The sequence below is a fragment of the Williamsia serinedens genome (assembly GCF_024171725.1).
GTDB classification, from domain to species: Bacteria; Actinomycetota; Actinomycetes; order Mycobacteriales; family Mycobacteriaceae; genus Williamsia_A; species Williamsia_A serinedens.
The window spans coordinates 57,672-284,828 of record NZ_JAMTCG010000004.1 but is presented as its reverse complement, the minus strand read 5'-3'; the positions used below and the strand labels follow the sequence as shown (position 1 = coordinate 284,828).

Below are 227,157 nucleotides of genomic sequence, written 5' to 3'. Positions count from 1 at the left end.
TGGTCCTCTCCCTCGTACCGGACCACGCTCGCGCGGCCTGGTCGGCCAAGGTTCGGGAGGACCTGTTCGTCGACGGGCTGCGCGTCGCCCGACCCCTGCGCGGCACCGACGGCCGCTACGTCGTCTCGGGCTGGCGCGCCGACACCTACATCGCCGGCTCGCCCGAACCGCGCCACGACGAGGTCGTGTCGGTGGCCAACCGGCTGCACCAGGTGACCGCCGCGATCGAGCGTCCCCGGTTCCTGCTGCAACCGCCCGCGCCGCCCTACACCGACGTCGACGTGTTCACCGCTGCCGACCGCGCCGCGTGGGAGGACGCACCGTTGCGGTCCGCTCGCGCAGCGGGTTTCGGCGATCCGACGTCGCCCGACGGTGTCCGCAGCATCGAGATGCTCAAGACCCTGGCGACGTTGCGCACGCCGGTCTCGTCACCGCCGCAGCTGGTCCACGGCGACCTCTTCGGCACCGTGCTGTTCGCCGGTGCCGCCGCGCCGGGGATCACCGACATCGTCCCCTACTGGCGTCCCCCGGCCTGGGCCGCGGCGGTCGTCGTCGTGGACGCGTTGGCGTGGGGCGGCGCCGACGACGACCTCGTGACCCGGTGGTCCGACCTGCCCGAGTGGCCACAGATGATGTTGCGCGCGCTGCTCTTTCGGCTGGCGGTGCACGCCCTGCACCCGCGGTCGTCGGCGGGTGCGCTGGCGGGCCTGTCGCGGGTGGTGGACATCGTCCGTCTGATGGTCTGACGCGTGGGACGCCGCTACTCGCACATCGTCTTCGGCCCGCAGGCCCTCGCCCGCCAGGAGCACGTGGGCAGCGTCGTCGCCTACGGCGCCGACCTCGACAGCCCGGACACGGGGCCGCAGGAGATCACCGACCGCGAGGTCCGGCTCCTCACCTCGGTGTTCCAGTTCCATCTCGCGTCGATCACGCCGCAGGGGTGGCCCTACATCCAGTACCGCAGCGGGCCGCCGGGGTTCCTGCACCACCTGGGCGGCAACCGGTTCGGGTTCCCCGACTTCCCCGGCAACCAGCAGTTCGTCTCGGTGGGCAACATCGAGGCCGACGACCGCGTGGCGCTGTTCGTCGCCGACCTGCCGCGCCGCACCCGCATCAAGGTGTTCGCCCGGGCACGGGTGACCGACGCCGCCGACGACCCCGACCTGGCCGCGGTCCTGCAGCGCATAGACGGCCGTGAGATCGCCACGCGCGTCGAGCGCTGCGTGACCCTCGACGTGGAGGCGTTCGACTGGAACTGCTCACGCAGCCTCATCCCGCAGTTCACCGCCGAGATGATCGCCGACCAGACCGCGCCCTACGCCGCGCGCATCGTCGAACTGCAGGACGAGAACGACCGCCTGCGTGCCGAACTCGCCGCGCTGCGCGGCGAGTCCGACACCTGAGAGATCAGCTGCCGAAGCAGAACGGCGTGCACGGCCCGTCGTAGACGATCGTGACGCGCGCACCCTCGCCGTTCTTGGCGATCTGCGTGGTCGCCGAGAAGAACGGCAGCGGACCGCCGCCACCGCCACCACCGCCGGCGTAACCACCGCCGCCGCCGAACCCGCCGCCACCGCCGCCACCGCCGCCGCTGGGCGAGGCGTCGCCGCCGACACCGAGCCGTCCCGGCTGACCGTCGCCGGCGCTGGTGCCGCCGTTGGCCGGACCACCGGCGCCGCCGCCGAGCTTGAGACCGTTGCTGTCGCCGGGGCGGCCACCGTCGCCGCCGCGCGTACCCGCCGACCCGCCGCCGCCGGGCGCCGAGACCAACCGAGATGCGATCGACGCCGGGTTCAGGGCGTCCCCGCCGACCGTGCGGACGTCGCTGGCGCCGCCGCCGCCGTTGGGATAGCCCGCACCGCCACCGTTGTACCCGCCGACGCCCCGCGGGCTGCCCGGCGCGTTGTGCTGCCCGGCGCCGCCGACGTAGACGAACAGGCGCTGTCCGCCGACCACGGGGGCGTAGGCGTAGGTCTTGCCGGCCTTCGTCGACGGGAAGCCCGAGCCGCGGGTGTCGGCGCCGTTCGCGCCGACGGCGAGCACGAGGATCTGCCGCAGACCCTGCGGCACCGTGAACACCTGCGGGCTGCCGGTGTAGGTGAAGGTGCACCGTATGTCGCTCTGGAAGAGCGCCTGCGTGCAGTTGCGGGGCAGCGGCGCGGCGGACGCGGCCGGGGCCGTGACGATCGCGGCGGTGGTCGCCGCGAGCAGCGCGGCGACGACGGACAGTCGCCTACGACGAAGCATCGGATGGTCCTCCCTGAGAGCCCCCGACGCGGACACCCGACGTCGGCGCGGACTGCGTGACTGAGGCGAACTCTACGAGGTGCCCCCCGCGAGCGGACGGCAATCCGTCCGAAACATCGCAGACCGCGTCTCACACAGCCGTCGGCGCACGGGTGAGAACACCGTGACGAACCGGTCATCGCGGGACGCATCGCGGCAACACCGGCTCCCTAGCGTGGCCGCAACGCACGACGCCGCGCCTGAGAGAGGACTTCCGTGACGACCCCCACGCGACGCAAGCACCACATCACCGACTGGGATCCCGAGGACCGGGAGGCCTGGGACAACGGCAACGCCGCCATCGCCCGCCGCAACCTGATCTGGTCGGTGATCTGCGAACACGTCGGCTTCTCGGTGTGGTCGCTGTTCTCCGTGCTCGCCCTGTTCATGGGCCCGCAGTACGGCATCTCGCTCGACCAGAAGTTCGTCATCGCGGCGACCGCCACCTTCGTCGGCGCCTGCCTGCGCATCCCCTACACCCAGGCCACCGCGCGCTTCGGCGGTCGGAACTGGGCGATCTTCAGCGCCGTGGTGCTGGTGGTCCCGACCGTGATGCTGCTCGTGCTCATGCTCAACCCCGGTGAGTTCGGGTTCGGGTGGTTCCTCCTCGTCGCGGCGCTCACCGGTCTGGGTGGCGGCAACTTCGCGTCGTCGATGACCAACATCAACGCCTTCTTCCCGCAGCGCATGAAGGGATGGGCCCTGGGGCTCAACGCCGCGGGCGGCAACATCGGCGTGCCCGCGGTGCAGCTGGTCGGCCTCCTCGTCATCTCCCTGGCCTCCGACCGGCCCGAGATCGTGTGCGCGGTCTACCTGGTGCTGCTCGCGCTGGCCGGGCTCGGCGCGGCCCTCTTCATGGACAACCTCGACCACCAGACCTCGTCGGGCAAGGCCATGGTCGACTGCCTCAAGTACCGCGACACGTGGCTCATCTCGGTGCTCTACGTCGGCACCTTCGGGTCGTTCATCGGCTTCGGTTTCGCGTTCAGCCAGGTGCTCAACATCAGCTTCACCGCGTCGGGCGACCCGAAGCCGGCGCTCGCCGCGGCACAGATCGCGTGGCTGGGCCCGCTGCTCGGCTCGTTGTCCCGTCCCGTCGGTGGCCGTCTGGCCGACAAGGTGGGTGGCGGCCGCGTGACGATGTGGTGCTTCGCGGCGATGGTCGCCTCCTCGGCGATCCTCGTCGCCGCCGGGACCGTGTCCGACAGCAACGGCAAGCAGATCACCGGCGGGGTGCTGACCGCGTTCGTCGTCGGCTTCATCCTGCTGTTCCTGATCTCGGGTGTCGCCAACGGCTCGGTGTACAAGATCATCCCGGCCGTCTTCGAGGCGAAGGCCCAGGCGAACCGCGGTCTGAACGCGTTCGGCAAGGTCACCTGGTCGCGGTCGATGTCGGGTGCGCTGATCGGCATCGCCGGCGCGTTCGGCGGCCTGGGAGGCGTCGCGATCAACCTGGTCCTGCGGGCCAGCTACCAGTCGAGCAAGTCGGCGACGATCGCCTTCTGGGTGTTCCTCGCCTTCTACGTGGTGGCCGGCGTCATCACCTGGTGGTTCTACGCCCGCGGTGAGAAGCGGACGTCGTCGGCCGAGGAGGACGTGACCACCACGTCGAGCGCGGTGGGCGTGGCATGAGCGCCAAGACCGTCGTCGTCGTCGGCCACGGGATGGTCGGCCACCGTTTCGTCACCGACCTGCGCCGCGCCGACATCACCGACCAGTGGCACGTGGTGGTCCTCGGGGAGGAGGCCGACCCCGCCTACGACCGCGTGGGTCTGTCGTCCTACGTGTCCTCCTGGGATCGCGGCGCTCTCGCGCTCGACGGCAACGACTACGCGGGCGACGACGCGGTCGAGGTACGTCTCGGTGTCCGCGCCGAGTCGATCGATCGGGACGGGCACCGCGTCGTCGCCTCCGACGGCACCGAGATCACCTACGACGCCCTGGTCCTCGCGACCGGCTCGTACGCGTTCGTCCCCCCGGTGACCGGCAAGGACCACCCGCGGTGCTTCGTCTACCGGACGCTCGACGACCTCGACGCGATCCGGGACGCCGCGGAGTCGGCCACACCGGGCGCGGTCGGCGTCGTCGTCGGCGGTGGCCTGCTCGGACTGGAGGCGGCCAACGCCCTGCGGTCGCTGGGGATGTTGCCGCACGTGGTCGAGTTCGCACCGCGTCTCATGCCCCTGCAGGTCGACGACGGGGGAGGGGCGCTGCTCGCCAAGATCGTCGGCGAGCTGGGCGTCGCCGTCCACACCGGGGTCTCGACCACCGCGGTCCAGGCCCGGCACGACGGTGGGATCACGGTCTCCCTGTCCGACGACACCGAGATCGACGCGGAGCTGCTCGTGTTCGCGGCCGGTGTGCGTCCGCGTGACGAACTCGCGCGCGACGCCGGCCTCGACATCGGTGAGCGCGGCGGTGTGCTGGTCGACAGTGCCTGCCGCAGTGTCGATCCCGACATCTACGCGATCGGTGAGGTCGCGGCGGTCGACGGCCGCTGCTACGGCCTCGTCGCACCGGGCTACTCGACCGCCGAGATCGTCGCCGACCGCCTCGTCGGGGGCGACCGGGCGTTCGCCGGCGCCGACATGTCCACCAAGCTCAAGTTGCTCGGCGTCGACGTCGCCAGCTTCGGCGACGCGATGGGGACCTCGGCCGGGGCGTTGGAGATCGTGCACAGCGATCCCGTCGCCGGCACGTACGCCAAGGTGGTCGTCTCCGACGACGCCACGACACTGCTCGGCGGCATCCTCGTCGGCGACGCGACGGCGTACGCGACGCTGAAACCGATGGTGGGACGCGAGATCCCGGGTGATCCGGCCGCACTGATCACGCCCGCCACGTCCGGCGGCGGGATCGGGGTGGGGGCGCTCCCCGACGACGCGGAGATCTGCTCGTGCAACGCGGTCACCAAGGGCACGATCTGTGCGGCCATCGCCGACGGCTCCTGCGACGTCGCAGCGATCAAGGGCTGCACCGGCGCGGGGACCACCTGCGGGGGCTGCGTCCCCAGCATCACCACCCTGCTCGCCGACTCCGGAGTCGAGCTCTCGACGTCGTTGTGCGCGCACTTCGCGCAGTCGCGCCGTGAGCTCTTCGAGATCGTCGCGTCGACCGGGATCCGCACGTTCTCCGAGCTCATCGCGCGGTTCGGGACCGGTGCGGGCTGCGAGATCTGCAAGCCGACCGTGGCGTCCATCCTCGCCTCGACGTCGTCGGACCACATCCTCGACGGCGAGCAGGCCGCCCTGCAGGACACCAACGACCACTTCCTGGCCAACCTGCAGAAGAACGGTTCGTACTCGGTCGTCCCGCGGATGCCCGGCGGTGAGGTGACGGCCGAGCAGCTCATCGTGATCGGTGAGATCGCCCGCGATTTTGGGCTGTACACGAAGATCACCGGTGGCCAGCGGATCGACATGTTCGGTGCCCGCGTCGACCAGCTGCCGCAGATCTGGCGACGCCTCGTCGACGCCGGGATGGAGTCGGGTCAGGCCTACGGAAAGAGCCTGCGCACGGTGAAGAGCTGCGTCGGGTCGAGCTGGTGTCGGTACGGCGTGCAGGACTCCGTCGGCATGGCCGTCCGGCTCGAGATGCGATACCGCGGACTGCGATCGCCGCACAAGATCAAGTTCGGCGTCTCGGGGTGTGCCCGCGAGTGCGCCGAGGCCCGGGGCAAGGACGTCGGCGTCATCGCGACCGAGAACGGCTGGAACCTCTACGTGGCCGGCAACGGCGGGCAGCGGCCCGCGCACGCGCAACTCCTCGCACAGGGCCTCGACGACGAGACGCTCGTCGCCTACATCGACCGGTATCTGATGTTCTACATCCGTACCGCCGACCGTCTGCAGCGCACGGCACCGTGGCTGGAGTCGCTCGAGGGCGGCCTGGACCACCTGCGCGACGTCGTCTGCTCCGACAGCCTGGGCATCGCCGCGCAGCTCGAGGCGGACATGGACCGTCACGTCGCCGGGTACCGCGACGAGTGGGCTGCCGTGCTCGACGACGAGGAGAAGCTGTCGCGGTTCGTCTCGTTCGTCAACGCACCCGACGAGCCCGACCCGACGATCGGCTTCACCGAGTCCGACGGGCGGCGGGTACCGGTGCTCCTCGGCGCACCGGCGATGCCCGACAGACATTGACACGCCGGGCCGACCTGCGGGTTCACACCGCGCCGACATCCGGGAAACGTCGCCGTCACATGGCGTCGACACACTGGGACGCACACCAGATCGAGGAGATCCACCATGACGCTCACCCACCACGACCACGCCGCCGGTGTCGTCGGGGAGACCGACTGGGTCCCCGCCTGCCGTCTCGACGCGTTGGTCCCCGGGCGCGGCGTCGCGGTGCTGATGCCCGACGGCATGCAGGCGGCACTGTTCCTGCTGTCGACCGGGGAGCTGTTCGCGGTCGGCAACATCGACCCGTTCGGACGTGCCGCCGTGATGTCCCGGGGCCTCGTCGGTGACCGCGACGGCGAGCCGACCGTCGCCTCGCCGCTCCTGAAGCAGGTCTTCTCGCTCAGGACCGGCCGCTGCCTCGACGACGACACCGTCGGCCTCGGAACGTTCGCCACCCGGGTGGTCGACGGTCGGGTCGACGTCGCGACCTGGTGAGCGCGGCACCCCCGGCCGAGGCCGCGCAGGACGTCTCCGCGGCGTCCCCGGGTCCGTCCATGCCGTTGGCGGGCTTCACGATCGGGATCACCGCCGCCCGGCGCGCCGACGAGTTCGAGGCGCTGCTCTGCCGGCGCGGCGCCGAGGTGCTGCACGCCCCGGCGATCCGGATCATCCCGCTGGCCGACGACGCGGAACTCGAACGCGTCACCGCCGAGATCACGGCCGACCCACCGGACATCGTGATCGCCACCACCGGCATCGGCTTCCGCGGCTGGATGGAGGCCGCCGACGGGTGGGGTGCGGCCGAGAAGCTGATCGACGCGCTCGGCCGGTCGACGGTGGTCGCGCGCGGGCCGAAGGCCAAGGGCGCCATCCGCGCTGCCGGTCTGCGCGAGGAGTGGTCGCCGCCGAACGAGTCGTCGAGCGAGGTCATCGACCACCTGCTCGGCCAGGGCGTCGACGGGCTGCGGATCGGGGTGCAGCTGCACGGCGCGACCACCGAGTGGGAACCCCTGCCCGATCTGTGCGCCGTGCTGCGGGAGGCCGGCGCCGTCGTGGTCCCGATCCCGGTCTACCGCTGGACCCCGCCCGCGGACACCACGGCGATGGACCAGATGATCCGCGCGACCATCGGCCACGACATCGACGGGATCACCTTCACCAGTGCACCGGCCGTCGCGTCGATGCTCGGGCGCGCACGGGATCTCGACGTCCTCGACGAATTCCTCCATGCGTTGCGGACCACCGTGCCCGCGCTGTGCGTCGGCGCGGTGACCGCGGCGCCGCTGCAGGCCCTGCAGGTCCCCACCATCCAGCCCGCCCGGTTCCGGCTCGGCGCCCTCGCCCGGACCATCGCCGACGAGTTGCCCCGGCGCGCGCAGACGTTGCGGGTCGCCGGGCACGACGTGACCGTGCTCGCGCGCGGCGTCACCGTCGACGGGACGGCCAAGCCGCTCACCGCCGCAGGTCTCGCCCTGGTGCGGGCACTCACCCGCGTGCCGGGCCGCGTCGTCGACCGGCACACCCTGCTCGCCGCGCTGCCCGGTGGAGGTGGGGACACCCACGCCGTCGAGACCGCGATGGCCCGACTCCGCTCCGCCCTCGGCGATCCCACGATGGTGCAGACCGTCGTCAAGCGGGGGTACCGCCTCGCCGTCGACCTCGAGTGGGAGGACGAATGACCGACCCGACGCTCGTGCTCGTCGCCCACGGCACCCGATCGGCCGTGGGTGTCGGCACCGTCGCGCGGCTCGCCGAGATGGTGTCCGAGCGTGTCGGTCCGGTCCGCGTCGCGTTCGTCGACGTGCTCGGTCCGACGCCCTCGGAGGTGCTGTCGGAGGTCGACGGCCCGGCCGTGCTGATGCCGGCGTTCCTGGCCTCCGGCTACCACGTCCGCGTCGACATCCCCGAGCACGTCGCGCAGACCGGACGGTCGGACGTCCGTGTCACCCACGCCCTCGGGCCCGATCCGGCGATCGCACAGGTCCTCCTGGCGCGTCTGCGTGCGGCGGGATGGCGTCCGGGGGACGACGTCGTGCTCGCCGCGGCGGGATCGTCGGACCCCGATGCCCTCGCCGACGTGCGCGTCGCTGCCGACCACCTGGAGGCGCTCGTCGGCACCCCGGTCGAGATCGGGTACGCGGCAACGGCGTCACCGACCGTCGCCGAGGCCGTCGCGGCCGCGCGGGGTCGGGGAGCGCGGCGAGTGGTCGTCGCGGCGTACCTGTTGGCGCCCGGACTGTTCCACACGAGGCTGTCGGGGGCGGGTGCCGACGCCGTCGCCGAACCGCTCGGTGCCGACGACGCTCTCGCCGATCTCGTCGCGGCCCGCTTCCGCGCCGACGCCGAGGCCCTCACGTCCCGTCGCTGAGCTCGTCACCCGTCGAGTGGGCGTGTGCGGACGTCGGTTGGGCGCTTCCGCCGTCGCCACGTCGGCATCCGCCCACTCGACGTCCGGTACCGCCCAGTCGACGTCTGTTGCCGCCCAGTCGACGGGCTGCGGGACGGATGGGCGGTGTCCTCAGACCGTGCGGGCGAGGACGTCGCGAATCGTGGTGGCGGTGAGTTCGGGGCGGGACAGCGGCACCATGTGGTCGCAGTCCTCGTGGTGGATCGTCAGTCGGTCACCGAGCCGCTCGGTCAGTGCCTCCACGAGAGCCGGTGATGCGTAGGGCGGTTGCACCTTGTCCGCGATGATCACGGCGGTCTCGGTACCGGTCCGCGGCAGCGCGGCCGGGCGCGCGAGCTCGCTCCACGTCGTCATGATGGCGCCGGGGTGCAGACGCCACGTCCACCGTCCGTCGCCGGTCGGCAGCAGATGCGTCTCGATCTCCTCGGTGAGCACGGCGTCGTCGACCTCCCACCACGCCTCGGCCCGCTTGCGGTCCCAGGCGTCCTGGCGGTCGCGGACGTACCAGGAGTCCAGGGTCGACGCGGCCGCGTCGGCCAGGCGGTCACCGTCGAGGCCGACGGCGGGATCGAGCAGCACCAGCCCGCGAACACGCTCGGGTGCGGTGGCCGCCAGCTGCAGCGCCAACGCCCCGCCGAAGGAATGGCCGACCACGACGACGGGGCCGCTCGCGTGCTCGTCGAGCACCTCGAGCAGGCCGGCGACCTGCCGCTCGATCGTCCACGGCGCAGCCCACGACGAGTGCCCGTGCCCGAGGAGATCGGGCGCGACCACCCGCAGATCGGGCAGGTGGTCCTCGGCCAGCGGTCGCCACCGACGGCCGTGCCCGGTGATGCCGTGCACCACCAGCACCGTCTCGCCGTCGGCCGGTCCGAACGTGGTCACCGCCATCGCCGTCATGGGGTCCGATCATGCCGGGCCGCGCGTCCGGCGGCGCGTCGAGGTGGGCGTTGACAAAATCGGCTTGGCGTACTGATCATGAGACATGATCGATGATGTGTCTCGCCGGTTCGTCCTCCCGTCCGGTGCCTCCTGGGCGAATCCGTTCGACGACTACCGGTGGCTGCGGGACGACGACCCCGTGCACCACGTCGTGCCCGAGACCGACCCCGGCGCCGACTGGTACGTGCTCAGTCGCCACGAGGACGTCGCCGCCGCGGCGAGCGACTCCGCCACCTTCTCGTCCGCGCAGGGGCTGACGGTCACCTACGGGGAGCTCGAGTCGATCGGCATGTCCGACAACCCGCCGATGGTCATGCTCGACCCGCCGGATCACACGCGTTTCCGGACGCTGGTCGCTCGCGGGTTCACCCCGACCCAGGTCCGCGACGTCGAACCGCAGGTGCGTCGATTCGTCCGAGACCGGTTGTCGCGCATCGAGCCCGACGACGAGGTCGATCTCGTCGCCCTGCTCGCGAAGCCCCTGCCGTCGATGGTCGTCGCTCACTACCTCGGTGTCCCCGAGTCCGACCGCGACCGTTTCGACGCCTGGACCGATGCGATCGTCGGGGCCGATCCGACCGGCGATCTCGGAACTGCGATGCAGTCCGCCGGTGAGGCGGTGGGGGAGATGCTGGGGTACTTCGCGGACCTCGTCGAGCGGCGACGCGTCGATCCCGGCGACGACACGGTCTCCCACCTCGTGGCCGCGGGCGTCGGCGACGACCCCGCGGGACTGCTGTCGATCCTCGCGTTCACGTTCACGATGGTCGCGGGCGGCAACGACACGACGACCGGTCTCCTCGGCGGCGCCGTCGACCTGCTGGCGGCCCATCCCGACCAACGCGACGAGCTCGCCGACGACCCGTCCCTCATCCCCGCGGCCGTCGAGGAACTTCTGCGCCTCACCTCGCCCGTGCAGGGGTTGGCGCGCACCACGACCGCCGACGTCACGCTGCACGGTGTCACCATCCCGGCGGGCCGCAAGGTGTTGCTGCTCTACGCCTCGGCGAACCGGGACGAGCGGTGGTGGGGCGACGACGCCGACCGTCTGGACATCCACCGCGACCCACGGCAGATCATGACGTTCAGCCGGGGCGCCCACCACTGCCTCGGTGCGGCGGCCGCGCGCATGCAGGGTCGCGTGGCCCTGGAGGAACTGTTGGCGACCCATCGCGACTTCACCGTCGACAGCGCGGCCATCACCTGGGCACGCGGCAATTACATCCGCCGTCCCACCCGTGTCCCGGTGCGGTTCGGCACCCGATGACGGACTGGATCGCCACGGATCGGGTGCGTCTGGCCGAGAGCCGGCTGCTCGACGTCGCCGCCGACCTGTTCGCGGACCGGGGCGTCGACGCCGTCACCATGGCCGACATCGCCGCGGCCGCAGGCTGTTCCCGCGCCACGCTCTACCGCTACTTCCCGACGCGCACCGACGTGCTCACCTCCTACGTCCGGGTCACGACCGAGCGCATCCTGCGGACGATCGTCCGTGACACCGCCGACGTCGTGGACCCGCGGCAGCGCACGGTGACCGCCGTGACGGCAGCGCTGGCCGCGATCCGCGACGACCCCGCGCTGGGCCCGTGGTTCTCCACGGACGCGGGGTTGCCCGCCCGTCTCGCCGTCTCGCACCCGGCCATCGCCGATGCGGTGCGCACCGTGATGGGCGGCGACGGGCCCGACGCGGCCGCGACCGCGCGATGGCTGACGCGATCGATCATCGCCCTCGTCGTCATGCCCGAACCGAGCCCCGACGACGAGAGGAGATGTGTGGAACGGTTCCTGGCACCGGCCGTCGCCGTTGTCGGTGGCGGGTGATCTGATCGGGGTCGACCGGAGACGGGGCGATCGAGGGCGGGACGACCGGAGGCGGAGGAGGTCTGCGATGTACGACGGGTCACCGCACGACGGCCGTGCACGACGGCGAGTCGAGGTCCCCGCCTCCCTGGTCACCGCCCCCCGGATCGACACGCCGGTCCGCATGTGGGACGGGTCTGCGGCCGCGCTGGTGCAGGCACCGCTGCCGCGTGCCGGTCGTGACTGGCAGCCGACCCGTGTCACCGGTGGTCCCGGCACCGGGAAGACCGCCCTCGTCGTCGACGTCGCGGTGTCACGCCTGACCGCGGCCGGAGCCGACCCCGAATCCGTCCTGGTCCTCGCCTCCGACCGTCGCGCCGCCGTACGCCTGAGGGAGGAGATCACCCGCCGCGTACTCGCCCGGCCCGCGCATGACGCCGCCCACCGGTCCACCCGCGAGCCGCTCGTGCGGACGGTCCACTCCTACGCGTTCGCCGTCCTGCGACTGCAGGCGTCGGCGAACGGCAACCCGCCGCCGCGACTGATCACCGGCTCCGAGCAGGACGCCGTGCTGCGCGAACTGCTCGCCGGCGACATCGCCGACGGCGCGCGCAACTGGCCGGAGCGACTGCGCCCCGCCCTGCACACCGACGGGTTCGCGCAGGCCCTGCGCGACCTGATCATGCGCGCGGCCGAGCGCGGGGTCGGCCCGGAGAAGCTCATCACCCTCGGCCGGGTGCACGGCCGCGACGAGTGGGTCGCCGCGGGCATCGCCTACCGCCAGTACGAGCAGACGACGCTGCTGCGCGCGGCGGTCGGTTCGGCGTCGCCGCACGCCACCTCGCCCGCGGTGGACGCGGCGGAGCTCATCGGGTCGGCGCTCACCGCGCTGTCCACCGACGACGCCCTGCTCGACGGGGAGCGCGCGCGGATCCGTCACCTCCTCGTCGACGACGCGCAGCACCTCGACCCGCAGGCCGCGCACCTCGTCCGGCTCATCGGCACCGGGGCGGCGGAGACCGTCGTCGCCGGCGACCGCGATCAGACGGTCTTCGCGTTCCGCGGCGCGAGCCCCCGCTTCCTCGACGACCTGGTGGACGACGGTTCCCCGCACGACGTCGTGCTCACCACCGATCGCCGTGCGTCGCCGGAGATCACCTCCGTCGTCGACGCGATCGCCGCGCGTCTGCCCGGCGCCGTCCGGCCCGCCCGCCGGCCCGGGGACCACCCGGACGACCATCCCGGTTCGACGACCGTGCTCGGCGCCGGACCCGCGGTGCGCGTGGAGGCCTACGCGTCCGTGGCGAAGGAGGCGACCGCGATCGCCGACGCCCTGCGACGCGCGCATGTCTTCGAGGGGGTTCCCTGGTCGGAGATGGCGATCGTGACCCGGTCGGTGGCGCGGTCGGCGGCGGCACTGCGTCGGGCACTGCGCGCCACCGGTGTCCCCGTGGTCACCCCGGCCTCCGAGCTGCCGCTGCACAAGCAGCGGGCGGTGGCCGCGCTCCTGTCGGTGCTGCGCGCGGTCGACGGGGCCGTCGACGGCGACGAGGCGCTCGCGGTGCTGTCGGGACCGATCGGCGGGGCGGACCCGACGTCGGTCCGCCGCCTCCGCCGCGGGCTCCGGCGCGGTCTCGACGCGGAACCGGCGGCATCCCTGCAGGATTCGATCGACGTCATCGTCGCCGTTCTCGCCGACGACCTCGACACACCGGCCGGTGTCGACGCGTCGGCGCGGCTCGACGCCCTCACCGCGGCAGAACGTGCACCGCTCGTCCGCGTCCGCGACGTGGTGCGCGCCGCGCGGCGCGAGGAGCGCCGCGGTGGCGGCGTGGAGGACGTGCTGTGGGCGGCGTGGGACGCGAGCGGGCTGGCTCGCCGGTGGTCGGCGACCGCATTGCGCGGCGGCCCCGCCGCCGACCAGGCCGACCGCGACCTCGACGCGGTGGTCGCACTCTTCGACGTCGCCGCGGGATTCACCGACAACCTCCCGGCCGCCGGCATCGACGCCTTCGTCGACCACGTGTGCGCGTTGCGGATCGCCGGGGAGGCGCCGCGGCGCACTGGCGGCGCCGACGCGGTGACCATCGTGTCGGCGCACAGCGCGGCGGGACGGGAGTGGGACGTCGTCGCCGTGGCCGGTGTCCAGGACGGCCTGTGGCCCGCGTTGCGCAGCCGCGGCGGCATCCTCGGCACGCCCGCCCTGGTCGACCTCCTCGACGGTGTCGCCGTGGACGGGCTCGACACCGTCTCCCGTACCGCGGTCGCCGTCGCCGACGAGCGCCGGCTCTTCCTCGTCGCCTGCTCGCGTGCCCGCAGGCGGCTGCTCGTGACCGCCGTGGACGACGGTGGCGGGGACGCGGCGCCGTCGCGGTTCCTCGTCGAACTCGCCGCGCTCCTCTCCGGCGGCGCCGACGAGGACGACGCCGGCCCCGTCGTCTCCGCCGACGGGCTTCTCGAGGTCGCACCCGCCGTCCGCCGCACCCTGTCGCTGCCGTCGATCGTGGCGGCGCTGCGGGCCCGGGTGAGCGCACCCGACGCCGATCCGCGCGTCGCCGAGATGCTGGCGCGCCTCGCCGACGCCGGCGTGCCAGGCGCGCACCCCGACGACTGGTTCGGCATCGCCGAGCCGAGCACCGACGCGCCGCTGTGGGATCCGTCCCGCGGGCCGATCACCGTCTCGCCGTCGAGCGTCGAGGCCGTCCACCGGTGCTCGCTGCGGTGGATGTTCGAGCGGGCCGGCGGCCGCGACGGCGACTCGGCACCCGCGGTAGCGGGCACCGTCGTCCACACCCTGGTGCAGGCGTTGGCCGGGCAGATCCCGCCGGACGAGGTGACGGCGTCCCTGCGACGCATCTGGGATCAGGTCGACGTCGGCGCGCAGTGGTACTCCACGCACGAGCTGGCGCGGGTGGAGTCCATGCTCGACCACTTCGGCACCTGGCTGGAACGGTCTCGCGGCGACCTGGAGGAGATCGGTGTCGAGGTCGACGTGGACGTGGTCCTTCCCCCCGATCCGTCCGATCCCGACGACGCCGTCGGGGTGCGTATCAAGGGACGCATCGACCGCCTCGAACGGGACGCGCAGGGCCGGCCGGTCATCGTCGACGTCAAGACCGGCAAGACCCCGATCAGCAAGGACGACGCCGCGGAGCACCCGCAGCTGGCGACCTACCAGCTCGCGGTGCACCTCGGCGGTGTCGAGGGCGTGCCGCGGACGGAACCCGGTGGGGGACGGCTGGTCTACGTCTCGTCGTCGAACAGGACGACCGGCGCCGCGGAACGCGTGCAACCGCCGCTCACCGCCGACCACATCGCCGAGTGGACGCAGCTCGTCCGGGACGCCGCACGACGCAGCGCCGGCCCGACGTTCCTCGCCACCGTCAACCCCGGCTGCGTGCGCTGCCCGCTGACCGCGTCGTGCCCGGCGTCGTTGGCCGGGAAGGCGGTGACCGATGACTGACGTCCTGACCGCGGGCGCGTTCACCCGACGGCCGGTGATCTCGGCCCGCAGCCTGTCCGCCGCACTGGGTCTCCCGCCGCCGACCGACGAACAGGTCGCGGTGATCGAGGCGCCGATGGAACCGTTGCTCGTCGTGGCGGGCGCCGGCGCCGGGAAGACCGAGACGATGGCCGCGCGCGTGGTGTGGCTGGTCGCCAACCGCATGGTCTCGCCGGACGAGATCACCGGACTCACCTTCACCCGGAAGGCCGCCGCCGAACTGGCCGCCCGCATCCGCCGACGCCTCGCCATGCTCGCCGCGTCGTCGGCCATGCTGCAGTGGGATCCCGACGGCTCCACCCGGGCCGTGCTCCGCGCGGCCGACCCCGAGGTCAGCACCTACCACGCCTACGCGGGGCGCCTGATCGCCGATCACGGACTCCTGTTGCCGGTGGAGCCGGCGTCGACGCTGCTGTCGGAGACCGAGCTGTGGCAGGTCGCGTTCGAGGTCGTGGGTGGATGGACCGACGACCTCGAGACCACCAAGACCCCGCAGGGCGTCACCGAGTCGGTGCTGTCGCTGTACTCCGACGCCGCCGAGCACCTCGTCGATCTCGCCGAGATCGCCCGCAGCGGAACGGAACTGCACCGACTGATCGACACGCTGCCGCCCGGCCCCCGGCAACGAGCCGAACCGGCGAAGACGCTGCGCGACATGCAGGCGGTGGTCGCCGAGCGGCACCGTCTGGTCCCGCTGGTGCAGCGTCTGGCCGACACGATGCGCAGTCAGAACGTCCTGGACTTCGGCAGTCAGATGTCGCTGGCGGCACGCCTCGTCCGCGACCACCCCGAGGTCGCCGAGGCCGAACGGGCGACCGTCCGGGCCGTCCTGCTCGACGAGTACCAGGACACCGGACACTCGCAACGGATCCTGTTGTCCCGGTTGTTCGGTGGGTTGTCGGGACCCGACCGTCCACTCGTCGCCGTGACGGCCGTCGGCGACCCGATCCAGTCGATCTACGGGTGGCGCGGCGCGTCGGCGGCCAACCTCCCGCGCTTCGCCACCGACTTCCCGACGGCGTCGGGTTCGCCCGCGCCCCGTCGGGAACTGCTGACGAGCTGGCGCAACCCGCGGACCGCACTGCGGCTCGCCAACCGGGTGTCGGAGGACCTGCGCGCCGCCGGGATCCCCGTCAGCGTGCTGCGGTCCCGCGACGACGCGCCCGAGGGAAGCGTCGACGTCGCACTGCACGAGACCGTCGACGACGAGCGACGGTGGATCGCCGACGTCGTGGTGGAGGAGTACGACGCGGCCGAGCGTGCGGGTCAGTCCCCGCCGACCACGGCGATCCTGGTGCGCCGCAACGAGGACTCGGCCCCGCTGGCGGCGGAGCTGGAGAAGCGCAACATCCCCGTGGAGGTCGTCGGCATCGGCGGTCTGCTGTTCGTCCCCGAGATCCAGGACATCGTCGCGACGCTGCGCCTCATGGCGGACCCGATGGCCGGTACCGCCGCGATGCGACTGCTCACCGGTGCGCGGTTCCGCCTGGGTGCGGCGGACCTGGCCGCACTCTGGCGTCGCGCCCGGGAACTCGCGGTCGCGGGCGGACCGGGCGCGGCGGGAACGGTCGACTCGGTGGCCGCCCTCGACGACGCGCTCGACGCGGTCCTCCCGTCCGACAGTGTCGATCAGGCCGGCCTCGGGGACGCGATCGCCGACCCGGGGGAGGCGTCGCGGTACAGCCCGACCGGCCACCAGCGCATCGTCGCCCTCGGGCACATGCTCGACGGCCTGCGGCGCCGGATCGGGCAGTCGCTGCCGGATCTCGTCGCCGACGTCGAGGCCACCCTCGGGGTCGCGGTCGAGACCCAGGTCCGGGCGCGTCGGATGCGGGGTGTCATCACCGGCCGCGAACACCTCGACGCCTTCGCCGAGCACGTCGCGACCTACGCCGAACGTCCGTCGGCCACGCTGTCGGGGTTGCTCGCCTTCCTCGACTCGGCGGCCACCGTCGAGAAGGGCCTGGAGATGGGTGCGGTCGAGATCGCCGACGACCGCGTCCAGATCCTCACCATGCACGCCGCGAAGGGCCTCGAGTGGGAGGTCATCGTCCTGCCGCACGTGTGCACCGACATCTTCCCGGGTGGCAAGGCCGACGGCACGTGGCTCGGCAGCGCCCGCGAACTCCCCGCCGACCTGCGTGGTGATCTCGCCGACGCGTCCGGGGTCGGCTTCCCGCCGCTGCGGCTCGAGGGCGTCGACGACCGCAAGGAGCTCGTCGAACGCATCGACGACCACAAGCAGGCCCTGCGGGACCGGAAACTGGAGGAGGACCGGCGACTGCTCTACGTCGCCCTCACCCGCACACAGCGTCGTCTGCTGGTCTCCGGTCACCACTGGACGGCCAAGCACGACAAGCCGAAGGGCCCGTCGGAGTTCCTGGCCGAGATCGCCGAGATCGTCCGGGAGGCCGACGATCCGGGGATGCGCATCGTCACCTGGGCCGACGATCCCGCCGACGGTGCGACGAACCCGCTCGCCGAACAGGCCGTCGCCGTCGAGTGGCCGCGGGACCCGCTGGGTGACCACCGGCCGTCCATCGTCGCCGGCGCCGACCGGGTGCGCGAGGCGTTGCGCCGCCGTGGTGCGCCCGGACTGTTCGACACCCCGACATCGGTCGCCGCCGCCGACCCGGACCCCGACGACGACCTCACCGTCCTCGAGCGTGAGGTGGACGCGCTCCTCGCCGAGCGCGCCGCGGAATCCGTCTACGACCTCGAAGTGGCTCTGCCGCAACACCTGTCGGTCAGCGAGCTCGTCGAACTCGACACCGACCAGGCCGCGTTCGCACGCCGTCTGCGTCGACCGATGCCGTTCAAGCCCAACCGCCTGGCCCGACGCGGCACCGCGTTCCACGCCTGGGTCGAGCGGCGCTTCGGCGCCACCCGACTGCTCGACACCGACGAGTTGCCCGGCGCGGCCGACGAGTCCACCGACGCCGACGCCGACCTCGCGGCACTGCGGGAGGCGTTCCTGGCGTCGCCCTGGGCGGCCCGGACACCGACCGAGGTGGAGGTGCCGTTCGAGACGGTCGTCGGCGACACCGTCGTCCGCGGACGCATCGACGCGGTGTTCACCGAGCCGGACGGGTCGGCGATCGTCGTCGACTGGAAGACCGGCGCCCTGCCCGACGCCGCGCACAGGGCGTCACTGCAGGTGCAGCTGGCTGCCTACCGGGTGGCGTGGTCGGAGTTGTCGGGGGTGCCGCTCGACCGCGTCCGCGCGGCCTTCCACTACGTCCGGCCCGGCGTCACCGTCGAACCCGACGACCTGCCCGACCGCGACGGCCTCGCCCGACTGCTGGCGGTCAGGACTCCCGACGGATCCGCAGAGCGGTCGTGATCATCGGGACCTGCAGCGGCAGTCGCGCGACCGCGCCGGCCAGCAGCAGCGGCTTGTCCTTGAACAGCCGCAGGGTGTTCACGTTCGCGGGGAAGACGGCGACGAACAGCGCGACCGCGGCGGTCGCCGAGAGCCGTCGCGTCCGCGGGACCAGCAACCCCACCCCGATCGCCGCCTCCGCCGCGCCCGAGGCATAGGTCAGAGTCCGTGCGTCACCGGGGATCTCGGGCGGCACGATCGAGTCGAAGGGGCCGGGCACGGCGAAGTGCAGGACGCCCATCCCGATGAGGGCGCTGCCCATGATCCGGGCGTCACGCTCGGCGGCGCGTCGACGTCGGACCGCGGCGGGGGTCGGAAGCTTGTCCAGGAGCGTTGCCATGCGCACCACTGTGCCTGATCGCCGTCGGTGATCGGGCTAGAGTCCCCGTGATGCCTGGACCCATTCGTCGACGCCTGCGTCCGGACGACCTCACCGCGATGCCCGACCACGCGCTGGTCGGCGTCGTGCGCATCCCCGAGATGCAGGCCAGCCCGGTACGGGCCATCAGCCGACGGGTCCTGTTCGCGCTCATCGCGTTGTTCGCGGCGGTGATCATCGTCTACCTCGATCGCGACGGCTACCGCGACGTCCAGGACAACGAGCTGTCGTTCCTGGACTGCCTGTACTACGCGACGGTGTCGCTGTCGACGACGGGCTACGGCGACATCACCCCGTTCACCCCCGAGGCGCGTCTGATCAACGTCCTCGTCATCACGCCGCTGCGCGTGATGTTCCTGATCGTGTTGGTCGGTACGACGCTCGAGGTGCTCACCGAGCGGTCGCGGCAGGCCCTGAAGATCCAGCGTTGGAGGAGCAAGGTGCGCAACCACACCGTCGTCGTCGGGTACGGCACGAAGGGCAAGACCGCGGTGCGCGCGATGCTGGCGGACGGCACCAAGCCGTCGGAGATCGTCGTCGTCGACTCGCAGCAGGTCGTCCTCGACGGCGCGGCCGCCGAGGGCCTCGTCACCGTGCGCGGCGACGCCACGCGATCGGATGTGCTGCGTCTGGCCGGCGCGCAGCACGCCGCGTCGATCGTCATCGCAGCCAACCGCGACGACACCGCCGTCCTCGCCACGCTCACCGCGCGGGAGCTCGCGCCGCGCGCGAAGATCGTCGCCTCCATCCGCGAGGCCGAGAACACCCACCTCATCCGGCAGTCGGGCGCCAACTCCGTCGTCGTCTCCTCCGAGACCGCAGGTCGGCTGCTGGGTCTGGCGACCTCGACCCCCGCGGTCGTCGAGGTCATCGAGGACCTCCTCACCCCCGACGAGGGCTACGCGATCGCCGAACGCGACGTCGAGCGCGACGAGCACGGCGCCAGCCCCCAGCACCTCGTGGACATCGTCCTCGGTGTCGTCCGCGACGGCCGTCTCTACCGCGTCGACGACAGCGAGGTCGACGCGATCGAGGAGGGCGACCGCCTGCTCTACGTGCGCAAGGGCCCGGCCTGACGCAACCCGTCGAGCGTGCACTCGATCGCGCCGAGCGCGCATTTGATCACGCCAAGCGTGCATTCGATCGCGCCCAGCGTGCGAAGTGGCGATGACGGGCCGACCCTGTGCCGACACGTACACCCCACGGCGCGGGGCCGCCTGATCCGCGATCGTTAGGCTCGGCAGGTGGCCATCTTCACCTTCGCCGAACCGCCGCTGCTGTCGCGGTCGACCATCGACCGCGCCGACGAGATCCGGGATGACGCCGAGCGCCTCGCGCGCGGCTGGCCGGACGCCCGAGTGCTGCTCGTCGACGCGAACGGGCGGTCGGGGATAGGTCCCGACGGACTGCGGTGGGAAGCCGCGTCGACGTTCGGCGACAGCATCCCCGAGGACGCGGTCTTCATCGGCATCCGTGACGGCATCGACCTGTGGACCGTGCGTGTGGAGACGATCGAGGGAAAGACCGCCGACCCCCGCGGCAGCCTCGGACGGCTCGAACCCGACGAGGCCGGCTTGCTCGTGACGGCGCTCGGGATCCTCAACTGGCATGCGACAGCACGGTTCTCACCGGTCGACGGCAGTCCGACGGTGCCCGCCCGCGCCGGGTGGACGCGCAAGAGCACCGTCACCGGACGGGAGGAGTTCCCGCGCTCGGACGCCGCGATCATCACCGTCGTCCACGACGGGGCCGACCACGTCCTGCTCGGCCGGCAGTCGGGCTGGCCCGACAAGTGGTTCTCGACGTTCGCCGGTTTCGTCGAACCCGGCGAGTCGTTGGAGCAGTGCGTGGTGCGAGAACTGCACGAGGAGACCGGTCTCGACGTCGTCGAGCCCCGCTACCTCGGCAGTCAGCCGTGGCCGTTCCCGCGATCACTGATGCTGGGGTTCGAGGCCCGTGCCGATCGCGACCAACCCCTGGACTTCCTCGACGGCGAGATCACCGAGGCGGTGTGGTTCCCGCGCGAAGAGGTGGTCGCGGCACTGAAGAGCGGCGACGAGTGGCTGCGGGGCGACCCCGCCGGAGAACCCGCCGACGACCCCTCCGTCCGCCTGCGCCTCCCGGGCTCGATCTCCATCGCCCGCGCCCTCGTCACCGCCTGGGCCGGCGTCTGATCAGTAGTGATCTTTCCCGCTGAGCGGGAAAGATCACTACTGATTGCCGCGGTGGGTCAGCGACCGAGCTTGGCGAGGACGTCCTTCACCGACGGGTTGGTGGCGGTGGTGCCGTCGGCGTACTGCACGGTGGGGACCACGTGGTTGCCGTTGTTGACGCTGCCGACGAACTCGGCGGCCGACGGCTCGCGCTCGATGTCGATCTCGGTCCATTCGACACCCTCGCTGCGCAGGCCGGTCTTCAGTCGCGCACAGAAGCCGCACCACGACGTGGTGTACATGGTCAGGGCGGGGTTCTCGCTGCTCATGAACAGCAGAACGTACCCGGGGCCGCCGAAGATTCCGCTGTCGGAGGGTGCAGGGATACTGGGCGCATGCGCTCGCTCGACGGTCTCGACCCCGAACAGCAGGCCGCCGTCCTCGCGCCCCGCGGACCGGTCTGCGTGCTCGCGGGCGCCGGCACGGGCAAGACCCGCACCATCACGCGGCGGATCGCGCACCTGGTCGGGGAGGGTCACGTCCGCGGGGACCAGGTCCTCGCCGTCACCTTCACCGCCCGCGCGGCGGGGGAGATGCGCGGGCGCCTCCGATCGCTGGGGCTCTCCGGCTCCGGCAACGCCGTGCAGGCCATGACCTTCCACGCCGCCGCCATGCGCCAGCTGCGCTATTTCTGGCCGCAGGCGGTCGGGTCCAGCCGGTGGGAACTGCTCGACAACAAGTTCCCGGTCGTGTCCCGCGCCGCCCGGCGGGCCGGACTCGACACGTCGACGGAGACCCTGCGCGACCTGTCGTCGGAGATCGAATGGGCGAAGGCGTCGCTCATCGGCGTCGACGACTACGTCACCGAGGTCGGGAAGCGGCGGCGCGAGACACCGTTCCCGGCGGAGAAGGTCGCGGCCGTCTACGCCGGGTACGAGGCCGCGAAGGTCTCGCCCGACGGCGACCAACTGCTCGACTTCGACGACCTGCTGCTCGTCACCGCCGGGATCCTGGGCGACAACGCCGCGCTCGCCGAGGTCTTCCGCGACCGCTACCGCTGCTTCGTCGTCGACGAGTACCAGGACGTCACCCCCGCGCAGCAGAGCCTGCTCGACGCGTGGCTCGGCAACCGCGACGACCTGACCGTCGTCGGCGACGCCAACCAGACCATCTACACGTTCACCGGGGCGAGTCCGCGCTACCTGCTCGACTTCACCCGCCGCTTCCCCGAGGCGCATCTCGTCCGTCTCGAACGCGACTACCGCTCGACGCCCCAGGTGGTCAGCCTGGCCAACCGGGCGATCGGCGCCGCCCGCGGTCGCGTCGCCGGCACCCGACTCGCGCTCGTCGGGCAGCGACCGCCCGGGCCCGAACCGGAGTTCGCCGAGTACGACGACGAACCCGCCGAGGCGGCGGCGGTCGCCAAGCGGATCAAGCGGCTCCTGGAGCAGGGGGTCCCGGCGTCGGAGATCGCGATCCTCTACCGCGTGAACGCGCAGGCGCAGGCGCACGAGGACGCGCTGACCGCGGCCGGTATCGCCTACCAGGTGCGTGGCGGCGAGGCGTTCTTCCAGCGCGCCGAGATCCGCCAGGCCATGCGGGCACTGCAGTCGGCGGCCGGTCGCGACGACCTCCCCGCCGACGCCGACCTGCCGACGCTCGTGCGGGCGGTCCTCGTCCCGCTGGGCCTCACCGACTCCGAACCTGCCGGTACCCAGGCCAAGCAACGGTGGGAGTCGTTGCGGGCGCTGGTCACCCTGACCGAGGACCTCGTCGTCGACGTCCCCGAGTTGACCCTGCCCGGTCTCGTCGACGAGCTGTCGGCGCGGGCGCAGGCGCGTCACCCACCGACCGTGCAGGGCGTCACCCTCTCCTCGCTGCACGCCGCGAAGGGCCTCGAGTGGGACGCGGTGTTCCTCGCCGGCGTCACCGACGGCTCGCTGCCGATCAACCAGGCCATCAACGGGTCCGACGAGGACGTCGAGGAGGAACGCCGCCTGTTCTACGTCGGCATCACCCGCGCCCGCGGGATCCTGCACATCTCCTGGGCGTTGGCCCGCGCCGAGGGCGGCCGCAAGAGCCGCCGACGCTCCCGGTTCCTCATCGGACTCGTCCCCGACGATTCGCCGGCCTCGCGCATCGCCGAACCGACGAAGCCCGGACGACGTCCCCGCTGCCGGGTGTGCGGCAAGCAGTTGATCGGCAAGACGCCGTCGCTGCTCGGCCGGTGTGAGGACTGCCCCTCCGACCTCGACGAAGAGTTGCTCGTCGCTCTGAAGGAGTGGCGGCGGACCCAGGCCGCCGAACAGAAGGTGCCCGCGTTCGTCGTCTTCTCCGACAACACCCTCATCGCCATCGCCGAGCAGAAGCCGTCCGACGTGGCCGGGCTGGTGGCCATCCCCGGCATCGGGGCCAAGAAGCTCGACCAGTACGGCGAGATGGTGCTGGGGCTCGTCGCCGACACCGTGCGCTGACCGCACGACACGCAAAACCGCAGGTCAAAAAATGGTTGTGCGGATCGCGAAGCATCTCGTAGTGTTCTGGTCGTCGGTACGGGATCTCCGTGCGACGCCTCGATGAGCGGAAGGGAGTGAGTCGGATGAACTACGCATTCGTCAACGGCTTCGCTGCCTCCGTGGTCACGCCCGCGTTCGGCTTCGCGCCCGCAGGCGCAGACCGCTGGTTGGTCGAGCGTCCGCGTACCGCCGCCGCGATGGCCTTCTCCGCCGTCGCCCCGCTGGCCGCGCATCACGCCGCCGCCGCCCAGGCAACCGCCATCCGCCCCGCGATCCCCGTGCACACCTAGATCTCGGTCCAGCGCAGAAGCGCTGACGACATCCCAGGCCACGGCGATCGCAGCAGCGAGACCCGTGGCCTTCTTCGTTCCCGGTCCCGATCGGACCACCGGAGAGGCGCCTCCCGGGTCACCAGCCACACATGACCCCGATCCCGCCCATCTCCAGTGGAGGAGCCGACATGACCGCCCCGGCAGTCGACACCCGACCGACCGACACCGACCTCACACCCGAGACCGCGGCCGCCGCTCTCCGTCTGCCCTGCCGCGTCTCCGACCCGGACCTCTGGTTCGCCGAGAGCCCGGCCGACCTCGAGCAGGCGAAGGCGCTGTGCGCCGACTGCCCGCTGCGGCGGGCGTGCCTCGCGGCCGCTCTCGAACGCGCCGAGCCGTGGGGCGTGTGGGGTGGCGAGATCCTCGATCAGGGGACCGTCATCGCCCGCAAGCGTCCTCGGGGACGGCCGCGCAAGAACGCCGTCGCCGCGTGAGCGGCAGTGAGTTCACGCTCCGCGTGAGCCCCGGTGCCGGGGCTGTGGTCACTCAAGACCGCAGTCCCGGCACCCACTTCTCCATGATCCGACGGTAGGGCGCCTCCGCGTCGAGTTGGGCGGCGATGCCGACACACCCGCCGAGCACCCGGAACACCATCACGTACTCGGTCGGCACGTTCAGGTGACGCGAGGTCTTGTAGACGTCGCCCTTCAGGTCGGTGGCCTTCCCGGCCGCACGCTGCAGCCACTTCCGCGTGAAGTGGAACGACTCCGACAGCAGGGGGTCGACATACGGCTTGAGGTAGTTCTCGATGTCGACCGCGGTGACGCGATCCTTGTTCGCGCCGGTGATGAACCCGGCGTCGACCATGGCCTCGACCAGTTCGTCGTACTTCTGGTCGCGCGCCAGAGCGAGGATCGGCCCGGTCTCCGCGGGCAGACCGTTCGGGTACAGTCCGACGGCGCCGTAGTCGAGGACGATCAGGCGTCCGTCGGCGTGGATGCGGAAGTTCCCGGGATGCGGGTCGCCGTGCAGGAGCCCGACGCGCGCGGGGGAGCTGATCTCGAACTCGGCGAGCTTGGCCGCGGCGGTGTTGCGCTCCTGCGCCGTGCCCGACGCGATCACCTGCGAGAGCGGCGTCCCCGCGACCCATTCGCTGACGACGACCTTGGGCGCGCTGGCGACGACCTTGGGCACCAGCACCTCCGGGTCGCCGTCGAACTCGGCGGCGAACGCGCGCTGGTTGTTCGCCTCCGCCTGGTAGTCCAGTTCGTCCTCGGTGCGGGCGATGAGCTCGTCGACGAGTGCGCGCACGTCGGTGCCCGGTGTCATCCGCTGGATGATCGACGACAGCCGCGACAGTGTCTTGAGGTCGGCGCGCAGCGCGTGGTCGGCCCCGGGGTACTGGATCTTGACGGCGACCTCGCGCCCGTCGGACCACACGCCGCGGTGCACCTGTCCGATGCTGGCCGACGCGGCGGGTTCGTCGGAGAACTCACTGAACCGGCTGCGCCACGCGGTGCCGAGCTGCGCGTCGAGGACCTGATGGACCTTCTTCGCCGGCAGCGGCGGTGCCTCGGCCTGCAGCTTCACCAGCGCCTCACGGAAGGGCTCCCCGTACTCGTCGGGGATCGCGGCCTCCATCACCGACAGTGCCTGGCCGACCTTCATGGCCCCGCCCTTGAGCTCGCCGAGCGTGGTGAAGACCTGCTCGGCAGCCTTCTCCATCAGCTCGGCGTTGATCTCGTCGCGGTCCTTCCCGGCCAGCCGCTTGCCGAACCCGGCGGCGGCGCGCCCGGCCATGCCCAGCGGGAGTGCCGCGAGCTTGGCGTTGCGGCGACCCCGCCCCTCGGTGATGTCGGCCATCTGCGGTGCACCTCCTGCGTCGCCACCACGATAGTTCACCGACGAAAACAGCAACCGCAGAGCGGGTGTGGCGTCCATCGCCGCATATGTAGCCGAGCCGGTCGACTGCGGTACTCGAGGGTGTGCCCGACGCTGGCCGGCAAAGGCACGCTGCGATCGGCCGGGTCGCACGCGGCCCGCGCGAGCCCCTCGGCCACGTGGTCGATCTGGTCGAGCGCGAGGCCGGCCGTCGCGACGGCGGTCGCGACGCTCGCGTGGCCGACGGCGCCGATCATCTGGCCGCTCACGACCGGCCACTGCGGGTCGCGGTCGGACCGGTGACAGTCCGCGCAGCGGAGACAGGTGGTCCGCCCGGGCAGCACGAGCGGTCCCACCACGCCCACGCCGCCGCGCAGACACACCTGCAGGTGCGGGATGCGCCGGCTCATCAGGCCGGACACCACCGACGGGTCGTGCACGAGGGCGTCGCAGAGGACCACGAGATGCTCGGTCCACGACGACAGCGGGATGTCGTCGGCGTGCTGGGGACGGGGCCGTTGCGTCGACGTCTCGACCGCCATGCCGGTGTCGCGCAGCAACGCCGTCACCCGCGTCGACACCGGGCCACGGCCGTGCACCCGCACCCGGAAGTCGCCGGGCGGCACGACCGTCGCGATGACGCCGGCCGTCGTCATGCGACGCATCAGTTCGGCGACATCGCCTGCGGTGAGCCCGATGTCGCGGGCGGCCCGGCGGATCTCGGTCGGTGTGCGCGGGGTCGTCAGCGATCGCAGGAATGCGACGAACGCCCGCGGCGACAGGTGGCCGGGGAGGTCGACGATGAGACCGGCCTCGGCGTCGCCGCCGATCTGCACGGTGTGGTCACCGCGGTGCACCACCGGGGTGTCGGGGCGCAGGGTCGCGGACTCGGTGCGGGACATGCCGCACACCGTCGCACCTCGCGCCGACGACGATCAGCCGTCGACGGCAGTTGTCCACAGGCCTGGCGCGGCTCAGACCGGTGCGGGACCGCCCTTGTCGTCGTCGGTGCCCTCGTCGTCGGGCGACGTCCCGCCGTCCGTCGGGGACTCATCGGACTCGTCCTTCGCCGACGCCTCCTGGGCCATCTGCTTCTCGAGCTCGGCGATCGGGTCGTCGGTGCCGCCACCGATCACGCGGTCGATGAACCCGGCGGGGGAGTCGACGTCGTCGCCGTCGGGCATGAGGTCGGGGTGTGCCCACACGCCGTCGCGGGTCGCGATGTCCGAGGCCTCGAGCAGCTTGTCCCACAGCGCCGCGGCCTCGCGGACCTTCCGCGGACGCAGCTCGAGACCGACGAGGGTGGCGAACGTCTGCTCCGCGGGTCCGCCGGTGGCACGACGGCGGCGCATCGTCTCGGCGAGCGCGCCCGCGCTGGGGATCCGGTCGGCGAGGGCGTGGTCGACGACGCGCTCGACCCAGCCCTCGATGAGCGCCAGCAGCGTCTCGAGCCGCGCGAGTGCCGCCTTCTGCTCGGGCGACGTCGTCGGCTCGAACGACGTACCCGCCGACATGAGCTCCTCGATCTTGCCCGGGTTCGACAACAGCTCGGTCGGGTCGATCGACTGGGCGGCCTCCTGGATCCCGGAGAAGTCCATGGTGATGCCGCGGGCGTACTCCTCGACCGTCGACAGGAGGCGCTGTCGCAGCCAGGGGACGTGCGCGAACAGCCGGACGTGCGCGGCCTCGCGGGCGGCGAGGAACACGATGATCTCCTGCGCGGGCTGCTCGAGCCCGTCGGCGAACTTCGCAATCGCCTCGGGGAGCAGCACAGCCGTGCCCGTCGGCGCGAGTGGCAGACCGACATCGGTCGACGTCAGGACGTCCTTCGCGAGATGACCGAGACCTTGGCCGAGTTGGGTGCCGAACGCCATGCCGCCCATCTGCGTGACCATGCCGAGCATCGGGCCGGCGAACTGGCGGGCCTCCTCGGGCAGTCCGGTCGCGAACATGCCGGAGATCTGCGACGCGATGGGGTCGCACAGCGTCTTCCACGTCGGCAGCGTCTCCTCGAGCCACTGCACCGGCGTCCACGCTGTCGTCTGCGTCACACCGGCTGGGAGGGTGGTCGCGCCGTCGAGCCAGACCTCGACGAGCCGCACCGCCTCGACGACCGCGGTGCGCTGCCCGTCGTCGAGCGGGCTGAAGTTCCCGATCTGCTGCCGGGCCAGCGAGGTCGCCACCTGGTAGTTGACGGGGCCACCCCCGCCGGCGCCGCCGCCCTGGCCCATGCCGCTGAGCATCGAGCCGAGCTGGGAGAGCATCTGTCCCAACTGATTCGGGTCGAAGCCGCCGGCGCCGAACGGATCGCCGCCGAGCGGGTTCGACGAGGAACCGTCGCCCTTGCGGTCGCGGTCGTCGTCACCGTCGCCGCGGCCCGAGCTGAATCCGAAAGGCAGGTCGTTCATGGCCCCCACGGTACCGGCGGGACCACGTCGGACACCCGTGCCGACCACAGGTGACGTCGGGTTTCGCTCTCAGCGCACTTGTGTTCACGATGACCACAACGCTGTGAGCGATCCGCAACTCTCACTACATTTCGCTCGATTTGTCCAGGTCCCGCGCAGGCGGGTGTGACCGATGGAGCAGGCGCGTGACGAGCAGGCAGCACAGGACCCGACCGCGGCGCGGGCGTACGAGGTCGGGACGGGTGGCCGCACTGCTGGGTGTCGTCGCGCTCGCCGCAGGTCTCGCAGCGGTCGGGGCCGCGCCGGCGTCCGCGGCGCCCACCCCGCTGACCGGCCTGTTCGCGATCGACGCCGGCGTCTGCTCGGGCGGCTCGGTGACGGGGTCGTTCTTCCGCATGATCCTGCCCGCCGGTTCCACCAGCGGGCCGTTCCTGTCCAACAGCGACTCCGGGTGCTCGGACAAGACCGTCACCCCGCTGTCACCGGGCAGCGACGGCGGAGTGACGTCGGGTTCGTATCAACCGCAGCCGGCGCAGGCGTTCGACGGCGCGGGCAACGCGGTCTCCGGTCGCGTCACCCGCCCGGTGAGGTTCTACGGCGTGGGTTTCGCGACGGCGACGAACGCCACCGACCCCCAGACGGGGTCGGCTGCGGCCCTCCCGCAACTCGCCGCGGACGGCACCACACTGAGCGGCGATCTCAGCGCCTTCGGAGTCACCTGGAACAAGCAGGTGTTCAACCAGGGCGCCCCGAAGCCGGGTGGCGGACTGCCCGGGAAGACGACCGCGGTGCGGGGGACCATCGACCGCGCGAGCGGCGCCTTCGTCATCGAGTGGACGAGCCAGATCGTGGGTGGCCCCTTCAACAACTTCACCGGCCTGTGGCACCTCGCCGGGACCTACCGCGGCGGCGGGCTCGGCGCGGCGCAGGCTCCCGCCGCGCAGGCTCCGGCCGCGGCGGCCCCTGGCGGGACACCAGCGGCGGCTCCGACCGGCGTCGCCGGTGCGGCACCCGGCGGCGCGGCGCCCACGGCGGCCCCCGGCGCGCAGACCCCGGGTCAGCAGGGTCAGGCGGCGGCGCAGCCGGTTGCCGGGACCGCGGTCGCGGCCGACCCGGCGTTGACGGCACGAGCCGTGGACGTCTCCGGGACCGGGCAACCGCGATGGCTCCTGCCGGTGCTCGTCGTCATCACGGCGATCGCCGCCGCGCTGCTCACCAACGCCGACCGCCTGTTCCGGCGCCGCGCGACCCCGACGGCGGGCACATCTGGTGACGAGTGACCGCACCGTGGGCGGGCCACCGGTGATCACCGGCTCGACGAGTGACGCGCTCGGCGTCGCGATGCCGGCGGTGCACGTCGTCGGCGACGCGCCGGCACCGCCGCGGAGGTCGTGGCCCTGGGCGGTCGGCGGACTGATCGGACTGGTCCTTGTCGTCGTGCCCCTCGCGGGCGGGATGCTCTACCCGGCCGCGCAGGGCCAGGCGATGGTGACCGCCTTCGCGCCGTACGTCACCGAGCAGCGCATGGACACCTTCCGCGCCGATCTCGACCGGTTGTCCGCCGCCCACGCAGCGATCGTGCGTATCGACTCCTCGGGCCGGGTCGACGCGACGCGGTACCCGCAGATCGACGACTTCGTGGCGCGCTACCCGGCCATCGACGCCGACATGCGTGGCTTGATCGACCGGATCGACGCCGGCCGCACCGACTTCGAGCGTCTCGCGGACCTGCGTCCCATCGACGTCATCCCGTTCCTCCCGATCGGCGCCGGTCTGCTGATCCTCGGCGGGTCGGTCTGGGCGTGGCGTCGGGCACGGACGGGACGCCCGCCGCTGCCGGCGGCCCTCGTGGTGGGGGTCGTGGCGGTGGCGCTGGTGGTGACACCGTTGGTGCGGGGCATGCCGGGCGACACCCGTGCCGCGACCCCGCTGCTCGACCGGTACTCGACCGTCCTCACCGCAGCGAAGGTCCGCGACGTCCAGGGCTACTTCGTCGTCCTCGTAGGCGCCGTGGGTGCCGTGGGTGCCGTCGACAGCGTCTACCGCGCCGAGATCGCCACCGCGCCCCGACAGGACGTCGCGGCCGTCGACGACCTGCGTGCCTCCTGGCAACGGATGTCGTCGGACTTCGCGGGGCTCATCGGGACCATGAACGACAACCTCGGCAACTATCACGGCGTCCGTGCGCTGAACGACCGGACCGCAGCACTCGGTGTAGGCGCGTTCGCCGTCCTGCCGTGGTTCCTCGTGGCTGCCGGCGCGCTCACGGGAATCGCCGCAGCACTGGGCATCACGTCCGACCGACGTCGAGAACGACAGGGGAAGAGATGATGACGACGAGGCGCGGCCGCCGGGGCCGCCTGCTCATCGCGGTCGCCGCCGCGGCGCTCACGCTCGCGTCGGCGGGCTGTTCGTCCGACGGGACCGCCACCGCCTCCGGCGATCTCGTCGGCCTGTTCCGGCTCGACCCCGGCACCGTCGACGGATCGTCGGTGAGCGGCTCGTGGTTCAGGATGGTCCAGCCGGCCGGGACCCCGAAGGACGGGCCGTTCATGCCCAACGGCGACTCGCCGGTCCAGGGCGGGACCGTCACACTGTTGAGCCCGGGGTCCGAGGGTGGATTGCGCGTGGGTGGGTTCCAATCCGAGCCCACGCCCGGTTTCTCCTCGGACGGCAACTCCCTGTCGGGCTCGATCATGAAGCCCACCAGGTTCTTCGGGGTCGACTTCGGTGCGTCCACGAACGCCGTCGACCCGCAGACCCGCAGGGCCGTCGTCGCGCCGTCGGTGCGTGTCGAGGGCGGGAAGCTCACGGCGAACCTCACGGCGTGGGCGGCGTCGTGGAACAACCAGGAGTTCAACCAGGGCGCACCGAAGGCGCCTGCGGCCGCCGGCCCGCAGGTGCCGGGTGTGGCCCAGGCGACGCGGGCATGGGACTGGGTCCAGCAGAAGTGGTTGGGCCAGGACGACGCGTCCTCGGGTGACGGGCCTCCCGCCACCGGGACCTACGACGCCTCCTCGCGTCACTACACCCTCGAGTGGACCAGCCTCATCGTCGGCGGCCCGTTCAACGGCTTCACCGGCGTGTGGCACCTCGAGGGCACCTACGAGCCGTCCGCGGCTGCCCCGTCCACCGCACCGCCCTCGACCACACGATGAGTCTGGAGAACCCGTGAGCGACCCCGCCGTCGACCCCGTGACCGAGCCGTTCCCCGCCCAGGCCGCGCCGACCCCGCCGGCTCGTCGCCGACGGGGACCGTCGGCACCCGTCGTGGTCCGGGCGCTGTCCGGTGTGACGGTGCTCGCGGTCCTCGCCACCGCGACGTGGGTGTCGGGTGATCAGCGCTCCGTCGTCGTCACCGACGCCGGTCGCACGGCCGCCGCCCCGGCACCGGCGGCCGCGGTGGTCGTGCCCTCCGTCGCGCCGTCGCCACCCGCCGGCCGTCCCGCTGCCCCGACGACCCCCGCCGCGCCCGCGGGACCCGTGCCGGGCGCGGCCGTCGCCATCTCACCGGGAGCGGGAGGGGCGACGCTGCCGTCGGCGGCGGTGACCCCGGGCGGGGGTGCTGCGCCGGGCGCGTCCACCCCGATCGGCGGGACGACCCCGGGCGCGGGTACGACGCCGGGTGGGTCCAGCGCGGTGGACCCGGCAACGTCGGCGTTCTCCGCGCCCGCGGTCGACACGCAACCCCCGTGCCCGCTGGGCCTGCCGAGACCGGCCAAGTCGGGTGGGTTGTCGTCGATCGTCGAACTCTCGCCGATGTTCGGTCCGTTCGCCTCCGAGGTGTTCTCCCTCGGCCCGGCCATCCAGCCGATGATGCAGCTGGCCGGGCCGATCCTGGCCGAACTCGAACCGGTCATCTTCCAGAACCTGCCCTGGATCACACCGATCCTGAACGGCATCGCCGGGGCCGGTGAGGTCGTCCTCGCCGCGATACTCCCGTTCTACGGGCCGTACCGCGAGCAGTTCATCGCCGCGGAGGGCCGGTTCGCGGCGAGCATCGCGCCGGTCCTGCAGGCGACCTACGACTCGCCCGCGGCGGCGTGCCTTACGGCGCTGCAGGGCGAGGTGATCCGGCAGGCGCACGGGGGCCAGGTGACCGCACCGTCGCTGACCCGACCCGGACAGGTCGTCCGGCTCGGACCGGAGAGGTGAGCTCGCCACATCTACTGTGGTGCGCGTGAGAGTCGTCCCGGCCAACCGGCGGATGGTGACACTGGCGGTCACCCTGGTGCTGCTGGTGCTCCTCGTGCTGGTCGGATCGTTCGTCCGTGTGCCCTACGTGAGCCTGGGCCCCGGGCCGACCGTGAACACCCTCGGCACCGTCGAGGGCAAGCCCGTCGTCGCGATCGACGGGGCGCCGGTCCGCGCCACCGACGGCAACCTCAACCTCACGACGGTGTCCGTCACCGACGGCCTGACGCTGTTCCAGGCGCTGGGCATGTGGTTCTCCGGTCGCGACGCGTTGCAGCCGCGGGAGGAGATCTTCCCGCCGGACCAGTCCGCCGAGGAGGTCCGACAGCAGGACCAGCAGCAGATGGGCGGGTCCGAGGACTCGGCCACCGTCGCGGCGCTGCGCTATCTCCAGCGGCCCGTCGCGCTGTCCGTCGTCGTCGATCCGAAGGGACCCGCGGCGGGGAAGCTGACGTCGGGTGACCGGGTGGTCTCGGTGAACGGCCGGTCGGTGTCGACGCCCGATCAGCTGCGTCAGGCGGTGTCGTCGTCGAAGCCGGGGGCGACGGTCACGTTCGGGGTGGCGAACTCCTCCGGTGCGACCCGCGACGTCCCCGTCGTGCTCGGTTCGCGTCCCGACGAAGCCGGCAAGGGCTATCTGGGCGTGACGCCCGAGTTCGTCAACGCCGACCCGTCGCTGCGCATCGACTTCACGGTCGGCGACATCGGGGGCCCGTCGGCCGGGCTGATGCTGACGCTGGCCGTCATCGACAAGCTCGGTCCCACCGACCTCACCGGCGGCCGGTTCATCGCGGGCACGGGCACCATCTCCGACGACGGCGACGTCGGCGAGATCGGTGGGATCACCCACAAGACGCTCGCCGCCCGCGAGGCCGGCGCCACCGATTTCCTCGTGCCCGAGGGCAACTGCGCGGAGGCGCGGTCGGATGTCCCCGACGGCCTGCGCCTGATCAAGGTCGACACCCTGTCCGACGCGGTGACCGCGCTCGGCGACATCCGCGCGGGTCGCGACGTGCCGCGATGCTGAGCGTCGGGCGTCACCAGTCGTCGGGGTCGTTGTCCAGCGTGGCGGCCACCGCGGCGACGAGGTTCGGGGCGAGCTCCGGGTGCGACAGCAGCTCGATCGGCGCGTCTTCCTCGCCCAGGGCGGGCTTGAGCTGCAACAGGCACAGCGTCCGCCCGTCGCGCAGCGCCGCGGCGATGAGCCGCGCGTCCGTCGCCTCCGGGTGCTCGCGCGCGGTCTGGCGCGCGGCCTCGTCGGCCGCGTCGGGGTCGGCGAGCAGCGGACCGAACGCCTCGTCGAGGTCGGATTCTGCGTCCGGGGGCAACACGATGATCTCCTGGACCAGTGCGCAGCCGGCGACGGCCGCGGGCCAGCTGGTGGTGCCGAGCACGTGCTCGATCTCCGACATCCCCGAGTCCGGCGCGACGGGAAGCGCCTCCTGCTCGATGAGGGTCAGCTCGGACTCGTCGAGCGTGTCCGCGAGGTCGGGTTGCGCCTGCGCGACCACCGCGGTGGGCACCAGCGCGAACAGCAGGGGAGGCTGTCCCCAGCCGCCGGCGTCGACGAACTCCGCGACCTCCCGCACGGCGATGCCGAGCGCGTCGGGGGACAGGGGAACGTCGTCGGGACTCGTCACAGGATCATCCTGTCATCATCGGCGGTCGGACTCGTGGGGACCGGACCGCTGTCCGGCCGTCAGTAAAGTAATGGCAAAGACGCGTGCTCACGGGCCGCGTCGTCGTATCGCAGTGGGAGCGTGACAAGTGGGCGTACGGGGTCCGGCAGGGATGCCGACACTGTCCAAGCGGAGCAAGATCCTCATCGGTGTCGCCGTCGCGATCCTCGTGATCCTGCTGGTGGGGCCGCGGTTCGTCGGGCTCTACACCGACCTGCTGTGGTTCGACGACCTCGGCTACAGCAGCGTGTTCTCCACGATCATCTGGACGCGCATCGTGCTGTTCCTGGTGACCGCGGTCGTCGCGGGCGGCATCGTCTTCGCGGGTCTGGCACTGGCGTACCGGTCGCGGCCGGTGTTCGTGCCGACGTCGGGCCCCGGTGACCCGATCGCGCGCTACCGCGCCGTGGTGATGGGCCGGATCCGGTGGTTCGCGATCCTGCCGTCGGCGCTGGTCGGGCTGTTGGCGGGTCTCGTCGCGCAGGGGTCGTGGGCGACGGTCCAGGTGTTCCTGCACAGCGAGTCGTTCGGGGTGAAGGACCCGCAGTTCGGACTGGACACCTCGTTCTACGCGTTCGACCTGCCGTTCTACCGCTTCGTCCTGAACTTCCTGTTCGTCATCCTCGTCATCACGTTCCTCGCGAGCCTGGTGACGCACTACATCTTCGGCGGGATCCACCTCGCGGGACGCAACGGTGCGCTGACCCGGGCCGCGCGGATCCAGCTCGCCGTCATCGCCGGACTCTTCCTGCTGCTCAAGGCCGTCGCCTACTGGTTCGACCGCTACTCGCTGCTGTCGAGCACGCGCAAGCAGGAGATCTTCACCGGTGCCAGCTACACCGACATCAACGCAGTGTTGCCGGCCAAGCTCATCCTGCTGGCGATCGCCGTCATCTGTGCGGCGGCCTTCTTCGCCGGCATCGTGCTACGCGACCTGCGTGTGCCCGCCCTCGCGACGGCGCTGATGCTGTTGTCGGCGTTGGTGATCGGCGTCGGCTGGCCCGCGGTGATGGAGCAGTTCTCCGTCAAGCCGAACGCGGCGCAGAAGGAATCGGAGTACATCCAGCGCAACATCGACGCGACGAGGGCGGCGTACCAGATCGGCAACGACCGGGTGACCTACCAGGAGAACTGGACCGGCGGTCAGGTCAACCAGCAGAACGTCGACTCGGACTCGGCGACGATCTCGAACATCCGTGTGCTGGACCCGAACATCGTGTCGCAGGCGTTCACCCAGCTGCAGCAGCAGCAGAACTTCTACGGGTTCCCGACGCAGCTCGCGATCGACCGGTACCGCGTCGACAACCAGCTGCGCGACTTCATCGTCTCGGTGCGTGAGCTCGACCCGACCCGGTTCGCCGCGAACCAGCAGAACTGGATCAACAAGCACACCGTGTACACGCACGGCAACGGGTTCGTCGCGGCCCCGGCCAACAAGGTGAACGAGCCGGCGTCGTCGGGGACGGACGTCACCAGCGGTGGCCAGCCCGACTTCGACGTCAGCGATCTCGCCAGCATCGCCGACCCGAACTACCAGGCGACCGCACCGATCAAGGTGAAGCAGCCGCGGATCTACTTCGGCGAGTTGATCTCCAAGGTCAACCCCGACTACGCGATCGTCGGCTCCGCGAACGGCCAGCAGACCGAATACGACACGCCCACAAGCCGATACACCTACACCGGTGACGCCGGCGTCTCGCTGGGAAACATCTTCAACCGGCTGGCGTACTCGATCAAGTACACCGAGCGGAACATCCTGCTCTCGGGTGCGATCAACTCGAACTCGAAGATCATCTACAACCGCGACCCCCGCGACCGCGTGAAGAAGGCGGCGCCGTGGCTCACCGTCGACTCGAAGACCTATCCCGCGGTGATGAGCGACGGGTCGATCCAGTGGATCGTCGACGGGTACACCACCCTCGACGCCTACCCGTACGCGCAGAAGACGTCGCTGCAGGACGCGACGACCGACGCGCAGGAGCTCACGCAGGGACAGACCGGTCGCACCCAGGTCAACCGTCAGGTCGCCTACGTCCGCAACTCGGTGAAGGCCACCGTCGACGCCTACACGGGCAAGGTGACGCTCTACCAGTTCGACGACAAGGACCCCGTCCTCAAGACGTGGATGAAGGTGTTCCCCGGAACGGTCAAGCCGCGCTCGGAGTTCGACGCGAACACCAGCCTCAAGGAGCACGTGCGCTACCCCGAGGACCTGTTCAAGATCCAGCGCTCGCTGCTCGCGAAGTACCACGTCTCGGACCCGGCCACGTTCTTCCAGGGCAACTCGTTCTGGTCGATCCCGGCGGACCCGACCGACTCGAACGCCCTCGACCAGGGGCTCGATCAGCCGCCGTACTACTTCGTGGCCTCGGATCCGCGTCGCCAGAACGTGGCCAGCTTCCAGCTGACCAGCGTGATGAACACGTTGAACCGTGACTTCCTCGCCTCCTACCTCACGGTCTCGTCGGACCCGGACACGTACGGGCAGATGACGATCCGCGAGGTGCCCACCAACCCGACCCGTGAGGGTCCGCGGCTGGCGTTCTCGGCGATGTCGACGTTCGGTCAGGTCAACGCCGACCTGAAGAACCTCGAGAACACGGCGTCGACGCGGTTCGGCAACCTGCTGACGCTCCCGGTGGGGCAGAACGGTCTGCTCAACGTGGTGCCGCTGTACGCGCAGGCGAAGAACTCCGACGCGACGTTCCCGCGGTTGTTCCGCGTGATCGTCCGCTACCGCAGTTCGGACACCGAGCAGCCGAGCATCGGCTACGCGCCGACCATCGCCCAGGCCCTGCAGCAGGCGGGTATCAGCCCGGCCGCGGCCGCGGTGCCGGACAACAACCCGACGGGGCAGGACACCACGGGGAGTTCCGGTCAGCAGCAGCCGACGCAGCAGCAGGGGTCGATCCCGACCACCGCCCCGTCGACCCCGACCTCGCCGGCGCCGAGCTCGTCGGCCGCGCCGGGTGACCGGGATGCCGCTGTCGCCAACCTGAACTCGGCGATCGAGGCGTTGCAGCAGGCGCAGAGCTCGGGGAACTTCACCGCCTACGGTCAGGCGCTCGATCGCCTGAACCAGGCGGTGCAGCAGTACGAGTCGCTGCCTAAATAACGGCAGGTCAGGGCGCGATTTGCAGTGCGCCACCCCGCGTGTGTAACGTTGCGTTCACCAACGCGGGGTGGAGCAGCTCGGTAGCTCGCTGGGCTCATAACCCAGAGGTCGCAGGTTCAAATCCTGTCCCCGCTACCACTGACGAAGGCCCCCGGAGTCCGCTCCGGGGGCCTTCGTCGCGTCCGGGGCGGGGTGGCGACGGTCCGGGCGGTGCCCGGCTCTACCGTGACGCCCATGGGTGCCGCAGGGGTGTCGAGCGTTTCGTCTCCGACAACGTCCGACGCGCCCCGCGCCCGGCTCGTCGGGTCGGTCCTGATCGGTGCGGCGTGCCTGTCGGTGTCGGCGATCCTGGTGAAGCTCGCCGGCGTCGACGCTTCGACGACCGCGTTCCTCCGGTGCGCCCTCGCCGTCGTGGCGATGCTGCCGTTCGTGCTGTGGGAGCGGCGACGGCTCGGGGCGCTGTCGCCGCGCGCGTCGCTGTGGTCCGTCGCGGCCGGTGTCGCCCTCGGCATGGACTACGCCGCATGGACGGCGTCGATCTACGACGTCGGGGCGGGCATCAGCACCGTCCTCATCAACGTCCAGGTGATCGTGCTGCCCGCGTTGGCGCTGATCGTCGACAGGGAGGCGATCCCGCGGCGCTTCGTGGTGGCCGCGCCGATGTTGTTGGGTGGCGTGGTCCTGGTCGGCGGGATCGGCTCCCACAACGCCGTCGGCGACGACCCGGTACGGGGGACGGTGCTCGGCCTCCTCGCCGGCATCGGCTACGGCAGCTACCTCTACCTCACACGTCGCGGCAGTCGGGGCCGACACACCCTGCTGCTCCAACCGCTCCTCGTGTCGACGTCGGTCGCGGCGGTGACGACAGCCGCGGTCTCCCCGGCGACGGGAGGGCTGTCGTTCGCGGACATCTCGCCGGCGTCGTGGGTCGACCTCGTCCTCCTGGCCGTCCTCAGCCAGGTGGTCGCGTGGGTGTTCATCAACCACGCGAGCGTTCGGCTGCCACCCACGACCACGGCGGGCCTGCTGCTGACCCAGCCCGTCCTCGCACTCGGATTGAGTGCAGCGATCCTCGACGAGTACCCCAGCGCGCTGCAGTGGTGCGGCGCGGTCGTCGTGCTCGTCGGCGTCGCGGTCGCCAACCGGATCGTCAGGGCTGCGGCGCCGGTGGCGTGAGGTTCACGCGACGCCCAGCTGCCAGCTGACGCCGAAGCGGTCCTGCACCCACCCGAACGGTCCGAAGCCGTAATCGCCCAGCGGCATGAACTCCTGGCCACCCTCGGCGAGCGCGGCGAAGATCCGCTGGTGATCGGCGGAGTCGCAGTCGACCCACAGCGAGACACCCGGGGTGAAGTCCCAGGCGTGCGTGATCGGTGAGTCGCTGCACCGGATCCGGAGCCCGGCGATCTCGAACTCGGCGAGGAACACCGTGTCCTCGCCGCCCGGCTCGTCGGCGGTGCGCCGTCGGTCACCGATGACGCGGCCGTCGAAGATCTCGACGTAGGCAGCCATCGCCGCCGCGGCTCCTCGGTCCGGGGTCGCGGGCTGGAAGGTGAGGAACGGGAGTGCTCGCATCGGGTCATCGTAGGGTCTACATTCTTCTCGAATCCGGCGTTCGGCGTCGCCGGGAGAAGGGCGCGGCGATGCGGTTGGTGCAGCGGTCCAAGCGGGTCCTCGAGGCGCACCTCGACAACTCGGCAGTGCGTGCCCTGTCCGGGTCGATGGTGGCCTACGAAGGCCAGATCTCGTTCAAGTCAGCGGGTTTCGGTGGCGGCGAGGGTGTGCTGGCCGGTGTCAAGCAGAGGGCGACCGGCGAAGGCCTGTCGTTGATGGAGTGCGCAGGGTCCGGCGTCGTGTACTTCGCCCACGATGCCGCCGAGGTCACCGTGATCGACCTGGCCGGGGAGACGCTGCAGGTCGAGAGCGAGCAACTCCTCGTCCTCGCGGGCGACCTCTCGACGAACGTCACCTTCGCCGGTGTCCGGGGGATGAGCACCGGGCAGGGGCTGTTCACCACGACGGTCACCGGTCACGGGCAGGTCGGACTCCTCTCGCGCGGTGGGCCGCTCATCCACCTCGAGGTCAGTCCGCAGTACCCGCTCGTCGTCGATCCCGACGCATTCGTCTGCGCCCGCGGTGCGCTCTCACAGTCCTTCGTCACCGACGTCTCGTGGCGCAGCGCGATCGGCCAGGGCGGCGGTGAGGCCTTCTCGCTGCGCTGGGACGGCACCGGCGTCGTGTCGATCCAACCGGCCGAGCGATAGGGGAGCGATGTTCACCGTCGTCAACAGCAAGGTGGTCTCGATCGACCTCGCACGGTCGGGCCCGGTCATCGCCCGTCGCGGGGCGATGCTCTTCTACAGCGGCGCAGTCTCGTTCGCGCCGCACCAGATCCCCGGTGCCGGAGGGATGGGCGGTATCTCCGGGATGGGCGGCATGGCCGGTCGCATGATCGCCGGCGAACACGAGGCCACGATGGTCGCCCAGGGAACCGGCACCGTGCACTACGGCTTCCGCGGCATCGAGACCCACGTCGTCGACGTCGGTGCTCTCGGTGGTCAGCTGCGGGTCGAGGCGTCGCGGCTGCTCGCGTACACCTCGGGTCTGCAGGCGTCGGTGGTGTCCGTGGCCTCGTCGGGCGGGGGCGGCGGTGGTGGTGGGCTGTTCGGCTCCCTGCGGTCGGCGGCGGCGGGCGCGGTCACCGGTCAGGGGATGTTCACGACGCAGCTGTCGGGGCCCGGCTCGGCGGTGATGCTGGGCCACGGTGGCGTCTTCGATCTGCCGGTCAGACCGGACAAGCCGGTCATCGTCGATCCGCAGGCGTATGTCGGTGCGGCGGGACAGGTGTCGACGACGCTGCGCTCGGCGGTCAGCTGGCGCAACGTCGGTCGGACCGGCGGAGAGGCCATGCAGCTCGAGTGCACCGGGCAGGGAACGGTGTTCGTCCAGGCGTCGGAGGAGAAGCTGTGAGCGATCTCAACACCGTCTGGACCCCCTACACGCTGCCCGTCGACGACAACGTGCCCGGCAACAACTACGCGTTCTCCATCGACCTCACGCACCCGTGGTTCCTGTCGAAGGGCGCGATGATCGCCTACTACGGGCAGATGTCGTTCCGGTCGTTGCAGCACGGTCTCGAACAGCACCTGCTGCACATGGTCGCGCAACGGTTCTCGGCCCCGCTGTACCTCGGCGACTTCGTCATCGCGGAGGGGCAGGGCAAGCTCGTCATCGGCGACCGCGGCTACGACATCAACGCCTACGACCTCGACGACGGCAATCTCACCATCCGTGCGGCGAACCTGCTCGCTCTGCAACCGCAGCTGTCGTTGAAGCAGTCGATCGTCCCCGGCTTCCTCACGCTGCTCGGGACGGGCAAGTTCCTCGCGTCGTCGAACGGGCCGGTGATGTTCGCCGAGCCGCCGCTGCGCGTCGACCCCGAGGCGCTCGTGGGGTGGGCCGACTGCCCGTCGCCGAGTCACCACTTCGACGAGTCCTGGGTGACCGACCTGATCTCCGCCGCCGGCCGTCGATTCGGTGTGCATTCCGGCGAGGAGCGTCAGTTCGACTTCACCGGTGCCGGAACGGTCCTCGTGCAGTCGAGTGAGAAGGTGCGCGACGACTCGTCGATCGTGCGCTCGATCCAGGGTCAGCTGCCGGGACTGTCGGTGCCGGGGCTGCAACAGATCAACCAGCAGATCGCGCAACAGCTCCAGCAGCACCAGTAGGTCGTGTCAGGTCGACAGTCGGCCGATCTTCTCCAGGTGGACGGCCACTTCCCGCAGTTCCCGTCGTAGTGCGGCGCGATCGAGGCGGGCCTGGTCCAGATCGGCGGTCTGCACCTCGTCCAGGGCGAGCGTGATGCGTGCCCGGTGCTCGACGAGCAGCTCGGCGAACAGGGCTGCCTGAGCACGGTCTGCGTTCGACGGCAGTCGCCTGTCCGGCGCGGAATGGACGGCACCCTCCGCACCGATGCTCGTCACCGCCTCGACCACCGCCGACGACGGCATCCGACGGAACAGAGGTACGACGTCCCCCACGGCCACTCCTGATCTCAACGGCGACACGGTCTCCCGACCATTCGGTGAACGGAGTATGTCCGACCGGCACTGTGGCGCAGCGGGTTGCGTTCAGACGGACCGAAATGGTCCGTCGGATGGTCGCGTCGCCACCGTTGTGCCGATTCGCCTGCGACATGCGGCGGGCGAAACCCAGCTGGGGTGGCGAACCCGGCAGATCGCGGGCGAACCGCCTACCGGGCGTCGAGAGCCGCCTGCATCTGACGAGCCGTGGCGGCGTCGAACGCCACCAGGATCGCGCGCTGCACCCGGGTCGGTGTCGTGGCGATGGTCTCGATCGCCGCGGCGATGGCGTCGTCCCTGGGCCATCCGTAGACCCCGGCGCTGATGAGCGGGAACGCGATGGTGCCGACACCGAGTTCGTCGGCGACCTCCAGCGAGCGGCGGTAGCAGGACGTCAGCAGCGACCGGTCGGTCTGTCCGGCGGCATGATTCGGTCCGACGGTGTGGATGACCCACCGGGCGGGCATGTTCCCGGCCGTCGTCCAACCGGCGTCGCCGGTGGCCAGTCCGTTCGGAAAGCGGGCGATGCAGTCCTGCAGCACCGCCGGGCCGCCTGCCCGGTGGATGGCGCCGTCGACGCCACCCCCGCCGCGCATCCGGGTGTTGGCCGCGTTGACGACGGCGTCCACCTCGAGTGTCGTGATGTCACCGGTGACCACGTCGATGTCCGTCATGACGGCGATTCTGCGTGCGTCAGTGCCGGGTGACCACCCCGTCGACGACGGTCACCGCGTCGCGGTCGCCGATCCGGAGGTGATCGACATCCTCCCGGGTCAGCCGAGCGCTCAGTGCGGCACAGCGCAACGCCTCGTCGTAGCTGCCGTCGACGTGCGGCACGACCGGTCGGTCGACGAGACCCAGTCCGGTGGTGATCGGCGACGGACCCGCGGCGGACGGGTCGTCGACCTCGGAGACGTACCGGAGGTCGGGGGAGAGGACCGCCGCGCCCGCGCTGTACCCGGCCCACGCCAACGTCCCCGCGCGGACTCGGTCGACGATGGCGGTGTCCGTGTCGGCGTCGGACAGGGCAGCGCGCAGTACGAAGGTGTTGCCCCCGCGGACCCACAGGGCGTCGAGCCCGTCGAGGAGACGAGCGGAATCGGGGTCCCGGACGTCGAGGTGGACGGGACGGAGACCCAGCCGCGCCATCTCGTCGGACTCGATCTCGACGGCGAGAGCGCGGTCGGCGGCGGGTCGGTCGTCGACGGCGTTCACGACGACACCGATGCGCGCACCCGCACCCACGACGCCCACCAGTGCATCTGGGTGATCGCCGAACCCCAACGACGACAGGAAGAGTCGCATCCGCTCAGCCCGGGAGGACCACGACGGGCACCGGACTCGATCGCACGATCTTCGCTGCGCGAGACCCCAGGAACACGCGTCGGATCTGGCCGCGCGGGGACGTCCCGATGACGAGCGGTTCCGTCGGAGCCAGCTCCGCCGCGGCCAGTGCGTCGCGCCACGAATCGCCGGTGACCACCCGCGTCTCGACGGTGGGAGGGATGGTGCCGTCGACACGGAGGGCGTCGAGGGCGGCGTGCGACTGCTCGGTCAGGGCGGCGAGGACGGCGTCCTCGGCGTGCAGGCCCACCTCCGGTGGGTACATGGTGCGTCCGCGCACGGCGAAGGTGATGACACGCAAAGTGATCCGGAGCGTCGAGGCGAGCGCGACCGCCGCACGGACCGCGGCCAGCGAGTCGGGCGTGCCGGCGTAGGCGCAGGTGATGCGCGGGAAAGCGGGTCCCCGTCCGGCATAGCCGCGGGGGCTGATCGCCATCGCCACCGACGACGAGTGGAGCAGACGGTCGCCGGTGGAGCCGAGCGACACCTCACCCTCGGGACCGTCGGCGGACCCCAGGACGAGGGTGTGGGCACCGGTGTCGGTGACGGCGCGCAGCAGACCGCCGGACACCGACTTGTGCTGCACGGCACGGTAGGTGACCTCCACCGGCGCGGGCAGTGCGGCCAGGGTGCCGGCGGCGTCGCGGGCCGCGCGGTCGGCGAGTTCTCGGGACCACTGCTCGAACTCGGCGTCGACCCGTGCCATCGACGGTGTCGTCCACGGGGTCGGGATCACGGTGGTCACGACGAGTGGGTGGGCGAGCCGAGACGCAAGCGACGCCGCGAGCGTGAGTGCGTCCGCCGCAGCACGATCCGGGTGGACGCCGACGACGACCGTCACGGCGCGGCCTTCTCGCCGCCCAGCAGGCTGTGGTGACGCCCCCAGAGGAGGTAGAAGCCGATCACGACGCCCACCCACAGGGCGAACCAGAGCCACGTGTACCAGTGCAGGCCCGACAGCACGTAGATGCACGCGGCGATCGACAGGACCGGGGTGACGGGGTAGGCGGGGACCGTGAACGCGCGCGGCAGGTCGGGTCGGGTGCGGCGCAACACGATCACGCCGAGCGACACGACGATGAACGCGGTGAGGGTGCCGATCGAGACCATGTCGGCGAGCTTGTCGAGGGGGACGAAGGCGGCGAGCAGACCCACGACGACCGCGACGACGAGCGTGTTGTTGACCGGCGTCTGCGTGCGGGGGTTCACCCGCGCGAACCAGCGCGGCAACATGCCGTCGCGGGCCATCGCGAACAGGATCCGCGTCTGTCCGTACATCGTCACCAGTGTGACCGAGAAGATCGAGATCACCGCTCCCGCAGCGAGGATGGTGGCGGGCCACAGGTTTCCGGTCACCTTCTGCAGGATGGTCGACAGCCCTGCCTCGGTCTGCGACGCGAAGTCCTGCCACGGCTGCGCCCCGATGGCCGAGACGGCGACGAGCACGTACGCGCTGATGACGACGAGGAGCGCCGCGATGAGCGCTCGTGGCATCGCGCGCTGCGGATCCTTCACCTCGTCGCCGGCGGTCGAGATCGCGTCGAGTCCGATGAACGAGAAGAAGATCGTGCCGGCGGCGACGCTGATGCCGTGCACACCGAACGGCAGGAAGTCCGAGAAGTTGCCGGAGTCGAACGCGGTGAAGGCGATCGCGACGAACATGCCCAGGACGGCGATCTTGATGATGACCATGATCGCGTTGGCCCGGGCGGACTCGCTCGCACCCCGGATGAGCAGCAGCGCGCACATCGCGACGAGCACCACCGCCGGCAGGTTCAGGACACCCGGGTTCGGGTCGAAGGGTCCGGCGACGATCGCGTCGGGTAGTCGGACGTGCAGGACGTTGGCGAGCAGTTCGTTGAGATACCCCGACCACCCGACGGAGACCGCGGCCGTCGACACCCCGTACTCCAGGAGCAGACAGGCGGCCACGCCCATCGCGACGAGTTCGCCGAGCGTCGCGTAGGCGTAGGAGTAGGTCGACCCCGACACCGGCACGGTCGACGCCATCTCCGCGTAGCAGAGTGCGGCCAGGCCCGCCGCGATGCCGGCGACGACGAACGAGAGGATCACCGCCGGGCCGGCGTCGGGTACGGCCTGCGCCATGACGAAGAAGATGCCGGTACCGATCGTCGATCCGACACCGAACATCGTCAGCTGGAACGTGCTGATGCTCCGGGTGAGCCGGGCACCGCCCTCACCGGACTCGACAGGTCCCGTGACGGGCTTGCGGCGCAGGACCTGGCTGCCGAGCGACGTCGTCATGGCTGGACTCTAGAGGTCCCAGCCCGGTTGTGGGCGGTGGTCTCCCGACGCGGTCAGGGCGCCGCGGTGGTGACGGCGGTCTGCTCGGTCGCCGTCGGCGACGTGGCCGTCGACTCCTGGGCCGTCGACTCCTGGGCCGTCGACTCCTGGGTGGTCGGCTGCGGGACCGACTCCGTCGTCGTCGCTGCCGGTGTCGCGTCGGCCGGGGTGGTCGCCGTCGTGGTCGGTGTCGTCGTGTCGGGTGTCGCCGTGTCGGGTGTGGTCGACTCCGCTGCGGTCGACGAGGTGGCCGGTGCCGTCGAAGTCGCGGGTGCGGTGGTGTCGGCCGGGCCGACCGACGTCGACCGGGTCGTCGACTCCGTCGCCGACGGGTCGGCGGCGCTCGAGGCGCCGGTGGTGCTCGTCGGTTCCGTGGTGCTCGCCGACGACACCAGCGCGGCGTTGCGTGCCGCCGCCGTCGAAGACGTCGGATGCGTCGCGATGAACTGCTGGATCACCGCGGCCACGGGCTTGGCGGTGCCGTCGTCGCGATAGATCCCGAAGGTGTTCTCGGGGTCGGTCGTGTCCGCCGTGTCGCGATCGTTCAGCGTGTAGAGGAACGCCGGCCCGGCGTAGGGCAACGTGCTCCACGTGTTCAGGAAATCGCCGACAAAGGTGGCCTGGTTCTGCTCCCCGACGGTGCCGGTCGGCAGGCCGTACTCCGACGCCCAGATCTCCTTGCTCGCATCACCGTTCGCGCCCATGAGGTCTCGGATGCGGGTGAGCTGGCTCAGCGGCGACTCGGTGCTGACGCTCGGACCCTGCGAGAACATCAGGGTGTTCTGATACGGGTGGAACGACAGGGCGTCGAACGACCCCGCTGCGCCGTCCGCGTACATCTGCTGGACGAAGTCGACCGGGTTCATGGTGTACGTGCCCCAGGTGAGGGTGGAGCCCAGGACACCACCGATCACCTCGGCGTTCGGGTCGCCTGCCTTGATGGCGGGGTAGGCCGCCTTCAGCAGCGCCGTGTAGCCCGCGGGGTCGGGTGCGGGGGAGTACGCGGCGTAGTAGTTGGGCTCGTTCCACACCTCGTAGGCGCCGACCTTCCCGGCATAGCGCGACGAGAGCGTGCGGAGGAAGTCCGCGAACGCGGTCGGGTCGGAGGGGGGGTTGTACACCGTCGAGTCGGCGCTGCGGGTCCACGTCGGCGAGGTGCTGACGACTGCGAGGACACCCATGCCGCGGGCGTCGGCAGCGTTCACCATCGCGTCGATGCTGCTCCAGTCGTAGGAGCCGTCGACGGGTTCGACGGCCGCCCACGGCACGGCGATGCGGATGTTCTGCACGCCGAGCGCCTGCATGCGGTCCAGTGATTCCTGAACGGCCGCAGGGTTGTTCGCATCCCAGTAGAGGTCGTTGTCCGAGATGCCCACCGTGTCCGGCGAATCGACGATCGCGGCGACGGGCGTCACCGCCATCTGACCGCTCGGTGGGGCGAGTGCGACGACACCCACGACGGCGGCGATGCTCGCCAATCCGGTGGCGGCAGTGGTGATCCGCGTGGTCAGGGGCCAGGTCGAGCGAGTTCGTGCCTGCTGCACGACGTTCTCCGTTCCACCCCCCGTGGATGGTCCCGGTGCTCGCGTCTGCTCCACGAGAGCGTTCAATTTTACACATTGTCTTCGCTGATGTGAATCTCAGCGCGAGATGCCCGATGTCAGCAGGCCGGCCGTCGTGCGGATCCAGGCGTCGTCGAGCGCAGCGTCCGGGTCGATCAACAGCGCCACGATCACCGGTCCGCCGATCACCTGCGAGACGGTCATCGGGTCGGCGTCGGCCGCGATCGACCCACGCCGTCGTGCGTTCGCGAGGTGTGTGTCCAGTACCGCGAACGTCGGCGCGAAACGGGCGAGGATCCGCGCCGCGAGCGTCGGGTCGCGGCGCAGGTCGGCCACGATCCCCGGCAGTGCTGCGCGCATCGCCGGCTCGCTGAACCGGTCGCGGGTCCACCGCAGCATCTGTTCGACGGCCGTCCGGGGGTCGTCGTCGAGCTCTGCCATCTCCTCGACGCCGCTCGGCAGTACGGCCTCGTGCACCAGCTCGATCTTCGACGGCCACCGCCGGTAGAGCGCGGTCTTCGTGGTGCACGCACGACGGGCGACGGCGTTCATGGTCACCGCGGCGTAGCCCTCGTCGACGAGCAGGTCGCGGGTGGCCTGCAGGACGGCGTCGTCGATCGTGGCGTCCCGTGGTCGACCCCGTGTGCCGTTCCGCCCCGCGGGCGACGGTGACTGTGTTGTCATAACGCTACCGACGGTAGCGGAATACGAGAGCAGGTGTGCATGTCCGAGACCCCGACACCACCCGACATCACGGCGCTGCAGCACTCGAGTCGCGATCTCGACGCGCTGCCGGCCGTGGTCGCCCGATGGCTCGCCGAGAACGATCCGGCGGGTCGGGCGGTCCCGACGGTCGTCCTCTCCGACGCGATCGAGAAGAACGGGCAGTCGTCGGAGACCGTCGCCATGACGGTGACCTGGCCGGGCGCGCCGGAGGGCGAGCGGCTGGTGATGCGGCTCGCGCCGACGGCGCAGGACGTACCCGTCTTCACCGACTACCGCCTCGACCATCAGCACGAGGCGATGCGTCTGGTGCGGGAACTCACCGACGTCCCGGTGCCGGTGGTGCGCGGCATCGAGCCGACCGGCGCGGTGCTCGGGGTGCCGTTCCTGGTGATGGAGCACATCGACGGCGTCATCCCGCCCGATGTCCTGCCGTACACGTTCGGCGACAACTGGTTCGCCGACGCCCCGGCGGAACGCCGCGCCGACGCCCAGCGCGCCACGGTGCGCACCATCGCCGCGCTGCACTCGATCCCGGACGCCGCAACGGTGTTCGCCTTCCTGGACCGGCAAAAACCGGGCGAGACCGCCCTCCACCGCCAGCTGGCGTGGCTCGACGAGTGGTACGGGTTCGCACGCGACGAGGTCGGCCCGTCGGCCCGTGCCGACCGTGCGATCGCCTGGTTGCACGCGAACATCCCCGCCGGACCGGCCGCCGCCGATCCGGTCCTCTGCTGGGGCGACGCGCGGATCGGCAACGTGATCTACCGCGACTTCACGCCGGTCGGGGTCCTGGACTGGGAGATGGCCGCGCTCGGACCCCGCGAGTTCGATCTCGCCTGGATCGTGTTCGCCCACCGTGTGTTCCAGTCGATCACCGAGTCGATGGGTCTGCCCGGACTGCCGGACACGCTGAGGGAGGAGGACGTCGTGGCCACCTACGAGGACGCCGCGGGTGTGCAGGTGGGCGACCTGCGCTGGTTCCACGTGTGGTGCGCGGTCGCGTGGTCGGCCATCCTCATGCGCGTGACCGCGCGTCGGATCCGGTTCGGCGAGTTGCCCGACGGGACCGATGTCGAGGAGAACCTGCTTCACAACCCCCTGATCGACGAGCTGCTGGGAGACGCGTCGTGATCGGCCCGCTCGACGAGTATCCCGTCCACCAGGCGCCGCTGCCGATCGCGCTGCCGGCGACCACCGATCGGAACTTCTACGACCGGTGCTACTTCAACGCCCACGACTCGTCCGGCGAGATCTTCGTCGTGATGGGGCTCGGCTACTACCCGGTGCTGGGGGTGACCGATGCGTTCGTCCTGGTGCATCGCGGGGACGAGCAGACGGCCGTGCACGTCTCGGACGGGTTCCGGCACGACCGCCTCCGTCAGGGCGTGGGTCCCTTCGCGCTCGACGTCGTCGAACCGCTGCGGTCGGTGCGGGTGCGTCTCGACCCGACCGAGGGCATCGCGCTCGACGCCACCTTCACGGGGTCGTTCGACGTCGTGGAGGAGCAGCGACACGTGCTGCGGGCAGGGAGCCGCACCACCCTGGACGCGCAGCGGTTCGCCCAGGTGGGCACCTGGACCGGCACACTCGAGATCGACGACGCCCGAATCGAGTTCGACCCGTCGACGTGGGTGGGTACCCGCGATCGCTCGTGGGGGATCCGGCCGATCGGCGAGCCGGAGCCGGCCGGGCGTCCGTCGGACCCGCCGTTCGAGGGGATGTGGTGGGTGTACCTGCCGGTGGCCTTCGACGACTTCGGCGTGGTCATGGTGATCCAGGAGGAGCCCGACGGAAGCCGGACCCTCGACGACGCCGTCCGCATCTGGGCCGACGGGCGACGAGAACAGTTGCGCAGCCCGGAGATCGCGATCACCTATCGCGACGGTGCGCGGATCCCCGAATCCGCGGTCGTCACGACGCGGTCGGGGTCGGCGGAGATCCGGGTGGACGTGACGTCGTTGCTCCCGACCGCGCTGCACATCGGAGGCGGCTACGGCGGTGACCCGGACTGGACGCACGGCCTCTGGTGCGGCGAGGGTTTCGTCGAGCGACGCACCTACGACCTCACCGATCCCGGTGTGGCCGGACGCATCCCGTTCGGCGTGTCCGACCACGTCCCGTCGGTCACCTGGACCGAGAACGGCACCACCCGTCGCGGAGTCGGCATGTTCGAACACGCATGCCTGGGCCGTCACGACCCGTCGGGGTTCTCCGGCTGGGTCTGATCGAACCCTCGGCGTCGCGCGGCGACGAACCGTTGCGAGGACCACCAGAGCAGTCCGGGGGCGAGGCGGTACAGGCGCCACGCCGCACGGGCGCGGGCCGGGACGACGAGCAGCGCCCGGTCACGGGCCATCGCGTCGAGCGCCTCCGCGGCGAGTCGGTCCGCGCTGTAGGCGTTCGCCACGCCCTGGCCGGTGAGGTAGTAGTCGCGGCCTCGGAACCCTCCCACCGACCCCGCGTCGAGCAGAGGCGTCTCGACCGCGGCCGGGCACAACGCCAACACCCGGACCCCGTGCGCGACGGCCTCGGATCGCAGCGCGAGAGACAGCCCGACCACCGCGTGCTTGGTCGCGACATAGCTCGTGATGAGACCCGCCGGGGTGAGTCCGCCCATCGACGCGGTGGACACGATGTGGCCCTCGCCCTGGCGGATCATCTGGCGGTAGGCGGCGTCGACGCCGTGCACCACACCCCGCAGGTTGACGTCGATGATCGCGTTCCAGCGGTCGATGCCGAGGAGTTCGGTGTCCCCTCCGAACGAGATCCCCGCGTTGTTCACCATGACGTCGATACGTCCGTGCGTCGCGGCGACGGTGTCGACCAGCTCGGCGACCGCGCCGGCGTCGGTGACGTCGAGGCGCGCGGCGGTGGCGCGGGCCCCACAGTCCCGCGCGGTCGCCGTCGCGGCGGTCTCGTCGACGTCGGTGCACCAGACCGCGGCACCCGCGCCGGCGAACGCGCGTGCCAGCGCGGCCCCGATCCCAGACCCGGCGCCGGTCACGATCACCGAACACTCCGGCAGCGGACGGACATGGCGGGCGCGGCGCATCCGACCACCCTGTCACCGTCGGCGCAGAATTGACACATGTTCTAGTTTTTGAGGATCATGAATCGATGACCAGCGACGATCTCGATCCGTCCACTCCGGTCCTGGTAGGGGTGGGGGAGGCGTCGGAGCGCATCGACGACCCGGGCTACGCCGCGCGCTCGGAGGCGCAGATGGCGGCCGATGCACTGCGGTCCGCGTTCGAGGACTCCGGCGCCGACGTCGCCCACCTCGCCGCCGCGGTCGACACCGCCGCCATGACGCGCTCGTTCGAGGCCATGGGGTTCGGCACGCCGCTGGGTGCGCCGACGAACTATCCGTGGGCGGTGCTCCGTCGTGTCGGAGCCGAGCCGTCGCACGTGGTGTACGACGCGCTCGGCGGGCAGACGCCGCAGAGCCTGATCACCGAGATGTGCGGTCGCATCGCGTCCGGGGTCAGCGAGGTCGCTGTCGTGTTCGGTGCCGACGTCACGTCGACGACCCGTCACTTCAGCCGCGGCGACAGTGCCTCCGGTGACGTCCCCGACTTCTCCGAGACGGTCGACGCCGGTCCCGTCGACGACCGGGGGCGCGGCACGCATCTGGTCAACACCCGGGAGAACGTGCTCCACGGCCTCACCAACGCGCCGGCGCAGTACGGGATGCTCGAGAACGCCCGCCGCCACCGCCTGGGGGTGGACCGGACGGCGTACCTGCGTCAGATGGCCGAGCTCTTCGCGCCGATGAGCGTTGTTGCCGAACACAATCCGCACAGTGCCGCCCCGACGGCCCGCACGGTCGAGGAGATCGCGACCCGGACCGATCGCAACCGCCCGGTGGCCGAGCCCTACCTCCGTTTCCTCGTCGCGCGGGACCAGATCAACCAGGGCGCCGCCTGCGTCCTGACCTCGGTGGGTGCCGCCCGCCGGCTCGGCATCGACCCGTCGCGGTGGGTGTTCCTGCACGGCCACGCCGACCTGCGCGAGCGGCCCCTCCTCGAACGCCCCGACCTGTCCCGCAGTCCCGCCACCGTGGGCGCGGTCCGACATGCGCTCGACGTCGCCGGGGTGACGATGGACGACATCGCGGTGATGGACCTCTACAGCTGCTTCCCGGTCGCGGTGTGGACGGTGGCGGACGCGTTCGACCTCGCCGCCGACGACCCGCGTGGCCTCACCGTCACCGGCGGACTGCCGTATTTCGGTGGTGCGGGAAGCAATTACGCCATGCACGCCGTCGCCGGTGTGGTCCGCCGCGTCCGCGACGAACCGGGCGCGCGCGGTCTCGTCGGCGCGAACGGGGGACAGCTCAGCAAGTACTCCGTCGGCGTGTACTCGACGACACCGGCCCCGTGGGTGCCCGACGACAGCCCCGACATCCAGGACGCCCTCGACGCCGCCCCCGGGTCGTCGTCGGTGCGGTACGCCCACGGCCCGGCGACCATCGAGGCGTGGACCGTCCACCACGCGACCGGCGCCGGGATCTGCGTCTGCCGCGACCTGCAGGGGCGTCGCTTCATCGCCCACGTCTGCGACGGCGACACCGCGCTGATGGGCCGACTGCTCGGCGACGACGGCATCGACGACCCGATCGGCACCACGGTGTTCGCCCGTCACGTCCACCCGACGAACCGGATCGCGGTGTCCCGCGCCGTGATGGACCGCCTCCACCCCGAGCGGGTGCCGTCACTGACGCGGTCCTTCGACCACGTGCGCGTCCGGCGGTCGGGACACGTCTGCGAGATCGGACTCCGGGGTCCCGTGCTCCCCGCGGCCGCGCACGCCGAACTCGACGAGGTCGTCACGGCGTTCCTCGCCGACCGCGACCTGTGGGTGGCGATCCTGCACGGTGACGGCCCCGACTTCTGCCGCGGACTCGACCGGTCCGAGATCGGGTGGGGCAACACCGCCGTCACCCCGCCGAACGGCGTCGCCGGTCTCACCGCCCGCACCGATCTCGACAAGCCGGTCATCGCTGCGGTCGCCGGCGCCGCACATGACGCCGGCCTCGAGGTGGTACTCGCGTGCCACCTCGCCGTCGCCTCCCGTGACGCGACGTTCGCGCTGGACCAGGTCTCCACCGGTCTCGTCGCCCAGGACGGGGGACTCGTCCGACTGCCGCCGGTGGTCGGGGAGAGGGTCGCCGCCGAGATGACGCTGGCCTCCCGGGTGCTCGACGCCGACGAGGCGCTCCGCCTCGGTCTGGTCAACCGGGTCGTCGAGCCCGGCGACCACCTGGCGGCCGCCCGGGAGGTGGCGGAATCGGTCGTCGCGAACGCGCCGTTCGCGGTACGGCAGTCGCTGCGGCTGCCGGCGGAGGTCGCCGGTGACGCCGATCCGGCGGTCGCCGTGCGACGGGCGACGAACGCCGTCGACGCGATGACGTTCTCGCAGGACCTGCTCGTCGGGACCGCCGCGGTGTCCGACGGCGAGAAACCGGTCTGGACGAACACGTAACGAAACCCCGGGCACCGGCGACTCACGGGGGAGTCGTCGAAGGGAACACCCATGCCGTCTGCCGTCCCGGGATCACCGCAGTGGACCGTGCTCGAGTCACCGACCGGTCCGCGCACCCGGGTCCTGCGGGCGCTCGCCGTCGCGGCGGTCCTCGCCCTCGGCGTCTTCGTCGGTACGGCCTACTTCTCGAACCAGAACAGCGCCCAGGCGCTCGTCGGCCACCCCGAGGTGCTGCGACCGGGCTGCACCTGGGACAAGTCGGGCAACTTCGTGCAGAACTGCTGGGTCTGGTCGCCGTCGCAGAACAAGAACGTGATGGTGCAGATCCGCGCGTCGAACGACAGCACCCGCGGTGTCTATCTGCTCGACGGCATGCGCGCCAGCGACGCGCGGTCGGCGTGGACCACCGACGTGCAGGCCTCGAAGATCTACGACGGGTCGACCAACACGACGCTGGTCATGCCCGTCGGCGGCGCGTCCTCGTTCTACACCGACTGGAACGGCGGGGCCGGAGCGAACAACGTGCCCATCAAGCAGGAGACCTTCCTGACCTCCGAGTTGCCGGCCTACCTGCAGCAGCAGTTCGGGGTGGCGCCGAACAACAACGCCATCGTCGGCCTGTCCATGTCGGCGGGACCGGCGGTCACGCTCGCCGCGAAGCACCCCGAGCAGTTCAAGGTCGTGCAGGCGATGTCGGGGTACTACCAGATCGACAACCCGCTCGGCGCCCTCGGCGTGTTCGCGACGCAGACGATGGTGTCGAACTACACCAACGGCATCGTGAACATGTGGGGCCCGCCCGGCAGCGCCCAGTGGGCCGCGAACGACCCGTCGAAGAACCTTGCGAAGCTGAAGGAGAACGGGCAGGTCCTCGTCGTCTCGTCGGGCAACGCCTTCCTCAGCCCGCAGGAGATGGCCTCGATGGCGCCGCAGGACCGCATCTCGGCGATCCTGCTGGAGGCGCTGTCGGCGGTGTCGACCGTCCTGTTCCAACTCCAGGCCGCCCAACAGGGCGTGTCGGTGGTGTCGCTGCCGAACTACGGCGGGCACGACTGGGCGAACTGGCAGCGCGGTCTCACGTCCGGACGTGACACGGTGATGAACGCGCTGCGCTCGTCGCCGCCGGTCACCCAGAAGACCACCGTGCTCCCGGCGGCCCAGATCGGCGCGCCGTCGTCGAGCGCGTCGTCGTCGAGCGCGACCTCGTCGTCGGCACCGGTCTCGACGTCGTCGACGGCCGACTCCACGGCGCCGACCACCACGACGACGGTCCCCGGGTCCGTCGCGGTCTCCGCTCCGGCCTCGGCGTCGGAGTCGGCGGCCTCGGAGTCGTCGGCACCCGCCTCCGGGGACGCCTCGCAGAGCGCCGACCCGTCGGACTCCTCGGTGGTCACCACCACCACGACTCCCGCCCCCTAGGAGAACAGCCTCACCGCGGTCGTCGGGATCAGTCGCGGCGACGGGCGCGCAGCACGACGTCGCGGGTGTGGTGTCCGCCGCCGCCCTCGCCCGAGTGTCGGCGTGCGCGTGTCTCGTGGGTGACGACCTCCCACCGCGCAGCGTCCAGGGAGGCCGCGATGTCGTCGGGTGTGTGGATGTCGTCGACGGGGTAGGTCTCGTGGCCGACCACCAGGAGCGTGCCGCCCGGTGCCAGGGTGTCCAGAACCTGGTGCAGGGCGTCGGAGCCCTGTGGCCGTCGGATCGGGAAGTACATCATCGACACGAGGTTGAACGGACCCGCCGGCACGCCGTCGGCGACGATGTCGGCGCGCTGCCACGCGATCTCGCGGTCAACGCCGAACTCGCGGGCGCGGTCGATCGCGACCTGTGAGATGTCGACGGCGACCACCGACCAGCCGTGATCGGCGAGCCACCGCGCGTCGTCGCCCTCGCCGCAGCCGAGGTCGAGGGCGCGTCCGGGCAGCGCAGTCGACATCTCGTCGACGAGCGTCGCGTTGGGGTCGCCGCTCCAGATGCGGGATCCGTCGGCGTACTTCTCGTCCCACCAGCTCTGGTCCCATGGCGACTGTTCCGTCACGTGCGTCTCCTGTGAATAGTCCGTAACACCTGTACCGCGCGGCGCGTGAGCCCCTAGTGTCACTTTCATGTCCGTTCGTCCCTGTCAACGACCTGCGCGGCGTGTCGCGCTGATCATCGTCGCGCTCGCCGCCGCGCTCGGTCTGTCCTGCGGCACCGCGCAGGCGGACACCGGCCCGGACGTGTCGTCGTGGCAGCACCCGAACTATGCGCTGGTCGACTGGTTCGCGGTCAAGCGGTCGGGCCAGGACTTCGCGATGGTCAAGGCCACCGAGGGCCTGTCGTACGTGAACCCGTGGTTCGTCCCCGACTCGATCGGCATGCGGCTGGCCGGCCTCGCGCGCGGCACCTACCACTACGCGGACCCGTCGCTTCCCGCTGCGCCGCAGGCGGCGTTCTTCGCGGCGGTCACCCTCGGACAGAACGGATGGGGTGACCTGCCGCCGGTGCTCGACCTCGAACGCACCGGTGGGTTGGCGCCGGGCGCGCTCATCGCGTGGACGCAGCAGTACCTCGACACGGTGTCGGCGCTGACCGGCCGGACGCCGATCATCTACACCTATCCGACGTTCTGGCGGACGGCGATGGCGAACACGTCGCAGTTCACCCGCTATCCGCTGTGGATCGCCGACTACAACGGTCGGTCGGCCCCGGGCCCACTGCCCGGGGGATGGCGGAGCTGGACCTTCTGGCAGTACACCGACTCGGCCGTCATCCCGGGCGTGCCCGTGCGCGTCGACAAGAACGTCTACAGCGGGGCGCAGGGACCGCTCGGCCCGTTCGCGCGGATGTGACGTAGGTTTCGTCCCATGCGCGTCTTCACATCGGCATCGGACATCCTCGCGGCCGCCGGCGAGGAACTCGGGTCCAGCGAATGGCTCACCGTCACCCAGGAGCGGGTGAACCAGTTCGCCGAGGCCACCGGTGACCACCAGTGGATCCACGTCGACGTCGAGCGCGCGACGAAAGAGAGCCCCTTCGGCGGCCCGATCGCGCACGGCTACCTGACGCTGTCGCTCGTCCCGATGCTCGCGTGGCAGGTCTACTCGGTCGAGAACGCGAAGCTCGCCGTGAACTACGGCTCGAACAAGGTCCGCTTCCCGTCCCCGGTCCCGGTCGGGTCGGACGTCCAGCTGACCGCGACGCTCGCGTCGGCGACGGAGATCGGCGACGGCTGGGTGGAGATGGTGGTGACGCAGACGGTCACCGTCCGTGACGCCGCGAAGCCGTCGTTGGTCGCCGAGACGGTCACGCGCGTCGCGTTCTGACCCGGACGCGGGCCTGCGTGCGCCTCAGCGACGTAGGAGGAAGCGCTGCACCTTCCCGCTCGGGGTCTTCGGGAGGGCATCGACGAAATGGACGGTGCGCGGGTAGGCGTGCGCGGCGAACCCCGTCTTGACCAGCTGCTGCAGCTCGCGTTCGAGTTCCGGGGTGCCGGTGACACCGGAGGTCAGGACGACGAAGGCCTCGAGGACCTCGCCGCGGAGTTCGTCGGCGCGGCCGACCACCGCGACGTCCATCACGGCGGGGTGGGTCACCAGCACGCTCTCCACCTCCACCGGCCCGATCCGGTATCCGGCCATGATGATGACGTCGTCGTCGCGCGCGGTGAAGTGGAAGCGACCGTCCTCGTCCATCCGGCCGGTGTCACCGGTCAGGTACCAGGCCCCGTCGTCGGTGAACCGTGCGGCGGTCTTGTCGGGTGCGTCGAGGTACCCGGTGAAGAACATCAGCGGACTGTGCCGGACGTCGATCGCGATCTGCCCGTCGACGACCGACGTCGAGAACCCGGGCATCGCGAAACCCATCGACCCCGGCATGACCGGGCGGCGCAGGTCGTCGTGCCAGTGGTTGTTGATGAACATCCCGTGCTCGGTCTGCCCGTAGGTGTCGCGGACCTCGACACCGAGCGCGTCGCGTGACCACACCACGACATCGGGCGTCAGCGGTTCCCCAGCCGAGGACGCACGTCGCAGGGAGAACCCAGTGATCGACGGGTCCTTGCTCAGTGCGCGGTACACCGTCGGTGCGCTCGCGAAGTTCGTCACGCCGAACTCGGTGAACACGCGTGCGGTCATCGTCGGGGAGAACCCACCACGCAACAGCAGGTTGGGCCGTCCCGTCGCCATCGGTCCGACGATCCCGTAGTAGAGGCCGTAGGCCCATCCGGGGTCCGCGGCGTTCCAGAACACGTCGTCGTCCACGACGTCGAGTCCGTAGGTCATGTAGCAGGAGAAGGCGGCCAGAGCGCGCACGGGGACCGGCACACCTTTTGGTGCGCCCGTCGTCCCGCTGGTGAACAGCAGGATCAGCATCCCGTCGCCCCCGACCGCGACGGAACTCGGCACGGGGTCCGATTCCTCGACCAGGCGGTCGAACTCCGGACCCGCGACGATCGTCTCGACGTCGAGTCCCTCGAGCTTGTCGACCTGACCCGGTTCGGTGATGACCAGACGCGCGCCGGCGGCGGTCAACCGGAGCTCGATCGCGGGCGGTGCGAACGCGGTGAACAGCGGGACGTAGACCGCGCCCAGCCGGGCCAGGGCGACGAGGGACACGACCAGTTCGGCCCGTTTGCCCATCAACACGCCGACCCGGTGGCCCGGTCCGACGCCGCGCGCGGCCAGGGCAGTGGCCAGGCGTCGCGACCGGTCGGCGATCTCGCCGTAGGTCAGCGGATGCGCGATCAGCCGATCGTCCTCGACGTCGACGATCGTGAACGCGGTGGCGTCGGGGTCGTGACGGTCGACGAGCATCTCGGCGGCGTCGACCTCCGGGCCCGAGTACTCCTCGATCCACCGGTGGACTGAGCGGGCGACGGCGTCGGGATCCATGGACATCCTCCGGAGCAGCGGTCCGACGGTCGGTTCCCCGCCGGGCCGGTCCCGATGTCACGCCCCCGCGGGACGAGACGGCGGTGCATCGTGGGCCCGGCACCGCGAACAGTACTGCAGGATCGCTGTCAGTACTGCCGAACCGTGCGATGAGTCCACAGCGGCATCGCATGGCGACCGCTGTCGGATGGAAGAGCGGCGGATCGGCACCCGGTCACCCCACCGGGGTGGGGCGGTGGGATCAGACGGACGTGGTGGCGAGGAGCCAGAGCACCGACGGCGCGTCGTCGGGCAGCGTGCACGGCGCGCCCTTGGCAGCACTCTGCAGTGCGAGACCGTCGGCGTAGACCAGGACACGGTCGACGCGGGTGGCGATCTCGTCGGCGGGGACGCCGGCTGCGGTGAACGCGTGGGTGAGCAGGCGACGGTAGGCGTCGAGCACGCGAGCGGCGATCGCCGCGACGTCGGGGTTGCGGGCGGCCTCGGTGTAGGTCTCGAGCTGTGCCAGCATGCGCGTCGTCGCGCAGTACGTCGCGTCGAGGTCACCGGTGACGGCACGCATGATCTCGCGACCCGACCGACCCTCGTAGTCGGCGGAGGCGATGGCCTTGTCGCACTGGTCGGTCACGGAGTCGGCGAATCGGCTCAGGGCTGCGATGAGCAGGGCGTCGCGGTCGGCGAAGTGATACGTCGTCGACCCGAGCGACAGTCCTGCCGCGCCCGCGACCTCGCGCAGCGTGATGGCGTGCAGGCCGCGATCACCGATCAGGCGCAGCGTCGCGTCCAGGAGGACGTCGCGTCCCGTCCCCCGCGCCACCGTCGCCCGGCGTGTGTTCTCCACGGTTCTCCCACCCTTCCCGCGTCCGTGAGGGTCCCGCGGTCGTGATTGACAATAGCTACCGTACGTAAACCAGACGCGATCGGTGGCCAGAAATTTTCATCTGCACGCATTGTGCCTCACAGATGACCGGACCCGGCGCCGCCGCGCGGTGCCGGGTCCGGGTCTGCTGGTCACTGTCCGACGTCACCGTCGGACCGGTGTGTCAGCTGTAGAGGTTGCCGCCGCACACCGGCCATGCGCCGATGCCCTGCGAGGCGAGGACGTTCTCGGCCACGCGGATCTGCTCCTCGCGGCTCGCGGCGGCCGGGGTGCCGGTACCGCCGTTGGCCTCCCAGGTGCTCTGGGTGAACTGCAGGCCGCCGGAGTAGCCGTTGCCGGTGTCGATGGCCCAGTTGCCGCCGCTCTCGCACTGTGCGACGGCGTCCCAGTTGTGGCCGCCCTCGGCGTGTGCGGTGCCGGCCAGGACGCCCAGCGGCGCGGCGGCGAGGACGCCGGTCATGCCGGCACGCAGGGCGAGCTTCTTCAGTGTGGTGCTCATGTGAGTACCTCCATGCCGTCCGCGGCGCCGGTGTCGGCGCCGCCGGAGCGGCTTGTTCGTCTCTCCCGTCCGTCGTGTTCCGGACGGTCGTCGCGTGACCGCGTCCCGGTGGTGCCGGGGGGTCGTTCGCGAGCCGGGAGCGACGGTACGAACAGACCCCCGGGCTGGTCACATCGGACGCGGGGGCGGTAACGGCACGATCACGAACAGATCACGAACGCCGAGATCGGTGTTCGTGCAGCGCAGTACGGCGTGTCGAGGTCACGAGCGTCGCGAACGACAGGCTGTTCACGGTGATGTAACACACGTGGTTTCTGTGGCCCGGGACACGCGTGCGGATCAGCTCGGGGGAGGGCGCAGACCGTCGAGGACCACGCGGATCATCCCTTCCGCGACCGCGGGATCGTCGTCGTGGAGGGCCGTCATGGACAACCCGCCGATGAGGCGGGAGACCGTCTCGGTGTCGACGTCGTCCCGGACGTGACCGGCCGCGCGACCGGCGTCGAGGATGCGTCCGATCATCTCCCGGGTCGCCGCCCGCACGTCGGCGAAGACGGGTGCGTCGGCGCCGAGCTGGGCGAGGATGACCTCTTTCATCCCGCGCTTGGCGGCCGCGGTCCGCAGGTACTCGGCGAACAGGGCGGCCAGGGCCTCGTCGGGCGGCAGTTCGCCGGCGAACCGGTGTCCGGCCTCGATGATCTCCTCGCTCTGCGTGCGGTACGCCGCCTCGACGAGGGCCTCACGGCTGGGGAAGTTCCGGTAGAGGGTGCCGATGCCGACGCCGGCCGACTCGGCGACGCGGTCGAGTGCGACCTCGAGGCCGTCCGAGGCGAACAGGTCGCGGGCCGCGGCGACGATCCGCGCGCGGTTGCGTACGGCGTCGGCCCTGGGTGCGCGCGTGGTCCGCGTCTCGGTCCGGGATGTGGCCACGATGCCTCGCCTCCCGCGGTTGCAAAGCGGAGGAAGCCTCCGTATCGTATCCGGAGGAAGCTTCCGTTTCTCGGTCCGAGTCTACCCGTCCATCTCTGGGAGACCACACATGTCGTTTCGTCCCTCCTCGTCCCTCGTGCTCGCCGCGGTACTGGGGTGTCAGCTGATGGTGGTGGTCGACGCCACCATCGTCAACGTCGCACTCCCGGACATCCAACGCGCACTGGGGTTCTCGTCCGCATCACTGTCCTGGGTGCTCAACGCGTACACGCTCGTCTTCGGCGGCCTGCTGCTGCTGGGCGCCCGTCTGGGCGACATCCTCGGTCGGCGTCGGACGTTCCTCACCGGTGTCGCACTGTTCGCGATCGCCTCGGCGACCGGCGGCGTCGCGACCGACGCCGCGGTCCTGCTCGCCGCGCGAGCGGTGCAGGGCGTCGGCGCGGCCGTCGCCGCACCCGCGGCGCTGGCGTTGTTGATGACCCGCTTCCCGCAGCCGGCCGACCGCGCCCGCGCGCTGGGCCTGTTCACCGCCGTCTCGCTGGGCGGGTTCTCGATCGGCCTCGTCACGGGCGGGATGCTGGTTCAATGGCTCGACTGGCGGTGGGTCATGTTCGTCAACGTGCCCATCGGTGTGCTGGTCCTGGTCGCCGGTGCGATCGCGCTCCCTGCCACCGCACGCGAACGACGCCCGTTCGACCTCGCCGGCGCCGTCCTGTCCACCGGAGGGGTGGGTGCGCTGGTGTTCGGCCTCGTCCGTGCCGCCGAGGCCGGGTGGTCGGCGCCGTCGACCCTCGTCCCGCTGATCGTCGGCGTGGCGGCGCTCGCCGCCTTCGTCGCCGCGGAGAGTCGTGCCGCGGAGCCGATCACCCCACTGCGCATCTTCGCCGATCGCGGGCGGTCGTCGGCGTACGCCGGTCGTCTGCTGATGGTCGCCGGGTTCATGGGCCTGATGTTCTTCCTGACCCAGTTCATGCAGGACGTGCTCGGCTTCGGGCCGCTGACCACCGGGCTGGCCTACCTGCCGATGACGATGGGAACGCTCGCCGCGACGCAGTTCTCGGCCCGGTGGGCGTCCACGCGGATCGGCCCCCGGCCGCTGCTCCTGGTCGGCTTCGCCATGGCGGCCGCGGGCACGGGATGGCTCACCACCATCGGGCCCGGCAGCGTCTACACCGACTTCGTCGGCGCCATGGTGCTCGTCGGGGTCGGCGGCGGACTGGCCTTCTTCTCCCTCACGACCGCCGCGCTGCGCGGCGTCGACCCGGCGGATGCCGGTGCGGCGTCGGGGATGGTGAACGCCGTGCAGCAGCTCGGAGGGGCGCTGGGTGTCGCGGTGCTCGTGTCGGTGTTCGGCGCGGCGACGCACGCCGCGGGCGGTGACGCGGCCGCCGTGTTCACCAGCGGGGTGCAGGCCACGTTCTGGGTGTCCACCGGGCTCCTGCTCGGCGGGATGGTGCTGATGGCGCTCACGCAGCCATGGCGGACCGACCGGCCGGTCGATGCGGAACCGTCGGCCGCCGAGGCCGAACTCGCCGCGGCCTGACCACGACGACGAACGGCCCGGACCCCGTGAGGGATCCGGGCCGTTCGTCTGTGCTCAGGCGAGCGTCACTTCAGTTCGGCGCTCGTCTTGTTCAGCACGCGACGGGCGATCACCAGGTTCTGGATCTGCTGGGTGCCCTCGAAGATGTCGAGGATCTTCGAGTCGCGGGCCCACTTCTCGAGCAGCAGGTGCTCGGAGTAGCCCAAGGTGCCGGCCAGTTCGACGGCGCGCGTGGTCACGTCGACGACGGTGCGTCCGGCCTTGGCCTTCGACATGGACGCCTCCTTGGAGTTCGGCTCCTTGTTGTCGGCCATCCACGCCGCCCGCAGCATCAGCAGGTAGGCACCCTCGAAGTCCGACTCCAGGCGGATGAACTCCGCGGCTGCGGCGTGCTGGGCGTGCGCGGGCTTGTCGTAGTCGATCTCGACGCCGGCCTCCTCCAGCAGACGACGGATCTCCTCGAGCGCCGCGCGGGTCACGCCGACGGCCATCGCCGCCACCATCGGACGGGTGTTGTCGAACGTCTGCATGACGCCGCCGAAGCCCTTCTTGGTGTCCACCTCGGGCGAGCCGAGGAGGTTCTCCTTGGGGATGCGGCAGTTCTCGAAGCGGATCTGGGCGGTGTCGGAGACCTTGATGCCCAGCTTGTGCTCGAGGCGCTCGATGGTGACGCCCGGGTGGTCACGCGGCACCACGAAGCTCTTGATGGCCGCGCGCCCGGCGCTCTTGTCCACGGTCGCCCACACCACGATGTGGGTGGCCCGCGAGCCGGCGGTCACGTAGATCTTCTCGCCGTTGATGACGTACTCGTCGCCGTCGAGCACGGCGGTGGTCGACACCGCGGCGGAGTCGGAGCCGAAGCCCGGCTCGGTGATGGCCATGGCGGCCCACACCTTGCCGAAGCTCTTCAGCTGCTCGTCGGTGGCGACGGCCGAGATCGCGGCATTGCCCAGCCCCTGGTACGGCATGCTGAGCACGAGACCCACGTCGCCCCAGGACGTCTCGAGGACGTTGAGGCAGGCCTGCATGTTGCCGCCGTTGGCGACCGCGCCCGCCGGCAGTTCCTTCTGTGGCTGCTTGCGACCACCGTCGGCGCCGGCGCCGGCCGCACCGGCCTCGGACAGACCGTCGTAGAGGCTGGCGAGGGTGTCCAGCTCGACGGGGTAGTCGTGCTCACGCAGGTCGTACTTGCGCGAGACCGGGCGGAAGATGTTCGCCGCGGCCTGGTGGGCCTGATCGACGGTGACCAGGAGCTTCTTCGGGAGCTCGAGATTGATGGCCATGATGTCTCTCTTTTCGAGGGAGAAGGGGAGTGGGGATCAGGTTCTAGAGGACGACGATGCCCTCGCCGATGCTGGCGGCACGCAGGTCGCGGTACCAGCGCTCGACGGGGTGCTCCTTGGTGAAGCCGTGGCCTCCCAGGAGCTGGACGCCGTCCGACCCGATCTGCATGCCCTTGTCGGACACCAGCTTCCGGGCCAGGGCGGCCTCGCGGGCGAAGGACAGGCCCTGCTCGGCGCGGGAGGTGCCGCGCTGGGTGACCAGGCGGAGCGCGTCGAGCTCGGTGGCCATGACGGCCACGGGGAACGCCACGCCCTGGCGGTTCGAGACAGGCTCGCCGAACGCCTCGCGGGTGTTGACGTAGGGCACGACGTAGTCGAGAACGGCCTGCGAGGTGCCGACCGCGAGCGAGGCCCAGCCGAGGCGGGAGAGCCGCACGACGTCGCGGTAGGCGGCGAACGCGGCGTCGCCCTCCTCCTCGCCGAGCAGGCCCGACTTCGGGACGCGCACGCCGTTGAGGAGCAGGCGACCCATCCCGGCGGCGCGGACGCCCATGCCGGGGTCGGCCTCGACGATCAGACCCTCGGTGTCGGACTCGACGATGAACAGCGCCGGACGGCCGTCGAGCAGTGCGCCGACGATGAACAGCTCGGCCGAGCCCGCGGCCGGGACGAACGACTTCAGGCCGTCGAGCTTGTAGCCGCTCGGCGTGCGGGTGGCGCGGGTCGTGATGGAGAACGCGTCGAACAGCGGTCGCGGCTCGGCGATGACGACCGAGGCCTGCGGCACCTCCTCGCCGGCGAAGTCGGGCAGATACGTCTTCTGCTGGCCGTCGCTGCCGAACTGGGTCAGCGTCGCGGCGACACCGCTCGGGGCGAGCAGCGGGAGCGCAAGCCCCATGTCTCCGTAGGCGAGTGCCTCGGCGACGAGTCCGTTGGTGACCACGCCGCGCTCGGAGGCGGCGCCGTCGAACTCCTCCGGGACGTTGATGGTGGTGATGCCGAGCTCGGCGAAGCGCGTCAGCAGCTCCTCGGGCGCGGCGGCCGCCTCGTCGGCGTCGTGCGCGGCCGGACGCAGGATCTCCTCCGCGAACTCCTTGGCGGTGCTCGCGATCATCTCCTGCTCGTCGTCCGGGCGGAGGTTGAAGTAGTCCTTGCCCGGCGTGCTCAGCCGCTTCGGCTGGCCCCCGCCCTGGACGGACTTGAAGGCGCGGCTCGCGGCGCCGAGCGTCTGGAAGCCGGACTTGGTGCCCTGGAAGGCGACGCGGTTGATCGGCTCACGCAATCCGAAACGCTCGGCGATGTCGGAGCCCGTGATGGTGCTCAGCACGCGCATGGCGACGCCGATCGCGTTCTGCTTGGGAACTGCCTTGCCCACGGCGGACGTGTCGCGGGGCTCGGTGTGAGTGGACATGTGACACCTAACGGTTCGGTGATTCGTCGGACATGGAGTTGTCGGCTGCACGCCGATCGCCGATCTTACTCAGCGGTAAGTTCGATCTTACCGAGTGGTAAGGAAGATGTCACCCCCGAGATGGACGGTGTGTTCAACACCCGCGACGCACGCTCGCGACCTGCGCCGATCGCCTAATCTGCCCGATATGACCTACCCCCCGATGGGTACGCCGGGACCGCCGCCGGGTCCCGCGAACGACACCTTCTACGCGGCGGTGATGGGGCAGGAATGGGGGCCGCTGGCCTACCCGGACCTGCAGAACATGGTCCGCACCGGACAGATCAAGGCCGAGACGCAGGTGCGCACCGCGACGAGCACCTGGTTCCCGGTCACCCAGGTGCCGGGCCTGTTCTCCGAGAAGGACTGGCTGACCACGGTGATCATCTCGTTCTTCGTGGGACATTTCGGCATCGACAGGTTCTGGCTCGGCTACACCGGGCTCGGCATCCTCAAGCTGCTCACCTGCGGCGGGATCGGGATCTGGACCCTCGTCGACTTCATCCTCATCCTGCTCCGCAAGGTGCCCGACTCCACCGGACAGCCGCTGCGGTGACCGCTGCGCCCCCTCACCCGCCGCCGACCGCCCCCCACCGGCGCCGGCTGTCGCCGCTGACGATCGGGACCGTCGTCGGCGGTGGGGCCGTGGTGGCGGCGTTCGCCATCCCGACGTCGGTGGTGGGTGAGGGACCGGTGCTGTGTCCCTTCCGCCTCGCCACGGGGCTGCCGTGCCCGGGCTGCGGGCTGACGCGCAGCTGGGTCGCCGCGGCGCACGGCGACCTGTCGACGGCGTTCGCGGACAACGTCTTCGGGCCCGTGAGTCTGGTCGCGGTGGCGCTGGCCGTCGTCGCGGCCGGAATGTTGCGCGTCGTCGCCCCAGCACGGTTGACGGTGCTCGTCCGGGTCGCTCGTAGCCGGGTGGTCTACGCGGTCGCGGCGGTGTGGGTGGTCTACGGGGTGGCCAGGGCGGTCGACGCCGCCGTCGGCACGGGTGTGTTCCCCGCCGTCACCTGACGGTCAGGAGATCTCCAGCGCGTTCTCCTTGTCGAGCGCGCGCCAGTCGGTGTCGGAACCCTTGAGTCCCTCGAGCATCGACATGTAGGCGCCGCGGCCGCCGTCGGAGAGGACGGCCTCGTGGATGGGGAAGGCCACGCGCGGCTCGACGGCCCGCAGGAAGTCGGCGCCCTCGCTCAGCTTCATCCACGGAGCGGCCGTCGGGATGGCGAGCACGTCGACGTCCTCCTCGGGGACGAACAAGGCGTCGCCGGGATGCATGAGCTTGCCCGGGGTGGTGTCGTCGCCGAGCAGGTAGGCGACGTTGTCGATCTGCGGGAAGTCGGGATGGATCACGGCGTGCTTGCCGCCGCGGATGCGCGCTGTCACCGACTTGATCGAGAACTCGTCACCGGGATGGGCGGCCGTCCACGTCCCCGCGACCGAGTCCCCGTTGAGCTGCTCGGTGGTCTCCGGGTCGGCGTAGAGGACCGCGTCCGGGTTGTTCGCGACGAGGTCAGGCAGACGGTCGACGTCGACGTGGTCGAAGTGCTGATGCGTGATCAGGATGGCGTCGAGTCCGGTGATCCCGGCAAACCCGTCGGAGAACACGCCGGGGTCGAACAGGACTGTGGTGCCGTCGATCTCGACGAGGATGCAGGAGTGGCCGAAGTGTGTGACACGCATGCGTCAACCCTAGTCCCGCGGCCGCGTCGGGCCGGTGGATCGGCGTTTCCGCATCTCGCGCGCGGATTCGCGCCGTGCACGGCGCGGGTGCGCTGATTCGACGCGGGTGGACCCGCCGCCCGACGAACCCGTGTCGAGCAGGCCGATCCGCGTCGACCTCGACGTTTCCGCATCTCGCGCGCGTATCCGCGCCGTCCACGGCGCGGGTGCGCTGATTCGACGCGGGCCGACCCGCCGTCAGTCGCGGAGCGCGGCGAGTACCTCGCCGTGCAGACGCCCGTTGGTCGCGACGGCGCTGCCGCCGTGCGGGCCAGGGGTGCCGTCGAGCGCGGTGAACGTGCCGCCGGCCTCGCGGACGAGGACGTCGAGCGGCGCGAGATCCCACAGCGACACCTCGGGTTCGACGGCGATGTCGACGGCGCCCTCGGCGACGAGGCAGTAGTGGAAGAAGTCGCCGTAACCGCGGACGCGCCAGACCGTGTCGGTCAGCGCGACGAAGCGGTCGCGGAGTCCGCGCTCGGCCCACCCGCTCAGACTCGCGAACGACAGGCTCGCCGACGACAGGTCGGCCACACCGGAGACCGTCGTCGCGCGCTCGGTGCCGTCGGGACCGCGGGTGTGCGCACCCGCACCCGCCGAGGCCCACCACCGTCGACCCAACGCCGGCGCGGACACGACACCGACGGTCGGCGTCCCGTCCTCGACGAGGGCGACGAGCGTCGCCCACACGGGCACACCGCGGACGAAGTTCTTCGTGCCGTCGATCGGGTCGATGACCCACTGGCGTCCCGACAACACCGCGTCGCCCCCGAACTCCTCGCCGAGCACCGCGTCGTCGGGACGCTCCCGCTCGAGTTCGGCGCGCAGGCGTCGCTCGGCCTCGAGATCGGCGTCGGACACCGGGGTCAGGTCCGGTTTGTCGTCGACACGCAGATCGAGCGCGCCGAACCGCGGGAGGGTGATCGCGTCGGCGACGTCGGCGAGCGCGAGCGCGAGCCGCAGGTCATCGGGGGTGGAGGCCATGCCCGGTACGGTAGAAGACACGCCCGAGCGGGTGTGCGAGAGGAGGTCCGCGGTGCTCTCCATCGCGTTCACGATCATGTTCGCGATCCTGCTGGTGGTCCTGATCCTGCAGTGGCAGCGCGGACGCGCCGCAGGTGGCCGCGCTGCGGGTGGCGGCCTGTTCGGCGGCGGCACCACCGGGTTCGTCGAGGGCACGCTCACCGTCACCGGTGTCTCGGACCAGGCCGAGCAGGGCGACAAGAACGGCGACATGTTCTGCACCGTCTCCGGCACCATCATCGGACCCGACACCCCGCCGACCGACGTCTACGGCCATCTCGTGCTCGGCGCGGAAACGCCCTGGCCGAAGATCGGCACCGACATGCCCGTCGTCTACAAGCCGGGCAAGGCCGAGACCAGCTGGCGGTTCGGGTCGCTCGAGGTCCCGCCCGCTGCCTGATCCGACCGGCGCCCCCGCGCGCTCGGGTCGCGTCGTCGGGAACCAGTAGCCTGGTCCACCGTGCAACCTGACGTCCAGACCGACATCGAGAACCTCGACGCCACCCTCACGACGGTGGAGAAGGTCCTCGACCTCGAGGAGCTCTCCCGTCGCATCGACGAGCTCGAGCACGAGGCGGCCGACCCCGAGCTCTGGAACAACCAGGAGAACGCGCAGAAGGTCACCTCGGAGCTGTCGCACGCGCAGAGCGAGTTCCGACGGGTCACCGAGCTGCGCAGCCGTCTCGACGACCTGCCCGTGCTCTACGAGCTCGCGGAGGACGAGGAGGGCGACGCGCGGACCCAGGGCCTCGCCGACGCCGACGCCGAGCGCGCATCGCTGCGCGCCGACATCGAGGCGATGGAGGTCAAGACCATGCTCGCCGGCGAGTACGACCAGCGCGACGCCCTGGTCAACATCCGCGCCGGTGCCGGTGGCGTCGACGCCGCCGACTGGGCCGAGATGCTCATGCGCATGTACATCCGCTGGGCCGAGAAGCACAAGTACGGCGTCGAGGTGTACGACACCTCCTACGCCGAGGAGGCCGGGCTGAAGAGCGCGACGTTCGCGGTGAAGGCGCCGTACATGTACGGGACCCTCTCGATCGAGATGGGCACCCACCGGCTGGTGCGCATCAGTCCCTTCGACAACCAGGGACGCCGCCAGACCTCGTTCGCCGAGGTGGAGGTGCTGCCCGTCGTCGAGACCACCGACCACATCGACATCGACGAGAACGACCTGCGCGTCGACGTCTACCGCTCGTCTGGGCCCGGTGGGCAGTCGGTGAACACCACCGACTCGGCCGTCCGTCTGACCCACATCCCGACGGGCATCGTCGTGACCTGTCAGAACGAGAAGAGCCAGCTGCAGAACAAGGCGGCTGCTCTGCGCGTCCTGCAGGCCAAGCTGCTGGAGCGCAAGCGCCAGGAGGAGCGCGCCGAGATGGACGCCCTCAAGGGCGACGGTGGCTCCAGCTGGGGCAACCAGATGCGTTCCTACGTCCTGCACCCGTATCAGATGGTCAAGGACCTGCGGACCGAGTACGAGGTCAACAATCCCTCGGCGGTGCTCGACGGCGACATCGACGGGTTCATCGAGTCGGGCATCCGCTGGCGGATGGCCTCCGCACAGAGCTGAGAGGGGACACGTGCACGACGTCCTGTTCCTCGCCGTCGGGTCACCACCCGGATCCGACCGCCTGATCCGCGCCCTGTCGCTGCAGGGTCTGCAGATCGTCCTCAACGTCCTCGGTGCGCTGATCCTGACGCGCTTCATCCAGTGGGCGACCGGGCGCATCACCACGCGGATCGACCGGAGCTTCAAGGAGTCCGACGAGTTGGTGCGGTCGGAGACGGCCAAGCACCGGCACTCGCTGGCGCAGGTCATCTCCTGGGTCGCGATCGTGATCGTCTACATCGTCGCGGCGTTCAACATCATCAAGGCGTTGGGCGTCCCGATCACCGGCTTCGTCGCGCCCGCGACGGTTCTCGGTGCCGCGCTCGGTTTCGGCGCGCAGCGCGTCGTGCAGGATTTGCTCGCCGGGTTCTTCATCATCACCGAGAAGCAGTACGGCTTCGGCGACGTGGTCGAGCTCGCGGTGACCGGTGGCATCCCGCCCGCCGAGGGCACCGTCGAGGACGTCACCCTCAGGGTCACCAAGATCCGCTCGTCCGACGGCGAGGTCATCACCGTCCCGAACGGCCAGATCGTCAAGGCGATCAACCTCTCCAAGGACTGGGCGCGCTCCGTCGTCGACATCCCGCTGCCCGTCGGCGCCGACATGGGACGGGTCAACGAACTGCTCACCAAGGTGGGGCAGCAGACCTTCGCGGATCCGCGCATGCGTCCGCTGCTCCTCGACGAGCCGTCGTCGATGGGCGTCACCGACGTCGAACTCGACAACCTGACCGTCCGCATGGTCGCCCGCACGCTGCCGGGCAAGCAGTTCGAGGTCAGCCGCGACCTGCGCGCGCGCATCGTCCGGTCCTTCGGTCGCGCCGGGATCGCACTCGCGAGCGGCGAGCGCATCGAGACCGGCGCGATGACCCCGTCGGGCGTCGGCGAGACCCGCACCGAACCCGAATCGACACCCGACTCCTCGAGGCGGTCCTCATGAGCCCCGACGACCAGTCACGCACCCCGACCGACCCCGACGCGCACCGGTCGCTGTGGTCGCGCATCCCGCGGCACCTGCTCGGCGGTCGCGTCCGCACGACGACAGCCGTGATGGTGCTGCTGTTCGTCGGCCTGCTCGCGCTCTACGGTCAGCGCGTCGACCACTACGCCCAGGTCGACGCCGACCGCGCCGCCGCGAGCACCGCCCCGCGGACCACCCCGTCGACGACCGAGGACTACGTCCCCGAGACCACCACGACGCGCCGGTCGACCTCGTCGTCGGTGCCGTCCTCGACGTCGGTCACCCCCACGACCACCGGCACCGACGAGGGCTCGACGGGCACCGAGACGGTTCCCACGACCACCACCGGCGGGCTGCAGTTCCCCACCATCCCGGGCCTGCAGTTCCCGGGTCAGACACCGACGACGACGCCTGCCCGGTGACGCGCGCGGGGCCCCTCGGGGTCCCCGGAGGCGGTGTCGGCCGTGGCTACACTGGCCGCCGTGATCAGCCTCGACAACGTCACGATGAAGTACAAGAACTCCGGGAGACCGGCGCTGCAGGGGCTGTCGTTGGAGGTCGAGAAGGGTGAGTTCGCCTTCCTGATCGGGCCGTCGGGCTCGGGGAAGTCGACGTTCTTCCGACTGCTCCTCAAGGAGGACAAGCCGACGAGCGGCGACATCCACGTCGGACGGTTCCACGTCACCAAGCTCCCGAGCCGTCGCGTCCCGCAGCTGCGGCAGTCCATCGGGTGCGTGTTCCAGGACTTCCGGCTCCTGCAACAGAAGTCGGTCGCCGACAACGTCGCGTTCGCGTTGGAGGTGATCGGCAAACCGCGGTCGACGATCGAGAAGGTGGTGCCGGAGGTCCTCGACTACGTCGGGCTGTCCGGGAAGGCCGACCGCATGCCCACCGAGCTGTCGGGCGGGGAGATGCAGCGCGTGGCCATCGCCCGCGCGATCGCCAACAGACCGCTGCTGCTGCTCGCCGACGAGCCGACCGGCAACCTCGACCCGACCACCAGTGAGGAGATCGTCGACGTGCTCGACCGCGTCAACCGCCGCGGCACCACCGTCGTGATGGCCACCCACGACCGCCACATCGTCGACGCGATGCGCCGCCGGGTGCTCGAGTTCGACCTGGGGCGTCTCGTGCGCGACGACCAGCGCGGCGTCTACGGGGTGGGCTGATGCGCTGGAGTTTCATCGTCAGCGAGGTCGCCAACGGCCTGCGCCGCAACGTCACGATGTTCGCCGCGATGGTGCTGACCACCGCCATCACGCTCGCGATGTTCGGCGGTGGTCTGCTCGTGGTGCAGATGGCCGACAAGAGCCGCGACATCTTCCTCGACCGCGTCGAGATGCAGTTCTTCATCTCCGACCAGGTCGCCGACGCCGACCCCGAGTGCCGGTCGGACCCGTGCGCCGCGCTGCGGACGCGGATCGAGCAGACGCAGGGCGTCGAGTCGGTGCAGTACATCGACCGCGCCGCGGCCTTCCGTGACGCCAAGACGAAGACCTTCGCCAACGACCCCGACCTCGCGTCGATGATCCGGGAGAACACGCTGCCCGCGTCGTTCAAGGTCCGCGTCTCCGACGCGAACCGGTTCGGCCCGGTGCTCGACGAATTCCGGACCGCGGACGGCATCGACGGCGTGCTCGACCAGCGAGAACTGGTGAAACGCATCTTCAGCGTGCTCGATGGGGCGCGGAACGCCGCGTTCACCGTCGCGCTGGTGCTCGCCGTCGCCGCGATCCTGCTCATCGCGAACACGGTGCAGATCGCGGCCTACACCCGCCGTACGGAGGTGGGGATCATGCGGCTGGTCGGCGCCACCCGGTGGTATACGCAGCTGCCGTTCCTTCTCGAGGCGGTGGTGTCGGCGCTGATCGGGTCGGTGATCGCGATCGCCGGGCTCTTCGCGGCGAAGGTGCTCTTCTTCGACCGGGCCCTCGGCGACCTCTACGGCGTCAACATCCTCGCGCGCATCACGATGGGCGACGTCGTGTTCGTGTCGCCGTGGCTGCTGCTCGCCGGACTCGGATTGGCGACGGTCACCGGCTACGCCACGCTGCGCTTCTACGTCCGGATCTGACCGGGTTCGTCAGGCGCGCGGACGCACACCGCGAGTTCGCCGACTGTGCCGAAACCGAGCGCCGAGTGTGCCGAAACCGTGAGCCGAGTGTGCCGAAACCGAGCGCCGAGTGTGCCGAAACCGCGAGCCGAGTGGGCCACAACTCACCGCCGACCGTGCCGAGAATCCCCGCCGAGTGGGCGGGACTCCGCCGTCGGGCGAGAGCCCGCTGTCGGGGCGCGGTCGAGGTGTCATCTCGGCACGCTCAGCCTGGCGTATCGGCACGGTCGGCGGAGGGTATCGGCACGGTCGGCGAGCAGTTTCGGCACGGTGGGCGAGTCGTTCCGGGCTCGTCAGTCGAGCCGGCGCTCGAACAACACGATCCGCATGTCCCGCCCGAACTGTGGCGGCAGGTCGGCCTCGCGCAGAACGGTGAACCCGCGCGAGCGGTAGTAGTCGACCATCGTCGTGTTGTGGGCGGCGGTGTCCAGGCGCAGCCGGTCGTGACCCGCTGCGGCGGTGGCCTGGGCGGCCCACTCGATCAGGCCGCGGCCCCAGCCGTGTCCGGCATGGTCGCGGCGCACCATCAGCCCGTGGACGTAGCCGGCCGGTGCGTCGTCGTCGCCCCAGAAGTCCGGGTCCGACCACGCCAGACGCACGCACGCGACGATCTCGTCCTCCACCTCCGCGACGTGCCACTCGCCGAGTCGCGCGCCCGCGGCGACGTGCTCGACGGTGATCTCGCCCTCCTGCCACTGGTTCACGCCGGTGTCGGTGAGCCACCGGGCGAGTCCGTCGCGGAGAGCGACGATCGCCGGGGCGTCGTCGGGGGTGGCGGGTCGCAGGGCGGGCAACGGGACGACATCGCGGGCGGACACTGTTCGGATGCTAAAGGATTCGCGGGTGCGGCCGAGCCCTGCGTAGGCTGGACCGTCGACCCGCGACGATCGAGAACCCGTGAGGAGGTGCGCCGTGGTGAAGGAGAAGGGCCGCAAGGCCATCGCGACCAACCGCAAGGCGCGCCACCTGTACACGATCCTCGACACCTATGAGGCGGGGATCGCGCTCGTCGGCACCGAGGTGAAGGCCCTGCGCGACGGCAAGGCGTCTCTCGTCGACGCCTTCGCCACCATCGACGACGGTGAGGTGTGGCTGCGCGCCCTGCACATCGCGGAGTACGGCAGCGGCAGCTGGACCAACCACGCGCCGCGCCGCAACCGCAAGCTGCTGTTGCACCGCAGGGAGATCGACGGTCTCGTCGGCAAGCTGCAGACGCAGAACCTCACGCTGGTCCCGTTGTCGATGTACTTCAGCGACGGCAAGGTCAAGGTCGAACTCGCCCTCGCGCGCGGCAAGCAGGCGCACGACAAGCGCCGCGACATCGCCGAGCGCGACGCCCGCCGCGACGTGATCCGCGAACTCGGTCGTCGCGTCAAGGGGATGAGCTGAGGACTTTCCTCAACCCGCACCGCTGAGGTGTCGCGTGTGTCCATCGCGCACGTCGCAGCCGATCCGTGGGGTCTGTGGGCGAAAGTGTCCGAAATGGGAATGACCTGTCGGACCCCGCTTGTTAGAATCGAGAGCCCGCTGCGGAAGTGGCGGGTCCTACACGGGGCTGAACGGTTTCGACTGCGTGCGTCGATGTAGGGGAAGCGTGCCGGTGCAGGCTAGAGACCACCGTAAGCGTCGTAGCAACCAATTAAGCGCCGATTCTCATCAGCGCGACTTCGCACTCGCCGCCTGAGCGAGTGTGAGTCTGTCGGCCCGGGTGTGCTCCCGCCCCGGGTACCGGCATCATCCAGGGAGCTCACCGTCCGCCTCGGTCGCGGATGCGGACGGAACAACAAACAGCGACTGGGATCGTCATCCTGGCTTGTTCGCGTGACCAGGAGATCCGAGTAGAGACTCAGCGGACTGCGCACGGAGAAGCCCTGCTGACACGACGAAGGACCCGGGTTCGATTCCCGGCAGCTCCACTCCGAGAGCCGCCCACCTGCATCGCAGGTGGGCGGCTCTCGTCGTCGAGGGGACTGTCGTGCGATCAGCCGTAAACGGGCCGGGAGGGTAACGACGAGTCAGGCGACGACGACGAACCGGACACATCATCCGTTCGTCGAACAAAGGAACTCCGCGATGCGCCGTGTCACGGTTGTCCTCCCGCTCGCCGCCGCCGTGGTGGCGCTCGCCGGGTGCTCGTCCTCCGACGACTCCGCCGACGCTGTGCAGAGCAGCGCGTCCGCGACGACGTCGATCAGCACCTCGGCGGTGGCGTCGGCACCGACCGCCACTGCGACGGCCGAGGAGGATCCGGGGGAGCCGACCGAGACGGGGACCGCGACGCAGGTCGTCCCGCCGGCCGCGGCGACAACGACCGTCACCGCCGCGCCGGCCGACGACGTCGACTGCTCACTGGCCACGCCGTCGGCGCTGCTCACCGCGGTGCAGGCCACGGAGATCTACGGGCGGATGGCGAAGCCGGTCGCGTTCGGGGACATCCGATGCGCCGGACCGTTCGCGACGGGCCGCTCGGCGCCGCCGGGCACCCAGGCCGCACGCGTGCTGTTCCGCTACGAGGGAGGCGACTGGGTCGCGCTCGACCTCGGCTCGGCCATCGACTACCAGCGGTGGGGCGCCACGCCGGACCAGGCATCACGCCTGAACGGGTAGCCGGTCGGAATGCCGACCCCCTCGGGCCGTGTTGGACACCACCGTCGGTCCGAGACTCGGACCGTGTCCGACGACCCCGAGGAGGTCCGCCTCATGGCAACCGTCCCGAACCTCACCCTCAACGACGGCCGCAGCATCCCGCAGCTCGGCTTCGGCGTGTTCCAGATCGAGCCCGAGGACACCGCGAAGGCCACCCGCCTGGCGCTGGAGACCGGCTACCGGCACATCGACACCGCCGAGATGTACAACAACGAGCGCGAGGTCGGGCAGGGCATCCGGGACAGCGGCATCTCCCGCGACGACATCTGGGTGACGACCAAGCTCAACAACGGCTTCCACCGCCCGGACGATGCGCGCAAGGCGTTCGACGAGAGCCTGGAGAAGCTCGGCCTCGACCACGTCGACCTGTTCCTCATCCACTGGCCGCTGCCCACCCGCTACGACGGCGACTACGTCTCGACGTGGCAGACGCTCATCGAGTTCCAGCAGCAGGGTCGCGCGAAGTCCATCGGCGTCTCCAACTTCCAGCCCGACCACCTCGACCGTCTCGCGAAGGAGACCGACGTGGTGCCGGCGGTGAACCAGATCGAGGTGCACCCGTACTTCACGAACGACACCGCACGCGCCTACGGCAGGGACCACGGGATCGCGACCGAGGCGTGGTCGCCGATCGCGCAGGGCAAGGTGCTAGACGACTCGACGATCTCCGAGATCGCCGACCGCGTGGGCAAGTCCACGGCACAGGTGGTGCTGCGCTGGCACATCCAGCGCGACAACATCGTCTTCCCGAAGTCGGTGACCGAGAGCCGGGTCAAGGACAACTTCGACATCTTCGACTTCGAGCTCACCGACGACGACCTCACCGCGCTCGACAAGCTCGACAAGGGTGAGGACGGGCGCACCGGCCCGAACCCGGACACGTTCGACTACATCCCGGACTGACCCTCCCGGCCCCGGAACGCCCTCCCGGGCACCGTCGACGACCCCGTCAGATGACGGGGTCGTCGATGCGTTGGTGGAGCCAGGCGATGACCTGGCCCCAGGCGAGGGCGCCGAAGGTCCACGTGTGCGCGCCGGGCTCGTAACGCTCGGTGACGTCGATGCCCACCGAGCGGGCGACCGGCGCGAGCAGTTTCGCCGCAGTGATCTGCGGGCTGTGCAGTTGCCCGTCACGGCCCCGGCGTCCCTCGGAGATGAACCATCCCGCGACCCCGGCGTACGGGCCGTGCCGCAGCATCACCGTCCGCGGGTCGAAGCGGTCCCACGCCTGCGCGTCGCCCCCGAACAAGGTCTTGATGGTCTGATCCTTGTCACCCACGTTGGGGCCGATGTCGCCGGAGATGTCGACGAACGTCGCGAAGTCGTCGGGGTGGCGGACGACGAGGTCGATCGCGCACGTACCGCCCATCGACCAGCCGACGACCGCCCAGTTCCGCGCCTGCCGTGAGGCGCCGAACCGTTGGATCACGTACGGCCGCACCTCGTCCACGATGTGGGTGTCGACGTTGCCGCGCGGCCCGTCCACGCACTCGGTGTCGTTCGTCAGGCTGCCCGACACGTCCGGCAGCACCAGGATCGGCGCGACGCCGCGGTGGTCGCGGGCGTACGCGTCGACGGTCTGCAGCGCCTCGCCGCTGCGCACCCAGTCCTCCGGGGTGTTGATGACACCGCCGATCATCACCACCGCGGGCAACGACGGCGGTTCCGCGCCGACGAACCACGCCGGCGGCAGGTACACGTACTCGGTCCGGGCACGAAAACCGCTGCGACGACTGGGGACGTCGATCGCGACGATGCGCCCCTCCTTCGCCGCGGCGGGTGAGTTGCGGAACGTGTTGAGACGGTCCGGGGTCGTCTCACGGGGGAGGGGGTCGTCCGTGATGCCGGCCCACGCTCGGCTGAACGTCGGGTAGTAGCCCGACCACTGGTTCAGGCTCAGCGCCAGGCAGAAGACGCACAGCAGCACGGCGACGACGGTGATGCCGTTCTGCCACCATCGGGCGGTCCGCACCCCGACGACCGCGGCGACCACAAGCCCGACTGCGACGACGATCCACAGCCAGAAGCTCGCCGGCGCCGACCCGGGTTCGAGACCGCGCGCGTCGAGGACGCCGAACACCGTCACCGCGGCGATGCCCCCGGCGACCGCGCCGATGGGCAACCAGAACGCGCCCCACCGCTTCGACCGGCGCGCCACCGCCGCCAGCACCAGAAGCGCGGTGATCACCGGGACGGCGATCGGGAACCACCCGTGCAGCAGTCGGACGTCGAACATGCCCCCGCCGGTGTGCGGGATGTAGGTCCAGCCCGGGTTCACGTCGACCCCGGTCCGCGCGCCTCCGACGACCGGGCCGGGACGTCCGACAGCGCCGACGCGACGAACCGCAGTGCCGCGCGCTGCCAGTCGAGGACGTGGTCGAGCATCGCGTGGCCGCCGTCGGGCACAGGGACGTAGGTGGCGTCGAGGCCACGGGCGCGCAGCTCGGCGACGCCCTTCTCGGTGCGCGATGCGTAGGTGCGGGTGTCGGCGGTGCCGTGCATGGCGACGACGCGCACGCCGTCGTGGATGTGCCGCCAGTCCGCGTGCTGCCACCACGGGGCGAGCGCCAGCACGCCGTGCACCCGGGGGTCGGCGGCAAGGTGCGCCGCGACGCGACCGCCCATCGAATGGCCGATGAGGTGGATCGGGACGCCCGGCGCCGCGGTGGACGCGCGCTCGAGCGCCGCCCACGCCGGTGCGAGGGGTGCGGCGTCGTCGTTCCAGCCGTAGAGCTCGTAGGCGACCTGGCGCACCCGGACGCGACGGGGCCGGCGCACCGCGATGCTCGCGGTGAACGGGTACATGCGCAGCGCCGACGGCGACCGCCACGAGAAGGGTTCCCGGCTCGCGTCCGTCCCGCCCGGGAGCACGAGGACGACGGCGAAGGGTCCGTGAGATGTCACAACGCTCCCTCCTCGCTTCCTGGCCGACGCGTCGGTCCGGTGCCGAGACTAATCGTCGTCCGATTTGGCAGAATCCCATCGGTGGCGCACCCGCGAGCCGGCCAACCGGCACTCCCCGAGGATCTCGTCGACGTCGCGGCGCTCGAGGATGCCTACTACTCCAGGATCCCCGATCCCGACGACCCCGCGCAGCAGGTCGTGTTCGGCACGTCGGGGCATCGTGGTTCCAGCCTCGACGGCGCCTTCACCGAGGCCCACATCGTCGCCACGACGGCCGCGATCGTCGAACACCGTCGGGGAGCGGGGATCACCGGCCCGCTGTTCATCGGATTCGACACCCACGCGCTGTCCCGTCCGGCGTGGCGCACCGCGATCGAGGTGCTCGTCGCCGCCGGCGCGACCGTCGCGATCGACGAACTCGAACGGCACACACCGACGCCCGCGGTGTCCCACGCGATCCTCGTCCACAACGCGTCGAGAACCGACCGCGCCGACGGCATCGTCGTCACCCCGTCGCACAACCCGCCCCGCGACGGTGGCTTCAAGTACAACCCGCCGGACGGCGGCCCCGCCGGCTCCGACATCACGTCGTGGATCGCTGCGCGCGCCAACGAGATCCTGCGGTCGGGCGTGGGTGCCGTCGTCCGCGTGCCGTTCGAGCGGGCCATCGACGACGAGCACGTGATCCGGTACCCGTTCAGCACCACCTACGTCGACAACCTGAAGAAGGTGCTCGACATGGAGGCGATCCGGTCGTCGGGTGTGCGCATCGGCGCCGACCCGCTCGGCGGTGCGTCGGTCGGCTACTGGGCCGAGATCGGGTTCATGTACAACCTCGCGGAACTGACCGTGGTCAACCCGACCGTCGACCCGCAGTTCGGGTTCATGACCCTCGACACCGACGGCAAGATCCGGATGGACTGCTCGTCGCCGAACGCGATGGCCTCGCTCATCGCCGCCCGCGACTCCTACGACATCGCCACCGGCAACGACGCCGACGCCGATCGGCACGGGATCGTCACCCCCGACGCGGGACTGATGAACCCGAACCACTACCTGGCCGTCGCCATCGACTACCTGTTCACCCACCGACCCGGGTGGGGCGAGTCCGCGGCGGTCGGCAAGACGCTCGTGAGCTCCTCGATGATCGACCGCGTCGTCGGCGCGCTGGGTCGCCGCCTGATCGAGGTGCCGGTCGGGTTCAAGTGGTTCGTCCCGGGCCTGCTCTCGGGCGACATCGCCTTCGGCGGGGAGGAGAGTGCGGGGGCGTCGTTCCTGCAGCGCGACGGCGCGGTGTGGTCCACCGACAAGGACGGCATCATCATGGCGCTGTTGGCCGCGGAGATCCTCGCCGTCACCGGCCGTTCCCCGTCGCAGCACTACGCCGATCTCGTCGAACGGTTCGGCGACCCGGTCTACGCCCGCCGCGACGCCCCCGCGACGCGGGAGCAGAAGGCGGTGCTGTCGAAGCTGTCGGCGTCGCAGGTCACCGCGGACACGCTCGCGGGGGAGTCCATCACGGCGGTGCTCACCGAGGCCCCGGGCAACGGCGCGCCGATCGGCGGGCTCAAGGTGGTCACCGACAACGCCTGGTTCGCGGCGCGCCCGTCGGGCACCGAGGACCTCTACAAGATCTACGCGGAGTCGATGAGGGGTCCGGAGCATCTCGCGGCGGTGCAGGACGAGGCGCAGGCGCTGGTCGACGGCGCGCTGCGGGGCTGACGGCGGGCCGCGGCACCCTCAGGTGGTTCTCAGCCGACCGGGGTTACCGTATCGGGCGTGAGCGAATCCCGTCGTCCCCGCGTGAGCGCGAAGTACCAGCCCAGCCGCACCTCGAGCCGGGCGACCTACCTCCTCGCCGGCGTCGCGATCGTCGTCATCGCGGTGGTCGTGATCGGCGGGATCATCTGGAACAGTCAGCGCGACAAGGGGAGCGCGGACCAGGCCGTGCTGGCGCAGAACGCGAGCCTGATCATCGGGAAAGCCGATGCGCCGCACACCATCGACGTGTTCGAGGATTTCCAGTGCCCGTACTGCAAACAGTTCGAGGCATCGTCGGGGCAGGCGATGATCAACGCCGCGAACGCGGGAAAGCTACGCGTGCGCTATCACATCCTCAATTTCCTGGACCGGAACTCCGGTTCCGGTGACTACTCCTCGCGTGCGGCGGGTGCAGCCCTCTGTGTCGCGCAGGCGGGTGGCGCGGACCAATTCCTGGCGTTCCACACGAAGCTGTTCGAGCAGCAGCCGGCCGAGGGTGGCGACGACCCCGACAACGCCGCCCTGGCGGCCACGGCCGGGTCGGTCGGTGCGTCGCAGCAGACCCAGCAGTGCATCTCGTCGGGCGCCCGTGTGGACGCGGCGAAGGCCGATGCCGACCAGTCGCTGACCCAGCTCAGCAAGGCCCTCGGCGGCAACGCCGGCACCCCGACGGTCCTCAGCGAGGGCAAGCCCGTCGCGAACGTTCTCAACGGTCCCGGCTGGCTGACGACGCTGCTCGCGGACAACTCGTCGAGCTGACCAGGGATTTGGTCGCCGCGAGAGCGGTGGTGTAATTTCGGTCGGGTCGCCGCGAGGCGGCACGAGCACCACGGGGCTATGGCGCAGCTGGTAGCGCACCACACTGGCAGTGTGGGGGTCAGGGGTTCGAGTCCCCTTAGCTCCACCCGACACACGACGGCCGGTCCTCGCTCACGCGAGAACCGGCCGTCGTCGTCTGTCCGGGGTCGGGCTACGTCAGTGCGCGGCCTCGAATGCCTCAACGACGTTGATCGGGATGCGCCCCCGGTCGCTCACCTCGAAGCCGTTGCTGTTCGCCCAGTCGCGGATCGCCTGCGTCTGCTCCTTCGACCGCGTCCCACCGGTGCCCGACGTCGCGGCCGCGGCACGCCGGCCGCCCCGGTTGCCCGACACGGCGCGTGACGCCTCGACGTACTTCGTCAACGAGTCGCGGAACTGCTGCGCGTGCTTCGGCGAGGTGTCGAACTCGTACTGCTTGCCGTCGAGCGACCAGCGGACGGTCTCGAACTCCTCGAGAACCTTTCCGTCGATGTCGTCGATGAATTGCACGATCTGCTTTTTGGCCATGGCCGTGAAATGGTCCCTTCTGGACAGCTCTGGGTTTCTGCGACGAAAGATTAGATGATTGCAAACATATGGGCAATCATGCCCCAGAATGTGTCGTCGGATCCCTGAAGAATGTCCGATGAATAGGTCGGAGAACTCTGCAACAGATGTCACGAAAAATCGTGCGGTGTCCATTTCTCGCACGCACGGACGACATCGACGGCATCGGACGACTGTGGTCCACGCGACTCTGCGCGACGCCGGGAATCGACCGCACGTCGCGTAGGCTGGGGAAGTTCATCTCCGCCCGCGATCTCGTGTCGGGCGATGCGCGTCATCGGTGGCGCGCCGGAAAGGCTTTCTCATCATGACGACGGATTTCTCTGCCCTCGGCGTGCCCGCACCCCTGGTGTCGGCTCTCGCCGCGGACGGCAAGACGCAAGCATTCCCCATCCAGGCCGACACCCTTCCCGACAGCCTGTCGGGTCGCGACGTCCTCGGTCGCGGTCGTACCGGCTCGGGCAAGACGCTCGCGTTCTCCATCCCCCTGGTCGCCCGCATCGCGGCCGACGGTGCCGGGCCGACCCGCCGCCGCGGCCGCCCGCGCGCCCTGGTGCTGGCACCCACCCGCGAACTGGCGACCCAGATCGCCGCGGTCATCGAGCCGCTCGCCGGCGCCGTGGGTCTGCGCCTCACGACGATCTTCGGCGGCGTCAACCAGAAGCGTCAGGTCGACGCCCTGCAGGGCGGCGTCGACATCGTCGTCGCGTGTCCCGGACGACTCGAGGACCTGATGGGCCAGGGACACCTCACGCTCGACGAGGTCGAGGTCACGGTCATCGACGAGGCCGACCACATGGCCGATCTCGGCTTCCTGCCGGTCGTCACGCGGATCCTCGGACGGACGCCGCGCGGCGGTCAGCGACTGCTCTTCTCGGCCACCCTCGACAACGGGGTGGACGCGTTGGTGAAGCGCTTCCTCGATCAGCCGGTGCTGCACTCGGTCGACGAGGCCCACTCGCCCGTGGAGGCCATGACCCACCACGTCTTCCAGGTCCCCGACGCCGGCGCCAAGACCGACGTCGTGGAGACCCTCGCGGGGGGCACCGGTCGGCGGATCCTGTTCATGCGGACCAAGCACCAGGCCAAGAAGCTCGCGAAGAAGCTGACGGCGTCGGGCATCCCCGCCGTCGACCTCCACGGGAACCTCTCGCAGGCGGCGCGCGACCGCAACCTCGCGGCGTTCGGCGACGGGACGGTGCGTGTCCTCGTCGCCACCGACGTGGCCGCCCGCGGTGTGCACGTCGACGACGTCGAACTGGTGATCCACGTCGACCCGCCCGCCGAGCACAAGGCCTACCTGCACCGCTCGGGCCGCACCGCACGTGCGGGCGCGTCCGGCGACGTCGTGACGATCGCCCTGCCCGAGCAGCGCGGCGACCTGACCAAGCTGCTGCGCCGCGCCGGGATCCGCGTGGACATCACGCCGGTGACCGCGGGCTCGCGGGTGCTCACCGACCTCGTCGGCGAGCAGGCCGAGCGCATCGCGCCGCCGCCGGTGGCCGCGGCCCACACGCAGTCGCGCCCTGCCCCGGCGGGCAACCGCGGTGGCGCGGGACGCCGTCGCGGTGCCCGGGGCAGCGGATCCGGTCGCGCGGGTGCCGCGGCGCGCACCGGTGGCGGTGGTCGCTCCGGCGGCACCGGACGGTCCGGCGGGTCGGCGCGGTCGGGCGGGTCGAGCCGAGGGCGCGGCCAGGCCGGTGGGCGGTCGCGCACGGCCTGATCCCGCGTCGGGTCAGGGGGTGGACGCCGCCGCGAACAGCAGCACGACGAGCAGCGCCAGCAGGCCCAGGATCATCAGCGCGATGGCCACCCACCCGAGCAGGCGCCCGGCGACGGCCAGCTGGCGGCCGTCCTGGATCCCGCGAGCATCGTCGATCTCGCCGAGTGCGAGGTTGCCGAGGACGACGGCCGGGATGCCGAGGAACAGCAGACAGGTCACCAGGCTCGCGATCCCGCACACGATGGCGCCGATCGCCTTGCCGTTCGTCTGACGCACCATCGGGTAGCCGTAGGGCGGCGGCGTCGGTGCGCCGTAGGGCGTCCCCGGTCCGGGCTGCTGCTTGTCCCACCCGGGCTGTTCGCCGTAGCGGGGCTGCTCACCGTACTGGGGCTGCTCACCGTACTGGGGCTGCTGTCCGTACGGGGGTTGCGTCATGCCGGCGAGCTTAGCGGCGCCGACGCTTCGTATCCTGGCTCGCGTGTCGCAGTCGAAGATCGTGCTCTTCTACGTCTTCGCGCCACTGCCCGACCCCGAGGCCATCCGCCTGTGGCAGCACACGCTGTGTTCGTCGCTGGACCTGCGTGGCCGGGTCGTCGTCGCGTCGCACGGCATCAACGTGACCGTCGGGGGCGAGATCCGGGCGGTCAAACGGTACGTACGTGCCACGCGGGAGTACGCGCCGTTCGCCGGTGCGGACATCAAGTGGTCCGACGGCGGGGCGGACGACTTCCCGCGCCTGTCGGTGCGGGTGCGTCCGGAGATCGTCACGTTCGGGCGCCCGGACATCGCCGTCGACGAGAACGGTGTCGTCGGAGGAGGGGCCCGGCTCACACCCGAGGCGCTGCACGCGCTCGTCGCCGAGCGCGGCGAGGAGGTCGTGTTCCTCGACGGCCGCAACGAGATCGAGTCGCGCATCGGTCACTTCCGCGGCGCGGTGACACCGCCCGCGCGGGTCACGACCGATCTGACGGCCATGCTCGACGCCGGCGAGTTCGACCACCTCCGCGACCGGCCGGTCGTCACCTATTGCACCGGCGGCGTCCGGTGCGAGGTGCTCAGCGCGCTGATGGTGGAGCGCGGGTTCGGTGAGGTCTACCAGCTCGACGGCGGGATCGCCCGCTACGGCGAGCATCTCGGCGACGACGGTCTGTGGGAGGGCGCGATGTACGTCTTCGACCGACGGACCGCCGTGCGCTTCTCCGACGACGCGCGGGTGGTCGGCGTGTGTGAGACCTGCGGCGCACCCGGCGACACCGTCACCGACCTCGCCGCCGAGGACCGTCACCAGGTGGTGCTGTGCGAGGCGTGTGCGACGGGCCGCGCATGAGCGCGGTGCCGGTGATCGTCCTGTCGGGCTTCCTCGGGGCGGGCAAGACCACGATGGTCAACCACCTCCTGCGGTCGGGCGCGCGGATCGGCGTGGTTGTCAACGACTTCGGGGCGGTGTCGGTCGACGCGTTGCTCGTCGCAGGGTCGGTGGACGGCGCGGTGCGCCTGGGCAACGGCTGCATCTGCTGCACCGCCGACGCCGACACCCTCGGTGACGTGCTCGCCGGACTGGTGTCGCCGTCGGTGGCGCTGGACGCGATCGTCGTCGAGACCAGCGGACTCGCCGAGCCCGTCGCCGTGGTCCGGATGATCACCGGCAGCGCCGATCCGCGGATCGGGTACGGCGGGCTCGTCTACGTCGTCGACGCGGAGAACGTCGACGCGCTGCGGCCCGATCACCCCGAGATCGACCGGCACGTCGCCGTCGCGGACCTCGTCGCGGTCAGCAAGGTCGACCGGGTCGACGACGCCCGTCGCGACGCCGTGCTCGCCGGTGTCCGTTCCGTGAACCCGACCGCGGCGGTGACCGAGGTCGTCGACGGACGCATCGATCCGTCGCTCCTCCTCGACGTTCCCGACCGCCGGGACGACGGCCCCCGTCAACTCGAACTCGCCGACCTGCTGGCCGCCGACAGCCATGATCACTCCGGCCACTCCGACCACGCCCACGCCCGGTACGCGTCGGTGGCGCTGACCGCGGGCGGGGCGCTGCACCCCCGGCGTCTCGCCGCGCTGCTCGAACGCCCACCGACGGGTGCGTACCGCATCAAGGGTGTCGTCCGTCTCCCCGGACGCAGGGGACCGTTGGTGGTGCACGCCGTCGGCGGCTTCGTCGACGTGGCGCCCCATCGCGGTCGCTCGTCGGCGGGCGACCTGGTCGTCATCGGGGCGGGGATGAACACTGAGGAGGTGCGCGCGGTGCTCGACGACCTCCCGGTCCGGGACGACGAGAGCGTCGACGGGCGTGCGGAGATCGCCGTGACGCGGTATCTGCGGACAGGGGAGGGGCGATGAGCGAGCCGACCCGGGACGACCTGCGACGGGCCGTGCTCGACCTGTTGTCCGAGCGGAAACCGACGTCGTCGATCTGCCCCTCGGACGTCGCCCGACGCGTGCGCCCCGACGACTGGCGCCCGCTGATGGACCCCGTCCGTGCCGCGGCCCGGGATCTGGTCGACGCCGGCGAGGTCGAAATCACCCAGCGCGGCGAGGTCGTCGACCCCGACATCGCCCGGGGACCGATCCGCATCCGCCGCCCGCGCGGCACGGACTGATCACTCGGGGGTCACGCACCGATCACGACACGCCGCCGCAGTCAACGATCCGCGCGGTGTGTCGACGCATCTTTTTGCGTCGCGAGCACTCTCGTGTGACAGTTGTGACTGCAGTGGCTTCTGTGGTCCGTCGTCGCTGCCCTGAGTGTCCCCGAGTGCCGAAAGAGATGCGATGACCCGCACACGCCTCCGTCCCCGGACCGTCTCGGCGATCGCCGGCGCCGCCGCGGCCGTGATCGTGGCCGGCGCCGTCACCGTTCCCGCGGTGTCGGCGGCCCCGGCGGCGCCTGCCGCCCCGAGCACCCCGGCCCCGGCTCCCGAGCAGAAGAACGCGCTCGCGGGTCGCACCGTCTTCCTCGACCCCGGCCATCAGGGTTCGGCGGCGGGGCACGACCTGCGCAAGCAGGTCCCCGACGGCCGCGGCGGGATGAAGGACTGCCAGACCACCGGCGCCACCGGCGTGAACAAGGCCGCCGAGCACACCGTCGCGTGGGATGTCGTGCAGCTGGTGAAGGCCGGTCTGGAGAGCCAGGGCGCCAAGGTGGTGCTGAGCCGCCCCGACGACACCGGATGGGGTGGCTGCGTCGACGAGCGTGCCGCCGCGGCCAACGCGTCGAAGGCGGACATCGCCGTCAGCGTGCACGCCGACTCGACGTCCACCGGCGCCGACCCGGTAAAGAAGGGCTTCCACATCATCGTCCCGCAGCTGCCGGTGCCCGACGTCGCCGTGCAGCGCGTCGCGTCGACGACCGGCAAGGCCGCGTCGAATCAGATGCGGGACTCGTTCAAGGCCGCGGGTTTCCCACCCGCGAACTACGCCGGCGTGGTCGACGGCATCCAGACCCGATCCGACATTGCCGCGGTCAACCTCACCCGGGTCCCGGAGGTGTTCGTCGAGATGGGCAACCTCTCGAACCCCGCCGAGGCCGATCAGCTGGCGAGCAAGCCCGGGCAGGTGAAGTACGCGGTCGCGCTCCTCGACGGCATCGTGAAGTTCCTGCAGTCGACGCCCGCGTCGACGGCGCTGAGCCCGAGCCTGCCGCAGGGCAGCCAGAACCCGCCCACCGGTGAGACCCCGCAGACGTCGTCGAACCCGCTGGACCTGTCCGGTCTGCAGGCCCTGCTGCCCCTGATCACCCAGGTGCTGCAGAGCAAGGACCCGTCGTCGATCCTGGCACTCATCCAGGGTCAGGGGTCCGACGCTGCCTCGGATGTACTGAAATCACTCCTGTCCGTCGTCTACACCGCCTTCGGTGGCAAACTGCCCATCTGAGCCGACGTCGACCGGAAGGCCCCCCGGATGGGTGCACGTGATCTGCTGTTCATGCGACCACCCGTCCCCGATCTCGCCGGTCGCTCGGTGTTCGTCACCGGGGCGGCGGGGGGCATCGGTCGTGCCCTCGCCGTGGCGGCGGCCGATGCGGGTGCGCGCGTCGCGATCACCGACATCGACGGCACCGGGCTCCGGGAGACCGAGTCACTGATCACCGTCGCGGGTGGGACCGTGCTGGACGCGTCCGCCGGGGACATCACCGACCACGAGTGGGTCGACGCCCTCGCGGCGCGCATCATCGACCGGCACGGCGTCGTCGACGTCGTCTGCAACGTCGCGGGCGTGTCGGCGTGGGGAACCGTGGAGAACCTCAGCCACGAGACGTGGCGCCGCATGGTCGAGGTGAACCTCATGGGCCCGATCCACGTGATCGAGGCGTTCGTACCGCCGCTCGTCCACCGGGGCCGCGGCGGTCACCTCGTGAACGTGTCGTCGGCCGCGGGTCTGCTGGCGCTGCCGTGGCACGCCGCCTACAGCGCGAGCAAGTTCGGCATCCGGGGCGTGTCGGAGGTGCTCCGATTCGACCTGCGTCGCCATCGGATCGGCGTGTCCCTGGTCGTGCCCGGTGCCGTCGCGACCCCGTTGGTGGGGACCGTCGACATCGCCGGGATCGACCGCGACCACCCGTCCGTGCGGAAAGCCGTGGGACAGTTCGAGTCTCGAGCGGTGTCACCCGAGAGTGCGGCGGCGTCGATCATCGACGGGATCCGTCACAACCGCTACATGGTCTACACGTCGCTCGACATCCGGGTCGGCTACTGGTTCGCCCGGAAGTTCGCGCTGCCCTACGAGGTGGTGATGCGGATCGCCAACGACCGCTTCGACCGCCTGGCGCGGATCAGTCGCGCCACCAGTCGTCGAACGGGGTGACGGGCACCGTCCGCTTGTGACGGGTGTTCGTGAAGAGGGTCTCGATCCGTTCGGCGACGGAGTCGTCCACGTCGCCGCCCTCGAGGTACGTGTCGATCTGGGCGTAGGTGACGCCGAGCGCCTCTTCGTCCGGGAGCGCGGGACGGTCGTCCTCGAGGTCGGCGGTCGGGACCTTGCTGCTCAACGACTCCGGGGCCCCGAGGTGACGGAGGATCGCCGCGCCCTGCCGCTTCGTGAGTCCGGTGAGGGGTGTGAGGTCGACGCCGCCGTCGCCGTACTTGGTGAAGAACCCGGTGACCGCCTCGGCCGCGTGGTCGGTGCCGACGACGAGCATCTGCAGCTGGCCGGCGATGGCGTACTGCAGGATCATGCGCTCGCGGGCCTTGACGTTGCCGCGGACGAAGTCGCTGGGGCGCTCGCCGAGAGCGTCGCCGACCGTCTCGACGGTGGCGTCGACACCGGGCTTGGCGTTGGTCACCACCGAACGGTCGGCGGCGATGAACCGCAGCGCGGTCTGGGCGTCGTCCTCGTCGGCCTGGGAGCCGTACGGCAGGCGGACCGCCACGAACTCCGCGTCGGCACCGTCGGCGCGCCGCTCCGTCACCGCCTGCTGGCACAGGTAGCCCGCGAGGGTGCTGTCCTGGCCGCCGCTGATCCCGAGCACGAATCCCTTCGCGCCGGTCACCCGCAGATAGTCCTTGAGGAAGTCGACGCGGCGCCGTACCTCGGCTCCCGGATCGATCTCGGGGAGGACGTCGAGCTCGGCGATGATGGTCTTCTGGAGAGGACGCATCACTTCATGCTAGCCAGGGAAACAGGCCTCCGGCAGCGCGAGCGACGACAGGATCTTCGGCGATGACGACAGACGTGCACCGCAAGTCCCGGCCCGGGGCGCCCGCGGACTTCTTCGCCGCGGAGGCCGCCGGCCTGCGCTGGCTCGCCGAGGCGGGCGCGCCGGTCGTCGAGGTCCTCGACGTCGGCGCCGACCACATCGACCTCCGGCGCCTCGGGCGTGGCGCACCCGACGGACGGTCGGCGCGGGCGTTCGGTGGCGCACTCGCGCGGATGCACGCGGCTGGTGCGGACGCGTTCGGTGCACCGCCCCCGGGGTTCACGGGCGCGACGTTCATCGGCAGCCGCGAGCAGCCGTCTGTGCCCACCGAGACGTGGGGTCGCTTCTACGCCGAGCAGAGGGTGCTGCCGTTCGTCCCGGTGGCCGTCGAGACCGGCAACCTCGGCGACGACGACGCCGAGCTGGTGCGCGACGTGTGTGCCCGGATCGCCGACGGCGTGCTCGACGACGACGAACCCCCGGCGCGGCTGCACGGGGACCTGTGGAACGGCAACGTCATGTGGACACCGGACGGGGTGGTGATGATCGACCCCGCCGCTCACGGGGGACACCGCGAGACCGACCTCGCCATGCTCGAGCTGTTCGGGTGCCCGCGCCTCGACGACGTCGTCGCCGGCTACGAGGACCAGGAACCGTTGCGGTCGGGGTGGCGGGACCGCATCCCGCTGCACCAGCTGCACCCACTCGCGGTGCACGCCGCAGGTCACGGCCCCGGCTACGGGCGCGCCCTCGCCGCCGCCGCGGGAGCCGTCCGAGAACTGCTGGGGTGACCGGAGGTCACACCCCGCGGTAGCGGGCGCGGGGAGCTGAGGGCACGTCGGAAGCGGGAGACGTGCGACGACCGCCGTCGGCGGATCGTCGGATCGGGGGCTCGGCGCGCGCCGGGCGGTACGGCTCGCGGTTGCCGAGCGTCTCGCGTGCGACCACGCCGGGTTCCGCGGGACGCCGCATCTCGTCGGGACGTCGCGGGGTGTCGCGTCGGCGCGGGGACTCCGGTGCGCGGCGAGGGTTCTCGCTGGCACGACGACCCGGTTGGTCGGCGGACCGACGACTCGACGGGTCGGCCGACCGCCGCTGGGGTGCGTCGGCGGCGGCGCGTCGCCGGGGAGGTTCGGTCGCGGCGCGACGTCCGCGGTCGGGGGCACCACGGCGGGACGAGTCGTCGGCGGCGCGGCGCGGCGCGCGCTCGGAGGAGGCGCGTCGGCTGCCGGCGGCGCGGCGTCCGGGCTCCGCGCGGCGCCGGGTCCGCTGCGGGGTGGCGTCGGCGCGTCCGCGGGTGAGGTACCAGCGTGCGGCACCGAGCAGACCGACGACGACGAACGTCCAGGCCATGAGCGGGAACGCCTTGGCGATGGGGAGCATCACGTTGATGACGAGACCCTTGACGCCGGAACTGGCGTCAGCCTCGAGGGAGTACAGAGTCACCAGCGCGACGCCGAACGCGATCAGCGGCGGCTGCGTCACCGCCGTGAAGAGGGCTTTGCGCCGCACGGCCAGGACCGCGGCGACGCAGCCGACGAAGTAGAGGACCCGGAACCAGGTCGACAGCTCGCCTCGGCCACCCGCGTCGACGAGAGCCCCCACCGCGGTGGGTACGAGGGCGACGAGGACCGCGCCCCACCAGGGCACACCCCGCACGGTCGGGAGGACCGACTGGCGACCCGTCGGTACGCCCGCACGGGCCTGGGGGGCGGAGAACACGGTCAGACCCTACCGGTCGCCCGGCGTTCCCCGGTGGACCGTGGCCGGTCACACGGGCGGTGTCACCGACCGCACCGTCGTGTCGACGGGAGCCGGGCGGTCGGGCGGGACCCCTTCCGTACCGGCGTACGCGTCGAGGTCGCCGAGCGCGCGGGCCGTCACGAGCACGCGGGACTGCATCGACGCGACCGTCGCGTTGTAGGCGGTCACCGCCGACCCCAGGCTCGTGCCGACGCGGTGGAAGTGGTCGGCCATGGTGGCCACCCGGTGGTGCAGCTCACGTCCGAGGCGGTGGATCTCCTCGGCGTCCCGCGCGACGGCGTCCTCCCGCCAGCTCAGCGCGACCGTCCGCAGCAGCGCGACGAGCGTGGACGGGGTGGCGGGGACGATGTCGCGGCCGAACGCGAACTCCAGCAGGTCCGGGTCGGCGCGGCAGGCCGCCTCGAGGATCGCGTCGCTCGGGACGAAGAGGACGACGAACTGCGGTGACCGCCGCACCTCCTGCCAGTAGCTCTTCGCCGACAGCGCGACCACGTGCGCCTTGAGTGCTCGTGCGTGGTCGACGAGGAGCGCGGCCTCCAGTTCCGGGTCGTCGGTGGCGGCGGCGTCGAGGTAGGCGTGCAACGGGACCTTCGCGTCCACCGCGACGTCGTGACCGCCGGGCAGGTGCACCACGAGGTCCGGGCGCCGGCCCGAGGTGGTGCGCGCCTGCGGGGTGAAGTCGCAGTGACGGCTGAGACCCGCGGCCTCGACGGCCGCGCGCAGGTGCACCTCGCCCCAGCGGCCCCGTAGGTGCGGGGTGTGCAACGCCGACGCCAGGCGCCGGGCCTGCGCGCCCAGCTCGCTCGACGCCGACCGCATCCCGTCGAGCTGGGCGGCCAGGCCCGCGTCGGCGCTGATGCGCGCCCTCTCGACGCGGTGCATCTCCGTCGCGAGCCGGTCGAGGGTCTCGCGGACCGGTCCGATGACGTCGCCGCCGGCCGAACGACCACGCAGGAACCACCCGGCGACCGCGCCGAGCAGCGCGCACACCCCACCGACGACGACCACCGTTGTGCTCATGGACGACAGGGTGCCCGCGGGGTACGACACCGGACCCCGTCACATCCGTCTCAGGCGACGCGACGCGCGTGGTGCGTCTCGTGCGCCCGCAGCCGCCTCTTGAGCTCGATGCCGTAGCGGAAGCCGCCCATCGACCCGTCGGTCCGCTGGATCCGGTGGCACGGCACGAACAGTGCCGCCGCGTTGCGGGAACACGCCTGCGCGCCGACACGCCCACCGTTCTCGTGGCCGAAGCGCGCGGCGAACTCGCGGTAGGAGAGCGGCTGCCCCGGCACGACACGGCGCAGCTCGGTCCAGGCCGTCTCGAGGAACGCGCCGTTGCTGCGCTGGCTGACCGCCACCGCGTCGACCGCGCCGAGGTCCCCGTCGTCGTATCGCCGGACGGCCTCGACGACCGCGGGCAGCTCGCCGTCCTCCACGCCGTCGGGTCGCAGACGCGGGTGGACCAGCGCGAGCAGTTCGTCGACGTCGCCGGTCCAGCCCGACGCGACGACCGCGTCGTCGACGGAGACGACCGTGAACGGTTCGCCGAGGACGGTGGTGCGTGCGATGACTCCGGTGGTGGTCATGGGTTCTCCTCTGGGTCGTGGTGGGGCTGTCGTCCATCGGACGCACGCACGGTCGGATCGGTTCCATCCCGGGGAGCGGGCGGGCTCGGCCGCAGGGTCGGCACGGTGGGGGCCAGCGCGTCGCGCCACAGGTGCATCGACACGTAGCTGCGCCAGGGCGACCATCGGGAGGTGTCGCGCAGGTCGATGCCGAGCGCGTCGGCGTGACGACGCAGGACGAGATCGCCGTCGAGGAGGATGTCGGGGTCGCGCAGGACCCGCATCACGACGTAGTCGGCGGTCCACCGTCCGATGCCCGGCTGGGCGAGGAGCGCCTCGCGGAGTTCGGCGGACTCCATCGCCGGGTGCAGGGTGAGCGCCCCGTCGGCGACCGTGCGGGCCACACCGACGATCGCGGCCATCCGCCGTCGCGGTCCGCGGAGGACCTCGTGGCCGCGCTCGGCGATCGCCGCCGCGGTCGGGAACAGGTGCGTCACGGGCAGATCGCCTGCGGCGTCGACGGGTTCGCCGAGGGTGGTGACGAGTCGGCCGACATGGGTGCGCGCCGCGGCCAGGCTGATCTGCTGGCCGACCATCGTGCGGACGAGGGTCTCGAACCCGTCGACCGCGCCCGGGACGCGGATCCCGGGCCAGGCTCCGACGAGGGGGCCGATCTCGGGGTCGGCGGCGAGGGCGTCGTCGACCGCCTCGGCGTCGGCGTCGAGGTCGAGCAGCCGTCGCAGCCGGTGGATCGACGGACCGAGATCCCGCAGGTCGCCTGCCGTCACGGCGGCGTCGACGTGCTGGTCGTGCAGTTCCGCCGAGACGATCACGTGGCCGTGTGGTGTGGTCATCGCGCGGTGGAAGGCCGTGCCGTCGTGGTGTTCCAGGCCGTCGACGGCGTGTCCGGCGAGGAACCAGTCCAGCCACGCCGGCGCGAACGGCCGTCGCAGCCCGAGGCGCAGACGCACGGTGGTCCCGTCCGTCCTCGGTGTCCGCGTGGTGTCCGCTCGTCGGCGCAACGCCGTGGGGGTCTCGTCGAACACCTCGCGGATCGTGTCGTTGAACTGTCGGATGCTGGCGAAGCCGGCGGCGAAGGCGATGTCGGACATGGACATCGACGTGCACTGGATCAGCAGGCGCGCGCTCGTGGCGCGGTGCGCGCGGGCGAGCGCCAGGGGGCCGGCGCCGAGGTGCTCACCGAGCACGCGGGTGACGTGGCGGACGGAGTACCCGAGCGCGCGGGCGAGTCCGTCGACCCCCTCGCGGTCGACGACGCCGTCACCGATGAGGCGCATCGCGCGGGACGCGAGGTCGGTGCCGACGTCCCAGTGCGGCGAGCCCGGTACCGCGTCGGGCAGGCATCGGCGGCAGGCCCGGAAACCACGCTGCTGCGCCGCGGCCGCGGTGAGGACGAAGTCGACGTTCTCGCGGCGGGGACGGATGGCCGGACACGACGGCCGGCAGTAGATCCCGGTTGACGAGACCGTGACGAAGAACTGTCCGTCGAAGCGGCGGTCGCGGGCGGCCAGCGCGCGATAGCAGCCGTCGAAGTCCAACCCGACGACACCGTCGGGGCCCGTCGGGACGACGGGGGCTGCTGCGGTCATGCCTCCACGGTGCCATCCGGCGCGGGCGGGCTCCAGCGGGTTTCGGACACGGCTGTCCGCGTCCGGGGAGTGCCGATCAGCAGCAGCGGGCGCCCGGGTTCGCGTCGGCCTCGGCGTGCCGCATCCGCCAGTACTCGCGCTCGGACATCAGCGGTGTCCCCGGGTGATGCCGACGGTGATGGGCGACATAGCGCTGATAGTGGTTGTCGCCCATGACGTCCCCGACGTAGCGCCGGACGGTGGCGAGCCCGCGCGCGAGGCCGCTCATGTCCGGCTCGTCGCGGGGTCGCGGGTCCCGTGCTCCCGCCACTGCTCGGCGACCGCCTTCTCCACCGGTGTCGGGATGAGTCCGCTCGGTGCGAAGAGGGAGGACGGCACCGGCTCGACCTCGGTGGTGGGCAGGCCGCCGGCGCGCACGGCGCGGATGCACACCCACAGTCCGACGGCGGCGACGACGAGCACCAGCGCGGCGAAGACGATCGACAACGTCCCCTGGATGACCGTGTTGCGGATGACGGCGTCGATCTCCTGCGCGGTCTTGGCCGTCCGGAACGACGTCTCGCCGGCGTCGCGGGCGCCGACGAAATCGCTGTGCTGCTGCCAGTACCCGATCGCTGGGTTGGACGAGAAGATCTTCTGGTACGACGCGGTCATGGTGACCGCCAGGTCCCAGACCAACGGCACGCCCGGGATCCAGGCCCACCGGAACTTCCCCTTCTTCATCACCACCACGAGGACCACGGTCAGCGCGATGGCGGCCAGAAGCTGGTTGGCGATGCCGAAGAGCGGGAACAGTGTGTTGATGCCACCGAGCGGGTCCGTGACGCCCATCAGGAGGATCGACCCCCAGCCCGCCACGACGACGAGGGTGCAGATCCACGCCCCGACGCGCCATGACGGGTCGGCGAAACGCTTGGCCCCCTTGATGTTGCTGATCCCGTCGGAGAGCATGAACCGCGCGACGCGGGTGCCCGCGTCCACCGTGGTGAGGATGAACAGCGCCTCGAACATGATCGCGAAGTGGTACCAGAACGAGCGCAGGCTGTCGCCGCCGAACGCGCGTTGCAACGTCTCGGACATTCCCATCGCGAGGGTGGGTGCGCCACCGGTCTTCGAGATGACCGACTTCTCCTCCACGCCGTCGGCGTAGGCCTGCAACTGATCGGCCGACGTCGGCGGTCCGGGCAGCCCGAGCTTGGTGTTGGTGTACTCGGCGGCACTCTGCGCGGTCCCGCCGGTGGCCCCCTTCGGGGCGTTCATGGCGAAGTAGAGGTGCGGGTCGAGGATGCAGGCGGTGATCAGCGCCATGATCGCGACGAACGACTCGGTGAGCATCCCGCCGTATCCGATGACCCGGGCCTGGCTCTCCTTCTCCAGCAGCTTGGGCGTCGTGCCGGACGCGATCAGCGCGTGGAAGCCGGACAGGGCGCCGCAGGCGATGGTGATGAACAGGAACGGGAACAACGAGCCCGCGAAGGCGGGACCCGTGCCGCTGCTGGCGAAGTCACTGATCGCCGGGGCCTGCATGACCGGTCGGGCGATGAGGATGCCCACCGCCAGCAGCACGATGGTGCCGACCTTCATGAACGTGGAGAGGTAGTCGCGCGGCGCCAGCACCAGCCACACCGGCAGCACGGCCGCGGCGAAGCCGTAGATGATGATCGCCCACGACAGGAACACCGGCGAGAGGGTGAACCAGTCCTCGCCCCACGAGGTCTCGGCGACCCAGCCGCCGGCGACGATGGCCAGGATCAGCAGGACGAACCCGATGACCGAGACCTCGGAGATGCGGCCGGGCCGCAGGTAGCGCAGGTAGACGCCCATGAACACGGCGATGGGCAGGGTCATCGCGAGAGAGAAGACGCCCCAGGGGCTCTCGGCGAGTGCGTTGACCACGACCAGTCCGAGCACGGCGATGAGGATGATCATGATGACGAACACCGCGACGATCGCCGCCGTCCCGCCCACGGCGCCGAGTTCGTCGCGCGCCATCTGGCCGAGGCTGCGTCCGCGTCGTCGGGTCGAGATGGCCAGCACCAGGTAGTCCTGGACCGCTCCGGCGAACACGACGCCGACGATGATCCAGATGGTGCCGGGCAGGTACCCCATCTGGGCCGCGAGCACCGGGCCGACGAGCGGTCCGGCGCCGGCGATCGCGGCGAAGTGGTGCCCGAAGAGCACACGCCGATCGGTCGGCATGTAGTCCTTCGCGTTGTCGAGGACCTCGGCCGGCGTCGCGTGGTCGTCGCGGGGGACGATCACCTTCATCTCGATGAGTCGCGCGTAGAAGCGGTAGGCGATGACGTAGGTGCAGACCGCGGCCAGCACGAACCAGACGGCGTTGACCGACTCGCCACGGACGATCGCGATGACGGCCCACGAGATCGCGCCGAGGAGACCGATCGCCGCGAACAGCAGGCGCTTGCCGACGGTCATGGGGGAGCGGTCGACGATGGCGACCGGAGGGGCGTCGGGGTCTGTCCGGACGAGCTCGATGTCGGGGTTGTCGAGGACGTCGCCGGAGCGCTCCCGGGTGGCTGTCACGAGCGGATCAACTCCTGTGCTGGCCGAGATGAGGGGTGCCGGGTGTGGCCCGGGTCACTCTACATTCGCGGCGACCTGCGCCGAATGCTGGTCGAACCGGCGGTCGCGTGCCATTCTCGTAACGTGCGCGTAACACGACGGAAGGAGCGGGACATCCCGCTCGCCGAGTACCCGGGCTGGGCTGTCGACGTGATGATGGGCCTCTACGGCGAGAGGCAGGTGGCCGACGCGATCGCCGCGGAGACGTCGCATGTCGCCCCGCCCGAACCCTCCGCGGTCGCCGATCTCGACGCGGTCGAGTCGTTCCTCACCCGCGTGCAGGCGTGGCGGCGCGGACTCAGGCGGCGCTGACCCGGAGCACCTTGTCGGCGCCGTCGCCGTTGTCCGTCGTGACCAACAGCGACCCGTCCGGTGCGGTCGTGATCGACCGCAACCGCCCCTCGGTGCCCTGGAGCAGGTCGACCCGCTCGGTCGTCGACCGCCCGTCTGGTGAGAGCCGCAGCAGCATCAGTCTCTGAGCCTTCAACGCCGCCACGGCGAGCATCCCCCGGTACTTCCCCCACACCGGGCCGAGGACCTCGATGTCGGCGACGGCGAGGGTGGGATCACCCGACGACCACACCGACGGCACGGCGGTCGGGAACTTGCGGGTGTCGGTCATGGGGACGCTCTCGTCGTACGAGCCGCTCCCCGTGTCCGGGTCCCATCCGTAGTTCGCCCGCGGTTGTTCGAGGTTCACCTCGTCGTCGACGGTGGGTCCGTGCTCGGAGGTGTAGAGCCGGTCGGTGCCCGGGACGAACGCGAGCCCCTGGGGGTTGCGGTGCCCGAACGAGTGGATGGGCGTGCCGGGGAGCGTCCCGGCCGCCGGTGAGCCATCGGCGTTGACGTGCAACACCTTTCCGCCCAACGACCGCAGATCCTGGGAGGCGGTCGGCGAGGCGGTGTCACCGGTCGCGACGAACAGTGTCCCGTCGGGCGCCGGGAGCACGCGGCAACCGCTGTGGCGGCCACTGGCGTTGAGCGGTATCCCGGTCAGGACGTCCTGCGCTCGCGTCATCGACGACCAGTCGGGCGCGGCGGTCCACCGGACCAGGCGCACGTCGCCGGCGGTGCTCGCGTAGCACGTGTACACCGACCGCGACGTCGCGAAGTCGTTAGCGAGGGCCATCCCCATGAGGCCGCCCTCGCCGCGGGCGCGGACGTCGAGACCGTCGGCGCGGACCTCGCCGACGCGACCGTCGTTCTGGCGCACCATGATCCGGCCGGATCGCTCTCCGGTGACGATGGCGCCGCCGGGATCGAGGACGACGTCCCAGGGGTGATCGAGTCCGGTCATCTCGTCGCGCACACGGATCGAGTCGTCGCCTGCGGACGACGAGGACGGCGTCGGTGCGGCATCCGTGCGCGACGACTCGTCACGGTCGTCGGTCGCGTCGGCGCCACACGCCGACATCGTGAGGGCGGCGACCACGGCCGCCACGACGGGGGAATACCGGGCGATCCGCGATCGGTTCACCCCTTCGACCGTACCAGCGAGAACAGCCATCTCGAGGGGCGGCGAGTGTAGCGTCGGACGTACAGCCGAGAAGCGTTGCTGTGCCCTGAACAGACCCGGTTTTCCACCGTGCGAGGAGGGAGTGACGCATGGCCGAGAAGAAGAACGAAGACGCACCGCAGCTCAAGGATCCCGATCTCTACGAGGAGCTCCGCGACAAGGGGAACTCGAAGGAGAAGTCGGCACGCATCTCGAACGCGGCCGCCAACCGCGGACGATCCGACGTCGGGCACAAGGGCGGGAAATCCCCCTCGTACGAGGAGTGGACCGTCGACGAGCTCAAGAAGCGCGCGAAAGAGCTTGATCTGCACGGCTATTCCGACAAGAACAAGGACGAGCTCGTGGAGATGCTGCGCGACCACTGACGCGCGCCCCCATCCGAGCACCCCACACACGAACGGAGATCTGACCATGAGTGACGAACTGACCGGCAAGACCGTGGCCTTCCTGGTGGCCCCCGAGGGCATCGAGCAGGTCGAGTTGACCGAGCCGTGGAAGGCGGTCGAACAGGCCGGCGGCACGCCGAAGCTGGTGTCCACCGACAGCGGCGAGGTCCAGGGTTTCAACCACCTGGACAAGGCCGACACGTTCCCCGTCGACGCGACGGTGTCGGACGTGTCCCCGTCCGACTACGACGCGCTGGTCCTGCCCGGTGGCGTCGCCAACCCGGACTACCTGCGCACCGTCGACGAGGCGGTCGCCTTCGCCAAGGGCTTCTTCGACGCGGGCAAGCCGGTCGCGGCCATCTGTCACGCGCCGTGGACGCTCGTCGAGGCCGGCGTGCTCTCGGGCCGGACCATCACGTCGTGGCCGAGCCTGCAGACCGACATCCGCAACGCGGGTGGGACCTGGGTCGACGAGGAGGTCGTCGAGTGCACCTCCGGACCCAACACCCTGGTCAGCAGCCGCAACCCCGACGACCTCCCGGCGTTCTGTGAGCGCGTCGTCGCCGTCGTCGCGAAGGGCTGAGGACGTGCAGATCGGCTTCAAGTTGATGGCGGAGGCCTTCGACCCGAAGGAGATCGTCCGCCAGGCGGTCGTCGCCGAACAGGCGGGCTTCGACTTCGTCGAGGTCTCCGACCACTTCCACCCGTGGCTCTACAGCCAGCAGCACTCCGGCTTCGCGTGGTCCATGCTCGCCGCGATCGGCGCGCAGACGTCGACGCTCCAGCTCGCGACCGGCGTGACCTGCCCGATCATCCGGTATCACCCCGCGATCATCGCGCAGGCCGCCGCCACCACCGCGGTCCTCTCCGACGGCCGGTTCACGCTCGGCCTCGGATCCGGTGAACGGCTCAACGAGCACATCACCGGCGCACCGTGGCCGTCGGCACACGTGCGGCACGAGATGCTGCGCGAGGCCATCGAGGTCATCCGACTGCTGTGGTCGGGCGGCTATCACTCCTACGAGGGCAAGCACATCACCCTCGACGACGCGCGAGTGTTCGACCTGCCCGACGAGTTGCCGGAGATCGTCGTCGCGGCGGGCGGGACGAACGCCGCGGAGATCGCCGCGAAGGCAGGGGACGGGCTGTTCGCCACCGAACCCGACGGCGAACTGGTGTCGGCGTACCGCGGGGCCGGCGGCTCCGGCGCGCGGTTCTGCGAGGTGCCGATGGCGTGGGCGCCCGACGTCGACTCGGCCGTGAAGGCCGCGCACTCCACGTTCCGGTTCGGGCTCACGGGCTGGAAGGTGCAGTCGGAGTTGCCCAATCCGATCAACTTCGAGGCGGCGACGTCGCTGGTCCGGGAGTCCGACATCGCCGACGCGATGTCGTGCGGTCCGGACCTCGACGCGCACGTCGCGTCGGCGAAGGAGTTCGCCGACGCCGGCTTCGACCACCTGACGGTGCTCAACGCCGGGCCGGACGTCGACGGTTTCCTCGAGCTGTGCAAGTCCGAATTGATCGACACGATCCGTTCGTCCGTGTGACGCCCGGGTGTGTGACCATGGCGGCATGAGTCGCCAGGTCACCACCCGGGGAACGGTGTACGCCTCGCACCTGCGATCGGTCTCGGTGATCGCGCTGCAGGTCGTCCTGGTGGCGGCGGCGCTGTGGCTCGTCGGCTGGGTCGTGGCCCAGATCTGGGTCATCCTGCTGCCGGTGATCCTCGCGGTCATCGTGTGCACCGTGTTGTGGCCTCCGGTGCGGTGGCTGCGGTCGCGGTCGGTGCCGCCGGCGCTCGCCGCGCTCGTCGGGGTCGTCGTCGCGGCCGCGGTCATCGCCGGGGTGGTGGCCGCGGTCGCCCCGTCGATCGCCGATCAGGTGTCGACGCTGTCGACGAAAGCCGTCGTCGGCATCCGTCAGGTGCAGGACTGGTTGCAGGGTCCGCCGCTGAACATCAGTGACGCACAACTGGACTCGGCGGTCTCGGCCATCACCGACCGCCTCGAGTCGAGTGGGGCGCAGATCGCGTCGGGGTTCTTCACCGGCGTCAGCGCGGCGACGTCGGCCCTCATCACGCTGTTCACCACCGCGGTCATCACCTTCTTCCTGCTCAAGGACGGGCCGCGGTTCCTCCCGTGGTTGCGACGCTCGGTCGGCAGCCCCGCGGCGCCGCATCTCGCCGAGGTGCTCACCCGGATGTGGCGCACGCTCGGCGGGTTCGTCCGCACGCAGGCGGTGGTCAGTCTCGTCGACGCCGTGCTGATCGGCATCGGCCTGGTGATCCTCGGCGTGCCACTGGCCTACGTCCTCGCGATCGTCACGTTCGTCGGCGGGTTCGTGCCCATCGTCGGTGCGTTCGTCGCCGGCGCGTTGGCCGTCCTGATCGCGCTGGTGTCCAACGGTCTCGTCACCGCACTCATCGTGCTCGCGATCATCGTCGCGGTGCAGCAGTTGGAGGGCAACGTCCTACAGCCGTGGTTGCAGTCGAAGTCTATGAACCTGCACGCGGTGATCGTGCTGCTGGCGGTGACACTGGGCGGCACCCTGTTCGGAGTGGTCGGCGCGTTCCTCGCGGTGCCGGTGGCCGCCTGCGGCGCCGTCGCGGTGCGCTACTACGGCGAGCAGGTGCGGGCGCGCAGCGACGACCCGGAGGACGTCGAATCGGAGCCGGTGTCCCTGGAGAAGGATCCGCCGTCGGACGACGACGCCGTGTCCTGAGTCAGAGGATCTGGTCGCCGTACATCTCGCCGAGCGGGTCGGCGATCAACTCCAGGCGTTCGCCGTCGGGGCCGCGGAAGTAGATCGACACCTCGTTGTGCAGGACCATCTCGACGCCGGCGTCGGCGAGCTTGCCGCGCAGTCGCTCCCAGCGGGCGGGCTCGACGCTGATCGCCACGTGGTGCAGCCCGCCGAGCACCTCCTGGTACGGCCCGACGTCGAGACCGGGGAAGTCGAAGAACGCCAACAGGTTCTCGTTGCCGATGTCGAAGAAGAAGTGCGTCGACCCGGCGTAGTCACGGTTCTCGATCAACTCGGTCAGCGGGAACTCCAGGAGCCCCTGGTAGAAGCGGATGGTCGTCTCGACGTCACTCGAGATGAGCGCGGTGTGGTGTACACCGCGGCCGCTCGACGCCGGCCGTTGCGACGGTGGTGCGAGGTACTGCGCGCTCAGCCGGTCGCGCTGCTCGGCGAACTGTTCCCTGCGGTCGGTCTCCTGCGACGTCATGCCCACCTCGTTCGTCCCTGTGTTCCGCCGCGACCCTACGCCGGTCGCCGACCGGAGCGCCGGGCCTCGGCCGGTGTGATGTCGAAACGCCGCCGAAAGCTGGTGGAGAACCAGGGGATCGAGGAGAAACCACAGCGGAGCGCGACCTCGGCGGCCGTCGCCGACGCTCCCGGTGCGGTCAGCACCGCGTACGCGCGGTCGAGGCGCCGGGCCAGGACATGGCGCGGCACGGTCGTCCCGTCCGCGGCGAACAGCCGGGACAGCTGACGCTCCGAGACACCGGTCGCCGCGGCGACCGACGCCGCGGTCAACCCGGGGTCGCCGAGGTTGTCGTCGATGAACGCGTGGGCGGTCACGCGACGCTCGACGCCCAGCGTCGCGGCGCCGGCGAGAACGCTCGCCGTCGCGACGATCCGCGCCAGGTCCTCGGTGGTCGTCGCCGTCGAGGCGAACGCGGCGGTGGTGAGACGCACCAGCGACCGGGCGCGGACGTCGTCCGCGACGTCGACGACCGTCGGCGTCACCCGCGTGCTGTCGCTCACCTGCGCCCAGTCGTCTCGGGGGATCACGACGGCGAACTCGTCGAGTCCGTGCTCGAAGACGCGGCGCAGCGGTCGGTCCGGGTCGCACACGAGCAGCTGGCCCGGCTGGAGGACGCCGTCGACCCCGTCCGCGTGGATCCGCGCGGCCCCGCGCCGGGCGACGTACACGGCGACGGCGTCGACGGGGCGGTCGTCGATCATCGACGCCGACCGCTGCACGCGGTGGGCGGATCCGCGCACATGGGCGAGGCGGAGGGACTCTCCGACGAGGTTCGACTCGCGGGCCACGAACCGTCCGTCGCCCGGCACCTCGCACGACAGCTCCATCAGCGCGGCCGCGTTGTGCCGTTCCCAGGCGAGCACGGCGTGATCATCCGAGGTCGAGACCTCGAACCGTGTCGGGGACAGAGCAGCGGCGCTCACCGATCCATGGTGACACAGGCCACACCGCGTCGGTTCTTCCTCGATTCCGCCATCTCGGTCGTGACCCACCCGCCGACGACACGGACCGTCGCACACTCGGCGACACGTACAGCAGAGAGGCGGATCGATGGCGACCTTCGACGACGGCATCGCGGACACGGAGCTGCCGGATCACGGCGTGGTGGAGACCGACGTGCTCATCGTCGGCTCCGGGCCGTCGGGCTCGGCCGCGGCCCTGTTCCTGTCCGAGCTGGGGGTGTCGACCATCCTCATCACCAAGTACCGGTGGACCGCGAACACCCCGCGCGCCCACATCACCAACCAGCGGTCGATGGAGGTGTTCCGCGACCTCGGGATCGAGGAACAGGTGCTGGCCGAGGCCACACCCCACGAGATGATCGGTGACACCGTGTTCTGCACCGCGATCGCCGGTGAGGAGATCGGTCGTATCCGCACCTGGGGGACCCGGCCCGACCGCGAGGCCGACTACCAGCTCGCCTCACCGTGCCTGACCGTCGACATCCCGCAGACCTACCTCGAGCCGATCCTGCTGCGGAACGCGACCATCCGCGGGACGCAGACCCGGTTCTCCACCGAGTACCTGCGGCACACCCAGGACGACGACGGCGTCACCGTCGAGGTCCGCGACCGACTCACCGGTCTCGAGTACCGGATCCGGGCGCGCTACCTCATCGGCGCCGACGGGGCGCGGTCGCGGATCGCCGAGGACATCGGCCTGCCCTTCACCGGTCAGATGGACATCGCCGGATCGATGAACATCACCTTCCGGGCCGACATCGCACCGCTCGTCGACCACCGACCCAGCGTCCTCTACTGGGTGATCGCACCCGGGTCGAACGTCGGCGGCATCGGCACCGGGTTGGTCCGGATGGTCCGTCCCTGGGACGAGTGGTTGATCGTGTGGGGCTACGACATCTCCGGCCCGCCACCGGAACTCGACGACGACATGGCCCGCGGAATCATCCGCGACCTGCTCGGCGTCCCGGACCTGGAGCCGGAGATCACCGGCTACAGCCTATGGGGCGTCAACGAGATGTACGCGACGGACCTCCAGCGCGGCCGGGTCTTCTGCGTCGGGGACGCGGTGCACCGCCACCCGCCGTCGAACGGCCTGGGCTCGAACACCTCGGTGCAGGACTCCTACAACCTCGCGTGGAAGATCGCGGCGGTGCTCGACGGTCACGCCGGCCCGTCGCTGCTCGACTCCTACACCGCCGAACGGGCGCCGGTCGCCGAGCGGATCGTCACCCGCGCGAACCGCTCGGCGCGCGAGTTCTCCGACCTGTTCGAGGCACTGGGCGTCGTCGGACTCGAGGGGGAGGAGATGGCTGCGGCCATCGCCGAGCGCAAGGACCCGACACCCGAGGGTGCCGCCAAGCGGGCCGCCCTGTTGAAGGCCATGGACACCAAGAACTACGAGTTCAACGCCCACGGTGTCGAGCTCGGCCAGTTCTACAGCTCGGGCGCGATCGTCTCCGACGGCACCGCGCCGGTCCCGCAGTCCGGCCGCGAGGACGCCGATCTCTTCCACGTCATGTGCACCTCTCCGGGCGCGCACCTGCCGCACGCATGGGTCGGCGACAACACCCGTCGCATGGCGATGATGGACCTCGCGCCCTACTCGCGGTGGACCCTGATCACCGGTCTGACGGGTGGCGCGTGGGCGGACGCCGCGACCGCTGTCGCCGGCGAGCTCGGTGTGCCGCTCGAGGCGGTGGTGATCGGACCGGGCTGCGCGGTGACCGACCTCTACTACGACTGGGCGAAGTTGCGCGAGGTCGACGAGTCCGGCGCGATCCTCGTCCGGCCCGACAAGCACATCGCCTGGCGTTCCCACGACCTGCCTGACGACCCCACGGCCGCGCTGTCCTCGGCGATGAGGACGGTGCTCGGCCGTGACTGAGGCGTTCGTCCACGAGACCCTGCCGCAGCGTGTCGTGTTCGCCGCGGGTGACGCGCGGTCGGCGCTCGAGGGCGAGGTGATCGCGCTCGACGCGCGACGGGCGATGGTGATCGCGTCCGACCGCGACGGGGCCCGGGTCGACGCCATCGTCGCCGGCCTCCCGGACGTGGTGCGCCACACCGAGGTGGTCATGCATGTCCCGGTCGAGGTGGCGCAGCGTGCGCGGGAGGTCGCGTCGCAGGCCGGTGTGGACGTCGTCGTGGCCATCGGGGGCGGGTCGACGACGGGTCTGGCGAAAGCCGTCGCCCTGACCGCGGGCCTGCCCGTGATCGCGGTACCCACCACCTTCTCCGGCAGCGAGGCGACCGACGTGTGGGGCCTCACCGAGGACGGCGTGAAGACGACGGGGGTGGACCGCCGGGTGCTGCCGCGCAGCGTCGTCTACGACGCCACCCTGCTGACGACGCTGCCCACCGACGCCACCGTCGCGAGCGGGTTGAACGCGCTCGCGCACGGTGTCGATGCGATGTGGGCACCCCGCGCCGACCCGATCGACCGTGCACTGGCCGAGGAGGGCATCCGTGCCCTGCGCGAGGGACTCCTCGGGCTCGTCGCCGAACCGCGGTCGGACGCGGTGGACGACGTCGACCGCACGCTCTACGGCGCCTACCTCGCGGCGGTGGCGTTCGCGTCGGCGGGGTCGGCGATGCACCACAAGATCTGCCATGTGCTCGGCGGCATGTTCGACCTGCCGCACGCCCCGACGCACGCCGTGGTGTTGCCGCACGTCCTGGCGTTCAACGCATCGAACGCCCCCGACGCCGTAGCCCGGATCGCCCGGGCGCTGGGTGCCGACGATGCCGTCGCCGGACTCGCCGACCTGCGCGCCGCGGTGTCGGCCCCGTCGGCGTTGAAGGATCTGGGGATGCCGGAGTCCGGCATCGAGGCCGCCGTGCCCCGCATCCTCGCCGCGATCCCCGCGGACAACCCGACCCCGGTCACCGAGCACGCACTGACCCAGCTCCTACGAGCTGCCTACGAGGGAGACGATCAGCCATGACCGTTCAGCACCAACCGATCTCCGACGACCAACGTGCCGTCGAGGACGATGTCGTCGAGCGCGTGCTCCGGTCGTTCGACGGCTGCGAGAACCCCCGACTGCGCCAGGTCATGCAGTCGCTCACCAGCCATCTGCACGCCTTTCTGCGCGACGTGCGGCTGACCGAGGAGGAGTGGGAGCAGGCGATCGCGTTCCTCACCGAGGCCGGCCACATCACCGACGACAAGCGGCAGGAGTTCGTCCTCCTCTCCGACACCCTCGGTGCGTCGATGCAGACCATCGCCATCAACAACGAGGTGCGCGGCGACGCGACCGAGGCGACGGTGTTCGGGCCGTTCTTCGTCGAGGGGGCGCCCCGGATCGAGCTGGGTGGCGACATGGCGTTCGGCGCCCCGGGTCAGCCGTGCTGGGTCGAGGGCACCGTGACGACCACCGACGGCTCTCCGGTGGCCGGTGCGCGCCTCGAGGTGTGGGAGGCCGACGACGACGGCCTCTACGACGTGCAGCACGACGACGGGCGCGTCGCCGCCCGCGCCCACCTGTTCTCCGACGACGACGGTTCGTTCCGGTTCTGGGGCATCACGCCGACGCCCTACCCGATCCCGGACGACGGTCCTGTCGGACGGATGCTGCAGGCGGTCGGGCGGTCGCCCTACCGCGCGTCCCATCTGCACTTCATGGTCACGGCCGACGGGCTCCGTCGTCTGGTCACGCACATCTTCGTCCGCGGTGACGACCTCCTCGACCGCGACAGCGTCTTCGGCGTCAAGGACTCGCTGGTCAAGGACTTCGTCGAACACGCGGCGGACGAACCCACCCCGGATGGGCGCAAGGTCGGCGGGTCGTGGTCGAGCGTTTGGTTCGACATCGTGCTCGCCCCCGCGGACGCGTAGTCCCTGCTCAGCGAGGGCGTGTCGTCGGTCCGGGGTGGTGAAACCTAGAGTGGTCACCCGTGAGTCTCACCCTCGGAATCGTCGGCCTGCCCAACGTCGGCAAGTCGACCCTGTTCAACGCCCTGACGCGCAACGACGTGCTGGCCGCCAACTACCCGTTCGCGACCATCGAGCCGAACGTCGGCGTCGTCGAGTTGCCCGACGCGCGGCTCGGTCGGCTGGCGGAGATCCACAACAGCGAGCGCATCCTGCCCGCGACGGTCTCGTTCGTCGACATCGCGGGCATCGTGAAGGGCGCCTCTGAGGGCGAGGGGATGGGCAATCAGTTCCTCGCCAACATCCGCGAGGCCGACGCGATCTGCCAGGTGGTGCGGGTGTTCGCCGACGACGACGTCGTGCACGTCGACGGCCGCGTCGACCCGCTCGCCGACATCGAGGTGATCGAGACCGAGCTGATCCTCGCCGATCTGCAGACGCTGGAGAAGGCGATCCCGCGGCTGGAGAAGGACGCCCGCAAGAACAAGGACCTGGCCGAGACGCTCGCTGCGGCCCAGAAGGCGTCGGAGCTGCTGAACTCGGGCAAGACCCTGTTCTCGCAGAAGGATTCGATCGACCTGTCGTCGCTGCGCGAGCTGCACCTGATGACGACCAAGCCGTTCCTCTACGTGTTCAACGCCGACGAGTCCGTGCTCACCGACGACGCGCGCAAGGACGAGCTGCGGGCGGCCGTCGCCCCCGCTGATGCGGTGTTCCTCGACGCGAAGGTGGAGAGCGAGCTGCTCGAGCTCGACGCCGAGGACGCGCAGGAACTCCTCGACTCGATCGGCCAGACCGAGCCGGGCCTGCACTCGTTGGCGCGCGCCGGGTTCCACACCCTCGGACTGCAGACGTACCTGACCGCCGGGCCGAAGGAGTCGCGCGCCTGGACGATCCACAAGGGCGACACCGCCCCCAAGGCCGCCGGCGTCATCCACACCGACTTCGAGAAGGGCTTCATCAAGGCCGAGATCGTCTCCTTCGACGACCTCGACGCCGCCGGCTCGATGGCCGCCGCCAAGGCCGCCGGCAAGGTCCGCATGGAGGGCAAGGACTACGTCATGCACGACGGCGACGTCGTCGAGTTCCGCTTCAACGTCTGAGTCCTCGGGCGCGGGCACACTGGATCCATGCGCCTTACACGTCTCCGATCGACCCTGTTCGTCGTGTTTGCCGTCATCGGCGTGGTGGTCACGGCTGCGTGCGGGGGCGATTCATCGCCCGCTGCCACGACCCACAACGCCACCGACGACGCGTTCGTCGTGGCCATGGCGCGCCATCACCAGCGGGCGATCGAGGTCGGACAGTTCGCGGCCGACAAGGGCAGTGACCCGCGCGTGGTCGACTACGGGCGGCTGATCGTGTCGCAGCAGACGCCGGAGCTGCAGAAGCTCGACGGCTGGAAGAGTCAGTGGTCGTTGCTGTCGACGGCCGCGGGTTCCTCGATGCCCGACGGGTACATCACCGACCCGACGCTGGCCGGGCTGCGGACCATGTCGGGGACGGCCTTCGACCGCGCCTTCCTGCTGGACTCGGCGAACAGTGAGACCGGCGCCGCGGCGATGGCGCAGCGAGAGCTGGCGTCGGGGGTGTACGGGCCGGCGCGGGAACTCGCGACGTCGATCTCCACCGCGCCGACCACCCAGATCCCGAAGCTGCGAGCACTCGCCGCGCAACTGGGCTGACGCATCGTGAGACGATCGCCCGCGTGACGAGGACGAACGAGTTCGGACAGCCGATCGGACCGTCGCTTCCCGGGTGGACACCGCCGCCGGCGCCGTCGCGGGTCGTGCTGCGCGGGACGCACTGCACGCTCGAGCCGCTCGACGTCGACCGGCACGCCGACGACCTGTTCGCCGCCTACGCTGCGGCGCCCGACGACCGTGACTGGACCTACCTCCCGCTCGGCCCGTTCGCGACGAGCGAGGAGTTCCTCGCGTGGGCGGAACCCGCTGCGGCAGGGCAGGACCCGCTGCTGTTCGCCGTCGTCGACACCGGCACCGGCCGCGCGGTCGGGACGCTCGCGTTGATGCGACAGGACCCGGCGAACGGTGTCGTCGAGGTCGGGTACGTGATGTTCTCGCGTGCCCTGCAGGGGACGCAAGCGTCGACCGAGGCGCAATACCTGCTGATGCGGCACGCCTTCGAGCTCGGCTACCGCCGGTACGAGTGGAAGTGCGACAGCCTCAACGAGCCGTCGCGGCGTGCTGCCGCGCGCCTGGGCTTCACCTACGAGGGCACCTTCCGGCACCTCGTCGTCTACAAGGGTCGCAGCCGCGACACCGCATGGTTCTCCATCACCGACGGTGAATGGCCGACGAGCCGCGCGGCATTCGAGGCATGGCTCGACCCTGCCAACTTCGATGCCGACGGCCGCCAACGCGCGCCACTACGTACGAATCCGTAGCAATTCTTCCCGCTCAGCGGGAACAATCGCTACGGATTCGCACCGACCGCACACGCCTGCACGTCTATCATCCCGTCGATGGCGACGGTGCTCATCGCATCCGGCTTGATCCTCCTGCTGCTCGGCCTCCTGACCGGGCTGGCGGTCCCTGCGCTGACCAACCCGCGCATGGGGCTGGCCAGCCACCTGCAGGGCATGACGAACGGCCCGTTGCTCGTGATCGTCGGTCTGCTCTGGCCCCACGTCGATCTGCCGCACGTGCTGGATGCGGTCACCGTGGTGCTCCTGATCTACGGCACCTACGCCAACTGGCTTGCCACTCAACTCGGCGCGATCTGGGGCGCGGGCAGGCGTTTCGCGCCGGCCGCGTCCGGTGACCACTTCGCGTCGGGGGGCAAGGAGACCGTCGTCGACGGACTGCTCCTCACGCTCGCGCCGGCGATGATCGTCGCCGTCGTCCTGCTGATCGTCGGCGTCCTGCGCTGACATGGTCGGTAGCAGTCCGTGTCGCCTGACGACACGAGGTGCTACGGATCCGTTTGCGCGGGTCGCGCCACGACGGTTGCGGCCTCGCGGATCGCGGTCGCGCCCAACACGACGGCGATGAGCAGCTCCGGATGCGCGAGGACCCCGTCGATGCTGTTGACGGCCGCGACCACCGTGAGGACGGCGACGACGGGGATCGCGATCAGGAGCACCGTCATCAGGGCACCGCGGCGTGCCGCGTCCGCCTGCACGATGGCGGCGACGACGACGACCGCCGCGGCGGCCGCGGTGACGGGTCCGGCCCAGCCCACCCCGCCCTCGACGACGTCGCTGACGGTCAGTGCTGTTCCGTACGCGCTCGAGTCCGTCACGCCGTTCAGCGGCTGGTACGACCCGTGGTACGTGACCTCGGGGGTCTGGCCGAAGCCGAACCAGCTCACGCGACCGGCGACGAGCGCGACCACGACGAACACCCACCACGCGGCGCGGCGTACCCACCGCGCGACAACCCATCCGGGACGACCGATCACGCTGCCCACCCTGACAGATGCCCGAATCGGTGGCGATGTTTCCCGCTCAGCGGGAAGAACTGCTACGGATTGTCGGGTGGACGATCTCGTCGAGTTCGAGGCGGTGCTCCGGCAGATGGTCTGGGGACGAAACGAATACGTCGTGATCCGACTGCCCCGCGAACTCGAAGCAGCGGCCCGCGAGATGAACACACGGCGACTCGCAGGGTGGCTGGACGACCTCGCCGTGAACGTGGGCATCAACAAGGCCGATCAGGACGTGATGGACGGGGCCTTCGTCTACATCGGCAGCTCGATGCAGCGTCGTCTGCGCGCCGAGGCCGGTGACCTCGTCCGGTGTCAGTTGCGGCCCGTGGATCCCGACCTGGTGCCCATCGACGACGACGTCCTCGAGGCCTTGGAGGCGAGTGGCACGGTCGCTGCCTTCGACCGCCGGACGCCGGCGCAGCGTCGGCGCGCGCTCGCGCACATCGACGGCGCGGCAGCCGCCGCCACGAGGGAGCGCAGGATCCGTGCGCTCGTGGCGGAACTCGGGGATCGGTAGCGATGTTTCCCGCTCAGCGGGAAGAACTGCTACGGATTGTCGGGTGGGTGAGGCGCAGGAGGAGTTCGCGGCGCTGGTGCTCGACGTGGTCGACCGGATCCCGCCGGGGCGGGTGATGACCTACGGCGACATCGCCGAGTACCTGCACCGCGGCGGGCCGCGGGGCGTGGGGGGAGTGATGGCGCGGGAGGGCGCCGCGGTCGCCTGGTGGCGGGTGGTCCGGGCGAACGGGACGCTGCCCGCGCACCTCGTCGTCGACGCGCAGGAGCACTGGCACATCGAGGGGACGCCGCTGCGCCGCGGGGTGGTCGACGTCGAGGCGGCTCGGTGGTGGCCCGACGCGGCCTAATGTGAGAGCCATGCGCTTCGGACTGTTCGTACCCCAGGGTTGGCGTCTCGATCTGGTCGGCATCGACCCCGCACAGCAGTGGCAGACGATGCTCGACATCGCCACCGTGGCCGACCAGGGGCCATGGGAGTCGATCTGGGTCTACGACCACTTTCACACCGTCCCCGTGCCCACCGACGAGGCGACGCACGAGGCGTGGTCGCTCATGGCGGCGTATGCGGCCGCCACGTCGCGGGTCCGCCTCGGCCAGATGTGCACGTGCATGGGGTATCGCAACCCCGCCTACCTCGCCAAGCAGGCCGCGACGATCGACATCATCTCGGGCGGCCGCGTCGAGATGGGCATCGGCGCAGGCTGGTACGAGCACGAGTGGAAGGCCTACGGCTACGGCTTCCCCCGTGCCGGCGAACGCATCGCGATGCTCGACGAGGGCGTGCAGATCATGTCGCAGATGTGGCGCGAGGGCAGCGTGACCCTCGACGGGAGGCACTACAAGGTCGACGGCGCGATCTGCCGCCCGCTGCCGTTGCAGGACAGCGGGATCCCGCTGTGGATCGCCGGTGGTGGCGAGAAGAAGACCCTGCGTATCGCCGCGCAGTACGCCTCGTACACCAACTTCGACGGCACCCCCGACGTGTTCGACCGCAAGTCGCAGATCCTCGCCGACCACTGCCGCGACGTCGGCACCGACTTCGACGCGATCACCCGATCGGCCAACTACAACGTCGTCATCGCCCCGACCCAGTCGGAGGTCGAGGACAAGATCGACCGCATCCGCGAGCAGTACCGGCCGTTCCTGTCGCCGGAGGCTCTCGACGGTGCGGTCGAGTCGTTCGCGAGCGGGCCGCTCGTCGGCACGCCGGAGCAGATCGTCGAGCGCCTGCGCGCTGCCGAGGGTCAGGGCATGACCTACGCGATCACCTATTTCGTCGAGGCGGCGCACGACCGTTCGGGTCTGGAGTTGTTCACCGAGAAGGTCATCGGGGCGTTCGCGTGACCATCGATCCTGCCCCGGCGGTGTCACGACGTCTCGCCCGACGCCTGGCCGTCTGGGGTGGTGCGTCGACGGTGCTCGGTGGCGCGCTCGCGGTGGCCGGCTCGACGCCCCGGGCGCGAGCGTTCGGACAGCAGAACGCTGCGTGGGGTGCGATCGACCTCGCCATCGCGGCCGTCGCGTCACGCCAGTCGACGCCGCCGACCACCCCGAAGCTCCGGCGCCTGCTCTGGGTGAACACCGGCCTCGACGTCGGGTATGTCGCGGGCGGTGCGTGGTTCGCCGCCACGACCCCGGACCTGCGGGGCCGCATCACGCCGGAGCGGGCTCGCGGCCACGGGGCCGCGGTGATCGTGCAGGGCGCAGCGCTGTTCGTGCTCGACCTCACCCACGCCCGAGTGCTGTCGGGTCGATAGACGTCGCCTCGACGATCGTGTACCACAACGCATCTCGAGCAGCGGGGTCGTCGGTACGCCACGACGGGTAGTGCGTCGGTCGCGGTGCACGGTCGTGCCAGAACAGGCCGGTCGACCGCGCAGCCTCCGGAGCGGCGCACAGCCAGACGATCGTGTCCGCGCCGTCGGTGTCGGTCCGCAGGATCGGCCCCATGATCTTCGCGAAGCCGGGGATGGAGTCGGTGACGCCCGGGGTGTCCGCCCAACCGGGATGCATGCTGTGGACCACGGGTCCGGACTCCGTGACGGGGGAGTGGTCGCCGGTGATCCGGTCGGCGAGCTGCTCGCCCACCACCACCTGCATGCGCTTGGTGCGGGCGTAGGCGGTCAGCCCCGAGTAGTCGCCCCTCTCGTACTCGAAGTCCGTGTCCCGCAGCGGGACCGGATACATGCCACCGCTGGACACGAACACGACACGGGAGTCGCCCTGCAGCACCGGCAGCAGGCCGACGGTGAGTGCGACGGGCCCCAGGACGTGCGTGGCGAAGGCGGACTCGTGTCCCTGCGCGGACAGCGTCCGCTCGGGCGGCACCACCCCGGCGCTGTGGACGACGGCGTGCACCGCATCGAGGTCGGTGGTGACGTCGTCGACGAGCCGCGCGACGGCGTCGAGGTCGCTGATGTCGCATTCGCGGACGACCACCTCGGCGGTGGACACGCGCTGCCGAACACGCCGCGCCGACGCCTCGAGGCGGTCCGCGGATCGGCCGACGAGATGGACGCGGGCACCGAGGCGCGCGAGCCCAGCCGCGGTGGCCGCGCCGAGCCCGGAGCTGCCGCCGGTGACGATGACGTCGACAGGGGAGCCGAAGGGTTCGGGATCGGGCGCCCAGAAGCGCCGACGCACGGTGGACCCGATGCGGGAGTAACCGGGGACGACGGTGCGGTCCAACAGGACGTCCACGCCGCGGAGCAGGGGATTCACGGAGTCGAGGGTAGTCGCGGTGGTGGCTGTGAAACGTCACGAATCGGACGTACGCCTGTGTAGTTTGCCAACACAACTGTTACCGATCCTGAACTCGGTCGTGATCTCCACTGTTAGTTTGCGTCGGCAATCGACACCGCCTCGGGTGTCGAGCCGGAGGAACGGACACAGCATGAGACTTCGCAGGCACATCACCGCCGTCGTCGCGGCGGCCCTGGCGGCCGCGGCGCTGGGCGCCGTGGGGATCGCCCCCGCTCAGGCGGACGTCGGTGACGACTATCCGGTGGGCATCGCCTTCACCGCCGACACCACCACCGTCATCTCGAAGACGGGGCAGCCCGTCACCTTCGGCACGACGACCCTGTCCACCCGGACCGACCTCACGAACGTCGTCGGGACACTGGCCCTGCCGCAGGCGACCGCCGCGCTGAAGCTCGGGCCCGCGACCCTCGCCACCTTCACCATCTCGATCGTCGACCCGACGAAGGTGACCGGCACCATCACCCAGGGCGGGACCGCGGAGGCCCCGACGCTGGATCTCAAGGTGGCTCAGTCGTTCCGGATCCGCCTCGACAAGGTCGCACCGCTGGGGATCGGCAGCCTGGGCTCGTCGGACCTGACGCTCGTCCCCGCCGGCGGCAACTGCTCGACGACGACCACGACGGCGAACCTGACCGGTTCCATCGACGCCACCGCCCTCTTCCAACAGAACACGGCCGACGCACACGTCAAGGGCACCTACACCATCCCGCCGTTCCAGGGGGACTGCGGACTGTTCGCGCCGATCATCAACGGGCTCATCGCCGGTCCGAACAACACCCTCGACGTGCACCTGACGAAGCCGGTCTTCGACTTCGGCGCGACGTCGCGCGCGTCGGCGCTGCAGGCGATCGCCGCGCGCTAACCCCGGGAGACGACGGCGAGCCGATGTAGGTCCACCTGCGTCAGCTCGCCGTCGTCGACCGTCGCCGTCATGTAGGTGCAGTGGGGTTGCCGACGCCGATCCGTCGGCGACCCCGGGTTCAGCAGCCGCATCCCGTCGGGTCCGACGGTGTCCCAGGGGATGTGGCTGTGCCCGAACACCAGCACGTCGGTGTCCGGGTGCTCGGCTGCCATCCGCTTCTCCCGGCCGGTTGCCGCACCCGTCTCGTGGACGACGGTGAACCGCAGGCCTCCTAGAACCATGTGCGCCCGCTCCGGCAGACGGGCCCGGATGTCGGGACCGTCGTTGTTGCCCCAGCAGGCGAGCAGTCGTCGCGACCGTTCCTCGAGAAGATCGACGGTGGCGAGATCCACCCAATCGCCGGCGTGGATGACGACGTCGGCGTCGTCGATCGCCGACAGGACCTCGTCGGGTAACCGCTTGGCGCGCTTCGGGATGTGCGTGTCGGCGAGCAGCAGCAGACGCTGTGCCGTCATCCCGGGAACGGACCTGCCTTGCCGAGCAAGGCCTGCACCGGGGAGTCGAGCTCGGCGCTGAGCCAGGTCGCGGCGTCGACGACGGCGAGACCGTCGATGCCGGTGTCCACCCCGGACCGCTCCAGCTGGTAGCGCAGGTCCTCGGTGGCGATGTTCCCCGTTGCGGCGGGCGCGAACGGGCATCCGCCGAAGCCGCCGATGCTCGAGTCCAACGCACACTCGCCGAGATCGAACGCCGTGAGCGCGTTGGCATATCCGGTGTTACGGGTGTTGTGGAAGTGCCACCGACGACGGACGTCCGGCGCGACCCGGACCAGTCCCTCGTGGAGCGCGCGGACCTGCGCGGGCACACCGACGCCGATGGTGTCGGCGATCGCGATCTCGTCAGGACCCGACTGCGCGACTCGGTCGACGATGTCGATCACCGTGTCGGCGGTCACCTCTCCGCTGAACGGGCACCCGAACGACACGGCCAGCGTCGCCGAGGTGAACACCCCCGCGGCCTTCGACCGCTCGGCGATGCGCTCCCACCGGGCAAGGCCCTCGGCGACGTCACAGCCCTGGTTGCGCATGCTGAACTCGTCGGTGCAGACCACCACGACGTTCACCTCGTCGACGCCGGCCTCCAGGGCGCGGTCGAGACCTCGCTCGTTGAGCACGAGACCGATGTAGTTCACGTCGTCCCTGCGCGGGAGCGCCGCCATGACCTCCTCGGCGCCTGCCATCTGGGGGACCCGTTTGGGGTTGACGAAGCTCACCGTCTCGATCCGCTTCAGCCCGGCGTCGACCGCGCGGGTGATCAGGGCGACGCGGGTGTCCACGTCGAGCACCTTCTTCTCGTTCTGCAGCCCGTCGCGCGGACCGACCTCCACCACGTGCGTGCCCGAGACTGTCATGGACGCCATTCAACCACCGAGGGCCAGGGCGCAGGTTGCATACAGCCGTGCACGCAACTGTGTGAAATCTCGGTAAAACGCGCCCATGAACCGGACTGCGGACCTAAGTTGCATACAACACGACGAGGGAGTGGATGTGGAACGAGCGGTCGACCGGGCGTACTCGTCGATCCGGGCCGCCATCCTCGACGGCAGCTACGGACCCGGCGCGCGGCTCGGCGAGGCCGAACTCGCGCAGCTGACTGAGGCCAGCCGCACCCCGGTCCGCGAGGCCCTTCGACAGCTCGAGGTCGAGGGCCTCGTGGAGGTGTTGCCGCACCGCGGCGCGCGGGTGTCGGCGTTCACCGCCGACGATCTCGACGAGATCTACGACCTCCGGATGACCCTGGAGGCGTTCGCGGCCGGGCGGGCCGCCACGCGCATCACCGCGGAGAGCACCGATCGGATGGCGGAGCTCTGCGACGAGATGGAGGCCGCCGCGGCGGCCGGTCGACTCGACGCGGTCGCCGCGGCCAACGTCGCCTTCCACGACATCGTCCGCGAGGCGTCGGCGAGCACGCGACTGACGTCGATGCTCGCCGCGGTGACGCAACTGCCGCTGATGATGCGCACCTTCCACCGCTACGCCCCCGACGATCTGCGACGCAGTGCGGGGCACCATCGCGAGCTGGTCGCGGCACTGCGCGCCCGTGACGAGGTGTGGGCCGACGCGGTGATGCGCTCGCACGTCCGTGCCGCGAAATCCGTCCTGCTCGCCGCGCTGCGTGCAGACGAGACCCAGACCAGGACAACGACTCTCGACGACGAGATCGGAGTGACGGCATGACCGACACCGACCGTACGGGCCCGCTCGCCGACCTGCGGGTGGTGGAGATGGGACAGCTCCTCGCCGGCCCGTTCTGCGGACAGCTCCTCGCCGACTTCGGTGCCGAGGTGATCAAGCTCGAGGCGCCCGGCAGCGGGGACCCGATGCGACAGTGGGGCCGGGAGAAGCCCTACGGCAAGTCGCTGTGGTGGCCGGTCGTCGCCCGGAACAAGAAGTCGGTGACGTGCAACATGCGTACGCCCGACGGCCAGCGCCTGGCACGCGAGATCATCGCGCAGGCCGACGTCGTCGTGGAGAACTTCCGTCCCGGCACGTTGGAGCGCTGGGGACTCGGGTACGACGTGCTCAGCGCGGACAACCCGGGTCTCGTAATGGCCCGGGTCAGCGGGTACGGACAGACGGGTCCGTACTCGACCCGGGCCGGGTACGGGTCCATCGGGGAGGCGATGGGCGGGATCCGCTATGTCACCGGTGATCCCGACAACCCGCCGTCGCGCGCGGGGATATCGCTCGGTGACTCCCTCGCCGCGGTGTTCGCGACGATCGGTGTCCTGTCCGCCCTCCACGGACGGTCGACGACCGGACGCGGGCAGGTCGTTGACTCCGCGATCTACGAGGCGGTCCTGGCGATGATGGAGTCGATGATCCCCGAGTGGGGGATCGCGGGGTATCAGCGCGAGCGGACCGGGTCGGTGCTCCCGAACGTCTCGCCCAGCAACGTCTATCCCACCGCGGGCGGCGAGATGATCCTCATCGCCGCCAACCAGGACACCGTCTTCAAGCGACTCGCATCCGTCATGGGACGCGACGACCTCGTCGCCGAACCACGGTTCGCCGGGCACGCCGCCCGCGGCGAGAACATGGACGAGCTCGACGGCATCATCGCCGCGTGGACCGCGGACCAGGAGACCGAGGGCCTGCTCGAGCGTCTGCACGACGGCGGCGTCCCCGCCGGCCGGATCTACACGGCCCGCGACATGTTCGACGACCCGCACTTCGCCGCCCGGGACGCGATCGTCCGCCTCGCTCACCCCGACCTCGGGGAGTTCCCCGTCCACAACGTGGTCCCGAAGCTCAGCGAGACACCCGGTGCGGTACGGCATCTCGGTCCCGAGCTCGGCGAGCACAACGACGAGATCTACGGCGGACTGCTCCGCCTGTCCGACGACGAGCGCGCCGACCTGCACGCCCGCGACATCATCTGACCCCCCGACCGCGACCTGAGACACCCAGGAGGACCCATGCGCTATCGACTCGGAGTGGACGTCGGCGGCACGTTCACCGACGTGCTCCTGCTGGAGGAGACCTCCGGCAGCACCTACCGCGCGAAGACCCCGTCCACCCCGGCCGATCAGTCCGTGGGGGTGCTCAACGGCGTCGGCAAGGTGTGTGCCGACGCCGGGATCGATCCCGGCGAGATCCAGCAGGTGCTGCACGGGACGACGGTGGCCACCAACGCGATCCTGCAGGGCCGCGGCGCGAAGGTGGGTCTGGTGACCACCGAGGGCTTCCGGCAGGTGCTGCAGATCGCGCGGTCGTTCGTGCCGGGCGGACTCGCGGGGTGGATCATCTGGCCCAAGCCGGAACCGCTGGCCGCGCTGGAGAACACCGTCGAGGTGGTCGGTCGGATAGCGGCCGACGGCAGCGAGGTCCGACCGCTCGACGAGGACCAGTGTCGAACCGCGCTGCGCTCGCTCAAGGGGGCCGGGGTGGAGGCCGTCACGGTCTCGTTGATCAACTCCTACGCGAACGCCGAGCACGAGGAACAGGTGGGGCGGTGGGTCGCCGAGGAACTGCCCGACGTGCCCGTCTCGCTCTCGTCGCATGTGCTGCCGGAGATGCGCGAGTACGAGCGCACCCTGACCACCGTCGCCAACAGCTATGTGCAGCCCGAGGTATCGCGATATGTCCGCAACCTCGACAGCTCATTGCACGACAAGGGCATCTCGGCGCCGCTGTCCATCCTGCGCAGTGACGGCGGCCTCGTGCAGGCCGACAAGGCGGCCGAGGACCCGGTGTCGCTGCTGCTGTCGGGTCCGGCCGGCGGTGTGACCGGCGCGGTGTGGTTCGCCCAGCAGGCGGGGTACTCCGACTTCCTCACCTTCGACATGGGGGGCACGTCCACCGACGTCGCGCTCGTGCTCGACGGCAAGCCCCGCATCGGGCGCGAGACGAAGGTCGGCGATCTGTCGGTGCGCGCCACCAGCGTCGACGTCCGGACGGTCGGGGCCGGCGGTGGATCCATCGCCCACGTGCCCGAGCTCACCAAGGCGCTGCGCGTCGGACCGCAGTCGGCCGGAGCGGATCCCGGACCCGCCGCCTACGGCAACGGCGGCACCGAACCGACCGTCACCGACGCCAACGTCGTCCTCGGCTATCTGCCCAGCGAACTCGCCGGTGGCGAGGTCGCCCTCGATGTCGACGCCGCGCGCACGGCCGTCGCGACCATCGCCGACGCCATGGGACTCGAGTCCCCCGAGGCGGCGGCGTCGGGCATCGTCGACATCGTCAACGAGAACATGTTCGGCGCACTGCGGCTCGTCAGCGTGCAACAGGGGTTCGACCCCCGCGACTTCGCGCTCGTGTCGTTCGGCGGGGCGGGGCCGTTGCACGCCAACGCACTCGGTCGCCTCACCGGGTCGTGGCCGGTCATCATCCCACCGTCACCCGGTGTCCTCTGCGCCTACGGCGACGCGACGACGTGCCTCCGAGCGGAGAGCGCACGGACGATGGTCCGCGCGTTCAGCGACCTGACCGGCGAGGAACTGCGGACGGTGATCGCCGACCTCGCCGACGCCGCCGCCGCGCAGCTCACCGAGGAGGGCGTCGCCCGCGACGCGCAGACGGCGACGTATCAGGTCGATCTGCGCTACCACGGGCAGGGTTTCGAGATCCCCGTCGACCTCGCCCCCGAGGCGCTCGGCGGCGGCGGCGACCTGTTGGAGACCCTGGGCGCCACCTTCGACGCCGAGCACAAGCGGCTCTTCTCGTTCCTGCTGCCCAACGAGCGGGAGGTGATCAACCTGCGTGTCACGGTCAGCGGCCCGCGGCCGCAGGTGGCGTTCACCGAGCTGGAGCAGGGATCCGAGGACCCGTCGGCCGCACTGCTGCGGGAGTCGCAGGTCTGGATGGACGGTGGCCCCACCAGCGCGGGCATCTACGACCGGACGACGCTGCAGGCGGGCAACGTCGTCCGCGGTCCGGCGATCGTCACCGAGATGGACTCGACGACGCTGGTCCTCTCCGGTCACGCGGCGACCGTCGACCCCAGTGGTTGCCTCGTCATCCGTCCCCTCTGACACCATCCCCGGACACCTCGGCACCAGGAGAACCTCATGGCCACCATCATCGAGACCACCACCGAGCCCGTCGAGAAGACCACCGTCGACCCGGTGACCCTCGACATCATCGAGAACGCCCTGCGCAACGCCCGATACGAGATGGACGAGGTGCTCTTCCGCACCGCGCTGTCCCCGGGCATCCGCGAGCAGCACGACGAGTTCCCACTCATCGCCGACCCCAGCGGGAAGATGGTCGTCGGCCAGTTCGGGTTGTCGGTGCCCGACTTCCTCGACAACTTCCACGGGACCGTGGGCGAGGGCGACATCCTGCTCACCTCCGATCCGTACGCCTGTGGTGCGGCCATCAGCCACGCCAACGACTGGCTCGTCGTGCTGCCGATCTTCCACAGCGGGCGGGTCGTCGGGTGGGCGTCGATGTTCGGCCACATGTCCGACGTCGGCGGCAAGACGCCGTCGTCGATGCCTGCCGACGCGCGCACCATCTACGAAGAGGGCGTGGTGATCCCGCCGTTCAAGCTGTACGACCACGGCGAGCTGAACGACACCGCGCTCGACATCATCCTCAACCAGGTCCGCATGCCCGACTGGAACCGCGCGGACCTCAACGGTCTCGTCGCGGCGTGCACGACGGCGTCGCGGCGCATCGTCGAACTCTGTGACCGGTTCGGGGTCGAGACCTACCTGTCCGCGCTCGACGCCCTGCTCGACCGCAACTACCAGGCGATGAAGGTGCTGCTCGCGACGTTGTTCGTCGACGAGAAGACCATCGAGTTCAGCGACTGGATCTGTGACGACGGCTGCGGGTACGGGCCGTACCAGCTGACCATCAAGCTGACCCGGCACGGCGAGAAGATCCACCTCGACTTCTCCGAGCACGCGCCGCAGGCGGTCGGACCGATCAACTACTTCATCAACGAGAACCTCGTCCGGATGTTCTTCGGCATCTACGTCATCACGGTCGCCGATCCCCAGATCCTCTGGAACGACGGGTTCTATCCCCTGATCGACGTGACCATCCCCGACAACTCGTTCTGGAAACCGGCGTATCCCGCTGCGCTGAACGGACGCAACCACGGCATCGGTCGTGTCTTCGACCTGTTCGGCGGGCTCCTCGGCCAGGGCAATCCCGAGATCCTCAACGCGGCAGGGTTCTCGTCGTCGCCGCACTTCATGTACTCGGGCCACTACGACGGTGGTCCCCGTGACGGCGAGTGGTTCCAGCTGTACTCCATCGGGTTCGGCGGCATCCCCGGGCGGCCGATCGGGGACGGCCCCGACGGGCACTCGCTGTGGCCGTCGTTCGTCAACATCCCGTGCGAGTACCTCGAGTCGTACTACCCGCTGCGGGTGGAGCGTTGGGAGACCGTCCCGGACACCGGCGGCGCGGGCGTCCACCGCGGCGGCAACGGTGTCGACGTGTCCTACCACTTCGAGCAGCCGGGGACCATCGCCATCCACGACGACCGCTGGCTGACCTACCCGTGGGGTGTGAACGGCGGCAAACCCGGTGCGCGCGGCCGGAAGTGGATCCAGCGCGCCGCGGGCGAGGTCGAGATCCTGCCGAGCAAGATCCACGACGCGCCCGTGTACCCGGGTGACGTCCTGCACTTCGTCACCTGGGGTGGGGGCGGCTGGGGTGACCCGCTGGATCGCGACCCCGAACTGGTCGCCCTCGAGGTGCGACGGGGTCTCGTCACCGTCGACGGCGCGGCCGGCGGCTACGGCGTGGTCTGCGACGCCGACGGTGTCGTGGACACCGCGGCCACGCAGGCGCGTCGTGACGAGATCCGTTCCTCGCGGGGCGAGCTCGCCACGTTCGACATGGGTCCGGAGATGCCGGAGATCCTCGAGCGCTGCGAGGCCGAGACGGGGCTGCCGGCGCCGCGTCCGCCGGTGACGGCCCGGTCGGGGCGGTGACACCGGGTCCGATCGACGACTACCGGGCCTCGGGCTTCGCCGGGTCGGTGGGTGTGGGGGAACGTCCCGCCGTCCTCGTCATCGACCTCGCCCGCGCCTACACCGAGGACGGATCGCCGCTGCGGGCGCCGGTCGAGGATGCGGTGGCGGCGTGCGGGCGGCTTGTCGACGCGGCCCGTGGTCTCGGGGTGCCGGTCGTCTTCACCCGCGTCGAGTACCAGATCGACCCGGAGACAGGCGAGGTCGTCGACGGCGGGCTCTTCGTCCGCAAGATCCCGTCGCTGCGGGTGTTCGCGGCCGGGTCGCCGCTCGGCGAGCTCGTCGACCACCCACGGCCCGCGCCCGGTGAGACCGTCGTGACCAAGCAGTACGCGAGCGCGTTCAGCGGGACGTCGCTCGCGGCGACGCTGACCGCGCGGCGCATCGACACCCTCGTGATCTGCGGCCTGTCGACCAGCGGGTGCGTGCGGGCCACCGCCACCGACGCGATCGCTCACGGCTTCGCGCCGATCGTCGTCGCCGACGCGTGCGGTGACCGGACCGCCGCGATCCACGACGCGAATCTGCTGGATCTGCAGGCGAAGTACGCCGACGTCGTCGACCTGGACGCGGCGATCGCCCTGTTCGGCGACGCCCGGCCGGCCTAGGTCCGGAACACCGCGCCGGGACGGTCGTCGACGGCGGCGGCGATCCGGCGCCGCATCTCGGCGGACATGGGCGGCAGGGCGTCGAGCGGGAACCAGCCGCACTCGGTGTTCTCGTCGTCGCCGATCGCGGGTTCGCCTGCGGTCCACCGCATCCGGAACGTGAGGTCGAGGTACTGCGACACGTCGCCGTTGGGGTAGGTGATCGGGTCGGTGACACCCACGGCGGCGAGGCGCTCGGCGACGGCCTCGCACCCCGCTTCCTCGGTCACCTCACGCGCGGCCGCGACGGCCGGTTCCTCGCCCGGATCGATGATCCCGGTGACCGGCGTCCATGCGCCGGTGTCGGCGCGGCGGACGAGCAGGACGTCGGTCCGCGGCGCGGCGTCCGGGTCGCGCAACACCACGGCGGTGACCCCCGACAGCCACAGCGGCGCGTGGCCGATCTTCGCGCGCAGATCGAGGATGAAGTCGGGGGTGGGCACGTCACGCACTGTAGGCGGGAACCGGATCCGTCGCCGTGGGCCGGTCAGTCGCCGTGGCCGGTGAGGTGCCATTGCACCGTCGGGGCGAACCGGTCGACGATCTGTCGCCTGCTGAGCGCGACGACCTCGGGGACGCGTACGAGGTAGCGCAGGGTGGCGAGACCGATCAACGTCGCGACGACCACCTCGACGTGTGGAGCTCCGCCCCGGGCGATGCGCGCCGCGGCGATCGCCGGCCGTACCTGGTGGTCGAAGGTGGCGCGCATGCGGTCCGCGGCCTCGCCGTCGGTGCCCGCCGCGCCGAGCAGCACGCGCAGTGGTTCCCCGGCATCACCGTCCCAGCGGTCCAGGAACGCCTCGACCACCGCGCGTCCGAGCTCGTCCCGCCGGACGTCGGTGAAGTCGGGCAGGTCGAGATCGACCTGCACCGCCGCGTCGTAGAGGCCGCGCTTGCCGCCGAAGTACCGGACGATCAGGGCCGGGTCGACGCCCGCGTCGGTGGCGATCGCCCGCACGGTCGTCGCGGCGAACCCGCTGCGGGCGAACCGGTCGCGCGCGGCGGCGAGGAGGGCACCGCGCGTGGCGTCGGCGTCACGGCGGGAGGGCGGCACCGCACCAGTCTAGTCAACGACCGTTGACCGCACGTCTCGACCGGCCTAAAGTCAACGCATGATGACATCGACGGCACCACGCACCGCACTCGTCGTCGGGGCCGGACCCACCGGCCTGACGGCGGCGATCGGACTGCGACGGGCCGGGGTCGACGTCCGAGTGGTGGACGCGGCGACGGAGGGCGCCAACACCTCCCGTGCGGCGGTCATCCATCCGCGGACGCTGGAGGTGCTGGAGCCGCTGGGCGTCGGCGACGCGATCGGCGCCCGCGCGCTGCGGGTTCCGCGGTTCGACATCCGCGACGGGGCGCGGTCGGTGGCGCGGTTGAGCTTCGGCGGCCTGCCGACCCGCTATCCCTGGACGTCGATGATCTCGCAGGCCGACACCGAGTCGATCCTGCGGGACCGACTCGCCGCGCTCGACGTCGCCGTGGAGTGGGACAGCGCCGTGACGGATCTGGCCGTCGACGACGCGGGCCGGGCCACCGTGCGGCTCGCGTCGGGGGAGACCGCCCGGCCCGACGTCGTCGTCGGCGCCGACGGGATGCACAGCACCGTGCGGAAGATGGCGGGCATCGGCTTCCCGGGCAGTGGGTACGAGCAGTCGTTCGTCCTCGCCGACGTCTCCATGGACTGGCCGGTCGCACGGGACACGGTGTCGTTGACCTTCGCGCCGGACGGCCTCGCGGTGGTCGCACCGCTGCCCGACGACCGCTTCCGCGTCGTGGCCACCCTCGACGACGCGCCCCGGCACCCCACCGCATCCGAGATCGAGGCGCTGCTCACCCGACGCGGTGGATCGGCGACCGTCCACGACGTCGCCTGGAGCGGTCGGTTCCACGTGCACCACCGGCTCGCCGAGTCCTATCACCAGGGGTCCGTCGTGCTGGTCGGCGACGCCGCCCACGTGCATTCACCGGCCGGCGGGCAGGGCATGAACATCGGTGTCCAGGATGCCGTCGCGCTCGCCGAGACCGTTACCGCGGGAGGTGCTCTCGGCGAGTACGAGAAGCGACGACGTCCTGTCGCGCGACGGGTTCTCGCGCTCACCGACCGGATGACCCGCGCCGCGACCACCCGGGGGAGCGCCGTCCGGCACGCACGGAACGGGATGATCCGCGCCGCGCTGTCGGTCCCGCCCATCCGCCGGCGCGCGGCGATGGAGTTGTCGGAGCTCACGCATCGCTGAGTGACGTGGGACGTCGCGGGGAATGAGCGCAGACCGCGGTCCGGTTGCACCTCTGCGTGAACGCACCGACCCTCTTCACCCCGCTGACCCTGCGCGACGTCACGATCGACAACCGTGTGTGGCTGTCGCCGATGTGTCAGTACAGCTGCTTCCAGCGTGACGGCATGCCGGGTGACTGGCATCTCGCCCACCTCGGGTCGCACGCGATCGGTGGCTTCGGACTGGTGATGACCGAGGCCGCTGCCGTGACCCCCGACGGGCGGATCAGCCCGGAGGACGCGGGCATCTGGACCGACGAGCAGGCCCGTGCGTGGTCTCGCATCGTCGACTTCATCCACGCGCAGGACTCCCGGGCCGGCGTCCAACTCGCCCACGCCGGGCGCAAGGCGTCGACGTTCTCGCCGTTCGCCGACGGTGAGGGATCGGTCCCGGAGTCCGAGGGCGGCTGGCAGACGGTCGCGCCGTCGGCCGAGGCTTTCGAGGGATACGCGACTCCCCGTGCGCTGACCGTCGACGAGAACGCCGATGTGGTGCGGGCATTCGCCGACGCGGCCCGTCGGGCGGACGACGCCGGATTCGACGTCGTCGAGATCCACGCCGCGCACGGGTACCTGCTGCACGAGTTCCTGTCGCCGCTGTCGAATCACCGCGACGACGCATACGGCGGCGATCTGGACGGCCGGATGCGGCTGATGATCGAGGTCGCCGAGGCTGTGCGCGACGCCTGGCCGGCCGGCAAACCGCTGTTCGTCCGCATCTCCTCCACCGACTGGACCGACGGTGGCTGGTCGGGTGACGACTCGGTGGTGCTGGCGCAGCGGCTCGCGGACGTGGGGGTCGACCTCGTCGACGCCTCGACCGGCGGCAACGTCCTGGCCGACATCCCGGTCGGGCCGGGCTATCAGGTGCCGTTCGCGGCGCAGATCCGAGAGAAGGCGTCCGTCGCCACGGCGGCGGTCGGACTCGTCACCGACGCCGACCAGGCCGAGACGATCCTGACGACCGGGCAGGCCGACGCCGTCTTCCTCGCCCGGGCGGCGCTGCGGGACCCGGCGTGGCCGCTGCGGGCGGCCCACACGCTCGGGCTCGACCACCACGAGGCGCCCTACCGTCCGCAGTACGTCCGCGGCGCCTGGCGGGACTGACCCGTCAGGCGGGCCGGTGGATCAGCAGCGGTAGGACGCGGTCGGCACCGGCGTCGCGCAGGTGCGCCGCGGCCACCGTCACCGGCCATCCCGACCGGCTCGCGTCCACGACGAGGAGGACCGCACGGCCCACGACCTCGGACGGCGCGGGCCCCATCGCGGCACGCCACTGCGCGGCCTCCTCGGCGCCGGACGCCTCACGATCGATGTCGACCGCGCCGTCGACCGGTTGATCGGCGCGGCCGAGCGACCCGACCGCGGCGAGATGGTCGGCGAGCCGTCCCGCCAGGTCACCACCGGTGAGCGTCAGTGTCACCGCGATCTCGGGCCGCGCGGCCCATTCCGACCGCCACCGCGACAGCGTGCGGACCGCGGCGGCGCACACCTCCTCGACCGCGTCGTCCTCGCCGCGGCGGGCGGCGACCAGGGTGTCCGCCCACTCCGGGGCGTCGGCGTGGACGAGGATCCGGCCCGGATCGGCGGCGAGATGGGCCGGGATGCGTCCCTTCGCCCCGAACACCCCGCCGGGCCACATCTTCCGGGGTGTCAGTTCGAGCGCGTCGGACCGCAGCGCGCCCGCGATCGAGCGGGCGGTACCGGCGTCGGCGGTCTCCGACAGCCCCGGCGACAGCGCCCCGCGGCACACCGAACACCGACCGCAGTCGCCGACCTCGGGGTCGTCGAGTGACTCGACCAGCAGCGCCATGAGACAGCGGTCACCGCGGGTGTAGGCCCGCATGATGTCCGCCTCGCGGCGGCGGGTGGCGATGATCCCGTCGTAATGGGCTGCGTCGTAGTGCCATTCGCGATCGGTGGCGCGCCATCCGCGCTCGACGCGCTCCACGGCGCCGTCGACGGCGAGCTGCTTGAGCATCAGATCGACGCGCGTGCGGCGGATGCCGGTCGACGCCTCCAGTGCGATGGCCGACGGCGGGTCGTCGGGGTCGGCGGAGCGCAGCTCCGACAGGACGGCGTCCATCTGTCGCGGATCGGGGATGGTGGCGGTCGCGAAGTGGTCCCAGATGCCGGCGTCAGCCGAGGACGGGAGCAGTACCACGATGGCCTCGTCGATCGCGCGTCCGGCGCGACCGACCTGCTGGTAGTACGACACCGGCGACGGCGGCGAGCCGACGTGCACGACGAAGCCGAGATCGGGCTTGTCGTACCCCATCCCGAGCGCCGAGGTCGCGACCAGCGCCTTCAGCTGGTTGTCGCGCAGCGCGTCCTCGAGTTCGTGACGGCGGTCGGTGTCGAGCTGGCCGGTGTAGGCGGCCACCGCGACGCCGTCGCCGTGCATGGTCCGGATCGCCGCGACGAGCCGGTCGGCGTCGGCGACGGTCAGGACGTAGACGATGCCCGAGCCGGGCAGTCGGTCGAGGTTCTGTGCCACCCAGGCGTAGCGATCCAGGGGACTCATCGACGGGGTCACGTTGAGCGTCAACGACCGTCGCGCGAGCGGTCCACGCAGGACGAGGGTGGCCTCGCCGAGTTGACGGGCCACGTCCTCGGTCACCCGCTCGTTCGCGGTCGCGGTGGTGGCGAGCACGGGCATCGCGGGATCGGTCGAGGACAGGATGTCGGCGACGCGGCGGTAGTCCGGACGGAAGTCGTGGCCCCAGTCCGAGATCGAGTGCGCCTCGTCGATGACGAGCATCCCGAGCCGGGTGGCGACCGCGTCGAGCACGCGGCGTCCGAACCCGGGGTTGGCCAAGCGTTCCGGGGACACCAGCAGCACGTCGAGCGCGCCGTCGCGCAGATCGGACTCGACGGCCGACCAGTCGTCGACGTTGCTCGAGTTGACCGTGGCCGCACGCAGTCCCGCTCGCTCGGCGGCGGCGACCTGGTCGCGCATGAGCGACAGCAGTGGCGACACGATGAGCGTCGGACCGGCGCCCTCGGCGCGCAGGATCGCGGTCGCGGCCCAGTACACCGCCGACTTCCCCCAGCCGGTGGCCTGGACGACCAGCACGCGCGCAGCCGGTGTCACCAGCGCGGCGACAGCGGTGCGCTGGTCGTCGCGCAGCGCGGCGCCCGGCCCGGCGAGCGCCTCGATGACGCGTGTCGCCACCGCCGAACGGTCGGGTGTGAGGTGCGGTGTCTGTTCTGTCTGCATCGGGATTTGACGCTACCGCGCGGCACCGACCGGGCTGTGTTTCTATTTCGCGTAAGTAATCACCAGTCGGGTGATGCATCTTCTCGAGGAGACAGCATGAAGCGTGGGGTCGTGGGGCGTGCCGTGGCGGCGGCGGTGGTCGTGATCGCGGCATCGTCGGTGGCGACGGGGGCCGTGGCCGACGCGGCACCGTCGGCGAAGGCGGCCGGGCACGGTTTGGGTCTCGACGTCGCGACGGCGAAGTCGAAGAAGGGCGTCGACACGTCCTCCGGTGACGCCCTGCCCGCCAAGCTGCGGGGGACGACCGCCTTGCCGGCGTCGGCGTCGCTGCAGCAGTACGCGCTCACCCCGGGCGATCAGGGCCAGGTGGGGTCCTGCGTCACGTGGGCGACCGGCTACACCGGATACGGGATCCTGATGCGGGAGCAGGGCATCACCGGCGCCCCCATGGCGCCGATGTACATCTACTCGCAGATCGCGCAGGGCGACGACGAGGGCACCACCGCCGCTGTCGCCCTGCCGATGGAGGTGTCCCAGGGCATCGACACCCGCGCCGACTACGCGCAGGGCGACTACGACTTCACCACGCAGCCGACCGCGGCCGAGCGCACTAACGCTGCGCACTACCGACTGTCGGGGTCGTCGGACCTGACGGCACGCGGTGACCTGAAGACGAACGTCATGGCGGCGATCGCCAGCGGGCTCCCGGTGAACATCGGCTTTCAGGTGCGCCCCAACTTCGAGTACCTGAACAGCTCGTCGTACAACTATGTCCCCGACACGCGGCAGGCGTCCCTCGGCGGCCACGAGGTCACGATCGTCGGCTACACGTCGACCGGCGTGACACTCGAGAACTCGTGGGGCACGTCGTGGGGCAACAGCGGCTTCTTCACCGCGCCGTGGTCGTTCATCACCGGGTCCGAGGTCGTCGAGGTGCACTCGATGGGCAAGCTCGTCACCTCCTGAGTCCCGCGCCGACTACGCTCGGCCGGTATGGGATCCGCCGAGTTCGATCCGACCGCGGGTGCGCCCGCCGTCGCGGTCGACATCGGCGGCACGAAAGTCGAGGCGGCGCTGGTCGATCCGCGCGGACACGTCCTCTCCGGGACGCGTCGTCGCGCGGCGACGGGCGGCGCGACCTCGTCCGACGGACTCGACGCCGCGGTGCTCGAGGTCGTCACCGACGTCCTCACCGGAAACGTGGCCCGCGCCGCCGCGGCGACGTCGGGACTGGCGGGGATCGGGGTGGCCTGCGCGGGACCCGTCGACGACGCCACGGGCCTCGTCACTCCGATCAACCTGCCCGCGTGGCGCGATCACCCTCTGCGCGCGGTGATCTCGGCGGCGCCGGCCGTCGTGGACTCCGGGGCGGCCGTCGTCCTGCGGCGGGACGGGGTGGCCATCGCGATGGCCGAACACTGGTCGGGCGCCGGGGTCGGTGTCGACGACATGATCGCGATGGTCATCTCGACCGGCATCGGTGGTGGGATCGTGCTCGGTGGGCGGGTCGTCCCGGGCAACGCCGGTCACATCGGGCAGATCGAGGTGTCGGAGCACATCGGCGAGCCGAGTCTCGGCAGCCGCACCACGCTCGAGTCCGTCGCGTCCGGGCCGCACACGGTCGCCTGGGCGCGGTCGCAGGGATGGTCGGGGTCGACGGGGGAGGAACTCGCGATCGCGGTGTCGGACGGCGACCCGATCGCACAACGCGCCGTGGACCGCCTCGTCGACGTTGTCGCACAGGGGATCTGCAGCGCGTGCGCACTCCTCGACGTCGATCTCGTCGCTGTCGGGGGCGGATTCGCCCGCGTCACCGACGATCTCGTCGACCGGATCGCTCATCGGGTGTCGCAGCACCCGCTGCCCTACGTGGCGAGCACGCGCGTCGTGCCCGCGGCGCTGGGGGACACCGCACCGCTTGTCGGGGCCGCGGCGTTCGTGCATCGGCCGGACCTGCTGCCGCGCTGAGATCTGCTGCGCCGCCGCGGCAGTCGAACGATGACGAGCCCCCACAACGACTCGACCCCGCCGCGACCGTGAGGTCGTCGACGGGGTCCAGTGTGATCGGGGGAGATCAGATGGCGGAGACGCCGACCGCCTGCGGGCCCTTCTGGCCCTGCTCGGTCTCGAACGTCACGCGATCGTTCTCGTTCAGGCTGCGGTAGCCCGAACCCTGGATCTCGCTGAAGTGGACGAAGACGTCCTTGCCGCCGTCATCCGGGGTGATGAAGCCGAAGCCCTTCTCGGCGTTGAACCACTTCACGGTTCCCTGGCTCATGGTGTCTCTCCTACTGCTGTGTTGCTGACGGACCGTGCGGTTTGCCCGGTCCAGGGTGGTGCCACTACGGGAGCGAGGGAATTCGGTGAGAAAGCCCGACGCGCACGCGTGTGTATTTCTGCGAGCGACGATCGAACACAAAAACTACAACCACGAAAGAGTCAACACGGGTGCCGCGGGCGATGTCAAGACGCCCGACGACGTCATGTCGCGGCGTTGTGTCCCGTCACAGGACTTGTGTTCACGGTGATCGCAGGGGTGCCCGGGACGCGTCGATCCGCCGATACTGCACGACCGTGAGCATCGACACCTCGTCCCCCACATCCGCCCGTCCGACCGACGCCGAGCTGACGTCGCGTTTCGCCCCGATCTTCGCGCGCATCGCCGAGGGCGCGGTGGAGCGCGAGACCGATCGCCGACTGGCCTACGACGAGGCACGACTCCTGCGCGAGGCGGGATTCGGTGCACTGCGCGTTCCCGTCGAGTTCGGCGGACTGGGGGCCAGTGTTCGCCAACTGTTCGGCCTCCTCGTCGATCTCGCGGCCGCGGAGTCGAACCTGCCGCAGGCCCTGCGTGTGCACTGGAGCTTCGTCGAGGACCAGCGGCTGTCCACCGACGCCGCCGAGCGTGAGCGCTGGCTCCGAGCCGTGGCGGGCGGGACCCTGGTGGGCAACGCGATCACCGAGCCCGGCGTCGGCGCCGTCGACCGCTACCGGACGACGGTGCGCCGTGACGGTGACGAATACGTCGTCGACGGCACGAAGTACTACAGCACCGGCAGCCTCTACTCCGACCACATCCTCGTCGCGGCCGACCTCGACGGGGAGCGGGTGTCGATCCTCGTCGACGCCGACGCGCCCGGTGTCACGCAGCACGACGACTGGGACGGGTTCGGCCAGCGCCTCACGGCGAGCGGCACGACCGAGTTCTCGGGCGTGCGTGTGCCCGCCGACCGTCTGCTCGGGCCGGGTTACGGCGGTGCCGGCGCCTCCTATGCGACCTCGTACCTGCAGCTGGTGCAGCTGGCGGTCCTGGCCGGCATCGCGCGTCGTGCGACCGACGACGTCGCTGCCTGGGTGCGCGATCGGACCCGCACGTTCACCCACGCCGCGGCCGACCTGCCGCGCGAGGATCCGTTGGTGCAGCAGGTGATCGGCCGCCTCTCCAGCGCGGCGTACGTCGCTCGGACCACCGTGCTGGCGGTCGCCGACACGCTCGACGTCGCCCTGGACGACGCGGTGGCGCGGGGTGAGTTCGACACCGCGCTCCTCGACGCGGCCGAGCTCGCCGCCGCGCACGCCCAGGCCGTCGTCATCCCGCTCGTCCTCGACGCGACCAGTCAGCTCTTCGAGGTCGGCGGGGCGTCCATCACGAGCGAGCGGCTGCGATTCGACCGCCACTGGCGCAACGCCCGCACGATCTCGGTGCACAACCCGCTGATCTTCAAGCTCCGGTCGATCGGTGACCACGTGCTCAACGGGACCGACCTGCCGTACGCCTGGAGCGCCGGCAAGCGCTGAGGACCGCAGGACGGGGCACGCGGCCGGGTAGCGTCGGGCATCGTGCCCCGGATGCCGTCGGTCCCCGGCCGTCTCGCGCCGGCGGACGCGCGGGCGCTGTGGATGTCCTCGGTCATCCCGAGCGACCAGTTCCTGCTCTACGCATTCGACGACGGCGGCCGACCTGCTGACGACCTCGTCGAGCAGGTCCTCGTCCGCGCCCGGGGGATCGGCGACCTGACCGTGCGGATCGTCGACACGCCCGGCCATCTCGACTACCCGCGGTGGGTGACGACCGCGATACATCGTGACGACGCCGTGCGGGTGCACGACGTCCCCGACTGGCGGACGTGTCTGGGTGTGCTGGGGCGCGCGGTCGCCGACCAGGTCGACACTCGTCGACTGCCCTGGCGGGTGCATCTGATGCCGCGGGTGACGGGTGTCCCGGGCGCAGGCGACGACTCGGCGACGGTGGCCGTGTTGCAGATCTCGCACGCACTCGCCGACGGCACCCTGGCGTCGGCGATCGCGCGGGAGCTGTGGAGCGACGACCGCGCCAGGCACCCCCGTCGTCGAGGCCCCGTGGGGTCGATCCCGGCGCCGGTGGTGGCGGCCGCTGGTCTGGCCCGCCTCCCGGTGCAGGGCGCCACCCTCGTCCGCAGGGGCATCGTCGCGCATCGTGCCCATCGCGAGCGCGAGAGCGACGAACTCGCCGGCCGGCTGCCTCCGCGCCGACCGGGGGTGCCCCGGGCAACGATCAACGTCGCCCCCGACGACCGTCGGGATCTGCGGGTCGTCCTCACCGATTCCGACCGGCTGCGTGCGGTCGGCGGGACCGTGACCGTCGGTGCGCTCACCGTCATCGGCGCCGCGCTGGCCGCGCACCTCGAGGTCGCGGCCCTGCGGGCCGAGGTGTTGGTGGCCTCGGCCGGAGAACGGCGTGCCCGCAACCACTTCCGGACGGTGGGTGTCGATCTCGCGGTCGACGAACCCGACCCCGGACGACGGGCAGCACGCATCGCCGACGACCTCGCCGACGCCTCACGCCGCGGCATGCATCCGGCCGCGGCGGCGGAGGCCGCCGCGATGGCCGCGGTCCCGGCCGCGTTGGTCGCCTGGGGCGTGCGGTCGTTCGACGCGCACGCAGTGCCGGAGACGGTCTCGGGCAACACGGTCGTGTCGAGCGTGAACCGGGGTGACGACGACCTGGTGTTCGGCGGTGGTCGGGTGCTGTTCACCGCCGGGTTCCCGGCTCTGTCACCGCTGCAGACCGTGACGCACGGCGTGCACGGGATCGGTCGCCGGGTCGCACTGTCGGTGTGTTCGTCGCCGACCGGGCTGGCCGCCCCGGACGCCTACGCCGACCGACTCGCGGCCGCGGTGCGCTGAGCGGACGCGAAGTCCGTCACCGAGCGCTCGATGCCTCGCGCGTCGAGTCCGGCGGCGGCGATGTGATCCTCGGGAGTGCCGTAGCGGCGTGGTTCCTCGCGCCGGAAACCCAGGCCGAGCAACCGGTGTGGACGATCGCGCAGTGCGTCGGCCACCTCGTGGCTCGACGTCCCGGCGAGGTAGGGCTCGACGAGCACGACGTCGGGAACGGGTCCGGACAGACGTCGCAGGCCGGCGCCGTCGAACGGCCGGACGGTGGCGGTGTACAGCACGGTGGGATCGAGATCGGTTGCGGTGGAGATCCTCTCGGCGGCAGCGAGCGTGGCGTCGAGCACCGGGCCGACGGCGACGATCACGAGGGCGCCCGATCCGGGGCGCGCGACGTGCAGCGCCGGAGTGCTCACGTCGAATGACCTGCTGTTCTGCTGGGCGGTCACCCGGATGTAGTGCCGCCCCCGTTCGCGGTGGGCGAGACGCATCAGCTGGTCGACCTCGTCGGCGGTGCCGGGAACGTGCACGGAGAAGCCGGGTACCGCGGCGACGAGCGCGACGTCGGCGACGGTCTGATGCGTGCGCCCCATCGACGCCATGTCGACCGAGCCGCCCGTGGACACCAGCAGGCCGTCGACGTCCTGGTGGCCGAACCCCAGCTTGATCTGCTCGTAGGCGCGTTCGACGAGGAACGGCGCGAAGGTGTGCGCGATGGGGAACGCCCCGGCCAGCGCCATCCCGGCGGCCACGTCGACGAGGAGTTGCTCACGGATGCCCACGTTCACGACGCGGTCGGGGCGGGTGATCGCATCTCGCCCGAACCACTGCCCCGCGATCTCGGCGTAGACGATCACCGTGGTGGGGTCGTCGTCCACCAGCGCGAGAGCGGTCTCGGGGAATCGGGTGCGCGGGTCGTCGGTGGTCATGCGTCCTTCCTCTCGACGAGTGCGGCGACGAAGGCCGGCCGCCCCGGGCGGCTGAGCAGGGCCGATCGGATCGCCGCGTGGTCGTGACCGTCGATCTCGTCGGACTGCCACCCGTCGAGGGCGAAACGCCTGCGGAGACGACCGGGCCGGTTGTGGGTCGACGACCGGTTGTCGATCGCGACGACCGTGAGGTTCGCGAGACCGCGGGCGCCCGCGACGGCGATCGCCTCGTCGTTCGAGCCCTCGTCGAGTTCCGCGTCGCCGACGAGGACGTACACGTGGGCGGGGCTGCCGCGGCCGCGCAGAGCGATCGCGGTGCCCACCGCCATCGGCAGCCCGTGTCCCAGCGACCCGGAGCCGATCTCCACACCCGGGACCAGCGTGCGATCGGGATGGCCGCCGAGGGGTGAGTCCCAGCTCATCCAGTCGTCGAGCCAGTCGGCCGGGAACCAGCCGTGCGCGGCGAGCACGGCGTAGAACGCCATCGGGCCGTGGCCCTTCGACAGGTAGAAGCGGTCACGGTCGGGGTCGTCGGCGCGGTCGGGGGAGGAGCGGAGGACGTCGTGGTGCAGGACCCACAGCACGTCGAGCGTCGAGGCGGAGGCGGGTGCGTGCTTCTCGTCGCCGGTCATCCGGGCGATCAGAGCGGGGAGGTCGCCGTGGGTGTACGGGGTGGGAGGGCTCGTGGTCGTCATGCGACCAGGATCAGACCTGAACCTCACTTGAGGTCAAGGTCTGCGTGGTCGGCGGTCAGTCGTGGTGCGAGTGCCCGTTGATCTCGTGGGTGCGACCGCTGTTGCGGGTCAGCCGTTTCGGGAGTCGGCCCGCGAGGTCACCCAGCGGGGTGACCGCGTTGTTGAGCACGTCGACGGCATCGCGGAGTTCGTGGACGGTCTCCTGGATCGCGACGATGCTCGGGGCGAGCTGGCCGATGACGTCGGTGAGTTCGGAGATGCGCTCGATGGGTCCGCCGGGAGCGATGGCGCGTTCGACCGCGCCGTTCTCGCCGACCAGCTGGTCGAGGAGGCCGCTGTCGGCGACGAGGCGGTCGATGATGCCGCCCTCCTCGGTCATCTTGTTCAGCAGGCCGTCCTCGGCGGTGAGCTTGTCGACGATGCCGCCCTCGCTGGTGAGGCGCTCGAGGATGCCCTCGTTCTCGGTGAACTGGTCGATGACGCCGCCCTTGCGGGACAGACGATCGAGCGGTCCGCCGGCGGCGGTGAGGCGGATGAGGATGCCGTTCTCCTCGGCCATCTGGTCGAGCAGACCGCCCTCGGCGGTGAGCTTCTCCAGCGAGCCGTCGCGTGCGGTGAGGCGGTCGACGACACCGCCGTCGGCGAGCAGACGATCCAGCGGTCCGCCCTGCGCGAGGATGCGACCGAACGGGCGGTCGGGACCGAGCAGCTCGGCCAGTTGCCCGATCAGCTGCAACGGGGTGCGTGCCGAGAAGGAGGTGTCGTCCTCGACACCGAGGGCCGCGTTGACCTCGTGGGCGACGTTCTCGATGGTCAGTCGGGCGATGGTGACACCGGACTCCACCGCGGCGAGTGCGACGCCCGTCGCGGCGAACCCGATCCGCAGAGGCAGCTCGACAGCGACCTTCACATCCATGAATGACAGCGTAGGCCATCCCGATGTGACGTAGACCGCACCGCACGTCGGGGTGGGTCGACCGGCGCGTCAGTCCTGCGCCGCGGCCTTCGCCTTGGCCTTCATCTCCTTCTTGTGCGCCCGGACCTTGTTCAGCGACTCCTCGTCCACGACGTCGGCCACGGAGCGGTAGCCCTTCTTGCCGTAGTCGCCGACCGCGGTGGTCCAGCCGCGCGGCTTCACATCGAGTTGCTTGGCCAGCAGCGCGGTGAAGATCTTGGCCTTCTGTTCGCCGAACCCGGGGAGCGCCTTCACCCGGTCGACGAGGTCCTCGCCCGAGGTGGCCTCGGTCCAGATGCGAGTGGTGTCGCCGTCGTACTCGGCGACGACCGCCGAGGCGAGCGCCTGCAGGCGCTGGGCCATCGACCGGCCGTACCGGTGGATGGCGGGCGGCGTCGCACACAGGTCGGCGAACCGCTCGGGGTCGGCGACGGCGATCTCGGCGGGATCGAGGGTGCCGAACCGTTCGAGGATCTTCGCGGGGCCGGCGAACGCGCGTTCCATCGGGAACTGCTGATCGAGGAGCATGCCGGCGAGCAGTGCGAACGGGTCGGTCGAGAGCAGCTCGTCGGCCGCGGGGTCCTGCGCGATGCGGAGCGTCACCATGGCGTGATCGTAATGCGCGTCGGGCCGTGAACCGGTCGGAGTAGCGTCGCTCCGGGGTGCGTGACAGCGGCCCTCGACATCGACGGGACAGGGCGGACGATGAGCACCACGTCAGGATCCACGCAGGCCGATCAACACGTCGCGAAGGTCATCGGCGTCACCGTCGCCGCGGCTGTCGGCGGCTTCCTCTTCGGTTTCGACAGCTCGGTCGTCAACGGCGCGGTCGACTCCATCCAGGGCCACTTCGGGCTCGGCGAGTTCATGAAGGGGTTCGCCGTCGCCGTCGCGCTTCTCGGGTGTGCGCTCGGCGCCTGGTTCGCCGGCCGTCTGGCCGACGTGTGGGGACGCAAGCGCGTCATGCTGCTCGGGTCCTTCCTGTTCACCATCTCGTCCATCGGCACCGGGTTCGCCTGGAGCGTGCCGGATCTCATCGTGTGGCGCGTCCTCGGTGGTCTCGGCATCGGCATCGCCTCGGTGATCGCCCCGGCCTACATCGCCGAGATCGCTCCGGCGCGGTTCCGCGGGGCGCTCGGCTCGATGCAGCAGCTGGCCATCACGATCGGCATCTTCATCGCGTTGCTCTCCGACGCGCTGCTCGCCGACAACGCGGGCGGTGCCTCGAGCGACTTCTGGTTCGGCATCGAGGCGTGGCGGTGGATGTTCTTCGTCGGCGTCATCCCGGCGCTCGTGTACGGCGTGCTGGCGCTGCTCATCCCGGAGTCGCCGCGCTACCTCGTGGGCAACCACCTCGACGAGGAGGCCGCGCGCATCCTCCGCGACGTCACCGGCGAGCCGGACCCGCTCAACCGTGTCAAGGAGATCCGGCTGACGCTGCGGCGGGAGTCGAAGTCGTCCCTGGCCGACATCCGCGGGACCTCGTTCGGGCTGCACCCGCTCGTCTGGGTGGGCATCTGGATCGCGATCCTGCAGCAGTTCGTCGGGATCAACGCGATCTTCTACTACTCCACCACGCTGTGGAAGTCGGTGGGCTTCAGCGAGAGCCAGTCGTTCCAGACGTCGGTGATCACCGGCATCATCAACGTGGTCATGACGTTCGGCGCGATCCTGTTCGTCGACCGCATCGGGCGTCGGCTGCTGCTCAAGATCGGGTCAGTCGGGATGTTCGTCGGCCTCGTCCTGGCGGCCATCGCGTTCACCCAGCAGCAGGGCAGCGGTGACGACGTGACACTGCCCGGCAACTGGGGCGTCATCGCGCTGATCGGTGCCAACCTGTTCGTCGTCGCGTTCGCGGCGACGTGGGGTCCGGTCATGTGGGTGATGCTGGGCGAGATGTTCCCGAACCGCATCCGCGGCGTCGCGCTCGGCGTGTGCACGGCGATGAACTGGGTCGCGAACTTCACCATCTCGCTGCTGTTCCCGCAGGTCAGTCAGAGCCTCGGCCTGGCGTACGTCTACGGCTTCTTCGCGCTGTGCGCGTTGATCTCGTACTTCTACGTGCAGTTCAAGGTCCCCGAGACGACCGGCATCGAACTGGAGAACATGGGTGGCGAGTCACCCGAACCCGCGAAGACGCCTGTCTGACACAAGGGTTCCCGGTCGGGTCCGACGTGCGTTCTCGCGTCGCCCGCCCGCGCCCGCCTCGTGCTCGGGGCGGGTCGACGAGGTCGCCGCGGGTTGATGGGCCCCTGTGCGAACCCGCGTCGTCCTCGCGTTCCCGCGTCAGGCTCGGCGCGGATTCACCGGTTCGGCGCGGACGGAGAGCACTGTGACCGCGACGGGAGCGGTTCTCGCCACGACGATCGTCGTCGCCACGGCGGTCGGCGTCGGTGTCGTGCCGAGACTCGCCCCGGCGCGGCCGCGAGGTCGCGGCGTGTTCCGCCACCCGGGCACGTGGCTCGCCGTGGTGGTCGCGGCGATGGCGGCGAACCAGGTCCTCGTCACCGCGTACATCCACCAGGCGTGGGGTGGTGACACCTCGCGGATCACCCGTTACCTGCCACCCGGCTGGTTCGACCTCGCCGATCTCGGGCGCCTCGCAGACGTCCTACCGGCCTGGCCGTGGACGGTGCTGCACGTGCAGGCTGCGCTCGAACTGCCCGTCGTCGTCCTCGCGTATCTGCTCGTCGCCCGCTGGCTGGGCGCCGACACGGCCGGACGCGTGGTGGCGGCGCGCTGGTGGATCAGCGCGTCGTGGACGGTCGTCTTCTGCCTGGTCGAGTGGGATCTCCACAACCCGTACACGGTGGGGGACATCGTCATCCGCCTCGTCGCGGGTGTCGTCGTCCCGCTGCTGGTTCCCCTGCTCGGGACGGGGCGGTCGGAGCCCGCGGGCCTGCTCGGTGTCGGGGTGTCGGCGGCCGCGCTGGGATGTGTGGTCCTCGCGGTCTACGACGTGCTCACCCTCTACAACCTCGGGCACGCCGGTCGCTGGGTCGTGCCGGTCGTGGTGTCGCTCGCGGTCCTCGCGGCGGCCCGGTGGTGGGCGGCTCGGCACACGGCGCCGTCGGGTCCGCTGGTCACATCGGCGGTCGGTGCCCTCGGATGGTTCGTCGCCGTGTTCGCCGTACCCGCGCTGCCGCTGCGCTATGGGCTCACCTTCGGCACCCAGATCGTCTCCCTCGTGGCGGGATCGGTGATCGTCGTCGCCTCGATCCTGCGCGGCTGGGATCCGCGACGACGGCGGGCTCTGGTCGTCGTCCTGACCGCCGGGGTCCTCGGCGCGGCGACCGGTGCGCTCGTCACCGCCGAGATCACCGAGGTCCGACTCCTCGCCGCGGCAGCGGGTTTCGTGGTCGCGGCTGCGATCGTCTGTGCGCTCGGCGACCGACGCCTGCGAGGCGCCGGAACGCCCACTGCTGCGTCGCAGCGGGCCGATCGATCCGAATCGCGATGACTCCGCGCCGTTCTCCCGGGTCCGCGTCGTGCCCGGCGCGGAGTGACGAGCACGCCGCGAGTTCTCGCGATCTGCCCCTGTCCGCGTCGTCCTCACCAACCCACGTCACTCCTGCAAACCCGCGGCGACCACGGGAACCCGCGCTGTGCTCGGCGCGGGTCGGCTGATTCTCAGCGAGTTCGTGACGCAGCCCCCGAGACGCCGAACCGCCCGCTGCGGGGTCGCAGCGGGCGGATCGGTCAGGGGGAGGGACCCGGGGTGAGGGCGTCAGGCGTTCGTGACGCCGACCATCGGGAGGAAGAAGCAGCTGCGGCCGCCGTTGTTCACCGTGCCGAAGACCGCCGACAGGACGGTGCCCTTGCCCGTGGTGACCGGCGCGAGACGGCTGCCCGCCGGCGCGATCGTGTTGACGATGCCCGACAGTGTCTTCGCGGCCATGTCCTTGATCGGGGAGGCGGGCACGTTCGCGAGCCAGGCGTCGACGAGGGTGTCGCCGGCCTTGCCCATCTGCCCGATGCCGAACTTGCCTGTCGCCGTGTTGAACCAGGCGACCTGCATACCGGTCGAGGTCGGGTCGCTGGTGACGCCCGCGGGGACGAACCCGTAGAGCACCTGCCCGTCCTTCACCACGTTCGGGTCGATGTTCACCAGCGGGATGGTCGGCAGCGAGATCCCCGGCGCAGCCCAGGGCCCGGCGACGGCACCGCCCGCGGCGGGCAACAGCCCCAACGGGTTCGACGCGGTCGGGGTGGTGCAGTTGAACGCGACGGTCGGGTTCAGGAACGGCTGGATGCCGAGGCTGCGCAGCGTTTTGTTCGCGGTGTCGAGCAGGGCGAGGACGTCGGTGCCCGACGTCGCGCTCAGCGTCGGCGACCCCAGTGCCGCAGCCGCGGCGGACTCAGGCGTGGTGGCGGGGTCCGCGGACGCGGGTGCGGCCGCGACGACACCGCCGACGGTCATCGAGAGCGCCACCGCGCCGGCCGCGAGTGAGCGCTTCAGGGAACGGGATCGAGCGTGAGAAGGCATGGGGGTACTCCATATCGGTCGCGATGGCTGGTGCTGGGGTCGTGACCGACGGGGAGCCGGTCAGGTCAGATGAAGGCGAGGCCCACCGTGGGGACGATCTGGCACGCCACCGTCTTGCCCTTGGTCTTCGTGGTGACGGTGCCGTAGATGGCGGAGAGCACGCGGCCCTTGCCGGTCTGCGCGATCGCGGTGAAGGTGCCGGGACCGTTGGCCGCGTTGATGCGGTCGTTGCGCTTCAGGTCGATCTGACCGGTCTTGCCGGTGTCGATGTTGATCCAGATCGCGGTCAGCGGGGCGCGGGTGTTGTCCAGCGCCGGACCGGTGCCGAGGCTGGTGTAGACGTATCCGGCCTGGCCGGCCTTCGGGCCGGGGGCAGGGGCCTCCTGCGGTCCGGCGGTCACCAGCGCGGTGCCCACGGAGTTGCCGCCCGGGATGCACCCGACGCCGATGGTCGGGTAGAGGAACTGTTGGATGCGCGGCGCGTTCGGGCCGGTCGGGATGACCGGGTCGTTCGCGGCCGCCGCCACCTTGGCGACCTGCGTCGGCTTCGCGGAGCCGTCGAGGAAGCCGGTGACCTGGCGCCAGATGGTGGTGACCTGTGCCGGCATGCCTGGCGACTCGGCGATCGCGGTGGCCTGGGAGATCAGATCGGAGTTGATCTTCCCGTCGGGGCCGGGTGTGACAGCCGAGCCGACGATCGCGGGCACGAAGGCGCCGAGCGAGTCGAGCGTGGGCTTGTCGACCTTCGGCGCGGCCGGGGCAGACAGCGGGAGGGACCCGACCTGCGACGACGGGCTCGCGGGCGCCGAGGGCGCGGGCGCGGCGAAGGCGACAGCGGGCACCGTCATGGCGGTCAGGACGCCCAGTGCGGTCGTCCCCAGCTTCCGGCGGGTTCCCATGGTCAGCGCTCACATCCGATCGTCGTCGTCCCGGGCCGCGAGCGGACACCCGCGGCCAAGCGGTCAGTCTAGGTCGACGCGGCGTGTCGTTCGCCGCTCAGGGGACCCTAGCGTGGTACGCGTGTGACTGAAGAGACGGGTGATGCGATTGTTACGCGCCCGTCATGTCTCGGTTGCCGGGGTGTCGGCGGCGATCTCCCTGTCGATCACCTCGGCCAGGTCGACGTCCTTGCCGGTCAGGCCGCCCGCCGAGTGCGTGGCCAGGGTGAAGGAGATCGTCCGCCAGCGGATGTCGATGTCCGGGTGGTGGTCGCGGTCCTCGGCCGCCTCGGCGACCCGACGCACGATGTCGACGCCCGCGAGGAAGGACGACGCGTCGTGGGACCGCCGCATCTCGGCGTCCCCCACGGTCCAGTCGGTGAAGCGACCTCGCGCCTGCTCACGCTCGTCGTCGGTCAGGAGGGTGTCGTCACGTGCGGCCATCACCCCATGCTGTCAGCCTCTGGTTGGATCGGAGACGTGATGCGCAGACTGACGCGACGGCCCCGGCCGATGCTCCGCGTGGGGGTTCTCCTCGCCGCCTCGATCGCGGTGGTCGCCACCGCCACCGCGTGTTCGAGCTCCGACGACACGAAGCAGGTCACCCTGCTCACGCACGACTCCTTCGCCCTGCCCGACCCGGTGATCGCGGACTTCCAGAAGCAGACCGGCCTGAAGCTGGTCGTGACGAAGTCGGGGGACGCGGGACAGCTCGCCTCGACGATCTCGCTGACGCCGGGCCGCCCGAAGGCCGACGCGGTCTACGGCATCGACAACACCTTCGCGTCGCGCCCGGTGACCGCGGGTGCCCTCGCCGACTACACCTCGCCGGCCCTGCCGACGTCCGCGCAGGACTACGTGCTCGGCGGCGATGCGGGCAAGCAGCTGACCCCGGTGGACCGCGGGGACGTGTGTGTCAACGTCGACACCGCCTGGTTCGCGCAGCGGGGGATCCCCGCGCCGACGTCGATCACCCAGCTCACCGACCCGCGCTACAAGAGCGACCTCGTCGCGATGGACCCGGCGACGTCGTCGCCCGGTCTGGGCTTCCTCCTCGCCACCATCGCGGCGCGTCCCGGCGACTGGCAGGAGTACTGGAAGGGCCTGCGCGCCAATGACGTCTCGATCGTCTCCGGCTGGGACACCGGGTACAACCAGGACTTCTCCGGCGGCGAGGGCAAGGGACCCAAGCCGATCGTCGTGTCCTACGCGTCCTCGCCGGCGGAGAACCCGGCGACGAAGGCCCTGCTCGACGGCTGCTTCCGGCAGGTCGAGTACGTCGGGGTGCTCAAGGGCGCCGCCAACACCGACGGTGCGCGCAAGCTCGTCGACTTCATGCTGAGCGACGAGGTGCAGAAGGCCCTGCCCGACTCCATGTACGTCTACCCCGTCCGTGACGGCGTGCCGCTGCCGGAGTCGTGGGCGAAGTACGCGCCGCTCCCGACGGACACCGTCGACCTCGCACCGGGATCCATCGCGAAGAACCGCGAGAACTGGCAGCGCGAGTGGCGCACGATCATGGGTCGCTGACGCCGGTGACGCCCGACGAGGCGCACTCGCGGCTCGCCGCGCACTCGCACGGTGTCCTCGCCACGATCCATCCCGACCGTGGCCCCGATCCGGTGCCCGTCGTCTACGGGGTGAGCGGTGACGTCGTCGGTATCGGCGTCGACACGGTCAAACCCAAGTCCGCGACGCGTCTGCGTCGCGAACGCAACCTCGAGTCCGATCCGCGCGCGTCCCTGCTCGTCGAGCACTGGGACGCCGACGACTGGAGTCGACTGTGGTGGGTGCGCGCCCACCTCGTGCACGTCCCCGACCCGCCGCGCGACGTCGTCGACGACCTCGTGCGGCGACTCGTGGACGCGGCGCCGCAGTACGCGGACGCCCCCTTCCACCGGGTGCTCGCCCTGCGGATCGTGTCGACGTCCGGCTGGGCCGCGCAGGGTCGGGACGGGTGATCACCCGGGCGGTGGTGCACGGCCGCGGCGGGATGGCGGCGGGGCGCCCGCGGGGTGCGCGTCCCGCGACCCTGCTGTTCGTCGTCCCCGTCGCGTTCCTCGCGGTCTTCTTCGTGTGGCCGGTCGTCGCGCTCGTGCACCGCGCCCTCACGAGCTCCGACGGGACCGGACTCGTCGCGCTGCTCGACCGCACGGACGCGTGGGGGCTGCTCGGCTTCACGCTCGCGCAGGCCGCGGCGTCGACGGTGCTGACCCTCGTCGTCGCCGCCCCGCTCGTGTGGCTCGTCACGGTCGTCCCGCGGTGGGCGTCGACGCCGCTCATGGTGATGGTCACGGTGCCGTTCGTGCTGCCGACCGTCGTCGTCGGGATCGCGTTCCGGGCGTTGCTGTCACCGGGTGGACCACTCGGCGGCCTCGGCCTCGACGGCTCCGTCGCGTCGATCCTCGCCGCACACGCCTTCCTCAACGTGGCCGTCGTCGTGCGCGTGATCGGGGCGGCGTGGCGGGCGCTGGACCCCCGCGCCGAACAGGCCGCCCGCACGCTCGGTGCGAGCGGCCCGCGGGCGTTCCTCACGGTCGTCGCGCCCCGGCTGCTGCTGCCCGCGGTGTCGGCGGCGTCGTTGGTGTTCCTGTTCTGTGCCACCAGTTTCGGCGTCGTCGTGATCCTGGGTGGTGGTCGGCTACAGACCCTGGAGACCGCCGTCTACACGCAGGCCATCGGGTACTTCGACATCCCCGCCGCGGTCGCGCTGTCGCTGCTGCAGATCGTGGTCGTCGTCGTCGCGGTCGTCCTCACCCGACTGCTCGCCCCGCCGACACAGGCCGTCGTCGGTCGGACCCGTCCCCGGGTCGTGGTCACGCCCGCGCGCCGGACATGCGCCGTGGCCGCGGCGATGTGGGGCGCGGTGATCCTCGTCGGACCGCTGCTCGTGGTCGCCGTCCGGTCGGTGCGACCGACCGCGGGCGGGACCTGGACACTCGAGGGATACCGCGCGCTCGCGGTGCCCGTGAACGGTGAGACACCCCTGGACACACTGCGCAGCAGCGTCGTCAGCGCGGCGTGGGCCACCGTCCTCGCCGTCGTCGTCGGGCTGCTCGCCGCGATGGCGCTGCAGCGCTCGCGTGGCCCTGTGCACGCGATCGCCTCCGGACTCACGCTGCTGCCGCTGGGCGTGAGCGCCGTGACCGTCGGCTTCGGCTACCTCGTCGTCCTCGCCGCCCTCCCGCCCGCGGTGGCGGCCTCTCCGGTCGTCGTGCCCGCGGTGCAGGCCGTGGTGGCCGCGCCGGTGGTGGTGCGCATCATCGCGCCCGCGTTGGCCGCCGTCCCGGACACCCTGCGCGCCGCGGCCGCCGGACTCGGGGCCGGCCCGTGGCGCGTGTGGCGGACCGTCGACCTGCCCGCGATCTGGCGATCCCTCGGTGTCGCAGTCGGTTTCGCGTTCGTCATCGCGCTCGGCGAGTTCGGCGCCACCGGCTTCGTCGCGCGGCCGGGGACCACGACGCTGCCCGTGCTGATCGGGTCCGCGCTGAACCGGCCCGGCGCGGAGTACCTGGCCACCGCGATGGCCGCGTCGATGCTGCTCATCCTGACCACGGCCGTCGTCGTCGTGCTCATGGAGTCGATCCGCGGGGTCGAGGGGAGCGAGTTCTAGATGCTCGAGATCAGTGGCCTGACCGTCGACTACGGCGACACCGCCGTGCTCGCGGGGCTCGACCTCACCGTCGGTGCGCAGGGGGCGCCGGTCACCGCGCTGATCGGGCCGTCGGGCTGCGGCAAGTCGACGCTCGTGCGGGCGGTGGCCGGCCTGGAGCCGACCGCCGGGGGAGCGGTGCGCATCGACGGCCGCGACCTGTCCGGCGTGCCGCCGCACCGCCGGGACTTCGGCGTCGTGTTCCAGGACGGCGCCCTCCTGCCGGGGCGGTCGGTCGCGTCGAACGTCGGGTACGGCCTGCGGGCGCGGCGGTGGTCGCGCCGCGACGTTGCCGACCGGGTGGCGGAGATGCTCGACCTCGTGGGCCTGCCCGAACTCGGCGACCGCCCGGTGTCGCAGCTGTCGGGCGGTCAGGCGCAGCGCGTGGCTCTCGCCCGCGCACTGGCGCCCCGGCCGCGACTGCTCCTCCTCGACGAGCCCCTGTCGGCGCTCGACCGTCGGCTGCGCGAACGGCTCGCGGTGGACATCGCTGAGATCCTGCACACGACGGCCACGCCCACCGTCCTGGTGACGCACGACCACACCGAGGCCGCCACCATCGCCGACCGCGTCGCGATCATGGCCGACGGGGTCGTCGCCCAGGAGGGCGTCCCCGACGACGTGTGGCGACGTCCCGCGACCGACGAGATCGCCCGGTTCATCGGGTGCACGACGCTCCTCGACGCACACGTCGTCGACGGCGTCGCACAGACGGCCCTGGGCCCGGTCGACGTGTCCTGGGCCTCTCCCGGTGGCTGCTGCCGGCTCGGGGTCCGGGCACGGTCGGTGCTCGTCGCGGACGGGGGCGTGCCGGTCCGGGTGGAGGCGGTCGCCGCCCTCCCCGAGGACCGTCACCTCTGGGTGCGCACCCCCGACGGCGAGCGTGTCGCGGCCGTCGCGACGTCACCGGTCGACGTCGGCGACGAGATCACCGTCGCCCTCGACCCGCAGCGGGTCGCGGTCATCGGCGGTCAGCCGAGCGCGAGTTGAGACAGGTCGGTCCGCAGCATCATGACGTTGTAGTCCTGCCAGCGGGACGCGGTGAAGTACAGATAGCGGCTGTCGCCCCCCGAGGTCGGGTAGATGTACGGCGCGTAGACACCCGAGTACTGCCGTGACGAGAGCAGGGTGACCGGCGCGCTCCACGGGCCCTGCGGGGCGGTCGCGGTGCGGAGCACCAGCGACCCGCTGGTCTCCTGGCCGTAGAGCATCACGTACCTCTGCAGGCGGTCGTTCCACGACACCGACATCTCGCCGACCGGCTCGGTGACGACCTTCTCCGACTTCGTCGTGTCCGGTGACCAACCCTTGCCGTCCCAGTAGGTGTACTTCGTCAGGTCGAGGATGTCCTGCGGCGCGAACCGGCAGAGGAACGCGGCGCCGAAGCGTCCGTTCGGGGTGCCGTACTGGTAGACGAACCCGTCGCGACCGCGCAGGTAGGCGTTCACCTGGTACTTGCCGTTGCTGTCGTCGATCTGCTCGACGCCGGGTACCGAGGCGGGCAGGTTCAGCCGGATGGTGCGCGGGTCGGTGGTCCACGTCTGACCGTTGTCGCGCGAGGTGGCGATGATCGAGTAGTTCGTCACCCACCGGCCGGGGGCGCCCCACTGCCGCACCGACATGATGTTCATGTACTGGACGCCGTCGATCGCGATCGCCGCCGTCGGGATCGTCGTGATCTCCGCGCCGCTGACACCGACCGCCGGCAGGGCCTCGTTCGCGAACCGCGGCCTCGCCGCGGACACCGACGCACCCGAGCGCACGTCACCGGCGACCCCGTCGGGGACGTCGACACCGTTCGACGGGTCCTTGTCGTTCGTGCGGAGCACGACGTTGTGGCGCCACTGCTGGGTCGGGGCGTTGCAGTCGCCGAACGTGTCGCCGAACGCCATCAGCGTCTGACCGGACCCGTTGTCCCAGCCGATCCCGAGATCGGTGCCGGTGATCCCGAAGCGGGTGTCGGTGCGGTTCGGGGAGCGCGGCCCGGTGACCCACCGGACCGTCTGCGTCGGTCCGTTCCCGAGCGACGGCAGATCCTGCTGATCACTCGACTTCCCGAGCAGCCCGCCGCTGCTGCCGAAGCCGCCGGGGAACGCGCTGCCGAACAACCCGCCGAGGCTCGACCCCAGGATCCCGGAGTTTCCACAGGGCGCCGCGCTCGCCGGGGCGGCCACGGTGACGGCGGCGAGAACGCCGGTCGTCAGGGTCAGCACGGTCGTGAGGGTGACGCCTCGCATGCGCCGCATCATCGGGGTGGTCCTCCTGCTCGGGGTCCCGGGTGCATCGTCGCCTGTGACGCATGTGACTGGTGGGACTGATCGGGACGATCATCCCCGAGTGATCGCACGCCCGCCCGGCCCGATGGGGATCGCTGCCGAACGGTCATCGAACCGTTACGGATCGCTGTGACCGCTGTCTCACCGGGCGACCGGATACCCTTGTCCCGGCCACACACCGCGGTCGGGCTGATCTCGTCGTGCCCGCGTGGTGCCCCAGACGTCGAGCGCACAGCCGTCGACGTCACAGACCTTCGGAGAACCCTCGTAGTGAACGCTGTCCAGAACTTCCGCAACGTCGCGATCGTCGCGCACGTCGACCACGGCAAGACGACGCTCGTCGACGCGATGCTCCGGCAGTCGGGGGTGTTCGGCGAGCGAGCCGAGGTCGTCGACCGCGTCATGGACTCCGGTGACCTCGAGCGCGAGAAGGGCATCACGATCCTCGCGAAGAACACCGCGGTCCACCGCCGTCAGCCCGACGGCACCGAGTACGTCATCAACGTCATCGACACCCCCGGCCACGCCGACTTCGGTGGCGAGGTGGAGCGCGGGCTGTCGATGGTCGACGGCGTCGTCCTCCTCGTCGACGCGTCCGAGGGCCCCCTCCCGCAGACCCGCTTCGTGCTGCGCAAGGCATTGGCCGCGTCGCTGCCGGTGATCCTCGTCGTCAACAAGACCGACCGCCCGGACGCGCGGATCTCGGAGGTCGTGTCCGAGAGCCACGACCTGCTGCTCGACCTCGCCTCCGACCTCGACGAGGAGGCGGCCGAGGCCGCCGAGCTCGCCCTCGACCTGCCGGTCCTCTACGCCTCCGGTCGCGCCGGCATCGCCAGCACCGTCGAGCCGGAGAACGGCTCGGTGCCCGAGGGGGAGAACCTCGACCCGTTCTTCGACGTGCTGCTGTCCTACGTCCCGGCGCCCAAGGGCGATCCGGAGGCGCCGCTGCAGGCCCACGTCACCAACCTCGACGCGTCGTCGTTCCTCGGCCGCCTCGCGTTGGTCCGCATCCACAACGGTCAGCTGCGCAAGGGCCAGACCGTCGCCTGGATGCGCGAGGTCGACGGGCAGCCCGTCACCGAGCGCGCCAAGATCACCGAACTCCTCGCGACCGTCGGTGTCGACCGTGCGCCGGCCGAGTCCGCCGTCGCCGGTGACATCGTCGCCGTCGCCGGCATGCCGGAGATCATGATCGGCGACACCCTGGCCGACCCGGAGAACCCGGTCGCACTGCCGCGCATCACCGTCGACGAGCCCGCGATCTCGGTGACCATCGGCACGAACACCTCGCCGCTCGTCGGCCGGGTGAAGGGCCACAAGCTGACCGCGCGGATGGTCAAGTCCCGTCTCGACTCCGAGCTCGTCGGCAACGTGTCGCTGCGCGTGCTCGACATCGGCCGACCCGACGCGTGGGAGGTGCAGGGCCGCGGCGAGCTGGCGCTGGCGATCCTCGTCGAGCAGATGCGCCGCGAGGGGTTCGAGCTGACCGTCGGCAAGCCGCAGGTGGTCACCCGACAGATCGACGGCAAGCTGCACGAGCCGTTCGAGCACCTCACCGTCGACGTGCCGGAGGAGTACCTCGGCGCGGTCACCCAGCTCCTGGCCGCCCGCAAGGGCCGCATGGGTGAGATGACCAATCACGGCACCGGCTGGGTGCGGATGGAGTTCATCGTCCCCTCGCGCGGGCTCATCGGGTTCCGCACCGACTTCCTCACCGAGACCCGGGGCACCGGCATCGCCAACGCCGTCTTCGACGGGTACGCGCCGTGGGCCGGCGAGATCCGCGCCCGCCACACCGGTTCGCTCGTCTCCGACCGCGCGGGCACCGTGACGCCGTTCGCGATGATCCAGCTCGCCGACCGCGGCACGTTCTTCGTCGAGCCCGGTGCCGACACCTACGAGGGCATGGTGGTGGGCATCAACCCGCGCCAGGAGGACCTCGACATCAACGTCACCCGCGAGAAGAAGCTGACCAACATGCGGCAGTCCTCGGCCGACGTCATGGAGACGCTGGCCAAGCCGATGCAGCTCGACCTCGAGGCCGCCATGGAGTTCTGTGCCGGCGACGAGTGCGTCGAGGTGACCCCGGAGGTGGTCCGCGTCCGCAAGGTCGACCTCGACGCGACCACGCGCGGTCGGGAACGCGCCCGCGCCAAGGCCCGCAACCAGAGCGTGGGCTGACCTCCCGCGCGCCATGGTGAGCAGCGTGAGGACGCGGACGCGCACAGGCCTGGCCGCGACGGCCGTGGCACTGGCCGCGGTGGTGGCCGCGGGCTGCACCGCCGACCCGCCGCCGCCCGTACGGGAGTCGGCCGCGCCGGCCACCCCGACCACGTCGTCGCCGGGCCAGACCATCCAGGTCGCCACCGACAGCATCGGTGTGGGGCTCAACCCGCACCTGCTGGCCGACCAGAGTCCGGTCACCACGGCGGTCGCCGCGGCCACCCTGCCCAGTGCGTTCGTCCCGGTGGCCACCCCGACGGGTGTGCAGCGGCAGATGGACCCCGCGGTCCTGATCGGCGCCGACGTGACGTCGCAGGTACCGTTCACGGTCACCTACCGCATCTCCCAGGACGCCCAGTGGTCCGACGGGCTGCCGGTCACCGCCGACGACTTCGCCTACCTGTGGCAGCAGATGTCGCGCCAGCCCGGCACCGTCGCCCCCGCGGGGTACCGACTCATCGAGGACGTGGCGTCCCGCGCCGGCGGCAAGGAGGCGGTCGTGCGGTTCCGGGCGCCCTACCCGGCGTGGCGTGAGTTGTTCTCCGCGATGTTGCCGTCGCACGTGCTGCGGGGCGTGCCCGACGGGTTCCAGACGGGTATGGACTCCGGTCTGCCGGTGTCGGCGGGGCGGTACACGATCACCGTCATCGACCCCAGCCGGGACGAGGTGCGGATGCAACGCAACGACCGCTACTGGCGCACGCCCGCCGTCGTCGACCAGATCGTGCTGCACCGGGTGGGCACCGCGACCCAGCTCGCCGAGTCGGTCCGCTCCGGCGACACCGGTGTGGTGGCGCTGACCGGCGGTCCGGCGATGGCCGGCTCCCTCGACGCGATCCCGGGGGTGGTCGTCGGACGCACCGCGGTGGGACGTGTCCTCGAGCTCACCGCCAACACGCGGTCGCCGGTCATGGCCGACGCCGCCGTGCGTCGTGCGGTGCTGGGGATCGTGGACACGCAGGTCGTCACCGACGCCGCCGCGGGGGACTCGGTGGTCGACCCCGTCGCCAATCCCGTCCTGGCCCCGTCGGATCCCGGCTACTACACCGTCGACCGCGTCCGGCCGGACGCCGCGACGATCGGCGGACTGCTCGCCGGCGCCGGGTGGCGTCCCATGCCGTCGGCGGTCGCGACCGCCTCGACGAGCCCGTCGGGCAGCGCGGCACCGGATGCGTCAGGGGGACCCGCCGACGGTGCGCCGACCACGACGACACCCACCAGCGCCGCGGCGGCGGGGTCGGCGGCGGGCGCGACGTTGCCCGCCGGCGTGGTGCCCCTGCAGCGCGACGGCAAGACGCTCACCGTCCGGATCGGCGTCGTCGCCGGCGACGTCCGCACCCGCGCGGCCGCCGACGCCGTCGCCGACCAGCTGCGATCGGCCGGCATCGCGACCGACGTCTCGGCCCTGTCGTCGTCGGACCTGTACGGCCCGGCCCTGACCGACCCCGACGTCGACCTCGTCGTCGGCTGGTCCGACGCGACCGTGTCCCCGGCGACCCGTCTCGCCGCGTCGGTCGCCTGCGAGCCGACGCCCAGCCCGCCGTCGTCGTCGGCGCCGCAGAGCAGCACGACCCCGAGCGTCACCCCGACCACCACCAGTGCCCCCTCGCAGACCGGTTCCTCTTCCGACGGTGGGTCGGCACGGTTCCCCAGCAACGTGGGTGGGCTCTGCGACCCGACGCTGGAGGGCATCGCCGACCGCGCCCTCACCGCCACCGACCCGACGGCCGACCTGCGGGCCGCGCAGGAGATCGTGTCCGCGCAGGACGTGCGACTGCCCGTCTTCGAGGACTCGATGCTGACGGCCATCGGACCGGGCGTGCGCGACGTCCCGCTGACCGGTCCGGTGGGCACCGGCATCTTCGGGGCCGTCGGTTCGTGGGGGGTCGTGCAGCGGTGACCGGCCCGACCTGGGGCACCGCCGACCGGCGTCTGCTCATCGTGCACGCACACCCCGACGACGAGTCGATCCAAACAGCCGGGGTCATCGCCCGGTACCTCGACGCCGGTGCCGAGGTCACGGTGGTGACCTGCACTCTCGGCGAGGAGGGCGAGGTGATCGGGCAGCGCTGGGCGCAGCTCGTCGCCGACGGTGGCGCCGACCAGCTCGGCGGCTATCGCATCCTCGAACTGACGCGCGCGCTGTCGATCCTCAGTCCGTCCGCCCGTGTCCTCGAGCCGCACTTCCTGGGCGGCGCCGGTCGGTGGCGGGATTCCGGGATGGCCGGTTCGCCGGCGGCCCGCAACCCGCGGGCCTTCACGCGCGCCGGTGACGAGCCCGTCGAACTCCTCACCGACCTCATCGTCGAGCGTCGCCCGCAGGTGGTCGTCGGCTACGACCCCGCCGGCACCTATGGCCACCCCGACCACGTCGGCGTGCACCGCGTCAGCACCGAGGCCGTCGCAGCAGCCGCCGAGCGCGGCTGGTCGGTGTCCAAGCACTACTGGTCGGTGTCCGAGCGCAGCGCCGTCGTCGACGGTCTGGCGGCCGCCGTCGACCGGGTACCCGCCGGGTGGCGGATGCCCGCCGACGGCGAGCTGCCGAGCTACCCCGACGACCAGATCACGACGGAGATCGACATCCGCGCCGTGTACGAGCGCAAGGTGGACGCCATGGCCGCCCACGCCACCCAGATCACCGTCGCGCCGAGCCGGCGCGAGTACGCGCTGTCCAACGACATCCTGCAGCCGATCCCGGACGCCGAGCACTTCATCCTCGTGCGTGGACAGGCCCACCCGGAGGGTGGTCGCGAGACCGACCTGTTCGCGGGCGTCGTCGACGACGGGTCCGACGATGCGCCTCGCTGACCGACTCGTCCTGCTCGCGCTCACGGTCGACGGGCTGATCGTCGGTGTGCTGTCGGTGACGTTCCTCAACGTCTACGCCGGGTCGGTGCCCGTCCCGGTGACCGCGGTGATCGGTGCGGTGCTGGTCGCGTGGTTCGTGCGCATCGCCACGAGCCTCACCGCGAGTGCCGTCCGCTACGGCCCGATGCTCGCGTGGCTGGTGCCCGTGCTGGCCGGTCTGCTCGGTGGGCCGGGCGGCGACGTCCTGCTCTACGCGGACTGGCGGACCCTGCTGCTCGTGGTCCTCGGCGTCGGTGCGCCGGTGGTCGTCTCGTGGGTGTGGCGGGGACCCGCGCGCCCCCGTCCCGGCGATGGCGCATGATCAGGGGGTGACGAGCACCCCCGGCGACACACCCACCGACCCACCGGTCGGACTCCCCACCCCGTCCTTCCCTCCCGGCGCCGCCGCCGAACCCCCCGCGCCCACCCCGGCCGCGATGCGCCGCGCACTGCGGCGGGCCCGGGGCGGCGCCACGGTCAACCTCGACGAGGCGACCGTGCTGTTGGCCGCCCGCGGCGACGACCTCGACGACCTCTGCGCCTCCGCCGCGCGCGTCCGCGACGCCGGTCTCGCCGCGGAGAACCGGACCGGACAGATCACCTACTCGCGCAAGGTGTTCATCCCGATCACCCGCCTGTGTCGCGACCGATGCCACTACTGCACGTTCGTCACCGTCCCCGGCAAGCTCGCCCGGGAGGGGCAGGGCGCCTACCTGGAGATGGACGAGATCCTCGACATCGCCCGCCGCGGCGCCGAACTGGGCTGCAAGGAAGCGCTGTTCACCCTCGGCGACCGGCCCGAGGACCGGTGGCCCGAGGCCGCGCAGTGGCTCGACGAGCGCGGCTACGACTCGACCCTCGACTACGTGCGCGCCGCGTCGATCCGGGTCCTCGAGGAGACCGGCCTGCTGCCGCACCTCAACCCGGGCGTCATGTCCTGGGAGGAGATCTCCCGCCTCAAGCCCGTCGCGCCGTCGATGGGGATGATGCTCGAGACCAGTTCCCGCCGGCTGTTCACCGACAAGGGCGAGTGCCACTTCGGCAGCCCCGACAAGGACCCCGAGGTCCGGCAGCGGGTCCTCGTCGACGCGGGTCGGCTGTCGGTGCCGTTCACCACCGGCATCCTCGTCGGGATCGGCGAGACCCTGCGCGAGCGTGCCGAGTCGATCCTCGCGATCCGGTCCGCGCACAAGGCCTTCGGGCACGTGCAGGAGGTGATCGTGCAGAACTTCCGCGCCAAGGACGACACCGCGATGCGCGCCACCCCCGACGCCGACATCGACGAGTTCGTCGCGACCGTCGCCGTCGCCCGCATCCTCATGGGCCCGTCGATGCGCATCCAGGCGCCGCCGAACCTGGTGTCGGCCACCGAGTGCGCTGCGCTGGTCGCCGCCGGCGTCGACGACTGGGGTGGGGTGTCGCCGGTGACGCCCGACCACGTCAACCCCGAGCGGCCCTGGCCGGACCTGGAGGTGTTGGCCGAGATCACCGCCGACACCGGGTTCACGCTCACCGAACGCATCGCCGCGCAGCCGCGGTACGTCCTCGCGGGCCAGCCGTGGATCGACCCGAGGATCACCGGACACGTGCGTGCCCTGGCCGACCCGGCGACCGGCCTGGCCGCCGACGTCCTGCCGGAGGGCCGCCCGTGGCAGGAGCCCGACGAGGACTGGCAGTCGTCGGGCCGCGTCGACCTCAACACCGAGATCGACACCGACGGCCGCGCCACCGACACCCGCAGCGATCTGAACAGCGCGTTCGGTGACTGGGACACCGTGCGTGAGCAGGTGCTCGCGCTGGCGGACAGCGCGGCGCCCGAGCGCCTCGACTCCGACGTCGCGACCGCGCTGCGGCACGCCGAACGCGACCCGGCCGGCTGCAGCGACGCCGACTACCTCGCGCTGGCGACCGCGGACGGGCCCGGCCTCGACGCGCTCGCGTCGCTGGCCGACGCGCTGCGTCGGGAGGCCGTCGGCGACGACGTCACCTACGTCGTCAACCGGAACATCAACTTCACCAACATCTGCTACACCGGCTGCCGGTTCTGCGCCTTCGCGCAGCGCAAGGGCGACGCCGACGCGTTCACCCTGTCCGCGTCGGAGGTGGCCGACCGCGCGTGGGAGGCGCACGTCGCCGGCGCGACCGAGGTCTGCATGCAGGGCGGCATCGACCCCGAACTGCCTGTCACCGGCTACGCGGATCTCGTCCGCGCGGTGAAGGACCGCGTCCCGTCGATGCACGTGCACGCCTTCTCGCCGATGGAGATCGTGAACGGCGCGTCGCGTGGGGGCGTCGGTGTGCGCGAGTGGCTCACCGCCCTGCGCGAGGCCGGTCTCGACACCATCCCGGGCACCGCGGCGGAGATCCTCGACGACGAGGTCCGCTGGGTGCTGACGAAGGGCAAGCTGCCGACCGCGACCTGGATCGACGTGGTCACCACCGCACACGAGGTGGGTCTGCGGTCGAGCTCGACGATGATGTACGGCCACGTCGACTCCCCGCACCACTGGGTGGGCCACATCAACGTGCTGCGCGGCATCCAGGACCGGACCGGTGGGTTCACCGAGTTCGTGCCGTTGCCGTTCGTCCACCAGAGCTCGCCGCTGTACCTCGCGGGGGCGTCCCGGCCGGGTCCGACGCACCGCGACAACCGGGCGGTGCACGCGCTGGCGCGTGTGATGTTGCACGGCCGGATCCCGCACATCCAGACGAGCTGGGTGAAACTGGGGACGGCCGGGACCCAGGTCATGCTGCGCGGGGGCGCGAACGACCTGGGCGGCACGCTGATGGAGGAGACCATCTCGCGCATGGCGGGGTCGCAGCACGGGTCGGAGAAGACCGTCGCCGAGCTGCGCGCGATCGCCGCCGAGATCGGTCGCCCCGCCCGCGAACGCACCACCGTCCACGCCCGCCGCGAGTCGGCGGCCTGAGCGAAGGGATCCACCCGTGGCCCCTGCGACCCCGAAGCAGCCGATCACCGATCGTGACGTCGCGCGTGTGCTCTACACCGCCACCGGCATCGTCAATCCTGTCCTCGACGTGCTCGAGAACGTCGACCTGCTCGGCCTGAAGCGCGCGACCCGTGAGGTCGCCGCGTCGTCCGACGACGACTCGCTGCTGGCCACCGTCGCGCACGCGATCGTCTGGGCGACCGACCAGACCGGGGCACCCGGGACCGCACGGTGGGAGAAGTGGACCGTCGACCAGCGGACCGCCTGGTGGGTCGACCGCGTCGGTGCCCTGGGGACCGTCGTCGTGGCCTACCCGGGCGTGTTCGGGGTGCTCGCCGATCGGCTGCCGATCCAGGACCTCGTCGGCTTCGCCCACCAGGCGATCATCATCTGCGCCGTCCAGCGGGTGCACGGCGTCCGCGACCGGCACGACCAGACCGATCAGCTCGCGGCGCTGCTGTGCGACCGCGTCGTCGACTCCCGCCGACTGCTCGCCGACGGTGCCGACGACCGCCTGCCCGCCCGGCACGGCGTGCGCATCTCGTCGCCCCTCGATCTCGTGAAGTCGGTGTGGGCGGTCGTGGGTCTGCTGCGGTCCATCACCGACGTGCTGTCGCACCGGCCGCAGCCCAAGCAGCCGTGGCGGCTGCTGAGCAAGCTTCCCGTCGTGGGGGCCGTCGCCGACTACGTGGGGGAGCGGGCAGCCCTGTCGCGGGCCGCCGACGCCGCCACCGCGAGCCTGCGCGCACCCGTCCACGTCTGACCCGCGCGCGCACCCGGCGCCACCTCGCCGAGCGTGCACAAGATCCCGCCGAGCGGGCACAAAATCGCCGCCGAGCGGGCAGAAGATCACCGCCGAGCGTGCAGTCCCGTCAGGCGGGAGGCGCGTACCCGATGTCGCGCAGCGCCTCCTGGCCCCCGATGACGTCGGTGGCGCGGTGCAGACCGAGGTCCTGCAGGGCGGCCGCGGCCAGCGACGACGTGTAGCCCTGTTGGCACACGACGATCCACCGCACGTCGTGGTCGACGGCCTCCGGGATGCGGGCGTCGCTCGACGGGTCGGCCCGCCACTCCAGCACGTTGCGCTCGATGACCAGTGCGCCGGGCACCTCGCCCTCGACGGCGCGTTGCGCGGCCGGTCGGATGTCGACGACGACCGCGCCGTCCGCGACCTCGGCGGCGAGGTCCTCGGCCGCGAGCCGCTGCAGCCGCGACCGCGCGTCGTCGAGGACGTCGTCGATGGTGCGGGGTGCGCTCATGGGCGAAGGGTATGCCGCGTCGCGGTCACTCGGGTTGATCGGTGAGCTCGGTGCGGACCCGACGCAGCGACTGTTCCGCGGTCACCTCGTAGTACGACATGGCGGTGAGCGGCGGCGAGTACGCGTGGACGCTGAGTGTCGGCTCGACGGTGATCGGCGCGGTGGGGTTCCGCATCACGTCGTGCACCCAACCGAGCGGGAACGACGCCTGGTCGCCCGCGTCGAGGGTGCGCGCCCGCAGCTCGCGACCGGTCCAGCGGTACTCGGCGAGACTCCCCGACACGACGGTCAACGCGCCGAGCGAGCCGGCGTGGTCGTGCAGCTCCGTCGACACGCCGGGGGTCCAGCTGATCAACCAGACGTCGACCTCGTCGTCGGCGACGAGTCGCGTCGACCATCGTTCCGTCGTGCTCCAGTGCGCCGGCAGCACGGCGTCGTGCCGGCCGTCGAGCACGTCGACCGCGGTCTCATCGGTCAGCCGCAGCAGGTCGGTGGGGCACAGCCGCGTCGGCAGGACGCGGTGCGGGGCGTCGACGCGGGACGGTGCGGGCGTCGTCGGGCGGGTCTGGGTGAGCATCGGTTCTCCGGGGCGAGGCGGGGCGGGGTGGTCGGCTCGATCAGCCGCGACATCGCCCAGGCAGTCGGGGAACAGTCACGGCCCCCAGGGTGGTTGTCCGACAGCAGGTCGGGGAGGTTTGCAGCCGCTGTGATCCGAAACTCCTCGGTTAGACCCCGCTTGTCCCTGCGTGCCGCCGACACGGATACTTGGGAGAACGCGCGTACTGCGAAGGAGAGTGTGTTGACGTACATCATCGCCGAGCCCTGTGTGGACCTGCTGGATCGGGCCTGCGTGGAGGAGTGCCCGGTGGATTGCATCTACGAGGGCGAGCGGATGCTCTACATCCAGCCCGACGAGTGCGTCGACTGCGGGGCGTGTGAGCCCGTGTGCCCGGTGGAGGCCATCTTCTACGAGGACGACGTCCCCGACGAGTGGGAGCCCTACGTCAAGGCCAACGTCGACTTCTTCGACGACCTCGGTTCGCCCGGGGGCGCGAGCAAGGTCGGCAAGACGGCGAACGACCCCGCGTTCATCAAGGGTCTGCCGCCGATGAACACCGAAGAGTGACGGACACCGAAGAGTGACCGAGAACGCCGCCCTCGCGGGCACCCGTCCGCGACGCGGTGTCGGCGCGACACTGCCCGACTTCCCCTGGGACTCGCTGAGCGAGGTGAAGGCGCGAGCCGCCGCCCACCCCGACGGCATCGTCGACCTGTCCGTCGGGACCCCGGTGGACCCCATCGCCGACGTCGTCCGTCGTGGTCTCGACGGCGGCGCGGGGTTCCCGGGATACCCGGCGACCGCCGGCACGGCCGATCTGCGCGACGCCGCCGCGGCCGCCCTCACCCGTCGGTACGGGTCGACGCCGCTGGACGGCGCGCAGATCCTGCCGGTCATCGGGACCAAGGAGGCCATCGCGTCGATCGTCTCCCTCCTCGGCTTCGGCCCGGGCGACGAGATCGTCATCCCCGAGGTCGCCTACCCGACCTACGAGGTCGGTGTGTTGCTCGCCGGTGCGACCCCGGTGCGCGCCGATTCGACGGTGGCGCTGGGTCCGTCGAGACCCGGCGCGATCTTCCTGAACTCCCCGTCGAACCCGACCGGGAAGGTCCTGGGCGTCGACCACCTCCGCAAGGTGGTGGCGTGGGCGCGTGAGCGCGGGACGATCGTCATCTCCGACGAGTGCTATCTGGGTCTCGCCTGGGACGCCGAGGCCGTGTCGATCCTCGACCCACGTGTGTGCGACGACGACGTCAGCGGACTCGTCGCGGTGCACTCGCTGTCGAAGATCTCGAACCTCGCCGGGTACCGGGCGGGATTCCTCGCCGGTGATCGCGAGCTGATCGGGGAGTTGCTCGCCGTCCGCAAGCACGCTGGGCTGATCGTGCCGTTCCCGGTGCAGTCGGCGATGGTCGCGGCACTCGGCGACGACGAGCACGTCGCCGATCAGCGGGAGCGGTACTGCGCCCGCCGGACCGCTCTGTCGACGGCCGTCCGCCACGCCGGGTTCCGCATCGACCACTCCGAGGCCGGGCTGTACCTGTGGGCGACGCGCGGCGAACCGTGCCGCGACACCGTCGCGTGGTTGGCAGAGCTCGGGATCCTGGCCGCGCCCGGCGAGTTCTACGGTCCCGCCGGCGCGCAGCACGTCCGGATCGCCCTGACCGCCACCGACGAGCGCATCGCCGCCGCCGTCGCCCGACTCACCCAGACGGTCGCCCCCGGCGCCTGACCCTGGGTCCCACGCCGCCGAGCGTGCCGATACTCGACGTCGAGCGTGCCGACAGACCGCGTCGAGCGTGCCGATACTCGACGTCGAGCGTGCCGACAGACCGCGTCGAGCGTGCAGAAAAACCCCTCGAGCGTGCAGAAAAACCCCTCGAGCGTGCGGGAAATCCCGTCGAGCGTGCAGAAGCTTCGCGCGCGACGGAGTTGTCCGCAAGGTCGACGGGATCTACCGCACGGTCGGCGGGATTTACTGCACGCTCGGCGAGTGGTGTCGGCACGCTCGGCGAGTCTGCCCCGGGGTGTGGGGCGGTGGCGCGGGTCAGTCGTTGGCGTGCAGGGCCTCGTTGAGGGCGATGCCGTCGCCCTTCCACGGCACCACCTCGACGGCGCCGCTGACGCTGTTGCGACGAAAGAGCAGGTTGCTGCGTCCCGACAGGTCGCGTGCCTTCACCGTCGTCCCGTCCGGGCCGGTGACCTTGGTGCCCGCGGTGACGTAGAGGCCCGCCTCGACGACGCAGTCGTCGCCGAGCGAGATGCCGCAGCCCGAGTTGGCGCCCAGAAGGCACCGCTTGCCCAGCGAGATGACCGTCGTGCCACCGCCGGACAGCGTGCCCATGATCGACGCGCCGCCGCCGACGTCGGAGCCGTCGTCGACGACGACACCGGCGGAGATGCGGCCTTCGACCATCGAGTTGCCGAGCGTACCGGCGTTGAAGTTCACGAAGCCCTCGTGCATGACGGTGGTGCCGCTCGCGAGGTGCGCCCCGAGGCGCACACGGTCGGCGTCGCCGATGCGCACACCCGACGGCACGACGTAGTCGACCATGCGGGGGAACTTGTCGACGCCGTAGACCGCGACCGGGCCGCGTGCCTTCAGCCGGGCGCGCGTCAGTTCGAAGCCCTCGACCGCACACGGCCCGAAGTTGGTCCACACGACGTTGCTCAGCAGACCGAACTGACCGTCGAGGTTCGCGCCGTGCGGCCGGATCAGCCTGTGCGACAACAGGTGCAGACGCAGGTACACGTCGTGGGCGTCGGCGGGCGGCTGCGACAGGTCGCCGATCACGGTCCGCACCGCGACGAGTGAGACGCCACGCGCCTCGTCGACGGTGACGAGGGCGGCCAGGTCGGCGGGGACGTCGTCGCCCGACAACCGCTGCGTGCCCGACTCGCCGCCGGTGCCGAGTTCGGGTGCGGGGAACCAGGTGTCGAGGACCTTGCCGTCGTCGGTGATGGTGGCGATGCCGACCCCGGACGCAGACGTTGCTTCAGTCACGGCTCGTGACCTTACCGGTCAGTCCGAGTCGACCTGGATGCGGAAGCGGTCGCGGCCGGTGTGCAGCTCCCAGAGCTTCTCCGCCAGCGCGGTGGGGTTCTTCTCGGGGTGGTCCTCGGAGATGGACCCGCCGATGATCAGCTGCGAGACCTGGATGCCCTCCTCGCCCAGCACCTCGTTGAGCAGCTGTGCGTAGGCGGCCTGCCCGGCGAACGCCACCGAGGTGCCGGTCACCGCACGACCCGGCTTGACCGCCGACCCGCCGTTGACGAACAGGATGGTGCCCTTGTTCTCGCCGAGGAACCGCATGCCCGGGACCACCTGGTGCACCGCGGCGATCGGGCCGTAGATCGAGAACTCGACCGGGCCGACCATGTCGGCGGGGGTGGTCTCCAGGACCGGACGCATGAAGTCCTTCTGCGGCAGCGGGCTGTACTGCAGCACCTCGATCGGTCCGAGTGTCTCGGTGACCTGCTCGAGGGCGGAGGCGATCGAGGCCGGGTCGCGCACGTCGGCGGTGAAGCCTTTCGCGTGCACCCCGGCCTTGCCGAGGTCGTCGGCGAGTGCGTCGAGCCGCCCCTGGTTGCGGGAGATCAACCCGACGGAGAACCCCTCCGCCCCGAATCGGCGGGCCACCGCCGCACCCAGTCCTGCACCTGCACCCACGATCGCGAGAGTCGTCATGCCCGGGGCAACTCACGCGTGCGGCGGCGGTATTCCACGCCGACCGATCACGCGATTAGCCTCGACGACCGTGAGCACCGCACATCTGGACCTGCACGACGACCCCGTCGAGCTGACGGCCGCACTCGTCGACATCCCCAGCGTGTCGCAGGACGAGGCCGCCGTCGCCGACGCCGTCGAGGCCGCGTTGCGTGCCCAGACAACGGGTTTCGAGATCGTCCGGGACGGCAACCGGGTGCTCGCGCGCACCGACCGCGGTCGCCCGAGTCGCGTCATCCTCGCCGGCCATCTCGACACGGTGCCCATCGCCGAGAACGTGCCCCACCACCGCACACCCGACGGCGACGACACGGTTCTGCACGGTTGCGGGACCGTCGACATGAAGTCCGGCGACGCGGTGTTCCTCCACCTCGCAGCCACGGTCGCCGACCCGGCGCACGACCTGACGCTCATCTTCTACGACTGCGAGGAGATCGACGCGGCCCGCAACGGGCTCGGCGTCATCGAGCGCGAGCTGCCCGACTGGCTCGAGGCCGACGTGGCGATCCTGGGTGAGCCGACGGGGGGCCTGATCGAGGCCGGCTGTCAGGGGACGGTGCGGGTGCGGCTGGAGGCCTCGGGTGTGCGCGCACACTCGGCGCGATCGTGGATGGGCGACAACGCGATCCACCACCTCGCCGGTGCGCTCCGCATCCTTGCCGACTACGAGCCGCGTCGGGTCGACATCGACGGGTGCGAGTACCGGGAGGGGCTGTCGGCGGTCGCCGTCGGCGGGGGAGTGGCCGGCAACGTCGTCCCCGACGTCGCCACCCTCGACGTGAACTTCCGATTCGCCCCCGACCGTGACGCCGACGCGGCTCTCGCGCACGTCCGGGAGACCTTCGCCGGCCCGCTCGACGCGGGGGAGGTCACGATGACCGTCACCGACCTCGCGCCGGGTGCCCTCCCGGGGTTGTCGCACCCGGCGGCGCGCGGGCTCGTCGACGCCGCCGACGGTCGGTTCCGCGCGAAGTTCGGCTGGACCGACGTGTCCCGCTTCGCCGCCCGAGGGGTACCGGCGGTGAATCTGGGCCCGGGCGATCCGAGCCTCGCCCACCGCCGCGACGAACGCGTCTCGGCCGCAGAGATCCGATCGGTCACCGCGACTCTGCGCCGCTACCTGACGACGCCGACGGGCTGACCGGCGGGACCCGACCGCTCGACTACCGTCGCGGCGTGGCCCCCGATCCCGACAGCACCGATGCCGAACGCCCCGACCGGACCGCGCCCGCACCGCTGAGTTACGCCGGGGCGAGTTGTCGACGACGCGACCGCTCCGAGCCCGCGTCGACGTCCGACCACCGACTGCTCGACACCACCGACCTCGACGCCCGCAGCGACCTCGACGGGCGGTTGCGCGCCGACCGCGCCGAGCGTGACCCATGGCGAGTCCTGCGGATCCAGTCGGAGTTCGTCGCCGGGTTCGACGCGCTGTCCGGGGTGTCGTCGGCGGTCACGGTGTTCGGCTCCGCCCGCACCCGGCCGGACGCGCCCGAGTACGCCATGGGCGTCGAGCTCGGCGCCGCGCTGGCCCGTGCGGGTCTCGCCGTCATCACCGGCGGTGGGCCGGGGGCCATGGAGGCCGCGAACCGGGGGGCGGCGGAGGCCGGTGGTGTCTCCATCGGTCTGGGCATCGAGCTGCCGTTCGAGCAGTCGATGAACGACTGGGTCGACCTCGGGGTCAACTTCCGCTACTTCTTCGCCCGCAAGACGATGTTCGTGAAGTACGCGCAGGCGTTCGTCTGCCTGCCCGGCGGTTTCGGCACCCTCGACGAACTGTTCGAGGCGCTGACGCTGGTGCAGACCCGCAAGGTCACCCGGTTCCCGATCGTCCTGCTCGGCACCGAGTACTGGGGCGGCCTCATGGACTGGATCCGCACGACGCTGCTGTCGGCAGGCACCGTCTCCGAGGCCGACGTCGCGCTGTTGACCACGACCGACAGCGTCGACGAGGCGGTCGGGACCGTCACCCGGGCGATCGCCGACCGGGCCGAGCAGGCGCGGGCCGCGGCCGCGAGAGCCGCCTCCGGTGGGGGCGCGGCGTGAGCGCGATCTGCGTCTACTGCGCGTCGGGTCCGGTCCCGCAGCGCCACATCGACCTCGCCGCCGAACTGGGGTCGGCCATCGCCGCCGGTGGCCACACGCTCGTCTCCGGCGGCGGCAACATCTCGATGATGGGTGCGGTGGCGCGCGCGACCCGTGAGGGCGGCGGTCGCACCATCGGGGTCATCCCGCGCGCACTCGTCGACCGGGAGGTCGCCGACGTCGACGCCGACGAACTCGTCGTGACCGAGACGATGCGGCAGCGCAAGCAGATCATGGACGACCGCGCCGACGGGTTCATCACGCTGCCCGGCGGGGTCGGGACGCTCGAGGAGCTGTTCGAGACCTGGACGGGCGGCTACCTGGGCATGCACGACAAGCCCGTGGTGCTGCTCGACGCGTTCGATTTCTACCGCCCGTTGCTGGACTGGCTCGAGAACCTGCGCGAGGAGGGTTTCGTCTCCGCGACGGCGCTCGAGCGATTGCGGGTGACCGATTCTGTGACCCGCGCCATCGCGCTCTCTACCAGCCGGTAACCTCTGTCACACAGCACGTGCCATCGTCGGTGAAGTCAGTGGGGAGCAGCCGAGTGTCGACCGAAGCCCGTTCGCATGTCGGAGTGAAGGACATGGCCAAGGGGGTGCTCGGGCTCGCGACCGACGCCACGGTCATGCTCCGCAACGCGCCCGGCTTCGTGCTGCGCAAGCCGACGAGCACCATCACCATCGGCAGCCTCTTCGCCAAGCGCGCCGCCGACCACCCCGACCGCCCGTTCCTGCGGTTCGAGGGCCGGTCCTACACCTACGGCGAGTGCAATCGCCGGATCAACCGCTGGTCGGCGCTGCTCGCGGAGAAGGGCGTGTCCGAGGGCGACGTCGTGGGCGTCCTGTCGAAGAACCGCCCCGAGGCGGTCCTGGCGATGATCGCCGTGGTCAAGCTCGGCGCGATCGCCGGGATGCTCAACTACAACCAGCGCGGCAACGTCATCGACCACAGCCTCGGTGTGCTCGAGGCGAACGTCCTCATCCTCGACCCCGACGCCCGCGAGGCGCTCGACTCCGCGTCGGAGTCGGCGGTGCCGGATGAGGTCCTCACCTTCGACGAGATCGAGGAGCAGTCGCAGGGCAAGTCGGAGTCGGAGCCGTCGATCACCGCGACGCTGTCGGCGTCGACGAAGGCGTTCTACATCTTCACCTCGGGCACCACCGGGATGCCCAAGGCCAGCGTCATGTCCCACTTCCGCTGGCTCACCGGCATGTCGGGCATCGGCGGCATGGGTGTGCGCCTGCGCCACGACGACACGATGTACGCCTGCCTGCCGCTGTACCACAACAACGCGCTGACGGTCTCGTTGTCGTCGGTGCTCGGCGCCGGCGCGTGCCTGGCGATCGGGCGCAGCTTCTCGGCGTCGCGGTTCTGGGACGACGTCATCCAGAACCGCGCCACCGCGTTCTGTTACATCGGCGAGTTGTGCCGCTACCTGCTGGCCCAGCCGGAGAAGGACACCGACCGCAAGCACTCGGTCCGCGTCGCCGTCGGCAACGGGATGCGCGCCGAGATCTGGGACGAGTTCAAGACCCGCTTCGGCATCGAGCGCATCGTCGAGTTCTACGCGGCCAGCGAGTCGAACCTGGCGTTCATCAACATCTTCAACCTCAACCGCACCGCCGGGTTCTGCCCGCTCACCTACAAGATCGTCGAGTACGACGGTGAGACGGGTGATCCCGTCCGCGACGACAAGGGTCGCGTCAAGGAGGTCAAGAAGGGTGAGGCCGGACTGTTGATCTCGGAGATCAACGACCGCATCCCCTTCGACGGGTACACCGACCCGAAGGCGACCGAGAAGAAGATGATCACCGACGCCTTCAAGGACGGCGACAAGTGGTTCAACACCGGTGACCTCATGCGTGACCAGGGCTTCTCGCACGTCGCGTTCGTCGACCGCCTCGGTGACACCTTCCGCTGGAAGGGTGAGAACGTCGCGACCACCGAGGTCGAGGGCGCGATCGACGCCGACTCGCAGATCGGCCAGTCGGTGGTCTTCGGCGTCGAGGTCCCGGGCACCGACGGCAAGGCGGGCATGGCCGCGGTGACGCTGAAGAACGGCGACAAGCTCGACGGGTCGGCGCTCGCCGAGCACCTGTACTCCTCGCTGCCGTCGTACGCGCTGCCGCTGTTCGTCCGCGTCGTCGAGCAGCTCGAGCAGACGTCGACCTTCAAGACGATGAAGGTGGAGCTGCGCGAGCAGGGCTACTCCGAGACCGGCGACGACCCGCTGTACGTCCTCGCCGGCAAGTCCGACGGCTACGTCGAGTACTACGACGGGTACGCCGACGACGTCGCCGCCGCCAAGGCGCCCCGCAACTCGTAACCGCAGGCGTGCTGTCGGAGTCGGTCGGCCCCGCCACACCCGCCGGGTGGTCGCCCACCCTGTGCGGTCGCCCGGTCGACGCCGGGCGGGCGCTCGTCATGGCGATCGTCAACCGGACGCCCGACTCGTTCTACGACGGGGGGACGGCCTTCACGGACCGCGGTGCGATGGAACGGGTCGCGCGAGCGGTCGACGAGGGCGCCGACATCGTGGACATCGGCGGCGTGAAGGCGGGTCCGGGCGTCGAGGTCGACGCCGAGGAGGAGATCCGCCGGGTCGTCCCCTTCGTGGAGTGGGTGCGCGCCACCTACCCGGATCTCGTGATCAGCGTCGACACGTGGCGCTCGGAGGTCGCCGAACGGTCCTGCGCCGCCGGTGCGGACCTCGTCAACGACACGTGGGCCGGTGCCGACCCGGACCTGGTCCACACCGCGGCGCGGTGCGGCGCGGGGATCGTCTGCTCCCACACCGGCGGGGCGGTCCCACGGACCCGTCCGCATCGCGTGCGATACACCGACGTCGTCGCCGACGTACTGGCCGAGGTGACCGCGGCGGCCGATCGTGCCGAGGCCGCAGGGGTCGCGGCCGACGGCATCCTGATCGACCCGACGCACGATTTCGGGAAGAACTCGCACCACGGGCTCGCGCTGTTACGCCACGTGAACATTCTCGTTAACACCGGCCGACCAGTGCTGATGGCACTGAGCAACAAGGATTTCGTAGGGGAGACTCTGGGCGTGGGCCTGGAGGACAGGCTGGAGGGAACCCTCGCAGCCACCGCACTCGCCGCCTCGGCGGGAGCGCGGGTCTTCCGAGCCCACGAGGTCGCCGCCACCCGGAGAGTGGTCGACATGGTCGCCGCGATAGCGGGTACACGTCCACCGCAACGAACAGTCAGGGGACTCGCATGACCGCACACCACAGGACACGGATGTGGCCGGCACCGGCCGACGTCGACCCGCAGGCACTCGCCTGGTCGGAGACGCACACCTTCGAACGACCCGACTTCTCCGTCGACGAGCTCGTCGCGGCCAAGCGCGGACGCACCGTCTCCGTGGTGCTGCCCGCGCTCGACGAGGAGGAGACCGTCGGCGCGGTCGTCGCGTCGATCCGCCCCTTGCTCGGGACCCTCGTCGACGAACTGATCGTGCTCGACTCCGGCTCCACCGACGCCACCGCCGAGCGGGCGACCGAGGCCGGGGCCCGCGTGGTGAGCCGCGAGGCCGCCGTCCCCGAGCTGACGCCCGTCGCGGGCAAGGGCGAGGTGCTGTGGCGGTCCATCGCGGCGACCACCGGTGACCTCATCGCCTTCGTCGACTCCGACCTCCTCGACCCCGACCCGATGTTCGTGCCCAAGCTCCTCGGACCGCTCCTGCTCGACGAGTCGGTGCAGCTGGTGAAGGGCTACTACCGGCGTCCGCTGCGCACCGGTGGCGCCCAGGACCCGAACGGCGGCGGCCGGGTCACCGAGCTCGTCGCCCGACCGCTCCTCGCCTCGCTCAAGCCCGACCTCACGTCGGTGCTGCAGCCGCTCGGCGGCGAGTACGCCGGAACCCGCGAGCTGCTGTCGTCGGTGCCGTTCGCGCCGGGCTACGGCGTCGAGATCGGTCTGCTCATCGACACCTACGACCGTTACGGCATGCCCGGCATCGCGCAGGTCAACCTCGGCGTGCGCACCCACCGCAACCGCCCGCTGATCGAACTCGGCGTGATGAGCCGACAGATCGTCGGGACGTTCATGCGACGGTGCGGCATCGACGATTCCGGTGTCGGTCTCACCCAGTTCACCGCCCAGGCCGACGGCACCTTCACCCCGCACACCACCGAGGTGCACCTCGCCGATCGGCCGCCCATGAACACACTGCGTCCCGCCGTCACGCGGGGGGTCCGCGCCTCCTGACGTCCGGTGTGGTCTCATCGGTAGAACACGTTCCAGTTCTGGACGTGGTCCACCTTCGATGGGAGCGCGCATGACGGTCGGTTCGGTCTCCGGCAAGTCCATCCTGGTCACCGGCGGCGGCAGCGGGATCGGCCGTGGCATCGCGGCGTCGCTCGTCGCCGGCGGGGCCGACGTCACCATCCTCGGCCGCAACCGCGAGCGTCTCGACGCGACCGTGTCGGAGATCGACGGTGCGGGGTCGGTGCACGCCGTCGCCGCCGACATCACCGACGAGGAGCAGGTCGCGGCGGCCGTCTCCGAGGTCGTCGAACGCGCCGGACGACTCGACGGCGTGGTCGCCTGCGCCGGCGGCAGCGAGACCATCGGACCGGTCACGCAGATCGACAGCGCCGCCTGGCGCAACACCGTCGACCTCAACGTCAACGGCACGATGTACACGATCAAGCACGCCGCGCGGGAGCTGGTGCGTGCGGGCGGCGGGTCGATCGTGGCGATCTCGTCCATCGCGTCGTCGAACACCCACCGCTGGTTCGGCGCGTACGGCGTCACCAAGTCGGCCGTCGACCACCTCGTGCGGCTCGCCGCCGACGAACTCGGCGCCAGCAACGTGCGGGTCAACGGCATCCGACCGGGCCTCACGCGCACCGAGCTCGTCGCCCTCGTCCTGGACTCCCCGGAGCTCTCGGCCGACTACGCCGCCGCCACGCCGCTGCCGCGGGTGGGCGAGGTCGACGACATCGCGGCCCTGGCGACGTTCCTGCTCGGCGACGCGTCGACGTGGATCACCGGTCAGGTCGTCAACGTCGACGGTGGTCAGATGCTGCGTCGCGGACCCGACTACAGCTCCATGCTGGAGCCGCTGTTCGGCGAGGACGGGCTGCGCGGCGTCGTCGCCCCGTAGCGCTCGCCCACGACGCTGTGGCGTCCGCCGGACGCGACGTCTCACCCGCTACCGTCGGGGGCGTGCAGACCCTCTTGCTCTACCTGCTCGTCATGGTGCTGGTGGTGGCGGTCGTCTTCGCCGTCGTCTGGTTCGTCTTCGGCCGCGGTGAGGACCTGCCCGCGCTCGATCCCGACACCACGCTCACCCGCCTGCCCCGGGCCGGGATCACCGGTGCCGACGTGCGCGATCTGCGCTTCGCGCTGGTGTTCCGCGGCTACAAGCAGGCCGAGGTGGACTGGGCGCTGGAGAAGCTGGCCCGCGAGATCGACGAGCTGCGCGGCGTCGTGCTGGACCTGCAGGGCCGCGAGGCCAACGACTTCTCGCGGGCCGAAGCCGACGCGCCGGGGGACGACCGCGGTCCGGCCGCATAAGATCGAACCCTGACGCCGAACGACGGCGTGTTCTCGGAGGGAGCTTGTGACATGGCGGCGATGAAGCCACGGACCGGCGACGGTCCCCTTGAAGCAGCCAAGGAAGGGCGAGGAATCGTCGTACGCATCCCCATCGAGGGCGGCGGACGTCTGGTCGTGGAGCTGACCGCCGACGAGGCCGCGGCACTGGGCGAAGAACTGCGTGGCGTCGCCGGCTGACGGCGGACACCCGGGCGGCCGGTGACCCTGGCCTCCGTCGTCGACCTCCTCGCGTGCCCCGTGTGCGGCGGTGAGGTCGACATCGACGACCGTTCGGTCATCTGCGACCGCGGGCATGTCTTCGACATCGCGCGACAGGGGTACGTGTCGCTGCTCGCCGGCGGTGCGCACGGCCTGCGGTCCGACACCCCGGAGATGATCGCCGCGCGGGACCGGGTGCAGGGTGCCGGTCACTTCGGTCCTGTCACCGACGCCCTGCTCGACGTGACCGTCGGGGAGGCTGTCCTCGACGTGGGGGCGGGAACGGGCCACCACCTCGCGCAGGTCGTCGCCGACGCCCCCGACCGACGTGGCGTCGGTCTCGACCTCTCCAAGCCCGGTGCCCGCGCCATCGCGCGCGTGTCCGACCGCATCGGCGCGGTGGTGGCCGACGCCTGGGCAGGTCTGCCGGTGCGCGACGGTGTCGTCGACACGGTGCTGTCGGTGTTCTCACCCCGCAACGTCGGCGAGTTCGCGCGGGTGCTCGGCCCCGGTGGGCGGGTGGTCGTCGTCGCCCCGACGCCCCGCCACCTCGGCGAGATCGTCGCACCGATGGGCATGATCGGCGTCGACCCCACGAAGTCCGATCGCCTGGGCGCCACGATGAGCGCCGCGTTCACCCGTCGCGATCGGCGTCTCGTCGAGTACGCCGTCGACGCGGATCGCGACCTCGTCGCCGACCTGGTCGCGATGGGCCCGTCCGCACACCACGTCGCGCCGGCGCAGATCGCCGATCGGGCAGCAGCGATGCCGGCGTCGACCTCGGTCACCGTCTCGACGACCGTGTCGGTCTACGAGGCCAGCGCCTGACGGTAGACCGCGACGGTCTGCTCGGCGATGGAGTCCCAGGAGAACTCGGCGATCGCCCGCTCACGGCCCGCGGCGCCCATCTCCGTCGCACGTGCGGCGTCCCCGGCGACGGTGTTCACCGCGGTGGCCAGCCCCGACTCGAACCCTCGGGCGTCGGTGGCGTCGTAGGGGACCAGCAGACCGGTCACCTGGTCCCGCACCACCTCGGGGATACCGCCGACGTCCGAGGCGACGACCGCGGTCCCGCAGGCCATCGCCTCGAGGTTGACGATGCCCAAGGGCTCGTAGATGGATGGGCACACAAAGACGGTTGCCGCGGTGAGGATCTGGGCGACCTTGTCGGTCGGGAGCATCTCCTGGACCCAGTGCACGCCGCTGCGCCGTTCGGACAGTGACGCCACTGCCGCGGCGATCTCGGCCCCGATCTCGGGGGTGTCCGGGGCGCCCGCGCAGAGGATCAGCTGGATGTCGGGGTCGAACTCGTGCGCGGCGGCGACGAGGTGGGCGACACCCTTCTGGCGGGTGATGCGGCCGACGAACACCGCGATCGGGCGGTCGGGGTCGACGCCGAGCGCCCGGAGCGGCGAGTCGTCGGTCCACGGGTCGGCGACAGGCGCCCACGTCGTCGTGTCGATCCCGTTGCGCACCACGTGCACCCGTTCCGGGTCGAGACGGGGGTAGGCGTCGCAGACGTCCACGCGCATACCGGCCGACACCGCGATCACGGCGTCGGCGTACTCGACGGCGTTGCGCTCGGCCCAGCTCGACAGGCGGTACCCGCCACCGAGTTGCTCGGCCTTCCAGGGCCGGCGCGGTTCCAACGAGTGCGCGGTCAGCACGTGGGGCACGCCGTAGAGCTGCGCCGCGAGATGCCCGGCGAGCCCGGTGTACCAGGTGTGCGAATGCATCACGTCGGCCCCTTCGGCGCCGGCGACCATCCGCAGGTCCGCCGACATCGTGGTCAGCGCGGCGTTGGCACCGGTGAGCCCGGGGTCGGAGGTGTAGACGTGCGCGGTGTCGCGGGGCGCGCCCATGCAGTGCACGTCGACCGTGGCGAGCGCGCGCAGGTGCCGGACGAGCTCGGTGACGTGTACCCCGGCACCGCCGTACACCTCGGGCGGATACTCACGCGTCATCATCGCCACTCGCATGACAGACGACGCTAGTGCGTGTCCGGCGGTCTCCGCCATGCGCCGGGAGATGTGGCCCGGGCCTCCGATGACCGATAGGTTGACGGTGTGAGATCACAGCCGCATGTGCTCGGGATCGTGCTGGCGGGCGGGGAGGGCAAGCGCCTCTACCCGCTCACCATGGACCGTGCCAAGCCGGCGGTGCCGTTCGGCGGCGCCTACCGACTCATCGACTTCGTGCTGAGCAACCTGGTCAACGCGGGCTACCAACGGCTCTGCGTCCTCACGCAGTACAAGTCGCACTCGCTGGACCGTCACATCTCCCAGACGTGGCGACTGTCGGGGTTCAACGGCGAGTACATCACCCCGGTCCCCGCGCAGCAGCGTCTCGGGCCGCGCTGGTACACCGGCAGCGCCGACGCGATCTTCCAGTCACTCAACCTGGTCTACGACGAGGAGCCGGACTACATCGTCGTGTTCGGCGCCGACCACGTGTACCGCATGGACCCCGAGCAGATGGTGGCCGCGCACATCGAGTCCGGTGCGGCCGCCACGGTGGCCGGGATCCGGGTGCCCCGCTCGGAGGCGTTCGCGTTCGGCTGCATCGACTCCGACGAGTCCGGTCGGATCACGCAGTTCCTCGAGAAGCCCAAGGACCCGCCCGGCACACCGGACGACCCCGACGCCACGTTCGCGTCGATGGGCAACTACGTGTTCACCACCAAGGCCCTCGTCGACGCGATCAAGGCCGACTCCGAGGACAGCGACTCCGACCACGACATGGGCGGCGACATCATCCCGGGCTTCGTGAACCGCGGTGAGGCGTACGTCTACGACTTCGCCGACAACGAGGTCCCCGGCGCGACCGAGCGCGACAAGGGCTACTGGCGCGACGTCGGGACGCTCGACGCCTTCTACGACGCCCACATGGATCTCGTGTCTGTGCACCCGATCTTCAACCTGTACAACCGGCGGTGGCCGATCCGCGGTGCGGCCGAGAACCTCGCGCCCGCGAAGTTCGTGCACGGCGGTCTCGCCCAGGAGTCGGTGGTCGGGGCGGGCTCGATCATCTCCGCGGCGACCGTGCGCAACTCGGTTCTCAGCTCCAACGTCATCATCGACGACGGCGCGACCGTCGAGGGCAGTGTGCTGATGCCGGGCGTGCGCATCGGCCGCGGCGCCGTCGTCCGCAAGGCCATCCTCGACAAGAACGTGGTCGTCGGCCCCGGCGAGATCGTCGGGGTGGAACCCGAGAAGGACCGCGAGAAGTACGCGGTCAGCGCCGGCGGCGTCGTCGCCGTCGGCAAGGGCCAGCGTATCGGCGCCTGACAGCGACCTCGAGTTCGTCGAGTGGGCGTTTCCGGACGTCGGTTGGGCGTTTCCGGACGTCGAGTGGGCGCCGCCCGTCGGTGACCGCCCAGCCGACGTCCACAACTGCCCAATCGACGTCTGTAGCCGCCCACTCGACGAGTTGTGGGCGAGTGGCGGTCGGTCAGGCGACCAGGGCGCTGTGGGCGACGAGCGCCGCGTCGACGAGCTGGGTCATCTCGGCGGTGCGGGCCGACGCCGGCAGGTCGTCGACGGGCCACCATCGCAGGTCGACGGACTCGTCGCTGCGGACGACGGGCGGCGGGGTGCCGTCGGGGGTCGGCGGGGTGACGCCGAGGAACCGTACGTCGAGGTGGCGGGTCGGCAGGCCGAGCGAACAGGTGATCGGGTGCGTGTGCAGCGCAACGGGTTCCGCGTGCAGTCGGACGCCGTCGACGCCCGACTCCTCGACGGCCTCGCGGACGGCCGCGGCGTACAGGGACGCGTCGTCGGGCTCGCAGTGCCCGCCCAGCTGGATCCACGCGCCCACCCGGGGGTGCAACGTGAGCAGCGCGTGGCGGCCGGTGTGGTCCAGGACGAGGGTCGACGCGGTGATGTGCCCCGGCTCGCACGCGCGGAGACATGCGTCCTCCCGTGCGGCGAGGAAGGCCAGCATCGTGTGCCGCAGCGCATCCTGTCCCGCGTCCGGCGCGGCGAACGCGGTCAGCGCCTCGACGGTGGACGCGTGCAGCGAGACGACGCTCACCGCTCGTGCACCAGACCGTCGGTGACCGCGGGCGACCGCAGCCCGGTCTCCGCCGCCGGGTGACCGATCGCGACGGCCCCCAACGGTTCCCAGTCCGCGGGCACGTCCAGCAGTCCGGGCACGATGTCGGCCGCGAAGATCGTCGACCCGACCCAGCAGCTCCCGATCCCACGGACCGACAGTGCGACGAGCAGACCCTGCACCGCCGCGCCCGCGGCGACGGTGAACATGGTGTGTTCCGCGTCGGTGCGGGCGGTGTCGGGGTAGTCGTGCGCGCCGTCCATCACCAGCATCGGGACGACGAGTTCCGGTGCGTCGTAGAGGATCTGGCCGCGACGCAGCCGCTTCTCGATCGACGCCGCGGTCTTCCCGTCGGCGGTCAGGTCCCGTTCCCACCGCTCGGCCATGGCGTCGAGCAGGCGGTGCCGGCGATCGGGGTCGCGCACCCAGACGAACCGCACGGGATGTGTGTGGTGCGGCGCCGGCGCGGTGAGCGCCTCGGCGAAGGCGGCACGCATCTGCGCCTCGTCGACCGGTTCGTCGGTGAAGGCCCGGACCGAACTGCGCGTCAGGAGGGCCTGGCGGCGACCCAGGGCGAGGGCCTCGTCGGCACCGAGCCAGAAGAGGTCCTCCTCGCCGGGTCGGACGAGATCCCGTGCGGTGGAACCGTCGTCGCGGGGCGAGAGGCCGCGGATCACCGCGACCGGTGTCTCTCCGAGTTTGCCCTTCGCGAGGTCGGCCGCGGCGGCGATCTCGTCGGCGACCGCGATGTCGGTCACGACGAGTTCGTTGCCCCACCGGTCGCGGACACCCTCGTAGGGGTGGGTGACGGCGATCCCCGCAGCGCCGATGGCCGCGTCGGTCTGTCCGGTGCGCCAGGCGCGCCCCATCGTGTCTGTGACGACGACGGCCACCTCGACGCCGAGCGTCTCGCGGATGCCGTCGCGGAGGCGACGAGCGCTCGCGTCGGGGTCGACGGGCAGCAGCACGAGTTCGTCGGTCCCCACGTTCGACCCGTCGACACCGGAGGCGGCCTGCACGATCCCGAGTGTGTTCTCGGTGATGAGCGTCCGGTTCTTCCGGGCGAGGACGCGGACCGACTCCTGCTCGACGAGCTTGCGTCGCACCGCATCCCGTTCCTCGGGGTCCGTGGGGGCGACGACCGTGCGGCCCTCCGCCTTCGAGATGATCTTGGACGTGACCACGAGGACGTCACCCGACTGCAGGTCGGGCGCGGCGGCGGCGATCGCGGCGGCGACATCGTCGCCGTCGGTGAACCGGGGCAGGCCGGCCACGGCCCACATCGTGATGTGTCCGGACGCGGCGTGGTCGCGGCCGACCACGGGGGAGTCGGTCCCGTCGGGCTCGGTCACGTCGGGTCCACCCCGACGAGACGGCAGGCGGCGCGCACCATCTCGGCGGTCGTGGCGGGATCGGTCATGACCAGGGGGACGCTCGCGGTCGCGACGCCCGGGATGTCCGCGGTGTCGTCGGGGGCGACGAGCCACCCGTCGAGGATGCCCGTGCCCGACCGTGCTCCGTAGTGGGCACCGATCGCCTCTGCGGAGGTCTCGACGCCGATCACCGACAGGCACTCGTCGGCCATGCCGCGCAGCGGTGCGCCGCCGATGACGGGGGAGATGCCGACCACCGGCGCCGTTGTCGTCCGTAGTGCCGACCGCACGCCCGGCACGCTGACGATCGCGCCGATGCTGACGACCGGGTTGCTCGGGGCCAGCAGGACGATGTCGGCGTCGGCGATCGCCTCGACGACGCCGGGCGCCGGTGTCGCCTCCTCGGAACCGACCTGGGCGAAGCCGTGCGTGGGGATCTTGGCGCGGTAGCGGACCCACCACTCCTGGAAATGGATGGCGACCTTGGCGCCGTCCTCCTCGCGGGTGACGACGACGTGGGTCTCGTGGCGGTCGTCGCTCGCCGGCAGCAGCCGGACGCCGGGCTGCCATCGCTTGCAGAGCGCCGCGGTGATGTCCGACAGCCGGTACCCGGCGTCGAGCATCTGGGTCCGGATGAGGTGGGTGGCGAGGTCGCGGTCGCCCAGGCCGAACCAGTCGGGATCGGCGCCGTAGGCGGCGAGTTCGGCCTTGGCGTTCCAGCTCTCGTCCCGCCGACCCCAGCCGCGGTCGGTGTCGATGCCGTCGCCGAGCGTGTACATGCAGGTGTCGAGGTCGGGGCAGATCCGCACGCCGTGCATCCACGCGTCGTCACCGACGTTGACGATCGCGGTGATGCTCGGATCCGGTTGCGGTGCCGTGGGTTCGACGTCACCCGCGGGGAACGCGGTGGGGCCCAGCAGGTGGCGGACGCCCTGCAGGAACCGGGCGCCGCCGACGCCGCCCACCAGGACCGTTGCCTTCACGTCGACCCACTGTAGTCATGGCCGTGTCGACCGTCGTACGACGCCGTGCTGAGCACGTGCGACACGCCACACACGCGGATCGGCGGCAACCCGACCGCCTGGTGGTATTAGCAATCTGGCCGTTCCGCTTGACCCCGCAGCGAGCGAGCGTGTCTAATCACACCAGTGTCATTAGCGATTTGTGACCGAGATGCGTTCCCCCGCATGGTTTTCGATCACATGTTCGAACGGCACGGTGAACACGGAACGCGGTTTGAGTCGACCACCCGTCCCCGGGCAGGTCATTGCACACCAGACGATCTCCCGCACGGGCGATCGGACATCGGAACCACGAGGAGGCCCGGCGATGTCGTATGAACACATGTTGGGTGACGGATTCCCGTCGCGCACGCCGGCACCGAACACCCCCCACCTGACCCTGGTCACCGACGACTTCGACGCGCTCCTCGACGACGGCGAGGAGCAGTGGCAGGAGCGCGCCCTGTGCGCCCAGACCGACCCCGAGGCCTTCTTCCCCGAGAAGGGCGGCTCCACCCGCGAGGCCAAGCGGATCTGCTCCGGCTGCGAGGTGAAGGCCGAGTGCCTCGAGTACGCCCTGCACAAGGACGAGCGCTTCGGCATCTGGGGCGGCCTGTCCGAGCGCGAGCGTCGTCGCCTCAAGCGCGGCATCATCTGAGCGTTCCCGCTCTCCGCGGGACCTGGGCGCCCGCGCCGACCCCCTAGCGCGGGTCGGGATCGATGGTGTCCTCGTCGACACCGAGGTGCGTCGCCACCTGATGCACCAGGACCTCGTGGACCAGATCGACGAGGTCGTCGCCGGAATCGGCCCGGCTCTCCAACGGTTTGCGGAACACCACGATCCGCGCCTTCGACGGACGTCCCTGGGCGTCGATCCCCGCCGGGAGCAGCCGCGCCAGCGGGATGGCGCCGTCGGCGGTCACCTCGTCCGGCCACTGCACCGTCTCCGGGTCGCGTGGGAGCATCCGCGGGATCTCGTCGACCGCCAGGTCCAGATCGCCCAGGCGGTCGTGCCACCGCGCGTCGATCTCCGCGAAGGCCTCGAGCACGATCAGGTCGAAGGACTCCGACCGCGTGTTGGCGGCGGGCAGATCCGGCGGCAACAGCCGCGATCGCAGACCCCGCCCCCGCCGGTCCCGGCTGCGGCGCCGTCGTCCCGACCGCGACGGTGACGCACCCACGTCGGAACGCGTCGACGACGAGCGCGGGGGACGGGACATGGCGAGAGTGTAGACACGGACCGCGGGCGCGGTGTGTCGCCCGCGTCGGTGTCGTGTCGCCGGGATAACCTCGCGGGGTGAGACGTCCTCGTCACTGCAGCAGGCCCGGCTGCGCCGCGCCCGCTGTCGCCACGTTGACGTTCGTCTACGCCGAGTCCGTCGCCGTGGTCGGCCCGCTGGCCACCAGCGACGAGCCCCACTCGTGGGACCTGTGCGAGCAGCACGCCGGTCGGATCACCGTGCCGCGCGGCTGGGAGATGATGCGCAGCGCCGGCGGGTACCCCGCACCCGTGGGCGACGAGGACGATCTGACCGCACTGGCCGAGGCCGTCCGCGAGGGCGTCGTCCGTGACTCCGGCTCCGCGACGGCACGCTCCGCCGCGGTGGACCACGCCCCGTTCACCGCCCCACCCGCGGTCGGGACCCGTCCGCGTCCGGGCCGACGCGGACACCTACGCGTCCTGCCCGACCCCGTCGACTGACGCCTCCGACGCACGGGCCGCCCGTCGCCGCTCGACTCGGCCGATCACGACCATCACGATCGCGGCCAGCCCCCACCCCAGGACCAGATCGAACACGTAGTGCTCGGCGGCGTACACGAGCGTGAACGCCATCGCCGCCGCGTAACCGACCCACAGCGTGCGCGTCCGCCAGGTGCCTGCGCTCCACGTGACCATCGCGAGCAACGCGGTCACCCCGGCGTGCAGCGACGGGATCGCCGCCACCTGGTTCGACCGCCCCTGCCCGACCTCGACGACGTCGCGGACGGGTCCGATGTGCAACGCCTCCCAGCCGCGGCTCGAGATCCGTTCCACCCACGGGTTCGCGGTGTCGTCGTCGGGGTCGACCTGCCCGAGGAGCCCGCCGTCCCGCACGTCCGCGGGCGAGGTGGTGATGCAGTCGGGGAACGCGGGGCCGTCGGCGACCTGCTCGGTCGTGCACCGTGCGGCGGCCCACGGGGGCGCGGCCGGGACGAGGATGTAGCCCACGAGGCCCAGCACGAACAGAGCCATGAACCGGACGACGAACCCGCGCCACCGGTCCCGGTCGCGGAGCCACAGCCACCCGGCGAGCGCGTAGGGGACGAGGAAGTAGGACATGTAGACGGCGCTGGTGACGATCTCCCACCACTGCGGGTCGAGGTGCTTGAGCCGCTCCTGCAGCCAGACGGTCGGGACCACACCGAACACCGCCCGGTCGACGTCCACGGCGAGCGCCCAGTGCGTGGGCATCCCGAGGAACGCCGCGGCCGAGCGGGTGTGCTCGTAGGCGAACAGGATCAGGGCGAACGGCAGCCAGTCCCGCAGCACCAGCAGCGGGTTCCGTCGACCGATCGACGCCGCGACGAGGCCGGTGATGACGACCGCCATCACGGGGCCGAGGTCGAAGGTGAGGGTGCGAGTGAGCGCCAGCGTCGCGACGACGAGGGCCCAGAGCGTCAGTGCGCAGCGTCGCAGGACGGTCATGCGTGCCGTGCCGTCGCCGGCGATCACGCCGGTGCGATCGGGGGCCCGGAGCCCGGTCACGGGAGACCTCCACCGACTAGGCTGACTGTGACCCCGACGACCCTGTCGTCCCCGTCACGCGTCGGCGCCGTGTGCGCCCGGAGTCGAGGAGAAGCACCGTGTCCGACCCGACCGGGGTGCCCACTGTCACCGCACCCCGCACCGCCGAGTCGATCGCCGCGATCGTGAAGGCCTACGACGTGCGCGGCCTCGTCGGCGAGCAGATCGACGCCGCCTTCGTCGCCGACGTGGGACGGTCGTTCGCCGCCCTGATGCGAGGTGAGGATGCCCGCTCGGTCGTCGTCGGACACGACATGCGGGCCTCGTCGCCCGAGCTCGCCCAGGCGTTCGCCGACGGCGTCTGCGACCAGGGTCTCGACGTCGTCCTGATCGGTCTGGCGTCGACGGACCAGCTCTACTTCGCCTCCGGAAGACTCGACGTACCGGGCGCCATGTTCACCGCGAGCCACAACCCGGCCGCCTACAACGGGATCAAGCTCTGCCGCCCGGGCGCCAAGCCCGTGGGTCAACAGACGGGTCTGGCGACCATCTCCGACGAGTTGCTGCACGGCACGCCCGCGTTCGACGGTCCACGGGGGACGGTGAGCGAGCAGGACGTGCTGGACGACTACGCGACCTATCTGCACGGGCTGGTGGACCTCTCCGGTAGCCGACCGCTGACGATCGCCGTGGACGCGGGGAACGGGATGGGCGGGCACACCGTGCCCGCGGTCCTCGGTTCGAACCCTGCGTTCACCCTCCGTTCACTCTACTTCGAGCTCGACGGCACCTTCCCCAACCACGAGGCCAACCCCCTCGACCCGGCGAACCTGGTCGACCTGCAGGCCTACGTGCGGGAGACCGGCGCCGACGTGGGCCTCGCCTTCGACGGTGACGCGGACCGCTGTTTCGTCGTCGACGAACGAGGAGAACCGATCTCGCCGTCGGCGGTGACCGGTCTGGTCGCCGAGCGCGAGTTGGCGAAGCACCCCGGGGCGACGATCATCCACAACCTGATCACCTCCCGGGCGGTGCCGGAGCTGGTGTCCGAGCGCGGGGGCACGCCGGTGCGCACCCGCGTCGGACACTCGTTCATCAAGCAGCAGATGGCCGAGACGGGCGCGGTGTTCGGCGGCGAGCACTCGGCGCACTACTACTTCCGCGACTTCTGGGGTGCGGACTCGGGCATGCTCGCGGCGATGCACGTCCTCGCTGCGTTGGGGGAGACCGATGTCCCCGCCTCCGAGCTGCTCGCCGGGTACGAGCGGTACGTCGCGTCGGGCGAGATCAACTCGACCGTCGCCGATGCCGCCGCGGCCACCGAGTCGGTCATCGCGGCCTTCGCCGACCAGACCGCCTCGGTCGACCGTCTCGACGGGGTGACCGTCGAGCTCACCGACGGGTCGTGGTTCAACCTCCGGGCGTCCAACACCGAGCCGCTGCTGCGTCTGAACGCCGAGGCGGCGACCACCGGGCGCGTCGACGAGATCGTGGACGCCGTCCTCGGCATCGTCCGGTCCTGACCTCTACACGTTGGCCATGATGCTCACCGGCGCAATCGATCTCGACGACGTCTCGCAGCTGCAGGGCGCGGACGTCGACGGCCTGCTGCGTGCCGGCGCGCTCGCGGGCGCGCAGGTGCGCGCCATCTCCGCTGCGGTGGACGAGGGTGTCCTCGAGCCGCTCGCACGGGTGCGTCCCCGTGCTGTGGTCGTGGTGGTGGGCCGTGGCACCGCGCGTGACGCGGCCGACCTCGTGGTGGCGACGATGTCCCCGCACACCGACGTGCCGCTCGTTGTGGCGCCGTCCATCCCGGGGTGGGTCGGCCCCCTGGACGTGGTGGTCGTGTCCGGCGACGACGCGGGCGATCGGGCGCTTGCCGACGCCGCGGCGCGTGCGGTGCGTCGGCACGCCGAGCTGGTGCTCGACGTCCCCGTCGAGGGTCCTGTGGCCGAGGCGGCCGCCGGTGCCGGGCTGAACCTCTCCCCGCGCGTCCCCGCCCCGGACCCCTTCCGGTTCTGCGGGCACGTCGCGGCAATGGCCGCCGTCATCGCGGCGCTCGGTGAGGTGCGTACCGCGGGAACCCGATTCGACGCCGCGGCCCTCGCCGACACGCTCGACGCGGAGGCGTCGGCCGCGCATCCCGGCAACGAGTCGTTCCACAACGCGGCCAAGTCGTTGGCCGCGCGGGTGGAGGGCCGCCAGGCCGTGTGGGCGGGCGACACGCCTGCGACCATGGCCCTCGCCGCGCACGCGGCGCGCACGATGTACGCCGTCGCGGGACTGTCGGGTGTTGCGGCCGCGGTGTCCGACGCGCTCGCCGTCGCAGCCCGGCCTGCCGCCGACCCCGTCGTCCCCGAGGTGGACCCGATCTTCCACGATCCCGACTTCGATCCGCCCCTGGCCGCACCGCCGCCGCGGGTGCTCGTACTCACCACGCCGTCCGCGGAATGGACGACGCGACAGCGGGTCTCGGGTCTCGGCGACGTCGACGTCCTCACCGCGACCGACGACGCCGCACCGACACCGGACCAGGCGCCCGTCGCAGACGGACCCGGCGACGTCGAGTCGCTGCTCGTCCTGGCCGTCCGCGTCGAGATGGCATCGGTCTACCTGCGGCTGATCGGGGCGCGGTGATGCGCACCCTCGACGGCGTCGTCCGTCCCTACGCGTGGGGATCGAGGACCGCGATCGCGTCCCTGCGCGGGATGCCGACGCCCTCACCGCATCCCGAGGCCGAGCTGTGGTTCGGGGCGCATCCCGCCGCGCCCGCGCACTGCGTCGACGGGGCCGCGGGGGAGGACCTGCTCACCGTCATCGACGCCGACCCGGCAGGTCAGCTGGGTGCGCACTGCTCGGACCGCTTCGACCACCGGCTGCCGTTCCTGCTCAAGGTGCTCGCCGCCGAGGAACCGCTGTCTCTGCAGGCCCACCCCACCAAGGAGCAGGCGCGTGCCGGCTTCGCCCGCGAGAACGCCGCGGGCATCCCGGTGGACGCTCCGCACCGCAACTACCGGGACGACAACCACAAGCCCGAACTCGTCGTGGCGCTCAGCGAGTTCGACGCGCTCGCCGGCTTCCGTGACCCGTCGGTCACGGTGGATCTGCTGCGCGATCTCCAAGTGCCCGAACTGGACTCGTATCTCGGACTTCTCGCCGGTCAGCCGGACTCGCACGGCCTCCGGGCGCTGTTCACGACGTGGTTGACCCTGCCCGACTCGATCCTGCGCAGCGTCGTCCCCGCGGTGCTCGAGGGTGCGATCGCCTACCTCAACTCCGGCGAGCGGCGCTTCGCCCTCGAACTGCAGACGGTGCTCGAACTCGGCGAGGCGTACCCGATGGACCCGGGTGTGCTGACCGTCCTGTTGCTCAACCGGCTGCGCTTGTCGCCCGGTGAGGGGCTGTTCCTCGGCGCGGGGAACCTGCACGCCTACCTGCGGGGTACCGCGGTCGAGGTGATGGCCAACTCCGACAACGTCCTTCGCGGTGGTCTCACCCCCAAGCACATGGACGTGCCCGAGTTGCTCGCCGTCCTCGACTTCTCCCCGTCGGCGGTCACCGACCTGCTGCCCACGGTGCACACCGTCGGACCCGAGCGCATCTACTCCACGCCCGCACCGGAGTTCCGACTGTCGCGCATCGAGCTCGACGGCACGGGGACGCACCGGCCGTCGTCGGTCTCCCTCGACGCGCCGGGGCCGCAGATCCTCACGGTCATCAGCGGCACGATCGAGGTCCGTGGCCACGGCACGGAGTACGTGTCGGTCACGCCGGGCCGGTCGTTGTGGCTGGCCGACTCCGATCCCGATGTGGTCGTCCGCGCCGCGTCGAGCTCGGCGGTCTTCTTCCGGGCGATCGTCCCGGCGAGCTGAGCGCGTCCGTCAGGGGTAGAGGGAGCGCGCGAACTCCTCGAAGTGGTCGCCCATCTCCTCGAGCGTCATCCCCTCGCGGTGGAGCAGGAAGCCGACGACGGCGGGCTCGAGCGGCGCCATGACCGCCTCGCGGACGGCGACGGCCGGGGCGGTGAACCCCAGTTCGACCAGCAGTGACTGCACATGGATCGCCGAGACGCGACGTGCCGGGTGGTCGAGGCGCAGCGGACCGGCGGCCTCGTCGGCCTCGGTGAGGATGTCGAGGTGTGCGCACACCATCGCCAGCCGGGCGCGTCCGTAGGCGACCAGTCGCTCGCGTGCGGGGGCGCCGGGACCGAGCGGGGGAGGCCCGCTGAGGAAGGCCCGCTGCATCTCGGTCTCGGAATGGTCGAGCAGCGAGCGCATGAGCCCGGCGCGGGTGCCGAAGCGTCGGAAGACGGTTCCCTTGCCGACGCCGGCGGCCCGCGCGACCTCGTCCATCGTCACCGCCGAGGCCCCGTGTTGTTCGACGAGGCGCTGCGCCGCCGTGAGGAGCATCGACCGGTTGCGCACCGCGTCGGCCCGGACGGACTCGACGTCGTCGACGACGGGCAGCTCCGCGCGCGAGGAGCACGCGGTCCGGGCGTCGCCGGGCAGCGGCAGGTCGGTGGTCACGTGGCGAGCGTAGCGCGAGGTCGGGGACGTGCCGTCATCCCGCGGAATGGTTTCGGACCCGGGTCCGTTTGCATCGGCGTCGGGTGCCGCGTCCGGTGGCACCGCCCGTGCTCCGAAGTGAGGAAACCATGACATCGACGCAGCAGCGCCCCGCCGACATCGCCGTCCTCGTCGGCAGCCTCCGCTCGGGATCGGTCAACCGCCAGGTGGCGCAGGTCGCCGCCGAACACGCACCCGCGGGTGCGACCGTGCGGATCGTCGAGGACCTGCGGGCCGTCCCGTTCTACGACGAGGACATCGACAGCGAGCCGCTCGACCCCGCCGCGGCACGTCTGCGCGCCGAGATCGACGCCGCCGACGCCGTCCTCATCGTGACGCCCGAGTACAACGGCACCATGCCTGCGGTGGTCAAGAACGCGATCGACTGGACGTCGCGTCCCTACGGCGCCGGGGCGCTGAAGGGCAAGCCGGTCGCCGTCATCGGCGCATCCGCCGGTCGGTACGGCGGCAAGTGGGCCATCGACGACACCCAGCGGTCGGTCGGCGTCGCCGGCGGCGTGGTCGTCGAGGAGGCCGCGGTGCCGATCGCGGCGGCGAGCCTCGGCGACGCGCCCGTCGCGGAGGTGTCCGAAGTGACCGACCGCGTCCGCGCCGCGATCACCGCGCTCGCCGCCGCCGTCGCCGCCTGACCGATCTACTGCGCGCCGACCCCGGGAATGCCACGGATGTGATCCGTCCCGGGGTCGGCGTCGGCGTTTGTGACGCGCGACACGCCGACGGATCGCGACGCGGCCGCGCGCGACCTGCGACTTTCACGAATGTCATTCGCAAGCTGTTGTGTCGGGGACGGATGTGAGACACTAGGTGTAGTGATCGGGACGCCGGTGAGGCCCCCGAGAACCACGTCAGGAACCGGTCCTCGAGGCCGTCCCGACGGCCCGCTCTCGCGTCCACCGCTCGCGTCACCCGAGGAGTTCCCATGGCGATCACCGTCTACACCAAGCCGGCCTGCGTCCAGTGCAACGCGACCTACAAGGCGCTGGACAAGCAGGGTCTGGAGTACGACGTCGTCGACATCACCGAGGACTCCGACGCGCGGGACTACGTCATGGCGCTCGGCTACCTGCAGGCGCCCGTCGTGGTCGTCGGCGACGAGCACTGGTCGGGCTTCCGTCCCGACCGCATCAAGGCGCTCGCGACCGCCGCTGCCTGACGCCTCGCGTCCCGCCCCATCCGTTTCGTCCACCGGTAGTCAGACAGGGAGGTCCACCGTGACCGAGACCCCCTCGTCGGCGCCGCTGGTCGTCTACTTCTCGTCGGTGTCGGAGAACACCCACCGATTCGTCGAGAAGACAGGCCTGCGGGCGGTGCGCATCCCGCTCCACCACCCGGAGACGTTCGTCGTCGACGAGCCCTTCGTCCTGATCCTCCCCACCTACGGGGGCGGCAAGGCGACAGGGGAGCGGTCGGGGTACGTGCCCAAGCAGGTCATCACGTTCCTGAACTATCCGGGCAACCGCTCGCTGATCCGCGGCGTCGTCGGCGCCGGGAACACCAACTTCGGTGAGGAGTTCTGCCTCGCCGGGGACATCGTGTCGCGCAAGTGTCGCGTCCCCTACCTCTACCGCTTCGAGTTGATGGGCACCGCCCACGACGTCGAGCGTGTGCGCGACGGCCTGGCCGAGTTCGGTCGCAGTCGCGCCGTCAGCGATCCGGACCAGATCGACCTGGTCCCGGCCGGCGCCTGAGCGCCCGCCCCGCCACCCGTCTGTTCCTCTCTCCCCAGCACCCGTCGAGCAGGAGTTCTCGTGACCCCCACCGCAGCCACCGTGTCCGACACCGCGACCGCCACCTCCGGTGCGCACCCGAGTCCTGCCGGCCACGATCCGGGTGAGCTGGACTACCACTCGCTGAACGCGATGCTGAACCTGTACGACGCGGACGGGCGGATCCAGTTCGAGAAGGACCGCGAGGCCGCCAACCAGTACTTCCTGCAGCACGTCAACCAGAACACGGTGTTCTTTCACGACCTCGACGAGAAGCTCGACTACCTCGTGGAGGAGAACTACTACGAGGCCGAGGTCCTCGAGCGCTACGACCGCGAGTTCGTCAAGGACCTCTTCGGATACGCGTACAAGAAGAAGTTCCGCTTCCCGACGTTCCTCGGGGCGTTCAAGTACTACACCTCGTACACGCTGAAGACCTTCGACGGGAAGCGCTACCTCGAGCGCTTCGAGGACCGCGTGTGCATGGTGGCGCTCACCCTCGCCGACGGTGACACCGCGCTGGCGAAGGAGCTGGTGGAGGAGATCATCACCGGCCGCTTCCAGCCGGCCACCCCCACCTTCCTCAACTCGGGCAAGAAGCAGCGCGGCGAGCCGGTCTCGTGCTTCCTGCTGCGCATCGAGGACAACATGGAGTCGATCGGCCGGTCGATCAACTCCGCGCTGCAGCTGTCCAAGCGTGGCGGCGGAGTCGCGTTGCTGCTCAGCAACATCCGCGAGCACGGCGCGCCGATCAAGAAGATCGAGAACCAGAGCTCGGGTGTCATCCCGATCATGAAGCTGCTCGAGGACTCGTTCTCCTACGCCAACCAGCTCGGCGCGCGTCAGGGTGCCGGCGCGGTGTACCTGCACGCCCACCACCCGGACATCTACCGCTTCCTCGACACCAAGCGGGAGAACGCCGACGAGAAGATCCGCATCAAGACGCTGTCGCTGGGTGTCGTCATCCCCGACATCACGTTCCAGCTGGCCAAGCAGAACGACGACATGTACCTGTTCAGCCCCTACGACGTCGAGCGCGTCTACGGGGTGCCGTTCGCCGACATCAACGTGACCGACAAGTACCACGAGATGGTCGAGGACAAGCGGATCCGCAAGACCAAGATCAAGGCGCGCGAGTTCTTCCAGACCCTCGCCGAGCTGCAGTTCGAGTCGGGTTACCCCTACATCATGTTCGAGGACACGGTGAACCGGGCCAACCCGATCGACGGCAAGATCACGCACTCGAACCTGTGCTCGGAGATCCTGCAGGTGTCGACACCGTCGACGTTCAACGACGACCTGTCCTATTCCCAGGTGGGCAAGGACATCTCGTGCAATCTCGGTTCGCTGAACATCGCCAAGACGATGGACTCGCCCGACTTCGGCCAGACCATCGCCACCGCGATCCGCGGCCTCACCGCGGTCAGCGACCAGACGGCGATCACCTCGGTGCCGTCGATCGAGGAGGGCAACAACAGCTCTCACGCCATCGGCCTGGGGCAGATGAACCTGCACGGCTACCTCGCCCGTGAGCGCATCTTCTACGGCAGCGAGGAGGGCATCGACTTCACGAACATCTACTTCTACACGGTGCTCTTCCACGCACTGCGCGCGTCGAACGCGATCGCCCGCGAGCGCGGTCGGGCGTTCGGCGGGTTCGAGAAGTCGAAGTACGCCAGCGGTGAGTTCTTCGACAAGTACACCGAGAAGACGTGGGAGCCGGCGACCCAGCGCGTGCGGGATCTGTTCGGCCAGGCCGGGATCCACATCCCGACCCAGGACGACTGGCGTGAGCTGAAGGCCGCGGTGCAGCGCGACGGGATCTACAACCAGAACCTGCAGGCGGTCCCGCCGACGGGGTCGATCAGCTACATCAACCACTCGACCAGCTCCATCCACCCGGTCGCCGCGAAGATCGAGATCCGCAAGGAAGGCAAGATCGGTCGCGTCTACTACCCGGCGCCGTACATGACGAACGAGAACCTGGAGTACTACCAGGACGCGTACGAGATCGGGTACGAGAAGATCATCGACACCTACGCCGCGGCGACGCAGCACGTCGACCAGGGTCTGAGCCTGACGCTGTTCTTCAAGGACACCGCCACCACCCGTGACGTCAACCGCGCGCAGATCTACGCCTGGCGCAAGGGGATCAAGACGCTGTACTACATCCGTCTGCGTCAGCTGGCCCTCGAGGGCACCGAGGTGGAGGGCTGCGTCTCGTGCATGCTGTGACACCTCTCCGACCGACCATCACCGACACCCCGAGCGAGGCACGATGACGTCCACCCAGAGCCACTCGCCCGCCGACGGCGCGCCCATCAAGTTGGTCAGCCGGGTCTCGGCGATCAACTGGAACCGCGTCCCCGACGAGAAGGACGCCGAGGTCTGGGACCGCCTGACCGGCAACTTCTGGTTGCCCGAGAAGGTGCCGGTGTCCAACGACATCCCGTCGTGGAACACCCTCACCGACCTCGAGAAGCAGCTGACGATGCGGGTGTTCACCGGCCTGACGCTGCTCGACACCATCCAGGGCACGGTCGGCGCGGTGTCGCTCATCCCGGACGCGACCACCCCGCACGAGGAGGCGGTGCTCACCAACATCGCGTTCATGGAGTCGGTGCACGCCAAGAGCTACAGCTCGATCTTCTCGACGCTGTGCTCGACCCGTGACATCGACGAGGCGTTCCGCTGGTCGGAGGAGAACGAGTACCTCCAGACCAAGGCGCGCATCGTCATGGACTACTACCGTGGCGACGACCCGCTGAAGCGCAAGGTCGCCTCGACGCTGCTCGAGTCGTTCCTCTTCTATTCGGGCTTCTACCTGCCGATGTACTGGTCGAGCCGCGCCAAGCTCACCAACACTGCCGACCTGATCCGCCTGATCATCCGGGACGAGGCCGTCCACGGGTACTACATCGGTTACAAGTACCAGCGCGGCCTCGAGGTGCAGACGCCCGAGCGCCGGCAGGAGCTCAAGGACTACACCTTCGAGCTGCTGTTCGAGCTCTACGACAACGAGACCGATTACACCGCAGGGCTGTACGACGAGGTGGGTCTGAGCGAGGACGTGAAGACGTTCCTGCGCTACAACGCCAACAAGGCCCTGATGAACCTCGGCTACGAGGCCATGTTCCCGCGCGACGAGACGCTGGTGAACCCGGCGATCCTGTCCGCGCTGTCGCCCAATGCCGACGAGAACCACGACTTCTTCTCCGGGTCGGGCTCCTCCTACGTCATCGGCAAGGCCGTCAACACCGAGGACGAGGACTGGGACTTCTAGACCAGTTCATCTGAGCCACAACGCGAAATGCCCCGACCGAACGGTCGGGGCATTTCGTCGTCTCAGGCGACACCGCCGTTCACACGGATGACCTGGCCGCTGATCCAGCTCGCGTCTGGTGCGGTCAGGAGGGAGACGGCGTCGGCGATCTCGGTGATCTCGCCGAGACGGGTTCGGGGAGCAGACCTCGCGATGGCGGCGAGCTCTTCGGCCGTCTTACCGTCCGCGAACATCTCCGACCGGACCAACCCGGGCGCGACGGCGTTGACGGTGATCCCGCGCGGGGCGAGTTCCTTCGCTGCGACGCGGGTCATGGTCTCCACCGCGGCCTTCGCCGCCAGATAGACGCCCATGCCGGGTGTCGCGGTGGCGACGGCTGTGCTCGACACCGTGACGACCCTGCCGTGGTCTGCGAGCCTGGCGGCGGCGGCACGCAGGCAGCGGAACGTGCCGCGGGCACTGGCGTCGAACACGCGGTCGTAGGCGTCGTCGTCATACGTCGCGATCGGTCCGAGAACGCTGACCCCCGCGTTCGCGACGAGCACCGCCGCACCGCCGAACTCGGCGTCGGCCGCATCGAAGAGACGCGCCGCGGTGTCGCCGTCGGCGACATCACCGCCTACGGCGACGGCTCGCCCGCCGAACTCGGCGATCGCTCGGACCGTCACTGCGGCCTCGTCGGCGCGGTGTGCGTATCCGACCACGACGGGCCGCCCGTCGCGGGCCAGTCGTTCGGCGATCGCCCGGCCGATCGATCGGGATGCGCCGGTGACGATGGCGGCGTCCGGAAGGAGAGTTGTCATGTCAACCACGCTAGTGCTGCATGGTTGACATGACAACCCGTCATAGACGCCCTACGCTGCTGCTGTGTCCGACGATGTTCTCGAACCCGACGAGGTCGCGATCTGGCACGCGTTCAAGCGCATGGGGGAGTCGGTGTCGGCGGCGGTCGAACGAGACATCCTCGCTGCGTCCGGGTTGACCGGCCCCGAATTCGGCGTGCTGACCCGCCTGGTCGACCTGGGAGACGGGCGGCTCCGACAGCAGGAACTCGCGACGTCGATGCGATGGGACAAGAGTCGGTTGTCGCATCAGATCACCCGCATGCAGAAGCGGGACCTGGTGTCGCGCAATGCCGTCGATGCATCGACCGTGATGGTGGAGATCACGGACGCGGGTCGCGACGCACTCGTGCCGGCGCGCCCCGCGCATGCCGAGTCGATCCGTGCTCATCTCCTGGACCGACTCGACGAGCGCGGTCGCGCGGAGTTCGCCGCGGCGATGGAGGCGATCCTGGGGGACTGACGGGCGTCAGTGCTGTTGCAGGACGGGCTCGATCACCACGCTCAGCGCGGGTGTCGCCACGTCGACCGGCGGTAGCGATCGGGTCCGGGTGGTCTGTGTCGCGAACGAGTCGCCGAAAAGACAGTGCCCGAACAGGTCCAGCATCGGCCCACCCACGCCCGGGAGCTTTGCGCGGACCGCGCCGCGCACCTCGACCGCGGTGTCCGGTGGCGTGACGATCAGCTCGTGGATCCAGCGCGACAGGTATGGGTGGGCGGTCACGGTCGTCCGACCGCCGTCCGACGCGACGACGGGACGAGGGACCTGCACAGGCGACGCCGGCGGTGTGATCACCGGACCGGCGCCGATCCCGTTGGGCGGCTGCGCGGGATCCGGCCCGAGTGGGTCGGCGGAGGCGGCCGCGGCACCGAGCCAGGCCGCGAACGCCGCGGTGCCCGCGGCGGCCACCAGGAGGCGGAGCCTCAGCGGGTGACCTCGTTCAGCTTGCCGGTGGCGACGTCGAAGACGAAGCCGCGCAGCGAGGTCGTCTTCGTGACGAACGGGCTGTTCTCGATGCGGGCCAACGACTGCCTGACGTCCTCGTCGAGGTCGGGGAAGGACTCGGCCGACCACGGGGGCTTCACGCCGATCTCGTCCTGGATGCCGCGCTTGAAGTCGTCGTCGGTGAAGGTGAGCATCCCGCAGTCGGTGTGGTGGATGAGGATGATCTCGGTGGTCCCGAGCAGGCGCTGGCTGATGGCGAGCGACCGGATCTCGTCGTCGGTGACGACACCCCCGGCGTTGCGGATGACGTGGGCCTCACCCTCGTTCAGGCCCAGGATGCGATAGACGTCGAGTCGGGCGTCCATGCACGCGACGACCGCGACGTGCTTGCTGGGCGGGAGGGGGAGGGGTCCGGAGAACCCGGCGGCGTAGTCGGCGTTGTTCTTCAGGAGTTCGTCGGTGACGGTCATGCGGACATCGTGATCCGCGCATGCGTCGCCGCTGATGGTTGCGCCCAGCCGGGGTTTTTACGATCGTCCACCGCAGGTCAGCGGTCGTGTGCCCTCGGACTCGGCCGACTGGCGAGACGCTCCACATGTTCGAGGACGCTCCGGATGTATCCGGAGCGTCCCCGATTATGCGGAGCGTTGACCCTGTAACCGGAGCGGCAGCGTCAGCTCGAGTACCCGTTGAGCGACCGCTGGACGTCGTCGAGGACGACGGGGGCGGCGGCCAGGCCGCGTTGGCCGTACCAGTAAGAGTCGTCGACGACGAAGACCCGCTTGCCGCCCGCGGCCCCGAGGTCGAGCCACTTGTCGCTGCGCAGCACCGAGGTGCCGTGCTGACGGCCCTCGGTGGACGTGAAGCTGACGTAGATGAGGTCGGCGTCGGCGTCGTCGAAGTTCTTGTCGGTGACGGTCACCGACCCAGGGGAGCGCTGCGACTGCGGACGTTGCACACCCATCGCGGCCAGGATCGACCCGGCGAACGACGCGGTGCCCGCGATCTGCTCGCTGTCGGCGCCGAACCGCACGAGTCCCACCTGGCTGTGGGAGGCGTCGACACGCTGTCCGACCCGTTTGGCCTGCTGGGCGAAGACGTCGAGACGACGTGTCCCCTCCTCGCCGCGACCGAGGGCGTCGGCCACGGCCTGGAACTGGTCCTGCCACGTCGCCGACTCGTCGACGACCACCGACCGCGCGTCGTAGGGCGAGTTCTGCGCCGCGGACCGTCCCAGCACGACGTCCGCGCGGGCGCCCGCCGCGCGCTGCGCGTCGGGGCGGGAACCGATGGTGGGCAGTGAGGTCACGGTGGGTCCGAGATAGACGGGGATCTGACCCGGATCCGCGGCCACCGCGACGACCTTCGACTGGATCCCCAGCGCGCACAGTGCGTCCAGCAGTGACGGATCGGCCACGGCGATCCGGGCGACATCCGTCTGACCCGCGTCCGGGGTGGACGGGACGCCGCACGCGCGGTCGAACGTGCGCTCGGGCGTGACGAGGTCGAATCCGCCGATCGCGGTCGTCGTGGTCGTCACCGACCCGGGGCCGGGAGGGGACTGGCTTTCACCGCCGCCGCAGGCGGTGAGACCCAGGACGGCCGCGGTCACCACGCCGGCCACGGCCGCCGCTCGCACGGGTCCCCGCACCCTCGTCACCACCGTTCTCGCACGCCACGTCGCCGGGCCCGGACAGGCCCGTGATCGGGCTCAACCTAGCACCGGGGCGGGCGCCGGAGACGTCCGCCGCGGCGCGTCGTCGCGCCGTTCCGGCGGGGAGATGTGTGCGCGGCGTGTGACACGGCAGAATCGGCTACGACGAGTCGTAGGACCCGCTCGGCCGCAGGGGGCACGAGGGTTTACGATCGGTTCAGTACGTTCGGCGTCGGCAGTCCGACGCCTGCGTTCACCGTCACCGCGACCGGCCACCGGTCGTGCAGGCAGGAGGACTAGTGACCGCCCTAGACCAGCCCACGCAGGTCGCCCCGGTTCGCCCCTACCCCGAGCGCACGGGCGTCAAGGGGTCGTTCATCTACAAGATGATCACGACGACCGACCACAAGGTGCTCGGCATCATGTACCTGGTCACGTGTTTCGCGTTCTTCCTCGTCGGCGGCCTCATGGCGCTGCTGATGCGTGGCGAGCTCGCGCACCCGGGCATGCAGTTCCTGTCGAACGAGCAGTACAACCAGCTGTTCACGATGCACGGCACCGTCATGCTTCTGCTGTACGCGACGCCCATCGTCATCGGCTTCGCGAACGTGGTCCTGCCGCTGCAGATCGGCGCGCCCGACGTCGCGTTCCCGCGCCTCAACGCCTTCAGCTACTGGCTCTTCCTCTTCGGCGGCCTGATCGTCGTCGCCGGCTTCATCACCCCCGGTGGTGCCGCCGACTTCGGCTGGACCGCCTACACCCCGCTGACGGACGCGATCCACTCGCCCGGCGCCGGCGCCGACATGTGGATCATGGGTCTCGCCGTCGGTGGTCTGGGCACCATCCTCGGCGCGGTCAACATGGTCACCACCGTGGTCTGCCTCCGCGCGCCCGGCATGACGATGTTCCGCATGCCGATCTTCACCTGGAACATCCTGGTGACCAGCGTGCTGATCCTGCTCGCGTTCCCGCTGCTGACCGCCGCCCTGATGGGCCTCGAGGTCGACCGCCAGTTCGGTGCGCACCTCTACGACCCCGCCAACGGTGGCGTCATCCTCTGGCAGCACCTGTTCTGGTTCTTCGGGCACCCCGAGGTCTACATCATCGCCCTGCCGTTCTTCGGCATCGTGTCGGAGATCTTCCCGGTGTTCTCGCGCAAGCCGATCTTCGGCTACTCGACGCTGATCTACGCGACGCTGGCCATCGCCGCCCTGTCGGTCGCGGTGTGGGCGCACCACATGTACGCGACGGGCGCGGTGCTGCTGCCGTTCTTCGCCTTCATGACCTTCGTGATCGCGGTGCCCACCGGTGTGAAGTTCTTCAACTGGATAGGCACGATGTGGAAGGGCCATCTGACATTCGAGACACCGATGCTGTTCTCGGTCGGCTTCCTCGTGACGTTCCTCTTCGGTGGCCTCACCGGCGTCCTGCTGGCCAGCCCGCCGCTGGACTTCCACCTCTCGGACAGCTACTTCGTCGTGGCGCACTTCCACTACGTCCTCTTCGGCACCATTGTGTTCGCCACCTACGCGGGCATCTACTTCTGGTTCCCGAAGATGACCGGCCGGATGATGGACGAGAAGCTGGGCAAGATCCACTTCTGGCTGACGTTCATCGGCTTCCACCTGACGTTCCTGGTGCAGCACTGGCTGGGCAACGAGGGCATGCCGCGTCGCTACGCCGACTACCTGCCGTCCGACGGGTTCACGACGCTGAACATCATCTCGACGGTCGGTGCCTTCGTCCTCGGTGCCTCGACGCTCCCGTTCCTGTGGAACGTCTTCAAGAGCTACCGGTACGGCGAGGTCGTCACGGTCGACGACCCGTGGGGCTTCGGCAACTCGCTCGAGTGGGCGACCAGCTGCCCGCCGCCGCGGCACAACTTCACCGAGCTGCCGCGCATCCGGTCCGAGCGTCCGGCCTTCGAGCTGCACTACCCGCACATGATCGAGCGGATGCATCGTGAGGCCCACGTGGGCCAGGCGAGCAAGCACCTCGAAGAGGCCAAGCGCGACCCGGTGACCGTCGGCTCGCACGAGTCGTCGACGGATCCCGATCCGCGCTGACGTGGCCCGGGGGGGTTCCGGCACCACGGTGCTGGTGACCGTCACCGGTCCCGATCGGCCTGGCGTCACGTCGGTCCTGCTGGGTGCACTCGCCCGGCACGATGTCCACCTGCTCGATGTCGAGCAGGTGGTCATCCGGTCGCGGCTCACGCTCGGCGTGCTCGTCGAGAGCCTCGGGGACCCGGAGACACTGCAGGAGACCGTCGAACAGGCGATGAGCTCCATCGGCATGGAGGTCGCGGTCGATGTCGGCGCCGATCCGGGCGTCCGGACGGTCTCGTCGCACGCGGTGGTCATCCTGGGCAGTCCTGTGACCGCGCGGGCCTTCCGCGCGATCGCCGCGGAACTGGCGGGTCAGGGCGGCAACATCGACTCGATCCGCGGCATCGCCGACTACCCGCTCACCGGTCTCGAGCTGATGGTCAGTGTCGACCGCGATGACGTCGCCGCCGACGCCGCGCTCCGCAAGGGTCTCGCGGGCGTCGCGACGCGGTACGGCATCGACGTCGCCGTCGAGCGCGGTGGTCTCGCGCGTCGCGCCAAGCGGCTCATCGTGTTCGACGTCGACTCGACCCTCATCCAGGGCGAGGTCATCGAGATGCTGGCCGGCAAGGCGGGGCGCGAGGCCGAGGTCGCCGCGGTCACCGAGGCGGCGATGCGCGGCGAGATCGACTTCAGCGAGTCGCTGCACAAGCGGGTCGAAGCCCTCGCCGGGCTCGACGCGTCTGTGCTCGAGGAGGTCGCGGACTCGATCGAGTTCACGCCCGGTGCCCGCACCACCATCCGCACGCTGCGCCGACTCGGATACCACTGCGGTGTGGTCTCCGGCGGATTCCTCGACGTCATCGAGCCGCTCGCCCATGACCTCGAACTGGACTTCGTCCGGGCCAACACGCTGGAGATCGTCGACGGGAAACTCACCGGTCGGGTCCTCGGCGACGTGGTCGACCGGCCCGGCAAGGCCGTCGCGCTGCGGGCGTTCGCCGACCAGGTCGGGGTCCCGCTCGAGCAGACCGTGGCCGTCGGCGACGGCGCCAACGACATCGACATGCTCACCACGGCGGGACTGGGGATCGCGTTCAATGCGAAGCCCGCGCTGCAGGAGGTCGCCGACGCGGCGCTGTCGCACCCGTTCCTCGACGCGGTGCTCTTCATCCTCGGCGTCACCCGTGACGAGATCGAGGCCGCGGACGCGCTCGACGGGGTGGCCCGTCGCGTGCCCCTCGGCTGACGGCCATCCGCGATGGGTTTCGACGAGCGCCTCGCGGTGCTCAGCGGTCGTCTCGGTGACGCCCCCGATCCCGACGACCCCGCCGAGGTCCTGGCGATGCCCATCGTGGTGCGGATCGAGAAGCGCGACCCGCCCGGGCGTCGCGCGACGCTGGAGGCGGCGGCCCGCGCAGCGGTGCTGCTGTGCCTCGACGAACGCTCGGACTCCGACGGTCTCTGGGGACCCGCCGTGCGGGCGTGGTGCGACGCGCGGATCCGCAAGATCAGCCGTCGGGCACGGGGAGCGCACTGGGAGGCGGCGCAGGAGGTCGGCGGCTTCACCGTCGAGCAGGGTGACGCCGCGGCGCGGGCGATCGTGCCGGGTCCCGTCGGTGCCGTCGACCGCCGGATCGACCGGTTGCAGATCGGCGGTACCGACCTCGACGGCCCGCTCGATCCGGCGGCCGGTGCGGCGGTGACCCTGTGGGTCAACCCGGGTCTCGACATGACGCTGGGCAAGCTGGCCGCGCAGGTGGGCCACGGGTCGATGCTCGCCGTCCGTCTGTTCGACGTCGCGGACGCCCGATCGTGGTGGGAGGCCGGCTGCCCGCTGACGGTGGCCATGCCGAGCGCCGACGCCTGGGCGGACCTGCTGTCGCGCGACGGGACCGACACCGTCGCCGTCCGGGACGCCGGGTTCACCGAGGTGGCGCCTGGATCGGTGACCGTCGTGGCCGAGCGAACCGACCGAGAGGACGCCCGATGACCCCGACCGTGCCCGCCTGGGCCGAGCACCTCGACCTCGCGCCCCACCCGGAGGGTGGGTGGTACGCCGAGACGTGGCGGTCGGAGCTCACCCTGTCGCGGGACGTGCTGCCGTCGGCGCACACGGGGGACCGGAGTGCGGGCACCGCGATCCTGTTCCTCCTGCCCGACGGCGCGGAGTCCGCGTGGCACACCGTCGCGGGTGCGGAGATCTGGCTGCACCACCGCGGGTCCCCGATCGAGCTCGTCCTCGGCGGCACCGGGACCACACCGGGCGCGGAGACGACGATCGTCCTGGGTCCCGACCTCGCCGCCGGCCAGCGACCCCAGCACGTCGTGGCTCCCGGGGAGTGGCAGCGTGCGCGCCCCGTCCCGGGTCATCCCGACGGTGCCGGTCTGGTCAGCTGCGTCGTCGTGCCCGGTTTCGACTTCGCCGACTTCCGCCTGCGCGATCCGGTCGACGCCCCCGCCCCTTCCGCCGAGGGGTGAGCCCGGTGGGGCACGATGGGTGACGTGGCCGACATCGATCCCGATCTCCTGATCGACTTCACCGACGTCACCCTCGTGCGTGGCGGGAAGACATTGGTGGGTCCCGTCACCTGGCATGTCGAACTCGACGAACGCTGGGTCGTCATCGGCCCCAACGGGGCCGGCAAGACATCGCTGATGCGGATCGCCGCCGCCGAGACCCACCCCACCGCCGGGACCGCCGTACTGCTGGGATCGCGTCTCGGGGAGACCGACGTCCGCGAGCTCTCGACGCGGATCGGTGTCGCGTCGTCGATGCTCGCCTCGCGGATCCCGGACGACGAGATCGTGACCGACCTGGTCATCTCCGCCGGCTACTCGGTGCTCGGACGCTGGCGGGAGGCCTACGAGGACGTCGACCGCGCGCAGGCCGTCGAGACGCTGGAGTCGATGGGCGCCGAACACCTCGCCGACCGCACCTTCGGCACGCTGTCGGAGGGCGAGCGCAAGCGCGTCGTCATCGCCCGCGCACTGATGACCGACCCGGAACTGCTCCTCCTCGACGAACCGGCGGCGGGACTCGACCTCGGCGGCCGCGAGGAGCTGGTCGCCCGGCTCGGTGCGCTCGCGATGGATCCCGACGCCCCGGCGATGGTGGTCATCACGCACCACGTCGAGGAGATCCCCGAGGGCTTCACCCACGCGTTGCTGCTGTCGGAGGGCGGCGTCGTCGCGCAGGGTCTGCTCGAGGACGTGATGACCGAGGACAACCTCACAGCCACCTTCCACCAGCGCATCGCGCTCGAGCACGTCGACGGGCGGTATTTCGCGCGCCGCGCCCGCCGCGCCGGGTCGCATCGGAGGGCCCGGGCGTGACCGGCCCGGGGCAGCTACCGGACTCCTTCCGACCCGTCGACGATCCGGGGTCGGTGCCCATCCGGCAGGCGGCCACCGTGGCCCTGATCCGCGACGCCGACAGTGGTGGCATCGAGGTCTTCCTGATCCGGCGCGTGGCGGGGATGGCCTTCGCGGGTGGGATGACCGTGTTCCCCGGCGGCGGCGTCGACCCCCGCGACGCGGAGGTCGGGGTGGACGCCGAAGACTGGGTCGGACCCGAACCACGCTGGTGGGCAGAGCAGTTCGACGCGACCACACCCCCGGACGACGATGCCGTCGTCCTGGCGTCGTCGCTGGTGCGGGCCGCGGTGCGCGAGACCTTCGAGGAGTGCGGTGTGCTCCTCGCGGGGTCGTCGGCGCAGGACGTCGTCGGCGAGCCCGACCTGTACACCGACGCCCGACGGGCGTTGGAGTCCCGAGAGCTGTCGTTGTCGGAGTTCCTGGCCGGTTCGGACCTGGTGCTGCGGGCGGATCTGATGGCGCCGCTGGCCCGGTGGATCACCCCGCTCGGCGAGCGCCGCCGCTACGACACCCGGTTCTTCCTCGCGCAGTTGCCGGCGGGTCAGTCCGCCGACGACCGCACCACCGAGGCGGCGTCGGCCGGATGGCACCGGATCGCCGACGTCATGGGGTCCTGGCGGGCCGGCGACCTGTTCCTGTTGCCGCCCACGTGGTCCCAGCTGGACCACCTCGCCGGCTTCGACACCGTCGCCGACGCGATGGCGGCTCCGCGGGAGATCGTCCCGGTCACGCCGACCCTGATCTCCGACGGCTCCGCCGTGCACATCGAGTTCGAGGGATCGGCGCGCTACACCGGCGGGTGAGGAGGCGTCACCAGATTGTGACCCGCTTGTCCGGTGCGAGGTACATCGCGTCGGAGGGGCCGACGCCGAACGTGTCGTAGAACCCGGAGATGTTGCGCACCACCTGGTTGCAGCGGAACTCCGGCGGCGAGTGCGGGTCGGTGGCGAGCTGTTCCTCGACCGCGGCCGGGCGGTACTTGCCGCGCCAGATCCGAGCCCAGGCGAGGAAGACGTCCCGGTCGCGCACCTGGGCCTTCGCCTTCTCGGCCGCGATCCGGTACGCGGACAACGCGATCGACAGACCGCCGAGGTCGGCGAGGTTCTCCCCGACGGTGAGCGCACCGTTGACGTGTTTGTCGGCGGGCAGGCCCTTCGGCACGAGGGTGTCGTACTGGGCGACCAAAGCCTCGGACCGCTTAATGAACTCGGCCCGGTCGGACGCGGTCCACCAGTCGCGCAGGTTCCCGTCGGCGTCGTACTGCGATCCCTGGTCGTCGAAACCGTGCCCGATCTCGTGGCCGATGACCGCGCCGATCCCGCCGTAGTTCACCTGCGGCTCGGCGTCGGGGGAGAAGAACGGGTACTGCAGGATCGCCGCGGGGAAGACGATCTCGTTGAACGTCGGGTCGTAGTAGGCGTTCACGGTCTGCGGGGTCATCTGCCACTCGGTCTTGTCGACCTTCGTGCCGAGTTTCGCGAACTCGCGGCGGGCGGCGAACATCTGACCGTTGCGCACGGACTCGACGACGTCGTCCGCGTCGATCGTCAGGCCGGAGTAGTCCTTCCACTTGTCGGGGTAGCCGATCTTGACCGTCAGCTTGTCGAGCTTGGTGTTCGCCTCTTTGCGCGTCGAGGCACTGAACCAGGTGATGGTCGCGAAGCTCCGACGGTAGGCCTCGACCAGGTTCGCGACGAGGTCGCGGGCGTCGTCCTTCGCCGACCCGGCGAAGTGCTTCGCGACGTACTTCTTGCCCAGTGCCTCCCCGAGGAGCGAGTCGACGAGTGCGACACCGGACTTCCATCGCTCGGGTTCCTTCTCGACCCCGTTCAGGGTGCGGGAGAAGAAGTCGAAGTGCGCCGACCGGAACGGGGTCGCGACGTAGCGGGCGTAGGACCGCAGGACGTTCATCCGCATGTAGTCGCGCAGGGTGTCGATCGGTGTGTCGGTCCACACCTGCGCCGCGGTGCTCACCGACTTCGGTCCGGCGACGACGACCTGCGCGAGTGCGTCGTCGCGGAGTCCGAGTCCCGCACGCCATGCCGCCCAGTCGATCCCGGGCGCCTCCGCGGTGAACTGCGCCCAGCTGCGGGGGTTGTAGGTCTTCTTCGCGTCGCGGCTCTCGACGGTGGTGAGGTGCCCGGCCGCGACGGCCGTCTCCACCGACATCGCGCGCTGGGCCCGGCCCTGCGGGTCGGACAGACCGGCCAGGCGGGCGATCGTGGTGAGGTACTGCACGTACTTCGCGCGGTCCTCGGCGTACGACGCCTCCCGGTAGTACGACTCATCAGGCAGGCCGATGCCCGACTGCACGATGTTGGCCACGTACCGCGTCGAATCCGCCTGGTCGGGTGCGATGTACAGGTCGACGATGCCGGTCGCGCCGGCCGTCGACAGCGCCGCGAGACCGCGTGTCAGCGTGGTCTTGTCCGGCGCGGCGTCGATCGCGTCGAGCAGCGGGCGGACCGGTGTCACGCCCGCAGCATCGATGCGGGACGTGTCCATGAAGCCGCGGTACAGGTCGCGGATCTGGGCGTCCTCACCCGAGGCGTCGGACCCGATGCCCTCGATGATCTGCCGCAGCTGTTTCTCGGCCTCGTCGCTCAGCTCGTCGAACGTGCTGTATCCGGCCTTGTCGGCAGGGATCTGGTAGCCCGCCAGCCAGCCGCCGTTGACGTACCGGTACAGGTCGGCGTTCGGAGGGACCGCGGTGTCGAGCCCGGACAGGTCCGGGGTGAGCGCCGGCCGTCGGGGCGTGTCGTCGCCGCACGCGGCGAGCACCCCGGTCAGTGCCAGGCCGCCGACCCCGGCGAGGAACGCCCGCCTGCCCAGGGTCGGGACGGTCGGATGGGCTGCGCGATCGGTCATTTCGGTCCCCTCTGCTCGTCGGACGTCGATGGTTCGGGCTCGGGTGGTGCGGGTCAGTCGTCGGTCGCCTCGAGGCCGTCGCGGTCGGCCCAGGCGAGCAGGTCGTCGAGTCGGTGGGCGACGTCGTCGATCTCGGCGTGCAGGTCGCCCAGCCGGGCGAACCGCTCGGGCACGGTCGCGATGGTCATGTCGCCGGGCACGATGTCCTCGAGTTCGTCCCACGTGAAGGGTGTCGACACCGTCGCCTCGGGGTTTCCCCGCACGGAGTACGCCGCGGCGATGGTGTGGTCGCGCGCGTTCTGGTTGTAGTCGACGAACACGACGTCGGGCTCGCGGTCCTTGCGCCACCACGTCGTGGTCGCCTCGCCGCCCGCGCGACGTTCGACCTCCCGGGCGAACGCCAGTGCCGCACGCCGGACGTCGGCGAAACCCCACCGCGGTTCGATGCGCACGTAGATGTGCAAGCCGGACCCGCCGGAGGTCTTCGGGAACCCCCGGATCCCGAGTTCGTCGAGGATCTCCTGCGCCACCCGCGCGACGCGCTGCACCCGGTCGAACGGGCAGTCGGGCATGGGATCGAGGTCGATCCGCCACTCGTCGGGCTTCTCGGTGTCGTCGCGGCGCGAGTTCCACGGGTGGAACTCGACCGTCGACATCTGAACGGCCCAGATGACACTCGCCAGTTCGGTGACGCACACCTCGTCGGCGGTTCGGCTGTAGCGGGGGAAGAAGATGCGGACGGTCTCGAGCCAGTCGGGCGCGCCCGCGGGGATGCGCTTCTGATGGACCTTCTGGCCGGCGACACCCTTGGGGAAGCGATGCAGCATGCACGGCCGGTCCCGCAGGGACCGGACGATGCCGTCGCCGACGGCGATGTAGTACATCGCGAGATCCAGCTTCGTCTCACCGCGGGCGGGGAAGTACACGCGCTCGGGGCTGGAGATCCGCAGGACACGCTCGCCGACGGTGAGCTCGACCGGGTCGCCCGCCGACTCCTTCGCCATGCCGTTCGACCCTAGGGCATCACCGCGCGTCGAGCGCCCGTTCGACCGCCCGCACGCGCGTCGCGAGGAACGCACGCGAGACCGGACTGCGTGGGACGACGGTGTCGAAGCCGTGGAACGCCCCCGGGACCACCTCGACGTCGCAGTGCACGCCGTCCTCGCGGAGACGGTGCGCGTAGGTGAGGTCCTCGTCGTAGAAGAGGTCGATCGATCCCACGCCGATCCAGGTGCGCGGCAGCCCCGACAGGTCCTCCCGTCGGGCCGGTACGGCGAGGGCGCGGTCCGCGCCGGCGAGGTACGCCTCCCAGGCGAACGCGTTGCTGCGGGCGCCCCACAGTCGGTGGGCGCGGGGCGGCGACGACGCAGAGCGGGTGCGGTCGTCGAGCATCGGGTACGTCAGCAGCTGGAGGGCGGGATGTGTCTCACCCCTGTCACGCAGCCGCAGCGCGAGGGCAGCGGTCAGCCCGCCGCCCGCGCTCGCGCCGGCGATGACCGTCGCCGCAGGGTCGACATCCGGCCGGTCGCGCAGCCACTCCAGCGCGGTGTGCACGTCGTCGAGAGCCGACGGGTAGGGGTGCTCCGGCGCGAAGCGGTAGGTCACCGCGGCCACCGTCATGCCGACCCGCTCGGCGAACGCCGCGCACAGCGCGTCGTCCTGGACCGGGCTGCCGAACACGTAGCCGCCACCGTGGATCCAGAGCATCGCGGCGCCGTCCTCGCGCGGGCGTGCGGGGCTGTGCACCCGGACGGTCACGCCGTCGCCGATCGCGACCTGGGAGACACCTCGTCGCCCGCGGAGCAGACGGGTGGCCGCCCTCGCCACCGGCAGGGTGGCCCGGGTGACCGGGGACCGGGGCAGCAGACGGTGGGCGATGCGCAGGTCCGGGTGGACGTCGACGGCGGCCATGGAGATCGATGGTGGCACGGCTGCCCCCGTGGCCAGGCGGTAGCCTGCGCACCATGCCTGAATTCGTCCGTCTCGAGCACAGCGACGACCACCCCGGCGTCGCGACCATCCGTCTGGACCGTCCGCCGATGAACGCCCTGAACCGGCAGGTCCAGGACGAGCTCGTGGCGGCCGCGGACGAGGCGTCGCGGGACGACTCGGTGAAGGCGGTCGTGGTCTACGGCGGGCCCAAGGTGTTGGCGGCCGGCGCCGACATCAAGGAGATGAACGACATGACGTTCGCCGAGATGAGCAAGGTCGCCGGGCGGCTGCAGGCTGGGCTGGGCGCGATCGCGTCGATCCCGAAGCCGACGGTCGCCGCCGTCACCGGCTACGCACTCGGCGGCGGACTCGAGGTCGTCCTCGGGGCCGACCGTCGCATCGCCGGCGACAACGCCAAGCTCGGCGTGCCCGAGGTGTTGCTCGGTGTCATCCCGGGTGGCGGCGGCACGCAGCGGCTCGCCCGGCTCATCGGCCCGTCGCGGGCGAAGGACATGGTGTTCACGGGGCGGTTCGTCGGCGCCGAGGAGGCGCTGCGGATCGGTCTCGTCGACGAGGTCGTCGCGCCCGACGAGGTCTACGCGGCGGCCGTGAAGTGGGCGTCGCAGTTCACCAAGGCCGCGTCGGTCGCGTTGGCCGCAGCCAAGGCGTCGATCGACCAGGGCCTCGACACCGATCTCGCGACCGGCCTGAAGATCGAGGCCGCGCAGTTCGCCGCGCTGTTCGCCACCGAGGACCGTGCCATCGGTATGAAGTCGTTCGTCGAGAACGGGCCCGGCAAGGCCGAGTTCCTCGGCAAGTAGCCCGCCCGACCGTCACCACCAGGAGATCGCCCGTGACCTCTGCGCCCTCTGATCCCGCGCCGAACCCGCACGCCACCGCCGCCGAGGTGGACGCCGCGCTCGCCGACACCAAGCTCGCCCAGGTGCTCTACCACGACTGGGAGGCCGAGACCTACGACGAGAAGTGGTCGATCTCCTACGACGAACGCTGCATCGACTACGCCCGCGGTCGTTTCGACGCGGTCGCCGACGACGCGCCGCTGCCGTACGGGCGGGCGCTCGAACTGGGCTGTGGCACAGGCTTCTTCCTGCTCAACCTGATGCAGTCGGGGGTGGCGTCGTCCGGGTCGGTCACCGACCTCTCGCCCGGCATGGTGAAGGTGGCCCTGCGCAACGCCGAGAACCTCGGCCTCGACGTGGACGGCCGCGTGGCCGACGCCGAGACCATCCCCTACGAGGACGACACCTTCGACCTGGTGGTCGGACACGCTGTCCTGCACCACATCCCCGATGTCGAGCAGGCGCTGCGCGAGGTGCTCCGGGTGCTCAAGCCGGGCGGGCGATTCGTGTTCGCCGGCGAACCGTCGACCATCGGCGACTTCTACGCCCGGTGGCTCTCCCGCGGGACGTGGGCGTTGACCACGACCGTCACCCGGTGGAAGCCCCTGCAGGGGTGGCGGCGTCCGCAGGCCGAACTCGACGAGTCGTCGCGTGCGGCCGCACTCGAGGCGGTCGTCGACATCCACACCTTCGACCCGCGTGAGCTCGCGCGCCTCGCCCGCTCCGCCGGAGCCGTCGAGGTCGCCACGGCCACCGAGGAGTTCACCGCCGCCATGCTCGGCTGGCCGGTCCGTACCTTCGAGGCCGCCGTGCCGCAGGACAAGCTCGGCTGGGGCTGGGCACGCTTCGCCTTCGGCGGTTGGAAGCGTCTCACCTGGCTGGACGAGAACGTCATGCGCAAGGTCGTCCCGCCGCAGTTCTTCTACAACGTCGTCGTCTCCGGCCACAAGGCCTGATCGCCACCGGTGGAGGTCGACGACGTCGCCTGGCTCGCCTCGCGGTTCGGTGAGAAGGCGTTGTCGACGGCGCAGGAGCTTCCGCTCCGTCCGGACACGCTGATCGCCGACCTCGCGACGCTGCGCGCCCGCTACCCGGGACGCGACGGCGCTCTGGTCGACGTGGTGCGGGGCCGTCGCCGCGCACGCGGACGCCTGCGGGGCGCCGACGACCTGTTGCTCGACGACGCGTCCGCGCAGCAGGCGACGGCGGCGCCCGTCGCCGCACACCGCGCTCGGCGGATCGCCGCTGCCACACCGGGTGCCGTCGTCCACGACGTGACCTGTTCTGTCGGGGCCGAGTTGCTGGAGCTGACGGTGACACCCGGGATCGGTGGGGTGATCGGGAGCGACCTCGACCCGGCGCGCGCGGCGATGGCGGCGCACAACGTCCCTTGCGCGGCGGTCGCGGTAGCGGACGCGCTGACCCCCACCAGCACCGCCGACGTGGTGATCGCGGACCCCGCGCGCCGAGATGCGTCGGGCGCGCGGAAGTTCCGACTGGAGGACCTTCGACCCGGTCTGTTCGAGTTGCTGTCGGTGTACGCCGGGCGCTCTCTGGTCGTGAAATGCGCACCCGGGCTGGATCATCGGATGTTGCGTGACCGGTTCGGGTTCACCGGCGAGGCGGAGGTGGTGTCGGTCGACGGCGGCGTCCGCGAGGTGGCGTTGTGGACCGACGGCGCCGACCGTCCGCGGAGACGTGCGACCGTGATCCGTTCGGCCGGGCAGGGTTTCGAGATCTCCGACGACGAGCCCGACGACGTCCCTGTGGCGCCGGCTGGCCGGTGGATCGTCGACCCGGACGGCGCGGTGGTCCGCGCGGGGCTCGTGCGGCACTACGCGGCACGCCACGGCCTGTGGCAACTCGACCACCGCATCGCCCATCTCACCGGAGACGCGGTGCCCGCGGGCGAACGGGGGTGGCCGGTGCTGGAGCAGATGCCGTTGACGGAGAAAGCGCTGCGTCGTCGACTGGGGGAGCTCGACTGCGGTGTCCTCGAGATCATGGTGCGCGGTGTCGACATCGATCCCGACCGGTTGCGCTCGCGACTCCGTCTGCGTGGCAGTCGTTCTCTGGCCCTCGTCGTCACCCGGATCGGCGCGGCGGCGACCGTCTTCATCTGTGGTCCGGGGGAGCGGGCGGCGGGATGAGATTGCGCAGTTCGCGTTGATCCCACAGATCGTGAGGTCGCCGGCCGATCGCGGACGCGGTGGCGACGGCGCTCGCGGAAGGGGTTGTCCACAGGTCCCGCTGGTTCCACAGATTGCGGGGCCCCAGCCTGTTCGGGGCTGTTGATGTCGGTCGGCGCCGGTAGCATCGCACACATGTTCGATGACGTGCTCGAGGCGGCGGACCGCCTCGCCGATGCCGTCCGCGGGTGCGAGATGCCCGCCGACGATGACGCGCTGCTGGCGGTGGTGCGTGCCGCGGTCGTCGCCCGCAACACCGCGGACGGGTTGCTGGCCCGGCTGACCGGCGAGGTCGAATGCCGGGGCACCGCGAAGCGGCTGGGGATGTCAGTACGGGAGCTGTTGCGCCGTCACGGTTGTGTGCCGGTGGTGGCGGCGCGGGCGATCCGGCTCGGCCGGGCGATCGCGCATCTGCCGGCGCTGGCGCGACATCTGCGGGATGGGTCGCTGTCGGGCGAGTACGCCGACGCCGTCGCCCGCGGAGTCCGCCACGTCTGCATGCGTACACGCTCACCGCTCGGGTCGAAGCTCGCGGTCGACACCGAGACGGCGCTGATCGGGCACGCCCTCGCCGGCCGGTCGCCGGTCGAGATCGACGACCGGGCCCGCGCCATCGCGCTCGGCCACGCCCCCGACTCCGACGGCGGTGACGAGACGGCGACGCCGGTCGCGGAGGACACGACGCTCAACGAGGTGTCCTGGGGCCAGCGGGACGACGGCCGGTTGGCGGGGTCGTTCGACCTCGACGTCGTCGCCGGCGAACGACTGATCTCCTGCATCGACACCGCGTCACGGCCTCGGCCACTGCCCGACGGCACACCCGATCCGCGGTCCGCGGCCCAGCGGCGGGCGGATGCGTTCGTGCAGGTGCTCGAGGCCGCGTCCCGAGCACTCGGGGTCGACGGGCTGGTCGGGGCGGCGAAGACGGAGATCCTGCTGACCGTGCCCGCCACCCACAGCGAGTGCTGCGGGGTCACCCCGGCGGGGCCGGCGCACCTGCAATGGATGGGCAGCGTCTCCGACGAGGCGGTGTCGCTGCTGTCATGCGACGCCTCGGTCACCCGCATGGCCGTGGATGTCGACGCCGCGCCGGTCGACATCTCCCCGAAGGCCAGGTTGTTCACCGGGCGCATCCGTAAAGCCATCGTGGCCCGTGACCAGTCGTGCGTGATGTGCGGGAATCCCGCCTCGTGGACCGATGTCCACCACATCCTGCCGTTCTCGCAGGGCGGGGCGACGACGTGTGACAACGGGTGCCTGCTGTGCCGGACCTGCCACGTCGCGGTCCACCAGCACGGCTGGGAGATCGTCATGGGCCCCGACCGTCACCCCTGGATCCGGCCACCCGCCACCGTCGACCCACACCGCGAACTGCAGCCCGCCTACAACCGGCGAACACCGCGCCTCGACGCCATGGCCGCCTGACAACGACTCAGCGACAGCACATTTTCCGCACCTGACCGAAGGTCAGGACCGCATCAGGACCTTGACAACTCCACAGAGTGGCCGTGGATCAGTTCGTGGACTTCGGCTTGTCGAAGAAGTAGACCTCGCCGAGGTTCGTGGCCGTTGCGATCGCCCCGTCGGCGGAGACGGCGACGCCGGTCGCGAAGCCCAGTGCGCCGGGCAGTTCGAGGGTGCGCTGCGTCTTCCCGTCGGCGGCCGACACCTCGAGCAGAGACAGCTTCTGGTCCCGGCCCGTCCGCACGACGGTCCATGCGGTACCGGTCTTGGTCAGCGTGGACAGGCTGACGGTCTGCAGATCGGCACGCTGCCAAAGGGGTTCGGCCTTGTCGCCCCGATCGCGGAACGCTCGCAGCGGCGCGCCGATCACCCCGGTGGGGATGATGACGCCGTCGGGGGAGACCGTCATCGTGCCGAACCCGTAGCCGCCGACGAAGTAACTCCACCGGGTCTTGCCGGTCGCGGCGTCGAGCGCGTAGATGCTGCCGAGACGGTCGAAGACATACAGCGTCTTCTTGTCCTCGGAGAGCGTCGGCGTGCCGATGACACCGCTCGGTATCTGGGCGGTCCAGGCGTCGCGCAGCGCGACCGAGCCGTTGACGGCGTCGTACCGCAGGGCCCGGACCTCCGAGGCGATCGACTTCGCGGGCCAGAAGCCGATGTAGAAGCGCTGGGCCGCGGTGTCGACGGCCGGACTGGCCTGGATCGGGCAGTTGGGTCCGCCGGTGATGCAGTCGCCGAGGCCGGTCGTCGGCTGCGAGGCGTCGATGTCGGGCCGCAGGGTGACCCCGGGTGCGGCCGGCTGCCCGGTCTGCGAGTTGATCAGGACCACCTGGCCCAGGTCGGTGACGAGCAGCACGACGCCGGGGCCGGCGAACTTGAGAGAGACGGGCACACCGGCGGTGGGGAAACGCCACCGGATGGATCCGCCGCCGTTGTAGGCGACCAGGTTGCCCGCCTCGCCGACGTAGACGTTGTCGTACTGGTCGACGAGCATGGCGTTCAACTCGACCCCGGCAGCCATGCGGCGGCACCAGTTCTTGCGGCCCGCGCGGGGGTCGAAGACGAAGGTGTTGCACCCGCTGTCGGTGCGGGACGTGACCTGGACGTTGGACCGGCCGGAGATGGTGAGGGGCGCGGAGACGGGCCCGCCGGTGGGACGGCTCCACGACAGCGTCAGGTCGTCCGGCACGTCGGGGTAGGCGAAGTTCGCGTTGCCCGCGTCGCCGCCGTAGCTCGACCACCCGGCGCTCGGGATGGAGCGGACGTCGGCCTCGCCGTCGGCACACGCCGCGACCAGGGTCACGGCCGCCAGGAGCAGGACCGTCCACCGTGCGGTCACACCGCGTCGGCCACGCGTGGCCACCGAGCTGTCCCGCATCGTTCTCCTGTCCTCACCTGCGCCTCCCGGGTCGGTCGTGATGCCGACTCACCCGATCGCATCGGTGAGCCTATCGCGGGCCCCGCGGCGGCCCGGGACCCCGCGCACACGGCCGATAGGGTGTCTGGCCATGACGACCATGTGGAACGCGTCGCTTCGTTCGCGTCGCCGCGCGGGCCGACGTCGTGACCCCGACCAGATCCGCTTCCTCACCGTCGCGTCGCTGCGCTGGGTGATCAGCCACCGCGCCTACACGCCCTGGTATCTGGTCCGCTACTTCCGTCTGTGGCGCTTCCGGACCGCGAACCCGCACGTGGTCCTCAAGGGGATGGTGTTCCTCGGCCGGAACGTCGAGATCCACGCGACGCCCGAACTGTCGCGGATGGAGATCGGGCGGTGGGTGCACATCGGCGACGGCAACTCCATCCGATGCCACGAGGGGTCGATGCGCATCGGTGACAAGACCGTCTTCGGCGCCAACAACGTGGTGAACGCCTACCTCGACATCGAGATCGGCGCGTCGACGCTGGTCGCCGACTGGTGCTACATCTGCGATTTCGACCACCGCACCGAGGACATCACCCTGCCGATCAAGGACCAGGGCATCGTGAAGGGCCCGGTTCGCATCGGCCCGGACACGTGGATCGCCGCCAAGGTGTCGGTGTTGCGCAACACCGTCGTCGGACGGGGATGCGTCCTGGGCTCACATGCCGTGGTGCGCGGAGAGATCCCCGACTACTCGATCGCCGTCGGTGCCCCGGCCCGGGTGGTGCGCAACCGCGCCGACGACTGGGCCGCCTCGGCCGAGCGCCGCGCCGAGCACGCGCGCGCTCTCGCCGACATCGAGCGCAAGAAGGCGACCACGCCGGACGCGGGCTGACCGCGGCGGCGGATCCGTCAGCGGAGGAGCTTGACCTGTCCCGCGTCGAGCATGCCGGCGAACATCTCCTCCAGCGACTCGCGCATCGGCCGGTACGAGATGCCCAACGCCTCACGGCTCTTGGTGTTGTCCAGGTGCAGCGGGCCGCCGGAGCAGCGCCGGACGAACCGGCGGTCGCGCCCGACCAACGGTGCCACCGCGACGAGCAGCGGGATCGGCAACGGGAAACGCGGCAGCGGCCGCTTCAGACCGAACTTCGGGAGCAGCGCCTTGCCCATCTCGAGCAGGTCGGTGTCGGCGGCGGACAGGATGTGCCGACCCGACGCACCGGGGGTGAACGCGGCGGTGACATGTGCCTGCGCCACCTCGCGGACGTCGACGACGCCGATCTTGATCCGCGGTGCACCGAGAGCCATCATCCCGTTGCCGAGCTGGGTGACGATGGCGAAGCTCTCCGACGTCGGGGCGGGTCCGAGCGGCGGGCCGATCACCAGCGACGGGTTGACGACGACGAGATCCCAGCGCGACTGCGCGTCCGCGATCTCCCAGGCCTTCTTCTCCGCCAACGTCTTCGACAGGTTGTAGGGCTCGTAGTCGAGTGTCGCCGAGGTGTTCCAGTCGTCCTCGGTCAGCGACCCGCCGGCGTTCGCGCAGTCGACGGTGTCGGTGTAGATCGCGGCGACCGAACTGGTCAGCACCACGCGGCGCACCGACTCGGTGCGGTCGGCCGACTCGAGCACGGTGCGCGTGCCCTCCACGGCGGGGTCCACCAGTTCCTTCTGCGGGTCCTTCACGTCCGTCGTGAACGGCGACGCCGTGTGGAAGACGACGCCACAGCCGGCCATCGCCGCGTCGTACGAGCCGTCGGTCAACAGATCCGCGGCGAAGAACTCGATGGTGCCCGGCGCAGCGTCGGCGAGAGCCCGCAGGTGGGCGGTCTTGCGCCGGTCGTCGGGGTTGCGCACCGCGGCGTGCACGGTGACGCCCGCGTCGAGCAGGTCCTTGACCACCCACCCGGCGACGTAGCCGGTGGCGCCGGTGACCAGCACCGGCGTCGTCGTGTCGATCTCGAGGCTGCTGAGGTACTGCGCGGGGCCGGTCACGGCGTCAGGGTAGCGGTCAGTCCGCGCCGAGGTCACGGTCGGGCAAGGGCCTTGTGACGATCTCCGGGCGGCCGATCGGGTGGCGCACACGCCGCTTCGCCGACAGGTACACCTCGGCCGTCCGCGCGGCGACGAGTCGCCAACTGAAGTCGGACGTCAGCCGCTCCCGCGCGGCGACCGCCCGGCCCTGGGCCGCAGCGGGATCAAGCAGCACCGCACGCACCGCCGCGGCGAGTCCGGTGACGTCGCCGGGAGCGAATGCCATCCCGGTGACGCCGTCGGTCACCGCCTCTCCGAGCCCTCCGGCCGTCGAGGTCACCAGCGGTGCCCCGACGGCGGCGGCCTCGAGGGCGACGATCCCGAACGGCTCGTAGCGACTCGGCAGCACTATCGCGTCGCACCGCTGCAGCGCGGAGAGGAGCCCCGCGTGGTCGGCGGTGCCGCGGAACCGCACCGCCCGCACGACCCGGTGCGTGCGGGCGAGGCCGCGCAGCCAGGTCTCCTGCGTGCCGTCGCCGAGTATGTCGAGGGTGGTGCCGGGATGCGTGCGGCGCAGTCGGGGCATGGCGGCGATCAGGTCCTGCACGCCCTTCTCGTACTCCAGGCGGCCTGCGTAGAGCAGCCGCGGTGGGCCGTCGTGCGCGCTCCGCGGGGTGAACGGCCATGTGCTGACGTCGATCCCGTTGTGGATCGTGTGGATCTCGGAGAGATCCGGGCCGAACAGACGCGCCACCTCGTCGCGCATCGAGGCCGAACAGGCGATGAGCGCGTCGGCCTCGGCGGCGAGCCACCACTCGACGGAGTGGACCTGCCTGTTGATGGTGCCGGCGACCCATCCGCTGTGCCGGCCGGCCTCGGTCGCGTGGATCGTCGCCACGAGGGGCACGTCGTGGACCTGGGCGAGGGTGATCGCGGCGTGCGCCACGAGCCAGTCGTGGGCGTGCACCACGTCGGGGACCCAGCGCGAGCCGTCGTGGTCGCCGACGGCCAGCCCGGCGCGGACCAGGGCATGGCCGAGACCGAGGGTCCAGGCCATCATGTCGCGCGCGAACTCGAAGTCGGGCGGGTCTTCCGCGACCGCCACGACGCGGACGCCCTCCACCACGGTGTCGGTGGTCGGGTGGCTGAGCGCGTCCGTGCCGGACGGCCTGCGGGACAGGACGACCACCTCGTGGCCGGCGGCGGCGAGCGCGACGCTCAGGTGGTGGACGTGTCGGCCGAGGCCGCCGACGACGACCGGCGGGTACTCCCACGACACCATCAGCACCCTCATGGCGCGGCCCCGGACACTCGACGCGCGTCGGTCGCCGTCCATCGCCGTGCGTCGAGGGCGCCGAAGGGCCCGTCCGCGCGCCGCCACACCTCGGCGAGGCGTCGCGCGGTGTCCTCCCGACCGCGGTCGGCGGCGTCGGCGATCTCGCGGGCGGCGTGGGCGTGGGTGAACGCCCGCTCCCGGGCGTAGTCCGCGGCGGTGTCCTTGGACACCATGAACGCCCAGTCGGAGGCGACGGCCAACACCGTCTCGCGCACGATCTGGTCGGCGACCGGATCCCGCACCGCCGCATGGTGGTCGAGGCGTTTGGCGACGGTGTCGAGCGCGGCGGCGGTCACCTCACGCTGCACGCGCGCGAGGTCGGACACGGCGGGTCCGTCCCACACCCGCCAGTCCTTGCCCGACCCCCAGCTCGAGGGGCCGAGATCGACCGGCGCGCCGACGAACCCGTCGGCGATCGCGGTCCGCAGACTGCTCACCTGCACGCCCGCCTCCGGCAGTGCCCGCAGAACCGCCTCGAGCCACTGCGGCCCCTCGTGCCACCAGTGCCCGAACAGTTCGGTGTCGAACGCGGCGACGACCAGGGCGGGACGTCCGATGCGCGCCGACTCGGCGGCGAGTCGCTCGCGGACGTGACCGACGAAGTCGGCGGCGTGGGCGTCGACCGCCCGAGCGGCCCGCTCGGGGTCGTAGGGCGCCTTGCGTCCGGCGGGCACCGACCGCCCGGTGACGCGCGAGGCCTTGAAGCCGAAACGGTGGTCCCACGTGTGGAAGTCGCGGTAGGCCGCGTGACCCGGATAACCCGACCGCGGCGACCACACCCGGTAGCTGATCTCGAGATCACGTCCGACGGCGACGACGTCGGACGACCCGACCGGTCGCGCCAGGGCGGTGTCCCCGCGCAGCGCGGGGCCGTCGACGAGGAAATGCGTCACGCCCGCCGCGGCGTAGTCCTCCTCCATCCCGGGGGCGTACGCGCACTCCGGTGCCCAGATCCCGGTGGGCCGCCGACCGATCCGCCGTCGGGTGTCGGCGAGTCCCTCGTCGAGACAGAAGCGCCGCAGGCGCGGATCCATCGTGGGTGCGAAGCCGTGGGCGAGCGGGCCCGACAGCAACTCCACGACATCAGCGTCGACCAGCGACCGCAGGACCCCGGAACCGCCATGGCGCCAGCGGGTCTCGAAGTCGGCCAGTGCGGACTCGGCGGCGCGGTGCTCCCGCCGACCCAGGTCCGCTGCGATCTCGTCGGAGTGGACGTGCCCGTGCACCGCGGCCTCGTGGGCGCGCTCCCGCCACGACCCGAGCCACGCGTGCATCCCCTCACCGCAGTAGGGGTCGTCGAGCTGTGACGCCAGGATCGGCGTCATCCCCAGGCTCATCAGGTCGCGATGGCCGTCGTCGGCCAGCCGACGCAGCGCCGCCGCCACCGGGAGATAGGACGCGGCCCACGACTGGTGGAGCCACTCCTCGCCGACCGGCCAGGCGCCGTGATGGGCCAGCCAGGGAAGATGGGAGTGCAGCACCAGGGTGAACCGCCCCGGCACCGTCGACGCGCTCATCGGTCTGTGGTCATCGGTCTGTGGTCGACGGTCCGCGGGTCACGCGGTGGCGACGGCCAGCAGATCCAGGCTCTCGTCGATGCCGCGGAGCCCCGCGGGGTCGTCGGGGTGGATCTCGAAGTCGTCGGTGCGGATGCTCGCGACGTCGGCGGCCAGGGCGGTCGGCCAGGCCTCGCCGGCGAGCGCCCGGTCGATCTGCGCGTCGACGAACGAACCGTTCCACCGCTTGTCCAGGGCACGCAGCGCCGACCCGTGGTGCACGCCGAGCATCTGGGTGACGGCGAACCCGCCGTCGGTCAGCAGTTCGGTCAGCTCGGCCGCCGACAGCTCGCGGGTGTGGAAGGGGTTGAGCGGGGTGTCGCGCCCGGGGGAGAAGGTGAGCCGGTTGGGGGTGCTCATCATCAGCACACCTCCGGGCCGCAGGACGCGACGGCACTCGGCGACGAACCGCGGCTGATCCCACAGGTGTTCGATGACCTGGAAGTTCACGACGACGTCGACGTCGTCGTCGGCCAGCGGCAGATCCACCAGATTGGCCTGGTGCACCGTCAGCCGCGGATAGAGGGCCCGGGAATGGGCGACGGCGGCCTCGTCGTAGTCGACGCAGACGACGTCCGCGCCCGCCGCGGCGAGCATGTCGGCGCCGTATCCCTCGCCGGACCCGGCCTCCAACACCCGCCGTCCGCGACACATGTCCACGACGTGCGCGTAGGCGACCTCGTGCCGACGGAACCAGTAGTTCTCCTCGGCGATCCCCGGCGCGGTCCGCTCACCGGTGAGCACCAGGGTCGGCTCCGGGGCGTCGGTTGCGTTGGTCATCTGCGGGAGCCTAACGGTCACGTCGGGGACACCCTTATACGCTCGATGTGACCGATGTCTCCGGCCTACTGGCTGAATCGTCCAGCATCGCGCCTCACCTGCGAGGACGCGGTGTCGACGCGTGTCCGGAAGAGGCTAGACTGGTCACTGGATGCTTTACCTTACCGGGCAGTAAGTTTACGGTGAGTTCACAACCGCTGAGTGGAGGTCGAAGAGGACCATGACGAACATCGTCGTACTGATCAAGCAGGTTCCGGACACCTGGTCGGAGCGCAAGCTGTCCGATGGCGACTACACGCTCGACCGTGAGGCGGCCGACGCCGTCCTGGACGAGATCAACGAGCGCGCCGTCGAGGAGGCCCTGCAGATCAAGGAGGCCTCAGGTGGCGAGGTGACCATCCTGTCGGCGGGCCCGGAGCGCACCACGGACGCGATCCGCAAGGCGCTGTCGATGGGTGCCGACAAGGCGATCCACATCAAGGACGACCTGATGCACGGCTCGGACTCGGTCCAGACCGCCTACGTGCTCGCCCGCGCACTCGGCACCGTCGAGGGCGTCGAGCTGGTCATCGCCGGCAACGAGGCGACCGACGGCCGCGGCGGCGCGATCCCGTCGATGATCGCCGAGTACCTGGAGCTCCCGCACCTGACGCACCTGCGCAAGCTGACCGTCGACGGGGAGAACCTGACCGGCGAGCGAGAGACCGACGAGGGCATCACCCACGTCGAGGCGACCCTGCCGGCCATCGTCAGCGTCAACGAGAAGATCAACGAGCCCCGCTTCCCGTCCTTCAAGGGCATCATGGCCGCGAAGAAGAAGGAAGTGCAGGTCGTCAGCCTCGCCGACATCGGCGTCGAGGCCTCCGACGTCGGCCTGGAGAACGCCGGCTCGACCGTCACCTCGAACACCCCGAAGCCCCCGAAGACCGCCGGTGAGCGCGTCACGGACGAGGGCGACGGCGGCACGAAGGTGGCCGAGTACCTCGTCGGTCAGAAGATCATCTGAGCCCGCCCGACCCTGATATCGAGGAGCAACACACCATGGCAGAAGTACTGGTTCTCGCCGAGCTCGACGCAGAGGGCGGCCTGAAGAAGGTCACCGGCGAGCTCATCACCGCCGCACGTGCGCTCGGCAGCCCGTCGGTGGTCGTCGCAGGCAAGCCCGGCACGGCCGACAGCGTCACCGACGGCCTCAAGGAGGCCGGCGCCGAGAAGATCTACGTCGCCGAGTCCGACGACGTCGAGGGCTACCTGATCAGCCCCAAGGTCGACATCCTGGCCTTGGTCGCCGAGCAGGCCTCGCCGGCGGCGATCATCGTCGCGGCAACGGCCGACGGCAAGGAGATCTCGGGTCGCCTGGCCGTGCGTCTGGGCTCGGGCATCCTGTACGACGTCGTCGACATCAAGGACGACAAGACCGGCGTCCACAGCATCTTCGGTGGCGCGTTCACCGTCGAGGCGCAGCCCAAGGGCGACATCCCGATCTACTCGGTCCGTCCCGGTGGCGTCGAGGCACAGCCTCAGGCCGGTGCCGGCGAGCGTGTCGACGTCGAGGTCCCGGCCCCGGCCGCGAACGCCGTCAAGGTCACCAAGGTCGAGCCGATCGTCGGCGGCGACCGCCCGGAGCTCACCGAGGCGTCGATCGTCGTCTCCGGTGGCCGCGGCGTCGGCAGTGCCGACAAGTTCTCGGTCGTCGAGGAACTCGCCGACTCGCTCGGTGCCGCCGTCGGTGCGTCCCGCGCCGCCGTCGACTCCGGGTACTACCCGGGTCAGTTCCAGGTCGGCCAGACCGGCAAGACCGTGTCGCCGCAGCTCTACGTGGCGCTCGGCATCTCCGGTGCCATCCAGCACCGCGCCGGGATGCAGACCTCGAAGACGATCGTGGCCGTCAACAAGGACGAAGAGGCCCCGATCTTCGAGATCGCGGACTACGGCATCGTCGGCGACCTGTTCGACGTCGCCCCGCAGCTGACCGAAGAGGTCAAGAAGCGCAAGTGATGCGGCCAGGCGTCGCCTGACCGACCACACAGCACGGCCCCCGGGACCACGGTTCCGGGGGCCGTGGTGCATCTCGGGCCCGTCGGTCACACTCCCGTCTGCGCCACGTAACCCGGGCCGGCGGGTGTTCATCACCCCTCCACCGACATGACACGCCGGTGCAGCGCACGCGCCCGATCCGGTCGATAGACCTGTGGCCATGGCGACGACACTGCTCGACGGCACCACCCGCACCACGACGCCCTCCCCGCGCTCGCGCCTTCTCCTGCGCGGACCGCGCTACACCCTGCACCTGACGACCCGCCCCGCCGACATCGCGGCGGCGCAGCGGCTGCGGCACGCCGTGTTCTCCACGGAGCCGGGCTTCGCGAGCGCCATGACCGGTGCGGTGGACGGTCGCGACGCCGACCGCTGGGACGACTTCTGCGACCACCTGCTCGTCCGCGACGGCTCCGACGGCGCGGTCGTCGGATGCTGACCCCGGGCGGTGCGATGGCCGCCGACGGGCTCTACAGCGCGGGGGAGTTCGACCTCGACGAACTCGCCCCGATCGCGGCCGAGCTCGTCGAGATGGGGCGGGCCTGCGTCGCCGACGGCCACCGCAGCGGGTCGGTCATGGCGCTCATGTGGTCGGGCATCCTGCGGTACCTCGAGGAGACGGGCCACCGCTACGTCGCCGGATGTACGTCGGTCCCCGTGGATCTCGGCGACGGCGTGGCGCCGGGCGCCACCGTCCGCGGGGTGCGCGATCTCGTCCGCGACCGACACCGGGCGACGTGGCAGGTGTTCCCGCACCGTGCGGTCGTCGTGGACGGCCGGCGGCTCGACGACATCGACCCCCCACAGGCACTGTCGGTGCCGCCGCTCATGGCCGGCTACCTGCGGATCGGTGCCCGGATCTGCGGCGAACCCGCCCACGACGTCGACTTCGGTGTCGGTGACTTCCTCACCGTGCTCGACCGGGAGACCGCCGACCTGCGGTACCTGGACAGACTCCGAGCGCTCGCCGACCGCTGCGACGTCGAGGCGGCACGCCGATGACCGCCGCCGGCGCGATCACCCCCGCCCGCACGGTCCCCGCCGCGGCCACGCACGCGTGGTTCCCGGCGAGCCCCTGTGACGCGAGCTGCGTCCGGTCGAGCGGTCCCACCCTGGGCCGTGTCGCCGTCGCGGTGCGCGTCGCGCGTCTCGCGGCCACCGCGTCGGCGGCGGTCGTCGGCGGCGTGCTCGTCACACCGCTGCCGCGGCCGGTCCGACGCCGCTATGTCCGCCGGGCGGCCCGCGGGCTCCTCGCCGCCCTCGGCATCGGCTTCGAGGTCGACGACCGTCGACCCCACGTCGGCCGCGGCGTGGGGCTCGTGGTCGCCAACCACACATCGTTCCTGGACATCGTGGCCATCGCCGGTGTGGTCCCCGCACGGTTCGTCGCCAAGTCCGAGATCCTCGGCTGGCCCGTCGTCGGCGGACTGGCGCGACGGCTCGGCGTGATCGGCATCGACCGACGTGCGCTGCACTCCCTGCCCGCGACGATCGGCACCATGACCGCGGGGCTGTTCGACGACGACGCCGTCGGGGTGTTCCCCGAGGGCACCACGTGGTGCGGTCGGGCCGGAGGCCGCTTCCGGCCCGCGACCTTCCAGGCTGCCGTCGACGCGCGCATGCCCGTCATCCCCGTCCACGTCGGGTTCCGCGACGCCCACGGCTCCGTGGCCACGGCGCCGGCGTTCGTCGGCGACGACGATCTCCTCGACACCGTGCGTCGGGTGCTGCGGGCGCGGGGGCTGCGCGTCGTCGTGCGGATCCACGAACTGCAGCTGCCCGGCGACGACCGCCGCGCGCTCGCGCGTCGGTGCGAGCGGCTGGTCTTCGGCGACGTCGACGACCACGGTGACCCGCTCGGGTCGCTCAGCGCGCTGTCGCTGCCCGTCCCGCCCCTGTCGGCACCGGTCGAGCCCGTGCGCGACCACGGCCACGACGAGGTCCCCGCGGGCGCGGCCTGACCCCGCACGCCGGTACTCTGGGTCGGTCATGACCGACCCGGTGAGCACGCCCGTCTACCTCGATCACGCCGCATCCACCCCGATGCACCCGGCCGCCGTCGAGGCGATGACCCGCATCCTCGCCGACGCCGGGAACGCCGCCTCGCTGCACGGTTCCGGTCGCCGGGCCCGTCGCCACCTCGAGGAGGCCCGCGAGTCGATCGCGGCCTCGATCGGCGCGCGACCGTCGGAGATCGTGTTCACCGCCGGCGGCACCGAGAGCGACAACCTCGCGATCAAGGGCATCTTCTGGGCGCGGGTGGCGGCCGACCCACGCCGACGGCGCATCGTCATCTCCGCCGTCGAGCACCACGCGGTGATGGACCCCGCGCAGTGGCTCGCCGACCGCGGTGACGCCGACCTCGTCGTCCTCGGGGTCGACGCGCTGGGCCGGGTCTCCCCGGCGGACCTGCGCGCGGAGCTCGCCGCCCACGCCGAGGAGACCGCGCTGGTCTCGGTGATGTGGGCCAACAACGAGGTCGGCACCATCCAGCCGATCGCCGAGCTCGCCGCGATCGCCTCGGAGTTCGGGGTCCCGCTGCACACCGACGCCATCCAGGCCGTGGGGCACATCCCCGTCGACCTCGGCGCCGTCGGCGTCAGCGCGCTGAGCCTGGCCGCGCACAAGTTCGGCGGCCCGCACGGCATGGGCGCCCTGGTGCTCCGCCGCGACGTCGACTGTGTCCCGCTGCTGCACGGCGGCGGCCACGAGCGTGACGTGCGGTCGGGGACACCGGACGCCGCTGCGGCCGTGGGGATGGCCACCGCGGTGCGGATCGCCGTCGACGAATTGCCTGCGACGATGCGCAGTGTCGCCGCCCGCCGCGACCGCCTGCTCGATGTGGCCCGCACCGTGCCCGACTGCGTCGTCAACGGACCGGTCGGGGAGGGGCGACTGCCCGGCAACGCGCATGTGTCCCTGCTCGGCTGTGAGGGCGACTCGCTGCTGATGCTGCTCGACGCCAACGGCATCGAGTGCTCCACCGGGTCGGCGTGCACCGCCGGGGTGGCCCGGGCCAGTCACGTCCTCCTCGCGATGGGCATGTCGACCGCCGACGCGCGCAGCAGCCTCCGATTCTCGCTCGCCCCCACCACCACCGACGCCGAGATCGACGCCGTCGCCGAGGTCCTCGCCGACGTCGCCGACCGTGCGCGTGTCGCCGGCATGGCCGGCGTCGGGGAGCGCTGAGCGATGCGGGTCCTGGCCGCGATGAGCGGTGGCGTCGACTCCGCCGTGGCCGCGGCGCGGGCGGTCGACGCCGGCCACGACGTCACCGGGGTGCACCTCGCCCTCTCGACCGCTCCCGGCGCCCTGCGCACGGGCAGCCGTGGGTGCTGCTCCCGGGAGGACGCCGGCGACGCCCGCCGTGCCGCCGACGTGCTCGGGATCCCGTTCTACGTCTGGGATTTCGCCGAGCGGTTCCGTGAGGACGTCATCGACGAGTTCGTCGACGCCTATGCGCGCGGACTCACCCCGAACCCGTGTCTGACCTGCAACGAGAAGATCAAGTTCTCGGCGCTGGCCCACCGCGCTCGGGCCCTCGGGTTCGATGCCCTGGCGACCGGCCACTACGCCCGGCTGTCCGACGGTGTGTTGCGCCGCGCGGTCGACGCGGACAAGGACCAGTCGTACGTGCTCGCCGTCCTCACCGCGGACCAATTGGCGCACGCCATGTTCCCCGTGGGCGACACCCCGAAGCCGGAGATCCGGGCCGAGGCCGCGCGCCGGGGTCTCACCGTCGCCGACAAGCCGGACTCGCACGACATCTGCTTCATCCCGAGCGGCGACACCCGCGCGTTCCTCGGTGCGCGGATCGGTGTGCGGCCGGGGCTTGTCGTCGACGAGGCCACCGGTGACACGCTCGCCGAGCACGAGGGCGTCCACGGCTTCACCATCGGGCAGCGCAAGGGGCTGGGCATCGAGGCCCCGGCCGCCGACGGCGCACCCCGCTACGTCACCGACATCGACCCCGACACGGCGACGGTCACCGTCGGCACGGCGGCCGACCTCGCCGTGACCAGCATCCGGGCCGACCGCGCGGTGTGGACGTCGGGATCGGTGCCGACCGGCGACCTCGACTGCGTCGTGCAGGTCCGTGCGCACGGCGGGCTCGCGCCCGCGACGGCCCGCGCCGTCGGCGACGGGACCGGCATCGAGATCGACCTGCACGAACCGCTCACCGGGGTCGCCCGTGGGCAGGCCGCGGTGCTGTACGCCCCGGACCCCGCGGCCGGTGACCGCGTCATCGGATGCGGTCGGATCTGCGCGGCCCCGTCACGGGCTCGCGCCGGCGCGGCGTGAGCTCGCCCGCCCCGCCGACCGGCGTGGCCACCGGCGTGGGCTCGATGCCCGGTACGGACCCGCGTGCGGTCGCCGACGTCGTGGCCGGCGAGGTCGCGCTCATGCACCTGCCCGAACTGCCGGCCCGCGGTCGCGGCGCGGACATGATCGGCCGCTGCGCGGCGCTGCTCGTCGACATGCCGATGGACGTCGGCATCCACGGCTTCCGCTTCGCCGGGTCGGGCTCGGCGCTACGGCGCCGCGCACACGACCTGCTGCGCGCCGACCTCGACGCCCTCGAGGAGATCTGGGAGACACGAGGGCTCGGCGGACCCGACGCGTGGGTCAAGACACAGGTAACCGGACCCTTCACGCTCGCCGCCGCCGTCGAGACCGCGTCGGGGCACAAGGCCGTCGCCGACCGCGGCGCCTGGGCGGACGTCGTCGGGTCACTGACCGAGGGCGTCGCCGACCACGCGCGCGAGCTGTCGAAGCGTCTCGACGCCCGGGTCGTCGTGCAGATCGACGAACCGTCCCTGCGAGCGGTCGTCGACGGCAGGGTGCCACCGCTGTCCCGGTTCGACGTCGTCCCCGCCATCCCGGCCGCCGTCGTCGCCGAGCACCTGTCCGCACTCTGCGACGGTGTCGGCGCGCCGGTCGTCCTGCACGATTGCGGCGACGCTTTCCCCTGGGACGTCGCGGCCCAGACGCCGCTGTGGGGCGTCTCGCTCGACCTGGGCCGGCTCGGCACCGACCGCTCGCGCACCGAGGATCTCGACGGGCTCGGCGAGGCGGTCGACGCGGGGCGCGTGGTCCTCGCCGGTGTGGTGCCGGCGACCGGGCCCGCGCCGGTGCCGCGTCCGGAGGACGTCACCGACCGCCTCGTCGCGCTCGCCGACACGATCGGTCTCGACCACGCGGTGTTCACCGATCAGATGCTCGTGACACCGGGCTGTGGTCTCGCGGGCGCGTCGTCGGACCGCGCCGCCGCGGCGTTGAAGACCTGCACCGCGGTGGCCGACGAACTGCACCACCGCTGATCGGCGTCGCCGGCCCGCCCCGGGATCAGGCGGTGATGGTGACCCTGGTCCCCAGGACCGCCCAGTCGTAGAGGCGGGCCATCATCGGCTCGGGCACGTGTACACATCCGCGTGAGCCCGACGAGCGGTAGCGCGGGTCGCCGTAGGGGAAGTCCTGCCACGGCGAGTCGTGGAAGCCGTAGTCGCCGAAGAACTGCAGCCAGTAGTGCACGAACACGCGGTAGTCGGGTCCGACGAGGTACCGGTCGGTCTCGCGGTCGATGATCGTCCAGGTGCCGACGGGGGTGTGGTCGACGGGGGTGTCGATGCCCGTGGTGACCGGTGAGGCGACGACGGTCGACGAGCCCGCGCACAGCCACATCCGCTGCTCGGCGATGCTGACCGCGATGGTCCGCGGTGCCGACCTGCTGCGGCAGGCCTGCGCGTCGGCGATCTCCTGTGCCGACCGCGCGGGAGTGCTGGTCGGGGCCGGTGCCGTCACCGCCGCCGACACCGTCTCGGTCCTGCGCCCGTCGTCGCGACCGGCACCGCCGATGAGGATCACGGTGAGGACGACCGCCAGCGGCACCACGAGCGCCGCCCACCAGTAGTCCCGCACCGCTCCCCGCATGCCGACCAGGGTCCCACACCGCGTGCGGTGAGCCGAGTCGTCAGAATTCGAGATCCCGGACCAACCGGGCAGGCGCGACGAGTCGGAAACTGGCGTCGAGGAGTTCACGGACCTCGGCCCAGTCCGGGTCCGCGGCGTCGAGGTCGAGCCCGACCCATCCCGCGGGCCCGAGGTAGGCGGGGACGAAGAAGCGGGGATCGTCGGCGAGCGCCGGGACCTCCGACGGATCGGGCTTCACCAGCAGCGAGTGGTCGCGTCGGTCACCGCCGCGGACCGCACCGCCGTAGTGCGCGAACACCTTCTGGCACCGGAAGGTGGGACGCCCGTGGGCGACCACCTCGGTCGACTCGGGGAACGCCAGCGCGATCTCGCGGACCCGTGCGAGCAGCGGATCCGCGTCGTCGAACATGATCGGGTGCGGCATCGCAGGTGATGGTAGGGCCGGAGATGTCGGATCGCGCGACTATCGTCGACCCCGTGGACGACGGTGATCTGCGCGCTCAGTGGACGGCCCTGGCCGACGAGGTGCGCGAGCACCAGTTCCGGTACTACGTCAAGGATTCCCCGACGATCACCGACGGCGAGTTCGACGAGCTGCTCAAGCGCCTGCAGCGCCTCGAGGACGAGCATCCCGAGCTGGCCGTGGCCGACTCGCCGACCAAGCTCGTCGGCGGCGGCTTCGCCACCGAGTTCGCCGCCGTCGACCATCTCGAGCGGATGTTGTCGCTGGACAACGTGTTCGACGCCGACGAGATGCGCACGTGGGTGTCTCGGGTCGAGGCCGACGCGGGTTCCGGTCTCGACTACCTGTGCGAGCTGAAGATCGACGGCGTCGCGCTGGCGCTGGTCTACGAGAACGGGCACCTGGTGCGGGGCACCACCCGTGGCGACGGACGGACCGGTGAGGACGTCACCCTCAACGCGCGGACCATCGACGACATCCCCGCCACGCTCACCGCGTCGGAGGAGTACCCGGTGCCCTCGGTGCTGGAGGTCCGCGGTGAGGTGTTCTTCCGCCTCGAGGACTTCGAGGCGCTGAACGCCTCCCTCGTCGACGACGGCAAGGCGCCGTTCGCCAATCCGCGCAACTCGGCCGCGGGCTCGCTGCGACAGAAGAACCCGCAGGTCACCGCCCGTCGTCGGTTGCGCATGATCTGCCACGGCATCGGCAAGCTGGAGGGGTGGGCACCGGAGTCCCTCCACGACGCGTACCTGGCGCTCGCGGCCTGGGGTCTGCCCGTCTCGACGCACACCACGAAGCTGTCGACGGTCGACGAGATCCTGGAGAAGATCGCCTACTGGGGCGAGCACCGCCACGACGTCGAGCACGAGATCGACGGGATCGTCGTCAAGGTCGACCGCACCTCGCTGCAACGCCGCCTGGGGTCGACGTCGCGCGCGCCGCGCTGGGCGATCGCCTACAAGTACCCGCCCGAGGAGGCGACCACCACCCTCCTCGACATCAAGGTCAACGTCGGCCGGACCGGCCGGGTCACCCCGTTCGCCAGCATGGCCCCGGTGCTGGTCGCCGGGTCGACGGTGTCGATGGCGACCCTGCACAACGCGTCCGAGGTCAAGCGCAAAGGCGTCCTCATCGGTGACACGGTCACCATCCGCAAGGCCGGTGACGTCATCCCCGAGGTCCTCGGTCCCATCGTCGACCTGCGCGACGGCAGCGAGACCGAGTTCGTCATGCCCACGCACTGCCCGGAGTGCGGCACCGAGCTGCGCCCGGAGAAGGAGGGCGACGCCGACATCCGGTGCCCCAACAGCAGGTCCTGTCCGGCGCAGCTGCGGGAGCGGATCTTCCACATCGCGGGCCGTGGGTCCTTCGACATCGAGGCGCTCGGCTACGAGGCCGCCACGGCGCTGCTGACCTCGGGGGTGCTGGAGAACGAGGCGGATCTCTTCTCGCTCACCGCCGACGACCTGACCCGGGTCCCGCTGTTCACGACGAAGGCCGGGGCGCTGTCGGCGAACGGCAAGCGTCTGTTGGCCAACCTCGAGAACGCCAAGTCGGCGCCACTCTGGAGGGTGCTGGTCGGGCTGTCGATCCGGCATGTCGGACCGTCGGCGGCGCGGGCGCTGGCCACCGAGTTCGGGTCGCTCGAGGCGATCGAGAACGCCGACGTCGAGGCGCTCGCCCAGACCGAGGGGATGGGCGCGACCCTCGCCCAGAGCGTCGTCGACTGGTTCGCCGTCGACTGGCACCGGGAGATCGTCGAGAAGTGGCGCGCCGCGGGCGTGAAGATGGTCGACGAGCGGGACGAGTCGATCCCGCGCACCCTCACCGGCCTGACCATCGTCGTCACCGGGTCGCTGCAGGACTACAGCCGCGACGGGGCGAAGGAGGCCATCCTGGTCCGCGGTGGCAAGGCGTCGGGGTCGGTGTCGAAGAAGACCGATTACGTCGTCGTGGGTGACTGGCCCGGCACCAAGGCCGAAAAAGCCGAACAGCTCGGAGTGCCCATCCTCGACGAGGAGGGCTTCACCCGACTCCTCGCCGAAGGCCCCCCGCCCGCCCCCGAGGCAGAGGAGTCCGACGACGCAGATCCCGAAGCGCCCCCGGCAGACCCGGAGGCGCCCCCCGCCGACTGAGCGATTCCCGCGTCAGCTGGTGGCGAGGACCGTGGTCACGATGCGCGTGAGATAGCCCACGCGGGCGAGTTCCGACGGGCGGAAGTCGGGGCCACCGGACCGGCCGAGCAGCAACGCCTTCGACGCCGCGCCGATCGGGGCGGCCGCCATCCGCGTGTCGATGTCGCGCCACGGCTCCGGCACCCACGGCGCGTCGGGGTCGAGCTGCACCGGCTCGGTCACCGGGAGCCAGTCGACGTCACCGAGCGGCGTCTCGGGGGCGCTCGAACTGCCGAACAGCTGGACCACGCCACCGGCTCCGGGCCCGACGACCATCGCCCACGACACGCGCAGGACGCGCGGCGCGAGGTCGACGAGGACCTGCATGCGTGCGGCGCCGGTCGCGCGGGCGATCTCGTCGACGAGCTCGAGCTCGCGGTGGGTCTCGAGGACCCCGGTGTAGGGCCGGATCGAGTCCACGCGGACGCCGTCGATGTTCTCGGCCGCCGTGATCAGGGTGTCCGGCAGCGATCCCCGCGCGACCTCGACGACGATGTCGTCGACCGCGTAGCCCTCGCCGCGTTCGACGACGTCGAGCGAGAGGATGTCGGCACCCACCGAACCCAACGAGACCGCCAGCAGACCCAGGCTGCCGGGTCGGTCCTGCAGGTAGACCCGCAACAGATACGACACGCCGGACAGTGTCCCACCCGAGCGGTGCGCCCGCCGTCCGCCGGCCGGCCGCGACGGCCGGCCCACTAGGGTTGTCGGGTACTCCACTCCACGTGAGAAGGGAACCTGGCGTGTCTGCGATATCCCGGGACGAGGTCGCCCACCTGGCGCGGCTGTCGCGGCTGGCGTTGAGCGACGACGAGCTCGACCAGTTCGCGGGTCAGATCGACTCGATCCTCACGCACGTCGCCCAGATCTCCGAGGTCGACGTCACCGACACCGACGGCACCGCCCACCCGGCGGGTCTGGCCAACGTGCTCCGTCCCGATGAGCCGGTGCCCGGCCTCACCCCCGACGAGGCGCTGTCGGGCGCGCCCGCGGTGGAGCAGGAGCGGTTCGCCGTCCCGCAGATCCTGGGTGAGGAGCAGTGACCGCCATCCGACCGGCCGGCGAGATCACCGGTCTCGACGCCGCGACGCTCGCGCAGCGCATCCACTCGCGCGAGGTGTCCTCGGTGGAGGTGACGCGAGCCCACCTCGACCAGATCGCCGAGATCGACGGCGATCTGGGTGCCTTCCTGCACGTCGGTGCCGACGCGGCGCTCTCCGCGGCCCGGGCCGTCGACGACGCCATCGCCGCCGGGGACGCGCCGGTGTCACCGTTGGCCGGTGTGCCGATCGCACTGAAGGACGTCTTCACCACCACCGACGCCCCGACGACGTGCGGCTCCAAGATCCTCGAGGGCTGGGTGCCGCCCTACGACGCGACGGTGACCCGTCGGTTGCGGAAGGCCGGCATCCCCATCCTGGGCAAGACCAACATGGACGAGTTCGCCATGGGCAGCTCGACCGAGAACTCGGCCTATCAGCTCACCCGCAACCCCTGGGACACCGATCGGATCCCCGGCGGCTCGGGCGGTGGCAGCGCCGCGGCGCTCGCGTCGTACCAGGCGCCGTTGGCGATCGGCACCGACACCGGCGGGTCGGTGCGACAGCCCGCCGCGGTCACCGCCACCGTCGGTGTAAAGCCCACCTACGGGACCGTCTCGCGCTACGGCCTCGTCGCGTGCGCGTCCTCGCTCGACCAGGGCGGCCCCTGCGCGCGGACCGTTCTCGACACCGCTCTGCTGCACCAGGTGATCGCCGGGCACGACCCGCGGGACTCGACGTCGATCGACGCCCCGATACCCGACGTCGTCGGCGCCGCCCGCGCGGGTGCCGAGGGCGACCTGTCGGGTGTCAAGGTAGGCATCGTCCGCGAGCTGTCGGGGGAGGGGTACCAGCCCGGCGTGCTCGCGTCGTTCACCGCGGCGGTCGAGCAGCTGTCGGCGCGCGGCGCGGAGATCGTCGAGGTGTCGTGCCCGCACTTCACCTACGCGCTCGGCGCCTACTACCTGATCCTGCCCTCGGAGGTCAGCTCGAACCTCGCGCGCTTCGACGCCATGCGCTACGGCCTGCGTGTCGGGGACGACGGCTCCCACTCCGCCGAGGAGGTCATGGCGCTCACGCGTGCTGCCGGCTTCGGCCCGGAGGTCAAGCGGCGCATCATGATCGGGACGTACGCGCTGTCGTCGGGCTACTACGACCAGTACTACGGGCAGGCTCTGCGCGTGCGCACCCTGATCGCCCGGGACTTCGAGAAGGCCTTCGCCGACGTCGACGTCCTGGTGTCGCCGACGACGCCGACCACCGCGTTCCCGTTGGGGGAGAAGGTGGACGACCCGCTGGCGATGTACCTCTTCGACCTGTGCACCCTGCCGGTGAACCTGGCGGGGAACTGCGCGATGAGCGTCCCGTCGGGGCTGTCGTCCGACGACGGTCTCCCGGTGGGCCTGCAGATCATGGCGCCGGCGCAGGCCGACGACCGTCTGTACCGCGTGGGCGCGGCCTACGAGGCGGCGCGCGGCGCGATCGGCTGAGGCCGGACGGGTCGAGGATCGGCGCTCAGGCAATGGTCCCCGCGGTGAGCCCGCCGTCCATGACGAACTCGGTGCCCGTGGCGTAGCTCGACTCGTCGCTCATCAGGAAGACGATGAACGCGGCGACCTCGGACGGGTCGGCGGACCGGTTCATCGGGATCTTCAGCATGCCGTCGGGGATGCCCTCGGTCATCGGGGTGCGGATCAAGCCGGGGTGGATCGAGTTCACCCGGACGTTCTGCGCCGCCAGCTCGAGCGCCGCCGACTTGGTGATGCCGCGGACCGCCCATTTGGACGCGACGTAGCCGTGCGCCCAGGGGCTTCCCTGCAGGCCCTCCACCGACGACACGTTCACGATGGACCCGCCGCCGGCCGCGATCATCGCGTCGGCCGCGGCCCGCATCCCGAGGAACGTGCCGGTGAGGTTGACGTCGAGGATCTGCTGCCACTTCTCGAGTTTGAACTTCTGCAGTGTCGAGCCGTTGACGATGCCCGCGTTGTTGACCAGACCGGTCAGCGACCCGAACGTCTCGGACGCGGCGGCCACGGCGTCCGTCCACTGGTCGGGCTGGGTGACGTCGAGGTGCACATACCGTGCCGCGCCACCGATCTCGGTCGCCAGCGCGGCACCCTCCTCGTCGAGGATGTCCCCGAGCACGACCCGCGCGCCCTCGGCGACCAGTGCGCGTGCGTGCGCGGCCCCCATCCCGCGGGCCCCGCCACTGATCAGGACGACCTTGCCGTCGACGCGTCCCATGTCTGTATCCCTTCTGGTGGTGGATCCCGGCGGTGCTCGAGATGGTCAGTGCGCCAGGGCCGTCGGTGGCCGCACGACACCGCGGCTCATGACGAGCGGCAGGTCGAGGGTGGTCCGCAGACCGGGCTCGGCGTCGACGACGGCGGGGATCGCGTTCACGATCCGTCCGGCCGCGGCGACGATCGCGGCGTGGTTGTGGTCGCCGTGGGCGCTGGTGGGGCAGATGTCGACGACGTACGAGGGTTCGCCGGTGATCTCGACCCGGTAGGACCCACCGGGCTGCGCGGACTGCGCCCAGTCGGGACGCAGATCCGGTCGCAGTCGGGTGACGTGCTCGACCACGATCACCGGCTCGCCGGCCACCATCCCGCGGATCTCGAACCGGATCGCCGCGGTGGTGCCGGCGCGGATGGTGCCCGCGGCGATCGCGAAGTCCTCGGGTGCGGGCTCTCGTTCGTTGTGGTCGACGATCTCGTCGACGGTGACACCGAGCGCGTCCCCGAGCATCCGGATGGCCGAACCCCAAGCCAGCGCGAGGATCCCGGGTTGCAGGAACAGGGGTGGCTCGTCGACGGGGGTGCCGAACCCCATGACGTCGTAGATCACCTCGGCGCCGTCGTAGGTCGCGTAGTCGGCGATCTCCATGCACCGGATCGACTGGACGTCCTGGCATGTGCTCGCCAACGCGATGGGCAGCAGGTCGGTGGCGAAGCCCGGGTCGACGCCGGTGACGTAGATGCTGACGCCGTGCTCGCGACCCGCGGTGTCGATCCGGTCGATGAGCGCGTCCGGCATGATCTGCCACGGGTACTGGAACGACACCGGCGCCGATCCGACGACGTTCAGCCCGGCCTCGAGCAGCCGTTGGCAGTCCTTGGTCGCCTCGCCCATCCGGGTGTCGCCCATCGCGCAGTAGACCACCGCGTCCGGTCGGGCGGCGACGACCGCGTCGAGTCCCTCGGTGGCGACGACGCCGGTGGTGATGCCGAGGCCGGCGAGCTGACCGGCGTCGCGTCCCACCTTCTCCGCCGTCGACACACCGAGCGCGACGAGGTCGAACCTCGGATCCCCGATGAGCTGACGCAACGCCAGTCGTCCGACGTTGCCCGTGCCGACGTGTGCGACGCGCAGCGTCATCGCAGGACCTCCTCACGCGACGACCGCAGTGGTCATCCGCCTAGACACTAGTCCAGACACGTGATCGGTCAAGCCCTCGTCGTGGTCGTCCGTCGAGTCGTGAGGCCGGTCCGAGGCCGTCGCAGGTGGGGCAGCGGTGGCACCGGCGGCAGGGTCGGCAGCCCGCCCGACGGCCCCCGGGAACCGCGCCACACCCCCACCAGCGCCCAGACCAGCACTGCGGCGGTGATCGCCCGGCCGGCGGGCGTCCCCACGGCGTCGGCGACCCGCTCCACCGGTATCCAGAGCAGCCGGACCACGGAGCGGGCGATCTGCGCGGGTGTCTCGACCACCGGGACGCCCTCGTCCTGACGGTGCGAGTTGGTACGCACGCCGGCGCGCACGAGTTCGGCTGCGGTGCGGCACGTCTCGTCCCCGACGGCGCACTCCGCGTCGACCCGCCGGACGAGCTGGGCGTCGAGTGCCTCGCGCGCCCACGGACCCTGGACGGTGCCGGTGAGCGCGCTGAACCGCAGCAGGTCGTAGCCGAGGTCGTGGGTCTTGCACGGCGCGTCGAAGGCGGCGGGCAACGCGATCGGCGACGAGCAACCCCCGAACGGGTTCGCGGGCACGCCGTCGTCGACCACGGGCACGTAGCCCATCGCCTCGGCGAACCCGGCCGGGACGAGGGGGGTGGCCGAGCGGGGGTCCGGTCCGACGAGCGCGGCGATCGCCCGTCCCGTCGGGGTGCCGCGGCCGGCGTCGCGGGGGAGCGCGGGACCGCCCGAGACCGTGGCGCCGGAGGCGTCGACCACCGCGGACGAGTCCGTGGTCGGGACGGTGCTCTGCGCGGACGCGGTGGTCGCGACCGAGGCGACCACCAGGCCCGCGGCGATCATGAGCGCGACGGTGAGGGCACGCCACAGCCGCAACCGCACGCGTTGCACTCTGCCGTCTCGCACCGGTCGAGGTTACGCGTCCACTGGCATCGGAGGCCCGCGAGGCGAGCAGGGTCACGGCGCGTTACCTAGGTTTGGGTGGACCACACCGCCACCGGAAGGACGGCCACGACGTGACCAGGTTCGGCATCCTGACCTCGGGCGGGGACTGCCCCGGCCTCAACGCGGTGATCCGCGGGGCCGTGCTCAAGGGGGAGACCGTCCACGGTCAGCAGTTCTTCGGCTTCCGCGACGGGTGGCGCGGGTTGATCGAGAACGACGTCATGCCGCTGGACCGCAGTTCCGTCCGCGGTCTCTCCCACGAGGGCGGCACCATTCTCGGCACGAGTCGCGTCGGCCCGTACTCGGAGCCGAACGGCGGGATCGACGCGGTCCGGCGCACCATCGCCGATCTCTCGCTCGACGGCGTCATCGCCATCGGGGGCGAGGGCACCGCGTCGGCGTCGAAGCGACTGCACGGCGAGGGCGTGAACATCGTCGGCGTGCCGAAGACCATCGACAACGACCTCGA

Annotated in this window: 224 protein-coding genes, 2 tRNA genes, 1 other RNA gene and 1 pseudogene (2 of these 228 running past the window's edge); 142 read left to right on the top strand and 86 right to left on the bottom strand. The window is 70.9% G+C overall.

The window, feature by feature from the left end; translation table 11 throughout:
- Positions 1 to 746: the 3' portion of a TIGR02569 family protein gene (locus tag LX12_RS12410; protein WP_253654860.1), read on the top strand. It extends 109 nt beyond the left edge of the window; only the last 746 of its 855 coding nucleotides appear in the window; its start codon lies off the left edge, out of view; its stop codon occupies positions 744 to 746.
- A gap of 3 nt (positions 747 to 749) precedes the next feature.
- Positions 750 to 1,403 carry a pyridoxamine 5'-phosphate oxidase family protein gene (locus LX12_RS12405; RefSeq protein ID WP_253654859.1) on the top strand — a complete coding sequence of 218 codons (654 nt, stop codon included), beginning with the start codon at positions 750 to 752 and terminating at the stop codon, positions 1,401 to 1,403.
- Between the two features lie 4 nt (positions 1,404 to 1,407).
- Here LX12_RS12405 and LX12_RS12400 read toward each other — a convergent pair whose 3' ends face one another.
- Positions 1,408 to 2,247: a glycine-rich protein gene (locus LX12_RS12400; RefSeq protein WP_253654858.1), complete on the bottom strand. Its 840-nt coding sequence runs from the start codon at positions 2,245 to 2,247 to the stop codon at positions 1,408 to 1,410.
- Between the two features lie 255 nt (positions 2,248 to 2,502).
- On the opposite strand from LX12_RS12400, the gene LX12_RS12395 reads away from it, so the two are divergent.
- The 5 genes from LX12_RS12395 to LX12_RS12375 all read left to right on the top strand — a co-directional run bounded on the left by LX12_RS12395 (position 2,503) and on the right by LX12_RS12375 (position 8,778).
- The gene (locus tag LX12_RS12395; RefSeq protein WP_253654857.1) at positions 2,503 to 3,918 is read left to right on the top strand and encodes a nitrate/nitrite transporter; all 1,416 of its coding nucleotides are present in this window, start codon (positions 2,503 to 2,505) and stop codon (positions 3,916 to 3,918) included.
- Positions 3,915 to 6,428, top strand: a complete 2,514-nt coding sequence (gene nirB / locus LX12_RS12390; RefSeq protein WP_253654856.1) for a nitrite reductase large subunit NirB — start codon at positions 3,915 to 3,917, stop codon at positions 6,426 to 6,428. The genes LX12_RS12395 and nirB overlap by 4 nt, the downstream gene beginning before the upstream one ends.
- A 213-nt stretch (positions 6,429 to 6,641) precedes the next feature.
- A complete protein-coding gene (nirD, locus tag LX12_RS12385; RefSeq protein ID WP_253655104.1) occupies positions 6,642 to 6,905 on the top strand; it encodes a nitrite reductase small subunit NirD in 264 nt (87 codons plus the stop codon).
- A gap of 59 nt (positions 6,906 to 6,964) precedes the next feature.
- On the top strand, positions 6,965 to 8,089 hold the full coding sequence (locus tag LX12_RS12380) for a uroporphyrinogen-III synthase (RefSeq protein WP_253655103.1): 1,125 nt from the start codon (positions 6,965 to 6,967) through the stop codon (positions 8,087 to 8,089).
- Entirely contained in the window at positions 8,086 to 8,778 is a 693-nt protein-coding gene (locus LX12_RS12375; RefSeq protein WP_253654855.1) for a sirohydrochlorin chelatase, read from the top strand. The genes LX12_RS12380 and LX12_RS12375 overlap by 4 nt, the downstream gene beginning before the upstream one ends.
- A gap of 150 nt (positions 8,779 to 8,928) precedes the next feature.
- On the opposite strand, the gene LX12_RS12370 is transcribed toward LX12_RS12375, so the two are convergent.
- On the bottom strand, positions 8,929 to 9,717 hold the full coding sequence (locus tag LX12_RS12370; protein WP_253654854.1) for an alpha/beta hydrolase: 789 nt from the start codon (positions 9,715 to 9,717) through the stop codon (positions 8,929 to 8,931).
- 85 nt (positions 9,718 to 9,802) lie between these two features.
- On the opposite strand from LX12_RS12370, the gene LX12_RS12365 reads away from it, so the two are divergent.
- The 4 genes from LX12_RS12365 to LX12_RS12350 all read left to right on the top strand — a co-directional run bounded on the left by LX12_RS12365 (position 9,803) and on the right by LX12_RS12350 (position 18,404).
- Positions 9,803 to 11,026: a cytochrome P450 gene (locus LX12_RS12365; RefSeq protein WP_253654853.1), complete on the top strand. Its 1,224-nt coding sequence runs from the start codon at positions 9,803 to 9,805 to the stop codon at positions 11,024 to 11,026.
- Positions 11,023 to 11,580: a TetR/AcrR family transcriptional regulator gene (locus tag LX12_RS12360; protein WP_253654852.1), complete on the top strand. Its 558-nt coding sequence runs from the start codon at positions 11,023 to 11,025 to the stop codon at positions 11,578 to 11,580. The genes LX12_RS12365 and LX12_RS12360 overlap by 4 nt, the downstream gene beginning before the upstream one ends.
- A 67-nt stretch (positions 11,581 to 11,647) precedes the next feature.
- The gene (locus LX12_RS12355) at positions 11,648 to 15,022 is read left to right on the top strand and encodes an ATP-dependent helicase (RefSeq protein ID WP_372505001.1); all 3,375 of its coding nucleotides are present in this window, start codon (positions 11,648 to 11,650) and stop codon (positions 15,020 to 15,022) included.
- The gene (locus tag LX12_RS12350; RefSeq protein WP_253654851.1) at positions 15,015 to 18,404 is read left to right on the top strand and encodes an ATP-dependent helicase; all 3,390 of its coding nucleotides are present in this window, start codon (positions 15,015 to 15,017) and stop codon (positions 18,402 to 18,404) included. The genes LX12_RS12355 and LX12_RS12350 overlap by 8 nt, the downstream gene beginning before the upstream one ends.
- On the opposite strand, the gene LX12_RS12345 is transcribed toward LX12_RS12350, so the two are convergent.
- The gene (locus LX12_RS12345; RefSeq protein ID WP_253654850.1) at positions 18,370 to 18,783 is read right to left on the bottom strand and encodes a DoxX family protein; all 414 of its coding nucleotides are present in this window, start codon (positions 18,781 to 18,783) and stop codon (positions 18,370 to 18,372) included. The two genes, LX12_RS12350 and LX12_RS12345, sit on opposite strands and share 35 nt — an antisense overlap.
- Before the next feature lie 50 nt (positions 18,784 to 18,833).
- On the opposite strand from LX12_RS12345, the gene LX12_RS12340 reads away from it, so the two are divergent.
- Together LX12_RS12340 and nudC are read left to right on the top strand one after the other, a co-directional pair.
- A complete protein-coding gene (locus LX12_RS12340; protein WP_253654849.1) occupies positions 18,834 to 19,898 on the top strand; it encodes a potassium channel family protein in 1,065 nt (354 codons plus the stop codon).
- A gap of 168 nt (positions 19,899 to 20,066) precedes the next feature.
- Positions 20,067 to 20,996, top strand: a complete 930-nt coding sequence (gene nudC / locus LX12_RS12335) for an NAD(+) diphosphatase (RefSeq protein WP_253654848.1) — start codon at positions 20,067 to 20,069, stop codon at positions 20,994 to 20,996.
- Positions 20,997 to 21,052: 56 nt separating this feature from the next.
- On the opposite strand, the gene LX12_RS12330 is transcribed toward nudC, so the two are convergent.
- Entirely contained in the window at positions 21,053 to 21,304 is a 252-nt protein-coding gene (locus LX12_RS12330) for a mycoredoxin (RefSeq protein WP_253654847.1), read from the bottom strand.
- A 66-nt stretch (positions 21,305 to 21,370) separates the two neighbouring features.
- Between LX12_RS12330 and LX12_RS12325 the strand changes: the two genes are divergently transcribed.
- From LX12_RS12325 to LX12_RS12315, 3 genes are all read left to right on the top strand, one after another.
- Positions 21,371 to 23,449, top strand: a complete 2,079-nt coding sequence (locus LX12_RS12325) for an ATP-dependent DNA helicase UvrD2 (protein WP_253654846.1) — start codon at positions 21,371 to 21,373, stop codon at positions 23,447 to 23,449.
- A gap of 125 nt (positions 23,450 to 23,574) precedes the next feature.
- On the top strand, positions 23,575 to 23,781 hold the full coding sequence (locus LX12_RS12320; RefSeq protein WP_253654845.1) for a hypothetical protein: 207 nt from the start codon (positions 23,575 to 23,577) through the stop codon (positions 23,779 to 23,781).
- Between the two features lie 170 nt (positions 23,782 to 23,951).
- Positions 23,952 to 24,257 carry a WhiB family transcriptional regulator gene (locus tag LX12_RS12315; protein WP_253654844.1) on the top strand — a complete coding sequence of 102 codons (306 nt, stop codon included), beginning with the start codon at positions 23,952 to 23,954 and terminating at the stop codon, positions 24,255 to 24,257.
- Positions 24,258 to 24,309: 52 nt separating this feature from the next.
- Here the strand turns inward: LX12_RS12315 and LX12_RS12310 are convergent, their stop codons facing one another.
- The 3 genes from LX12_RS12310 to LX12_RS12300 all read right to left on the bottom strand — a co-directional run bounded on the left by LX12_RS12310 (position 24,310) and on the right by LX12_RS12300 (position 28,052).
- On the bottom strand, positions 24,310 to 25,626 hold the full coding sequence (locus LX12_RS12310; protein ID WP_253654843.1) for an ABC1 kinase family protein: 1,317 nt from the start codon (positions 25,624 to 25,626) through the stop codon (positions 24,310 to 24,312).
- A gap of 35 nt (positions 25,627 to 25,661) precedes the next feature.
- A complete protein-coding gene (locus LX12_RS12305; protein WP_253654842.1) occupies positions 25,662 to 26,546 on the bottom strand; it encodes a hypothetical protein in 885 nt (294 codons plus the stop codon).
- Between the two features lie 72 nt (positions 26,547 to 26,618).
- On the bottom strand, positions 26,619 to 28,052 hold the full coding sequence (locus LX12_RS12300) for a zinc-dependent metalloprotease (protein ID WP_253654841.1): 1,434 nt from the start codon (positions 28,050 to 28,052) through the stop codon (positions 26,619 to 26,621).
- Positions 28,053 to 28,294: 242 nt separating this feature from the next.
- Between LX12_RS12300 and LX12_RS12295 the strand changes: the two genes are divergently transcribed.
- Genes LX12_RS12295 through LX12_RS12275 form a run of 5 tightly spaced genes read left to right on the top strand, consistent with a single transcriptional unit; the run spans position 28,295 to position 33,273 of the window.
- Positions 28,295 to 29,332 (top strand): hypothetical protein, encoded by a 1,038-nt coding sequence (locus LX12_RS12295; protein WP_372504999.1) that lies wholly within the window; start codon positions 28,295 to 28,297, stop codon positions 29,330 to 29,332.
- Positions 29,322 to 30,383: a hypothetical protein gene (locus LX12_RS12290; RefSeq protein ID WP_253654840.1), complete on the top strand. Its 1,062-nt coding sequence runs from the start codon at positions 29,322 to 29,324 to the stop codon at positions 30,381 to 30,383. Before LX12_RS12295 ends, LX12_RS12290 begins: the two co-directional genes overlap by 11 nt.
- Positions 30,383 to 31,210: a hypothetical protein gene (locus LX12_RS12285; RefSeq protein ID WP_253654839.1), complete on the top strand. Its 828-nt coding sequence runs from the start codon at positions 30,383 to 30,385 to the stop codon at positions 31,208 to 31,210. Before LX12_RS12290 ends, LX12_RS12285 begins: the two co-directional genes overlap by 1 nt.
- Positions 31,211 to 31,223: 13 nt before the next feature.
- A complete protein-coding gene (locus LX12_RS12280) occupies positions 31,224 to 32,207 on the top strand; it encodes a hypothetical protein (protein ID WP_253654838.1) in 984 nt (327 codons plus the stop codon).
- Positions 32,208 to 32,259: 52 nt separating this feature from the next.
- On the top strand, positions 32,260 to 33,273 hold the full coding sequence (locus tag LX12_RS12275; protein WP_253655100.1) for a YlbL family protein: 1,014 nt from the start codon (positions 32,260 to 32,262) through the stop codon (positions 33,271 to 33,273).
- Between the two features lie 10 nt (positions 33,274 to 33,283).
- Here the strand turns inward: LX12_RS12275 and LX12_RS12270 are convergent, their stop codons facing one another.
- Positions 33,284 to 33,886, bottom strand: a complete 603-nt coding sequence (locus LX12_RS12270; RefSeq protein ID WP_253654837.1) for a PPA1309 family protein — start codon at positions 33,884 to 33,886, stop codon at positions 33,284 to 33,286.
- Positions 33,887 to 34,013: 127 nt separating this feature from the next.
- On the opposite strand from LX12_RS12270, the gene LX12_RS12265 reads away from it, so the two are divergent.
- The 3 genes from LX12_RS12265 (at position 34,014) to LX12_RS12255 (ending at position 38,216) form a co-directional block, all read left to right on the top strand.
- Positions 34,014 to 37,040, top strand: coding sequence for a UPF0182 family protein (locus tag LX12_RS12265; protein ID WP_308214001.1), 3,027 nt, complete (start codon positions 34,014 to 34,016; stop codon positions 37,038 to 37,040).
- Positions 37,041 to 37,101: 61 nt separating this feature from the next.
- A tRNA-Met gene (locus LX12_RS12260) sits at positions 37,102 to 37,178 on the top strand.
- A gap of 96 nt (positions 37,179 to 37,274) precedes the next feature.
- The gene (locus LX12_RS12255; protein WP_253654835.1) at positions 37,275 to 38,216 is read left to right on the top strand and encodes a DMT family transporter; all 942 of its coding nucleotides are present in this window, start codon (positions 37,275 to 37,277) and stop codon (positions 38,214 to 38,216) included.
- Between the two features lie 3 nt (positions 38,217 to 38,219).
- On the opposite strand, the gene LX12_RS12250 is transcribed toward LX12_RS12255, so the two are convergent.
- Complete coding sequence (locus LX12_RS12250) at positions 38,220 to 38,615, bottom strand: VOC family protein (RefSeq protein WP_253654834.1); 396 nt, start codon at positions 38,613 to 38,615, stop codon at positions 38,220 to 38,222.
- A 68-nt stretch (positions 38,616 to 38,683) separates the two neighbouring features.
- Between LX12_RS12250 and LX12_RS12245 the strand changes: the two genes are divergently transcribed.
- From LX12_RS12245 to LX12_RS12235, 3 genes are read left to right on the top strand one after another with little or no spacing between them, the layout of a single operon-like run.
- Entirely contained in the window at positions 38,684 to 39,304 is a 621-nt protein-coding gene (locus tag LX12_RS12245) for an AIM24 family protein (protein ID WP_253654833.1), read from the top strand.
- Positions 39,305 to 39,311: 7 nt separating this feature from the next.
- A complete protein-coding gene (locus tag LX12_RS12240; protein ID WP_253654832.1) occupies positions 39,312 to 40,010 on the top strand; it encodes an AIM24 family protein in 699 nt (232 codons plus the stop codon).
- A complete protein-coding gene (locus LX12_RS12235) occupies positions 40,007 to 40,768 on the top strand; it encodes an AIM24 family protein (protein ID WP_253654831.1) in 762 nt (253 codons plus the stop codon). Before LX12_RS12240 ends, LX12_RS12235 begins: the two co-directional genes overlap by 4 nt.
- A 6-nt stretch (positions 40,769 to 40,774) precedes the next feature.
- Here the strand turns inward: LX12_RS12235 and LX12_RS12230 are convergent, their stop codons facing one another.
- The 7 genes from LX12_RS12230 to LX12_RS12200 form a co-directional block, all read right to left on the bottom strand.
- Positions 40,775 to 41,080, bottom strand: coding sequence for a hypothetical protein (locus tag LX12_RS12230; RefSeq protein WP_253654830.1), 306 nt, complete (start codon positions 41,078 to 41,080; stop codon positions 40,775 to 40,777).
- Between the two features lie 212 nt (positions 41,081 to 41,292).
- Positions 41,293 to 41,796 carry an O-acetyl-ADP-ribose deacetylase gene (locus LX12_RS12225; RefSeq protein WP_253654829.1) on the bottom strand — a complete coding sequence of 168 codons (504 nt, stop codon included), beginning with the start codon at positions 41,794 to 41,796 and terminating at the stop codon, positions 41,293 to 41,295.
- 19 nt (positions 41,797 to 41,815) lie between these two features.
- Positions 41,816 to 42,427, bottom strand: a complete 612-nt coding sequence (locus LX12_RS12220; RefSeq protein WP_253654828.1) for a Type 1 glutamine amidotransferase-like domain-containing protein — start codon at positions 42,425 to 42,427, stop codon at positions 41,816 to 41,818.
- Positions 42,428 to 42,431: 4 nt separating this feature from the next.
- On the bottom strand, positions 42,432 to 43,307 hold the full coding sequence (locus tag LX12_RS12215) for a universal stress protein (protein WP_253654827.1): 876 nt from the start codon (positions 43,305 to 43,307) through the stop codon (positions 42,432 to 42,434).
- Complete coding sequence (locus tag LX12_RS12210; protein WP_253654826.1) at positions 43,304 to 44,731, bottom strand: amino acid permease; 1,428 nt, start codon at positions 44,729 to 44,731, stop codon at positions 43,304 to 43,306. The genes LX12_RS12215 and LX12_RS12210 overlap by 4 nt, the downstream gene beginning before the upstream one ends.
- A 53-nt stretch (positions 44,732 to 44,784) precedes the next feature.
- Positions 44,785 to 46,314: a cellulase family glycosylhydrolase gene (locus tag LX12_RS12205; protein ID WP_253654825.1), complete on the bottom strand. Its 1,530-nt coding sequence runs from the start codon at positions 46,312 to 46,314 to the stop codon at positions 44,785 to 44,787.
- A gap of 96 nt (positions 46,315 to 46,410) precedes the next feature.
- The gene (locus LX12_RS12200; RefSeq protein ID WP_253654824.1) at positions 46,411 to 47,016 is read right to left on the bottom strand and encodes a TetR/AcrR family transcriptional regulator; all 606 of its coding nucleotides are present in this window, start codon (positions 47,014 to 47,016) and stop codon (positions 46,411 to 46,413) included.
- A gap of 39 nt (positions 47,017 to 47,055) precedes the next feature.
- Here LX12_RS12200 and LX12_RS12195 point away from each other — a divergent pair, with 39 nt between their 5' ends.
- Together LX12_RS12195 and LX12_RS12190 are read left to right on the top strand one after the other, a co-directional pair.
- Entirely contained in the window at positions 47,056 to 48,189 is a 1,134-nt protein-coding gene (locus LX12_RS12195) for a phosphotransferase family protein (protein ID WP_253654823.1), read from the top strand.
- Positions 48,186 to 49,283 carry an Rv3169 family protein gene (locus tag LX12_RS12190; RefSeq protein WP_253654822.1) on the top strand — a complete coding sequence of 366 codons (1,098 nt, stop codon included), beginning with the start codon at positions 48,186 to 48,188 and terminating at the stop codon, positions 49,281 to 49,283. Before LX12_RS12195 ends, LX12_RS12190 begins: the two co-directional genes overlap by 4 nt.
- On the opposite strand, the gene LX12_RS12185 is transcribed toward LX12_RS12190, so the two are convergent.
- Complete coding sequence (locus LX12_RS12185; protein WP_253654821.1) at positions 49,250 to 50,110, bottom strand: SDR family NAD(P)-dependent oxidoreductase; 861 nt, start codon at positions 50,108 to 50,110, stop codon at positions 49,250 to 49,252. The genes LX12_RS12190 and LX12_RS12185 overlap by 34 nt on opposite strands.
- A 65-nt stretch (positions 50,111 to 50,175) precedes the next feature.
- Between LX12_RS12185 and LX12_RS12180 the strand changes: the two genes are divergently transcribed.
- A complete protein-coding gene (locus LX12_RS12180) occupies positions 50,176 to 52,542 on the top strand; it encodes an enoyl-CoA hydratase-related protein (protein ID WP_253654820.1) in 2,367 nt (788 codons plus the stop codon).
- A gap of 51 nt (positions 52,543 to 52,593) precedes the next feature.
- A complete protein-coding gene (locus tag LX12_RS12175; protein WP_253654819.1) occupies positions 52,594 to 53,961 on the top strand; it encodes an alpha/beta hydrolase in 1,368 nt (455 codons plus the stop codon).
- 28 nt (positions 53,962 to 53,989) lie between these two features.
- Here LX12_RS12175 and LX12_RS12170 read toward each other — a convergent pair whose 3' ends face one another.
- Positions 53,990 to 54,580 carry a class I SAM-dependent methyltransferase gene (locus LX12_RS12170; protein ID WP_253654818.1) on the bottom strand — a complete coding sequence of 197 codons (591 nt, stop codon included), beginning with the start codon at positions 54,578 to 54,580 and terminating at the stop codon, positions 53,990 to 53,992.
- A gap of 67 nt (positions 54,581 to 54,647) precedes the next feature.
- Here LX12_RS12170 and LX12_RS12165 point away from each other — a divergent pair, with 67 nt between their 5' ends.
- Positions 54,648 to 55,373 carry a glycoside hydrolase family 25 protein gene (locus LX12_RS12165; RefSeq protein ID WP_253654817.1) on the top strand — a complete coding sequence of 242 codons (726 nt, stop codon included), beginning with the start codon at positions 54,648 to 54,650 and terminating at the stop codon, positions 55,371 to 55,373.
- 15 nt (positions 55,374 to 55,388) lie between these two features.
- Positions 55,389 to 55,847, top strand: a complete 459-nt coding sequence (locus LX12_RS12160; RefSeq protein WP_253654816.1) for a MaoC family dehydratase — start codon at positions 55,389 to 55,391, stop codon at positions 55,845 to 55,847.
- Positions 55,848 to 55,871: 24 nt separating this feature from the next.
- Here the strand turns inward: LX12_RS12160 and LX12_RS12155 are convergent, their stop codons facing one another.
- From LX12_RS12155 to LX12_RS12140, 4 genes are all read right to left on the bottom strand, one after another.
- Positions 55,872 to 57,413 carry an AMP-binding protein gene (locus LX12_RS12155; RefSeq protein WP_253654815.1) on the bottom strand — a complete coding sequence of 514 codons (1,542 nt, stop codon included), beginning with the start codon at positions 57,411 to 57,413 and terminating at the stop codon, positions 55,872 to 55,874.
- A gap of 241 nt (positions 57,414 to 57,654) precedes the next feature.
- The gene (locus tag LX12_RS12150; protein WP_253654814.1) at positions 57,655 to 58,254 is read right to left on the bottom strand and encodes a TetR/AcrR family transcriptional regulator; all 600 of its coding nucleotides are present in this window, start codon (positions 58,252 to 58,254) and stop codon (positions 57,655 to 57,657) included.
- A 202-nt stretch (positions 58,255 to 58,456) separates the two neighbouring features.
- Positions 58,457 to 58,792, bottom strand: a complete 336-nt coding sequence (locus LX12_RS12145) for a transglycosylase family protein (RefSeq protein WP_253654813.1) — start codon at positions 58,790 to 58,792, stop codon at positions 58,457 to 58,459.
- Between the two features lie 339 nt (positions 58,793 to 59,131).
- Positions 59,132 to 59,722, bottom strand: a complete 591-nt coding sequence (locus LX12_RS12140) for a TetR/AcrR family transcriptional regulator (protein ID WP_253654812.1) — start codon at positions 59,720 to 59,722, stop codon at positions 59,132 to 59,134.
- A gap of 109 nt (positions 59,723 to 59,831) precedes the next feature.
- Here LX12_RS12140 and LX12_RS12135 point away from each other — a divergent pair, with 109 nt between their 5' ends.
- On the top strand, positions 59,832 to 61,265 hold the full coding sequence (locus LX12_RS12135; protein WP_253654811.1) for an MFS transporter: 1,434 nt from the start codon (positions 59,832 to 59,834) through the stop codon (positions 61,263 to 61,265).
- A gap of 65 nt (positions 61,266 to 61,330) precedes the next feature.
- Here the strand turns inward: LX12_RS12135 and LX12_RS12130 are convergent, their stop codons facing one another.
- A complete protein-coding gene (locus LX12_RS12130; RefSeq protein ID WP_253654810.1) occupies positions 61,331 to 62,548 on the bottom strand; it encodes an acyl-CoA dehydrogenase family protein in 1,218 nt (405 codons plus the stop codon).
- A gap of 43 nt (positions 62,549 to 62,591) precedes the next feature.
- A complete protein-coding gene (locus tag LX12_RS12125; protein WP_253654809.1) occupies positions 62,592 to 63,959 on the bottom strand; it encodes an acyl-CoA dehydrogenase family protein in 1,368 nt (455 codons plus the stop codon).
- Between the two features lie 187 nt (positions 63,960 to 64,146).
- On the opposite strand from LX12_RS12125, the gene LX12_RS12120 reads away from it, so the two are divergent.
- Positions 64,147 to 64,554 (top strand): NINE protein, encoded by a 408-nt coding sequence (locus LX12_RS12120; RefSeq protein ID WP_253654808.1) that lies wholly within the window; start codon positions 64,147 to 64,149, stop codon positions 64,552 to 64,554.
- A complete protein-coding gene (locus LX12_RS12115) occupies positions 64,551 to 65,012 on the top strand; it encodes a DUF2752 domain-containing protein (protein ID WP_253654807.1) in 462 nt (153 codons plus the stop codon). The genes LX12_RS12120 and LX12_RS12115 overlap by 4 nt, the downstream gene beginning before the upstream one ends.
- Positions 65,013 to 65,015: 3 nt before the next feature.
- Here the strand turns inward: LX12_RS12115 and LX12_RS12110 are convergent, their stop codons facing one another.
- Positions 65,016 to 65,678, bottom strand: coding sequence for an MBL fold metallo-hydrolase (locus tag LX12_RS12110; protein WP_253654806.1), 663 nt, complete (start codon positions 65,676 to 65,678; stop codon positions 65,016 to 65,018).
- Positions 65,679 to 65,915: 237 nt separating this feature from the next.
- Entirely contained in the window at positions 65,916 to 66,701 is a 786-nt protein-coding gene (gene hisN, locus LX12_RS12105; RefSeq protein WP_253654805.1) for a histidinol-phosphatase, read from the bottom strand.
- On the opposite strand from hisN, the gene LX12_RS12100 reads away from it, so the two are divergent.
- Genes LX12_RS12100 through ftsX form a run of 6 tightly spaced genes read left to right on the top strand, consistent with a single transcriptional unit; the run spans position 66,700 to position 71,390 of the window.
- A complete protein-coding gene (locus LX12_RS12100) occupies positions 66,700 to 67,140 on the top strand; it encodes a hypothetical protein (RefSeq protein ID WP_253654804.1) in 441 nt (146 codons plus the stop codon). The genes hisN and LX12_RS12100 overlap by 2 nt on opposite strands.
- A 60-nt stretch (positions 67,141 to 67,200) precedes the next feature.
- Entirely contained in the window at positions 67,201 to 68,316 is a 1,116-nt protein-coding gene (prfB, locus tag LX12_RS12095) for a peptide chain release factor 2 (RefSeq protein WP_253654803.1), read from the top strand.
- Positions 68,317 to 68,326: 10 nt separating this feature from the next.
- Complete coding sequence (locus LX12_RS12090; protein WP_372504996.1) at positions 68,327 to 69,295, top strand: mechanosensitive ion channel family protein; 969 nt, start codon at positions 68,327 to 68,329, stop codon at positions 69,293 to 69,295.
- Positions 69,292 to 69,738, top strand: a complete 447-nt coding sequence (locus tag LX12_RS12085; RefSeq protein WP_253654802.1) for an Rv3103c transmembrane domain-containing protein — start codon at positions 69,292 to 69,294, stop codon at positions 69,736 to 69,738. Before LX12_RS12090 ends, LX12_RS12085 begins: the two co-directional genes overlap by 4 nt.
- Positions 69,739 to 69,798: 60 nt before the next feature.
- The gene (gene ftsE, locus LX12_RS12080) at positions 69,799 to 70,485 is read left to right on the top strand and encodes a cell division ATP-binding protein FtsE (RefSeq protein ID WP_253654801.1); all 687 of its coding nucleotides are present in this window, start codon (positions 69,799 to 69,801) and stop codon (positions 70,483 to 70,485) included.
- The gene (gene ftsX / locus LX12_RS12075) at positions 70,485 to 71,390 is read left to right on the top strand and encodes a permease-like cell division protein FtsX (RefSeq protein ID WP_253654800.1); all 906 of its coding nucleotides are present in this window, start codon (positions 70,485 to 70,487) and stop codon (positions 71,388 to 71,390) included. Before ftsE ends, ftsX begins: the two co-directional genes overlap by 1 nt.
- A gap of 332 nt (positions 71,391 to 71,722) precedes the next feature.
- Here ftsX and LX12_RS12070 read toward each other — a convergent pair whose 3' ends face one another.
- Complete coding sequence (locus LX12_RS12070; protein ID WP_253654799.1) at positions 71,723 to 72,247, bottom strand: GNAT family N-acetyltransferase; 525 nt, start codon at positions 72,245 to 72,247, stop codon at positions 71,723 to 71,725.
- Between the two features lie 97 nt (positions 72,248 to 72,344).
- Here LX12_RS12070 and smpB point away from each other — a divergent pair, with 97 nt between their 5' ends.
- From smpB to LX12_RS12050, 4 genes are all read left to right on the top strand, one after another.
- On the top strand, positions 72,345 to 72,818 hold the full coding sequence (gene smpB / locus LX12_RS12065) for an SsrA-binding protein SmpB (protein ID WP_253655098.1): 474 nt from the start codon (positions 72,345 to 72,347) through the stop codon (positions 72,816 to 72,818).
- A 162-nt stretch (positions 72,819 to 72,980) separates the two neighbouring features.
- Positions 72,981 to 73,348, top strand: a transfer-messenger RNA (tmRNA) gene (gene ssrA / locus LX12_RS12060).
- Between the two features lie 154 nt (positions 73,349 to 73,502).
- Positions 73,503 to 74,036, top strand: a complete 534-nt coding sequence (locus tag LX12_RS12055; protein ID WP_253654798.1) for a hypothetical protein — start codon at positions 73,503 to 73,505, stop codon at positions 74,034 to 74,036.
- A gap of 93 nt (positions 74,037 to 74,129) precedes the next feature.
- Positions 74,130 to 74,978 (top strand): aldo/keto reductase, encoded by an 849-nt coding sequence (locus tag LX12_RS12050; RefSeq protein ID WP_253655097.1) that lies wholly within the window; start codon positions 74,130 to 74,132, stop codon positions 74,976 to 74,978.
- Between the two features lie 46 nt (positions 74,979 to 75,024).
- On the opposite strand, the gene LX12_RS12045 is transcribed toward LX12_RS12050, so the two are convergent.
- Positions 75,025 to 76,353, bottom strand: coding sequence for an alpha/beta hydrolase (locus LX12_RS12045; RefSeq protein WP_253654797.1), 1,329 nt, complete (start codon positions 76,351 to 76,353; stop codon positions 75,025 to 75,027).
- Positions 76,350 to 76,979, bottom strand: coding sequence for an alpha/beta fold hydrolase (locus LX12_RS12040; RefSeq protein ID WP_253654796.1), 630 nt, complete (start codon positions 76,977 to 76,979; stop codon positions 76,350 to 76,352). The genes LX12_RS12045 and LX12_RS12040 overlap by 4 nt, the downstream gene beginning before the upstream one ends.
- Before the next feature lie 81 nt (positions 76,980 to 77,060).
- On the opposite strand from LX12_RS12040, the gene pgm reads away from it, so the two are divergent.
- From pgm to LX12_RS12025, 3 genes are all read left to right on the top strand, one after another.
- Positions 77,061 to 78,701, top strand: coding sequence for a phosphoglucomutase (alpha-D-glucose-1,6-bisphosphate-dependent) (gene pgm, locus LX12_RS12035; protein WP_253654795.1), 1,641 nt, complete (start codon positions 77,061 to 77,063; stop codon positions 78,699 to 78,701).
- Between the two features lie 57 nt (positions 78,702 to 78,758).
- Positions 78,759 to 79,499, top strand: a complete 741-nt coding sequence (locus tag LX12_RS12030; RefSeq protein WP_253654794.1) for a DsbA family protein — start codon at positions 78,759 to 78,761, stop codon at positions 79,497 to 79,499.
- Between the two features lie 72 nt (positions 79,500 to 79,571).
- Positions 79,572 to 79,644, top strand: a tRNA-Ala gene (locus LX12_RS12025).
- Between the two features lie 71 nt (positions 79,645 to 79,715).
- Here LX12_RS12025 and LX12_RS12020 read toward each other — a convergent pair.
- On the bottom strand, positions 79,716 to 80,066 hold the full coding sequence (locus tag LX12_RS12020) for a histone-like nucleoid-structuring protein Lsr2 (RefSeq protein ID WP_253654793.1): 351 nt from the start codon (positions 80,064 to 80,066) through the stop codon (positions 79,716 to 79,718).
- Positions 80,067 to 80,412: 346 nt separating this feature from the next.
- On the opposite strand from LX12_RS12020, the gene LX12_RS12015 reads away from it, so the two are divergent.
- A complete protein-coding gene (locus tag LX12_RS12015) occupies positions 80,413 to 81,828 on the top strand; it encodes a DEAD/DEAH box helicase (protein ID WP_253654792.1) in 1,416 nt (471 codons plus the stop codon).
- A 12-nt stretch (positions 81,829 to 81,840) separates the two neighbouring features.
- Here the strand turns inward: LX12_RS12015 and LX12_RS12010 are convergent, their stop codons facing one another.
- Positions 81,841 to 82,263 (bottom strand): DUF4190 domain-containing protein, encoded by a 423-nt coding sequence (locus tag LX12_RS12010; protein ID WP_253654791.1) that lies wholly within the window; start codon positions 82,261 to 82,263, stop codon positions 81,841 to 81,843.
- Between the two features lie 43 nt (positions 82,264 to 82,306).
- On the opposite strand from LX12_RS12010, the gene trhO reads away from it, so the two are divergent.
- The 5 genes from trhO to LX12_RS11985 all read left to right on the top strand — a co-directional run bounded on the left by trhO (position 82,307) and on the right by LX12_RS11985 (position 86,634).
- Positions 82,307 to 83,155 (top strand): oxygen-dependent tRNA uridine(34) hydroxylase TrhO, encoded by an 849-nt coding sequence (gene trhO / locus LX12_RS12005; RefSeq protein WP_253654790.1) that lies wholly within the window; start codon positions 82,307 to 82,309, stop codon positions 83,153 to 83,155.
- Positions 83,152 to 84,171 (top strand): CobW family GTP-binding protein, encoded by a 1,020-nt coding sequence (locus tag LX12_RS12000; protein WP_253654789.1) that lies wholly within the window; start codon positions 83,152 to 83,154, stop codon positions 84,169 to 84,171. Before trhO ends, LX12_RS12000 begins: the two co-directional genes overlap by 4 nt.
- Complete coding sequence (locus LX12_RS11995; RefSeq protein ID WP_253654788.1) at positions 84,168 to 84,431, top strand: DUF3253 domain-containing protein; 264 nt, start codon at positions 84,168 to 84,170, stop codon at positions 84,429 to 84,431. Before LX12_RS12000 ends, LX12_RS11995 begins: the two co-directional genes overlap by 4 nt.
- 172 nt (positions 84,432 to 84,603) lie before the next feature.
- Positions 84,604 to 85,704, top strand: a complete 1,101-nt coding sequence (locus LX12_RS11990; RefSeq protein WP_253654787.1) for an N-acetylmuramoyl-L-alanine amidase — start codon at positions 84,604 to 84,606, stop codon at positions 85,702 to 85,704.
- A 27-nt stretch (positions 85,705 to 85,731) separates the two neighbouring features.
- On the top strand, positions 85,732 to 86,634 hold the full coding sequence (locus LX12_RS11985; RefSeq protein ID WP_253654786.1) for an SDR family oxidoreductase: 903 nt from the start codon (positions 85,732 to 85,734) through the stop codon (positions 86,632 to 86,634).
- Here the strand turns inward: LX12_RS11985 and nadE are convergent.
- Complete coding sequence (gene nadE, locus LX12_RS11980; protein ID WP_253654785.1) at positions 86,603 to 87,427, bottom strand: NAD(+) synthase; 825 nt, start codon at positions 87,425 to 87,427, stop codon at positions 86,603 to 86,605. The genes LX12_RS11985 and nadE overlap by 32 nt on opposite strands.
- Before the next feature lie 62 nt (positions 87,428 to 87,489).
- On the opposite strand from nadE, the gene LX12_RS11975 reads away from it, so the two are divergent.
- The gene (locus tag LX12_RS11975) at positions 87,490 to 88,257 is read left to right on the top strand and encodes a fructosamine kinase family protein (RefSeq protein ID WP_253654784.1); all 768 of its coding nucleotides are present in this window, start codon (positions 87,490 to 87,492) and stop codon (positions 88,255 to 88,257) included.
- 7 nt (positions 88,258 to 88,264) lie between these two features.
- On the opposite strand, the gene LX12_RS11970 is transcribed toward LX12_RS11975, so the two are convergent.
- The 6 genes from LX12_RS11970 to LX12_RS11945 all read right to left on the bottom strand — a co-directional run bounded on the left by LX12_RS11970 (position 88,265) and on the right by LX12_RS11945 (position 94,952).
- Positions 88,265 to 89,188 carry a DUF6542 domain-containing protein gene (locus tag LX12_RS11970; protein WP_253654783.1) on the bottom strand — a complete coding sequence of 308 codons (924 nt, stop codon included), beginning with the start codon at positions 89,186 to 89,188 and terminating at the stop codon, positions 88,265 to 88,267.
- A gap of 48 nt (positions 89,189 to 89,236) precedes the next feature.
- Complete coding sequence (locus LX12_RS11965; protein WP_253654782.1) at positions 89,237 to 90,250, bottom strand: DNA recombination protein RmuC; 1,014 nt, start codon at positions 90,248 to 90,250, stop codon at positions 89,237 to 89,239.
- 50 nt (positions 90,251 to 90,300) lie between these two features.
- Positions 90,301 to 90,819, bottom strand: a complete 519-nt coding sequence (locus LX12_RS11960; RefSeq protein WP_253654781.1) for a methylated-DNA--[protein]-cysteine S-methyltransferase — start codon at positions 90,817 to 90,819, stop codon at positions 90,301 to 90,303.
- Positions 90,816 to 92,408 (bottom strand): AlkA N-terminal domain-containing protein, encoded by a 1,593-nt coding sequence (locus LX12_RS11955; protein WP_253654780.1) that lies wholly within the window; start codon positions 92,406 to 92,408, stop codon positions 90,816 to 90,818. Before LX12_RS11955 ends, LX12_RS11960 begins: the two co-directional genes overlap by 4 nt.
- 76 nt (positions 92,409 to 92,484) lie before the next feature.
- The gene (locus LX12_RS11950; protein WP_253654779.1) at positions 92,485 to 92,676 is read right to left on the bottom strand and encodes a YbdD/YjiX family protein; all 192 of its coding nucleotides are present in this window, start codon (positions 92,674 to 92,676) and stop codon (positions 92,485 to 92,487) included.
- Positions 92,673 to 94,952 (bottom strand): carbon starvation CstA family protein, encoded by a 2,280-nt coding sequence (locus LX12_RS11945; protein ID WP_253654778.1) that lies wholly within the window; start codon positions 94,950 to 94,952, stop codon positions 92,673 to 92,675. The genes LX12_RS11950 and LX12_RS11945 overlap by 4 nt, the downstream gene beginning before the upstream one ends.
- A gap of 123 nt (positions 94,953 to 95,075) precedes the next feature.
- Here LX12_RS11945 and LX12_RS11940 point away from each other — a divergent pair, with 123 nt between their 5' ends.
- Entirely contained in the window at positions 95,076 to 95,303 is a 228-nt protein-coding gene (locus LX12_RS11940) for a hypothetical protein (RefSeq protein ID WP_253654777.1), read from the top strand.
- On the opposite strand, the gene LX12_RS11935 is transcribed toward LX12_RS11940, so the two are convergent.
- Positions 95,290 to 96,468, bottom strand: coding sequence for a PQQ-dependent sugar dehydrogenase (locus LX12_RS11935; RefSeq protein WP_253654776.1), 1,179 nt, complete (start codon positions 96,466 to 96,468; stop codon positions 95,290 to 95,292). The genes LX12_RS11940 and LX12_RS11935 overlap by 14 nt on opposite strands.
- 128 nt (positions 96,469 to 96,596) lie before the next feature.
- Between LX12_RS11935 and LX12_RS11930 the strand changes: the two genes are divergently transcribed.
- Genes LX12_RS11930 through LX12_RS11915 form a run of 4 tightly spaced genes read left to right on the top strand, consistent with a single transcriptional unit; the run spans position 96,597 to position 99,614 of the window.
- Positions 96,597 to 96,872, top strand: coding sequence for a DUF7218 family protein (locus LX12_RS11930; RefSeq protein ID WP_253654775.1), 276 nt, complete (start codon positions 96,597 to 96,599; stop codon positions 96,870 to 96,872).
- Positions 96,873 to 96,918: 46 nt separating this feature from the next.
- The gene (locus LX12_RS11925; RefSeq protein WP_253654774.1) at positions 96,919 to 97,476 is read left to right on the top strand and encodes a type 1 glutamine amidotransferase domain-containing protein; all 558 of its coding nucleotides are present in this window, start codon (positions 96,919 to 96,921) and stop codon (positions 97,474 to 97,476) included.
- Positions 97,477 to 97,480: 4 nt separating this feature from the next.
- On the top strand, positions 97,481 to 98,440 hold the full coding sequence (locus tag LX12_RS11920; protein ID WP_253654773.1) for a TIGR03557 family F420-dependent LLM class oxidoreductase: 960 nt from the start codon (positions 97,481 to 97,483) through the stop codon (positions 98,438 to 98,440).
- 25 nt (positions 98,441 to 98,465) lie between these two features.
- Positions 98,466 to 99,614 (top strand): AI-2E family transporter, encoded by a 1,149-nt coding sequence (locus LX12_RS11915; RefSeq protein ID WP_253654772.1) that lies wholly within the window; start codon positions 98,466 to 98,468, stop codon positions 99,612 to 99,614.
- Between the two features lies 1 nt (position 99,615).
- Here LX12_RS11915 and LX12_RS11910 read toward each other — a convergent pair whose 3' ends face one another.
- Together LX12_RS11910 and LX12_RS11905 are read right to left on the bottom strand one after the other, a co-directional pair.
- Positions 99,616 to 100,122, bottom strand: coding sequence for a VOC family protein (locus LX12_RS11910; RefSeq protein WP_253654771.1), 507 nt, complete (start codon positions 100,120 to 100,122; stop codon positions 99,616 to 99,618).
- A gap of 35 nt (positions 100,123 to 100,157) precedes the next feature.
- Positions 100,158 to 101,087: a helix-turn-helix domain-containing protein gene (locus LX12_RS11905; RefSeq protein ID WP_253654770.1), complete on the bottom strand. Its 930-nt coding sequence runs from the start codon at positions 101,085 to 101,087 to the stop codon at positions 100,158 to 100,160.
- 127 nt (positions 101,088 to 101,214) lie between these two features.
- On the opposite strand from LX12_RS11905, the gene LX12_RS11900 reads away from it, so the two are divergent.
- From LX12_RS11900 to LX12_RS11870, 7 genes are all read left to right on the top strand, one after another.
- On the top strand, positions 101,215 to 103,011 hold the full coding sequence (locus LX12_RS11900; protein WP_253654769.1) for an FAD-dependent oxidoreductase: 1,797 nt from the start codon (positions 101,215 to 101,217) through the stop codon (positions 103,009 to 103,011).
- Positions 103,004 to 104,071, top strand: a complete 1,068-nt coding sequence (locus LX12_RS11895) for a maleylacetate reductase (RefSeq protein ID WP_253654768.1) — start codon at positions 103,004 to 103,006, stop codon at positions 104,069 to 104,071. The genes LX12_RS11900 and LX12_RS11895 overlap by 8 nt, the downstream gene beginning before the upstream one ends.
- Positions 104,068 to 104,964, top strand: a complete 897-nt coding sequence (locus tag LX12_RS11890) for a hydroxyquinol 1,2-dioxygenase (RefSeq protein WP_253654767.1) — start codon at positions 104,068 to 104,070, stop codon at positions 104,962 to 104,964. The genes LX12_RS11895 and LX12_RS11890 overlap by 4 nt, the downstream gene beginning before the upstream one ends.
- A gap of 59 nt (positions 104,965 to 105,023) precedes the next feature.
- Positions 105,024 to 106,103, top strand: a complete 1,080-nt coding sequence (ychF, locus tag LX12_RS11885; protein ID WP_253654766.1) for a redox-regulated ATPase YchF — start codon at positions 105,024 to 105,026, stop codon at positions 106,101 to 106,103.
- 27 nt (positions 106,104 to 106,130) lie between these two features.
- Positions 106,131 to 106,685, top strand: a complete 555-nt coding sequence (locus LX12_RS11880) for a DUF305 domain-containing protein (protein ID WP_253654765.1) — start codon at positions 106,131 to 106,133, stop codon at positions 106,683 to 106,685.
- A gap of 23 nt (positions 106,686 to 106,708) precedes the next feature.
- Entirely contained in the window at positions 106,709 to 107,407 is a 699-nt protein-coding gene (locus LX12_RS11875) for a GNAT family N-acetyltransferase (RefSeq protein ID WP_253654764.1), read from the top strand.
- Positions 107,408 to 107,485: 78 nt separating this feature from the next.
- A complete protein-coding gene (locus LX12_RS11870) occupies positions 107,486 to 107,893 on the top strand; it encodes a styrene oxide isomerase (protein ID WP_253654763.1) in 408 nt (135 codons plus the stop codon).
- Between the two features lie 41 nt (positions 107,894 to 107,934).
- On the opposite strand, the gene LX12_RS11865 is transcribed toward LX12_RS11870, so the two are convergent.
- Positions 107,935 to 108,423, bottom strand: a complete 489-nt coding sequence (locus LX12_RS11865) for a hypothetical protein (RefSeq protein ID WP_253654762.1) — start codon at positions 108,421 to 108,423, stop codon at positions 107,935 to 107,937.
- A gap of 76 nt (positions 108,424 to 108,499) precedes the next feature.
- Between LX12_RS11865 and LX12_RS22255 the strand changes: the two genes are divergently transcribed.
- From LX12_RS22255 to LX12_RS11845, 4 genes are read left to right on the top strand one after another with little or no spacing between them, the layout of a single operon-like run.
- Positions 108,500 to 108,967: a YdeI/OmpD-associated family protein gene (locus LX12_RS22255; RefSeq protein WP_253654761.1), complete on the top strand. Its 468-nt coding sequence runs from the start codon at positions 108,500 to 108,502 to the stop codon at positions 108,965 to 108,967.
- 43 nt (positions 108,968 to 109,010) lie between these two features.
- On the top strand, positions 109,011 to 109,316 hold the full coding sequence (locus LX12_RS11855; protein WP_253654760.1) for an MGMT family protein: 306 nt from the start codon (positions 109,011 to 109,013) through the stop codon (positions 109,314 to 109,316).
- A gap of 10 nt (positions 109,317 to 109,326) precedes the next feature.
- Positions 109,327 to 110,313 carry an LLM class F420-dependent oxidoreductase gene (locus LX12_RS11850; protein WP_253654759.1) on the top strand — a complete coding sequence of 329 codons (987 nt, stop codon included), beginning with the start codon at positions 109,327 to 109,329 and terminating at the stop codon, positions 110,311 to 110,313.
- Positions 110,310 to 110,726, top strand: a complete 417-nt coding sequence (locus LX12_RS11845) for a DUF6992 family protein (protein ID WP_253654758.1) — start codon at positions 110,310 to 110,312, stop codon at positions 110,724 to 110,726. Before LX12_RS11850 ends, LX12_RS11845 begins: the two co-directional genes overlap by 4 nt.
- On the opposite strand, the gene LX12_RS11840 is transcribed toward LX12_RS11845, so the two are convergent.
- The gene (locus LX12_RS11840) at positions 110,695 to 111,690 is read right to left on the bottom strand and encodes an SDR family NAD(P)-dependent oxidoreductase (RefSeq protein ID WP_253654757.1); all 996 of its coding nucleotides are present in this window, start codon (positions 111,688 to 111,690) and stop codon (positions 110,695 to 110,697) included. The genes LX12_RS11845 and LX12_RS11840 overlap by 32 nt on opposite strands.
- Positions 111,691 to 111,862: 172 nt before the next feature.
- On the opposite strand from LX12_RS11840, the gene LX12_RS11835 reads away from it, so the two are divergent.
- Complete coding sequence (locus tag LX12_RS11835; protein WP_253654756.1) at positions 111,863 to 112,594, top strand: hypothetical protein; 732 nt, start codon at positions 111,863 to 111,865, stop codon at positions 112,592 to 112,594.
- On the opposite strand, the gene LX12_RS11830 is transcribed toward LX12_RS11835, so the two are convergent.
- On the bottom strand, positions 112,591 to 113,109 hold the full coding sequence (locus LX12_RS11830) for a metallophosphoesterase family protein (protein WP_253654755.1): 519 nt from the start codon (positions 113,107 to 113,109) through the stop codon (positions 112,591 to 112,593). The two genes, LX12_RS11835 and LX12_RS11830, sit on opposite strands and share 4 nt — an antisense overlap.
- Positions 113,106 to 114,005 (bottom strand): hydroxymethylglutaryl-CoA lyase, encoded by a 900-nt coding sequence (locus tag LX12_RS11825; RefSeq protein ID WP_253654754.1) that lies wholly within the window; start codon positions 114,003 to 114,005, stop codon positions 113,106 to 113,108. The genes LX12_RS11830 and LX12_RS11825 overlap by 4 nt, the downstream gene beginning before the upstream one ends.
- A gap of 136 nt (positions 114,006 to 114,141) precedes the next feature.
- Here LX12_RS11825 and LX12_RS11820 point away from each other — a divergent pair, with 136 nt between their 5' ends.
- From LX12_RS11820 to LX12_RS11800, 5 genes are read left to right on the top strand one after another with little or no spacing between them, the layout of a single operon-like run.
- Complete coding sequence (locus LX12_RS11820) at positions 114,142 to 114,831, top strand: GntR family transcriptional regulator (protein ID WP_253654753.1); 690 nt, start codon at positions 114,142 to 114,144, stop codon at positions 114,829 to 114,831.
- Entirely contained in the window at positions 114,828 to 116,036 is a 1,209-nt protein-coding gene (locus tag LX12_RS11815; RefSeq protein WP_253654752.1) for a CaiB/BaiF CoA transferase family protein, read from the top strand. The genes LX12_RS11820 and LX12_RS11815 overlap by 4 nt, the downstream gene beginning before the upstream one ends.
- A gap of 36 nt (positions 116,037 to 116,072) precedes the next feature.
- Positions 116,073 to 118,130, top strand: coding sequence for a hydantoinase/oxoprolinase family protein (locus tag LX12_RS11810; RefSeq protein WP_253654751.1), 2,058 nt, complete (start codon positions 116,073 to 116,075; stop codon positions 118,128 to 118,130).
- Between the two features lie 36 nt (positions 118,131 to 118,166).
- Positions 118,167 to 120,050, top strand: a complete 1,884-nt coding sequence (locus LX12_RS11805; protein ID WP_253654750.1) for a hydantoinase B/oxoprolinase family protein — start codon at positions 118,167 to 118,169, stop codon at positions 120,048 to 120,050.
- Positions 120,047 to 120,697 (top strand): isochorismatase family protein, encoded by a 651-nt coding sequence (locus tag LX12_RS11800; protein ID WP_253654749.1) that lies wholly within the window; start codon positions 120,047 to 120,049, stop codon positions 120,695 to 120,697. The genes LX12_RS11805 and LX12_RS11800 overlap by 4 nt, the downstream gene beginning before the upstream one ends.
- Here LX12_RS11800 and LX12_RS11795 read toward each other — a convergent pair.
- The gene (locus LX12_RS11795; RefSeq protein ID WP_253654748.1) at positions 120,694 to 121,179 is read right to left on the bottom strand and encodes an NUDIX hydrolase; all 486 of its coding nucleotides are present in this window, start codon (positions 121,177 to 121,179) and stop codon (positions 120,694 to 120,696) included. The genes LX12_RS11800 and LX12_RS11795 overlap by 4 nt on opposite strands.
- A 44-nt stretch (positions 121,180 to 121,223) precedes the next feature.
- Positions 121,224 to 121,790, bottom strand: a complete 567-nt coding sequence (locus LX12_RS22250; protein ID WP_253654747.1) for a TetR/AcrR family transcriptional regulator — start codon at positions 121,788 to 121,790, stop codon at positions 121,224 to 121,226.
- A 58-nt stretch (positions 121,791 to 121,848) separates the two neighbouring features.
- Between LX12_RS22250 and LX12_RS11785 the strand changes: the two genes are divergently transcribed.
- On the top strand, positions 121,849 to 122,979 hold the full coding sequence (locus tag LX12_RS11785) for an FAD-dependent oxidoreductase (protein ID WP_308214000.1): 1,131 nt from the start codon (positions 121,849 to 121,851) through the stop codon (positions 122,977 to 122,979).
- A gap of 56 nt (positions 122,980 to 123,035) precedes the next feature.
- Positions 123,036 to 124,124: an NADH:flavin oxidoreductase/NADH oxidase gene (locus tag LX12_RS11780; RefSeq protein ID WP_253654746.1), complete on the top strand. Its 1,089-nt coding sequence runs from the start codon at positions 123,036 to 123,038 to the stop codon at positions 124,122 to 124,124.
- A 4-nt stretch (positions 124,125 to 124,128) separates the two neighbouring features.
- On the opposite strand, the gene LX12_RS11775 is transcribed toward LX12_RS11780, so the two are convergent.
- Positions 124,129 to 126,237 (bottom strand): DEAD/DEAH box helicase, encoded by a 2,109-nt coding sequence (locus LX12_RS11775; protein ID WP_253654745.1) that lies wholly within the window; start codon positions 126,235 to 126,237, stop codon positions 124,129 to 124,131.
- Positions 126,238 to 126,333: 96 nt separating this feature from the next.
- Here LX12_RS11775 and LX12_RS11770 point away from each other — a divergent pair, with 96 nt between their 5' ends.
- Positions 126,334 to 127,203: a C1 family peptidase gene (locus tag LX12_RS11770; RefSeq protein ID WP_253654744.1), complete on the top strand. Its 870-nt coding sequence runs from the start codon at positions 126,334 to 126,336 to the stop codon at positions 127,201 to 127,203.
- A 27-nt stretch (positions 127,204 to 127,230) separates the two neighbouring features.
- Positions 127,231 to 128,205 (top strand): ROK family protein, encoded by a 975-nt coding sequence (locus tag LX12_RS11765; protein ID WP_253654743.1) that lies wholly within the window; start codon positions 127,231 to 127,233, stop codon positions 128,203 to 128,205.
- A 106-nt stretch (positions 128,206 to 128,311) separates the two neighbouring features.
- On the opposite strand, the gene LX12_RS11760 is transcribed toward LX12_RS11765, so the two are convergent.
- Positions 128,312 to 128,515, bottom strand: a complete 204-nt coding sequence (locus LX12_RS11760; protein ID WP_253654742.1) for a cold-shock protein — start codon at positions 128,513 to 128,515, stop codon at positions 128,312 to 128,314.
- 296 nt (positions 128,516 to 128,811) lie between these two features.
- Between LX12_RS11760 and LX12_RS11755 the strand changes: the two genes are divergently transcribed.
- Both LX12_RS11755 and LX12_RS11750 read left to right on the top strand, forming a co-directional pair.
- Positions 128,812 to 130,035 (top strand): acyl-CoA dehydrogenase family protein, encoded by a 1,224-nt coding sequence (locus tag LX12_RS11755; protein ID WP_372504994.1) that lies wholly within the window; start codon positions 128,812 to 128,814, stop codon positions 130,033 to 130,035.
- Positions 130,036 to 130,086: 51 nt separating this feature from the next.
- Positions 130,087 to 131,403 (top strand): wax ester/triacylglycerol synthase domain-containing protein, encoded by a 1,317-nt coding sequence (locus tag LX12_RS11750; protein ID WP_253654741.1) that lies wholly within the window; start codon positions 130,087 to 130,089, stop codon positions 131,401 to 131,403.
- On the opposite strand, the gene LX12_RS11745 is transcribed toward LX12_RS11750, so the two are convergent.
- The 4 genes from LX12_RS11745 to LX12_RS11730 form a co-directional block, all read right to left on the bottom strand.
- The gene (locus LX12_RS11745) at positions 131,370 to 132,320 is read right to left on the bottom strand and encodes a transketolase family protein (protein ID WP_253654740.1); all 951 of its coding nucleotides are present in this window, start codon (positions 132,318 to 132,320) and stop codon (positions 131,370 to 131,372) included. The two genes, LX12_RS11750 and LX12_RS11745, sit on opposite strands and share 34 nt — an antisense overlap.
- Positions 132,317 to 133,015, bottom strand: a complete 699-nt coding sequence (locus LX12_RS11740) for a thiamine pyrophosphate-binding protein (RefSeq protein ID WP_253654739.1) — start codon at positions 133,013 to 133,015, stop codon at positions 132,317 to 132,319. Before LX12_RS11740 ends, LX12_RS11745 begins: the two co-directional genes overlap by 4 nt.
- 55 nt (positions 133,016 to 133,070) lie before the next feature.
- Positions 133,071 to 133,931, bottom strand: a complete 861-nt coding sequence (locus tag LX12_RS11735) for a hypothetical protein (RefSeq protein WP_253654738.1) — start codon at positions 133,929 to 133,931, stop codon at positions 133,071 to 133,073.
- A 69-nt stretch (positions 133,932 to 134,000) separates the two neighbouring features.
- A complete protein-coding gene (locus tag LX12_RS11730) occupies positions 134,001 to 134,576 on the bottom strand; it encodes an HhH-GPD-type base excision DNA repair protein (protein WP_253654737.1) in 576 nt (191 codons plus the stop codon).
- Between the two features lie 99 nt (positions 134,577 to 134,675).
- Between LX12_RS11730 and LX12_RS11725 the strand changes: the two genes are divergently transcribed.
- Positions 134,676 to 136,118 (top strand): sugar porter family MFS transporter, encoded by a 1,443-nt coding sequence (locus tag LX12_RS11725; RefSeq protein ID WP_253654736.1) that lies wholly within the window; start codon positions 134,676 to 134,678, stop codon positions 136,116 to 136,118.
- 184 nt (positions 136,119 to 136,302) lie between these two features.
- Positions 136,303 to 137,430 (top strand): hypothetical protein, encoded by a 1,128-nt coding sequence (locus LX12_RS11720; protein WP_253654735.1) that lies wholly within the window; start codon positions 136,303 to 136,305, stop codon positions 137,428 to 137,430.
- Between the two features lie 267 nt (positions 137,431 to 137,697).
- On the opposite strand, the gene LX12_RS11715 is transcribed toward LX12_RS11720, so the two are convergent.
- From LX12_RS11715 to LX12_RS11705, 3 genes are all read right to left on the bottom strand, one after another.
- Positions 137,698 to 138,456, bottom strand: coding sequence for a hypothetical protein (locus tag LX12_RS11715; protein ID WP_253654734.1), 759 nt, complete (start codon positions 138,454 to 138,456; stop codon positions 137,698 to 137,700).
- Positions 138,457 to 138,521: 65 nt separating this feature from the next.
- The gene (locus LX12_RS11710) at positions 138,522 to 139,355 is read right to left on the bottom strand and encodes an Rv1157c family protein (RefSeq protein WP_253654733.1); all 834 of its coding nucleotides are present in this window, start codon (positions 139,353 to 139,355) and stop codon (positions 138,522 to 138,524) included.
- A gap of 162 nt (positions 139,356 to 139,517) precedes the next feature.
- Positions 139,518 to 139,838 carry a 4a-hydroxytetrahydrobiopterin dehydratase gene (locus LX12_RS11705; protein ID WP_253654732.1) on the bottom strand — a complete coding sequence of 107 codons (321 nt, stop codon included), beginning with the start codon at positions 139,836 to 139,838 and terminating at the stop codon, positions 139,518 to 139,520.
- Positions 139,839 to 139,877: 39 nt separating this feature from the next.
- Between LX12_RS11705 and LX12_RS11700 the strand changes: the two genes are divergently transcribed.
- The 4 genes from LX12_RS11700 to LX12_RS11685 are packed head-to-tail and all read left to right on the top strand — an operon-like array spanning position 139,878 to position 144,036.
- Positions 139,878 to 140,924 carry a thiamine ABC transporter substrate-binding protein gene (locus tag LX12_RS11700; RefSeq protein WP_253654731.1) on the top strand — a complete coding sequence of 349 codons (1,047 nt, stop codon included), beginning with the start codon at positions 139,878 to 139,880 and terminating at the stop codon, positions 140,922 to 140,924.
- Positions 140,900 to 141,355 carry a pyridoxamine 5'-phosphate oxidase family protein gene (locus LX12_RS11695; RefSeq protein WP_253654730.1) on the top strand — a complete coding sequence of 152 codons (456 nt, stop codon included), beginning with the start codon at positions 140,900 to 140,902 and terminating at the stop codon, positions 141,353 to 141,355. Before LX12_RS11700 ends, LX12_RS11695 begins: the two co-directional genes overlap by 25 nt.
- Positions 141,356 to 141,387: 32 nt before the next feature.
- Entirely contained in the window at positions 141,388 to 143,007 is a 1,620-nt protein-coding gene (locus tag LX12_RS11690) for an ABC transporter permease (RefSeq protein ID WP_253655094.1), read from the top strand.
- A complete protein-coding gene (locus LX12_RS11685; RefSeq protein WP_253654729.1) occupies positions 143,008 to 144,036 on the top strand; it encodes an ABC transporter ATP-binding protein in 1,029 nt (342 codons plus the stop codon).
- Here LX12_RS11685 and LX12_RS11680 read toward each other — a convergent pair.
- A complete protein-coding gene (locus tag LX12_RS11680; RefSeq protein WP_253654728.1) occupies positions 144,018 to 145,283 on the bottom strand; it encodes a glycoside hydrolase family 183 protein in 1,266 nt (421 codons plus the stop codon). The genes LX12_RS11685 and LX12_RS11680 overlap by 19 nt on opposite strands.
- Positions 145,284 to 145,592: 309 nt before the next feature.
- Between LX12_RS11680 and typA the strand changes: the two genes are divergently transcribed.
- From typA to LX12_RS11650, 6 genes are read left to right on the top strand one after another with little or no spacing between them, the layout of a single operon-like run.
- On the top strand, positions 145,593 to 147,503 hold the full coding sequence (typA, locus tag LX12_RS11675; RefSeq protein WP_253654727.1) for a translational GTPase TypA: 1,911 nt from the start codon (positions 145,593 to 145,595) through the stop codon (positions 147,501 to 147,503).
- Positions 147,504 to 147,516: 13 nt separating this feature from the next.
- Positions 147,517 to 149,445, top strand: coding sequence for an ABC transporter family substrate-binding protein (locus tag LX12_RS11670; protein WP_372504992.1), 1,929 nt, complete (start codon positions 147,517 to 147,519; stop codon positions 149,443 to 149,445).
- Complete coding sequence (gene mshB, locus LX12_RS11665) at positions 149,442 to 150,353, top strand: N-acetyl-1-D-myo-inositol-2-amino-2-deoxy-alpha-D-glucopyranoside deacetylase (RefSeq protein ID WP_253654725.1); 912 nt, start codon at positions 149,442 to 149,444, stop codon at positions 150,351 to 150,353. The genes LX12_RS11670 and mshB overlap by 4 nt, the downstream gene beginning before the upstream one ends.
- Positions 150,340 to 150,714 (top strand): facilitated glucose transporter, encoded by a 375-nt coding sequence (locus LX12_RS11660; RefSeq protein WP_253654724.1) that lies wholly within the window; start codon positions 150,340 to 150,342, stop codon positions 150,712 to 150,714. The genes mshB and LX12_RS11660 overlap by 14 nt, the downstream gene beginning before the upstream one ends.
- Entirely contained in the window at positions 150,704 to 153,322 is a 2,619-nt protein-coding gene (locus LX12_RS11655) for a bifunctional FO biosynthesis protein CofGH (RefSeq protein ID WP_301284500.1), read from the top strand. Before LX12_RS11660 ends, LX12_RS11655 begins: the two co-directional genes overlap by 11 nt.
- A 16-nt stretch (positions 153,323 to 153,338) precedes the next feature.
- Positions 153,339 to 154,106, top strand: coding sequence for a hypothetical protein (locus tag LX12_RS11650; RefSeq protein ID WP_253654723.1), 768 nt, complete (start codon positions 153,339 to 153,341; stop codon positions 154,104 to 154,106).
- 109 nt (positions 154,107 to 154,215) lie between these two features.
- Here LX12_RS11650 and LX12_RS11645 read toward each other — a convergent pair whose 3' ends face one another.
- Together LX12_RS11645 and LX12_RS11640 are read right to left on the bottom strand one after the other, a co-directional pair.
- Positions 154,216 to 154,602 carry a rhodanese-like domain-containing protein gene (locus LX12_RS11645; protein ID WP_253654722.1) on the bottom strand — a complete coding sequence of 129 codons (387 nt, stop codon included), beginning with the start codon at positions 154,600 to 154,602 and terminating at the stop codon, positions 154,216 to 154,218.
- A 25-nt stretch (positions 154,603 to 154,627) separates the two neighbouring features.
- The gene (locus LX12_RS11640) at positions 154,628 to 155,179 is read right to left on the bottom strand and encodes a cysteine dioxygenase (RefSeq protein ID WP_253654721.1); all 552 of its coding nucleotides are present in this window, start codon (positions 155,177 to 155,179) and stop codon (positions 154,628 to 154,630) included.
- A 222-nt stretch (positions 155,180 to 155,401) separates the two neighbouring features.
- Between LX12_RS11640 and fdxA the strand changes: the two genes are divergently transcribed.
- Entirely contained in the window at positions 155,402 to 155,728 is a 327-nt protein-coding gene (gene fdxA, locus LX12_RS11635; protein WP_253654720.1) for a ferredoxin, read from the top strand.
- Between the two features lie 13 nt (positions 155,729 to 155,741).
- Positions 155,742 to 156,893 carry a succinyldiaminopimelate transaminase gene (dapC, locus tag LX12_RS11630; protein ID WP_308213999.1) on the top strand — a complete coding sequence of 384 codons (1,152 nt, stop codon included), beginning with the start codon at positions 155,742 to 155,744 and terminating at the stop codon, positions 156,891 to 156,893.
- Positions 156,894 to 157,208: 315 nt separating this feature from the next.
- Here dapC and dapD read toward each other — a convergent pair whose 3' ends face one another.
- Together dapD and LX12_RS11620 are read right to left on the bottom strand one after the other, a co-directional pair.
- On the bottom strand, positions 157,209 to 158,165 hold the full coding sequence (gene dapD / locus LX12_RS11625; RefSeq protein ID WP_253654719.1) for a 2,3,4,5-tetrahydropyridine-2,6-dicarboxylate N-succinyltransferase: 957 nt from the start codon (positions 158,163 to 158,165) through the stop codon (positions 157,209 to 157,211).
- Between the two features lie 18 nt (positions 158,166 to 158,183).
- Positions 158,184 to 158,831: an SDR family NAD(P)-dependent oxidoreductase gene (locus LX12_RS11620; protein ID WP_253654718.1), complete on the bottom strand. Its 648-nt coding sequence runs from the start codon at positions 158,829 to 158,831 to the stop codon at positions 158,184 to 158,186.
- Between the two features lie 88 nt (positions 158,832 to 158,919).
- Here LX12_RS11620 and dapE point away from each other — a divergent pair, with 88 nt between their 5' ends.
- The 10 genes from dapE to LX12_RS11570 all read left to right on the top strand — a co-directional run bounded on the left by dapE (position 158,920) and on the right by LX12_RS11570 (position 167,584).
- On the top strand, positions 158,920 to 160,029 hold the full coding sequence (gene dapE, locus LX12_RS11615; protein ID WP_253654717.1) for a succinyl-diaminopimelate desuccinylase: 1,110 nt from the start codon (positions 158,920 to 158,922) through the stop codon (positions 160,027 to 160,029).
- Positions 160,030 to 160,124: 95 nt separating this feature from the next.
- Entirely contained in the window at positions 160,125 to 160,934 is an 810-nt protein-coding gene (locus LX12_RS11610; protein ID WP_253655091.1) for an LOG family protein, read from the top strand.
- A complete protein-coding gene (locus LX12_RS11605) occupies positions 160,931 to 161,467 on the top strand; it encodes a TIGR00730 family Rossman fold protein (protein WP_253654716.1) in 537 nt (178 codons plus the stop codon). The genes LX12_RS11610 and LX12_RS11605 overlap by 4 nt, the downstream gene beginning before the upstream one ends.
- Positions 161,468 to 161,520: 53 nt before the next feature.
- On the top strand, positions 161,521 to 163,302 hold the full coding sequence (locus LX12_RS11600) for a long-chain-acyl-CoA synthetase (protein ID WP_308213998.1): 1,782 nt from the start codon (positions 161,521 to 161,523) through the stop codon (positions 163,300 to 163,302).
- Between the two features lie 98 nt (positions 163,303 to 163,400).
- The gene (gene folP, locus LX12_RS11595; protein ID WP_253655090.1) at positions 163,401 to 164,213 is read left to right on the top strand and encodes a dihydropteroate synthase; all 813 of its coding nucleotides are present in this window, start codon (positions 163,401 to 163,403) and stop codon (positions 164,211 to 164,213) included.
- A gap of 20 nt (positions 164,214 to 164,233) precedes the next feature.
- The gene (locus LX12_RS11590) at positions 164,234 to 165,202 is read left to right on the top strand and encodes a glucosyl-3-phosphoglycerate synthase (protein WP_253655089.1); all 969 of its coding nucleotides are present in this window, start codon (positions 164,234 to 164,236) and stop codon (positions 165,200 to 165,202) included.
- Positions 165,203 to 165,272: 70 nt separating this feature from the next.
- Entirely contained in the window at positions 165,273 to 166,103 is an 831-nt protein-coding gene (locus LX12_RS11585) for an SDR family oxidoreductase (RefSeq protein WP_253654714.1), read from the top strand.
- 62 nt (positions 166,104 to 166,165) lie between these two features.
- A complete protein-coding gene (locus LX12_RS11580; protein WP_308213997.1) occupies positions 166,166 to 166,516 on the top strand; it encodes a DivIVA domain-containing protein in 351 nt (116 codons plus the stop codon).
- 51 nt (positions 166,517 to 166,567) lie between these two features.
- Positions 166,568 to 166,735: a DUF3117 domain-containing protein gene (locus LX12_RS11575; RefSeq protein ID WP_005171222.1), complete on the top strand. Its 168-nt coding sequence runs from the start codon at positions 166,568 to 166,570 to the stop codon at positions 166,733 to 166,735.
- A 21-nt stretch (positions 166,736 to 166,756) separates the two neighbouring features.
- Positions 166,757 to 167,584, top strand: a complete 828-nt coding sequence (locus LX12_RS11570) for a putative RNA methyltransferase (protein WP_253654713.1) — start codon at positions 166,757 to 166,759, stop codon at positions 167,582 to 167,584.
- Here LX12_RS11570 and glgA read toward each other — a convergent pair.
- A complete protein-coding gene (gene glgA / locus LX12_RS11565) occupies positions 167,566 to 168,735 on the bottom strand; it encodes a glycogen synthase (RefSeq protein WP_253654712.1) in 1,170 nt (389 codons plus the stop codon). The genes LX12_RS11570 and glgA overlap by 19 nt on opposite strands.
- Before the next feature lie 87 nt (positions 168,736 to 168,822).
- On the opposite strand from glgA, the gene glgC reads away from it, so the two are divergent.
- The gene (glgC, locus tag LX12_RS11560) at positions 168,823 to 170,043 is read left to right on the top strand and encodes a glucose-1-phosphate adenylyltransferase (RefSeq protein ID WP_253654711.1); all 1,221 of its coding nucleotides are present in this window, start codon (positions 168,823 to 168,825) and stop codon (positions 170,041 to 170,043) included.
- A 163-nt stretch (positions 170,044 to 170,206) separates the two neighbouring features.
- On the opposite strand, the gene LX12_RS11555 is transcribed toward glgC, so the two are convergent.
- The 3 genes from LX12_RS11555 to cofD are packed head-to-tail and all read right to left on the bottom strand — an operon-like array spanning position 170,207 to position 173,165.
- Positions 170,207 to 170,788, bottom strand: coding sequence for an NUDIX hydrolase (locus LX12_RS11555; RefSeq protein ID WP_253654710.1), 582 nt, complete (start codon positions 170,786 to 170,788; stop codon positions 170,207 to 170,209).
- Positions 170,785 to 172,161: a coenzyme F420-0:L-glutamate ligase gene (locus LX12_RS11550; protein WP_372504990.1), complete on the bottom strand. Its 1,377-nt coding sequence runs from the start codon at positions 172,159 to 172,161 to the stop codon at positions 170,785 to 170,787. Before LX12_RS11550 ends, LX12_RS11555 begins: the two co-directional genes overlap by 4 nt.
- Positions 172,158 to 173,165, bottom strand: a complete 1,008-nt coding sequence (gene cofD, locus LX12_RS11545; RefSeq protein ID WP_253654709.1) for a 2-phospho-L-lactate transferase — start codon at positions 173,163 to 173,165, stop codon at positions 172,158 to 172,160. Before cofD ends, LX12_RS11550 begins: the two co-directional genes overlap by 4 nt.
- Before the next feature lie 346 nt (positions 173,166 to 173,511).
- Here cofD and LX12_RS11540 point away from each other — a divergent pair, with 346 nt between their 5' ends.
- Positions 173,512 to 173,841: a WhiB family transcriptional regulator gene (locus LX12_RS11540; RefSeq protein WP_372504989.1), complete on the top strand. Its 330-nt coding sequence runs from the start codon at positions 173,512 to 173,514 to the stop codon at positions 173,839 to 173,841.
- 43 nt (positions 173,842 to 173,884) lie between these two features.
- Here LX12_RS11540 and LX12_RS11535 read toward each other — a convergent pair whose 3' ends face one another.
- Entirely contained in the window at positions 173,885 to 174,403 is a 519-nt protein-coding gene (locus LX12_RS11535) for a metallopeptidase family protein (RefSeq protein ID WP_253654708.1), read from the bottom strand.
- A gap of 77 nt (positions 174,404 to 174,480) precedes the next feature.
- Here LX12_RS11535 and LX12_RS11530 point away from each other — a divergent pair, with 77 nt between their 5' ends.
- Positions 174,481 to 174,885: a DUF3499 domain-containing protein gene (locus LX12_RS11530; protein ID WP_253654707.1), complete on the top strand. Its 405-nt coding sequence runs from the start codon at positions 174,481 to 174,483 to the stop codon at positions 174,883 to 174,885.
- Here the strand turns inward: LX12_RS11530 and LX12_RS11525 are convergent.
- The gene (locus tag LX12_RS11525) at positions 174,856 to 175,929 is read right to left on the bottom strand and encodes a phosphatase PAP2 family protein (RefSeq protein WP_253654706.1); all 1,074 of its coding nucleotides are present in this window, start codon (positions 175,927 to 175,929) and stop codon (positions 174,856 to 174,858) included. The two genes, LX12_RS11530 and LX12_RS11525, sit on opposite strands and share 30 nt — an antisense overlap.
- A 98-nt stretch (positions 175,930 to 176,027) precedes the next feature.
- Here LX12_RS11525 and LX12_RS11520 point away from each other — a divergent pair, with 98 nt between their 5' ends.
- Genes LX12_RS11520 through manA form a run of 3 tightly spaced genes read left to right on the top strand, consistent with a single transcriptional unit; the run spans position 176,028 to position 179,780 of the window.
- Positions 176,028 to 177,431: a phosphomannomutase/phosphoglucomutase gene (locus LX12_RS11520; RefSeq protein ID WP_253654705.1), complete on the top strand. Its 1,404-nt coding sequence runs from the start codon at positions 176,028 to 176,030 to the stop codon at positions 177,429 to 177,431.
- A 19-nt stretch (positions 177,432 to 177,450) separates the two neighbouring features.
- On the top strand, positions 177,451 to 178,545 hold the full coding sequence (locus LX12_RS11515; RefSeq protein WP_253655086.1) for a hypothetical protein: 1,095 nt from the start codon (positions 177,451 to 177,453) through the stop codon (positions 178,543 to 178,545).
- On the top strand, positions 178,545 to 179,780 hold the full coding sequence (gene manA / locus LX12_RS11510) for a mannose-6-phosphate isomerase, class I (RefSeq protein ID WP_253654704.1): 1,236 nt from the start codon (positions 178,545 to 178,547) through the stop codon (positions 179,778 to 179,780). Before LX12_RS11515 ends, manA begins: the two co-directional genes overlap by 1 nt.
- 9 nt (positions 179,781 to 179,789) lie before the next feature.
- Here manA and LX12_RS11505 read toward each other — a convergent pair whose 3' ends face one another.
- Entirely contained in the window at positions 179,790 to 180,434 is a 645-nt protein-coding gene (locus LX12_RS11505) for a TetR/AcrR family transcriptional regulator (protein WP_372504988.1), read from the bottom strand.
- Between the two features lie 128 nt (positions 180,435 to 180,562).
- Between LX12_RS11505 and LX12_RS11500 the strand changes: the two genes are divergently transcribed.
- The 5 genes from LX12_RS11500 to nrdF all read left to right on the top strand — a co-directional run bounded on the left by LX12_RS11500 (position 180,563) and on the right by nrdF (position 185,483).
- Positions 180,563 to 181,123: an NADPH-dependent FMN reductase gene (locus tag LX12_RS11500; RefSeq protein WP_253654703.1), complete on the top strand. Its 561-nt coding sequence runs from the start codon at positions 180,563 to 180,565 to the stop codon at positions 181,121 to 181,123.
- A gap of 290 nt (positions 181,124 to 181,413) precedes the next feature.
- Positions 181,414 to 181,647, top strand: a complete 234-nt coding sequence (locus LX12_RS11495; protein WP_253654702.1) for a redoxin NrdH — start codon at positions 181,414 to 181,416, stop codon at positions 181,645 to 181,647.
- Positions 181,648 to 181,705: 58 nt separating this feature from the next.
- Positions 181,706 to 182,182, top strand: a complete 477-nt coding sequence (nrdI, locus tag LX12_RS11490; protein WP_253654701.1) for a class Ib ribonucleoside-diphosphate reductase assembly flavoprotein NrdI — start codon at positions 181,706 to 181,708, stop codon at positions 182,180 to 182,182.
- Between the two features lie 60 nt (positions 182,183 to 182,242).
- Entirely contained in the window at positions 182,243 to 184,435 is a 2,193-nt protein-coding gene (gene nrdE, locus LX12_RS11485; protein WP_253654700.1) for a class 1b ribonucleoside-diphosphate reductase subunit alpha, read from the top strand.
- A gap of 43 nt (positions 184,436 to 184,478) precedes the next feature.
- Positions 184,479 to 185,483 carry a class 1b ribonucleoside-diphosphate reductase subunit beta gene (gene nrdF, locus LX12_RS11480; protein WP_253654699.1) on the top strand — a complete coding sequence of 335 codons (1,005 nt, stop codon included), beginning with the start codon at positions 184,479 to 184,481 and terminating at the stop codon, positions 185,481 to 185,483.
- Between the two features lie 62 nt (positions 185,484 to 185,545).
- On the opposite strand, the gene LX12_RS11475 is transcribed toward nrdF, so the two are convergent.
- A complete protein-coding gene (locus LX12_RS11475; protein ID WP_253654698.1) occupies positions 185,546 to 186,286 on the bottom strand; it encodes an SDR family oxidoreductase in 741 nt (246 codons plus the stop codon).
- 64 nt (positions 186,287 to 186,350) lie between these two features.
- Here LX12_RS11475 and LX12_RS11470 point away from each other — a divergent pair, with 64 nt between their 5' ends.
- Complete coding sequence (locus LX12_RS11470; RefSeq protein WP_253654697.1) at positions 186,351 to 186,788, top strand: MarR family winged helix-turn-helix transcriptional regulator; 438 nt, start codon at positions 186,351 to 186,353, stop codon at positions 186,786 to 186,788.
- 6 nt (positions 186,789 to 186,794) lie between these two features.
- On the opposite strand, the gene LX12_RS11465 is transcribed toward LX12_RS11470, so the two are convergent.
- From LX12_RS11465 to LX12_RS11455, 3 genes are all read right to left on the bottom strand, one after another.
- On the bottom strand, positions 186,795 to 187,235 hold the full coding sequence (locus LX12_RS11465; RefSeq protein ID WP_253654696.1) for a hypothetical protein: 441 nt from the start codon (positions 187,233 to 187,235) through the stop codon (positions 186,795 to 186,797).
- Between the two features lie 14 nt (positions 187,236 to 187,249).
- A complete protein-coding gene (locus LX12_RS11460; RefSeq protein WP_253654695.1) occupies positions 187,250 to 187,741 on the bottom strand; it encodes a beta-class carbonic anhydrase in 492 nt (163 codons plus the stop codon).
- 203 nt (positions 187,742 to 187,944) lie between these two features.
- A complete protein-coding gene (locus tag LX12_RS11455) occupies positions 187,945 to 188,910 on the bottom strand; it encodes an ABC transporter substrate-binding protein (protein WP_253654694.1) in 966 nt (321 codons plus the stop codon).
- A gap of 314 nt (positions 188,911 to 189,224) precedes the next feature.
- On the opposite strand from LX12_RS11455, the gene ctaD reads away from it, so the two are divergent.
- From ctaD to LX12_RS11425, 6 genes are read left to right on the top strand one after another with little or no spacing between them, the layout of a single operon-like run.
- Entirely contained in the window at positions 189,225 to 190,991 is a 1,767-nt protein-coding gene (gene ctaD, locus LX12_RS11450; protein WP_253654693.1) for an aa3-type cytochrome oxidase subunit I, read from the top strand.
- A gap of 34 nt (positions 190,992 to 191,025) precedes the next feature.
- Positions 191,026 to 192,222, top strand: coding sequence for a phosphoserine phosphatase SerB (gene serB, locus LX12_RS11445; RefSeq protein ID WP_372504987.1), 1,197 nt, complete (start codon positions 191,026 to 191,028; stop codon positions 192,220 to 192,222).
- A 12-nt stretch (positions 192,223 to 192,234) separates the two neighbouring features.
- Positions 192,235 to 192,966, top strand: coding sequence for an aminoacyl-tRNA hydrolase (locus tag LX12_RS11440; RefSeq protein WP_253654691.1), 732 nt, complete (start codon positions 192,235 to 192,237; stop codon positions 192,964 to 192,966).
- Positions 192,963 to 193,454 carry a cupin domain-containing protein gene (locus LX12_RS11435; protein WP_253654690.1) on the top strand — a complete coding sequence of 164 codons (492 nt, stop codon included), beginning with the start codon at positions 192,963 to 192,965 and terminating at the stop codon, positions 193,452 to 193,454. Before LX12_RS11440 ends, LX12_RS11435 begins: the two co-directional genes overlap by 4 nt.
- Positions 193,455 to 193,478: 24 nt before the next feature.
- Positions 193,479 to 194,309 (top strand): ABC transporter ATP-binding protein, encoded by an 831-nt coding sequence (locus LX12_RS11430; protein WP_253654689.1) that lies wholly within the window; start codon positions 193,479 to 193,481, stop codon positions 194,307 to 194,309.
- Positions 194,306 to 195,154 carry an NUDIX hydrolase gene (locus LX12_RS11425; protein WP_253654688.1) on the top strand — a complete coding sequence of 283 codons (849 nt, stop codon included), beginning with the start codon at positions 194,306 to 194,308 and terminating at the stop codon, positions 195,152 to 195,154. Before LX12_RS11430 ends, LX12_RS11425 begins: the two co-directional genes overlap by 4 nt.
- A gap of 7 nt (positions 195,155 to 195,161) precedes the next feature.
- On the opposite strand, the gene LX12_RS11420 is transcribed toward LX12_RS11425, so the two are convergent.
- The 3 genes from LX12_RS11420 to LX12_RS11410 are packed head-to-tail and all read right to left on the bottom strand — an operon-like array spanning position 195,162 to position 199,130.
- Entirely contained in the window at positions 195,162 to 197,219 is a 2,058-nt protein-coding gene (locus LX12_RS11420) for a M13 family metallopeptidase (RefSeq protein WP_253654687.1), read from the bottom strand.
- Between the two features lie 53 nt (positions 197,220 to 197,272).
- Positions 197,273 to 198,223 (bottom strand): non-homologous end-joining DNA ligase, encoded by a 951-nt coding sequence (gene ligD / locus LX12_RS11415; protein ID WP_253654686.1) that lies wholly within the window; start codon positions 198,221 to 198,223, stop codon positions 197,273 to 197,275.
- A gap of 19 nt (positions 198,224 to 198,242) precedes the next feature.
- Positions 198,243 to 199,130 carry an alpha/beta hydrolase gene (locus tag LX12_RS11410; RefSeq protein WP_253654685.1) on the bottom strand — a complete coding sequence of 296 codons (888 nt, stop codon included), beginning with the start codon at positions 199,128 to 199,130 and terminating at the stop codon, positions 198,243 to 198,245.
- 53 nt (positions 199,131 to 199,183) lie between these two features.
- On the opposite strand from LX12_RS11410, the gene LX12_RS11405 reads away from it, so the two are divergent.
- From LX12_RS11405 to LX12_RS11390, 4 genes are all read left to right on the top strand, one after another.
- Positions 199,184 to 199,972, top strand: coding sequence for an enoyl-CoA hydratase/isomerase family protein (locus tag LX12_RS11405; protein ID WP_253654684.1), 789 nt, complete (start codon positions 199,184 to 199,186; stop codon positions 199,970 to 199,972).
- 32 nt (positions 199,973 to 200,004) lie between these two features.
- Positions 200,005 to 200,967 carry a class I SAM-dependent methyltransferase gene (locus LX12_RS11400; protein ID WP_253654683.1) on the top strand — a complete coding sequence of 321 codons (963 nt, stop codon included), beginning with the start codon at positions 200,005 to 200,007 and terminating at the stop codon, positions 200,965 to 200,967.
- Positions 200,968 to 200,976: 9 nt separating this feature from the next.
- A complete protein-coding gene (locus tag LX12_RS11395) occupies positions 200,977 to 202,161 on the top strand; it encodes a THUMP-like domain-containing protein (RefSeq protein WP_253654682.1) in 1,185 nt (394 codons plus the stop codon).
- A 174-nt stretch (positions 202,162 to 202,335) separates the two neighbouring features.
- Positions 202,336 to 203,625: an HNH endonuclease signature motif containing protein gene (locus LX12_RS11390; protein ID WP_253654681.1), complete on the top strand. Its 1,290-nt coding sequence runs from the start codon at positions 202,336 to 202,338 to the stop codon at positions 203,623 to 203,625.
- An 88-nt stretch (positions 203,626 to 203,713) separates the two neighbouring features.
- Here the strand turns inward: LX12_RS11390 and LX12_RS11385 are convergent, their stop codons facing one another.
- Complete coding sequence (locus LX12_RS11385) at positions 203,714 to 205,045, bottom strand: outer membrane protein assembly factor BamB family protein (protein WP_253654680.1); 1,332 nt, start codon at positions 205,043 to 205,045, stop codon at positions 203,714 to 203,716.
- Positions 205,046 to 205,175: 130 nt separating this feature from the next.
- On the opposite strand from LX12_RS11385, the gene LX12_RS11380 reads away from it, so the two are divergent.
- On the top strand, positions 205,176 to 205,925 hold the full coding sequence (locus tag LX12_RS11380; protein ID WP_253654679.1) for an acyltransferase: 750 nt from the start codon (positions 205,176 to 205,178) through the stop codon (positions 205,923 to 205,925).
- 17 nt (positions 205,926 to 205,942) lie between these two features.
- Here the strand turns inward: LX12_RS11380 and LX12_RS11375 are convergent, their stop codons facing one another.
- The 4 genes from LX12_RS11375 to LX12_RS11360 are packed head-to-tail and all read right to left on the bottom strand — an operon-like array spanning position 205,943 to position 210,679.
- Positions 205,943 to 207,028 (bottom strand): NAD-dependent epimerase/dehydratase family protein, encoded by a 1,086-nt coding sequence (locus LX12_RS11375; RefSeq protein WP_253654678.1) that lies wholly within the window; start codon positions 207,026 to 207,028, stop codon positions 205,943 to 205,945.
- Positions 207,029 to 207,044: 16 nt separating this feature from the next.
- On the bottom strand, positions 207,045 to 208,301 hold the full coding sequence (locus LX12_RS11370) for a glycosyltransferase family 4 protein (RefSeq protein WP_253654677.1): 1,257 nt from the start codon (positions 208,299 to 208,301) through the stop codon (positions 207,045 to 207,047).
- Entirely contained in the window at positions 208,298 to 209,860 is a 1,563-nt protein-coding gene (locus tag LX12_RS11365; protein ID WP_253654676.1) for a 1,4-alpha-glucan branching protein domain-containing protein, read from the bottom strand. The genes LX12_RS11370 and LX12_RS11365 overlap by 4 nt, the downstream gene beginning before the upstream one ends.
- Positions 209,861 to 209,899: 39 nt before the next feature.
- Positions 209,900 to 210,679: a class I SAM-dependent methyltransferase gene (locus LX12_RS11360; RefSeq protein WP_253654675.1), complete on the bottom strand. Its 780-nt coding sequence runs from the start codon at positions 210,677 to 210,679 to the stop codon at positions 209,900 to 209,902.
- Positions 210,680 to 210,899: 220 nt separating this feature from the next.
- Between LX12_RS11360 and LX12_RS11355 the strand changes: the two genes are divergently transcribed.
- From LX12_RS11355 to LX12_RS11325, 7 genes and pseudogenes are all read left to right on the top strand, one after another.
- Positions 210,900 to 211,685 (top strand): electron transfer flavoprotein subunit beta/FixA family protein, encoded by a 786-nt coding sequence (locus tag LX12_RS11355; RefSeq protein ID WP_253654674.1) that lies wholly within the window; start codon positions 210,900 to 210,902, stop codon positions 211,683 to 211,685.
- 35 nt (positions 211,686 to 211,720) lie between these two features.
- A complete protein-coding gene (locus LX12_RS11350; RefSeq protein WP_253654673.1) occupies positions 211,721 to 212,677 on the top strand; it encodes an electron transfer flavoprotein subunit alpha/FixB family protein in 957 nt (318 codons plus the stop codon).
- A gap of 199 nt (positions 212,678 to 212,876) precedes the next feature.
- Positions 212,877 to 213,718 (top strand): annotated as a pseudogene (locus LX12_RS11345) (GNAT family N-acetyltransferase).
- Positions 213,715 to 214,677, top strand: coding sequence for a lysophospholipid acyltransferase family protein (locus LX12_RS11340; RefSeq protein WP_253654672.1), 963 nt, complete (start codon positions 213,715 to 213,717; stop codon positions 214,675 to 214,677). Before LX12_RS11345 ends, LX12_RS11340 begins: the two are co-directional and overlap by 4 nt.
- A gap of 28 nt (positions 214,678 to 214,705) precedes the next feature.
- Positions 214,706 to 215,905, top strand: coding sequence for a cysteine desulfurase family protein (locus LX12_RS11335; RefSeq protein WP_253654671.1), 1,200 nt, complete (start codon positions 214,706 to 214,708; stop codon positions 215,903 to 215,905).
- Positions 215,906 to 215,908: 3 nt separating this feature from the next.
- Entirely contained in the window at positions 215,909 to 217,018 is a 1,110-nt protein-coding gene (gene mnmA / locus LX12_RS11330) for a tRNA 2-thiouridine(34) synthase MnmA (RefSeq protein ID WP_253654670.1), read from the top strand.
- Positions 217,015 to 218,037 carry a uroporphyrinogen decarboxylase/cobalamine-independent methonine synthase family protein gene (locus LX12_RS11325; protein ID WP_253654669.1) on the top strand — a complete coding sequence of 341 codons (1,023 nt, stop codon included), beginning with the start codon at positions 217,015 to 217,017 and terminating at the stop codon, positions 218,035 to 218,037. The genes mnmA and LX12_RS11325 overlap by 4 nt, the downstream gene beginning before the upstream one ends.
- Positions 218,038 to 218,062: 25 nt before the next feature.
- Here LX12_RS11325 and LX12_RS11320 read toward each other — a convergent pair whose 3' ends face one another.
- The gene (locus tag LX12_RS11320; protein ID WP_253654668.1) at positions 218,063 to 218,647 is read right to left on the bottom strand and encodes a L,D-transpeptidase; all 585 of its coding nucleotides are present in this window, start codon (positions 218,645 to 218,647) and stop codon (positions 218,063 to 218,065) included.
- Between the two features lie 40 nt (positions 218,648 to 218,687).
- Positions 218,688 to 219,071: an MmcQ/YjbR family DNA-binding protein gene (locus LX12_RS11315; protein WP_253654667.1), complete on the bottom strand. Its 384-nt coding sequence runs from the start codon at positions 219,069 to 219,071 to the stop codon at positions 218,688 to 218,690.
- A 23-nt stretch (positions 219,072 to 219,094) separates the two neighbouring features.
- On the opposite strand from LX12_RS11315, the gene ligA reads away from it, so the two are divergent.
- Entirely contained in the window at positions 219,095 to 221,245 is a 2,151-nt protein-coding gene (gene ligA / locus LX12_RS11310; RefSeq protein ID WP_253654666.1) for an NAD-dependent DNA ligase LigA, read from the top strand.
- A 12-nt stretch (positions 221,246 to 221,257) separates the two neighbouring features.
- On the opposite strand, the gene LX12_RS11305 is transcribed toward ligA, so the two are convergent.
- The gene (locus tag LX12_RS11305) at positions 221,258 to 221,926 is read right to left on the bottom strand and encodes an ACT domain-containing protein (protein WP_253655084.1); all 669 of its coding nucleotides are present in this window, start codon (positions 221,924 to 221,926) and stop codon (positions 221,258 to 221,260) included.
- 101 nt (positions 221,927 to 222,027) lie between these two features.
- Between LX12_RS11305 and gatC the strand changes: the two genes are divergently transcribed.
- Together gatC and gatA are read left to right on the top strand one after the other, a co-directional pair.
- A complete protein-coding gene (gatC, locus tag LX12_RS11300; RefSeq protein WP_253654665.1) occupies positions 222,028 to 222,327 on the top strand; it encodes an Asp-tRNA(Asn)/Glu-tRNA(Gln) amidotransferase subunit GatC in 300 nt (99 codons plus the stop codon).
- Positions 222,324 to 223,814: an Asp-tRNA(Asn)/Glu-tRNA(Gln) amidotransferase subunit GatA gene (gene gatA / locus LX12_RS11295; RefSeq protein WP_253654664.1), complete on the top strand. Its 1,491-nt coding sequence runs from the start codon at positions 222,324 to 222,326 to the stop codon at positions 223,812 to 223,814. The genes gatC and gatA overlap by 4 nt, the downstream gene beginning before the upstream one ends.
- Positions 223,815 to 223,839: 25 nt before the next feature.
- On the opposite strand, the gene LX12_RS11290 is transcribed toward gatA, so the two are convergent.
- The 3 genes from LX12_RS11290 to LX12_RS11280 form a co-directional block, all read right to left on the bottom strand.
- On the bottom strand, positions 223,840 to 224,571 hold the full coding sequence (locus LX12_RS11290) for an SDR family oxidoreductase (RefSeq protein WP_253654663.1): 732 nt from the start codon (positions 224,569 to 224,571) through the stop codon (positions 223,840 to 223,842).
- A gap of 45 nt (positions 224,572 to 224,616) precedes the next feature.
- A complete protein-coding gene (locus LX12_RS11285; RefSeq protein WP_253654662.1) occupies positions 224,617 to 225,708 on the bottom strand; it encodes an NAD(P)H-dependent amine dehydrogenase family protein in 1,092 nt (363 codons plus the stop codon).
- Between the two features lie 68 nt (positions 225,709 to 225,776).
- Positions 225,777 to 226,649 carry a hypothetical protein gene (locus LX12_RS11280; protein ID WP_253654661.1) on the bottom strand — a complete coding sequence of 291 codons (873 nt, stop codon included), beginning with the start codon at positions 226,647 to 226,649 and terminating at the stop codon, positions 225,777 to 225,779.
- 110 nt (positions 226,650 to 226,759) lie between these two features.
- Between LX12_RS11280 and LX12_RS11275 the strand changes: the two genes are divergently transcribed.
- A protein-coding gene (locus LX12_RS11275; RefSeq protein ID WP_253654660.1) for a 6-phosphofructokinase crosses the window boundary here: on the top strand, positions 226,760 to 227,157 show its 5' end (the start). 634 nt of this gene lie beyond the right edge of the window; the window shows 398 of its 1,032 coding nt (coding positions 1–398); the start codon lies at positions 226,760 to 226,762; the stop codon falls past the right edge of the window.

Coding starts and splice junctions, on each gene's coding strand:
- LX12_RS12400 (WP_253654858.1), bottom strand. CDS start 2,247: ATGCTTCGTCGTAGGCGACTGTCCGTCGTCGCCGCGCTGCTCGCGGCG.
- nirB (WP_253654856.1), top strand. CDS start 3,915: ATGAGCGCCAAGACCGTCGTCGTCGTCGGCCACGGGATGGTCGGCCAC.
- nirD (WP_253655104.1), top strand. CDS start 6,642: ATGCCCGACGGCATGCAGGCGGCACTGTTCCTGCTGTCGACCGGGGAG.
- LX12_RS12380 (WP_253655103.1), top strand. CDS start 6,965: ATGCCGTTGGCGGGCTTCACGATCGGGATCACCGCCGCCCGGCGCGCC.
- LX12_RS12375 (WP_253654855.1), top strand. CDS start 8,086: ATGACCGACCCGACGCTCGTGCTCGTCGCCCACGGCACCCGATCGGCC.
- LX12_RS12370 (WP_253654854.1), bottom strand. CDS start 9,717: ATGACGGCGATGGCGGTGACCACGTTCGGACCGGCCGACGGCGAGACG.
- LX12_RS12365 (WP_253654853.1), top strand. CDS start 9,803: ATGATCGATGATGTGTCTCGCCGGTTCGTCCTCCCGTCCGGTGCCTCC.
- LX12_RS12360 (WP_253654852.1), top strand. CDS start 11,023: ATGACGGACTGGATCGCCACGGATCGGGTGCGTCTGGCCGAGAGCCGG.
- LX12_RS12355 (WP_372505001.1), top strand. CDS start 11,648: ATGTACGACGGGTCACCGCACGACGGCCGTGCACGACGGCGAGTCGAG.
- LX12_RS12350 (WP_253654851.1), top strand. CDS start 15,015: ATGACTGACGTCCTGACCGCGGGCGCGTTCACCCGACGGCCGGTGATC.
- LX12_RS12345 (WP_253654850.1), bottom strand. CDS start 18,783: ATGGCAACGCTCCTGGACAAGCTTCCGACCCCCGCCGCGGTCCGACGT.
- LX12_RS12340 (WP_253654849.1), top strand. CDS start 18,834: ATGCCTGGACCCATTCGTCGACGCCTGCGTCCGGACGACCTCACCGCG.
- LX12_RS12330 (WP_253654847.1), bottom strand. CDS start 21,304: ATGAGCAGCGAGAACCCCGCCCTGACCATGTACACCACGTCGTGGTGC.
- LX12_RS12325 (WP_253654846.1), top strand. CDS start 21,371: ATGCGCTCGCTCGACGGTCTCGACCCCGAACAGCAGGCCGCCGTCCTC.
- LX12_RS12320 (WP_253654845.1), top strand. CDS start 23,575: ATGAACTACGCATTCGTCAACGGCTTCGCTGCCTCCGTGGTCACGCCC.
- LX12_RS12315 (WP_253654844.1), top strand. CDS start 23,952: ATGACCGCCCCGGCAGTCGACACCCGACCGACCGACACCGACCTCACA.
- LX12_RS12310 (WP_253654843.1), bottom strand. CDS start 25,626: ATGGCCGACATCACCGAGGGGCGGGGTCGCCGCAACGCCAAGCTCGCG.
- LX12_RS12305 (WP_253654842.1), bottom strand. CDS start 26,546: ATGTCCCGCACCGAGTCCGCGACCCTGCGCCCCGACACCCCGGTGGTG.
- LX12_RS12300 (WP_253654841.1), bottom strand. CDS start 28,052: ATGAACGACCTGCCTTTCGGATTCAGCTCGGGCCGCGGCGACGGTGAC.
- LX12_RS12285 (WP_253654839.1), top strand. CDS start 30,383: ATGACGACGAGGCGCGGCCGCCGGGGCCGCCTGCTCATCGCGGTCGCC.
- LX12_RS12275 (WP_253655100.1), top strand. CDS start 32,260: ATGGTGACACTGGCGGTCACCCTGGTGCTGCTGGTGCTCCTCGTGCTG.
- LX12_RS12255 (WP_253654835.1), top strand. CDS start 37,275: ATGGGTGCCGCAGGGGTGTCGAGCGTTTCGTCTCCGACAACGTCCGAC.
- LX12_RS12250 (WP_253654834.1), bottom strand. CDS start 38,615: ATGCGAGCACTCCCGTTCCTCACCTTCCAGCCCGCGACCCCGGACCGA.
- LX12_RS12245 (WP_253654833.1), top strand. CDS start 38,684: ATGCGGTTGGTGCAGCGGTCCAAGCGGGTCCTCGAGGCGCACCTCGAC.
- LX12_RS12240 (WP_253654832.1), top strand. CDS start 39,312: ATGTTCACCGTCGTCAACAGCAAGGTGGTCTCGATCGACCTCGCACGG.
- LX12_RS12225 (WP_253654829.1), bottom strand. CDS start 41,796: ATGACGGACATCGACGTGGTCACCGGTGACATCACGACACTCGAGGTG.
- LX12_RS12220 (WP_253654828.1), bottom strand. CDS start 42,427: ATGCGACTCTTCCTGTCGTCGTTGGGGTTCGGCGATCACCCAGATGCA.
- LX12_RS12210 (WP_253654826.1), bottom strand. CDS start 44,731: ATGACGACGTCGCTCGGCAGCCAGGTCCTGCGCCGCAAGCCCGTCACG.
- LX12_RS12200 (WP_253654824.1), bottom strand. CDS start 47,016: ATGACAACACAGTCACCGTCGCCCGCGGGGCGGAACGGCACACGGGGT.
- LX12_RS12195 (WP_253654823.1), top strand. CDS start 47,056: ATGTCCGAGACCCCGACACCACCCGACATCACGGCGCTGCAGCACTCG.
- LX12_RS12185 (WP_253654821.1), bottom strand. CDS start 50,110: ATGCGCCGCGCCCGCCATGTCCGTCCGCTGCCGGAGTGTTCGGTGATC.
- LX12_RS12180 (WP_253654820.1), top strand. CDS start 50,176: ATGACCAGCGACGATCTCGATCCGTCCACTCCGGTCCTGGTAGGGGTG.
- LX12_RS12175 (WP_253654819.1), top strand. CDS start 52,594: ATGCCGTCTGCCGTCCCGGGATCACCGCAGTGGACCGTGCTCGAGTCA.
- LX12_RS12165 (WP_253654817.1), top strand. CDS start 54,648: ATGTCCGTTCGTCCCTGTCAACGACCTGCGCGGCGTGTCGCGCTGATC.
- LX12_RS12160 (WP_253654816.1), top strand. CDS start 55,389: ATGCGCGTCTTCACATCGGCATCGGACATCCTCGCGGCCGCCGGCGAG.
- LX12_RS12155 (WP_253654815.1), bottom strand. CDS start 57,413: ATGGATCCCGACGCCGTCGCCCGCTCAGTCCACCGGTGGATCGAGGAG.
- LX12_RS12145 (WP_253654813.1), bottom strand. CDS start 58,792: ATGAGCACCACACTGAAGAAGCTCGCCCTGCGTGCCGGCATGACCGGC.
- LX12_RS12135 (WP_253654811.1), top strand. CDS start 59,832: ATGTCGTTTCGTCCCTCCTCGTCCCTCGTGCTCGCCGCGGTACTGGGG.
- LX12_RS12130 (WP_253654810.1), bottom strand. CDS start 62,548: ATGGCCATCAATCTCGAGCTCCCGAAGAAGCTCCTGGTCACCGTCGAT.
- LX12_RS12125 (WP_253654809.1), bottom strand. CDS start 63,959: ATGTCCACTCACACCGAGCCCCGCGACACGTCCGCCGTGGGCAAGGCA.
- LX12_RS12120 (WP_253654808.1), top strand. CDS start 64,147: ATGACCTACCCCCCGATGGGTACGCCGGGACCGCCGCCGGGTCCCGCG.
- LX12_RS12110 (WP_253654806.1), bottom strand. CDS start 65,678: ATGCGTGTCACACACTTCGGCCACTCCTGCATCCTCGTCGAGATCGAC.
- LX12_RS12100 (WP_253654804.1), top strand. CDS start 66,700: ATGCCCGGTACGGTAGAAGACACGCCCGAGCGGGTGTGCGAGAGGAGG.
- hisN (WP_253654805.1), bottom strand. CDS start 66,701: ATGGCCTCCACCCCCGATGACCTGCGGCTCGCGCTCGCGCTCGCCGAC.
- LX12_RS12085 (WP_253654802.1), top strand. CDS start 69,292: ATGAGCCCCGACGACCAGTCACGCACCCCGACCGACCCCGACGCGCAC.
- ftsX (WP_253654800.1), top strand. CDS start 70,485: ATGCGCTGGAGTTTCATCGTCAGCGAGGTCGCCAACGGCCTGCGCCGC.
- LX12_RS12055 (WP_253654798.1), top strand. CDS start 73,503: ATGCGCCGTGTCACGGTTGTCCTCCCGCTCGCCGCCGCCGTGGTGGCG.
- LX12_RS12050 (WP_253655097.1), top strand. CDS start 74,130: ATGGCAACCGTCCCGAACCTCACCCTCAACGACGGCCGCAGCATCCCG.
- LX12_RS12020 (WP_253654793.1), bottom strand. CDS start 80,066: ATGGCCAAAAAGCAGATCGTGCAATTCATCGACGACATCGACGGAAAG.
- LX12_RS12015 (WP_253654792.1), top strand. CDS start 80,413: ATGACGACGGATTTCTCTGCCCTCGGCGTGCCCGCACCCCTGGTGTCG.
- LX12_RS12010 (WP_253654791.1), bottom strand. CDS start 82,263: ATGACGCAACCCCCGTACGGACAGCAGCCCCAGTACGGTGAGCAGCCC.
- LX12_RS12000 (WP_253654789.1), top strand. CDS start 83,152: ATGAGCGCGGTGCCGGTGATCGTCCTGTCGGGCTTCCTCGGGGCGGGC.
- LX12_RS11995 (WP_253654788.1), top strand. CDS start 84,168: ATGAGCGAGCCGACCCGGGACGACCTGCGACGGGCCGTGCTCGACCTG.
- LX12_RS11990 (WP_253654787.1), top strand. CDS start 84,604: ATGACCCGCACACGCCTCCGTCCCCGGACCGTCTCGGCGATCGCCGGC.
- LX12_RS11985 (WP_253654786.1), top strand. CDS start 85,732: ATGGGTGCACGTGATCTGCTGTTCATGCGACCACCCGTCCCCGATCTC.
- nadE (WP_253654785.1), bottom strand. CDS start 87,427: ATGCGTCCTCTCCAGAAGACCATCATCGCCGAGCTCGACGTCCTCCCC.
- LX12_RS11975 (WP_253654784.1), top strand. CDS start 87,490: ATGACGACAGACGTGCACCGCAAGTCCCGGCCCGGGGCGCCCGCGGAC.
- LX12_RS11965 (WP_253654782.1), bottom strand. CDS start 90,250: ATGAGCACAACGGTGGTCGTCGTCGGTGGGGTGTGCGCGCTGCTCGGC.
- LX12_RS11960 (WP_253654781.1), bottom strand. CDS start 90,819: ATGACCACCACCGGAGTCATCGCACGCACCACCGTCCTCGGCGAACCG.
- LX12_RS11955 (WP_253654780.1), bottom strand. CDS start 92,408: ATGACCGCAGCAGCCCCCGTCGTCCCGACGGGCCCCGACGGTGTCGTC.
- LX12_RS11950 (WP_253654779.1), bottom strand. CDS start 92,676: ATGAGCGGCCTCGCGCGCGGGCTCGCCACCGTCCGGCGCTACGTCGGG.
- LX12_RS11930 (WP_253654775.1), top strand. CDS start 96,597: ATGGCCGAGAAGAAGAACGAAGACGCACCGCAGCTCAAGGATCCCGAT.
- LX12_RS11925 (WP_253654774.1), top strand. CDS start 96,919: ATGAGTGACGAACTGACCGGCAAGACCGTGGCCTTCCTGGTGGCCCCC.
- LX12_RS11915 (WP_253654772.1), top strand. CDS start 98,466: ATGAGTCGCCAGGTCACCACCCGGGGAACGGTGTACGCCTCGCACCTG.
- LX12_RS11910 (WP_253654771.1), bottom strand. CDS start 100,122: ATGACGTCGCAGGAGACCGACCGCAGGGAACAGTTCGCCGAGCAGCGC.
- LX12_RS11900 (WP_253654769.1), top strand. CDS start 101,215: ATGGCGACCTTCGACGACGGCATCGCGGACACGGAGCTGCCGGATCAC.
- LX12_RS11890 (WP_253654767.1), top strand. CDS start 104,068: ATGACCGTTCAGCACCAACCGATCTCCGACGACCAACGTGCCGTCGAG.
- LX12_RS11880 (WP_253654765.1), top strand. CDS start 106,131: ATGCGCCTTACACGTCTCCGATCGACCCTGTTCGTCGTGTTTGCCGTC.
- LX12_RS11870 (WP_253654763.1), top strand. CDS start 107,486: ATGGCGACGGTGCTCATCGCATCCGGCTTGATCCTCCTGCTGCTCGGC.
- LX12_RS11850 (WP_253654759.1), top strand. CDS start 109,327: ATGCGCTTCGGACTGTTCGTACCCCAGGGTTGGCGTCTCGATCTGGTC.
- LX12_RS11835 (WP_253654756.1), top strand. CDS start 111,863: ATGAGACTTCGCAGGCACATCACCGCCGTCGTCGCGGCGGCCCTGGCG.
- LX12_RS11830 (WP_253654755.1), bottom strand. CDS start 113,109: ATGACGGCACAGCGTCTGCTGCTGCTCGCCGACACGCACATCCCGAAG.
- LX12_RS11825 (WP_253654754.1), bottom strand. CDS start 114,005: ATGACAGTCTCGGGCACGCACGTGGTGGAGGTCGGTCCGCGCGACGGG.
- LX12_RS11815 (WP_253654752.1), top strand. CDS start 114,828: ATGACCGACACCGACCGTACGGGCCCGCTCGCCGACCTGCGGGTGGTG.
- LX12_RS11810 (WP_253654751.1), top strand. CDS start 116,073: ATGCGCTATCGACTCGGAGTGGACGTCGGCGGCACGTTCACCGACGTG.
- LX12_RS11805 (WP_253654750.1), top strand. CDS start 118,167: ATGGCCACCATCATCGAGACCACCACCGAGCCCGTCGAGAAGACCACC.
- LX12_RS11785 (WP_308214000.1), top strand. CDS start 121,849: ATGATGACATCGACGGCACCACGCACCGCACTCGTCGTCGGGGCCGGA.
- LX12_RS11775 (WP_253654745.1), bottom strand. CDS start 126,237: ATGCAGACAGAACAGACACCGCACCTCACACCCGACCGTTCGGCGGTG.
- LX12_RS11770 (WP_253654744.1), top strand. CDS start 126,334: ATGAAGCGTGGGGTCGTGGGGCGTGCCGTGGCGGCGGCGGTGGTCGTG.
- LX12_RS11765 (WP_253654743.1), top strand. CDS start 127,231: ATGGGATCCGCCGAGTTCGATCCGACCGCGGGTGCGCCCGCCGTCGCG.
- LX12_RS11760 (WP_253654742.1), bottom strand. CDS start 128,515: ATGAGCCAGGGAACCGTGAAGTGGTTCAACGCCGAGAAGGGCTTCGGC.
- LX12_RS11750 (WP_253654741.1), top strand. CDS start 130,087: ATGCCGTCGGTCCCCGGCCGTCTCGCGCCGGCGGACGCGCGGGCGCTG.
- LX12_RS11745 (WP_253654740.1), bottom strand. CDS start 132,320: ATGACCACCGACGACCCGCGCACCCGATTCCCCGAGACCGCTCTCGCG.
- LX12_RS11740 (WP_253654739.1), bottom strand. CDS start 133,015: ATGACGACCACGAGCCCTCCCACCCCGTACACCCACGGCGACCTCCCC.
- LX12_RS11735 (WP_253654738.1), bottom strand. CDS start 133,931: ATGGATGTGAAGGTCGCTGTCGAGCTGCCTCTGCGGATCGGGTTCGCC.
- LX12_RS11730 (WP_253654737.1), bottom strand. CDS start 134,576: ATGGTGACGCTCCGCATCGCGCAGGACCCCGCGGCCGACGAGCTGCTC.
- LX12_RS11725 (WP_253654736.1), top strand. CDS start 134,676: ATGAGCACCACGTCAGGATCCACGCAGGCCGATCAACACGTCGCGAAG.
- LX12_RS11715 (WP_253654734.1), bottom strand. CDS start 138,456: ATGCCTTCTCACGCTCGATCCCGTTCCCTGAAGCGCTCACTCGCGGCC.
- LX12_RS11710 (WP_253654733.1), bottom strand. CDS start 139,355: ATGGGAACCCGCCGGAAGCTGGGGACGACCGCACTGGGCGTCCTGACC.
- LX12_RS11705 (WP_253654732.1), bottom strand. CDS start 139,838: ATGGCCGCACGTGACGACACCCTCCTGACCGACGACGAGCGTGAGCAG.
- LX12_RS11700 (WP_253654731.1), top strand. CDS start 139,878: ATGCGCAGACTGACGCGACGGCCCCGGCCGATGCTCCGCGTGGGGGTT.
- LX12_RS11690 (WP_253655094.1), top strand. CDS start 141,388: ATGGCGGCGGGGCGCCCGCGGGGTGCGCGTCCCGCGACCCTGCTGTTC.
- LX12_RS11685 (WP_253654729.1), top strand. CDS start 143,008: ATGCTCGAGATCAGTGGCCTGACCGTCGACTACGGCGACACCGCCGTG.
- LX12_RS11680 (WP_253654728.1), bottom strand. CDS start 145,283: ATGCGAGGCGTCACCCTCACGACCGTGCTGACCCTGACGACCGGCGTT.
- LX12_RS11670 (WP_372504992.1), top strand. CDS start 147,517: ATGGTGAGCAGCGTGAGGACGCGGACGCGCACAGGCCTGGCCGCGACG.
- LX12_RS11660 (WP_253654724.1), top strand. CDS start 150,340: ATGCGCCTCGCTGACCGACTCGTCCTGCTCGCGCTCACGGTCGACGGG.
- LX12_RS11655 (WP_301284500.1), top strand. CDS start 150,704: ATGGCGCATGATCAGGGGGTGACGAGCACCCCCGGCGACACACCCACC.
- LX12_RS11645 (WP_253654722.1), bottom strand. CDS start 154,602: ATGAGCGCACCCCGCACCATCGACGACGTCCTCGACGACGCGCGGTCG.
- LX12_RS11640 (WP_253654721.1), bottom strand. CDS start 155,179: ATGCTCACCCAGACCCGCCCGACGACGCCCGCACCGTCCCGCGTCGAC.
- folP (WP_253655090.1), top strand. CDS start 163,401: ATGGCGATCGTCAACCGGACGCCCGACTCGTTCTACGACGGGGGGACG.
- LX12_RS11590 (WP_253655089.1), top strand. CDS start 164,234: ATGTGGCCGGCACCGGCCGACGTCGACCCGCAGGCACTCGCCTGGTCG.
- LX12_RS11585 (WP_253654714.1), top strand. CDS start 165,273: ATGACGGTCGGTTCGGTCTCCGGCAAGTCCATCCTGGTCACCGGCGGC.
- LX12_RS11575 (WP_005171222.1), top strand. CDS start 166,568: ATGGCGGCGATGAAGCCACGGACCGGCGACGGTCCCCTTGAAGCAGCC.
- glgA (WP_253654712.1), bottom strand. CDS start 168,735: ATGCGAGTGGCGATGATGACGCGTGAGTATCCGCCCGAGGTGTACGGC.
- LX12_RS11540 (WP_372504989.1), top strand. CDS start 173,512: ATGTCGTATGAACACATGTTGGGTGACGGATTCCCGTCGCGCACGCCG.
- LX12_RS11535 (WP_253654708.1), bottom strand. CDS start 174,403: ATGTCCCGTCCCCCGCGCTCGTCGTCGACGCGTTCCGACGTGGGTGCG.
- LX12_RS11515 (WP_253655086.1), top strand. CDS start 177,451: ATGCTCACCGGCGCAATCGATCTCGACGACGTCTCGCAGCTGCAGGGC.
- manA (WP_253654704.1), top strand. CDS start 178,545: ATGCGCACCCTCGACGGCGTCGTCCGTCCCTACGCGTGGGGATCGAGG.
- LX12_RS11500 (WP_253654703.1), top strand. CDS start 180,563: ATGACATCGACGCAGCAGCGCCCCGCCGACATCGCCGTCCTCGTCGGC.
- LX12_RS11495 (WP_253654702.1), top strand. CDS start 181,414: ATGGCGATCACCGTCTACACCAAGCCGGCCTGCGTCCAGTGCAACGCG.
- nrdF (WP_253654699.1), top strand. CDS start 184,479: ATGACGTCCACCCAGAGCCACTCGCCCGCCGACGGCGCGCCCATCAAG.
- LX12_RS11475 (WP_253654698.1), bottom strand. CDS start 186,286: ATGACAACTCTCCTTCCGGACGCCGCCATCGTCACCGGCGCATCCCGA.
- LX12_RS11460 (WP_253654695.1), bottom strand. CDS start 187,741: ATGACCGTCACCGACGAACTCCTGAAGAACAACGCCGACTACGCCGCC.
- LX12_RS11440 (WP_253654691.1), top strand. CDS start 192,235: ATGGGTTTCGACGAGCGCCTCGCGGTGCTCAGCGGTCGTCTCGGTGAC.
- LX12_RS11435 (WP_253654690.1), top strand. CDS start 192,963: ATGACCCCGACCGTGCCCGCCTGGGCCGAGCACCTCGACCTCGCGCCC.
- LX12_RS11420 (WP_253654687.1), bottom strand. CDS start 197,219: ATGACCGATCGCGCAGCCCATCCGACCGTCCCGACCCTGGGCAGGCGG.
- ligD (WP_253654686.1), bottom strand. CDS start 198,223: ATGGCGAAGGAGTCGGCGGGCGACCCGGTCGAGCTCACCGTCGGCGAG.
- LX12_RS11410 (WP_253654685.1), bottom strand. CDS start 199,130: ATGGCCGCCGTCGACGTCCACCCGGACCTGCGCATCGCCCACCGTCTG.
- LX12_RS11405 (WP_253654684.1), top strand. CDS start 199,184: ATGCCTGAATTCGTCCGTCTCGAGCACAGCGACGACCACCCCGGCGTC.
- LX12_RS11390 (WP_253654681.1), top strand. CDS start 202,336: ATGTTCGATGACGTGCTCGAGGCGGCGGACCGCCTCGCCGATGCCGTC.
- LX12_RS11385 (WP_253654680.1), bottom strand. CDS start 205,045: ATGCGGGACAGCTCGGTGGCCACGCGTGGCCGACGCGGTGTGACCGCA.
- LX12_RS11380 (WP_253654679.1), top strand. CDS start 205,176: ATGACGACCATGTGGAACGCGTCGCTTCGTTCGCGTCGCCGCGCGGGC.
- LX12_RS11370 (WP_253654677.1), bottom strand. CDS start 208,301: ATGAGGGTGCTGATGGTGTCGTGGGAGTACCCGCCGGTCGTCGTCGGC.
- LX12_RS11365 (WP_253654676.1), bottom strand. CDS start 209,860: ATGAGCGCGTCGACGGTGCCGGGGCGGTTCACCCTGGTGCTGCACTCC.
- LX12_RS11360 (WP_253654675.1), bottom strand. CDS start 210,679: ATGACCAACGCAACCGACGCCCCGGAGCCGACCCTGGTGCTCACCGGT.
- LX12_RS11355 (WP_253654674.1), top strand. CDS start 210,900: ATGACGAACATCGTCGTACTGATCAAGCAGGTTCCGGACACCTGGTCG.
- LX12_RS11350 (WP_253654673.1), top strand. CDS start 211,721: ATGGCAGAAGTACTGGTTCTCGCCGAGCTCGACGCAGAGGGCGGCCTG.
- LX12_RS11340 (WP_253654672.1), top strand. CDS start 213,715: ATGACCGCCGCCGGCGCGATCACCCCCGCCCGCACGGTCCCCGCCGCG.
- LX12_RS11335 (WP_253654671.1), top strand. CDS start 214,706: ATGACCGACCCGGTGAGCACGCCCGTCTACCTCGATCACGCCGCATCC.
- mnmA (WP_253654670.1), top strand. CDS start 215,909: ATGCGGGTCCTGGCCGCGATGAGCGGTGGCGTCGACTCCGCCGTGGCC.
- LX12_RS11320 (WP_253654668.1), bottom strand. CDS start 218,647: ATGCGGGGAGCGGTGCGGGACTACTGGTGGGCGGCGCTCGTGGTGCCG.
- LX12_RS11315 (WP_253654667.1), bottom strand. CDS start 219,071: ATGCCGCACCCGATCATGTTCGACGACGCGGATCCGCTGCTCGCACGG.
- ligA (WP_253654666.1), top strand. CDS start 219,095: ATGTCGGATCGCGCGACTATCGTCGACCCCGTGGACGACGGTGATCTG.
- LX12_RS11290 (WP_253654663.1), bottom strand. CDS start 224,571: ATGGGACGCGTCGACGGCAAGGTCGTCCTGATCAGTGGCGGGGCCCGC.
- LX12_RS11285 (WP_253654662.1), bottom strand. CDS start 225,708: ATGACGCTGCGCGTCGCACACGTCGGCACGGGCAACGTCGGACGACTG.